257 protein-coding genes, 5 tRNA genes, 7 rRNA genes and 1 pseudogene (2 of these 270 cut by a window edge) are annotated in these 228299 nt (G+C 43.4%); 158 read left to right on the plus strand and 112 right to left on the minus strand.

The window, feature by feature from the left end; all coding sequences use genetic code 11:
- The 6 genes from ileS to CKV74_RS01730 form a co-directional block, all read left to right on the plus strand.
- Positions 1 to 1218: the final stretch of an isoleucine--tRNA ligase gene (ileS, locus tag CKV74_RS01705; RefSeq protein ID WP_007243486.1), read on the plus strand. It extends 1608 nt beyond the left edge of the window; the window shows 1218 of its 2826 coding nt (coding positions 1609-2826); its start codon lies beyond the left edge, outside the window; its stop codon occupies positions 1216 to 1218.
- Positions 1219 to 1311: 93 nt separating this feature from the next.
- Positions 1312 to 1812 carry a signal peptidase II gene (gene lspA / locus CKV74_RS01710; protein ID WP_007243516.1) on the plus strand — a complete coding sequence of 167 codons (501 nt, stop codon included), beginning with the start codon at positions 1312 to 1314 and terminating at the stop codon, positions 1810 to 1812.
- Positions 1809 to 2753, plus strand: a complete 945-nt coding sequence (gene ispH, locus CKV74_RS01715; RefSeq protein ID WP_007243507.1) for a 4-hydroxy-3-methylbut-2-enyl diphosphate reductase — start codon at positions 1809 to 1811, stop codon at positions 2751 to 2753. The genes lspA and ispH overlap by 4 nt, the downstream gene beginning before the upstream one ends.
- Positions 2754 to 2797: 44 nt before the next feature.
- Complete coding sequence (rdgB, locus tag CKV74_RS01720; RefSeq protein ID WP_095176657.1) at positions 2798 to 3397, plus strand: RdgB/HAM1 family non-canonical purine NTP pyrophosphatase; 600 nt, start codon at positions 2798 to 2800, stop codon at positions 3395 to 3397.
- A 9-nt stretch (positions 3398 to 3406) separates the two neighbouring features.
- Entirely contained in the window at positions 3407 to 3724 is a 318-nt protein-coding gene (locus CKV74_RS01725; RefSeq protein WP_095176658.1) for a heavy metal-binding domain-containing protein, read from the plus strand.
- 149 nt (positions 3725 to 3873) lie between these two features.
- On the plus strand, positions 3874 to 4200 hold the full coding sequence (locus CKV74_RS01730; protein WP_007243523.1) for a ComEA family DNA-binding protein: 327 nt from the start codon (positions 3874 to 3876) through the stop codon (positions 4198 to 4200).
- Between the two features lie 133 nt (positions 4201 to 4333).
- On the opposite strand, the gene CKV74_RS01735 is transcribed toward CKV74_RS01730, so the two are convergent.
- The 3 genes from CKV74_RS01735 to CKV74_RS01745 all read right to left on the minus strand — a co-directional run bounded on the left by CKV74_RS01735 (position 4334) and on the right by CKV74_RS01745 (position 7964).
- The gene (locus CKV74_RS01735; protein WP_007243485.1) at positions 4334 to 5479 is read right to left on the minus strand and encodes a glycerate kinase; all 1146 of its coding nucleotides are present in this window, start codon (positions 5477 to 5479) and stop codon (positions 4334 to 4336) included.
- Positions 5480 to 5487: 8 nt separating this feature from the next.
- Positions 5488 to 6750: a GntP family permease gene (locus CKV74_RS01740; protein WP_007243487.1), complete on the minus strand. Its 1263-nt coding sequence runs from the start codon at positions 6748 to 6750 to the stop codon at positions 5488 to 5490.
- A gap of 119 nt (positions 6751 to 6869) precedes the next feature.
- On the minus strand, positions 6870 to 7964 hold the full coding sequence (locus CKV74_RS01745; RefSeq protein ID WP_095176659.1) for a sugar diacid recognition domain-containing protein: 1095 nt from the start codon (positions 7962 to 7964) through the stop codon (positions 6870 to 6872).
- A gap of 195 nt (positions 7965 to 8159) precedes the next feature.
- Here CKV74_RS01745 and cysK point away from each other — a divergent pair, with 195 nt between their 5' ends.
- The 8 genes from cysK to deoD all read left to right on the plus strand — a co-directional run bounded on the left by cysK (position 8160) and on the right by deoD (position 15107).
- Positions 8160 to 9110: a cysteine synthase A gene (cysK, locus tag CKV74_RS01750; protein WP_007243495.1), complete on the plus strand. Its 951-nt coding sequence runs from the start codon at positions 8160 to 8162 to the stop codon at positions 9108 to 9110.
- 197 nt (positions 9111 to 9307) lie between these two features.
- Positions 9308 to 10081, plus strand: a complete 774-nt coding sequence (locus tag CKV74_RS01755; RefSeq protein WP_095176660.1) for an amino acid ABC transporter substrate-binding protein — start codon at positions 9308 to 9310, stop codon at positions 10079 to 10081.
- Positions 10065 to 10781: an amino acid ABC transporter permease gene (locus CKV74_RS01760; protein ID WP_007243503.1), complete on the plus strand. Its 717-nt coding sequence runs from the start codon at positions 10065 to 10067 to the stop codon at positions 10779 to 10781. The genes CKV74_RS01755 and CKV74_RS01760 overlap by 17 nt, the downstream gene beginning before the upstream one ends.
- 9 nt (positions 10782 to 10790) lie before the next feature.
- Complete coding sequence (locus CKV74_RS01765) at positions 10791 to 11549, plus strand: amino acid ABC transporter ATP-binding protein (RefSeq protein WP_007243506.1); 759 nt, start codon at positions 10791 to 10793, stop codon at positions 11547 to 11549.
- 109 nt (positions 11550 to 11658) lie between these two features.
- Complete coding sequence (psiE, locus tag CKV74_RS01770) at positions 11659 to 12075, plus strand: phosphate-starvation-inducible protein PsiE (protein ID WP_007243517.1); 417 nt, start codon at positions 11659 to 11661, stop codon at positions 12073 to 12075.
- 2 nt (positions 12076 to 12077) lie between these two features.
- Positions 12078 to 12857 carry a 4Fe-4S cluster-binding domain-containing protein gene (locus CKV74_RS01775; protein ID WP_007243513.1) on the plus strand — a complete coding sequence of 260 codons (780 nt, stop codon included), beginning with the start codon at positions 12078 to 12080 and terminating at the stop codon, positions 12855 to 12857.
- Positions 12858 to 13028: 171 nt separating this feature from the next.
- Positions 13029 to 14279: a NupC/NupG family nucleoside CNT transporter gene (locus CKV74_RS01780; protein ID WP_095176661.1), complete on the plus strand. Its 1251-nt coding sequence runs from the start codon at positions 13029 to 13031 to the stop codon at positions 14277 to 14279.
- Positions 14280 to 14390: 111 nt separating this feature from the next.
- Complete coding sequence (deoD, locus tag CKV74_RS01785) at positions 14391 to 15107, plus strand: purine-nucleoside phosphorylase (RefSeq protein ID WP_007243521.1); 717 nt, start codon at positions 14391 to 14393, stop codon at positions 15105 to 15107.
- Positions 15108 to 15214: 107 nt separating this feature from the next.
- Here the strand turns inward: deoD and CKV74_RS01790 are convergent, their stop codons facing one another.
- The 12 genes from CKV74_RS01790 to CKV74_RS01845 form a co-directional block, all read right to left on the minus strand.
- Positions 15215 to 15427, minus strand: a complete 213-nt coding sequence (locus CKV74_RS01790; RefSeq protein WP_007243496.1) for a YnbE family lipoprotein — start codon at positions 15425 to 15427, stop codon at positions 15215 to 15217.
- Positions 15424 to 18153, minus strand: coding sequence for a YdbH family protein (locus tag CKV74_RS01795; protein WP_007243494.1), 2730 nt, complete (start codon positions 18151 to 18153; stop codon positions 15424 to 15426). The genes CKV74_RS01790 and CKV74_RS01795 overlap by 4 nt, the downstream gene beginning before the upstream one ends.
- A 223-nt stretch (positions 18154 to 18376) precedes the next feature.
- The gene (gene hemN / locus CKV74_RS01800) at positions 18377 to 19744 is read right to left on the minus strand and encodes an oxygen-independent coproporphyrinogen III oxidase (RefSeq protein WP_007243491.1); all 1368 of its coding nucleotides are present in this window, start codon (positions 19742 to 19744) and stop codon (positions 18377 to 18379) included.
- Positions 19744 to 20184 (minus strand): DUF2489 domain-containing protein, encoded by a 441-nt coding sequence (locus tag CKV74_RS01805; RefSeq protein WP_039847941.1) that lies wholly within the window; start codon positions 20182 to 20184, stop codon positions 19744 to 19746. The genes hemN and CKV74_RS01805 overlap by 1 nt, the downstream gene beginning before the upstream one ends.
- A gap of 5 nt (positions 20185 to 20189) precedes the next feature.
- Positions 20190 to 20744 (minus strand): Der GTPase-activating protein YihI, encoded by a 555-nt coding sequence (gene yihI / locus CKV74_RS01810; protein ID WP_095176662.1) that lies wholly within the window; start codon positions 20742 to 20744, stop codon positions 20190 to 20192.
- A gap of 251 nt (positions 20745 to 20995) precedes the next feature.
- Positions 20996 to 21111: ribosomal RNA gene (rrf, locus tag CKV74_RS01815) — 5S ribosomal RNA — on the minus strand.
- Between the two features lie 118 nt (positions 21112 to 21229).
- Positions 21230 to 24127 (minus strand): 23S ribosomal RNA (locus tag CKV74_RS01820).
- Positions 24128 to 24303: 176 nt separating this feature from the next.
- Positions 24304 to 24379 (minus strand) — tRNA-Glu (locus CKV74_RS01825).
- A 110-nt stretch (positions 24380 to 24489) separates the two neighbouring features.
- Positions 24490 to 26031 (minus strand): 16S ribosomal RNA (locus CKV74_RS01830).
- Together the 16S, 23S and 5S rRNA genes with 1 tRNA gene alongside form the textbook arrangement of a ribosomal RNA operon.
- Positions 26032 to 26367: 336 nt before the next feature.
- Positions 26368 to 26874, minus strand: a complete 507-nt coding sequence (hemG, locus tag CKV74_RS01835) for a menaquinone-dependent protoporphyrinogen IX dehydrogenase (protein WP_007243470.1) — start codon at positions 26872 to 26874, stop codon at positions 26368 to 26370.
- Positions 26874 to 28337, minus strand: a complete 1464-nt coding sequence (locus tag CKV74_RS01840) for a TrkH family potassium uptake protein (protein WP_095176663.1) — start codon at positions 28335 to 28337, stop codon at positions 26874 to 26876. Before CKV74_RS01840 ends, hemG begins: the two co-directional genes overlap by 1 nt.
- A 10-nt stretch (positions 28338 to 28347) precedes the next feature.
- Positions 28348 to 28959, minus strand: a complete 612-nt coding sequence (locus tag CKV74_RS01845; RefSeq protein ID WP_007243479.1) for a YigZ family protein — start codon at positions 28957 to 28959, stop codon at positions 28348 to 28350.
- Positions 28960 to 29055: 96 nt separating this feature from the next.
- Between CKV74_RS01845 and tusA the strand changes: the two genes are divergently transcribed.
- Complete coding sequence (gene tusA / locus CKV74_RS01850; protein WP_039847935.1) at positions 29056 to 29295, plus strand: sulfurtransferase TusA; 240 nt, start codon at positions 29056 to 29058, stop codon at positions 29293 to 29295.
- Between the two features lie 93 nt (positions 29296 to 29388).
- Here tusA and CKV74_RS01855 read toward each other — a convergent pair whose 3' ends face one another.
- The 4 genes from CKV74_RS01855 to selA are packed head-to-tail and all read right to left on the minus strand — an operon-like array spanning position 29389 to position 34432.
- Positions 29389 to 30243: a PdaC/RsiV family protein gene (locus CKV74_RS01855; RefSeq protein WP_095176664.1), complete on the minus strand. Its 855-nt coding sequence runs from the start codon at positions 30241 to 30243 to the stop codon at positions 29389 to 29391.
- 34 nt (positions 30244 to 30277) lie between these two features.
- A complete protein-coding gene (locus CKV74_RS01860; protein ID WP_007243460.1) occupies positions 30278 to 31189 on the minus strand; it encodes an RsiV family protein in 912 nt (303 codons plus the stop codon).
- A gap of 10 nt (positions 31190 to 31199) precedes the next feature.
- Entirely contained in the window at positions 31200 to 33059 is a 1860-nt protein-coding gene (gene selB, locus CKV74_RS01865) for a selenocysteine-specific translation elongation factor (protein WP_095176665.1), read from the minus strand.
- Positions 33056 to 34432: an L-seryl-tRNA(Sec) selenium transferase gene (selA, locus tag CKV74_RS01870; RefSeq protein WP_007243450.1), complete on the minus strand. Its 1377-nt coding sequence runs from the start codon at positions 34430 to 34432 to the stop codon at positions 33056 to 33058. Before selA ends, selB begins: the two co-directional genes overlap by 4 nt.
- A gap of 99 nt (positions 34433 to 34531) precedes the next feature.
- On the opposite strand from selA, the gene CKV74_RS10445 reads away from it, so the two are divergent.
- Positions 34532 to 34626 (plus strand) — tRNA-Sec (locus CKV74_RS10445).
- Positions 34627 to 34677: 51 nt separating this feature from the next.
- Here CKV74_RS10445 and CKV74_RS01875 read toward each other — a convergent pair.
- Entirely contained in the window at positions 34678 to 35103 is a 426-nt protein-coding gene (locus CKV74_RS01875; RefSeq protein ID WP_007243448.1) for a hypothetical protein, read from the minus strand.
- 153 nt (positions 35104 to 35256) lie between these two features.
- Here CKV74_RS01875 and CKV74_RS01880 point away from each other — a divergent pair, with 153 nt between their 5' ends.
- The 18 genes from CKV74_RS01880 to CKV74_RS01965 are packed head-to-tail and all read left to right on the plus strand — an operon-like array spanning position 35257 to position 50333.
- Positions 35257 to 35691 (plus strand): hypothetical protein, encoded by a 435-nt coding sequence (locus tag CKV74_RS01880; RefSeq protein WP_095176666.1) that lies wholly within the window; start codon positions 35257 to 35259, stop codon positions 35689 to 35691.
- Positions 35691 to 36425 carry a beta-ketoacyl synthase chain length factor gene (locus tag CKV74_RS01885; protein WP_007243481.1) on the plus strand — a complete coding sequence of 245 codons (735 nt, stop codon included), beginning with the start codon at positions 35691 to 35693 and terminating at the stop codon, positions 36423 to 36425. The genes CKV74_RS01880 and CKV74_RS01885 overlap by 1 nt, the downstream gene beginning before the upstream one ends.
- Complete coding sequence (locus tag CKV74_RS01890; protein ID WP_095177127.1) at positions 36410 to 37192, plus strand: lysophospholipid acyltransferase family protein; 783 nt, start codon at positions 36410 to 36412, stop codon at positions 37190 to 37192. Before CKV74_RS01885 ends, CKV74_RS01890 begins: the two co-directional genes overlap by 16 nt.
- Positions 37170 to 37427 (plus strand): phosphopantetheine-binding protein, encoded by a 258-nt coding sequence (locus CKV74_RS01895; RefSeq protein ID WP_007243468.1) that lies wholly within the window; start codon positions 37170 to 37172, stop codon positions 37425 to 37427. Before CKV74_RS01890 ends, CKV74_RS01895 begins: the two co-directional genes overlap by 23 nt.
- 9 nt (positions 37428 to 37436) lie before the next feature.
- Positions 37437 to 37688, plus strand: coding sequence for an acyl carrier protein (locus CKV74_RS01900; RefSeq protein WP_007243452.1), 252 nt, complete (start codon positions 37437 to 37439; stop codon positions 37686 to 37688).
- Between the two features lie 8 nt (positions 37689 to 37696).
- On the plus strand, positions 37697 to 39367 hold the full coding sequence (locus CKV74_RS01905; protein ID WP_095176667.1) for an ApeI family dehydratase: 1671 nt from the start codon (positions 37697 to 37699) through the stop codon (positions 39365 to 39367).
- Complete coding sequence (locus CKV74_RS01910) at positions 39348 to 39899, plus strand: COG4648 family protein (RefSeq protein ID WP_007243480.1); 552 nt, start codon at positions 39348 to 39350, stop codon at positions 39897 to 39899. Before CKV74_RS01905 ends, CKV74_RS01910 begins: the two co-directional genes overlap by 20 nt.
- Complete coding sequence (locus tag CKV74_RS01915; RefSeq protein WP_095176668.1) at positions 39892 to 41193, plus strand: AMP-binding protein; 1302 nt, start codon at positions 39892 to 39894, stop codon at positions 41191 to 41193. Before CKV74_RS01910 ends, CKV74_RS01915 begins: the two co-directional genes overlap by 8 nt.
- A complete protein-coding gene (locus CKV74_RS01920) occupies positions 41186 to 41908 on the plus strand; it encodes a glycosyltransferase family 2 protein (RefSeq protein ID WP_007243464.1) in 723 nt (240 codons plus the stop codon). Before CKV74_RS01915 ends, CKV74_RS01920 begins: the two co-directional genes overlap by 8 nt.
- Positions 41905 to 42828 carry a lysophospholipid acyltransferase family protein gene (locus tag CKV74_RS01925; protein WP_007243445.1) on the plus strand — a complete coding sequence of 308 codons (924 nt, stop codon included), beginning with the start codon at positions 41905 to 41907 and terminating at the stop codon, positions 42826 to 42828. Before CKV74_RS01920 ends, CKV74_RS01925 begins: the two co-directional genes overlap by 4 nt.
- On the plus strand, positions 42825 to 43268 hold the full coding sequence (locus tag CKV74_RS01930) for an acyl-CoA thioesterase (protein WP_007243482.1): 444 nt from the start codon (positions 42825 to 42827) through the stop codon (positions 43266 to 43268). The genes CKV74_RS01925 and CKV74_RS01930 overlap by 4 nt, the downstream gene beginning before the upstream one ends.
- Positions 43265 to 43849 carry a LolA family protein gene (locus CKV74_RS01935; RefSeq protein ID WP_007243463.1) on the plus strand — a complete coding sequence of 195 codons (585 nt, stop codon included), beginning with the start codon at positions 43265 to 43267 and terminating at the stop codon, positions 43847 to 43849. Before CKV74_RS01930 ends, CKV74_RS01935 begins: the two co-directional genes overlap by 4 nt.
- 13 nt (positions 43850 to 43862) lie before the next feature.
- Positions 43863 to 46148 (plus strand): MMPL family transporter, encoded by a 2286-nt coding sequence (locus CKV74_RS01940; protein ID WP_007243455.1) that lies wholly within the window; start codon positions 43863 to 43865, stop codon positions 46146 to 46148.
- Position 46149: 1 nt separating this feature from the next.
- Complete coding sequence (locus tag CKV74_RS01945; protein WP_007243442.1) at positions 46150 to 46653, plus strand: hypothetical protein; 504 nt, start codon at positions 46150 to 46152, stop codon at positions 46651 to 46653.
- A gap of 1 nt (position 46654) precedes the next feature.
- A complete protein-coding gene (locus tag CKV74_RS01950; protein WP_007243483.1) occupies positions 46655 to 47881 on the plus strand; it encodes a beta-ketoacyl-ACP synthase in 1227 nt (408 codons plus the stop codon).
- Positions 47874 to 48320 (plus strand): hotdog family protein, encoded by a 447-nt coding sequence (locus CKV74_RS01955; RefSeq protein ID WP_007243465.1) that lies wholly within the window; start codon positions 47874 to 47876, stop codon positions 48318 to 48320. Before CKV74_RS01950 ends, CKV74_RS01955 begins: the two co-directional genes overlap by 8 nt.
- 24 nt (positions 48321 to 48344) lie before the next feature.
- Positions 48345 to 49073, plus strand: a complete 729-nt coding sequence (fabG, locus tag CKV74_RS01960) for a 3-oxoacyl-ACP reductase FabG (protein ID WP_007243476.1) — start codon at positions 48345 to 48347, stop codon at positions 49071 to 49073.
- A gap of 12 nt (positions 49074 to 49085) precedes the next feature.
- Positions 49086 to 50333 (plus strand): beta-ketoacyl-ACP synthase, encoded by a 1248-nt coding sequence (locus tag CKV74_RS01965; protein ID WP_007243447.1) that lies wholly within the window; start codon positions 49086 to 49088, stop codon positions 50331 to 50333.
- Here CKV74_RS01965 and CKV74_RS01970 read toward each other — a convergent pair.
- From CKV74_RS01970 to cysZ, 3 genes are all read right to left on the minus strand, one after another.
- Entirely contained in the window at positions 50311 to 50976 is a 666-nt protein-coding gene (locus CKV74_RS01970; protein ID WP_094188671.1) for a beta-ketoacyl synthase chain length factor, read from the minus strand. The genes CKV74_RS01965 and CKV74_RS01970 overlap by 23 nt on opposite strands.
- A gap of 142 nt (positions 50977 to 51118) precedes the next feature.
- Positions 51119 to 52045 carry an ADP-glyceromanno-heptose 6-epimerase gene (rfaD, locus tag CKV74_RS01975; RefSeq protein WP_007243473.1) on the minus strand — a complete coding sequence of 309 codons (927 nt, stop codon included), beginning with the start codon at positions 52043 to 52045 and terminating at the stop codon, positions 51119 to 51121.
- A gap of 162 nt (positions 52046 to 52207) precedes the next feature.
- Entirely contained in the window at positions 52208 to 53050 is an 843-nt protein-coding gene (gene cysZ / locus CKV74_RS01980) for a sulfate transporter CysZ (protein WP_007243471.1), read from the minus strand.
- Positions 53051 to 53184: 134 nt separating this feature from the next.
- On the opposite strand from cysZ, the gene zipA reads away from it, so the two are divergent.
- Both zipA and ligA read left to right on the plus strand, forming a co-directional pair.
- Positions 53185 to 54180, plus strand: a complete 996-nt coding sequence (gene zipA, locus CKV74_RS01985) for a cell division protein ZipA (protein ID WP_007243484.1) — start codon at positions 53185 to 53187, stop codon at positions 54178 to 54180.
- Positions 54181 to 54255: 75 nt separating this feature from the next.
- Positions 54256 to 56259 (plus strand): NAD-dependent DNA ligase LigA, encoded by a 2004-nt coding sequence (gene ligA, locus CKV74_RS01990; RefSeq protein WP_007243469.1) that lies wholly within the window; start codon positions 54256 to 54258, stop codon positions 56257 to 56259.
- 152 nt (positions 56260 to 56411) lie between these two features.
- Here ligA and CKV74_RS01995 read toward each other — a convergent pair whose 3' ends face one another.
- From CKV74_RS01995 to tsaD, 4 genes are read right to left on the minus strand one after another with little or no spacing between them, the layout of a single operon-like run.
- Entirely contained in the window at positions 56412 to 57632 is a 1221-nt protein-coding gene (locus CKV74_RS01995; protein WP_007243459.1) for an aromatic amino acid transporter, read from the minus strand.
- Between the two features lie 30 nt (positions 57633 to 57662).
- The gene (locus CKV74_RS02000) at positions 57663 to 58244 is read right to left on the minus strand and encodes a thymidine kinase (RefSeq protein ID WP_007243456.1); all 582 of its coding nucleotides are present in this window, start codon (positions 58242 to 58244) and stop codon (positions 57663 to 57665) included.
- A complete protein-coding gene (locus tag CKV74_RS02005) occupies positions 58244 to 58480 on the minus strand; it encodes a hypothetical protein (protein ID WP_007243444.1) in 237 nt (78 codons plus the stop codon). The genes CKV74_RS02000 and CKV74_RS02005 overlap by 1 nt, the downstream gene beginning before the upstream one ends.
- 3 nt (positions 58481 to 58483) lie before the next feature.
- Entirely contained in the window at positions 58484 to 59518 is a 1035-nt protein-coding gene (gene tsaD, locus CKV74_RS02010) for a tRNA (adenosine(37)-N6)-threonylcarbamoyltransferase complex transferase subunit TsaD (protein ID WP_095176669.1), read from the minus strand.
- Positions 59519 to 59729: 211 nt separating this feature from the next.
- On the opposite strand from tsaD, the gene rpsU reads away from it, so the two are divergent.
- From rpsU to rpoD, 3 genes are all read left to right on the plus strand, one after another.
- On the plus strand, positions 59730 to 59945 hold the full coding sequence (gene rpsU, locus CKV74_RS02015; RefSeq protein ID WP_007243467.1) for a 30S ribosomal protein S21: 216 nt from the start codon (positions 59730 to 59732) through the stop codon (positions 59943 to 59945).
- Between the two features lie 101 nt (positions 59946 to 60046).
- Complete coding sequence (gene dnaG / locus CKV74_RS02020) at positions 60047 to 61828, plus strand: DNA primase (RefSeq protein ID WP_095176670.1); 1782 nt, start codon at positions 60047 to 60049, stop codon at positions 61826 to 61828.
- Positions 61829 to 61896: 68 nt separating this feature from the next.
- A complete protein-coding gene (rpoD, locus tag CKV74_RS02025; RefSeq protein WP_007243663.1) occupies positions 61897 to 63780 on the plus strand; it encodes an RNA polymerase sigma factor RpoD in 1884 nt (627 codons plus the stop codon).
- 18 nt (positions 63781 to 63798) lie between these two features.
- Here the strand turns inward: rpoD and CKV74_RS10620 are convergent, their stop codons facing one another.
- From CKV74_RS10620 to envC, 17 genes are all read right to left on the minus strand, one after another.
- The gene (locus tag CKV74_RS10620; RefSeq protein WP_258554533.1) at positions 63799 to 63933 is read right to left on the minus strand and encodes a hypothetical protein; all 135 of its coding nucleotides are present in this window, start codon (positions 63931 to 63933) and stop codon (positions 63799 to 63801) included.
- A gap of 24 nt (positions 63934 to 63957) precedes the next feature.
- Entirely contained in the window at positions 63958 to 64215 is a 258-nt protein-coding gene (gene rpsQ / locus CKV74_RS02030) for a 30S ribosomal protein S17 (protein ID WP_007243661.1), read from the minus strand.
- Positions 64215 to 64406 carry a 50S ribosomal protein L29 gene (rpmC, locus tag CKV74_RS02035; RefSeq protein WP_007243660.1) on the minus strand — a complete coding sequence of 64 codons (192 nt, stop codon included), beginning with the start codon at positions 64404 to 64406 and terminating at the stop codon, positions 64215 to 64217. The genes rpsQ and rpmC overlap by 1 nt, the downstream gene beginning before the upstream one ends.
- The gene (gene rplP, locus CKV74_RS02040) at positions 64406 to 64816 is read right to left on the minus strand and encodes a 50S ribosomal protein L16 (RefSeq protein WP_005695088.1); all 411 of its coding nucleotides are present in this window, start codon (positions 64814 to 64816) and stop codon (positions 64406 to 64408) included. Before rplP ends, rpmC begins: the two co-directional genes overlap by 1 nt.
- Before the next feature lie 13 nt (positions 64817 to 64829).
- Positions 64830 to 65537, minus strand: a complete 708-nt coding sequence (gene rpsC / locus CKV74_RS02045) for a 30S ribosomal protein S3 (RefSeq protein WP_007243666.1) — start codon at positions 65535 to 65537, stop codon at positions 64830 to 64832.
- A gap of 17 nt (positions 65538 to 65554) precedes the next feature.
- On the minus strand, positions 65555 to 65887 hold the full coding sequence (gene rplV, locus CKV74_RS02050; protein WP_005625897.1) for a 50S ribosomal protein L22: 333 nt from the start codon (positions 65885 to 65887) through the stop codon (positions 65555 to 65557).
- An 11-nt stretch (positions 65888 to 65898) separates the two neighbouring features.
- Positions 65899 to 66174: a 30S ribosomal protein S19 gene (gene rpsS / locus CKV74_RS02055; protein ID WP_005539416.1), complete on the minus strand. Its 276-nt coding sequence runs from the start codon at positions 66172 to 66174 to the stop codon at positions 65899 to 65901.
- Between the two features lie 24 nt (positions 66175 to 66198).
- Positions 66199 to 67020, minus strand: coding sequence for a 50S ribosomal protein L2 (gene rplB / locus CKV74_RS02060; protein ID WP_007243662.1), 822 nt, complete (start codon positions 67018 to 67020; stop codon positions 66199 to 66201).
- 17 nt (positions 67021 to 67037) lie between these two features.
- Positions 67038 to 67337, minus strand: coding sequence for a 50S ribosomal protein L23 (rplW, locus tag CKV74_RS02065; protein WP_005632756.1), 300 nt, complete (start codon positions 67335 to 67337; stop codon positions 67038 to 67040).
- Complete coding sequence (gene rplD / locus CKV74_RS02070; RefSeq protein ID WP_005695085.1) at positions 67334 to 67936, minus strand: 50S ribosomal protein L4; 603 nt, start codon at positions 67934 to 67936, stop codon at positions 67334 to 67336. Before rplD ends, rplW begins: the two co-directional genes overlap by 4 nt.
- 15 nt (positions 67937 to 67951) lie before the next feature.
- The gene (rplC, locus tag CKV74_RS02075) at positions 67952 to 68578 is read right to left on the minus strand and encodes a 50S ribosomal protein L3 (RefSeq protein ID WP_095176671.1); all 627 of its coding nucleotides are present in this window, start codon (positions 68576 to 68578) and stop codon (positions 67952 to 67954) included.
- Between the two features lie 16 nt (positions 68579 to 68594).
- Positions 68595 to 68906 carry a 30S ribosomal protein S10 gene (gene rpsJ / locus CKV74_RS02080; protein WP_001181005.1) on the minus strand — a complete coding sequence of 104 codons (312 nt, stop codon included), beginning with the start codon at positions 68904 to 68906 and terminating at the stop codon, positions 68595 to 68597.
- Between the two features lie 455 nt (positions 68907 to 69361).
- A complete protein-coding gene (locus CKV74_RS10450; protein ID WP_164703777.1) occupies positions 69362 to 69718 on the minus strand; it encodes a hypothetical protein in 357 nt (118 codons plus the stop codon).
- Entirely contained in the window at positions 69715 to 77457 is a 7743-nt protein-coding gene (locus CKV74_RS02090; protein ID WP_095176672.1) for a two-partner secretion domain-containing protein, read from the minus strand. The genes CKV74_RS10450 and CKV74_RS02090 overlap by 4 nt, the downstream gene beginning before the upstream one ends.
- A gap of 89 nt (positions 77458 to 77546) precedes the next feature.
- The gene (locus CKV74_RS02095; protein WP_331712620.1) at positions 77547 to 79274 is read right to left on the minus strand and encodes a ShlB/FhaC/HecB family hemolysin secretion/activation protein; all 1728 of its coding nucleotides are present in this window, start codon (positions 79272 to 79274) and stop codon (positions 77547 to 77549) included.
- Between the two features lie 343 nt (positions 79275 to 79617).
- Positions 79618 to 80460 (minus strand): divergent polysaccharide deacetylase family protein, encoded by an 843-nt coding sequence (locus tag CKV74_RS02100; protein WP_408607455.1) that lies wholly within the window; start codon positions 80458 to 80460, stop codon positions 79618 to 79620.
- Complete coding sequence (gene envC, locus CKV74_RS02105) at positions 80457 to 81680, minus strand: murein hydrolase activator EnvC (RefSeq protein WP_007242642.1); 1224 nt, start codon at positions 81678 to 81680, stop codon at positions 80457 to 80459. Before envC ends, CKV74_RS02100 begins: the two co-directional genes overlap by 4 nt.
- Before the next feature lie 223 nt (positions 81681 to 81903).
- On the opposite strand from envC, the gene CKV74_RS02110 reads away from it, so the two are divergent.
- Together CKV74_RS02110 and CKV74_RS02115 are read left to right on the plus strand one after the other, a co-directional pair.
- Positions 81904 to 82587, plus strand: a complete 684-nt coding sequence (locus tag CKV74_RS02110) for a 2,3-diphosphoglycerate-dependent phosphoglycerate mutase (RefSeq protein WP_007242752.1) — start codon at positions 81904 to 81906, stop codon at positions 82585 to 82587.
- A 66-nt stretch (positions 82588 to 82653) separates the two neighbouring features.
- On the plus strand, positions 82654 to 83358 hold the full coding sequence (locus CKV74_RS02115; protein ID WP_007242617.1) for a hypothetical protein: 705 nt from the start codon (positions 82654 to 82656) through the stop codon (positions 83356 to 83358).
- A 10-nt stretch (positions 83359 to 83368) separates the two neighbouring features.
- Here the strand turns inward: CKV74_RS02115 and CKV74_RS02120 are convergent, their stop codons facing one another.
- From CKV74_RS02120 to ilvC, 3 genes are all read right to left on the minus strand, one after another.
- The gene (locus CKV74_RS02120) at positions 83369 to 84046 is read right to left on the minus strand and encodes a pseudouridine synthase (protein WP_007242720.1); all 678 of its coding nucleotides are present in this window, start codon (positions 84044 to 84046) and stop codon (positions 83369 to 83371) included.
- A gap of 64 nt (positions 84047 to 84110) precedes the next feature.
- Positions 84111 to 84659 (minus strand): hypothetical protein, encoded by a 549-nt coding sequence (locus tag CKV74_RS02125; RefSeq protein ID WP_039847841.1) that lies wholly within the window; start codon positions 84657 to 84659, stop codon positions 84111 to 84113.
- A gap of 217 nt (positions 84660 to 84876) precedes the next feature.
- Positions 84877 to 86358: a ketol-acid reductoisomerase gene (gene ilvC / locus CKV74_RS02130; RefSeq protein WP_007242784.1), complete on the minus strand. Its 1482-nt coding sequence runs from the start codon at positions 86356 to 86358 to the stop codon at positions 84877 to 84879.
- 169 nt (positions 86359 to 86527) lie between these two features.
- Here ilvC and ilvY point away from each other — a divergent pair, with 169 nt between their 5' ends.
- The 3 genes from ilvY to glpE are packed head-to-tail and all read left to right on the plus strand — an operon-like array spanning position 86528 to position 88632.
- The gene (gene ilvY, locus CKV74_RS02135; protein WP_039847842.1) at positions 86528 to 87406 is read left to right on the plus strand and encodes an HTH-type transcriptional activator IlvY; all 879 of its coding nucleotides are present in this window, start codon (positions 86528 to 86530) and stop codon (positions 87404 to 87406) included.
- 31 nt (positions 87407 to 87437) lie between these two features.
- Positions 87438 to 88325, plus strand: a complete 888-nt coding sequence (gene rarD, locus CKV74_RS02140) for an EamA family transporter RarD (protein ID WP_095176673.1) — start codon at positions 87438 to 87440, stop codon at positions 88323 to 88325.
- On the plus strand, positions 88315 to 88632 hold the full coding sequence (gene glpE, locus CKV74_RS02145; protein WP_095176674.1) for a thiosulfate sulfurtransferase GlpE: 318 nt from the start codon (positions 88315 to 88317) through the stop codon (positions 88630 to 88632). Before rarD ends, glpE begins: the two co-directional genes overlap by 11 nt.
- 54 nt (positions 88633 to 88686) lie before the next feature.
- Here the strand turns inward: glpE and CKV74_RS02150 are convergent, their stop codons facing one another.
- Positions 88687 to 89724, minus strand: coding sequence for an LLM class flavin-dependent oxidoreductase (locus CKV74_RS02150; protein ID WP_007242653.1), 1038 nt, complete (start codon positions 89722 to 89724; stop codon positions 88687 to 88689).
- Positions 89725 to 89860: 136 nt separating this feature from the next.
- On the opposite strand from CKV74_RS02150, the gene CKV74_RS02155 reads away from it, so the two are divergent.
- From CKV74_RS02155 to CKV74_RS02175, 5 genes are read left to right on the plus strand one after another with little or no spacing between them, the layout of a single operon-like run.
- Complete coding sequence (locus CKV74_RS02155; protein WP_095176675.1) at positions 89861 to 91777, plus strand: ABC transporter ATP-binding protein; 1917 nt, start codon at positions 89861 to 89863, stop codon at positions 91775 to 91777.
- 9 nt (positions 91778 to 91786) lie between these two features.
- Positions 91787 to 92329 carry a DNA topoisomerase family protein gene (locus tag CKV74_RS02160; RefSeq protein WP_007242612.1) on the plus strand — a complete coding sequence of 181 codons (543 nt, stop codon included), beginning with the start codon at positions 91787 to 91789 and terminating at the stop codon, positions 92327 to 92329.
- Positions 92326 to 92877, plus strand: a complete 552-nt coding sequence (locus CKV74_RS02165; RefSeq protein ID WP_007242808.1) for an L-threonylcarbamoyladenylate synthase type 1 TsaC — start codon at positions 92326 to 92328, stop codon at positions 92875 to 92877. The genes CKV74_RS02160 and CKV74_RS02165 overlap by 4 nt, the downstream gene beginning before the upstream one ends.
- 3 nt (positions 92878 to 92880) lie before the next feature.
- Positions 92881 to 93699, plus strand: coding sequence for a shikimate dehydrogenase (aroE, locus tag CKV74_RS02170; protein ID WP_095176676.1), 819 nt, complete (start codon positions 92881 to 92883; stop codon positions 93697 to 93699).
- Entirely contained in the window at positions 93696 to 94262 is a 567-nt protein-coding gene (locus CKV74_RS02175; RefSeq protein WP_007242717.1) for a DNA-3-methyladenine glycosylase I, read from the plus strand. Before aroE ends, CKV74_RS02175 begins: the two co-directional genes overlap by 4 nt.
- A 132-nt stretch (positions 94263 to 94394) precedes the next feature.
- Here CKV74_RS02175 and CKV74_RS02180 read toward each other — a convergent pair whose 3' ends face one another.
- From CKV74_RS02180 to CKV74_RS02195, 4 genes are all read right to left on the minus strand, one after another.
- Positions 94395 to 96026 (minus strand): ABC transporter substrate-binding protein, encoded by a 1632-nt coding sequence (locus CKV74_RS02180; RefSeq protein ID WP_007242656.1) that lies wholly within the window; start codon positions 96024 to 96026, stop codon positions 94395 to 94397.
- Between the two features lie 261 nt (positions 96027 to 96287).
- Positions 96288 to 97409, minus strand: coding sequence for an N-acetylneuraminate epimerase (locus tag CKV74_RS02185; protein WP_007242789.1), 1122 nt, complete (start codon positions 97407 to 97409; stop codon positions 96288 to 96290).
- A 21-nt stretch (positions 97410 to 97430) separates the two neighbouring features.
- On the minus strand, positions 97431 to 99281 hold the full coding sequence (locus CKV74_RS02190; RefSeq protein ID WP_007242624.1) for a TRAP transporter large permease subunit: 1851 nt from the start codon (positions 99279 to 99281) through the stop codon (positions 97431 to 97433).
- 62 nt (positions 99282 to 99343) lie between these two features.
- A complete protein-coding gene (locus CKV74_RS02195) occupies positions 99344 to 100330 on the minus strand; it encodes a sialic acid TRAP transporter substrate-binding protein SiaP (protein ID WP_007242809.1) in 987 nt (328 codons plus the stop codon).
- A 239-nt stretch (positions 100331 to 100569) separates the two neighbouring features.
- Here CKV74_RS02195 and CKV74_RS02200 point away from each other — a divergent pair, with 239 nt between their 5' ends.
- From CKV74_RS02200 to nagA, 6 genes are read left to right on the plus strand one after another with little or no spacing between them, the layout of a single operon-like run.
- A complete protein-coding gene (locus tag CKV74_RS02200; protein ID WP_007242631.1) occupies positions 100570 to 101274 on the plus strand; it encodes an N-acetylmannosamine-6-phosphate 2-epimerase in 705 nt (234 codons plus the stop codon).
- 13 nt (positions 101275 to 101287) lie between these two features.
- The gene (locus tag CKV74_RS02205; RefSeq protein ID WP_007242745.1) at positions 101288 to 102163 is read left to right on the plus strand and encodes an N-acetylmannosamine kinase; all 876 of its coding nucleotides are present in this window, start codon (positions 101288 to 101290) and stop codon (positions 102161 to 102163) included.
- Between the two features lie 13 nt (positions 102164 to 102176).
- Positions 102177 to 103046, plus strand: coding sequence for a MurR/RpiR family transcriptional regulator (locus CKV74_RS02210; RefSeq protein ID WP_007242687.1), 870 nt, complete (start codon positions 102177 to 102179; stop codon positions 103044 to 103046).
- Between the two features lie 9 nt (positions 103047 to 103055).
- A complete protein-coding gene (nanA, locus tag CKV74_RS02215; protein ID WP_007242791.1) occupies positions 103056 to 103934 on the plus strand; it encodes an N-acetylneuraminate lyase in 879 nt (292 codons plus the stop codon).
- A 50-nt stretch (positions 103935 to 103984) separates the two neighbouring features.
- Positions 103985 to 104788, plus strand: a complete 804-nt coding sequence (gene nagB / locus CKV74_RS02220) for a glucosamine-6-phosphate deaminase (protein WP_095176677.1) — start codon at positions 103985 to 103987, stop codon at positions 104786 to 104788.
- A gap of 39 nt (positions 104789 to 104827) precedes the next feature.
- Positions 104828 to 105982 carry an N-acetylglucosamine-6-phosphate deacetylase gene (gene nagA, locus CKV74_RS02225; protein WP_095176678.1) on the plus strand — a complete coding sequence of 385 codons (1155 nt, stop codon included), beginning with the start codon at positions 104828 to 104830 and terminating at the stop codon, positions 105980 to 105982.
- Between the two features lie 219 nt (positions 105983 to 106201).
- Here the strand turns inward: nagA and CKV74_RS02230 are convergent, their stop codons facing one another.
- From CKV74_RS02230 to CKV74_RS02265, 8 genes are all read right to left on the minus strand, one after another.
- Complete coding sequence (locus tag CKV74_RS02230; protein ID WP_007242610.1) at positions 106202 to 107602, minus strand: DHA2 family efflux MFS transporter permease subunit; 1401 nt, start codon at positions 107600 to 107602, stop codon at positions 106202 to 106204.
- Positions 107595 to 108104, minus strand: a complete 510-nt coding sequence (gene mobB / locus CKV74_RS02235) for a molybdopterin-guanine dinucleotide biosynthesis protein MobB (RefSeq protein WP_007242694.1) — start codon at positions 108102 to 108104, stop codon at positions 107595 to 107597. The genes CKV74_RS02230 and mobB overlap by 8 nt, the downstream gene beginning before the upstream one ends.
- Positions 108105 to 108262: 158 nt before the next feature.
- Positions 108263 to 108703 (minus strand): SoxR reducing system RseC family protein, encoded by a 441-nt coding sequence (locus CKV74_RS02240; protein ID WP_007242735.1) that lies wholly within the window; start codon positions 108701 to 108703, stop codon positions 108263 to 108265.
- Positions 108697 to 109464 carry a class I SAM-dependent methyltransferase gene (locus CKV74_RS02245; protein WP_095176679.1) on the minus strand — a complete coding sequence of 256 codons (768 nt, stop codon included), beginning with the start codon at positions 109462 to 109464 and terminating at the stop codon, positions 108697 to 108699. The genes CKV74_RS02240 and CKV74_RS02245 overlap by 7 nt, the downstream gene beginning before the upstream one ends.
- Positions 109446 to 110537 (minus strand): tRNA (uridine(54)-C5)-methyltransferase TrmA, encoded by a 1092-nt coding sequence (gene trmA, locus CKV74_RS02250; RefSeq protein WP_007242623.1) that lies wholly within the window; start codon positions 110535 to 110537, stop codon positions 109446 to 109448. The genes CKV74_RS02245 and trmA overlap by 19 nt, the downstream gene beginning before the upstream one ends.
- A 52-nt stretch (positions 110538 to 110589) precedes the next feature.
- Positions 110590 to 110928: a MaoP family protein gene (locus CKV74_RS02255; protein ID WP_095176680.1), complete on the minus strand. Its 339-nt coding sequence runs from the start codon at positions 110926 to 110928 to the stop codon at positions 110590 to 110592.
- 55 nt (positions 110929 to 110983) lie between these two features.
- On the minus strand, positions 110984 to 111589 hold the full coding sequence (gene dsbA / locus CKV74_RS02260) for a thiol:disulfide interchange protein DsbA (RefSeq protein WP_095176681.1): 606 nt from the start codon (positions 111587 to 111589) through the stop codon (positions 110984 to 110986).
- 9 nt (positions 111590 to 111598) lie between these two features.
- Positions 111599 to 111865, minus strand: a complete 267-nt coding sequence (locus CKV74_RS02265) for a YihD family protein (RefSeq protein WP_007242630.1) — start codon at positions 111863 to 111865, stop codon at positions 111599 to 111601.
- A 59-nt stretch (positions 111866 to 111924) separates the two neighbouring features.
- Between CKV74_RS02265 and mobA the strand changes: the two genes are divergently transcribed.
- Positions 111925 to 112512, plus strand: a complete 588-nt coding sequence (gene mobA, locus CKV74_RS02270; RefSeq protein WP_007242711.1) for a molybdenum cofactor guanylyltransferase MobA — start codon at positions 111925 to 111927, stop codon at positions 112510 to 112512.
- A gap of 90 nt (positions 112513 to 112602) precedes the next feature.
- On the opposite strand, the gene fabR is transcribed toward mobA, so the two are convergent.
- Together fabR and oxyR are read right to left on the minus strand one after the other, a co-directional pair.
- Positions 112603 to 113229 carry an HTH-type transcriptional repressor FabR gene (gene fabR, locus CKV74_RS02275; protein ID WP_095176682.1) on the minus strand — a complete coding sequence of 209 codons (627 nt, stop codon included), beginning with the start codon at positions 113227 to 113229 and terminating at the stop codon, positions 112603 to 112605.
- A gap of 3 nt (positions 113230 to 113232) precedes the next feature.
- Positions 113233 to 114144 (minus strand): DNA-binding transcriptional regulator OxyR, encoded by a 912-nt coding sequence (oxyR, locus tag CKV74_RS02280; protein ID WP_007242689.1) that lies wholly within the window; start codon positions 114142 to 114144, stop codon positions 113233 to 113235.
- Between the two features lie 132 nt (positions 114145 to 114276).
- Between oxyR and pgdx the strand changes: the two genes are divergently transcribed.
- Positions 114277 to 115002: a hybrid peroxiredoxin PGdx gene (pgdx, locus tag CKV74_RS02285; protein ID WP_095176683.1), complete on the plus strand. Its 726-nt coding sequence runs from the start codon at positions 114277 to 114279 to the stop codon at positions 115000 to 115002.
- Positions 115003 to 115080: 78 nt separating this feature from the next.
- On the opposite strand, the gene CKV74_RS02290 is transcribed toward pgdx, so the two are convergent.
- Positions 115081 to 115395 carry a DUF5389 family protein gene (locus CKV74_RS02290; RefSeq protein ID WP_007242634.1) on the minus strand — a complete coding sequence of 105 codons (315 nt, stop codon included), beginning with the start codon at positions 115393 to 115395 and terminating at the stop codon, positions 115081 to 115083.
- 50 nt (positions 115396 to 115445) lie between these two features.
- Here CKV74_RS02290 and CKV74_RS02295 point away from each other — a divergent pair, with 50 nt between their 5' ends.
- The 3 genes from CKV74_RS02295 to mazG all read left to right on the plus strand — a co-directional run bounded on the left by CKV74_RS02295 (position 115446) and on the right by mazG (position 118217).
- Complete coding sequence (locus CKV74_RS02295; protein ID WP_007242753.1) at positions 115446 to 116288, plus strand: rhomboid family intramembrane serine protease; 843 nt, start codon at positions 115446 to 115448, stop codon at positions 116286 to 116288.
- A 9-nt stretch (positions 116289 to 116297) separates the two neighbouring features.
- On the plus strand, positions 116298 to 117053 hold the full coding sequence (locus CKV74_RS02300; RefSeq protein ID WP_095176684.1) for a DeoR/GlpR family transcriptional regulator: 756 nt from the start codon (positions 116298 to 116300) through the stop codon (positions 117051 to 117053).
- A gap of 366 nt (positions 117054 to 117419) precedes the next feature.
- A complete protein-coding gene (gene mazG / locus CKV74_RS02305) occupies positions 117420 to 118217 on the plus strand; it encodes a nucleoside triphosphate pyrophosphohydrolase (RefSeq protein WP_095176685.1) in 798 nt (265 codons plus the stop codon).
- Between the two features lie 143 nt (positions 118218 to 118360).
- Here mazG and deoC read toward each other — a convergent pair whose 3' ends face one another.
- The 4 genes from deoC to CKV74_RS02320 form a co-directional block, all read right to left on the minus strand.
- Positions 118361 to 119017 (minus strand): deoxyribose-phosphate aldolase, encoded by a 657-nt coding sequence (deoC, locus tag CKV74_RS02310; RefSeq protein ID WP_007242682.1) that lies wholly within the window; start codon positions 119015 to 119017, stop codon positions 118361 to 118363.
- Between the two features lie 88 nt (positions 119018 to 119105).
- Positions 119106 to 119267 carry a hypothetical protein gene (locus CKV74_RS10455; RefSeq protein WP_164703778.1) on the minus strand — a complete coding sequence of 54 codons (162 nt, stop codon included), beginning with the start codon at positions 119265 to 119267 and terminating at the stop codon, positions 119106 to 119108.
- Between the two features lie 64 nt (positions 119268 to 119331).
- Positions 119332 to 119772: an FMN-binding protein MioC gene (gene mioC / locus CKV74_RS02315; RefSeq protein WP_007242750.1), complete on the minus strand. Its 441-nt coding sequence runs from the start codon at positions 119770 to 119772 to the stop codon at positions 119332 to 119334.
- Between the two features lie 54 nt (positions 119773 to 119826).
- On the minus strand, positions 119827 to 120045 hold the full coding sequence (locus CKV74_RS02320) for a cell division protein ZapB (RefSeq protein ID WP_007242614.1): 219 nt from the start codon (positions 120043 to 120045) through the stop codon (positions 119827 to 119829).
- A 140-nt stretch (positions 120046 to 120185) separates the two neighbouring features.
- Between CKV74_RS02320 and glpX the strand changes: the two genes are divergently transcribed.
- A complete protein-coding gene (gene glpX, locus CKV74_RS02325; protein WP_007242755.1) occupies positions 120186 to 121199 on the plus strand; it encodes a class II fructose-bisphosphatase in 1014 nt (337 codons plus the stop codon).
- A gap of 69 nt (positions 121200 to 121268) precedes the next feature.
- Positions 121269 to 121700, plus strand: a complete 432-nt coding sequence (locus tag CKV74_RS02330) for an HI_0559 family membrane protein (RefSeq protein ID WP_095176686.1) — start codon at positions 121269 to 121271, stop codon at positions 121698 to 121700.
- Positions 121701 to 121703: 3 nt separating this feature from the next.
- On the opposite strand, the gene tusB is transcribed toward CKV74_RS02330, so the two are convergent.
- From tusB to fkpA, 5 genes are all read right to left on the minus strand, one after another.
- Positions 121704 to 121988, minus strand: coding sequence for a sulfurtransferase complex subunit TusB (tusB, locus tag CKV74_RS02335; RefSeq protein ID WP_007242660.1), 285 nt, complete (start codon positions 121986 to 121988; stop codon positions 121704 to 121706).
- Between the two features lie 8 nt (positions 121989 to 121996).
- Positions 121997 to 122356, minus strand: coding sequence for a sulfurtransferase complex subunit TusC (gene tusC, locus CKV74_RS02340; RefSeq protein WP_007242761.1), 360 nt, complete (start codon positions 122354 to 122356; stop codon positions 121997 to 121999).
- Positions 122353 to 122733 (minus strand): sulfurtransferase complex subunit TusD, encoded by a 381-nt coding sequence (tusD, locus tag CKV74_RS02345; protein WP_007242707.1) that lies wholly within the window; start codon positions 122731 to 122733, stop codon positions 122353 to 122355. Before tusD ends, tusC begins: the two co-directional genes overlap by 4 nt.
- Entirely contained in the window at positions 122733 to 123398 is a 666-nt protein-coding gene (locus CKV74_RS02350; protein ID WP_007242730.1) for a helix-turn-helix transcriptional regulator, read from the minus strand. The genes tusD and CKV74_RS02350 overlap by 1 nt, the downstream gene beginning before the upstream one ends.
- Before the next feature lie 63 nt (positions 123399 to 123461).
- Positions 123462 to 124187 carry an FKBP-type peptidyl-prolyl cis-trans isomerase gene (gene fkpA / locus CKV74_RS02355; protein ID WP_095176687.1) on the minus strand — a complete coding sequence of 242 codons (726 nt, stop codon included), beginning with the start codon at positions 124185 to 124187 and terminating at the stop codon, positions 123462 to 123464.
- Between the two features lie 95 nt (positions 124188 to 124282).
- Between fkpA and CKV74_RS02360 the strand changes: the two genes are divergently transcribed.
- Together CKV74_RS02360 and CKV74_RS02365 are read left to right on the plus strand one after the other, a co-directional pair.
- Positions 124283 to 124504: a SlyX family protein gene (locus CKV74_RS02360; RefSeq protein WP_007242648.1), complete on the plus strand. Its 222-nt coding sequence runs from the start codon at positions 124283 to 124285 to the stop codon at positions 124502 to 124504.
- Between the two features lie 143 nt (positions 124505 to 124647).
- On the plus strand, positions 124648 to 125040 hold the full coding sequence (locus tag CKV74_RS02365; RefSeq protein WP_007242705.1) for a hypothetical protein: 393 nt from the start codon (positions 124648 to 124650) through the stop codon (positions 125038 to 125040).
- On the opposite strand, the gene ppx is transcribed toward CKV74_RS02365, so the two are convergent.
- The 21 genes from ppx to gpt form a co-directional block, all read right to left on the minus strand.
- Positions 125033 to 126577, minus strand: a complete 1545-nt coding sequence (gene ppx / locus CKV74_RS02370) for an exopolyphosphatase (protein ID WP_095176688.1) — start codon at positions 126575 to 126577, stop codon at positions 125033 to 125035. The genes CKV74_RS02365 and ppx overlap by 8 nt on opposite strands.
- 11 nt (positions 126578 to 126588) lie before the next feature.
- Positions 126589 to 130470, minus strand: a complete 3882-nt coding sequence (tamB, locus tag CKV74_RS02375; RefSeq protein WP_095176689.1) for an autotransporter assembly complex protein TamB — start codon at positions 130468 to 130470, stop codon at positions 126589 to 126591.
- Positions 130471 to 130479: 9 nt separating this feature from the next.
- On the minus strand, positions 130480 to 132219 hold the full coding sequence (gene tamA, locus CKV74_RS02380) for an autotransporter assembly complex protein TamA (RefSeq protein ID WP_095176690.1): 1740 nt from the start codon (positions 132217 to 132219) through the stop codon (positions 130480 to 130482).
- Positions 132220 to 132358: 139 nt separating this feature from the next.
- Positions 132359 to 133309 carry a sigma-E factor regulatory protein RseB gene (gene rseB, locus CKV74_RS02385; protein WP_007242794.1) on the minus strand — a complete coding sequence of 317 codons (951 nt, stop codon included), beginning with the start codon at positions 133307 to 133309 and terminating at the stop codon, positions 132359 to 132361.
- Positions 133310 to 133381: 72 nt separating this feature from the next.
- Positions 133382 to 133966: a sigma-E factor negative regulatory protein gene (locus CKV74_RS02390; protein ID WP_007242778.1), complete on the minus strand. Its 585-nt coding sequence runs from the start codon at positions 133964 to 133966 to the stop codon at positions 133382 to 133384.
- Positions 133967 to 133989: 23 nt separating this feature from the next.
- Complete coding sequence (gene rpoE, locus CKV74_RS02395) at positions 133990 to 134565, minus strand: RNA polymerase sigma factor RpoE (RefSeq protein ID WP_007242701.1); 576 nt, start codon at positions 134563 to 134565, stop codon at positions 133990 to 133992.
- Between the two features lie 117 nt (positions 134566 to 134682).
- Entirely contained in the window at positions 134683 to 134940 is a 258-nt protein-coding gene (locus CKV74_RS02400; protein ID WP_039847858.1) for an FAD assembly factor SdhE, read from the minus strand.
- 76 nt (positions 134941 to 135016) lie between these two features.
- A complete protein-coding gene (locus CKV74_RS02405; protein WP_095176691.1) occupies positions 135017 to 136696 on the minus strand; it encodes a fructose-specific PTS transporter subunit EIIC in 1680 nt (559 codons plus the stop codon).
- A 4-nt stretch (positions 136697 to 136700) separates the two neighbouring features.
- Positions 136701 to 137642, minus strand: a complete 942-nt coding sequence (fruK, locus tag CKV74_RS02410; RefSeq protein ID WP_095177129.1) for a 1-phosphofructokinase — start codon at positions 137640 to 137642, stop codon at positions 136701 to 136703.
- A 3-nt stretch (positions 137643 to 137645) separates the two neighbouring features.
- Entirely contained in the window at positions 137646 to 139154 is a 1509-nt protein-coding gene (gene fruB / locus CKV74_RS02415; protein WP_007242798.1) for a fused PTS fructose transporter subunit IIA/HPr protein, read from the minus strand.
- A gap of 66 nt (positions 139155 to 139220) precedes the next feature.
- Positions 139221 to 139760, minus strand: a complete 540-nt coding sequence (locus CKV74_RS02420; protein ID WP_007242786.1) for an HI_0449 family lipoprotein — start codon at positions 139758 to 139760, stop codon at positions 139221 to 139223.
- Between the two features lie 199 nt (positions 139761 to 139959).
- Positions 139960 to 141270: a polyamine export protein PaeA gene (locus CKV74_RS02425; protein WP_164703779.1), complete on the minus strand. Its 1311-nt coding sequence runs from the start codon at positions 141268 to 141270 to the stop codon at positions 139960 to 139962.
- A gap of 152 nt (positions 141271 to 141422) precedes the next feature.
- Positions 141423 to 141950 carry a DUF1523 family protein gene (locus CKV74_RS02430; RefSeq protein ID WP_095176693.1) on the minus strand — a complete coding sequence of 176 codons (528 nt, stop codon included), beginning with the start codon at positions 141948 to 141950 and terminating at the stop codon, positions 141423 to 141425.
- A gap of 27 nt (positions 141951 to 141977) precedes the next feature.
- Positions 141978 to 142760: a YchF/TatD family DNA exonuclease gene (locus tag CKV74_RS02435; RefSeq protein ID WP_007242703.1), complete on the minus strand. Its 783-nt coding sequence runs from the start codon at positions 142758 to 142760 to the stop codon at positions 141978 to 141980.
- Between the two features lie 7 nt (positions 142761 to 142767).
- Positions 142768 to 143748 (minus strand): DNA polymerase III subunit delta', encoded by a 981-nt coding sequence (locus CKV74_RS02440; protein WP_095176694.1) that lies wholly within the window; start codon positions 143746 to 143748, stop codon positions 142768 to 142770.
- The gene (tmk, locus tag CKV74_RS02445; RefSeq protein ID WP_007242751.1) at positions 143745 to 144377 is read right to left on the minus strand and encodes a dTMP kinase; all 633 of its coding nucleotides are present in this window, start codon (positions 144375 to 144377) and stop codon (positions 143745 to 143747) included. The genes CKV74_RS02440 and tmk overlap by 4 nt, the downstream gene beginning before the upstream one ends.
- A complete protein-coding gene (mltG, locus tag CKV74_RS02450; RefSeq protein WP_007242673.1) occupies positions 144377 to 145426 on the minus strand; it encodes an endolytic transglycosylase MltG in 1050 nt (349 codons plus the stop codon). Before mltG ends, tmk begins: the two co-directional genes overlap by 1 nt.
- Positions 145427 to 145491: 65 nt before the next feature.
- Positions 145492 to 146424 carry a peptidylprolyl isomerase gene (locus tag CKV74_RS02455; RefSeq protein WP_095176695.1) on the minus strand — a complete coding sequence of 311 codons (933 nt, stop codon included), beginning with the start codon at positions 146422 to 146424 and terminating at the stop codon, positions 145492 to 145494.
- Positions 146425 to 146498: 74 nt separating this feature from the next.
- The gene (gene pyrR / locus CKV74_RS02460; protein ID WP_007242606.1) at positions 146499 to 147038 is read right to left on the minus strand and encodes a bifunctional pyr operon transcriptional regulator/uracil phosphoribosyltransferase PyrR; all 540 of its coding nucleotides are present in this window, start codon (positions 147036 to 147038) and stop codon (positions 146499 to 146501) included.
- Positions 147039 to 147195: 157 nt separating this feature from the next.
- The gene (gene dnaE / locus CKV74_RS02465) at positions 147196 to 150672 is read right to left on the minus strand and encodes a DNA polymerase III subunit alpha (RefSeq protein WP_095176696.1); all 3477 of its coding nucleotides are present in this window, start codon (positions 150670 to 150672) and stop codon (positions 147196 to 147198) included.
- Between the two features lie 211 nt (positions 150673 to 150883).
- On the minus strand, positions 150884 to 151342 hold the full coding sequence (gene gpt / locus CKV74_RS02470; RefSeq protein ID WP_007242651.1) for a xanthine phosphoribosyltransferase: 459 nt from the start codon (positions 151340 to 151342) through the stop codon (positions 150884 to 150886).
- A gap of 105 nt (positions 151343 to 151447) precedes the next feature.
- Between gpt and CKV74_RS02475 the strand changes: the two genes are divergently transcribed.
- Positions 151448 to 152905: an aminoacyl-histidine dipeptidase gene (locus CKV74_RS02475; protein ID WP_007242715.1), complete on the plus strand. Its 1458-nt coding sequence runs from the start codon at positions 151448 to 151450 to the stop codon at positions 152903 to 152905.
- Positions 152906 to 153564: 659 nt separating this feature from the next.
- On the opposite strand, the gene CKV74_RS02480 is transcribed toward CKV74_RS02475, so the two are convergent.
- Both CKV74_RS02480 and CKV74_RS02485 read right to left on the minus strand, forming a co-directional pair.
- On the minus strand, positions 153565 to 154581 hold the full coding sequence (locus CKV74_RS02480; RefSeq protein WP_095176697.1) for a phage portal protein: 1017 nt from the start codon (positions 154579 to 154581) through the stop codon (positions 153565 to 153567).
- A gap of 9 nt (positions 154582 to 154590) precedes the next feature.
- On the minus strand, positions 154591 to 156375 hold the full coding sequence (locus CKV74_RS02485) for a terminase large subunit domain-containing protein (protein ID WP_007242743.1): 1785 nt from the start codon (positions 156373 to 156375) through the stop codon (positions 154591 to 154593).
- 165 nt (positions 156376 to 156540) lie between these two features.
- Here CKV74_RS02485 and CKV74_RS02490 point away from each other — a divergent pair, with 165 nt between their 5' ends.
- Both CKV74_RS02490 and CKV74_RS10355 read left to right on the plus strand, forming a co-directional pair.
- Positions 156541 to 157368 carry a GPO family capsid scaffolding protein gene (locus CKV74_RS02490; protein ID WP_007242765.1) on the plus strand — a complete coding sequence of 276 codons (828 nt, stop codon included), beginning with the start codon at positions 156541 to 156543 and terminating at the stop codon, positions 157366 to 157368.
- A gap of 10 nt (positions 157369 to 157378) precedes the next feature.
- On the plus strand, positions 157379 to 157507 hold the full coding sequence (locus CKV74_RS10355) for a P2 family phage major capsid protein (protein ID WP_007242708.1): 129 nt from the start codon (positions 157379 to 157381) through the stop codon (positions 157505 to 157507).
- A 220-nt stretch (positions 157508 to 157727) separates the two neighbouring features.
- Here the strand turns inward: CKV74_RS10355 and CKV74_RS02495 are convergent, their stop codons facing one another.
- Entirely contained in the window at positions 157728 to 158459 is a 732-nt protein-coding gene (locus CKV74_RS02495) for an XRE family transcriptional regulator (protein WP_007242766.1), read from the minus strand.
- Between the two features lie 153 nt (positions 158460 to 158612).
- Here CKV74_RS02495 and CKV74_RS02500 point away from each other — a divergent pair, with 153 nt between their 5' ends.
- On the plus strand, positions 158613 to 158822 hold the full coding sequence (locus CKV74_RS02500; protein WP_007242665.1) for a helix-turn-helix domain-containing protein: 210 nt from the start codon (positions 158613 to 158615) through the stop codon (positions 158820 to 158822).
- An 11-nt stretch (positions 158823 to 158833) separates the two neighbouring features.
- Positions 158834 to 160852: a transposase domain-containing protein gene (locus CKV74_RS02505; RefSeq protein ID WP_039847845.1), complete on the plus strand. Its 2019-nt coding sequence runs from the start codon at positions 158834 to 158836 to the stop codon at positions 160850 to 160852.
- A 47-nt stretch (positions 160853 to 160899) separates the two neighbouring features.
- Here the strand turns inward: CKV74_RS02505 and CKV74_RS02510 are convergent, their stop codons facing one another.
- On the minus strand, positions 160900 to 161400 hold the full coding sequence (locus CKV74_RS02510; protein ID WP_039847846.1) for a hypothetical protein: 501 nt from the start codon (positions 161398 to 161400) through the stop codon (positions 160900 to 160902).
- 33 nt (positions 161401 to 161433) lie between these two features.
- Here CKV74_RS02510 and CKV74_RS02515 point away from each other — a divergent pair, with 33 nt between their 5' ends.
- From CKV74_RS02515 to CKV74_RS02785, 59 genes and pseudogenes are all read left to right on the plus strand, one after another.
- Complete coding sequence (locus tag CKV74_RS02515) at positions 161434 to 162351, plus strand: AAA family ATPase (protein ID WP_007242803.1); 918 nt, start codon at positions 161434 to 161436, stop codon at positions 162349 to 162351.
- Positions 162351 to 162677, plus strand: a complete 327-nt coding sequence (locus CKV74_RS02520; protein ID WP_007242732.1) for an HI_1482 family protein — start codon at positions 162351 to 162353, stop codon at positions 162675 to 162677. The genes CKV74_RS02515 and CKV74_RS02520 overlap by 1 nt, the downstream gene beginning before the upstream one ends.
- A gap of 17 nt (positions 162678 to 162694) precedes the next feature.
- The gene (locus tag CKV74_RS02525; protein WP_007242797.1) at positions 162695 to 163216 is read left to right on the plus strand and encodes a host-nuclease inhibitor Gam family protein; all 522 of its coding nucleotides are present in this window, start codon (positions 162695 to 162697) and stop codon (positions 163214 to 163216) included.
- Between the two features lie 81 nt (positions 163217 to 163297).
- Positions 163298 to 163495, plus strand: a complete 198-nt coding sequence (locus tag CKV74_RS02530; protein WP_007242709.1) for an ANR family transcriptional regulator — start codon at positions 163298 to 163300, stop codon at positions 163493 to 163495.
- Between the two features lie 8 nt (positions 163496 to 163503).
- On the plus strand, positions 163504 to 163662 hold the full coding sequence (locus CKV74_RS10460; RefSeq protein WP_005688593.1) for a hypothetical protein: 159 nt from the start codon (positions 163504 to 163506) through the stop codon (positions 163660 to 163662).
- Positions 163659 to 163826, plus strand: a complete 168-nt coding sequence (locus CKV74_RS10465) for a hypothetical protein (protein ID WP_007242727.1) — start codon at positions 163659 to 163661, stop codon at positions 163824 to 163826. Before CKV74_RS10460 ends, CKV74_RS10465 begins: the two co-directional genes overlap by 4 nt.
- Before the next feature lie 5 nt (positions 163827 to 163831).
- The gene (locus CKV74_RS02535; RefSeq protein ID WP_095177130.1) at positions 163832 to 164206 is read left to right on the plus strand and encodes a hypothetical protein; all 375 of its coding nucleotides are present in this window, start codon (positions 163832 to 163834) and stop codon (positions 164204 to 164206) included.
- 11 nt (positions 164207 to 164217) lie between these two features.
- Positions 164218 to 164448, plus strand: coding sequence for a DUF551 domain-containing protein (locus CKV74_RS02540; RefSeq protein ID WP_095176698.1), 231 nt, complete (start codon positions 164218 to 164220; stop codon positions 164446 to 164448).
- Between the two features lie 3 nt (positions 164449 to 164451).
- The gene (locus tag CKV74_RS02545) at positions 164452 to 164745 is read left to right on the plus strand and encodes a hypothetical protein (RefSeq protein WP_039847847.1); all 294 of its coding nucleotides are present in this window, start codon (positions 164452 to 164454) and stop codon (positions 164743 to 164745) included.
- A 96-nt stretch (positions 164746 to 164841) separates the two neighbouring features.
- A complete protein-coding gene (locus CKV74_RS02550) occupies positions 164842 to 165303 on the plus strand; it encodes a gp16 family protein (RefSeq protein ID WP_007242643.1) in 462 nt (153 codons plus the stop codon).
- Positions 165300 to 165827: an HI_1489 N-terminal domain-containing protein gene (locus CKV74_RS02555; RefSeq protein ID WP_007242744.1), complete on the plus strand. Its 528-nt coding sequence runs from the start codon at positions 165300 to 165302 to the stop codon at positions 165825 to 165827. Before CKV74_RS02550 ends, CKV74_RS02555 begins: the two co-directional genes overlap by 4 nt.
- A gap of 146 nt (positions 165828 to 165973) precedes the next feature.
- Positions 165974 to 166411, plus strand: a complete 438-nt coding sequence (locus CKV74_RS02560; protein WP_007242749.1) for a Mor transcription activator family protein — start codon at positions 165974 to 165976, stop codon at positions 166409 to 166411.
- An 80-nt stretch (positions 166412 to 166491) separates the two neighbouring features.
- The gene (locus tag CKV74_RS02565; RefSeq protein WP_007242804.1) at positions 166492 to 167046 is read left to right on the plus strand and encodes an N-acetylmuramoyl-L-alanine amidase; all 555 of its coding nucleotides are present in this window, start codon (positions 166492 to 166494) and stop codon (positions 167044 to 167046) included.
- On the plus strand, positions 167047 to 167184 hold the full coding sequence (locus tag CKV74_RS10470) for a hypothetical protein (protein ID WP_007242698.1): 138 nt from the start codon (positions 167047 to 167049) through the stop codon (positions 167182 to 167184).
- Positions 167184 to 167402, plus strand: a complete 219-nt coding sequence (locus CKV74_RS02570) for a DUF2644 domain-containing protein (protein ID WP_007242733.1) — start codon at positions 167184 to 167186, stop codon at positions 167400 to 167402. Before CKV74_RS10470 ends, CKV74_RS02570 begins: the two co-directional genes overlap by 1 nt.
- Complete coding sequence (locus CKV74_RS02575) at positions 167399 to 167656, plus strand: DUF2681 domain-containing protein (protein WP_095176699.1); 258 nt, start codon at positions 167399 to 167401, stop codon at positions 167654 to 167656. Before CKV74_RS02570 ends, CKV74_RS02575 begins: the two co-directional genes overlap by 4 nt.
- A gap of 80 nt (positions 167657 to 167736) precedes the next feature.
- The gene (locus CKV74_RS02580; RefSeq protein WP_231897301.1) at positions 167737 to 167994 is read left to right on the plus strand and encodes a TraR/DksA C4-type zinc finger protein; all 258 of its coding nucleotides are present in this window, start codon (positions 167737 to 167739) and stop codon (positions 167992 to 167994) included.
- Positions 167994 to 168323 (plus strand): DUF2730 family protein, encoded by a 330-nt coding sequence (locus CKV74_RS02585; protein ID WP_007242775.1) that lies wholly within the window; start codon positions 167994 to 167996, stop codon positions 168321 to 168323. Before CKV74_RS02580 ends, CKV74_RS02585 begins: the two co-directional genes overlap by 1 nt.
- Positions 168320 to 168613, plus strand: a complete 294-nt coding sequence (locus CKV74_RS02590) for a VpaChn25_0724 family phage protein (protein ID WP_007242676.1) — start codon at positions 168320 to 168322, stop codon at positions 168611 to 168613. Before CKV74_RS02585 ends, CKV74_RS02590 begins: the two co-directional genes overlap by 4 nt.
- A 22-nt stretch (positions 168614 to 168635) precedes the next feature.
- Positions 168636 to 169205, plus strand: coding sequence for a DUF3486 family protein (locus CKV74_RS02595; RefSeq protein ID WP_007242710.1), 570 nt, complete (start codon positions 168636 to 168638; stop codon positions 169203 to 169205).
- Positions 169205 to 170749, plus strand: a complete 1545-nt coding sequence (locus CKV74_RS02600) for a terminase large subunit domain-containing protein (RefSeq protein ID WP_164703780.1) — start codon at positions 169205 to 169207, stop codon at positions 170747 to 170749. The genes CKV74_RS02595 and CKV74_RS02600 overlap by 1 nt, the downstream gene beginning before the upstream one ends.
- A gap of 10 nt (positions 170750 to 170759) precedes the next feature.
- Entirely contained in the window at positions 170760 to 172319 is a 1560-nt protein-coding gene (locus CKV74_RS02605) for a DUF935 domain-containing protein (protein WP_007242726.1), read from the plus strand.
- Positions 172309 to 173652 carry a phage head morphogenesis protein gene (locus CKV74_RS02610; RefSeq protein ID WP_007242739.1) on the plus strand — a complete coding sequence of 448 codons (1344 nt, stop codon included), beginning with the start codon at positions 172309 to 172311 and terminating at the stop codon, positions 173650 to 173652. Before CKV74_RS02605 ends, CKV74_RS02610 begins: the two co-directional genes overlap by 11 nt.
- A gap of 142 nt (positions 173653 to 173794) precedes the next feature.
- Positions 173795 to 174232 carry a phage virion morphogenesis protein gene (locus CKV74_RS02615; RefSeq protein ID WP_007242619.1) on the plus strand — a complete coding sequence of 146 codons (438 nt, stop codon included), beginning with the start codon at positions 173795 to 173797 and terminating at the stop codon, positions 174230 to 174232.
- 220 nt (positions 174233 to 174452) lie between these two features.
- A complete protein-coding gene (locus CKV74_RS02620) occupies positions 174453 to 175517 on the plus strand; it encodes a phage protease (RefSeq protein WP_039847848.1) in 1065 nt (354 codons plus the stop codon).
- Complete coding sequence (locus CKV74_RS02625) at positions 175517 to 176443, plus strand: Mu-like prophage major head subunit gpT family protein (RefSeq protein WP_095176700.1); 927 nt, start codon at positions 175517 to 175519, stop codon at positions 176441 to 176443. The genes CKV74_RS02620 and CKV74_RS02625 overlap by 1 nt, the downstream gene beginning before the upstream one ends.
- An 84-nt stretch (positions 176444 to 176527) precedes the next feature.
- The gene (locus CKV74_RS02630; protein ID WP_007242618.1) at positions 176528 to 176899 is read left to right on the plus strand and encodes an HI1506-related protein; all 372 of its coding nucleotides are present in this window, start codon (positions 176528 to 176530) and stop codon (positions 176897 to 176899) included.
- Complete coding sequence (locus CKV74_RS02635) at positions 176899 to 177318, plus strand: gp436 family protein (protein ID WP_095176701.1); 420 nt, start codon at positions 176899 to 176901, stop codon at positions 177316 to 177318. Before CKV74_RS02630 ends, CKV74_RS02635 begins: the two co-directional genes overlap by 1 nt.
- Positions 177318 to 177883 (plus strand): annotated as a pseudogene (locus CKV74_RS02640) (DUF1834 family protein). The gene CKV74_RS02635 and the pseudogene CKV74_RS02640 overlap by 1 nt, the downstream one beginning before the upstream one ends.
- Positions 177873 to 178055 carry a DUF2635 domain-containing protein gene (locus CKV74_RS02645; protein WP_094188652.1) on the plus strand — a complete coding sequence of 61 codons (183 nt, stop codon included), beginning with the start codon at positions 177873 to 177875 and terminating at the stop codon, positions 178053 to 178055. Before CKV74_RS02640 ends, CKV74_RS02645 begins: the two are co-directional and overlap by 11 nt.
- Positions 178055 to 179518, plus strand: a complete 1464-nt coding sequence (locus CKV74_RS02650) for a phage tail sheath subtilisin-like domain-containing protein (RefSeq protein ID WP_095176702.1) — start codon at positions 178055 to 178057, stop codon at positions 179516 to 179518. Before CKV74_RS02645 ends, CKV74_RS02650 begins: the two co-directional genes overlap by 1 nt.
- A 12-nt stretch (positions 179519 to 179530) precedes the next feature.
- Positions 179531 to 179884 (plus strand): phage tail tube protein, encoded by a 354-nt coding sequence (locus tag CKV74_RS02655; RefSeq protein ID WP_007242655.1) that lies wholly within the window; start codon positions 179531 to 179533, stop codon positions 179882 to 179884.
- Between the two features lie 10 nt (positions 179885 to 179894).
- Entirely contained in the window at positions 179895 to 180254 is a 360-nt protein-coding gene (locus tag CKV74_RS02660) for a phage tail assembly protein (RefSeq protein ID WP_007242650.1), read from the plus strand.
- A gap of 126 nt (positions 180255 to 180380) precedes the next feature.
- Positions 180381 to 182462: a tape measure protein gene (locus tag CKV74_RS02665; RefSeq protein WP_095176703.1), complete on the plus strand. Its 2082-nt coding sequence runs from the start codon at positions 180381 to 180383 to the stop codon at positions 182460 to 182462.
- Between the two features lie 2 nt (positions 182463 to 182464).
- Complete coding sequence (locus tag CKV74_RS02670) at positions 182465 to 183907, plus strand: DNA circularization protein (RefSeq protein WP_007242793.1); 1443 nt, start codon at positions 182465 to 182467, stop codon at positions 183905 to 183907.
- The gene (locus CKV74_RS02675; RefSeq protein ID WP_007242659.1) at positions 183904 to 184662 is read left to right on the plus strand and encodes a phage baseplate assembly protein; all 759 of its coding nucleotides are present in this window, start codon (positions 183904 to 183906) and stop codon (positions 184660 to 184662) included. The genes CKV74_RS02670 and CKV74_RS02675 overlap by 4 nt, the downstream gene beginning before the upstream one ends.
- Complete coding sequence (locus CKV74_RS02680; RefSeq protein WP_007242795.1) at positions 184659 to 185111, plus strand: phage baseplate assembly protein; 453 nt, start codon at positions 184659 to 184661, stop codon at positions 185109 to 185111. The genes CKV74_RS02675 and CKV74_RS02680 overlap by 4 nt, the downstream gene beginning before the upstream one ends.
- A gap of 3 nt (positions 185112 to 185114) precedes the next feature.
- Positions 185115 to 185639, plus strand: coding sequence for a phage baseplate assembly protein V (locus CKV74_RS02685; RefSeq protein ID WP_007242718.1), 525 nt, complete (start codon positions 185115 to 185117; stop codon positions 185637 to 185639).
- A gap of 5 nt (positions 185640 to 185644) precedes the next feature.
- Positions 185645 to 186064 carry a phage GP46 family protein gene (locus tag CKV74_RS02690; RefSeq protein ID WP_007242792.1) on the plus strand — a complete coding sequence of 140 codons (420 nt, stop codon included), beginning with the start codon at positions 185645 to 185647 and terminating at the stop codon, positions 186062 to 186064.
- Complete coding sequence (locus tag CKV74_RS02695) at positions 186064 to 187134, plus strand: baseplate J/gp47 family protein (protein WP_095176704.1); 1071 nt, start codon at positions 186064 to 186066, stop codon at positions 187132 to 187134. The genes CKV74_RS02690 and CKV74_RS02695 overlap by 1 nt, the downstream gene beginning before the upstream one ends.
- Positions 187122 to 187709 (plus strand): putative phage tail protein, encoded by a 588-nt coding sequence (locus tag CKV74_RS02700; protein WP_007242649.1) that lies wholly within the window; start codon positions 187122 to 187124, stop codon positions 187707 to 187709. Before CKV74_RS02695 ends, CKV74_RS02700 begins: the two co-directional genes overlap by 13 nt.
- Positions 187709 to 188458 carry a phage tail protein gene (locus CKV74_RS10570; protein ID WP_007242771.1) on the plus strand — a complete coding sequence of 250 codons (750 nt, stop codon included), beginning with the start codon at positions 187709 to 187711 and terminating at the stop codon, positions 188456 to 188458. The genes CKV74_RS02700 and CKV74_RS10570 overlap by 1 nt, the downstream gene beginning before the upstream one ends.
- A gap of 9 nt (positions 188459 to 188467) precedes the next feature.
- Positions 188468 to 189223: a tail fiber assembly protein gene (locus CKV74_RS02710; RefSeq protein ID WP_007242740.1), complete on the plus strand. Its 756-nt coding sequence runs from the start codon at positions 188468 to 188470 to the stop codon at positions 189221 to 189223.
- Positions 189216 to 189701 carry a hypothetical protein gene (locus CKV74_RS02715; protein ID WP_007242672.1) on the plus strand — a complete coding sequence of 162 codons (486 nt, stop codon included), beginning with the start codon at positions 189216 to 189218 and terminating at the stop codon, positions 189699 to 189701. The genes CKV74_RS02710 and CKV74_RS02715 overlap by 8 nt, the downstream gene beginning before the upstream one ends.
- Positions 189694 to 190062 carry a hypothetical protein gene (locus CKV74_RS02720; RefSeq protein ID WP_007242773.1) on the plus strand — a complete coding sequence of 123 codons (369 nt, stop codon included), beginning with the start codon at positions 189694 to 189696 and terminating at the stop codon, positions 190060 to 190062. The genes CKV74_RS02715 and CKV74_RS02720 overlap by 8 nt, the downstream gene beginning before the upstream one ends.
- A 1-nt stretch (position 190063) precedes the next feature.
- Entirely contained in the window at positions 190064 to 190216 is a 153-nt protein-coding gene (locus CKV74_RS10475) for a hypothetical protein (protein ID WP_007242663.1), read from the plus strand.
- Entirely contained in the window at positions 190197 to 190937 is a 741-nt protein-coding gene (locus tag CKV74_RS02725; protein WP_095176705.1) for a hypothetical protein, read from the plus strand. The genes CKV74_RS10475 and CKV74_RS02725 overlap by 20 nt, the downstream gene beginning before the upstream one ends.
- 123 nt (positions 190938 to 191060) lie before the next feature.
- Positions 191061 to 191891 (plus strand): hypothetical protein, encoded by an 831-nt coding sequence (locus CKV74_RS02730; RefSeq protein ID WP_007242607.1) that lies wholly within the window; start codon positions 191061 to 191063, stop codon positions 191889 to 191891.
- Positions 191892 to 191996: 105 nt separating this feature from the next.
- Positions 191997 to 192974 (plus strand): phage major capsid protein, P2 family, encoded by a 978-nt coding sequence (locus tag CKV74_RS02735; RefSeq protein ID WP_094188653.1) that lies wholly within the window; start codon positions 191997 to 191999, stop codon positions 192972 to 192974.
- Complete coding sequence (locus CKV74_RS02740; RefSeq protein WP_095176706.1) at positions 192974 to 193636, plus strand: phage terminase small subunit; 663 nt, start codon at positions 192974 to 192976, stop codon at positions 193634 to 193636. The genes CKV74_RS02735 and CKV74_RS02740 overlap by 1 nt, the downstream gene beginning before the upstream one ends.
- A 121-nt stretch (positions 193637 to 193757) precedes the next feature.
- A complete protein-coding gene (locus tag CKV74_RS02745; RefSeq protein ID WP_007242678.1) occupies positions 193758 to 194264 on the plus strand; it encodes a head completion/stabilization protein in 507 nt (168 codons plus the stop codon).
- Positions 194264 to 194473 (plus strand): tail protein X, encoded by a 210-nt coding sequence (locus CKV74_RS02750; RefSeq protein ID WP_007242622.1) that lies wholly within the window; start codon positions 194264 to 194266, stop codon positions 194471 to 194473. Before CKV74_RS02745 ends, CKV74_RS02750 begins: the two co-directional genes overlap by 1 nt.
- Position 194474: 1 nt before the next feature.
- A complete protein-coding gene (locus CKV74_RS02755; RefSeq protein WP_095176707.1) occupies positions 194475 to 194696 on the plus strand; it encodes a phage holin in 222 nt (73 codons plus the stop codon).
- A complete protein-coding gene (locus tag CKV74_RS02760) occupies positions 194689 to 195207 on the plus strand; it encodes a lysozyme (RefSeq protein ID WP_039847849.1) in 519 nt (172 codons plus the stop codon). The genes CKV74_RS02755 and CKV74_RS02760 overlap by 8 nt, the downstream gene beginning before the upstream one ends.
- Positions 195192 to 195542, plus strand: a complete 351-nt coding sequence (locus CKV74_RS02765; protein WP_095176708.1) for a chemotaxis protein — start codon at positions 195192 to 195194, stop codon at positions 195540 to 195542. Before CKV74_RS02760 ends, CKV74_RS02765 begins: the two co-directional genes overlap by 16 nt.
- Positions 195505 to 195720 (plus strand): Rz1-like lysis system protein LysC, encoded by a 216-nt coding sequence (lysC, locus tag CKV74_RS10575; RefSeq protein ID WP_007242742.1) that lies wholly within the window; start codon positions 195505 to 195507, stop codon positions 195718 to 195720. Before CKV74_RS02765 ends, lysC begins: the two co-directional genes overlap by 38 nt.
- Complete coding sequence (locus tag CKV74_RS02775) at positions 195717 to 195932, plus strand: TraR/DksA C4-type zinc finger protein (protein WP_007242787.1); 216 nt, start codon at positions 195717 to 195719, stop codon at positions 195930 to 195932. The genes lysC and CKV74_RS02775 overlap by 4 nt, the downstream gene beginning before the upstream one ends.
- Positions 195929 to 196417, plus strand: a complete 489-nt coding sequence (locus CKV74_RS02780) for a phage tail protein (protein ID WP_007242697.1) — start codon at positions 195929 to 195931, stop codon at positions 196415 to 196417. The genes CKV74_RS02775 and CKV74_RS02780 overlap by 4 nt, the downstream gene beginning before the upstream one ends.
- A complete protein-coding gene (locus tag CKV74_RS02785; RefSeq protein ID WP_007242620.1) occupies positions 196410 to 196868 on the plus strand; it encodes a phage virion morphogenesis protein in 459 nt (152 codons plus the stop codon). Before CKV74_RS02780 ends, CKV74_RS02785 begins: the two co-directional genes overlap by 8 nt.
- Here CKV74_RS02785 and CKV74_RS02790 read toward each other — a convergent pair.
- Entirely contained in the window at positions 196846 to 197112 is a 267-nt protein-coding gene (locus CKV74_RS02790) for a hypothetical protein (RefSeq protein WP_007242741.1), read from the minus strand. The two genes, CKV74_RS02785 and CKV74_RS02790, sit on opposite strands and share 23 nt — an antisense overlap.
- Positions 197113 to 197183: 71 nt before the next feature.
- Between CKV74_RS02790 and CKV74_RS02795 the strand changes: the two genes are divergently transcribed.
- From CKV74_RS02795 to CKV74_RS02875, 16 genes are all read left to right on the plus strand, one after another.
- Positions 197184 to 199910, plus strand: coding sequence for a phage tail tape measure protein (locus CKV74_RS02795; protein ID WP_007242782.1), 2727 nt, complete (start codon positions 197184 to 197186; stop codon positions 199908 to 199910).
- Positions 199911 to 200011: 101 nt separating this feature from the next.
- Positions 200012 to 200590, plus strand: coding sequence for a hypothetical protein (locus CKV74_RS02800; RefSeq protein WP_095176709.1), 579 nt, complete (start codon positions 200012 to 200014; stop codon positions 200588 to 200590).
- A gap of 7 nt (positions 200591 to 200597) precedes the next feature.
- Positions 200598 to 201029, plus strand: a complete 432-nt coding sequence (locus tag CKV74_RS02805) for a hypothetical protein (RefSeq protein WP_007242662.1) — start codon at positions 200598 to 200600, stop codon at positions 201027 to 201029.
- Between the two features lie 119 nt (positions 201030 to 201148).
- Entirely contained in the window at positions 201149 to 201742 is a 594-nt protein-coding gene (locus CKV74_RS02810; RefSeq protein WP_095176710.1) for a phage baseplate assembly protein V, read from the plus strand.
- Positions 201742 to 202080, plus strand: a complete 339-nt coding sequence (locus CKV74_RS02815) for a GPW/gp25 family protein (RefSeq protein ID WP_007242671.1) — start codon at positions 201742 to 201744, stop codon at positions 202078 to 202080. The genes CKV74_RS02810 and CKV74_RS02815 overlap by 1 nt, the downstream gene beginning before the upstream one ends.
- Positions 202077 to 202991 carry a baseplate assembly protein gene (locus CKV74_RS02820; protein WP_007242790.1) on the plus strand — a complete coding sequence of 305 codons (915 nt, stop codon included), beginning with the start codon at positions 202077 to 202079 and terminating at the stop codon, positions 202989 to 202991. The genes CKV74_RS02815 and CKV74_RS02820 overlap by 4 nt, the downstream gene beginning before the upstream one ends.
- The gene (locus CKV74_RS02825; RefSeq protein WP_039847850.1) at positions 202984 to 203550 is read left to right on the plus strand and encodes a phage tail protein I; all 567 of its coding nucleotides are present in this window, start codon (positions 202984 to 202986) and stop codon (positions 203548 to 203550) included. The genes CKV74_RS02820 and CKV74_RS02825 overlap by 8 nt, the downstream gene beginning before the upstream one ends.
- Positions 203551 to 204456, plus strand: coding sequence for a phage tail protein (locus CKV74_RS02830; protein WP_007242774.1), 906 nt, complete (start codon positions 203551 to 203553; stop codon positions 204454 to 204456).
- 9 nt (positions 204457 to 204465) lie between these two features.
- Positions 204466 to 205212 carry an HI_1402-related protein gene (locus CKV74_RS10580; protein WP_007242737.1) on the plus strand — a complete coding sequence of 249 codons (747 nt, stop codon included), beginning with the start codon at positions 204466 to 204468 and terminating at the stop codon, positions 205210 to 205212.
- Positions 205191 to 205469 (plus strand): DNA helicase UvrD, encoded by a 279-nt coding sequence (locus tag CKV74_RS02845; RefSeq protein WP_095176711.1) that lies wholly within the window; start codon positions 205191 to 205193, stop codon positions 205467 to 205469. Before CKV74_RS10580 ends, CKV74_RS02845 begins: the two co-directional genes overlap by 22 nt.
- A 129-nt stretch (positions 205470 to 205598) precedes the next feature.
- Positions 205599 to 206783: a phage tail sheath subtilisin-like domain-containing protein gene (locus CKV74_RS02850; protein ID WP_007242681.1), complete on the plus strand. Its 1185-nt coding sequence runs from the start codon at positions 205599 to 205601 to the stop codon at positions 206781 to 206783.
- Positions 206784 to 206786: 3 nt separating this feature from the next.
- Positions 206787 to 207293, plus strand: a complete 507-nt coding sequence (locus tag CKV74_RS02855) for a phage major tail tube protein (RefSeq protein WP_005700105.1) — start codon at positions 206787 to 206789, stop codon at positions 207291 to 207293.
- A 78-nt stretch (positions 207294 to 207371) separates the two neighbouring features.
- Complete coding sequence (locus CKV74_RS02860; protein WP_007242702.1) at positions 207372 to 207665, plus strand: phage tail assembly protein; 294 nt, start codon at positions 207372 to 207374, stop codon at positions 207663 to 207665.
- Positions 207665 to 207811, plus strand: coding sequence for a GpE family phage tail protein (locus CKV74_RS02865; RefSeq protein WP_005700138.1), 147 nt, complete (start codon positions 207665 to 207667; stop codon positions 207809 to 207811). Before CKV74_RS02860 ends, CKV74_RS02865 begins: the two co-directional genes overlap by 1 nt.
- Before the next feature lie 329 nt (positions 207812 to 208140).
- A complete protein-coding gene (locus tag CKV74_RS02870) occupies positions 208141 to 208578 on the plus strand; it encodes a phage tail protein (protein ID WP_007242691.1) in 438 nt (145 codons plus the stop codon).
- Entirely contained in the window at positions 208578 to 209756 is a 1179-nt protein-coding gene (locus CKV74_RS02875) for a phage late control D family tail protein (RefSeq protein ID WP_095176712.1), read from the plus strand. The genes CKV74_RS02870 and CKV74_RS02875 overlap by 1 nt, the downstream gene beginning before the upstream one ends.
- A 203-nt stretch (positions 209757 to 209959) precedes the next feature.
- Here the strand turns inward: CKV74_RS02875 and CKV74_RS02880 are convergent, their stop codons facing one another.
- The 5 genes from CKV74_RS02880 to CKV74_RS02900 form a co-directional block, all read right to left on the minus strand.
- Complete coding sequence (locus tag CKV74_RS02880; protein WP_095176713.1) at positions 209960 to 211777, minus strand: DUF2326 domain-containing protein; 1818 nt, start codon at positions 211775 to 211777, stop codon at positions 209960 to 209962.
- A 1-nt stretch (position 211778) separates the two neighbouring features.
- On the minus strand, positions 211779 to 212021 hold the full coding sequence (locus tag CKV74_RS02885) for an ABC-three component system middle component 8 (RefSeq protein WP_039847852.1): 243 nt from the start codon (positions 212019 to 212021) through the stop codon (positions 211779 to 211781).
- 3 nt (positions 212022 to 212024) lie between these two features.
- Positions 212025 to 212978 carry an ABC-three component system protein gene (locus CKV74_RS02890; protein WP_095176714.1) on the minus strand — a complete coding sequence of 318 codons (954 nt, stop codon included), beginning with the start codon at positions 212976 to 212978 and terminating at the stop codon, positions 212025 to 212027.
- A 71-nt stretch (positions 212979 to 213049) separates the two neighbouring features.
- Complete coding sequence (locus tag CKV74_RS02895; protein ID WP_007242652.1) at positions 213050 to 213712, minus strand: helix-turn-helix domain-containing protein; 663 nt, start codon at positions 213710 to 213712, stop codon at positions 213050 to 213052.
- Between the two features lie 115 nt (positions 213713 to 213827).
- Positions 213828 to 214250, minus strand: coding sequence for a hypothetical protein (locus CKV74_RS02900; RefSeq protein WP_095176715.1), 423 nt, complete (start codon positions 214248 to 214250; stop codon positions 213828 to 213830).
- 11 nt (positions 214251 to 214261) lie between these two features.
- Between CKV74_RS02900 and CKV74_RS02905 the strand changes: the two genes are divergently transcribed.
- The 14 genes from CKV74_RS02905 (at position 214262) to CKV74_RS02965 (ending at position 221305) form a co-directional block, all read left to right on the plus strand.
- Entirely contained in the window at positions 214262 to 214459 is a 198-nt protein-coding gene (locus CKV74_RS02905; RefSeq protein WP_007242647.1) for a hypothetical protein, read from the plus strand.
- Between the two features lie 44 nt (positions 214460 to 214503).
- Positions 214504 to 214680 carry a hypothetical protein gene (locus CKV74_RS10480; RefSeq protein WP_164703781.1) on the plus strand — a complete coding sequence of 59 codons (177 nt, stop codon included), beginning with the start codon at positions 214504 to 214506 and terminating at the stop codon, positions 214678 to 214680.
- 32 nt (positions 214681 to 214712) lie between these two features.
- The gene (locus tag CKV74_RS10360) at positions 214713 to 214961 is read left to right on the plus strand and encodes a hypothetical protein (RefSeq protein WP_123947608.1); all 249 of its coding nucleotides are present in this window, start codon (positions 214713 to 214715) and stop codon (positions 214959 to 214961) included.
- 144 nt (positions 214962 to 215105) lie between these two features.
- On the plus strand, positions 215106 to 215348 hold the full coding sequence (locus tag CKV74_RS02915) for a hypothetical protein (protein ID WP_080351297.1): 243 nt from the start codon (positions 215106 to 215108) through the stop codon (positions 215346 to 215348).
- 92 nt (positions 215349 to 215440) lie between these two features.
- Positions 215441 to 215701, plus strand: coding sequence for a hypothetical protein (locus CKV74_RS02920; protein ID WP_007242699.1), 261 nt, complete (start codon positions 215441 to 215443; stop codon positions 215699 to 215701).
- 15 nt (positions 215702 to 215716) lie between these two features.
- Positions 215717 to 216073, plus strand: coding sequence for a hypothetical protein (locus CKV74_RS02925; RefSeq protein ID WP_007242781.1), 357 nt, complete (start codon positions 215717 to 215719; stop codon positions 216071 to 216073).
- Positions 216074 to 216082: 9 nt separating this feature from the next.
- Positions 216083 to 216337: a hypothetical protein gene (locus tag CKV74_RS02930; RefSeq protein WP_007242661.1), complete on the plus strand. Its 255-nt coding sequence runs from the start codon at positions 216083 to 216085 to the stop codon at positions 216335 to 216337.
- The gene (locus CKV74_RS02935) at positions 216334 to 216585 is read left to right on the plus strand and encodes an ANR family transcriptional regulator (protein WP_095176716.1); all 252 of its coding nucleotides are present in this window, start codon (positions 216334 to 216336) and stop codon (positions 216583 to 216585) included. The genes CKV74_RS02930 and CKV74_RS02935 overlap by 4 nt, the downstream gene beginning before the upstream one ends.
- Entirely contained in the window at positions 216578 to 216874 is a 297-nt protein-coding gene (locus CKV74_RS02940; RefSeq protein ID WP_007242683.1) for a hypothetical protein, read from the plus strand. Before CKV74_RS02935 ends, CKV74_RS02940 begins: the two co-directional genes overlap by 8 nt.
- A 15-nt stretch (positions 216875 to 216889) precedes the next feature.
- On the plus strand, positions 216890 to 219088 hold the full coding sequence (locus tag CKV74_RS02945) for a replication endonuclease (RefSeq protein ID WP_095176717.1): 2199 nt from the start codon (positions 216890 to 216892) through the stop codon (positions 219086 to 219088).
- Positions 219089 to 219115: 27 nt separating this feature from the next.
- The gene (locus CKV74_RS02950) at positions 219116 to 219493 is read left to right on the plus strand and encodes a hypothetical protein (RefSeq protein WP_095176718.1); all 378 of its coding nucleotides are present in this window, start codon (positions 219116 to 219118) and stop codon (positions 219491 to 219493) included.
- 11 nt (positions 219494 to 219504) lie between these two features.
- Positions 219505 to 220008, plus strand: coding sequence for a MazG-like family protein (locus CKV74_RS02955; protein WP_095176719.1), 504 nt, complete (start codon positions 219505 to 219507; stop codon positions 220006 to 220008).
- A complete protein-coding gene (locus CKV74_RS02960) occupies positions 220005 to 220340 on the plus strand; it encodes a helix-turn-helix domain-containing protein (protein WP_231897303.1) in 336 nt (111 codons plus the stop codon). The genes CKV74_RS02955 and CKV74_RS02960 overlap by 4 nt, the downstream gene beginning before the upstream one ends.
- Positions 220250 to 221305 (plus strand): tyrosine-type recombinase/integrase, encoded by a 1056-nt coding sequence (locus CKV74_RS02965; RefSeq protein ID WP_095176720.1) that lies wholly within the window; start codon positions 220250 to 220252, stop codon positions 221303 to 221305. The genes CKV74_RS02960 and CKV74_RS02965 overlap by 91 nt, the downstream gene beginning before the upstream one ends.
- Before the next feature lie 18 nt (positions 221306 to 221323).
- Here the strand turns inward: CKV74_RS02965 and CKV74_RS02970 are convergent.
- The 9 genes from CKV74_RS02970 to CKV74_RS03010 form a co-directional block, all read right to left on the minus strand.
- A tRNA-Trp gene (locus CKV74_RS02970) sits at positions 221324 to 221399 on the minus strand.
- Between the two features lie 9 nt (positions 221400 to 221408).
- Positions 221409 to 221485 (minus strand) — tRNA-Asp (locus CKV74_RS02975).
- A gap of 11 nt (positions 221486 to 221496) precedes the next feature.
- Positions 221497 to 221612 (minus strand): 5S ribosomal RNA (gene rrf / locus CKV74_RS02980).
- A gap of 136 nt (positions 221613 to 221748) precedes the next feature.
- Positions 221749 to 221864: ribosomal RNA gene (gene rrf / locus CKV74_RS02985) — 5S ribosomal RNA — on the minus strand.
- Between the two features lie 118 nt (positions 221865 to 221982).
- Positions 221983 to 224880 (minus strand): 23S ribosomal RNA (locus tag CKV74_RS02990).
- Positions 224881 to 225056: 176 nt separating this feature from the next.
- Positions 225057 to 225132 (minus strand) — tRNA-Glu (locus tag CKV74_RS02995).
- Positions 225133 to 225242: 110 nt separating this feature from the next.
- Positions 225243 to 226784 (minus strand): 16S ribosomal RNA (locus CKV74_RS03000).
- A gap of 281 nt (positions 226785 to 227065) precedes the next feature.
- The gene (locus CKV74_RS03005; RefSeq protein WP_095176721.1) at positions 227066 to 228157 is read right to left on the minus strand and encodes an extracellular solute-binding protein; all 1092 of its coding nucleotides are present in this window, start codon (positions 228155 to 228157) and stop codon (positions 227066 to 227068) included.
- A gap of 19 nt (positions 228158 to 228176) precedes the next feature.
- Positions 228177 to 228299 carry the 3' end of an ABC transporter permease gene (locus CKV74_RS03010; RefSeq protein WP_095176722.1) on the minus strand. 729 nt of this gene lie beyond the right edge of the window, so only the last 123 of its 852 coding nucleotides appear in the window; the start codon falls outside the window, past its right edge — the gene reads right to left on this strand; its stop codon occupies positions 228177 to 228179.

A 228299-nucleotide genomic window follows, 5' to 3' on the forward strand; every position in this document is an offset into this window, starting at 1 on the left:
GACTCAGGATCAACCTATTCTTCTGTTGTCGCAAATCGTCCAGAATTTAACGGCCAAGATATCGATATGTATTTAGAAGGTTCTGACCAACACCGTGGTTGGTTTATGTCTTCTTTAATGCTTTCTACCGCAACAGACAGCAAAGCACCATACAAACAAGTATTAACGCATGGTTTCACCGTGGATGGTCAAGGTCGTAAGATGTCAAAATCTATCGGTAACATCGTGACACCACAAGAAGTCATGGATAAATTCGGTGGTGACATTTTACGTTTATGGGTCGCTTCTACCGACTATACCGGTGAAATGACCGTTTCTGATGAGATCTTAAAACGTGCAGCGGATAGCTATCGTCGTATTCGTAACACTGCGCGTTTCTTACTAGCTAACTTGAATGGTTTTGATCCGCAACGTGACGCCGTTAAACCAGAAGAAATGATTAGCTTAGATCGTTGGGCGGTAGCTTGTGCGTTAGATGCACAAAAAGAAATTAAAGAGGCGTACGATAACTATCAATTCCACACAGTAGTACAACGTTTAATGCGTTTCTGTTCTGTGGAAATGGGCTCGTTCTACCTTGATATTATCAAAGACCGTCAATATACCACCAAAGCAGACAGCCTTGCGCGTCGTAGCTGCCAAACAGCGTTATGGCACATTGCAGAAGCATTGGTTCGTTGGATGGCACCAATCCTGTCATTCACGGCGGATGAAATTTGGGGCCACTTGCCACAAACAGCAACGCCACGTGCTGAATTCGTCTTTACTGAAGAATTCTACGAAGGCTTATTTGGTTTAGGCGAGAATGAAAAATTAGATGATGCTTACTGGCAACAGCTGATTAAAGTTCGTTCTGAAGTGAACCGTGTATTAGAAATCGCACGTAACGACAAAGTGATCGGTAGTGGTTTAGAAGCTGAAGTAACCGTTTATGCTAACGATGAATATCGTGCATTGTTAGAACAATTAAGCAATGAATTACGTTTCGTATTAATTACCTCAAAAGCGGAAGTCAAACCATTAGCGGACAAACCTGCGGATGTGGTTGCAGGTGAGTTAGAGGGAATTGCGGTAAGCGTAGCACGTTCCAACGGTGAAAAATGCCCACGTTGCTGGCATTATTCTGACAAAATCGGCGTAAACCCTGAACATCCGACTCTTTGTCCGCGTTGTGTGGAAAACGTAGCGGGTAATGGTGAAATCCGTCGTTTTGCGTAAAACCTATGAAAATCAGGGCGTATCGCATACGCCCTTTAATCTATTATTTGGGGCGTATGCGGTACGCCCCTACATTTTGTTAGGAATGTAGTAATGGCGAAAACCAAATCCGGTCTGTCTTTTCTCTGGCTCAGTGTGGCTGCTTTCGTACTTGATTTATTAACCAAATATATTGTGTTACAAAAATTCGACTTGTATGAAAGTTTAAATGTGCTGCCAATGTTTAATCTCACCTACGTGCGTAACTATGGTGCGGCCTTTAGTTTTTTAGCCGATCATAATGGTTGGCAACAATATTTCTTTGTTCTACTGGCTGTAATAATTTCATTGATGCTGGTGTATTTCCTGAAAAAGAACAGCATTGCTCAGCGACTACAAAATAGCGCCTATGCCCTGATTATCGGAGGTGCATTAGCCAATATGGTGGATCGTCTCTATCATGGTTTCGTAGTGGATTTTTTAGATTTTTATTGGCGCGATTGGCATTATCCGGTATTCAATGTGGCCGATATCGCCATCTGTATCGGTGCCGGTTTATTAGCCATTGATGCATTTAAAAGCGACAAAGCAAAAACACAAGGCGAACAAGCATGAAAATAATCCTAGCCAACCCGCGTGGTTTTTGTGCCGGAGTGGATCGAGCCATCAGTATCGTAGAACTAGCATTGGAAATTCATGGCGCTCCGATTTATGTACGGCATGAAGTCGTACATAACCGTTTTGTAGTGAACGGCTTGCGTGAGCGTGGTGCAATTTTTGTGGAAGAATTAAGCGAAGTACCGGATGGCGCTATTGTCATATTCTCCGCTCACGGTGTATCCCAAGCTGTACGCCAAGAAGCCAAAGAACGCAATTTGAAAGTCTTTGATGCGACCTGCCCGCTAGTAACTAAAGTCCACATGCAGGTTGCCCGCGCTAGTCGTAAAGGCACCAAAGCAATTTTAATCGGTCACAAAGGTCATCCCGAAGTGGAAGGAACCATGGGACAATACAGCAACCAAGATGGTGGTATCTATCTGATTGAAAGCGTGGAAGATATCGCCCGCCTTCCGCTACGGGAAAATGATGACCTCACCTTTATGACCCAAACTACCCTATCCTTGGATGATACCGCTGAGACGATCAGCGCACTGAAGGAAAAATATCCGACAATTCAAGGTCCACACAAAAATGACATTTGTTATGCTACCACTAACCGTCAAGAAGCAGTGCGTGAATTAGCCAAGCAATGTGATTTAGTGATTGTGGTGGGCTCCAAAAATTCCTCCAACTCCAACCGTTTAGCGGAATTGGCCTCGCGTATGGGGGTTAAATCTAAACTGATCGATGATCCTAACGATATCCATGCCGATTGGTTTGATGATGTTCAAACTATTGGTGTCACCGCCGGTGCCTCGGCTCCAGAAGAATTAGTCCAATCGGTGATTAACCGTATTGGTGATTTTGGTGCAACCACCATTGAAGAATTACAGGGCTTAGAAGAAAATATGTTCTTCGAAGTCCCAAAAGAACTCCGTATTAAAGCAGTAAATTAATCCCGAGGGCGTATCATCAGACGCCCTTTTTTAAAGGAGATACTATGAAACAGAAAATCGTACTAGCAACCGGTAATCCCGGTAAAGTAAAAGAAATGGCTGATGTATTAGCCGAATTTGGTTTTGATGTAATCGCACAAACAGAACTTGGTATCGATAGTCCTGAGGAAACTGGTCTCACCTTTGTAGAAAATGCCATTTTAAAAGCCCGCTATGCCGCTGAAAAATCCGGGTTACCGGCCATTTCCGATGACTCAGGTTTAGTCGTTGAGGCCCTAAATGGCGCACCGGGACTTTACTCTGCACGCTATGCTGGAGTTGATGGCGAACAAGCTGATGCTGCCAATCGAGCTAAATTATTAGCTGAATTAGGCTCTCTGCCATCGGCTCAACGTGGTGCTAAATTTGTCAGCACCATTGTCTTACTACGCCACCCAACGGATCCTTCACCAATTATTGCGCAAGGTGAATGCCAAGGCGAGATTCTCTTTACCGAAAAGGGGGAAAATGGCTTTGGTTATGATTCACTCTTTTTTAGCCCGGAATGCGGCTTAAGCTTTGCGGAACTCGCAACCGCTGAGAAGAAAAAAATTTCCCACCGCGCCCGCGCATTAGCCCAACTCAAACGTCAATTAGGTGCATAAGGAAAATAGATGATCATTACTACAACTCAACAAATTGAAGGCAAACAGATTGTTGAATATAAACAAATCGTATTCGGTGAAGTTGTTGCCGGCGCGAATTTTATCCGTGATTTCTTTGCCTCTATCACCGATGTTATCGGTGGCCGTTCGACAGTGTACGAGCGGCGTTTAGCCCGAGCTAGAGAAGATGCTTTGGAAGAAATTCAAAAAAAAGCAAAAGCCCTAGGTGCCAATGCAGTGGTTGGAGTGGAAATCAATTACACGACCGTTGGTGTCAAAAGTATGTTTATGGTCATCGCCAGCGGAACCGCAGTCGTTGTGCGTTAACCCATAGTTTTCCGGCTTAATTCAACTCATTTTGTGATTCGTATTCCAAACTGTGGGCGAGAAGTTGGAGCGAATATAGCATTTCCGTAAAAATAGACACCGTTGAATGATTCAACAAGACTTTTTGCTTAATTGAAGGAAATGTTTGTATGAAACTATTAAAAACTCTCTTTGGAGCCTGCATCGTGGCTAGTGCAATGCTATCCAATAACGCCTTAGCTGAAGATAAAGTGGCGGAAAGCACAGCACAAACCATGCAGCAAAGCCAAGCCGATGTAGCGGGTAAACTTAATATTAACACCGCTGGTGCTGCTGAAATTCAACGAGCAATGATCGGCATCGGAGCAAAAAAAGCCGAAGCGATTATTCAGTACCGTGAAAAACATGGTAATTTCACAGCAGTAGAACAACTGCTGGAAGTCCAAGGTATCGGTAAAGCCACCTTGGAAAAAAATCGGGACAGAATCACATTATAATCCTTGGAGTCACATCCTTGTTAATGCAAAGGGCCAATCGTCAGATTGGCTCTTTTTTTATCCCAAATGCCCTATCAGTTTCTTGAGTTTTTCCAAAAACAACATATAACCCATTGATTTTATTGACATTAGATTAAAAACCAGGATTATTCCGCAACGCCATCAAACGGGCTACGTTTTCTGCGGCTGAAATTAAATTCTGCTCACCCTGTTTGAGAATAGTTGGTAAATCACCAAGGCTACGGATAATCGGGAATACAGCATCAATACCATGTTCATACACCACATCATAATCCTCACGTAAACAGCCCACAATAGCCACCACCGGCTTATTAAACTGTTTGGCTGTCCGCGCGACGCCCACCGGGGTTTTACCCAGGATGCTTTGCGCATCCATGCGGCCCTCACCGGTAATCACCAAATCGGCATCTTTGACTTGCTCAGCCAATTTCAGATTATCCAATACGATTTGTACTCCAGCTTTCAGTTGCACATGTGGCAAGAGCAATAAACCACCACCCATACCACCTGCTGCACCGGCGCCTGCTTGCTCTCTAATCTGTTTGCCACAATCCCGTTCGGTAATCGCGGCGAAATGCGCTAACGCGGCATCAAGTTGTTTTACCATTTCGGCTGTGGCACCTTTCTGTGGTCCAAAAATCGCAGAAGCACCACGCTCACCACAAAGCGGATTATTCACATCACAGGCCACTTCAATTTGTACCTGCTGTAATCTTGGATCTAAGCCGTCCGTTTGGATTTCTGTAATATTCGCCAATTCCGCGCCGCCAAAGCCGATAGATTGGCCGTCTTTATCCAACAAACGTAGACCTAATGCCTGCAGCATGCCGACGCCGCCATCGTTTGTTGCACTTCCACCAATCCCTAAAATAATATGTCGCACATTGAGATCAAGAGCTTGTTTAATCAACTCCCCGGTACCAAAACTGGTGGTTAGACAAGGGTTTCGTTTCTCCATTGGCACCAGGTGCAACCCGGAGGCCGCTGCCATTTCAATAATGGCGGTGTGTCCATCACCGGATAAACCGAAAAAGCTTTGTACCCGATTGCCTAGCGGGGCTGTTACTACTGTTTCAACTAAACGCCCTTGAGTCGCATCGACCAAGGATTGCACGGTACCTTCACCACCATCCGCCATCGGTAATTTCACATATTCGGCATTTGGGAAAATGCGTTTAAAACCGATTTCAATCGCGCTTGCGACTTCTAGCGCGGTTAAGCTTTCTTTAAATGAATCGGGAGCAATAACAATTTTCATACATCCTCCTAGAACCAATGAAATACACCGAAAATTAACGTAGAGACGATAGTCATAAGTAAACCGATCGCACTTTCATAAGGAATGAGTTTTAAACGTTCTTTCATATCCATATTCACACTACCGCCTGTTGCATGGAAGAAAGAACCGTGCGGCATATGATCAAATACGGTCGCCCCTGCATGAATCATTGCTGCGCCGGCCAGGCTACTCACACCAAGTTCTAATAAAGTGGAACTAAACACATTGGAGGCCACTGCGGTACCTGCTGTAGTCGATGCAGTTGCCAAGGACATTAAAGCACCGGAAATTGGAGCAAGAATGTAAGAAGGTAAACCAGAATGTTTTAATCCTTCGATCAACACATCTTTCATGCCCGAATTCGCAATAATACCGGCTAATGCCCCCGTACCAAGTAACATAATCGCTACCGGAGCCATTTTGCCTAAACCGCTTATTGCATAACTATTAGCATGGCGCAATTTCCCCATACATAATGCACCGATTAAACCGCCAAGCGGTAAGGCAATTAAAGGATCAATTTTAATATCCGCTAATGGTCGAAGCGCAAGCAATAGAATCGCGACTAATGGTGCAATCAGGGCAGTTCCAAAGGATGGTAAATGTTGCGTTTCAACGCTAACCACTTCTTCTACCAATACTCGAGAACCTTTATTTCTTAAACGTTTAGCCAAGAAATACGTCAGGATCAAACCAAAAATTGCCGGAATAATGCCCGCCATCATGACCGATGTTAACGGCAGGTGGAAGGTATCCGCTGCCGCAATCGCATTAGGATTCGGAGACATTAGATTACCGGCTTTACCACCACCTACCATCGCTAAGAGGATTGCTGGTTTGGATAAATCTGTGCGGCGGGCGAGCGCCAATGCAATTGGGGATACGGTAATTACGGACACATCCACAAATACACCAACTGCAGTCAAAATCATAGTCGCTAAAATTAATGCCAATAATGCTCGGGTTTCCCCTAAAATTCGCACAATTGTTTCGGCTATGGTATTCGCTGCACCGGATTCAATCAGCACTCCGGCTAATACCCCGGCCGCTAAAATACGCATGACCGCGGTGGTAATTCCTTGTGCACCACCAATCATCAAACTGACGGTCTGTGATAGATCGGCACCACCGATAAGACCACCAACTAATGCCCCAACTAACATGCCGTAAGCGGGTGAAACTTTTTTCAAAATTAAGAAAATTGCCACAATCAGCGCTGCTAATGCACCTAGGGCAGATACGGTCGTCATAGAAACCTCCGATAATCAACTAAGATATTCGGAGTATGCAAAATGAAGAGATAAATTGCGCTGTTATAAAGTACAAAATAACCACTTAAAACAATGCAAATTTAGTTAAATAATACAAATTAAATGCCCAGAACAATCGCTAAATAGAAACTCAACTTATCATCTATGTTATTGAAAGATAAGCCGGTTACCTGCTCAATTTTAGTGAGACGATAACGTAATGTATTAGGATGAATATACAGTTTCTGCGCACTGAGAAGTGGATCACAATTTGCTAAAAAATATTGTTGCAGGGTTTTCAACAGAACTTTATTTTCCGGCATTCGAAGCGGAGCCAAGGGTTTTAATAATTCCTCCGCCTGCCAAGAATCGGTCAAACCGGCCAACAGCACCGGCAAACGATAATCTTCAAATAAGTAATACTGTTTGCGAGGATGGTGTTTGAGACCATAATCGAGAGTGGTTAAGGCCGTACGATAAGACAGGCTCAAGGCATCGCCGCCGGCCTCCGCCAAACGGACACCAACCGCTACCTTATAACCACAATCCAAATATTCCGACGGTAGTAAGGTGTTATCTAAATTAAATAATTTTAATGGTTGCAACACCACAATTTGATCCAAGGATAATATTGCCACCTCCTGTGAAGGTTCGGATTGCTCCAAATAATTGACTAAATGTTGCAGGTTTTCCACATTCGGATTAAGCAATTTAATAAGCAGCACAACCCGTGGCAAATCTAGAGAGAAGGCAAAAAATGCAGCTTGACGAACCATTTCTTGCTGGGAAAGGTTGCCTTTGATCAGCTGTAAAATAAATTCCTCCTTATAACGACGCTCCCAACTTTGCCGTTCGACTAAAGCATCTTGCTCAACAATCAGTTCAGCCGTCATTCTCACTAGCTCAGCATAATCTTTAAGCTTATCGGGATTGCCTGAAATACCAACTACGCCAATATTTTTTCCCATATAACGAATAGGCAAGTTAATGCCGGGTTGAGCTTCAAAATTCCATTTTTGAGCTAGTGCATCATCAATTTCCACTATCCGATTTTCACGTAATGCCAGCACAGCACCGGTGTGCAACTGACGTAATCGGCGGATATCACCGGAAGCAATAATAATACCTTGCTCATCCATTACATTGACCGAATGGCCAATAATTTTCATCGCCCGTTTCACTATTTTCTCTGCCAAAATTCCGTCAAGCCGCATATCAAACCGCTCCTATTACGATGCTCAATTGCGCTCTACTTTACTGTGTTTAAAGCAACTCCGCCACTTGTCACAAAAAGCGCAAAAATATCATTTAGTTATAAAATAGATCGAATAACTATTTTTTTTATCTGAAAGCAGGTGATATAAATTCCCACATTCAAATACATTCGAATCACACTCGAGGAAGAGACAATGACAATTTATGCAGACAACTCATATTCAATTGGCCACACACCGTTAGTACGTTTACACCATTTTGGCCATAACGGTAATGTCGTAGTAAAAATCGAAGGACGTAACCCTAGTTTTAGCGTGAAATGCCGTATTGGTGCCAACATGGTATGGCAAGCAGAAAAAGATGGCATCCTCACCAAAGATAAAGAAATCGTCGATGCAACTAGCGGCAATACCGGGATTGCATTAGCCTATGTCGCTGCAGCTCGCGGTTACAAAATTACCCTTACCATGCCGGAAACCATGAGCTTAGAGCGTAAACGTTTACTCCGTGGTTTAGGCGTGAATTTGGTGCTTACCGAAGGCGCAAAAGGAATGAAAGGGGCGATTGCCAAGGCAGAAGAAATTGTAGCAAGCGATCCGAACCGCTATGTAATGCTAAAACAATTTGAAAATCCGGCTAATCCGGAGATCCATCGTAAAACCACCGGAGAAGAAATCTGGGTTGATTCCGAAGGGCAAGTGGATGTGATCGTGGCCGGCGTCGGTACCGGTGGTACCATTACCGGTATCTCCCGGGCGATTAAACTGGATCATGGCAAAGCCATCACATCCGTTGCTGTAGAACCGACCGAATCCCCGGTTATTACACAAACCTTGGCCGGTCAGGAAGTTAAACCGGGCCCACACAAAATCCAAGGTATCGGGGCTGGTTTCATTCCGAAAAATTTAGATTTAAGCCTTATCGATCGCGTAGAAACCGTGGACAGTGAAACAGCCTTAGCAACATCCCGTCGCTTAATGGCTGAAGAAGGTATTCTAGCCGGTATTTCTTCCGGTGCAGCAGTAGCCGTAGCCGATCGCTTGGCTAAATTACCGGAATTCCAGGACAAACTGATTGTTGCGATTTTACCTTCTGCAGCTGAACGCTATTTAAGTACGGCGCTTTTTGAAGGTATCGAAGGCTAACTATTCTATACCCTCCAGATAAATAGAGAAGTTGTGCGGTGTGAGCTTAACGGCCTACACCGCTTTTTTATAACTGATTATTTTTTCTACGAAATTTATAACCAATTGCAATAAGTCATAAATAAAAGCGCTTTTGTATTTAGTCACTTTGCTTTTACAATCCTGCCTAACTTATCCATAAATAAAAGGAACAATTGATGAAAAAATCTATTCTTAGCAGCCTATTGATCGCTGCCGGTCTTATTTTTAGCTCCGTAGCCAATGCCGGAGAAATTTCTGATCGGGTAAATCAAAGCAAAACCATTTTAGTCGGTACCGAAGGCACCTACGCTCCTTTCACTTTCCATGACAAAACTGGCAAATTAACTGGATTTGACATCGAAGTATTACGTAAAGTGGCCGAACGTCTAAAACTACAACCAGAATTTAAAGAAACCGCATGGGATGCCATGTATGCGGGCCTTAATGCCAAACGTTTTGATGTGATTGCCAACCAGACCAATCCGAGTCCGGAACGTTTAAAAAAATATATCTATTCCGCACCTTATAACTATTCAGCCGGTGTGGTGGTGACTCGTGCCGATAACGATAGCATTAAATCCTTCGCCGATCTAAAAGGCAAAAAATCCGCTCAATCGGCGACCAGTAACTGGAGCAAAGATGCGCGCGATAATGGAGCGATTATCGTCACCGTGGATAGCTTGGCGCAAAATTTAGAATTGGTAAAACAAGGCCGAGTGGATGCGACCGTTAACGATAAAATCGCGGTACTCGATTATTTTAAACAACACCCGGAAGCCGGCCTAAAAATTGCCGTTGAAAGTCCAAATAAAATCCCGACCGGATTTGCCTTCCTTAAGGGCGAAGAACCATTGGTAGAACAGTTTAATCAAGCACTTGACGAACTGCGCAAAGACGGCACCTTGAAACAGCTTTCAATTGAATGGTTCGGTGATGACATTACTCAATAATTTACTGGCCTCATTACCATTTATGAATGCCGAACGAGCCGATTATCTAATCGACTCGTTTTGGCCTATGTTGGAAGCCGGATTGCTCTACACCATTCCACTAGCCATCGTATCTTTTATCTATGGCGTACTGATTGCCCTTGGTGTGGCAATTATTCGTACCATTCCGGATGGTGGCCGTCTGATTCGATTTCTACAGTTACTATGCCGAATATATATTTCAATTATCCGTGGGACACCAATGTTGGTGCAGATTTTTATTATCTTCTACGGATTACCGGAAGTCGGCATCACCTTAGAACCATTTCCGACAGCAATCATTGCCTTTTCCATTAATATCAGCGCCTACGCAGCCGAATCTATTCGAGCAGCGATTTTAGCGGTACCCAAAGGGCAATGGGAGGCGTCCTACGCCATTGGTATGAACTATCGGCAAGCATTTTTCCGCACAATCATGCCACAGGCCTTAAGAATTTCCGTTCCTTCACTATCTAATACCTTTATCAGCACGGTGAAGGATACCTCCTTGGCATCCTTGGTACTGGTCGCAGAATTGTTTCGGGTGGCGCAGAATATCACAGCGGTTAACTACGAATTTATTTTAATTTATAGCGAAGCCGCGCTGATTTATTGGATCTTCTGTTTTATTTTATCCCTGCTGCAAAACCGTTTGGAAATGCGGCTTTCCCGTCATTTGTAAGGATTGCACATGTTACAGGTAAAAAATATCAACAAAACGTTCCACGCCAATTCGGTTCTAAAAGGGATTGATTTTTCTATTGAGAAAGGTGAAGTCGTCACCTTAATCGGCCCTTCCGGTTCCGGTAAAACTACCTTTTTACGTTGTCTAAATCTGCTTGAGCGGCCGGAACAGGGACAATTGGATTTTGCTGACCTGCACATTGATTTTGCACATAAAATCAATAAAGCTGATGAGCTGGCGCTACGTCGTCGCACTTCCATGGTATTCCAACAATACAATTTGTTTCCCCATCGCACCGCCTTAGAAAATGTGATGGAGGGCATGGTCACGGTACAGAAAATAGCCAAGGATAAAGCAAGAGACAAGGCGCTAGCGCTGTTGAAAAAAGTCGGACTGTCCGATAAAGCCGAATTATACCCATCGCAGCTGTCCGGAGGTCAACAACAGCGGGTAGGCATTGCCCGCGCTTTAGCCGTCGAGCCACAATTAATTTTATTGGATGAACCCACTTCTGCATTGGATCCTGAGCTGGTGGGAGAGGTGCTACAAACGCTCAAATTATTGGCACAAGAAGGCTGGACTATGATTATTGTGACCCACGAACTCAACTTTGCCAAAGAGGTCGCTGATCGAGTAATCCTGATGGAACAAGGGCAAATTGTAGAGCAAAATCGTGCTAGCGAATTTTTCAATAATCCGCAGCAGGAACGTACCCGTCAATTTTTATTACAGGCCAAAATGCCGATGTGGGATTATTGTATTTAGATGCTGCCATTCTATTCATTGATATTCATTAAACGCCCTATTTTTCCTCTTTTCGTCGTGCGGCATTTCCATTAAAATGCCGCCTTTTATTTTCCCTAGGTATTTTTTTATGGAAGAAAATCAACAAGAACGCCTGCCACAAATTGTGACCGGTGTATTAAAAATCGTCCTCTCCTTTGCCTTGATCGCATTGGGCGTGGTGCTTATCGTCGCCTTAGCTAAAGTAACCTACCAGCTGGCCACTATTGTCTTGAGCAGCTCAACTGTAGTGCCCTATGATGTGGCAGAACAGGCCGTAATGTTTTTCCTCTATTTCGGTTTTATTGGCCTTATCGTGCAATATTTTAAAAGCGGCTATCATTTTCCATTACGCTATTTTATCTATTCGGGGATTACCGCCATGCTGCGCCTAATCATCGTAAACCATGATAGTGCCACCGATACGATTCTCTTTGCCGGCGCTATTTTGATTATGGTCATTGCGCTTTGCTTAGTGCTCTATTCCGATAAATTGAAAAACATTTAAGCATGAACCTTGCAGAAATATCTCTACCGTTGCACCGCATCATTCCCTTTTCTAATGTGGAGGGTCGGGGCAATCGTTGTGCAGTATTTCTGCAAGGCTGCAAACTCAATTGCCTGTATTGCCACAATCCGGAAACCATTCCGCGTTATACCGCAGAAGCCAAATTGGTCAGCCTACAATACCTATTTGAACAAATCATGGAGGCCCGCCCATTTATCCGCGGTGTGACCTTCTCCGGCGGCGAACCCACATTGCATCATCAAAAACTACTGCCTCTTTGCCAAGCCTTACGCGCCCAAGGTTTATCGATTTACTTGGATTCTTCGGGCTTTTTTGAATTCGATAAAATCAGCCCTTTAATTGAAGTATGCGATAAATTTTTATTCGATCTTAAAGGTGATGGGGAAGGCCTTGGCGCCCTCTGTTTTGATCGGCAAAATCGTACCGGACGGGTTTTACCAAACTTGCCACAGCGCCCATTACGCCCGCAAAATCTCACCCGTAATCTCCACAATCTGCAGCAGTTACTTACCTTAAATAAGGTAGAAGAAGTCCGATTAGTACTGATTAATGGTTTTTTCGATGCTGAAGAGTTGGTTAAAAAAACCGCTCAATTACTCCGTCCTTATCCAGATGTGTTATTTAAATTAATTCGCGTCCATAACCAAGGAACGCGCGATGCAGTCGGCCTCAGCCCGCTGATTCCAAGTATCGAACAAACCCAAGCCTTAGGCGAATTCGCCCGTACGCAAGGGCTCAACAATCTCAGCATCATTTTATAAACGCCCCCTCAAAAATCCGATTTTTTGCCAAAAATACGCATAACCCATTGATTTTATTATGGTTGTTAAAAAAACTTAGTTTTATCGACATTTCTCCTAAAAAACCATAGAATAAACGGCGATTTTAACCGCCGATCTTCTCGGCAAATCATATCAATTTAGGGGAATCCAATGGGTATTTTAGGTAGCATCTTGGGCATGGTCGTCTTGCTGGCCATTGCCGTGTTATTTTCCAATAATCGCAGAGCGATCAGTCTGCGAACTGTTTTAGGGGCCTTGGCAATCCAAGTTGGATTTGCGGCCCTTATTTTATATGTGCCGGCCGGTAAAAACGCGTTGAATGCGACTGCTGATGCCGTATCCAAAGTTATCGGCTACGGTAATGACGGGATTAACTTCGTATTTGGCGGTTTGGCCGATCCATCCAACGCCGGCTTTATTTTTGCCGTCAAGGTGTTGCCAATCATCGTCTTCTTCTCCGGTCTGATTTCCGTGCTTTACTATATAGGCGTTATGCAAGTGGTGATCAAAATCATCGGCGGAGCCTTACAAAAAGCCTTAGGTACTTCTAAAGCGGAATCCATGTCCGCAGCTGCGAATATTTTCGTAGGTCAAACCGAAGCGCCTTTAGTCATTCGTCCTTATATTAAAAGCATGACTCAGTCTGAATTATTCGCCATCATGGCGGGTGGTACAGCGTCTATCGCCGGTTCCGTAATGGCGGGTTATGCGGGAATGGGCGTCCCATTGACCTACTTAATCGCAGCCTCATTCATGGCTGCACCGGCAGGTTTGTTATTTGCTAAAATTCTTTTCCCACAAACCGAACAATTTACAGATGAACAACCAGAAGGCGATGACACCGAAAAACCGACTAATGTGCTTGAAGCGATGGCCGGTGGCGCTAGCTCTGGTATGCAATTAGCCTTAAACGTAGGTGCTATGTTAATCGCCTTCGTTGGTTTAATTGCCCTCATCAATGGTTTGCTTGGCGGTATCGGCGGCTGGTTTGGTTATGGCGACTTAACCCTACAAGCCATCTTCGGTTGGGTATTCAAACCATTAGCTTATTTAATCGGTGTTTCTTGGGATGAGTCTGCCGTTGCCGGTCAAATGATCGGGATGAAATTAGCGGTAAACGAATTCGTAGGTTACTTAGAATTTGCTAAATACTTAGGCCCTGAAGCGCCGATGGTATTAACCGAAAAAACAAAAGCAATCATCACCTTCGCCTTGTGCGGTTTCGCGAACTTCAGCTCAATCGCGATTCTTATTGGTGGACTTGGTGGTATGGCCCCAAATCGTCGTGGCGATGTGGCCCGCCTCGGTATCAAAGCAGTGGTTGCCGGTACCTTAGCCAACTTAATGAGCGCAACCATCGCTGGTTTGTTTATCGAATTAGGCGGCGCGGTCTTAGGTTAATCCGCTGCATGAACCACCACAACACCACGGCCCGTTCGTGGTGTTGTACTTTCGGGCAAACGAAAACGTTTGCGAAACTCAGTTGACCATCAACTAAAAGAGGAAAACATCATGACTCCACATATCAATGCACCTGCCGGCGCGTTCGCCGATGCCGTATTAATGCCGGGCGATCCACTACGCGCAAAATACATTGCCGAAACGTTTCTCGAAAATCCGCAAGAAGTGACAAATGTGCGTAACATGCTAGGTTACACCGGTACCTACAAAGGCCGTCGCATCTCCGTTATGGGACACGGTATGGGTATCCCTTCATGCTCTATCTACGCAAAAGAATTAATCACCGAATACAGCGTGAAGAAAATTATTCGTGTCGGTTCCTGTGGCGCAGTACGCATGGATGTGAAATTGCGCGATGTAATTATCGGATTAGGTGCTTGTACCGATTCCAAAGTAAACCGTATCCGCTTCAAAGATAATGACTTTGCAGCGATTGCCGATTTTGATATGGCACAAGCCGCGGTAGCTGCAGCAAAACAAAAAGGCATTAAGGTACGCGTTGGTAACTTATTCTCCGCTGATTTATTCTACACACCGGATGCCAGCATGTTTGATGTTATGGAAAAATACGGCATCTTAGGGGTAGAAATGGAAGCTGCAGGGATTTACGGTGTGGCTGCCGAATACGGTGCTAAAGCATTAACCATTTGTACCGTTTCCGATCATATTCGTACCCATGAGCTTACCACTGCCGAAGAACGTCAATTGACCTTCAACGATATGATTGAAATCGCCTTGGAATCCATCCTTATCGGTGATCAACAATAAAAATAAAAAGCCACCGTGCCGGAAAACGCGGTGGCTTTTTTCAGAGTTTTGCCGAAAACAGCATCTAACACATTGATTTTATTTGAGTTGTTCTAAAAATCGATAATTTATTGATTTCCTTTCTTATTTTTGTCTTTACCGTTAACGTCTTCCACCGCCTTTTGGGTTTGTTCATCCATTTTCACACTAATATTATGATCCACAACGACATTCATATTAATGGTAATGCCCTGTTTTGGCGTATCCAATTGAATGGTTGGTGTGCAGGCAACCGCCAGTAACGCGGCGGATAAAATTAAGCTGTTACGAAAAGTCATCATTTTTCTAAATTGCGATAAAGTCGATACTGTAGATTTTGTTCAAACTGCGAGCCGTAGTCAATCATATCCCACAACTCAAACATATTTTCCCGATGGCGATAATTTAAGGTTATCGGGTGATGGGTCGGATTCTGCGGATTATATCCTTGAATATGCGCATTTAAGAGCATTTCACCATTTGGCTGTAAATCAAAGACAGCACGGGAAGTTTGCAAATTCAATTCCTTGAGCAAATCAACCAAGGTTGTTTCCGTCCAACCGCCGGTTTTCAATCCGGCCGTCACTTGCTCGTTTAATCGCAGATGAAGCGGTGTTGCCTGTTCAATTTCACCTTGGCAAATCAAGCACTGACGATTGCCCAGCCAGAAAGGTAAACGGGCATTCACTCGCCCAGTCAGCGATAATTGCTGATATTGGGCCAGCGCCAATACCTGTGCAATATCAATATTATTCAGTGTTAATAACGCTTGCTGACGTTGTGGAAAATCCAAGCGTGGGACCGTTAATTGGCCATCAAACAAGCCTAAACGCACCTTCGACAAGGTTAACGGTTTGCTCGCTGAATTCGGATAATGCCCACTCACATCCAATGCCGCCTGCTCGACTTGCAATGCCCCCCAGCGTAAACTCTGCGCACTAACTCGAATAGGTTGCCGTGCCTCCGCATGCAAATCGAAATTGCGATAGTGTAGCGGGAAATGAATATTCAGCCCATCAATGGTGCCATCAGGTAATTCAATTTGTCCTCGTTGCAAATGCAATTCGCCGTCTAAGGAAACGCCTTCGCTATCGATGGAAAATTTGCCATTTCCCTTAATTTGGCCATCGCGAATCAGCCATTCCCAATGTTGCGGAAATAGGGTTTGCAACACCTTAGCTGATTGCTGCGGCCAGCCGATATTGCCGCTGAGACGATTTTTCTGATAATACGCCTGTACCTGTAGTGGCCCCAACCGATCGGCATGCAGATCACCTGCCAGGCTAAAATCGTCAATATTCAGACCATCTACTCCCAAGCCGAAAATTGGCTTAACAAAACGCCCTCCGTAGGCAAACTCGATCCAATCGGTTTTCGCCTGCAATAAGCCGCGTAGATGCTCCTCTTGATAATCCCACCGCAGCCTGTCACGCAATTGTAAGGACAGCGGTGCCATTTTTACGCCATCAATCTCAACCTTACCGGATTGTGCAGTCAACTTATTGAGTTCAATATGATCCCCTTCCCAAAAACCTTTTCCTTGCATGGTAAGCGGTGTATCCAAGGCCTGCCAATGGGCTTTGCCGTTAATTTGCCAGTCCCAACGATTGGCTGCCTGCATTTCAGCATCGCGCAGTTTATGGCGTTCATCACGCAACTCAAAAATCGTTTTGATCCCGGCGATAAACTCATGGGCTTGCCCATCTAATTGCAAATCCAAATCACGAAATTGTGGAGTAAATCCCTGCAATGAGGCTTGCAGACGGCCTTCCAAGCCATAACGGCCGACTAATACATCATCTAGCGGTAAACGCACATGAATTTTAGAATCATCGGACAAATGATCCATTTTAAAAATAGAACCGGGAAGAAAATGTAGCAGCGGATCGGCAAAATGTCCCACAATGCGGTAGTGTAAATTGGTGAATGCAACATTATTGTTATAGCGTAAGTCACCACGCGTATTCAGGTCAAAATCCAGTTCATCTAATGCTTTACCGCCGCCAATCTCGCCATTTTGACTACTAATCACAATTTCGCCTTTTCCTTGCTCACCAAAGGTTTGCAAAATGACATTGAGATCGCTTCTTAAAGGCCAAAAACCTTCTGCCGGCTTACGTAATGCAATTCCCAAGAAACCCTTAAGGGGTTGATAACCGTCAAATGTCCAATAGAATTTTCCCCAGGTAATTTCCAAGCCCTGCGGATTAAAGGTCATCGGAACATCCAGTAAAGGCTGATTGCGTAGCACATCTTGCGCATTGAGTTGGCCTTTTTCCCCATCCCAATGAAAATTCAAGTGCCCTTGCGTCACCGTCCAATCAGGGTTATCCCAGGTTAACTCAAATTCCCCCACATCCGGCCAGGCCGCTAATTGATTGGGAATATGACTTACTAAAGAAAAATGATAGGTATGGCCATCTAGCGGCTGGTAATCAGTCTGCGATTGCCAATTAAAATGGCCTTTTTGCCTGACCAGTTGAGCATGTTGCCGCAAAATCACACGTTCATTATCCTGTGCCTGATGGGTTAACTGTAGGCGTTCTCCATCGTAGTCCGCATGAATAGTCGAATCGCTTTGCAATAATTGGGCTAGCAAGGGGTTATTGGGCGTTTTAAGGGAATCCAAACGGAAATGTGCCAAATGGATAGCCATCTTCGGCACAAGGGCAAAAATAGTCGCTAAATCGGCATAGGATGAATCCCCGCTGTGCGTTAATAGCGGCTGTAAACAGGCATAATCCAAATTGCTTTGTTGGATATCAAGTTGCAAACTGGGCCACCAATGCAGGTGAATGTCTTGCAACTTTGCCATCGAGCAATCGGGGCTTTGAATGGTTAATGCGGGCAGACTCAAGCCACGTAGGCCAAGTACCCAATGGCTGGAAGGCTGTAATCGATAGCCCTGTGGTAAAAAATGATTGGCAATACGTGCGGTTACACTTGGGCTAAGCCAATAGGGAGCGCTGAGCATTGTCGCTCCCGCCAGCCCGAACAAGCCGAAAATTCCCCAAGCAATTTTACGCATCACAACTCCGCTAAAAATAACGCTTATCAGACTCAGATTCGAGCCAAAAATTCGGTTTATTGTAACGAAATATTGCTATTCGGGATATGAAATTTCATCAATGTCTTAGCACTATGATGGCAAACTGAGGTTTTTAGAGCTCCACTAATAAAATCAATGACTTAGCATAGTTTTTATGGAAAACGTTCAAAATCAAAGGGGCGTTTTACAACGCCCCTTATGATTAGATAATGCGAGAAAATTGCTGGCGCTTGGCCGCCGCACGGGAATAAGTATCAAAACACAGGCAAATATTGCGGATCAGCAATCGGCCTTTAGGTGACACCTGTAATCCTTGTTCAGTTTGACTGATCAACTCATCATCGAGCAACGGCTGTAACAGTGCCAAATCTTCGGCAAAGTGCGTTTTAAAATCGATTCCATATTGTTGCTCAATTGGTGCAAAATCTAATTTGAAATTGCAGATTAGTTGTTTAATCACATCACGACGCAGGCAGTCCTCTTGGCTCATCACCAAACCTTTATGTAAGGCGATGCCGGTATTATCAACATCGGCATAGTAACGCTTCAGCTCTTTTTGATTTTGTGCGTAAGTATCTCCAAGTAGACTAATCGCCGAAACGCCCAAGCCTAACAAGTCGCATTCTTCCTGAGTAGTATAACCTTGGAAATTACGGTGCAACACTCCGTTCTGTTGAGCGATCGCCAACTCATCATCAGGTTTGGCAAAATGATCCATACCAATAAATTTATAGCCGGCATTGCCCAAGGTTTCGATGGTTTTTTGTAGAATTTCCAGTTTGCTTTGCGGTGGTGGCAATTGCGCCTCTTTGATCTTCGCCTGGCCGGCAAAACGGCTCGGTAAATGGGCGTAGTTGAACACGCTTAAGCGATCGGGATTAAGTTCAATCACTTTATCTAAGGTGAACATAAAACTTTCTACGGTTTGCAATGGTAAGCCGTAAATTAAGTCCAAGTTGGTAGATTGGAAACCCAATTCGCGGGCACGTTTTAAAAGTGCATTCACGAATTCTTCATCCTGTTCACGATTTACCGCTTTTTGCACATCCTTATTAAAATCCTGCACTCCCATACTGATACGGTTAAAACCGATGTTACGAAGATGATCAAGCATCGATAATTCGATTTCACGTGGATCCATTTCAATACTGATCTCAGCCTCTTCAGCGATAGTGAAATGATCCTTGAGCATTTGCATCAAGCGAGCCGATTGCGCTTCGGTTAAATAGGTTGGCGTACCGCCGCCCCAATGCACTTGAGTGGCAATGCGGTTAGCAAATAATGGCGCACGTGCTTTGATTTCCTGCTCCAAATAATCGAGATAAATATCCGCTTTGTGTGAATGACGAGTAATCACCTTGTTACAACCACAGAAATAGCACAACTTATGACAAAACGGGATGTGTACATAAAGCGATAATGGGCGATTTGGATAGCGGTTAGCGGCTGCGATAAAATCTTGATCGGTATAATTTTCGTTAAATTCCAACGCGGTCGGATAAGAGGTATAGCGGGGACCTGATTGGTTATACTTTTGAATCAAGTCAAGATCCCAAATAATTTCAGACATTAAACTTCCCCAAGTTTTTCGACCTCGCTTAAAAAGCGGGGTAACTCCAACATAATTTCCTGTGCAAATTGAGCTTCTGCACTTTCACGTGTTAAATCTATTTTCATCCGTTGCTGTTTCGCTAAAGCACGATAATCATCGTGGGTTGGCATATCATGCACCGCCTGATAAAGCGCAAACATGGCCGGATACTGTTGTAATGAAAGGCCAAAGGGCACAAGCAACATCGTTAACCGAAGCACGCCTTCGGCTAAGCTACAATCGCCATTTTGCATAGCTTTGGCAATAATTACCATACTCTCTTTTAGGCGTTTTATACGTTCCTGCTTAGCTTGTGCAATCAATTTATTCTGCACATTCAAGCGCTGCACAAGACGAAAAGCATACAGCGCCAACAAACCGATAATAACTAAGCCACAAATAGCCAATAAATAAAGCAACATATCTATCTGAATTGGTTAATGTCGATGGTCTCAAAGGTGCGATATAAATCGTCTTCGCTTTCGTCTTCGTCCTCAATGCCCAGCTCTTCCATCAATTCAGCAATTCGATCTAAGCATTCATCCACAAATTGCTGATCCGCTTTGCTAATCGATTTACCTTCATCTAAGGCATCCAGTAATTCATTCAGGATTTCATTATTTTCCAGACGTTCCAACTCCACGGCAGGATCTAGTTTCTTCACAACCGGCGCTACCGGAATCGCTTGGCCTTTTTCCGGTTTATTGACAAACTCCACAATTAGAGGGACTTTTTTGCGGCTGCCAATACGCGGATCCTGACAATTTTCGATATGCGAACCCTGTTCATTTTGCAATGCGCTATGTCGGGAACCGGAAGCTAAGCCTTTATGTTTACGTTTCTTTTTCTCTTCACGAGCTTTAGCATCCAATTCATAACGGGTCAATTTTTTCCCTTTGGGTGCTAGCGCCGGCTTTTTATCAGTCTTACGAATCGGCATCACGTCGGTAATACGACGGGTTTTCTTTTGACGTGCCATAAGTGATTCCTTCTCATTTAAAATGGTCGCGCATTGTAACATGATGCGCTATTTTTCTCACGGAGATTCCATTTTTCAATCAATATCAATAAAATCAATGAGTTACATGATATTTTAGGCAAAACTCGGATTACCAAGGGGGCATTGGGATATTAAGGTTTTGCTCTGTTCTTCAGCTATTCGGCTGTTCCACCGCATCACTTCCCCCAAAAGCAAAAACCCCAAGCTATTCAGCTCGGGGTTAGTAGTAGAACCGGCGGTGACCTACTCTCACATTGGGAAGCCCAACACTACCATCGGCATGATGACGTTTCACTTCTGAGTTCGGGATGGGATCAGGTGGGTCCATCACATTATGGCCGCCGGAATATTCCGTTGATAACTTTCTATCATCTATTCATTCTTCAAAATTAGTCACAAGCTAAAAACTCTCAACTTTCTCTCGTCTTCGTTTCGTCTATCACTCAAAAACTCTTGAGCGTTGTATAGTTAAGCCTCTCGGGCAATTAGTATCTGTTAGCTCAACGGCTCGCACCGCTTACACATCAGACCTATCTACGTCTTAGTCTTAAACAACCCTTACAGATTTTAAATCTGGGAGAACTCATCTCAAGGCAAGTTTCGTGCTTAGATGCTTTCAGCACTTATCTCTTCCGCACTTAGCTACCCGGCAATGCGTCTGGCGACACAACCGGAACACCAGTGGTGCGTCCACTCCGGTCCTCTCGTACTAGGAGCAGCCCCTTTCAATTCTCCAACGCCCACGGCAGATAGGGACCGAACTGTCTCACGACGTTCTAAACCCAGCTCGCGTACCACTTTAAATGGCGAACAGCCATACCCTTGGGACCTACTTCAGCCCCAGGATGTGATGAGCCGACATCGAGGTGCCAAACACCGCCGTCGATATGAACTCTTGGGCGGTATCAGCCTGTTATCCCCGGAGTACCTTTTATCCGTTGAGCGATGGCCCTTCCATGCAGAACCACCGGATCACTATGACCTACTTTCGTACCTGCTCGACTTGTCTGTCTCGCAGTTAAGCTTGCTTATACCATTGCACTAACCTGACGATGTCCGACCGTCATTAGCAAACCTTCGTGCTCCTCCGTTACTCTTTGGGAGGAGACCGCCCCAGTCAAACTACCCACCAGACACTGTCCGAGACCACGTTTCGTAATCTTCGTTAGAACATCAAACGTTAAAGGGTGGTATTTCAAGGATGACTCCACAATCACTGGCGTGACTGCTTCATAGTCTCCCACCTATCCTACACATCAAAATTCAATGTTCAGTGTCAAGCTATAGTAAAGGTTCACGGGGTCTTTCCGTCTAGCCGCGGGTACACCGCATCTTCACGGCGATTTCAATTTCACTGAGTCTCGGGTGGAGACAGCCTGGCCATCATTATGCCATTCGTGCAGGTCGGAACTTACCCGACAAGGAATTTCGCTACCTTAGGACCGTTATAGTTACGGCCGCCGTTTACTGGGGCTTCGATCAGGAGCTTCTCTTTCGATTACACCATCAATTAACCTTCCAGCACCGGGCAGGCATCACACCCTATACGTCCACTTTCGTGTTTGCAGAGTGCTGTGTTTTTAATAAACAGTTGCAGCCAGCTGGTATCTTCGACCGGTTCAACCTTCGCCCGCTAGGGACTACAATCTACGCCGGCGCACCTTCTCCCGAAGTTACGGTGCTATTTTGCCTAGTTCCTTCACCCGAGTTCTCTCAAGCGCCTGAGTATTCTCTACCTGACCACCTGTGTCGGTTTTCAGTACGGTTTAGATAAACCTGAAGCTTAGTGGCTTTTCCTGGAAGTGTGGTATCGGTTACTTCAGCTCCGTAGAGCCTCGTCATCATCTCTCAGTGTTAAAGAAGTCCGGATTTGCCTAAACTTCTCACCTACCAACTTAAACGCACATATCCAACAGTGCGCTAACCTAACCTGCTCCGTCCCCACATCGCAGTTTATCCAAGTACGGGAATATTAACCCGTTTCCCATCGACTACGCTTTTCAGCCTCGCCTTAGGGGCCGACTCACCCTGCCCCGATTAACGTTGGACAGGAACCCTTGGTCTTCCGGCGAACGGGTTTTTCACCCGTTTTATCGTTACTTATGTCAGCATTCGCACTTCTGATACGTCCAGCAGCCCTCTCGAGCTACCTTCATCCGCTTACAGAACGCTCCCCTACCCAACAGTGTTGCCACTGATGCCGCAGCTTCGGTGCTATATTTGAGCCCCGTTACATCTTCCGCGCAGGCCGACTCGACTAGTGAGCTATTACGCTTTCTTTAAATGATGGCTGCTTCTAAGCCAACATCCTAGCTGTCTAAGCCTTCCCACTTCGTTTCCCACTTAATATAGACTTTGGGACCTTAGCTGGCGGTCTGGGTTGTTTCCCTCTCCACGACGGACGTTAGCACCCGCCGTGTGTCTCCTGAGTATCACTCTTCGGTATTCGTAGTTTGCATCGGGTTGGTAATCCGGGATGGACCCCTAGCCGAAACAGTGCTCTACCCCCGAAGGTGTCCGCTCAAGGCTCTACCTAAATAGATTTCGGGGAGAACCAGCTATCTCCCGGTTTGATTGGCCTTTCACCCCCAGCCACAAGTCATCCGCTAATTTTTCAACATTAGTCGGTTCGGTCCTCCAGTTAGTGTTACCCAACCTTCAACCTGCCCATGGCTAGATCACCGGGTTTCGGGTCTATACCTTGCAACTATTCGCCCAGTTAAGACTCGGTTTCCCTTCGGCTCCCCTATTCGGTTAACCTCGCTACAAAATATAAGTCGCTGACCCATTATACAAAAGGTACGCAGTCACCCTTAAAGGGCTCCCACTGCTTGTACGTACAAGGTTTCAGGTTCTATTTCACTCCCCTCACCGGGGTTCTTTTCGCCTTTCCTTCACAGTACTGGTTCACTATCGGTCAATCAGGAGTATTTAGCCTTGGAGGATGGTCCCCCCATCTTCAAACAGGATATCACGTGTCCCGCCCTACTTATCGTTAGCTTAGTACCACGACCTGGACTTCGAGTACGGGGCTATCACCCGGTATCGCCAAGCTTCCCAGCTTGTTCCTCTGTCTCTGTCGCTATCACTAACAGGCTCCTTCGCGTTCGCTCGCCGCTACTAACGAAATCTCGGTTGATTTCTTTTCCTCGGGGTACTTAGATGTTTCAGTTCTCCCGGTTTGCCTCAACAAGCTATGTATTCACTTGTTGATAGTAGATTCTTCATCTACTGGGTTTCCCCATTCGGACATCTTGGATTAAACGCCTCTTATCGACTCATCCAAGCTTTTCGCAGATTAGCACGTCCTTCATCGCCTCTGATTGCCAAGGCATCCACCTTGTACGCTTAGTCACTTAACTATACAACCTCAAAAATTCTTGAGACTGTGTTATCAACTAATCACTTGATTGCTTTTGCTCAATCAAGATTTTTTCTACTCAGACTTTTTCTATCCCTTTCAGGACTTGAAAGTCTCTTCGTTTTCAGCTTGTTTCCTAATTTTTAAAGAACAAAGATACATAAAGTTATCTTTAATTGGCGTCCCCACGGGGATTCGAACCCCGGTTACCGCCGTGAAAGGGCGATGTCCTAGGCCTCTAGACGATGGGGACAACAAGTAAAGATACTCTATCTTACACAATGCTTACGCACTTTCTTCCTCTATTTTTTCTACAATACATCAGCCAATCTGTGTGGACACTTATCGTCACTCAATTTTAGGTAAGGAGGTGATCCAACCGCAGGTTCCCCTACGGTTACCTTGTTACGACTTCACCCCAGTCATGAATCATACCGTGGTAAACGCCCCCCCGAAGGTTAAGCTATCTACTTCTGGTACAACCCACTCCCATGGTGTGACGGGCGGTGTGTACAAGGCCCGGGAACGTATTCACCGCGACATTCTGATTCGCGATTACTAGCGATTCCGACTTCATGGAGTCGAGTTGCAGACTCCAATCCGGACTTAGACGCACTTTCTGGGATTCGCTCCACATCGCTGCTTCGCCTCCCTCTGTATACGCCATTGTAGCACGTGTGTAGCCCTACTCGTAAGGGCCATGATGACTTGACGTCATCCCCACCTTCCTCCGGTTTATCACCGGCAGTCTCCTTTGAGTTCCCGACCAAATCGCTGGCAACAAAGGATAAGGGTTGCGCTCGTTGCGGGACTTAACCCAACATTTCACAACACGAGCTGACGACAGCCATGCAGCACCTGTCTCAGAGCTCCCGAAGGCACCAATTCATCTCTGAAAAGTTCTCTGGATGTCAAGAGTAGGTAAGGTTCTTCGCGTTGCATCGAATTAAACCACATGCTCCACCGCTTGTGCGGGCCCCCGTCAATTCATTTGAGTTTTAACCTTGCGGCCGTACTCCCCAGGCGGTCGATTTATCACGTTAGCTACGGGCACCAAGCATTAAGCCCAATCCCCAAATCGACAGCGTTTACAGCGTGGACTACCAGGGTATCTAATCCTGTTTGCTCCCCACGCTTTCGCACATGAGCGTCAGTACATTCCCAAGGGGCTGCCTTCGCCTTCGGTATTCCTCCACATCTCTACGCATTTCACCGCTACACGTGGAATTCTACCCCTCCCTAAAGTACTCTAGACTCCCAGTCTGAAATGCAATTCCCAGGTTAAGCCCGGGGCTTTCACACCTCACTTAAAAGTCCGCCTGCGTGCCCTTTACGCCCAGTTATTCCGATTAACGCTCGCACCCTCCGTATTACCGCGGCTGCTGGCACGGAGTTAGCCGGTGCTTCTTCTGTAGTTAACGTCAATCATCTAGTCTATTAAACTAAATGCCTTCCTCGCTACCGAAAGAACTTTACAACCCGAAGGCCTTCTTCATTCACGCGGCATGGCTGCGTCAGGGTTGCCCCCATTGCGCAATATTCCCCACTGCTGCCTCCCGTAGGAGTCCGGGCCGTGTCTCAGTCCCGGTGTGGCTGGTCATCCTCTCAGACCAGCTAGAGATCGTCGGCTTGGTGAGCCATTACCTCACCAACTACCTAATCCCACTTGGGCTCATCCTATGGCATGTGGCCTTACGGTCCCACACTTTCATCTTCCGATACTACGCGGTATTAGCTACAGTTTCCCGTAGTTATCCCCCTCCATAAGCCAGATACCCAAGCATTACTCACCCGTCCGCCACTCGTCAGCAAAGAAAGCAAGCTTTCTTCCTGTTACCGTTCGACTTGCATGTGTTAAGCCTGCCGCCAGCGTTCAATCTGAGCCATGATCAAACTCTTCAATTCAAGTTCAATCGCTCAATAAACTGCTTAGCTAAAGTCACTTTACATTAAGTAAATGAATTTCTAGTTTAAGCACCTATTAAGACTTCAAAATTAAAAAATATTTTTAAATCAAGTCAATCAACAAGTGCCCACACAGATTGTCTGATACATTGTTAAAGAGCAAAAAATAACGACGCACTTCTTGATGTTTCACAACAGTGCGTCGTTGTGTGGGGCGCATTATAGGGATTTCAGAATCCTTTGCAAGATCTTTTTGTAAAAAAATGTAAATTTTTTATTGATTGAAGAAATTTTCATCAAATCGTCTAAAAAACACAAATTTTATGGTGTTTTATTCTACGGATTCAGACTTTCTGCAAATGCCTTTACTTTTTCCCAGTTGGTATATTCAATTTCTTTAGTCGCATCAGTTTCGCCACCTGTAATTTTCATAATCAATTGGATCATGACACGATCAAACCATTTATAACGAGGATAACATAGTGCGCCAGCAAAGATCGCAATTTTACTTGGCTGCCAGCTAATACGTTGCAAAAATTTCCGAATGTATGGGTTAGTTTCCGGATTATCTTTGCCGGGTTTACGGGCTGTAAGATTGACACCGAAAAAAATCGCTTTTCTATCATTTAAAAGAGAACTATTTTTTTCCACAAAACGGTATAGCAACCGATTGAAGTGCCCATAACGAATTGCTGCACCAATGATAACTCGCTCAAAGGGACGAATATCAAAATCTTCCCGCAATGGCTCAATCACAACCTCATCATCAATAAATGATTGAATAAACTCAGCAATTTTTTTTGTTTGCCCATCATGGCTTAAATATAAAATTAAGGTTTTCATTATGCTTTCCAAAATGCTGGCGTAAAGAGCGCCAACAACGTAAAAATTTCCAGACGCCCACAAACCATGGCAAAAGTTAATACCCACTTGGCGCTATCGGGAATCGCAGTCATATTACTACTCACTGAACCCAATCCCGGGCCTAAATTATTAATGCAGGCTAGCACTGCATTAAATGCGTTAAATGGCTCTACTCCACAGGCAATGACAGCTAATAAACACAAAGTAAAAACTAATAAATATGCTGAAAAGAACGCCCAAATACTACCAATCACCCGTTCATCCAACACGTTTTTCCCCCATTTGATCGGATAAACTAAATTCGGATGTACAAATCGTTTTAATTCCCGTAGCCCTTGTAAATACAACACCAGCACCCGTGCCACCCGCAAACCGCCGCCTACTGAGCCAGCGCAACCACCAATAAACGCAGCAATAATTAACAACATTGGAACAAAAGAAGGCCAGGCAGAAAAATCGGAAGTGGTATATCCGGTAGTCGTTGAAATTGATACCGCCTGAAACGCTACCTGTTCAAAATCTTTCCACGACGATGTGAAATAGTTATGTCCAATCATAACTAAGCTACAAACCGTCACAATAATAATTTGAATACTGACGAAAAAACGAAACTCGGGATCCCGGCTATAAATTCGCCAGATATTCTCACGCCCAAAGGTAGAAAAAGCTCTAAAGTGCAACGCAAAATTACAGGCAGAAATCAAAATAAAACCTATCGTAATCCAGTTAATCGCCGAACTATGGAAATAGCCTATACTGGCATCATGCGTAGAGAAACCACCAATAGACACCGTCGAAAAACTATGGGTAATCGCATCGAAAGGCGTCATGCCTGCAAACCAATAGGCCGTTGCACAGCTTAATGTTAAGAAGAAATAGATGAACCATAGGGCTTTCGCTGTTTCCGAAATCCTTGGGCGCATTTTTTGATCCTTCATTGGCCCAGACATTTCTGCGCGATAAAGCTGCATTCCACCAATGCCAAGTAATGGAATAATCGCAATAGCCAACACGATAATCCCCATTCCCCCTAACCACTGCAAGAATTGGCGATAAAACAAAATTGCTTTCGGTAGATTATCCAAACCTGTCAACACGGTGGCGCCTGTCGTTGTTAATCCCGAAAAGGCTTCAAACACAGCGGCCGCCAAAGTGATATGTGGTGCATCAAAAAGCAACAATGGCAAAGTCGCTAATCCGCCCAAAACAAACCAAAAAGCCACCACAATTAAAAATCCTTCACGGGAACGCAATTCTTGTTTGTGATGATGACAAGGCCACCACAACAACACGCCCACCATAAAGCTTAACGCGAAGGCCTGCATAAATGCCTTACCGCCACCATCGCCATAAATCAATGCAACAAAAGCCGGCACCAACATGGTGCCGGAAAAGCACATAATGAGAATACCGATAATTCGAATAATAGATAAAAGATGCACAGCAACCTGCTTACTTGAGCGCTATCAATTGCAAGCGTCCGGCAGAACGCTCCGCCAAAGCTTGCCCGAAAGGCACTATTTGATCTTCGCTTAATGCCAAAGTTAAACGAATTTGTTGTTGAAAATCCTGAGCTTCAATCAGAACCTGAAACTGTCCGCATAGCTGCTGAACATCCTTCAGTTGGGCGTAATCGCAAATCAATTCAAAGTATTGACGTTCGATCTTCAGCTCTGTTTGTAATTGCGCTAATGCCTGTTGTACTCCGTTACCATAAGCCCGCACCAAGCCACCAGTACCAAGCAAAATACCACCATAATAACGCACCACAACAGCACTAATTTCACCAATATTGCTGCCCTGTAAGGCTGCCAGCATCGGTTTTCCAGCGGTACCGGCCGGTTCACCATCATCGGAAAAACCCAGCTGTTGTGAATCATTTGGAGCGCCTGCAACCGCAGCCCAGCAATGATGACGCGCATCGGGATGCAAGGCCTTAATCTCTGCCCAAAAATCCCGTGCGGCCGCTAAGCCGGTAGTCGGTGCTAAGTAGGTGATAAATTTGCTTTTTTTGATTTCTTCTTGAAACACCGTTGATGCTTTGGGAATCAAAAACTCCGCCATAATTTCCCCATCAATTATTTGCGTCCAAGTCTATCACCGTTCAAAAAAACCAACAATTATTGTATGATGGACGCCTTTTTTCTTGTGGGGAAAACAATGAACTCAATATCTGTCACGCAAACGCTAGACACTCAAGGCTTACGCTGTCCCGAACCGGTCATGCTAGTACGTAAAACTATCCGTAATTTAACCGATGGCGATGTGTTGTTAATTATCGCTGATGATCCCGCGACCACCCGTGATATTCCCGGCTTTTGCCAATTTATGGAACATCGCCTATTGGCTAGTGAAACCGCACACCCCCCTTATCGCTATTGGGTAAAAAAGGGGCTGTAATTTAGTTCTCAAATCAATGTCAATAAAATCAATAACTTAGATGCCGTTTTGAAGAAAACTCTAAGAATCGATAGGGCGTTTCAAAGCATGGCATTATTGTTTTGTAACAAAGTACCCTGCCGCTTTGAAATCCTCGGTCAGCCAATCTTGTAATTGCGACCAACCAATCACCAATTCTTGCTCTCCTTCTGCAAAGGAAGCGATCTCATATAATTCATAAACAAAATGCACGCCATCAATGGCTAAATAGAAATTATCGGGAACATTGAAATCCTGTTTATTGGTGAAGACTTCATCCTCATGAATGGCGCCGTATTGCGTATAAATATCCCATAATGCTGCTTTTAGCGATGCCCGGCTATCCGCTTTAAAAACATCGTCGAAGGTCAATAGCCGTTGGCGGGCTAAATCGATATTAAGATATTGCGTGCGATACATACCATGTGCACCGCCACTGTAGCTATAGGTCCTCAAACTAAACAACGCCAACTTGCCGCGCTGACTCAAAAAATTCAAGGTTTTGGATAATTCCTGATTAAATGCATCCTCTGTTTTATCCAGATTGAATTCCTGTTGATAAAATGTAGCCAATTGCTCGCGATTAGTCAGATTGGTCTGTTGTGGTTCAAATTGACGCAACAACAATTGATCCAACCAATCCTGACCACTATCACTTAAACCGGTAATGGTGAACGTCGTACTTACCGTTCTTTTATCCTCGGTAGTTGTTTCTTCCGTCTGACTAAAAATTACCTTCGGTTGTAGTACCAATGCAGGAATTAGACCTTTTTGCCGCTCCTCCGCTTGAGCTAACTGTGCCTTCAGCTCTGCAACCTGTGCAGTTAATTGGGCTATTTGTTCATTGTGTTGATTCGCGGCCGGATTTTCCTCTTTACAACCACCTAATAAGAGTCCCGCCAGCAATAGGCTAATAATTGTTTTTTTCATAATTATCCTTGTTAATTCGATATGCGTGTTTTCATTACTCTACGATAGGTGCCGGAGTTAAATCATAATATTGCTGCTGTATAAATTCCGGTTTTAATAAATTTCCTTCTAGAAACCAATCCCAAGAAACCGTCAGCTCTTGCTCTCCTGCTACATAAGGGGCGATCTCATAAACATGGTAAATAAAATGGATCCCATCGTGCGCTAAATAAAAATTTTTAGAAACCTCAAAATCTGCTTTTGGGGTAAAAACCTGTTCCTCATTAACATTGCCAAAATCAGTATAAATACGCCACAACAACTCCTTTATCTCCGGTAATTTTTTCTCATCAAATACATCCGAAAAATTAACCACCTGATGCCGATTCATATCTACCGTTAAATATTGCTTGCCACCTACGCCATGGGCTCCACCTTCATAACTATAGTATCCAATGAAAAAAGTCGATAATTTCTCTTTTTGACCAATAAACCCCAACCAAGCATTACGGGAAAATCCGATTTCCGGCTGTGCCTGCATATCACTTTTTATCTGATTAAACAGTGTTTCATAGCGAGCAACCGCTTGCTCACGGGTTTTCGGTGTATTCTCACTAAATTCGGACTGCATCAGCTCCGTCCATAACAACTCATTTAACCACGTGATATTGGTTTTTAAGCCCCAAATATTCAAACTGATCGGGGCACTATGTCCATCAAACCAATGTTCTTGTGATGTTGGATAATTAATTTTTTCCAATTTTTCGAAAATCACCTCTTTATTAACCAAAATAGCCGGAATGAGGTTTTCATTCTTTTCTTTTAATTGCGTATTTTCAGTAGTAAGTTGATTAATAATCTGAGCTTGGCGCTCAATCGTCGCCTTTACTTCCTTATCTTCACAACCAGCTGTACTAAGCAATGTAGTAAAAATACAAATGGAAAGAAGTGCTTTCTTGATTAACATTAATTTTCCTTTATAGGTCAAAAATATCTTTATCACGCAATATATGTTCGTTACCACGACGACGTAGGAAACCGCTACGGTCAAAGTATTCCATCAATTGTACGGTCAGCTTACGACCAAAATTGAGCTGATCACGTAATTCATTGACTGAAATACGTCCCGACTCAGCGGCCATTTGTTTAATTAAGCGAGCATAGCCATAAAGGGTTTCCGCCAAAAAGAAACGATCCTTCACAATTGGGATTAAAAAACCTAATTTACCGGCCTTATACATAAAATTTCGCATGGCGCTCTCTTCCAGCCCGAGGGCATTGGCCATATCGCGTACCCAAATAGGCTGTCCGGAGGCTTTTTCAAACTCCTCTAACACGCTATGCCATAAAGCTTGTTCAGATTCAGAAAAACCGAGTTTATGTTGCGGAAGATGTAACCAACCACGACTTTGTGCCAACCGGCCGTCATCCAACAAACGTTCAATTAAGTGATAAATCAATTTTTCTGGCTGATTAAGCGCGGCAATTCGATATAGACGCGCCTTAGCTAAACCCAATTGATCATCGTGCTGTTCATGATAGTTACTTAATACCTCAACTAATGAGGCTTCTTTGGCAGCCTGATAATCCGCATTAAAGCACCAATCTTGATAGCGTTCAGCACCGATTAAAGCAAGTTGTTCGTCTAATTGGGACTCACTTAATTGTTCAAGCCAACGTAGGTATTGTGCCGTTTGTGGCCCCTGCTGCAAAATCAATACCAATCGTTCTTGTGTTGAGGATGCCTGACGTAAAGCCTGTAAATAAGCTAAGCGAGAAGCGGTTCGTTTATGACGTTTCGGTGAATTAATTTCCACAACCCGAGCCCCACCAAGCAAACTTTTTGCATCCCCTGAACGGATAATCAATTTATCACCAAAGGTTAAAAATAATGGCTGAGTCAAAACAATTTCGGCCAATATTGTGTCATTCGGTCGAGCATTTTTTCTTTCCAATAAAGCCAATTTACCGGTCGTACGACTGGCTGCATGATAAACGTGTACGGACTGCATTTCAGACAATGCCACATCCGTCGTTAAACTCACGGTAATACGCTCAGTTGGTAGCGGAATAATATCGGAAAATAGCCAATCACCACGAGCTAATGGTTGTTTATTTAAATCAACGTTTAAATTTAATGCCAATCGCTGATCTGCCAATCCTTGTGCGGATTCCGTATTTTGTGCATGAATATTTTTTACCCGAACCCGCTCACCGTTGGATAAATAAAGTTCATCTTCAATAAGAACTTTTCCTGCAAAGGCTGTTCCTGTCACGACAGTTCCAGCCCCTTTCACACTAAACACGCGATCGATGGCATAACGAAATAGTTTATTGATTTCACCTAATTCTGGCAACGTTGCCAAATAATCACGCAATTCAGCAATACCTTGCCCACTATGAGCTGAGGTGACAAAAAAAGCCGCATTCGTTAAAAATGGATAATGAGCTTTCAGTTGTTGTGCCAAACTTTCAATTTGTGAAACCTCTGCACGATCCGCTTTAGTTAATACCACAATAATTTCGTCAAACTGTAATTGACGTAAAATAGCTAAATGTTCACGAGTCTGAGCACTAATACCTTCATCAGCAGCTACGACTAACATGGCATAATGCACGCCTCCTAACCCTGCCAACATATTAGCTAAGAATTTCTCATGGCCAGGTACATCAATAAACCCTAACACCCGTTCCTCTAACGGAAGATAGGCATAGCCTAAATCGATCGTCATGCCACGTTTTTTTTCCTCCGGCAAATGAGCTGTATTGGTACCGGTTAGCGCCTGCAAAAGTGCAGTTTTCCCATGATCCACATGGCCTGCTGTAACAATAATCATAGTTCGTCCACCGTTTTAAGTAATTCTGATAAATTCGCTACACTGCGTAAATCCAAACAAATCCGTCCCTTTTCAATTCGACCGACAATCGGCTGTGACAGTTGCTTCAAGCGACTCATTAAAGCCAACGGCTCAGGGGCTGTAATTGCAACTGCTTTGGATGGCAACATTGCCATCGGTTGAGAACCACTACCAATCTGTGCCTCACTATCAATAATTTCGATATGATAATTTGAATTGAGACGTTGACATAAACGTTCTGCCAATTGCTGAGCCTGCTCTGCCAATAATTCTACGGGCTGCGTGAGTAACTGAAGAGTCGGAATACTTGAAGTGAGTTTTTCTGGTTGTAAATAAAGTCTCAATGTCGCTTCCAATCCGGCTAAAGTTACTTTATCGCAACGTAATACTCGCTTTAATGGATGAGCTTGTAGTTGCTGGATCCAGTCCCGTTTACCGACAATAATCCCAGCCTGTACTCCACCTAATAATTTATCTCCGGAAAAAGACACCAAATCCACGCCTTGTGCAACCTTTTCCTGTACCGTTGGTTCTGTAGGTAAACCGTACTGGCTTAAATCAATTAGAGCTCCACTACCCAAATCAGTAATCACCGGAATATTAAACTCATCTCCCAACGCAACCAATTGCTGCTCACTAACCGATGCAGTAAAACCACAAATTTGGTAATTGCTACAATGCACTTTCATTAAAAAGGCCGTATTTTCATTGATCGCCTGGCGATAATCTTTAAGGTGAGTTCGATTGGTTGTTCCGACTTCAATGAGCTTACATCTCGCTTGCTGCATGATATCTGGGATCCGAAAAGCCCCACCAATTTCAATTAACTCACCACGGGAAATAATCACCTCTCGGTCCTTGGCAAAAGTAGCCAACATCAACAATACCGCAGCAGCATTGTTATTTACGATACAAGCAGCCTCGGCACCAGTCAGTTCAGCCAATAATGCACTGACATAATTATCGCGATGGCTACGAGCACCTTCGGTCAAATCATATTCTAATGCCACATTATGCCCCATTGCATTGAGCGCCGCCTGTTGAGCACTTTGTGGCCACAGCGCACGACCTAAGTTAGTATGTAGGATCGTACCGGTAAGATTATGCACGCTTTGAATTTGAACCCGTTGCTGCTCGGCCAAGCGCTCAGCCAAATAGGATAAAGTGCGATCAATGTCTTGTAAGAAATCCGGGCTATGTTGTTCACGTTTAATAAATTCACGGGCTTCAATCAATAATTGACGGCCGCTTGTAACGACAGCCTGATGGCCAAATTGATTAACCAATTCAACCCCCTGAGGGGTTTTCAATAATTTATCCAGAGCGGGAACGGAGCGAAAAAGTTCGGTCATAATATATCCTGTTATCCACAATAATTAAGCGGCATTATACGCTAAAATCAATGAGATTTGACCGCCCGACAATTATCGGTTAGAGTAAAGCCACTCTTTGGAGGGGCGTCGTTTCCGGTGAAGCGGCAGGACTTCAAATCCTGTTAAGGACGCCAGCGTTCTTGGGTGGGTTCAACTCCCATTCCCCTCCGCCAAATAAATTAAAAAAAGCAGGTTTTAAAGCCTGCTTTTTACGTATCAATAGATTATTTTACAATATCGCCTTTCAACGCTACCCCGCCGATAATATTTCCAGTATGGCATTCATATTGACTCGGACTACTATAGGCTTTCTTCTTGTAATAAGAAACGATATTACCAACCTTAGTTGCACCTTTAGATTGTGCTTTCTCCTGTAACTGTTTTACTGCAGATAAAAAAGCCCAACGACAGGCTTCTTGTGGAGTTTTATTAGATGCATTAGTTTTCTTATTAGTTACGGCATCAGCAACAATGACTCTACCTGGGGCAGGTCGGCCGAAATATAATTTAACTCCCGGATTTAACACGCTCGCAGCTTCTGGTGATTTCAATGCTTCATCGATAGAAAAATGATGTGTAGAATCTACCGGCGCACAAGCGCTAGCTGCTAAAATAGCTAATGCACAAGGAATCATACGGAATAATTTCATAGTTGCTCCTTTAATTTTCAACTGAATTTCCAACAGAAGTATAGCATTCTTTATACAAAAACCACTATTCCTATGATTGCTTTAATCTGATGCTATGGGTAGAATTGGGCAATTTTTTTACTCTCTATATTTTAGATTTAATAAGGAATTCCAATGAAAAAGCTCGTTTTATCTCTTTGCGGCGCTTTATTTTTGCTTTCAGGTTGTTCAAACGGCGGCGTTGATGAGGATGCATTAACGGCGGTCGATAAAAATCAAAATATCCGTCAAGTTTGTATTAAAGGTAGCACAAGAGGTGCTCCCGATGACTTTATGGATAGCTTAATTGCTAGCTTAAAAAAGAAAAATATCATCGGAGAACGGGTGAAAGACAACCGTACAGTCTGTAACCATATTTTATCTTTTAGTGCTAAAGGTAACCGTAACATCATTGCACGGGCCCGCTTACGTATATTAAGCGGTATCAACAATCAGCCGCTAGGTTCTGTATCCTATAAATTAAAAGGTGAGGAAAAAGACCGTGTTGCACAAGTCGGCTTACAAGGACAAACCGATTTAATGGTTAATCAACTTTTTAAAAATTACTAATGAACCAAACGATTTGCCAATTTTCTTTCAGCCTCTCCGCTTGGAATATTGTCTGCGATAAAGTCCTAAGCAAAGAAGATTGGCTACGAGAACCAGAGGATTGGTGGCAACATGAATTTACTGATTTTGCTCCCAAATTAGCATTTCTGCCGCCATTAAAACGACGCAGATTAAACCTCTCTGCCCGTTTATTTTTTGAGGCTGCGTGGAATTTATTAGAAGAAGATGCCAATATCCCAGTGATTTATGCTTCCCTAAACGGAGAGGTAAACCGTAATTTTCAATTGTGGCATTCACTATTAACCGAAAACGAGCTATCTCCAACCTCCTTCAGTCTATCTGTGCACAATGCACTAGTAGGGCAATGGTCTGAATTTCGAGGGGTAACGGCTGAGACTGAAGCAATTACCGCTAATGGCGATAATTTAGAAATAGCGCTATTAGAAGCTTACCTACTACTAAATGAGGGGCATCGTAAAGTTTTGGTCATTTGCGGAGAGTCACCTTTAGAACAACAATATAACGCTACGCCGGTAGAGCGTTTTCCCTTTAATTACAGTCTAGCGTTACTAATTGAACAAGGTCACGACTATCAATTAACTCTATCAACCCAACCTCATACGAAAACGAAGATAAATTCATCTTTGGAATGGGTAAGAATGCATTATAGCGATAGCCATCAATGGACAACCCGTAGTAGTAACGGAGAAACATGGAAATGGTGCAAAAAATAGACTGGCTACGACGTTTTTTAGCAACCACATTAGGTTTTATTTTTTGGGGGGGTGCCGGCATCCTGCTACAACTTTATCTTCTAAGATACGCAAAAAAAACTCACTCTCTGAATGAACAACTAAAAGCCCGTAAAAAAATAGGAAAAATATGGAGCTATTTCGTTCGTTATTTAAGTTGGAGCGGGGTTTTAAAAGTTGAGTACCTGGGATTTGAGAAATTAGGCCGTCCTGGACAACTAGTGATAGCAAACCACCCATCTTTATTAGACGTTGTATTAATTCTAAGCAGACAATCGGACTTGAATTGTATCGTAAAGAAGGATCTACTAAACAATCCGACAATGCGAAATCAAATATTAGCCTGTGGTTTTATTCCCAATACCGAGTCAGAAGAACTGCTAGAAACCTGTGATCATGTATTGAAAGAACAGGCTTTATTGCTTTTTCCGGAAGGAACCCGAACCGGATGGGATGGTGAGGTTAAATTAAATAGAGGTGCTGTATCATTAGGATTACGCAGTGCTCAAGTAATAACACCGATCATTATAAAAATGAATCCGCTAAATTTTAAAAAAGGGCAACCTTGGTATCGTATTCCAAAACAAAGAATTCACTATCAGTTAATTGTCGGTGATGATATATATCCTCAATCTTGGCTTACTGAAAAGCCTTTGCCAATAGCCTCTCGACGTTTAACTGTTTACTTACAAGATTATTTTAATTCTCATACAAAGGATAACCAAAATGGAACTCGAACAACAAATTAAAGCATTAATTATTGAAAGCTTGGCATTAGAGGATATCTCTGTTGATGATATTGAAACTGATATGCCATTATTCTCTGAGGAAGGATTAGGATTGGATTCTGTTGATGCACTAGAGCTCGGTCTAGCGTTACAAAAAACTTATGGTATTCAACTCAGCGGAGAAAATAATCAATCTCGCGAATACTTTACCAGTGTTGCGACTCTCGCTGATTTCGTCCGCTCTCAAACCCAATAAGGATACCCCATGACCGAACAAGAAATTCAAACAATTCTTAGCGAAGCCTTGCAGTCTCTCTTTGAAATCGAGCCGGAAAGAATCAAACCGGAAACCAATCTATATCAAGACCTAGAAATTGATAGTATTGATGCTATCGATCTTATCGACTACATCAAACGAAAAACCGGCCATAAATTACAGGCTGAGGATTTCCGTAATGTGCGCACGGTAGATGATGTTGTTCAAGCTGTACTTAAGCTTAGCCAAAAAAGTGAGTAATCCGCACAATGCTCTCCTACACCGATAATGCGCTAATTTCCTGCAATCCAGACTGGACTTACCGAGACTTTTGTCAACGGGTTGCACAAATTGCTGCTGAATTTCAGCGACGAAAAATTAATGCCGTTAGTATTTGGTTTAATGATAGCGCATCACTTACCTGTGTATTATTAGCAGCCTGGGAGGCTAACGTAACAGTGTTATTCCCTCCCAATCTAACAACTGAAAGTTTGCTATGGGCAAAAGCTAATAGCCAGCTTTGGTTAACTGATAATGAGGTTGTAGCTGAAAATGTCGAACAATTTTCATCCTTTGGCACCCTAAATCAAATATCAACAAAAAGACCTCAATTTTCCCCCACCAATCAAACCGAACTGTGGCTAAAAACCTCAGGTAGCACTGGTGAAGCAAAGACAATCGTAAAAACAGCGGAACAAATGTGGCGCGGCGGGAATGTTTTAGCCAAAACGGTACCTTTTGAAGATGGAAATCATATCACTAGTCTGGCTACAGTGAGTTCACAACATATTTATGGTCTTACTGTACACATAATGATGTCTCTACAAAAAGGTTGGTGTATTGGAAGACATCAATTGTTTTCACCACAATGCCTCATTGAAAACACTCAAAAAAATAATACTGTTATCGTGAGCAGCCCGGCGATGTTAGGAAATATAGATTGGACACAAACCATTCTACCGACAAACGTTTCTGGTTTTATTTCCTCTGGTGGTGTACTTCCGGAAAGTATTGCCGAGGAAATACGCCAACAGTCCGTAGTGTCAGAAATTTATGGCAGCACCGAAACTGGTCCAATTGCTATTCGTAGTGACAACAGCCTTTGGCAAAAACTTCCCGACAGTCTATTAGGTTGCAACAAAAATGATGAATTATGGATAGAAGCTGGTTGGTTATCTCAACGAGAACAAACGGCCGATGTCGTCGAATTCTCATCCGCAGGTTTTCGTTTATTAGGACGGGCCGATCGTATCGTAAAATTGGCCGACAAACGTATCTCCCTTGCTGCAATTGAAAATATCTTGTTACAAACCGAGTGGGTTGAAGATTGCTATCTTGCCTGCCATCATGAAAAAAGCAGACTAGCAGCCTGGATTGGTTTAACTGAAAAAGGTATCGAACTTTTCCGTGAACAAGGGCGTCGAGCATTAATTAGTCAATTGCGTCGTCACTTAATTAATAATGTGGAACTGCCTGCTATTCCTCGCTTTTGGCGTTTTACCGATAAATTGCCACGGAATAGCCAATCCAAAATCAGTAAAGTGGAATTCCATCAAATTTTTAGTGATAGTTGTAAAGATGCTAAATGGGCTAATCCGCAGCAAACGGATAATGAATATTCTGTTACAGGTAAAGTGCCACTGGACTTGGTCTACCTTGCAGATCATTTTGATCGTTTCCCCTTAGTTCCAGGCGTTATTGAACTTCAATGGATCTGCGAACAAGCAAGCCAATTCCTGCAAACAAATATTGACTGCCGATATTTTGAAAAATTAAAGTTTCAGAAATTCCTTCGCCCTAACGATGAATTCCTACTGCAATTAAAATGGAATGAAAAACTCCATAAACTACATTTTTCCTTGAAAACAGCCAGTGAACCATGCTGTAGTGGTATAGCCGTACTCAATCTAAAATCAAGCAATGTTGAAGATCATCATTAATCTTTTAGTTAGTCTGGCAAGTATCGCCTATCCATTACTTTGGTTATGGAATGATCAAAGTAATGGGTTATTTGCTCTGCTCTGTCTTCTTATTCCACTATGGTTTATTAAAGGTCTTTATCAACATTCCACTGCTCGTTACCTCTCATGGTTTACCGGTACTTTGTTAAGCATTATAGCTATACGTGGCTCTGTTGAGGGGATGTATTGGTATCCACTAGTCATCAATGGGATTTTGTTATTGCTATTTGGTAGCAGCTTGTGGCAATCACAAACAGTAGTTGAACGACTTGCAAGGATCCAAGAACCAAATCTTAGCTCAGCAGGCATTCGCTATACCAGAAAAGTTACCATTTTATGGTGTAGCTTCTTCATTTTTAATATGTTTGTGGTCGCAGTAGCATTACTGTTAGGTCAATATCGTTTTTGGGCGCTTTATAGCGGGGTTATTTCCTATATTCTATTAGGCATTCTAATGAGTGGTGAGTGGTTAGTCCGACAACGTGTTAAAAGAAAAATAATTAATGAATAACTTTATCGATAACTTTTTAATTGCACGAAATCCAGAATGGTATTGGACGGATTTTCGTTATCGCAGCCAACAAATAGCACAACAGTTGCATCAGGATAACATTAGTACTCTTGCTTTCTGGTTTGAGGACTCTGCATCTTTTGCCTGTGCACTATTAGCTGCCTGGCAGGTAGGAGCTCGTGTTTTGCTACCACCTAATCTACTCGATGAGAACACCCTGTGGGTCAAGCAAAACGCTCAATTTTTAATGGATGATGCAATATTTTCCACGTATGGTAAATCTCAACAGGTTGCAGATACACCTTTTGAATGGCCAAATCAAGGCGAAATTTGGTTAAAAACCTCCGGTTCAAGCGGAGAACCCAAAATCATCCGTAAAACGGCCGAGCAAATGTGGATTGAATCCCAAGCAATTATACAAAGTCTGCAATTACCTAAGGGCGATATTCAGGTTGTATCTAACGTATCGCCGCAACATCATTACGGTCTATCTTATCGAGTCATTTTACCGCTGACCCAGCAATGGAGCATTGCTCGTAAACAAGCACTGTACCCTGAAATTTTAATTGCTGAAAGTAATTTATCAAATAATAACCTATGGATTACCTCACCGGTTTTTCTAAATCATTTTGAACCACAATTAAAACACGAGCTACACAGTCAATTATGCGGTATTGTTTGTTCAGGTGGCGTATTACCAGAAACTACAGCACAAAAAATTCGTGATAATTTTAATGCTCCGTTAATCGAATGCTATGGTAGTAGTGAAACCGGCGCCATAGCATTCCGAGCTGACAATGGGTTATGGCAACCTACTCCACTAACCCGAGTAGGTTTAAATGAGCAAGGTGCATTATGGGTTGAATCCAAATGGTTATTAGAGCGGGAACAAACTGCTGATGCGGCTATTTTAGATAAAGAAAAATTTAAGCTATTAGGACGCTTAGATCGCATTATCAAATTTGCAGATAAACGCATTTCCCTCAATCAAATTGAGCATGACCTATTAAAGCATCCTTGGATTAATGACTGCTATATTGCACAACATAGTAAAAGGCAACGTCCAGCAGCTTGGATTGCTTTCAACAAGCAAGGCATTGACACATACCAAGTTCAAGGCCGACAAGCAGTGATTAATGAGTTACGCCAATATCTAGCGCTTACCCAAGATAAAATTGCTATTCCACGTTATTGGCGGTTTAGTAACAAACTGCCACGTAATGCACAATCTAAAATTAGCCGGCAAGACTTCGATAATATTCTACAACGTCCACAAGGAATGCTTAATGAGTAAGGTTATAGCGATAATTCCACACTACAATCACTCTGCAACTGTTGGTTATGTAGCCCAGACTCTCATAAACCAGGGACTGGAAGTATTAATTGTGGATGACGGCTCCACCGCTGAACACCGTCAAGCGTTATCCAACTTAAACTCAATCAAGGGCTTACATATCCACTACCGTAGCCAAAATGGTGGTAAGGGTGCAGCAATGAAATCTGGCTTTCAATTCGCCCTGCGACTAGGGTATACGCATGCATTACAAGTTGATGCCGATGCCCAACATAATCTTGCTGATGTTCCATTAATGCTGCAACAAGTGGAAAAAATGCCAGAAGCAATTGTATGTGGCCGACCAATTTATGGAGATGATGCACCCAAAGCCCGGCTATACGGACGCAAGATCACTAATTTTTGGAATGCTATACACACTTGGTCATTTGATATCAAAGATGGCATGTGTGGTTTTCGTATCTATCCTCTTGCACCAGTAGATAGATTATTGCGACAACAATCCCTTGGGGATGGTATGGATTTTGATATTGACATAATCATTCGAGCTCATTGGCAACAAATCCCACTTAAGTGGATAGATACCCCAGTTAAATACGATAAAAACGGTACATCGCATTTCAAAGTAGGAAGGGATAACCTACGAATAAGTCTACTACATACCCGCTTATTTTTTACCATGCTAGTCCGCTTACTACAGGGTAAACCACTATGAAATCAAAGCATTGGGCAAAACAAAAAGAGCGCGGTAATGCCCTAGGGCTGAATATCACTCGACTTGCTGTACAATATTTCCCGCTATGGGGTATCCGAATTTTTAACATTCTTGTGGTAAGTTATTTTTACCTCACAGCAAGACAGGCTAGACATAACATTCACCGCTATTACTATCACTTAACATCGCACTATCCAGAATTACAACTGCCGTCCAACAAAATTTTTCGACATTTTCTAGCCTTTGGCGAAGCCATTACCGATCGTTTTGCTGTTTGGCAACGTAAAATTCGCTATAACGATCTGTGGATTGATGATGCTGATAATTTATATGCAGATATGAATAGTGGTAACCGTGGGCAATTATTGGTCTGCTCCCACTTTGGCAATATTGAAATCTGCAGAGCATTAGTTGATGAAAGTCCGTTGCCGAATTTTAAATTAACCGTATTAGTGCATAATAAGCATGCAGAAGCATTTAATCAGGCATTAGTTAAAGCTGGAGCCTCCGAACTAGAAGTCCTCCAGGTAGAGGATTTGGATACCCCAACCATGTTGGGATTAGTTTCTCGTATTGAACGGGGCGAGTGGATCGCTATCGCTGCAGATAGAATTCCTGTCCGAGGTGAAAAAACCGCTGCTGTTTCTTTTTTAGGTCAACCCGCACAATTTCCTCAAGGAGCATGGTTATTAGCCTCATTGTTAAAAACCCCACTAAATACACTTTTTTGTATTAAAGAAAACGGCCGATATCATTTCAAACTACGCCGTTTTTCTCCGACTATTCTCGGCCGCGGTAAGGAGCGTAGTATAAACATCCAACAAGCCATGCAACGCTATGCGGAACTCTTGGAACAAGAATGTCGGGAAAACCCGCAATACTGGTTTAACTTTTATGATTTTTGGAATGATCAACAATGAAAAAACATATCTATTGCCATAGTAGCAGCGAATACGAAATTCCTTTTTTTGATGTAGATTCAATGGATATTATGTGGCACGGACACTATGTTAAATATCTGGAAATGGCACGCTGTGCTTTTCTAGAGGAAATTCATTATACCTACGATGTTATGCGGGCACAGGGATACGCCTGGCCAATCGTACAACTCAATGTGAAATATGTGAAACCAGCCCGTTTCCGCCAAAAAATTAGGGTAGATGTTGCATTAGTTGAATATGAAAGTAGTATCCGTGTCGATTATGTCATTCGCGCAATTGACAGTGGTGAAAAATTAACTATCGCTTCAACAACCCAAGTAGCAGTCTCTATTAATAACCAAGAAATGCAATTTACCACCCCTCAATGTTGGCGAAATGCTGTTGAAAGCCATCCAACGTTTCAAAGAGAATCCGTATGAAAAAATATTTAATGCTTCTACTATTTTTATTTAGCACTTCTAGTTTCGCATTCTCAGAGCAGGAATTAATAAAACAGTTGCAACAACCACAAAATGTACAAGGTGATTTTGTTCAACAACGCTATCTCAAAGCACTTCCGACTCCTATTACCACAACAGGAGTCTTTACTTTAATCGCGAATAAAGGATTGTTATGGCATATGCAAACACCTTTTGAAAGCATTACCAAAGTAACCCCCCAAGGAATTATGCAATGGAATAATACCACCTGGGTAAATAGCGACAAAATTGGTCAAGGAGAACAAATTCGTCTATTCCTTGGTTTATTGTCAGGTAATATTGATGGTTTAAAAAGTCAATTTTCCATAAATGTAGACGGCTCATCCGAAAAATGGCAGCTAAAACTCGTACCCAACTCAATGTTAATGCAACAAATTTTTACCGAAATCCTAGTTAAGGGAGGTCATCTTGTTGAGGTCATAGAACTTCACGAAAAACAAGGTGATCGAACCGTCATCCAGTTATTAAATAGTAAACAAAATCAAACTCTGAGTAATTTTGTCCAACAATCACTAAACTAACGGTCTATTAATAATGAATTGCTTTAAAGCATTCTCGACAAAATACTTAAGAATGGCATGGTTATGCTGTTTAGCCTTTACCCTTTGGAGTTTCGGATATCAGCTCTATCGTGGCCAATGGCTTGAAACCGAGCTGCAATCACTGCTTCCTGGCGAATTAGAACTAACGGAAATGCAACGTCAGGCCGATATCATTCAAGAAAAGCGATTCAATAACCAATTAGTTGCGCTAATCGGTAATCCATCTGCTGAACAGGCTCAACAATTAGCATTAGAACTGGATTCAAGATGGCGGAAACATCAAGAATTATTTAGTACCGTAGACCTCAAAATCAATCCGGATCTCAATAAACTCCAAAATGAAATTAAGCAATTGCGGTTAGCGCTCTTACCTGCTCATATTCAACAAGAACTACAAACCGCTCCGCAACAATATTTTCAACAATATGCCGAGCAAATTCTGAATCCATTTTCTCGCTCCTCTCTACTTTCCATAGAACAAGACTGGTTGGGGCTAGGGCGCTTTGTCACCACTCAAACCATCGGTCAAACGGCCATGTCCTGGGATCCGCAAAGTGCTATGTTACAAATTAAACAGGCGAATATGACCTGGATATTGCTACGTGCGACTTTACAACCACAAAACCTAATGGCACCTAGCAGTGAACTGGCTCTACTGATGGAACAATCCCGGGCCTACGTTATCAAACACCAAGGTCAATTTCTGGTGACTGCCGCAGCATTATTTTCTAGCGATGCAAAACAAAAAGCAGAATCAGAAAGCACCTTGATGACAATTATCGGGCTCAGCCTAACCCTATTACTACTTTGGGTAAGCTTTCGCAATTGGCGGGTATTATGGCTATTTTTACCGATATTTGCGGGTATGCTAGGTGGTATTACCGCTACTATTTCTGCTTTCGGGCACATCCATATCCTTACACTGGTTATTGGCACCAGTTTAGTCGGTGTATTAATTGACTTTCCATTACACTGGTTAGCATCATCATTATTTACAAAACATTGGCAACCGACAGTAGCCATGCATAAACTACGCTTTACTTTTGTCATCAGTTTATTAATTACTTTACTCGGCTATGTATTACTAGCCTTCACCGTGTTACCGATTCTGACGCAAACAGCCGTATTTTCCATTGCCGCATTAATTTATGCATTATTAACCACAATGTTGGTGCTACCTCCACTGTTTCCTACAAAAAATTCTCCTCCGACAGAGCGGCTACAAAAAATTCGCCATATTCTTTATCAAATAAGTTATTGCAGTATTCCAAAACCATTATGGATATTACTCATTGCAATATGGCTTGGTGGTATTTGGCAAAGTCAGTGGCAAGATGATATCCGCCAATGGGTGTCTCTTCCCCCTAAAATGGTGGCTGAGGCCCAAAAAATTGCCGAGCTTAGCGGAATTAACTTAAGTAGCCAATATTTTTTAGTCATCGCTAACAATGAGTCCGCTCTTTTGAGCAAATTATCCTCTCTAGAAACAGTACTACAACAACAAGGAGTAGAATTTCAATCACTCGGCCAATGGTTCATACCAAAAGAACAGCAACAGCTACTACAGCAACAATTAAAACGACTCACACCGCAAGATTATGCACCTTTAATTGCGTTAGGGATTCCTTTAGAAACATTAGAAACGGCCGCAACAGAACTACAACAACAGTCGCTGATTGATTTATCTCAAGCCTTACAAACGGAATTGGGACAAAGTAAGCAACAGCTTTACCTTGGTCAACTAGATGAACAAACTATTGCAGCCATCATTCCTATCAACAATACATCAGCAAATTTGCAACAATTGGCCAATGGGCAGGATATCTTCTGGCAAAATAAACGTAATCTGTTAAATCAGGCCTTTGCCCATACTCGTGTACAAGCGGCCTGGCTAAAAGCATTTTCTTTTCTGTTAGCAGGGGCATTGCTATGGCACTTTTTTGGTATTAGAAAAAGTTTACAAATTCTAACACCGCCGTTATTAGCTATCACAATTACACTTTCGTTGCTGGGGTGGCTAAATATTCCTATCGGATTATTTAGTTTATTCGGTCTACTATTGGTTTCAGCCATAGGCATTGATTACAGCGCCTATATGCAAAGCGCTCAGGAACCTTTATCCTATAAACGTATTGCGATATTATTAGCGGCAACGACTACCATAATTTCCTTTGTTTTATTAGGCATCAGCAGCACTCCTGCGGTAGCAGCATTTGGCTTGAGCGTGAGTATTGGGGTAGCCTTTAGCGTATTTTTAACCCTACGATTATTTCGTTAATATGATTAAATTCTATTCTTCTTTGTTGCTATGCTGTTTCCTGACCGCCTGCTCAACGCTACCGCAGCCGCTTCAGCTACCACAGCAAACAACTCCCAATCGGCTTTTTAAAGTGGAGCAATTGGATCAGCAAAATCAGCTACAACAAGCCAGTCTACTCAGTTTGCAAACCACCCCAAAACAATGGCGTTGGGTACAAACTGATGCGTTGGGTACTCCTTTAGCGCGCGTACTATTGTCGAAGCAAGGTTGGCAGAATGATGGCTTTATCATGCCGAATCGTCAGGCACAATGGCTATACTCAGCACTTGCCAGTGCATTTAACCCCACACAACCGCTGTTTGCGCTGTCATCTGACATATCAGCCGAAAACACTCGCTGTTATAAACAGCACAATAACTTTCTATGGTGCACCCAATCACTACCCGGCTATTGGCTGATCCAATTAGCCGATAGTAGTCACTGGCGCATTACTGAACTTACCGAAAATTCTAATAAACCATAATATGATTGCATCCTTTATCAACCACCCGGCTATTATCAGCAGCCTGGGAGAAGGTCTCGAACAACACATTGAAAAATTACTAGCTAATCAATCCAGTCCATTACAGGAGAGCGATTGTATCCGTCAACGTCATCAAATTGATGATGACACTCGAGTATTAGGCGTCGTTGATGTTCCACTACGCCCTTTTGATACTGAGCTTGCCCTCCAGCATCGTAGTCGTAACAACCAATTGGTATGGCATGCTATGGCTCAAATTGAGGATATTCTGCAAAAAGCTATCACTCGTTTCGGAGCACATCGGATCGCCGTTATTATCGGCACATCCACGACTGGTGTTGATGAAAATATCCCAGTATTTAAATATGAGTCCGAGCATCCTAATGACTGGTCAGGCGCACCATTTAACCAACAGCAACAATATTTTTCTGCACCTGCGGATTTTCTGGCTGCGCAATATGGTTTAGGAGGCCCAACCTACGGTATTTCAACAGCCTGTACTTCCGGTGCTAAAGCCTTAATGAGCGCAGCACGATTACTCAATGCGGGCCTTTGTGATGCCGTGTTATGCGGTGGTGTCGACACCCTATCACCATTGACCGTCAAGGGATTTAACTCCCTTTCAGTTTTAAATAAACAGCGTTCCAATCCGTTTTCCGTCAATCGTAACGGCATCAATATTGGTGAGGGAGCCGCACTATTCGTGCTTAGTCGAGAACAACTTAGCGACAGCAGTATTCAACTACTCGGTTATGGCGCTAGTAGTGATGCCTACCATATGTCTTCCCCCCATCCGGAAGGTCGTGGTGCAATAGAGGCCTTTAAAACTGCACTACAAAATGCAGCAATAGATGCCTCCTCTGTCGGTTGGATTAATTTGCATGGCACAGGAACGCAGCATAACGATCAAATGGAAGCGCTAACAGTAAATCATGTTTTTGGCGCACACACCCCATGCACGTCAACCAAGCCTTACACCGGCCATACGCTTGGTGCAGCAGGCGCCATTGAAGCAGCGCTTTGTTATGGCATGATCGACCGTCGCCTCAATCCGCAAGGTAAACTGCCTGCACAATTATGGGATAAGCAAACCGATAATGAATTAGCAACAATTTCCCTAACCGATGAACAAAGTTGCTGGCCACAAGGGCGTCGCATCGCTGCCAGCAGTTCCTTTGCCTTTGGCGGTAATAACGCGGTATTAATTTTAGGAGAAGCGTATGCTTGATTTAAGTTTACCGATTCGACAAATCTCGCCGTTGTTACCACATAGCGGGAAAATGGTGCTGCTAGATAAAATCACGAATTTTGGTACAGACTTTCTAGAGGCCGAGACCACGCTCGATGAGCATTGTCTGCTAGCAAAAAAAGGAATCATCGATAGCCTCATGGGAGCAGAAATAATGGCTCAAGGTGTAGCCGCCTGGGCGGGAATCCAATGTGTGAAAGCCGGCAAACCAATTGGTCTAGGCTATTGGATTGGTTCCCGTAAACTTAGTATCCACTGTGCACAATTACCAATTGCACGACCATTGAAAATCAGTATTCATCTTTCTATTGAAGACACCAGCGGATTCGGCGTATTTGACTGTCAACTGGTCGATATACAGGAGAATCAAGTTCTCGTTGAAGGATCCCTGAATGTCTATCGTCCGCAAACAGCCTAACTACAAAAGAACCCAAGGAACATCATGCAACAAACCATTTTAATTACAGGCTCCAGCCGAGGTATCGGTAAGGCTATTGCCCTTCGTTTGGCACACAGCGGCTATGATATCGTCCTTCATTGTCGTAGTCGGATTGAAGAAGCTGAGGCCACCGCCGAAGCCATCCGTGTCCTTGGTCAGCAAGCGCGCGTCTTACAATTCGATGTATCCGATCGCGCCCAAGCTGCAGCGATATTAACTGCCGATATCGAACAACACGGTGCATACTATGGTGTGGTACTAAATGCCGGACTGACCCGAGATAATGCCTTTCCGGCACTGACCGAAGAGGATTGGGATTGTGTATTACGTACCAACCTCGATGGTTTCTATAACGTTTTACACCCGATTATGATGCCGTTAATCCGTCGTCGTAAAGCCGGTCGCATCGTTTGTATTACCTCAGTTTCCGGGATCATTGGTAATCGTGGACAAGTCAACTACAGTGCATCTAAAGCCGGACTTATCGGTGCTGCCAAAGCATTGGCCGTGGAATTGGCTAAACGTAAAATTACCGTCAATTGTGTCGCCCCCGGCTTAATTGATACCGAAATTTTAGATGAAAACCTACCCTTGGATGAAATCATGAAAATGATCCCGCTTGGTCGAATGGGAAATGCCGATGAAGTGGCACATGCAGTGGATTTTCTGATGGATGAAAAAGCCGCCTATATCACCCGTCAGGTGATTGGGGTTAATGGCGGATTGTGTTAAGGATAAAAAAATATGAAACGAGTTGTCATTACAGGTATTGGTGGCATCACCGCCTTTGGTAAGGATTGGGACAGTATTCGTCGTGCTTTTGCTGACCAACGCAATGCGGTACAAAGCTTTGCTGATTGGGCTGAACGCTATCCTGAACTGGAGGCCCGTTTAGGCGCACGCATCGATGATTACACACCACCAGCACACTGGAACCGCAAGAAGCTAAGAAGTTTAGGACGGGTTTCCCAATTTGCCGTAGAAGCAGCCGAACGCGCCTTAGCCGATGCAGGTCTGCTGGACGAAAATGGCGAAGTACTAACATACCTACAGGATGGGCGGATGGGTGTAGCTTGCGGTTCGTCAACCGGTTCCACCAACGATATTAAAGATGCTGCCGAGTTACTGATGACCGGCAAATCCGACGGTTTTAACGCCAATACCTATGTGCGCATGATGCCACACACCGCCGCGGCAAATATTGGTATTTTCTTTGGCCTACAAGGGCGCATCATTCCAACCTCTAGCGCCTGTTCCTCTGGTAGCCAAGGCATTGGTTACGCCTACGAATCAATTAAGTACGGCCTGATTCCAATGATGTTGGCCGGTGGCGCGGAAGAATTCTGTCCGTCCGAGGTCTATGTCTTCGATTCGCTCTATGCCGCTAGCCGTAACAATGCCCATCCGGAACTCACTCCACGCCCTTATGACGCTGCCCGCGATGGTTTGGTGATTGGTGAAGGTGCCGGAATTTTTGTGTTGGAAGAATTGGAGCATGCGAAAGCGCGTGGTGCGCGAATCATTGCCGAAGTAGTTGGTTACGGAGCCAATAGTGATGGCACTCATGTCACCCGCCCACAAAAAGAAACCATGCAACGCTGCATGGAGTTGGCCCTACAAGACGCTAATCTCACGCCGGAGAAAATAGGCTATGTAAACGGCCATGGTACTGCTACCGAACAGGGTGATATTGCTGAGACTCAAGCGACTGCCGCGCTCTTTGGAAAGATTCCGTTGAGCTCACAAAAAAGCTATCTCGGCCACACACTAGGGGCTTGTGGAGCATTAGAATCTTGGTTTTCCATTGAAATGATGCGGGATGGCCGTTTCGTACCGACTCTCAACTTAACTAACGTAGATGAACGTTGTGGCGCGCTAGATTATATCCAAGGAGATTTCCGCTCCATTCAAACGGATTATGTCATGAACAATAACTTTGCCTTTGGCGGAGTTAATACTTCATTAATTTTTAAACGCTGGCAAGGCGAATAGCCCGACCATCACTCAAGGGAAGCAAAACAGCTTCCCTTTTTAGTTGTTCCAGCATCGCCATAGATGGTGCTAAAAAATCCCCAGCCGGCATTTCCGATGCATCCTCCGTTATAAACTCCACTTCGGCCAGTGCCGGTATTGGTGATGTCCCTAATAACCAAAATACCGCGCCTTCGCGTTCCGTTGTATTTTCCGTGATGCTTTCTAGTCCCCAACCGACTAACGCCTGCTCACAATCGTTATCCAACAATTCCAAGATTGCCAGCGCTAACGGCTGCCAATAGCTTTGCCGATTTAGCGCTAAAAAAATCGCATTGCCATGGGTTTGTAAAGCCTGTGCCAATTGAAAGGTCGCCGCATTATTGAGATTAGCCATAAAATCCAAGGGCGATGGCAAATTATGCTGCATCAGATTTTCAAACATTTTGTCGAATTTCCGAGGCGAATTAAACGGCGAACCACAAAAAATCGCCGTTTGCCCCTGCAGTTTATCCGCCAATGGTAAAGCCCCCAGCAATATCAATTGGCTAAAGCGGGTCAAACGCCGGCCATCAATCCCCAACATCTGTAATTGCACCCGCAGGGTTTTATCGTCGGCCCCTTCAGCCATAAAGCAATGTGTCGCCTGCAAATATATCTTCATCTCAGTCTCCGCCAGCAAACGCCCCGATGATTTTAAAAGTTTTTCTTAAAAACAAACCTAACCCATTGATTTTATTAGACATGTAATAAAAAAGCCGCAATTTATCAAAAACGCGGCTTTTTATCTCCCTCGGCAACAGCAGTTACTTGCGATTTAACCAAGCCATATATTCCGCCACGCCTTCGGCAACATTTTTAAACGGTTTGTCATAACCCGTTGCACGTAATTTATCGAGGTTAGCTTGCGTAAATTCTTGATAACGGGATTTCAAGTGTTCCGGGAATGGAATGGTTTCCACTTGGCCTTTGCCGTGGAATTTAATTACTGCTTTAGCAACTTCGGCGAAGGATTCCGCATTGCCACTACCGCAGTTAAAAATCCCGGAAATACCGTGCTGCCAGCACCAAATATTGACAGCAGCAACATCGCCTACATACACAAAGTCACGGCGGAAATGTTCGCTGCCGGCAAATAATTTCGGATTTTCACCATTTAAGATCTGTTTATTCAAATGGAACGCCACGCTGGCCATTGAGCCTTTATGCCCCTCACGCGGTCCATACACGTTGAAATAACGGAATCCACATACCGGTGATTGTGCTTCCGGCAAAATATTACGAACATATTGGTCGAATTGGAATTTAGAATAGCCGTACACATTTAATGGACCTTCAAATTCACGCTCTTCGCGGAACTCGGTTTTATCGCCGTAAGTCGCAGCGCTAGATGCATAAAGGAATGGAATTTGGCGTTCTAAGCAATAATGCAACAACTCTTTAGAATATTCATAGTTGTTATGCATGATGTATTTGCCATCCCATTCAGTGGTTGCCGAGCAAGCACCTTCATGGAATACCGCATCGATTTTACCGAATTCATCGCCGGCAATAATAGAGGCAATGAAATCCTCTTTATCACAATAGTCGGCAATGTCTAAATCCACCAAATTCACGAATTTAGTACCGTCTTTTAAGTTATCCACCACTAAAATGTCTTTGCGGCCCATGTCGTTGAGCGCTTTTACGATATTGCTGCCGATAAAGCCAGCGCCGCCGGTAACGATGATCATTTGCTTGTCCTTTTAAGTTGAAAGATTCGGGTTATTGTAAAGGATTTCCACGGTAATGTGTACGCTTAAAACGCCCCTACCATTTCAAACTTTCTGCCCTAAATAACAGCTAACCCATTGATTTTATTAAGGTTGCCAATAAAAATATTTATCCTATTGATTTTACTGCACTATTTGATTGTCTTTAGGGGCAACAGCCGTACCGCGAGGCGTACCAACATCGCGTCCGCCACCTTGGCCGCTATGCGGCATTGGTTCGAAACGCCAATGGCTCCGGTAATTTTCCACCCACATGACGGTTGCGGCACATACCGCTACCGGCATCACTAAAAAGTTCACAAAAGGCACCATTGCACAACCGCTCACCAATGCACCGAATGTCAGATTTTGTGTACGTTGTTGGCCAAGCGCACTTTTCATCACCGCAAAGGACACTTTGTGGTTATCGAACGGATAATCGCAATATTGAATGGCCATCATCCAACAGGTGAATAAAAACGCCAACACCGGCACGATAGTTTGTCCAACCAGAGGAATAAATCCTAATAAAAACAATGCAATAATTTTTGGTAAACTGTACCAAAGTTTTTGCCACTCACGCTTTAACATACGCGGCACATCTTTCATCACATCCCACAGATTATCATCGTTGATCTCTTCGCCGGTCAGCATTTTTTCCACTTTCTCCGCCAATAGCCCATTAAACGGCGCAGCAATAAAATTGGATAAGGTATTAAACACAAAATAAAACAACAGCAACACCATGCCGATAGAACAAATCAGCAAAATGACACTTAAAAAGCTGAGCCAATCAGGCACAAAGCTCATCATGAAGTCAATCCAACCGGAAACCTGGTTGATGAATAGCCAAAACAAACTGCTGAGCAGCAGGATGTTCAACAAAATCGGCATAATCACAAAACGGCGCAAGCCTTTTTGACAGATCAGATGCCAACCGGTAACAAAATATTGAAAGGCATTTTTCGCCTCGTTGAGATTAAACATTCGCTTTCCTTGATTTATGATAAATGCCCGCTAAAGACCACGGCAGGCGCGACAAATTCAATTTTTCGCCCTATTTTTTCCCCCTCCAAAATATGCTAGGATTGACGCACTTTTATTGCGCGTAAGGAGCAAAAATGGACTTCAATACTATTTTGATTATTCTTGGGGTGATTGCATTAATCGCCCTTGTGGTGCACGGATTATGGTCAAATCGCCGTGAGAAATCAAAATATTTTCAAAATGCCAACACCTTCAATCGCAATACATCCGGTTTGCGCCGGGTCGGTGAAGGGGACAGTATGCCACCACCTCAAGAACAGCCGGTGTTCAACGCGGCGCGTAGCCCATCCCAAACGAGCGCACCGAAGGCAGTACAGCAAGCGCTCAATTTTGAAGAAGCAGCGCAGCCCCGTGAACGTAGCGTAGATGACATCAAAATCTCCATTCCAAATCAACCGGCTCCGCAAACTCCGGATTATCAAATGCGTCCTACCCAGGTCGCACCGCTGGCGGCTCCACAGCCAATTGAATATCCGCCAATCAACAGTAATCCAAAGGTCTGCGAAATAACCTTAGCCGAATTGGAACACCAAGCGGGCGATGAAGGAATTAATTCCTCTTCACCGGAATTGCGCGCGGAATTGGCTGAAATGTCACTCAATGGCTATGAAGAAGGGCCGGCGGTCCATTTCAATACGGTACAAGCCGAAGTATCCAAACAACAAAAACAAACCAGTGGCTTTATTCAACTTTATGTCATCGCCGCCCATAACCGCGAATTCTACGGACCTTATTTAGCGCAAGCGTTAGATAATTTGGGCTTTATTTGGGGTGATGACGGCCTTTACCACCGTCACTTAGATTTAAGTATTGCCAGTCCGATTTTATTCAGTTTGGCGAACCTCGAACAACCGGGCACCTTCGATCCTTACAATATGGCAGAATTCAATACCGAAGGTGTTGTGTTGTTTATGCAATTGCCATCACCGGGTTCCGATTTAGCCAACCTCAAAATGATGTTGCGGGCAGCCAAAACCCTAGCCGAAGACTTAGGCGGTGCGGTATTAACCGAGGAAGAAGAAATCCTCGACGAACAAACGGAAGCGGCCTACCTCGCCCGAGTCAGTTAACTCTTTTCCATCCTTGACGATTGACCGCATTTCCTGCCGAAGTGCGGTCAATTTATTTCATCAATTAGGACTTTTATGAACATTCCCCAACAACTCGACAATTTACGTCAGGCATTACGCCGTTATGAATATGAATATCATGTGTTGGATAACCCAACCATCCCCGATGCGGAATACGATAAGTTATTCCATCAACTCAAAGCATTAGAAGCCGCCCATCCTGAGTTGATCACCGCCGACTCACCGACCCAACGGGTTGGCGCCAAACCGTTATCGGCCTTTGCTCAAATTCGTCATGAAATCCCGATGCTATCCCTCGATAACGCCTTTAGCGACGAAGAATTTTTTGCTTTCGTCAAACGCATCGAAGATCGCCTAGGGCTGTTGCCGCAACCGCTAACTTTTTGTTGTGAACCCAAATTAGACGGTTTGGCGGTAAGTATTCTGTATGTAAACGGCATTCTCAGCCAAGCGGCAACCCGTGGGGATGGCACTACCGGTGAAGATATCACCGCCAATATCCGCACGATTCGTAATATCCCCTTACAACTGCTCAGCGATAACCCACCAGCCCGTTTAGAAGTACGCGGTGAAGTCTTTATGCCGCATGCAGGATTTGAACGCTTGAACGAACATGCCTTGGAACACGGAGAGAAAACCTTTGCCAATCCACGCAACGCAGCAGCCGGTTCATTACGCCAATTAGATCCTAATATCACCAGTAAGCGTCCACTCAGTTTTAATGCTTATAGCATTGGCGTGGCAGAAGGTGCAGAATTACCCCAAGGGCAATATGAACGATTACAATGGCTAAAAACCATTGGGATTCCGGTTAATGCAGAAATTCGTCTGTGCGAAGGCGTAGATGCGGTGCTCGATTTCTATCAAGATATCCAAAGCAAGCGTAGTGAACTGGGTTACGACATCGATGGTACGGTGCTGAAAATCAATGATATCGAGCTACAACAACGTCTGGGTTTTATTTCCAAAGCACCGCGCTGGGCGATTGCCTATAAATTCCCGGCTCAGGAGCAACTTACCCGCCTCAACGATGTTGAATTCCAGGTTGGCCGTACCGGTGCAGTTACACCGGTGGCAAAACTAGAACCGGTTTTTGTAGCGGGTGTTACCGTCAGTAATGCAACCTTGCATAACGGCGATGAAATCGCCCGTTTAGATTTAGCGATTGGTGATACCGTAGTGGTGCGCCGCGCCGGTGATGTCATCCCGCAAATTATCGGGGTATTGCATGAGCGACGTCCGGCCGATGCCAAACCGATTATTTTCCCAACCCATTGCCCGGTGTGTGATTCCTTAATTGTACGGATTGATGGCGAAGCGGTCGCCCGTTGCACTGGCGGCTTAATTTGCGCAGCACAGCGCAAAGAAGCGTTGAAACATTTCGTCTCTCGCAAAGCCATGGATATCGACGGCGTCGGTGCGAAATTAATTGAGCAATTAGTCGATCGCGAATTGATACATACGCCTGCCGACCTATTTAAATTGGATTTAACAACCCTATGCTGCTTAGAACGCATGGCCGAGAAATCCGCACAAAATGCCTTAGCCAGTCTGCAAAAAGCCAAACAAACCACCTTAGCGCGGTTTATTTTTGCCCTTGGCATCCGTGAAGTCGGAGAGGCCACTGCGCTGAACTTAGCAAATCACTTCAAAACCTTGGAAGCCTTGCAGGCTGCGGATTTAGACGCCTTGCAGGAAGTTCCCGATGTGGGCGAAGTGGTCGCTAACCGGATTTTTGTGTTCTGGCGCGAAGCCCATAATGTGGCGGTGGTTGAGGATTTACTCAAACAAGGAGTACATTGGCCTGCCGTTGAGGAAAAAATCGTGGGTGAGAATCCGTTCAATGGTAAAACCGTGGTATTAACCGGCACCTTAAGCCAAATGGGACGCTCTGAAGCCAAAGCCCGACTACAAGAATTAGGCGCCAAAGTCAGCGGTTCGGTATCGGCTAAGACAGATTTTGTCATTGCCGGCGATGCTGCGGGTTCCAAATTGACCAAAGCCCAGGAGCTCGGGGTCACTGTATTGAGTGAAGAACAATGGTTAGCCATGCTCTAAATGTTTTTAAGCCAATCATAATAAAATCAATGACTTAGAGTGTATTTTTAGAAAAATTCCAATTTCCTAGGGGGCGTTTGGCGTATTGGCTTTGAGACATAAAATAAGGGCGATCCCATGATCGCCCTTTTATTTGTGCTACGTTAAATCGCTTACCCCACCACAGCCGGCAGTTTGCCTGCTTGGATAAGGAATGGAATCGCCATAATTAATAAGCCAACGAGGAGCGCTAAAATTAGCGTTAGATAACCACCTGCCACTCGATAAGGTAAATTTGGATGGGTCACGCGGGTACGCCAAGCCAAGCCGATTGGTAAAATCAAACAATAAAAGGCACAAAGCAAACCGGCATATCCCAAGGCTTTAATGAAGCCTTCCGGATAAAACAAGGCAAATGCTAATGGTGGAAGGAAGGCCGCCACGCTCAACACAAGGCGATTTTTCGGTAAAGAATAGCGTTTAAATAAATCGCCTAAGCCTTCAAATACCCCCAGCATCACACCAAGGAATGAGGTGATTAATGCGAGGGAAGAGAAAATCCGCACAATCTCGCCCATGATATTGGAACCGGTGATTTCTCGGGTGGCATTCACTAGACCATTGAGCGTAGGATCTGCTTTCAGAATTTGTACAAATTCATTCTGACTTAATACGCCGTGGGTTGATAATTGCCACACTAAGTAAGCCACCAATGGAATTGAAGTACCAATTAAGATAGCCCGACGGAATTTAGCCACGCTGCCATCCAAATATTTATTCACACTCCCCATAATGATATGGAAGCCAAAGGAGGTGAAGAAAATCGGTGCTGCGGAAATAACAAAAGCGTAATCCAATGGTAGCGCCAGTAAATTATCCACCTTCACTTTCGGTAGCATCATAAACAACACAAAGGCAAAAGCGATCAATTTACCGATAAACAACATACGGGTAGCACCATCAACCCCTTTAGTTCCAATCACCACGAAGGAACCCAACACCAAGGTAAATAATAAAATTGCCGTTTTCAACTCTAATGGTTCGCCACCAAAAGCCGTCGGTAAACCGGCCAATAACGAGCCGCCACCGGTAATATAAGCTGCCGAAAGCGCATACAATAAAATCAACAAACTAAAGGTCGCTAAAGCACGGCCGAGCACACCAAAATATTTTTCTGCTAAGGTTGCCACACCATCATCCAGATATTCGGCGGTTTGGTAAACTTCCACAAATAGCAATCCGCTATAGCTTAAAATAGCCCAGAGCCCGACCAACAAGAGCACAGTATAACCAAAGCCGATACCCGCCGAGGTCAATGGCATTGCCAACATCCCTGCACCAATACTGGTGCCCGCAATAATCAATGCGCTGCCTAAGGTTTTATTTTTGAGCATAAATTGTCCTCAAGAGAAAAGTAAAAAAGGTTACAGCAAGCCGCATTTTTCTTTGTAATGATAACGACAAACCGACATATAGCGGTCATTACCGCCGATTTGAATTTGTTCGCCTTCGCGAATCACATCGCCTTGCGCATTTAAACGCAATACGAAATTAGCTTTGCGTCCGCAATAGCAAATGGTTTTAAGTTCTTCCAATTGGTCAGCCCAAGCCAGTAGGTATTTACTCCCTTCAAATAGCTCCGCCTGGAAATCGGTACGCAAACCATAACATAGGACGGGAATATTTAATTTGTCCACGACATCACTCAATTGATAAACCTGTTGCTTTGTAAGAAATTGAGCTTCATCCAACAACACACAATGCAATGGCTGTGCTGCCGCTTGTGCACTGATTTCCATCCATAGATCGGTACCTGCATGGAAAAGTCTGGCATCCTCAGAAATACCAATACGGGAAGTGACTTTACCGGCGCCAAAACGATCATCGATAGCTGCGGTATACACCAAGGTGTGCATATCCCGTTCCCGATAATTATAAGCGGACTGTAGCAAGGTTGTGGACTTACCGGCATTCATTGTGGAATAGTAAAAATACAGTTTAGCCATTATTTAATAATCCATTTCCACATGTAATAGGCAATAAATCCGGCCACCGGTGGGCAAGCTGCTAACATAAAGGTACCGTAGGTCGCACCACCGCCAACCAGTTGTCCGGCACTCGCTAAAGCGGCCACGATATCAGCACTCGGGGTCGTAAAAATCCACAGACCTATCAGTGCTAATACAGCAAAGCAAGCGATACCTGCGGCACGCATTGCTCTGACTTTAATCATATTTTCCATATCTTATCCTTCAATCGCCGGTAATTCACTCATTGGCCAGCGTGGTTTAATATCAAGAGCCAGTCCACTATGTTGACCTTTCGCCAAACGGAGCATTCCGGCATAAGCAATCATGGCACCATTGTCGGTACAAAACTGTGGTGGTGGGTAAAAAACTTCACCGCCTAATTTTTTCATCATTTGCGCCAAATTTTCCCGTAATTGCTGGTTAGCGCTTACCCCCCCGGCAATCACTAAGCGTTTATAGCCGGTTTGTTGCAACGCTCGTTTGCATTTTATCGCTAAGGTATCAACCACCGCTTCTTGAAATGCATAGGCGATATCCGCTTTACTTTGAGCAGATAACTCGCCCTCTTGCTTCACTAGTTTGTTAATCGTATTGGCGGCAAAGGTTTTTAATCCGGAAAAGCTAAAATCCAAACCTGGTCTATCAGTCATTGGGCGAGGGAAAGCAAAACGACCGGCATGCCCATCACTAGCTAAACGGGCCAATGCCGCACCACCAGGATAATCCAACCCCAATAATTTAGCGGTTTTATCAAAGGCTTCTCCAGCCGCATCATCTATCGATTCACCAATCACCTGATATTGACCAACACCTTCAACTTTAACCAATTGGGTGTGTCCGCCGGACACCAATAATGCTAAAAAAGGGAAATCGGGACGATGCTTATCCAGCATAGGTGCTAATAAATGACCTTCCATATGATGAATACCAATTGCCGGCACATTCCAAGCGTAAGCAAGCGAACGGGCAATAGTTGAACCGACCAGCAGCGCTCCAATAAGCCCCGGACCTGCAGTATAAGCTACGCCATCAATATCTGCTGCAGTCAAACCGGCTTCTTTTAAAGCCGCATCAATTAATGGCGCAGTTTTGCGGATATGATCACGGGAAGCCAACTCCGGCACTACACCGCCATAATCAGCATGCAACGCAATTTGGGTATATAGCTGGTTAGCCAACAAACCGCGTTCTTCATCATAAATTGCCACACCGGTTTCATCGCAAGATGTTTCAATACCTAAAACCCGCATGTTATCCTCTTCAAAATAGGGAAAAAATTGCGGCGAATTCTACCCTGTTTGCGGTTTTTTCTCCAGTTTAAAGGGCAAAAATCAAGAAAATCCGCATTCCACCCTTTACTTTGAAGGGTAAAGTAGATTAGAATTGCGACCTTTATTGAAACTGTCGAATCTTTCGACAAATTAAATTGCAATTAATTAAACTCATTGAGGTGATTGGCTTATGCCTGTAATTAAAGTACGTGAAAACGAATCCTTCGACGTAGCTTTACGTCGTTTCAAACGCTCTTGCGAAAAAGCAGGAATCTTAGCGGAAGTTCGCGCTCGTGAATTTTACGAAAAACCAACAACTATTCGTAAACGTGAAAAATCGACTCTTGCGAAACGTCACGCTAAACGCAATGCTCGCGAAAACGCGCGTAGCACCCGTTTATACTAATTCATAGTATTTCTTAACTCGAGTTAACATAAACCGTGAAACCTTTGGGATCACGGTTTTGTTGCTTTCAAAAAGGTCATTTTGTATCACGGAGACAATCAATGAAAGGCTTAATTCCTCGCCAATTTATTGATGATTTGCTGACTAAATCCAATATTGTCGATGTGATTAATAGTCGGGTTAAACTCAAAAAAGCCGGCCGTGACTATCAGGCCTGCTGCCCTTTCCACCACGAAAAAACTCCTTCCTTTACTGTTAGCGAAAAGAAACAATTCTATTATTGCTTCGGTTGCGGAGCAAAAGGCAATGCCATCTCCTTTTTGATGGATTATGACAAGTTGGAATTTGTTGAAGCAGTTGAGGAATTGGCGGCGGCAGCCGGGTTGGAAGTGCCTTATGAAAACCGCAATAACGGCCAATCCAGCAAACCAAGGGTTGATTATCAAACCAAACGCAACCTTTATGAATTGATGCAGGAAATTGCCCAATTCTATCAGCAGCAATTAAGCTACAATATTCCCGCACAAAGTTATCTGCAACAACGGGGATTATCCGATGAAATCATCCACCGTTTTCAAATTGGTTTTGCACCAAATGCAATGGATACGGTATTGCGTCAATTTGCTAAAAATAATGCTGAACAGCAACGCTTATTTGAATTAGGCATGTTATCGCGCAATGATCGGGGTTCGGTTTACGATAAATTCCGTCATCGTATTATGTTTCCAATTCGCGACAAACGCGGGCGTACTGTTGCTTTTGGTGGGCGTGTATTAGGTGATGAAAAACCCAAATACCTTAACTCACCAGAAACCATTACCTATCACAAAGGTAATGAGCTATACGGGTTATTTGAAGCGCTACAAATAAATGACCAACCGGAAAAATTATTAGTTGTAGAAGGTTATATGGATGTGGTGGCCTTAGCTCAATTTGGTGTTGATTACGCGGTAGCCTCATTAGGAACCTCAACCACCTCCGAACAAATTCAACAACTATTCCGAGTCACCGAGCAAGTCGTATGTTGCTATGACGGCGATCGTGCCGGACGGGATGCGGCTTGGCGCGCCTTAGAAAATGCTCTCCCCTACCTCCAGGATGGACGACAAATTAAATTTATTTTCCTACCTGATGGCGAGGATCCTGATAGCTATATTCGTCAATTCGGCCAAGAGAAATTTGAAGCCTATATTAATCAAGCGCAATCCTTAACGGATTTTCTATTTGCGCATTTAAGCCCACAAGTAGATTTCTCTTCACAAGAAGGCAAGACTAAATTAATTGCGTTGGCCGCTCCTTTAATCCGGCAAATACCTGGTGACGCCTTGCGTATGGCATTACGTAATAGCCTGGCACAACGAGTAGGTATTCTAGATCAAAGCCAATTGGATGAATTGTTACCGAAGGAAACTAATGCGCCCATAACAAAACCGCGCATGGAAAATAAAATCAAAAAAACACCAATGCGGATTGTTATTTCACTACTATTACAAAATCCACATTTGGTCAGTCGAATTTCTCCTGCTGGAGTACAGGCATTACGCAATGAAGCAGGCTTTGAACTATTGCTCCAACTCAGTTCACTCTGCCGGGAACGGGAAGGTATTTCGACCGGACAAATACTGGAGCATTTTCGAGATAGCGAGTATCGCTCCCCCCTTGAAATTCTAGCCAGTTGGGAACATCTACTCGATGATGCAGAGATTATCACTGCCTTTTCACAAAATTACCGTCGCTTAAATATTCAGGCGATTGAACGGGACATTGCCATGCTAATTGCTAAAGAGCGAACCGAAGGGCTTTCCGAGGTAGAACGCGGGGCATTGATTACCCTCCTAAAATCCAAAGAAGAGCAGAAAAAACAGTTAGTTAATCCGCTATAAAAATGGTAGAATTGCGCGCTTAAAGTGCGCTTTATCTTTCTTCAGAATCAAGCAAAACGGGTATAAAAATGGAACAAAATCAACAATCTACAGCCGAACAATATTCGGAACAAATTGAACAGCTAATGGAATTGGGTCGCACGCAAGGTTATCTCACCTTTGCCGAAATCAATGATTTGCTGCCTGAAGATGTGATCGATCCCGAATATTACGACAAACTTTTGCAAACTCTGCAAAATGATGCAGGCATTCCGGTTTTAGATGAAGCACCGGAAAGCGATGAAATGATGCTCAATGACACCATTCCCGATGAAGATGCAGTAGAGGAAGCAACTCAAATTCTCTCCAACGTAGAATCGGAAATTGGCCGAACAACTGACCCTGTGCGTATGTATATGCGCGAAATGGGTACCGTTGATTTGCTTACCCGTGAAGATGAAATTAGCATCGCCAAACGCATTGAAGAGGGGATTGACGAAGTACAAGGAGCCATTGCTGCTTATCCAGAGGCCTTAAATCCATTATTGGCACATTATGCTGATGTTGAAGAAGGCAATTATCGTTTGGCTGACTTAATCACCGGCTTTGTGGATCCTAATATCATCGAAGAAGAAAATGCCGATGTTCAGTATGCTCACAGCGATGATGATGAGAATGCAGAAACTATTAATGCTGAATCCGATGAGGAAGAAGATGAAAGCGATGAGAATTCCTCTTCCGATGACAGCGAATCGGATAACAGCATTGACCCTGAATTAGCCCGTGAGAAATTCTATGAGTTAAAAGCTCAGCACAGCAAAACGCTACAAGCCATTGAAAAACATGGCCGTCATGGCAAACGAGCTAAAGAACAAATTGCGCTTTTAGGTGAAATTTTTAAACAATTCCGCTTAGTCCCAAAACAATTTGATCAGTTAGTTTTTGCCATGAAAAATATGATCAAACAGGTTCGAGCGGAAGAACGCCAATTACAAAAAGTTTTGGTTGATATCGCCGGAATGCCGAAAGACGAATTTGAAAGCCTCGTATTAAGCCACAGCAGCAATCCTACTTGGTTGGAAAAAGCGCTCAAATCCACAAAATCTTGGGCCAAACGTTTACCAAAATACGAAGAACGGTTACGTCTCTCCATTGATAATTTAGCGCTCTTGGAACAACGCAGCAATTTGAGCGTATTAGAAATTCGTGAAATCTGCGATGCCGTAGCACGTGGCGAACAAAAAGCCCGTCGCGCGAAAAAAGAAATGGTTGAGGCCAACTTACGTTTAGTGATTTCCATTGCGAAAAAATATACCAATCGCGGCCTACAATTCTTAGATTTGATTCAAGAAGGTAATATCGGCTTGATGAAAGCGGTGGATAAATTTGAATATCGTCGCGGTTATAAATTCTCTACCTATGCGACCTGGTGGATCCGGCAGGCTATTACTCGTTCAATCGCCGACCAAGCACGCACAATTCGGATTCCGGTACATATGATTGAGACCATTAATAAGCTAAACCGTATTTCTCGCCAAATGTTGCAAGAAATGGGACGTGAGGCAACTCCGGAAGAACTGGCTGAAAGAATGGGAATGCCGGAAGATAAAATCCGTAAAGTGCTAAAAATCGCTAAAGAACCGATTTCTATGGAAACTCCAATTGGTGACGACGATGATTCACACTTAGGGGATTTCATCGAAGATAGTACGCTTGAGTTACCGCTCGATAGCGCAACTGCACAGAGCCTAAAAGTTGCAACTCATGAAGTGTTAGAAGGATTAACACCACGTGAAGCGAAGGTGCTTAGAATGCGTTTCGGTATCGACATGAATACGGATCACACATTAGAAGAAGTTGGTAAACAATTTGATGTAACCCGTGAGCGGATTCGCCAAATTGAAGCGAAAGCCCTACGTAAATTACGTCATCCAAGCCGTTCAGAAACATTGCGCAGTTTCTTAGATGAATAATCTTTTAAACGACTAGATTCAAAAAGCATCACCTTCGGTGGTGCTTTTTTCTTGCCAATAGAACGCCCCTACGAAATCCGGAGTTTTACCAAAAATAACACCTAAGTCATTGATTTTATTAGCACTAATAAAAAAGCCAACGGCACAGGCCATTGGCTTTTATTTTTTACTTGTTAATTAAGCAATAACTGCTTTCTCAACAACGCGAACTAAAGTCCAAGATTTGGTTTTAGAAAGAGGACGACATTCGCGAACCTCTACTACATCACCTAATTTGGCTTCGTTGTTCTCATCGTGTACGTGTAATTTAGTTGTACGACGGATAAATTTACCGTATAACGGATGTTTTACCTTACGTTCAATAGCAACAACGAAAGATTTTTCCATTTTGTCGCTAACTACTTTACCTTGTACGCTACGAATTTTATCAGTCATTACTCACCCGCCTTCTCGGTTAAAATGGTTTTAACGCGTGCGATATCACGACGCACTTGTTTAGCCTGATGGGTTTGTTGAAGCTGACCGGTGGCTGTTTGCATACGCAACTTGAATTGTTCACCTAAAAGGTTCACTAATTCAGCATTCAGCTCTTCAACACTTTTTGTACGTAAATCTTGAGCTTTCATTACATCACCGTCTTAGTTACGAAGGTAGTCTTGATTGGCAATTTAGCAGCTGCTAATGCAAATGCTTGTCTTGCGATCTCTTCAGACACACCATCCATTTCATAAAGTACTTTACCCGGTTGGATTAAGGCTACCCAGTACTCAACGTTACCTTTACCTTTACCCATACGGACTTCTAATGGTTTTTCAGTAATTGGTTTATCTGGGAAAACACGGATCCAGATTTTACCTTGACGTTTAACTGCACGTGTCATTGCACGACGAGCCGCTTCAATTTGACGAGCGGTTAAACGACCACGACCAACTGCTTTTAACCCGAATGTACCGAAACTAACTTCAGTACCACCCGCGATACCACGGTTACGGCCTTTGTGAACTTTACGGAATTTTGTACGTTTTGGTTGCAACATTTAGCGTTTCTCCTTACTTACGACCTTTGCCACGCGGAGCCTTTTTCGGCTTGTCGGCAGGTTGTTGTTCTGATTGCGCAACTGCAGCCATTCCACCCAAAATTTCACCTTTGAAGATCCACACTTTAACGCCAATTACGCCGTATGTAGTATGAGCTTCTGCAGTGTTATAATCGATGTCCGCACGAAGAGTATGTAGAGGTACACGACCTTCACGATACCATTCAGAACGTGCGATTTCTGCACCACCTAAACGACCGCTAACCTCAACTTTGATACCTTTAGCACCTAAACGCATTGCGCTTTGTACTGCACGTTTCATAGCACGACGGAACATTACACGACGTTCTAATTGAGAAGCGATGCTGTCTGCAACTAATTTTGCATCTAATTCCGGTTTTTTCACTTCAGAAATGTTGATTTGAGCCGGAACGCCAGCGATTTTAGACACTGCGTTACGTAATTTTTCAACATCTTCACCTTTTTTACCGATAACGATACCAGGGCGAGCTGTGTGAATTGTTACACGAATACTTTTAGCTGGACGCTCAATAGTAATACGTGAAACCGAAGCGTTTGCTAATTCTTTATTTAAGAATTTGCGTACTTTGAAGTCACCGTCAAGATTGTCGGCGAAATCTTGTGTATTCGCGAACCAAGTAGAGTTCCAAGGTTTTACAATACCTAGGCGAATACCATTTGGATTTACTTTTTGACCCATTGCTATTCCTCTACTTATTAACGATCTGACACAACCACAGTGATGTGGCTAGTACGTTTTAAAATACGATCTGCACGACCTTTAGCACGTGGCATAACACGTTTCATGCTAGGACCTTCGTCAACGAAGATTTTAGCAACTTTAAGATCATCGATATCTGCACCATCATTATGCTCTGCATTAGCAATAGCAGACTCTAATACTTTTTTCACTAAAGCCGCAGCTTTTTTGTTAGTAAAAGTTAAGATTTCTAATGCTTGCGCAACTTTTTTACCACGAATTAAATCGGCAACTAAGCGAGCTTTTTGGGCAGAAGTGCGAGCGTAACGATGTTTTGCGATAGTTTCCATCTATTTACCTCTTATTTCTTAGCTTTCTTATCTGCCGCGTGACCGCGGTATGTACGAGTCGGTGCAAATTCACCTAATTTATGGCCGATCATTTCATCAGATACATAAACAGGAACGTGCTGACGACCATTATGGACTGCGATGGTCAATCCGATCATTGAAGGAATGATCATTGAACGACGGGACCAAGTTTTGATTGGCTTTTTATCCCCGCTTTCCACCGCCTTCTCTACCTTCTTCAACAAGTGTAGGTCAAGGAAAGGACCTTTCTTGAGAGAACGTGGCATGGCTTATCCTCTTATTAATTTAAATTATTTGCCACGACGACGTACGATATATTTATCAGTACGTTTGTTGTGACGAGTTTTCTTACCTTTGGTTTGAACGCCCCAAGGAGTTACTGGGTGTTTACCAAAGTTACGACCTTCACCACCACCGTGTGGGTGATCTACCGGGTTCATTGCAGTACCACGAACTGTAGGGCGAATGCCTCTCCAGCGGTTAGCACCAGCTTTACCCAATACGCGAAGCATATGTTCTGAGTTACCAACTTCACCGATTGTAGCAACACATTCAGCTAATACTTTACGCATTTCGCCTGAACGTAAACGTAAAGTTACGTAGTTGCCTTCACGAGCGATGATTTGTACATAAGCACCAGCAGAACGAGCGATTTGACCGCCTTTACCTGGTTTTAATTCAACGTTATGTACTGTTGAACCAACTGGGATATTACGCATTGGTAATGAGTTACCCACTTTGATTGGTGAGTTAACGCCAGCTTGGATTTGATCGCCAACTGACAAACCTTTAGGTGCTAAGATATAACGACGTTCACCATCTTTATAAAGCACTAAAGCAATGTTAGCTGAACGGTTTGGATCATATTCTAAACGCTCAACAACCGCTGGGATATCTAACTTGTTACGTTTGAAATCGATTAAACGGTAATGTTGTTTATGACCACCACCGATGTGGCGAGTGGTAATACGACCATAGTTGTTACGACCACCAGTTTTAGATTTAGTATCTAGAAGAGGCGCGTAAGGTTTACCCTTGTATAATTCAGGGTTCACGATTTTAACAACGTGACGACGACCAGCGGAGGTCGGCTTACATTTAACGATAGCCATTCTCTAATTTCCTCCGATTACTCTGCACTATCCACGAAGTCCAAATTCTGGCCTTCGGCTAAAGTTACATAAGCTTTTTTCCAGTCGCTGCGACGACCCATTTTGTTACCACGGCGTTTAGTTTTACCTTTAACAACCACAGTACGAACAGAGTCAACTTTTACTTCAAATAATTGAGCAACAGCAGCAGCAATTTCAGCTTTGTTCGCATCTAAAGCAACTTTAAGTACAACAGTGTTAGATTTTTCAGCATTGTTAGTTGCTTTTTCAGAGATGTGCGGTGCACGTAGCACGCTTAGCAAACGTTCTTGACTCATGCTAGGATCTCCTCAATTTGTTTGACAGCGTCAACAGTAACAATCACTTTATCGAAAGCGATTAAGCTAACTGGATCGATACCTTGAACATCACGTACATCAACTTTATATAAGTTACGCGCCGCTAAGAATAGATTTTCATCTAAACTTGCTGTGATAATTAATGCATCTTCAACTGCTAAATCTTTTAATTTTTGTACTAAAACTTTAGTTTTTGGTGCATCTAATTCGAATTTTTCAACAACAACCAAACGGTCTTGACGAACTAATTCAGAAAGAATGCTTTTGATAGCACCACGGTACATTTTCTTGTTCACTTTTTGGCTGTGATCTTGTGGTTTAGCCGCGAAGGTTGTACCACCAGAACGCCAGATTGGTGATTTGATATCACCAGAACGAGCGCGACCTGTACCTTTTTGACGCCAAGGTTTTTTACCTGAACCAGACACTTCAGCACGAGTTTTTTGTGCACGAGTACCTTGACGAGCACCTGCTGCATAAGCAACAACAACTTGGTGAATCAAAGCTTCGTTAAACTCACGTCCGAAGGTAGTTTCAGAAACAGTTAGTGCGTTTGCACCTACAACTTGTAATTCCATCTCTATCTCCTAGACTTATGCTTTAACTGCCGGCTTAACGATAACATCGCTATTGATAGCACCAGGTACAGAACCTTTTACTAATAGCAATTTACGCTCAGCATCTACACGAACAACTTCAAGTGATTGAACGGTTACACGCTCAGCACCTAAATGTCCTGCCATTTTTTTACCTTTAAACACACGACCCGGAGTTTGGTTTTGACCAATAGAACCAAGTACACGATGTGATAAAGAGTTACCATGGGTAGCATCTTGGGTACGGAAGTTCCAACGTTTAACACCACCTTGGAAACCTTTACCTTTAGAAGTACCAGTAACATCTACTTTTTTAACATCTGCAAAGATGTCAACATTGATTTCTTGACCTAAAGTGAATTCTTCACCTTCAGTACGAAATTCCCATAAACCGCGACCAGCTTCAACACCTGCTTTCACGAAATGGCCTGCTTCAGGCTTAGTTACACGATTCGCTTTTTTAGAACCAGTAGTAACTTGAACTGCAGTATAGCCATCGTTTTCAAGAGTTTTAACTTGAGTTACGCGGTTGGCTTCGATTTCGATAACGGTAACTGGCACAGAAACACCGTCTTCATTGAAGATACGGGTCATACCAACTTTACGACCGACTAAACCAATCATTGTAATAACCTCTTAATTAACCTAGGCTGATCTGCACGTCCACGCCGGCAGCCAAATCTAAACGCATTAATGCATCAACAGTTTTTTCTGTTGGCTCTACGATATCTACTAAACGTTTGTGTGTACGAATTTCGTATTGATCACGCGCGTCTTTGTTCACGTGTGGAGAAATCAACACGGTGAAACGCTCTTTACGAGTTGGTAAAGGAATTGGACCACGAACTTGTGCACCAGTACGTTTAGCTGTTTCTACGATCTCCGCAGTAGATTGATCGATCAAACGGTGATCGAAAGCTTTTAAGCGGATACGGATTCTTTGGTTCTGCATTAGACCAGAGCTCCAATAAATTTAGCTAATAAAAAAACTAACACCATCACAATTCTAACTTCAAAATAGAAAAGGAGGTGCAAGTTACCTGTTTATAGTCTCCAAATCGGAAACATTGTCAGCATTACCAATTGTAATGCCCGCTCAATAAATGATTACATCGAACGGCTTTCAATGCGAAAGCGCGCGAATATTACACAAATTGACCTGATAACGCAAGCTTTTTCTTATATTAAAATCGTAAAATTAGGTTCTCCCAGCTAATTCAATTTGACTAAGTAGACATCCAATAAATTGGACGAGTATAACAACATAACCCCTTCTAGAAATCTCATCCCCCCAATATTATGTGCTCGCAAATATAAAGAGCAGTAGATACTGCTCTTTATATATTAATAACTTACATACCTAATTTTATATTTTTCTCAAAATTATGGTCTTATCCTAAAGAATACTTATCCCCAAGGTTTAGCATCAGGTCTACTATATTTTTTACGCCATTGTACACATACAGGTCTATTCCACATTGTTCTTTCTTCGCAAATCGGTCCACCTTCTAAATACCAACCTTTTTTTTCTAAACAAAGATTAACTTCAGGATCATCACTTTCTCCTATCACATAATCCATTCCACAATCGTCCATATCTTTCTCTCTTCTATCAAGATATTTTTCCAATACTTTAGGATCTGAGTCTGGAAATAACGTATTCTCATTATGCAACTGCCAATGGTCATGCGGTGGTGCTGGTTTAAACCCGCCAAAAGAACAACCAAACAATGTTAGGGAAAATAGTACGAACAAAAATCTCATTTGTTGCCCTCCTTACTGATATTATTTAATTCAAAAATAGTCGTTTCGTTACCCATTTTAAGATCTCCTTCTTTTCTATATCCATCTGTTACACATTGCCTTTGTCCTAAACCATGACAATTATGAACTGAAGAAACGTCATCGCTAAACATATCTAACTTAACTTTTAGCCAACCATTATTCTTATGATTTTCAATCGTTGTTGCTGGATTTCCACCCAATAACACTGGCATACTACCCACAGGATCTTCTTTGTGATTTTCAATTCGAATTGCCCCATCCGAAGTTGTCCTTTCTTTACCGGTTTGCAATTTACTTAGGTAGCTATCTGCTCTCGTAACATCCGCTGCAGGACCAACCATTTTAATCGTTGTACCTGAAAGTAACCTTTTCGCTTGGTTATCTTCCGTATTTAATACTTTTAATGCATTACTGATTGTTAACGTTCCACGACTATGAGAACCAAGGTATAAACCATCTTTACCATATTGATTCATAATATTAATTGCTTGCAAACTTGAATTATCCATACCCAAGAATTTTCCAAAAGAACTTTCAAACATTTTTTCATAACCGGCAACCAATAGTTCTGAAAAACTATTATTCGCTTTAGGATGATGAACAAAATAAACATCTTTATAGATCCGTTTATTGATATCTCCCGTTTTTTCATCTTTGCTAGCAATATAGTTTTGTACTGCAAATTTTGCTGCAGCATTGCGATCATTAAAGATGCCATTAAATGCAACTACATATTTACTTTCTGTTTTTCCTGTCTTTGGATCCGTATAAGTTACTTTTTGTAATTGATTACGTTCTTGATCGGACAGCTCATGTAACAAATAAATATTGCGACCTTTATCCAATTGTTGTTTAAGATATTCTTTTCTATTTACTCCCTTAGAATCTGCTTCTTCATTTATTTTCGCCATAATTTCTGGATCCTTTACAGGTTTTCCATTTTTACCTATTTTATGCGTAAACATCCGATGTTCAGCAATAAACATTGTTCGATAAGCCTCATCCATAGAGCTACCAATATTCTTCGCAAAATTCTGAATCGTTACTACATCCTGCTCAACTGTTTTCATCATTCCTGCATAATCTACTTTTTCAAGTTTATTTGCCTGTTGCTCTGTTGATTTCTTGATTGCTTCAATATTCTTTTTGCCTTCTGCACTACCAATATTAAAATTACCGTCACTAATTACTGCATTAGTTATGCTTTGGTAGCTTTCTTTTTGGCTACTGTTGCTAGCTAAATTTGCCAAACCAATTTTGGCTGCAGCATACAAATCCGTACTATGGACATCATCTTTGCCTAAACCAAATTTTACTGGTAATTGATTAGCTTTATTCGGATTAGCCTTATCAAAGGTTTCTCCCTCTCTTCCTTTACGATACATTTCATTAAGTTTTTTGTCTTCTTCTGAAGTTTGATCACGAGCAACCGAAAATCCTCCCATTAATCCTATAGCTGAAGATTTCGCATTAGAATAATTCTGAATATTGGCATACTCAAAATCTTGTGCGGTTATTTGATTCTTCTCTTTTACCGCACTTGAAAGAATAGCCCCTCCGACAGAGGATACTTTATTCCTCACCTCCACATCATAACCATCATCCCCAGCAAAAATACCGGTTTGTTCGTTTACAGAGGCATAATCTGAATGAATTTTTGAGCGGTTGTAACTACCGCCAACAGCAACGCCATACCCGACCGTCACACTACCGCTTACATTCATTTGTTTACCATCATAAGTTGCCTTATCCTGCAGGCTTTCAATATTAAGATTTTCGGCCGAAACTTCGACACGTTTACCTATAACTTGAGCTCCAATTAAATTCGCATCACCTCCTGCCTGAATTACAGTTTTACTATTGCTATCCCCGACATGGCTGGCCACATATGAAACCTCATCGCCATTGCCATATCCCTTGCCATAGTTGTCACCAACGGTTAAGCCGGCTGAAACACCTTTACCAATAGCAATCGCTACACCGACGTTAAAACCACTAGACTTATTGGTGCTACGCTCCATATGGGTTTGCTCAGCCGCTTTAATATTCACCTGATTATCAGCAATCAAGGTTGTTCCCTGCTTACCCGATACATCGGAACCAATAATGTCAATATTGGCATCTTTCCCCACAGCAGTTGCGACAATATTCACCTTACCATCGGCATTCACTTGTGATTTTGCTGCAGTTTTACCTTCAACATGAGTTTTAGATTCACTTTGCTGTTGGCCATATGTAATCGAAATCTTAATACCTGAACTATCGCCCCCCGATTGACCCGCTCCTGCGCCCATACCGGCAAGCCCGGCTACAGCGCGACCTGCTTGAACTGAGCTATATGCGGTATTCGCCACCGCCATTGCATTCACTCGGGAACTTTTGCTTTTTCCCATAGTTTGAGCTGATTTAACTGCCCCCTGCACAGCATTAATGGCATCCAATATTGGTGAAGTCAGCGCAATAGTTAAACCTTTCTGTTCAAAAGTCTGTTTCATATTGCTTTCGTATTTATCATCTGCGGCTTGAATCTTGGCATTCTTAGCCAAAATATTCACATCACCTTTTATTGCACTTAATGCACTGGCTGTTTGGGTATAATTGTTATCTGCAATAATTGTGGTATTGCCATGTAAACTGCCTACTTGGCTACCACTAGCAGAAAGTCTGGTTTGATCAACTTCCAATGCTTGTTTCTGCTGACCGATAGTAAAACCAATCCCAGCTCCCATGAGACCTGATTTTTGCTTCATCTCAATATCCTGAGAATAAACACGATTTTCGGCCTCTTTAATCTCAATGTTCTTACCCTTAGCCCATAATCCATTTTCAGCGACTACATTGGAACCTTGCACGCTCACGTTACCATGATTAGATTGCAAAATGACTTTATCCGCATCGAATTCCGATGCTTGAGCCAGATCATAGCGATGTTCATGCTTACGAGTTGTCGTAGTTTTATTCACCAGATTCTTAGCTACACTTTTACTGCCCGCAGATAAATCCTCGTAAGAACGGCTTTCTCGAATCAAAATATCACCGTCTGATAGCACCCTCATCGTGCCATTACCGGTTATCGACACTCCTTTCATTTCCACGGACCGTCGCCCTTCCAACAGAGCATTAGCCTCGATATTTAATCGATTACCGATCTCTTGTTTTCGGTGCAACTTGTAGTAGTTATCCGCATCATTTACATAGTTTTGTTTGCTTTCCGTCTCTAAGGTCGCGAAATTAAGCCGATTTCCCGCACGAATATCCGCACCTCCTTGTACATTCACTAGCGCACCTTTCAACGTAATATCTTCGTTCGCATACAAGGCTAGTGAACCTCTTGCATGAGTATCTCCAACATTAATCATTGCCGTACGATCAATGGATTTTTGATAGTCATGCTCAGTATTTGCGGTCTCCGTCAATGTCGATAGTACGCGAATATTTTGTCCCTGCCCGACCACATGCGTACCGCGCCATTCTCCACCGAGATTCTGCAAACGTTGTTTGGCCAGTAAATACATCTGATGTCCTTGCAGTACACCACCATTATTTTCAATATTATTGGCATGCAGATAATTCAGATGACGCCCGGTAATAACCCCACTATTACTAACATTATCTAGATCTGCCACTATTTCATTGGCTGAAATCACCGCACCGGAACCATCCACATCTGTATTACGCCCCACAATATAAACTTGCGGTACTAGCACTTGAGTCGTACTACCGTCCTTGAGAATCACTTCCCGTTTAACCAACCACACCATGTCGGAAGTCAGTTCCTTCATTTGTGCTGCAGTTAATGCCACTCCAGGGATCAAATTTAACTTATCTGCATATTGCATACCATTATCCATCAGTGCTTTATATTGCTCATAATCGGATAAATAACCGTCTAGAAAACGACGACCTGTCAATTGATTAATTTGCTCATTGATTAAACGCTGTTCATAAAAGCCATCCCCTAAACGTTTCAGTATATTCTTAGGATCATTACGCAAGGCTTTCAACATATAGTCTGAACTTAACCAACGAGATTTTTGGGTAAATCGCGGATCTGTTTCAATTAAAACACTACCACCTTGCGGATTCACCTTATAAAGGCTAGCCTGTGGTATTGTGATCTGCGGTAAATGGGTTTTGATATTGTTGACCTTGCCGGAATAAAGCGCATCAGTATCACTTTCAGCCAATAGCTTCGCGCCCTGCAATGTAGGCTGAATAGCCGTTGCATGAGCATCTACTGTTGTACCGGTATTTGCCACAGACTCACCAATGGTATTCAGCACCAAACCAAATCGCACTGTTTCCGGTGGTTGCTGAGCGAGTGGTGAGCGTACTTTTTCATCTAAAAAATCACGGCGATGCTTCAGTCTTTTCCGCCCCCCACCTGGTTTACGTCGAACCTGTTCGTATCGATAAAAGGAACCGATATCCTTAGTTATTAACTGCGCCTCCAAATCTTCGTTAATCAGTTTTCCTGAACCAGCGGTAATTTCCTTGCCTGACTTTTGAATATCTTGTTGATTAAAAGTAAAGCGTCCCCCGACAAGTAAGTGGCTATATTGGTTATGAACATGATCGCTTGTTAAATTTAAGTCACCACCTATCAACAATTTTGCCGGAGCCTCATCATATTTTTCCGGCACATAGCGAATCCGAGTAAATTTCTTACGCTGCCAATAATCACCGGTACTCCCCCGCACATCCGGTTTTGTCGGGTCGAAGAAATCAAATACCGCAGTATTGCGACGCTGACCGTTATTGTGATGCATGCGCCCATCTACACCATCGCGAAACCATTCTGAAACCGTTTTAGAATGACGATCTTCAAAACCATAAAGGTCAAAATCTTCTCTCTCCTCCCGAATACGTACCTTCACATGAATATCTTTATTATTAATCTTTCCAACTTTTGCTACCGTTGGGCCCAGTAATTCCATGGTCGCACTTTCATTATTAATCACACTGGCTTTGCCCTCTGCCTGATGCAGTTCATTTAAATGACGACCAATAACCGTTTTTCCTAGCGATAACACCAGTGACTTATCACGATTAAGTAATTCATTAAAAGCAAGATCCAAACGTTCCCGTGCTGCAATAGTTGCTCCGTCAAGATTCTCAATACGCGCTGCTTCTACAGCTAAATGATTGCCATAAATTCGGCCTGAACCTAAATTTCGGACTTGCTCCCCTTGCAACTGATTCACCACACCATCAATTAAACCGAGATTAATAATACTTTTACCCTGCAGTTCCGTTTGCATTGCGGAAATTTCTGCATTTTCATTATTGTGTAACGACTGCCCACGGATTTGGGCCCGATTCCCAACCGCTAATTGCGTGTTGTTTACAAAATCGCCCTCGGTCGTAAAAGTCAGATTATTCCCCACAGCAAAGGCATGATTTAGGGTAAAGCTGTCTTTTAAAACAACATCTAAATCTCCACGAGTCTTAATTGCGCCTTCATCAATTAATCCCTTTGCCTGTAATTGCATGCCTGTAGCCGATTCAATTTTACCCAACGCATTATTTACCATTAAGGTCAATGCCGGATTGGTAATATCAATATGACCATTAGAGAGAATTTCGCCTTGCTGGTTATCAAGTCTCTGAGCCACATTTAAAGCAGCAGATTGAGCCACATAAATACCTCCGGCCTGATTATTGAGATGGGCAGTATGCAACGCCAAAGTGCCTGCCTGAATGCCTAAATGAGGCGTTTCGCCTGTAGCTTTAGTCTGCGTATTATCCAGCTCATCCACTTGCAATTGAGCCTGTGTGGCAAAAATCAATCCATGCTTATTGGTTAAACTATTCGCCGAGATATCTGCTGTGTGTGCAATGACTTGTCCTTGTTGGTTGTGTAGTTTATCCGTCTGAGCAGAAAGCACACCCTGACCAGCCCAAAGCAATCCCTGATCATTTTGCAACAATGGTACGCGAAGCGAGAATGCACCATGACTCAACATAGACCCCTGACGATTATCCAAGCCATCCGCTAAATTCAGTGACCATTGTGCTGAACCGCGCTGAAGCCAACTTCCTTGCTGGTTGTTAAGCTGTTTAGTCTCAACCGTAAAATGCCCGGCGTTTAAATTGGCTTTTTCTGTGTTAATTTGTTGAGGCGCTTTTAAGCTGGTATCACCTAAACTGAAAATACTCGCCCGCGTTAAATTCAGCGGAGAGACTTGCGATTCAAGATGATTGCTATAACTACTTGAATGACTTGCCGATAAATCGGTATTCTTAGCGATACCAAGAAAATGCCCGGAGACCAAATGGCGTCCCTGAGAAAGAAGCGTATCTTCTGCGGCCAAGGTTAGCTGAGCACCTTGTACCGATTGGCTATCTAAGTGGCGTTTTTCACCCTCTGCAGAGCTCTCCATGGTGATTCCTGCAGCAATCAGCGCATTTTTATCTGCCGTAATTTGTTTTGCCCGATAAGCCACATTGCCCTTAGCAACGGTTTCACCACTTTGCTCAATATTATGCTTGGCATTCAAGGCAACCGCATTTTGCTGAGAAATGATTGAGCCGGTATGGGCTATATTGGCTGCCTGTACATGGATCTTGCCCTGTCTGCTTGCTAACTTACCTCGGTTTTCCAGATTCTTTTCAGCGTTGGCATCAATACCGCTATGCGCACTGATAGTGCCTTCATTCACAATCCGCCCTTGGCTATCAATCTTCACATCGCCCGCTGAGGCACCGATATGGCCGGCGTTGCGTACGCCAAGGCCTTGGCCGTTATCCACTAAATGAATTTTCTCGGCATACATTCCGCCCAATTGGCTAACATCAACGCTGTAGGAGGATTGGTTTTCTGGCGTTGTCGGATTGTTGGCTGCCGGTTGTTCTCCCACATACACCACCGAATCATTGGTGCGGTCAACTTTGTTTTTGCCGGTGGTGACTTTAATCCCTTTGTTCGACCAAACACCGCCCTTGATTTCCGCTTTCTCACTGATGATGTCGGTGTAATCCGCTTGGCGGTTATCCATGCCTTTTTCACCCACGCTGACTTTACCGCCCTGTACGCGATAGCCCTTCAGGTTGCCGTTTTCCACTTCAGCCTTGCCGGTAGTCAAGGTGGCTCGGCCGGCATTAATTACCCCACAGCCATCACAATGAATTCCATTTGGGTTAGCAATCACGACATCAGCTTTTTTCCCTGCCACTTCCACATAGCCTTTTAAGCGGCTTGGATTAGCCGAGTTCACCTCGTTAAGAATGACTTTGGCTTCGCCACGCGCAAGATTCGGGTTGCCCTGCACCCAGCCGGCCATTTGGGTTTGTGCCGCCTTGCGGGCGTTGTTGAGGATGGCGCCCTGCTCGGCCACATCAAATTGTGTATATTGGTTGCGTGAGACCCCGCCTGCACTTGGCGTTTGGATATTGACCTGTGGCAGGCCGTTTGCGGTTTTCAGTACGGTTGGTTGTTGATTACCCGGCGCCGATTTATCCGCTCGAATCGCCATTTCTTGCGCCTGCGCTTGCGGCATCCAGACAAAGCCCAAGGACAACATCAATGCAAACGCCACCCTGGTAAGCGGAGTTTTTCCGAAATTAACACCTAACCCATTGATTTTATTAGAGTTGCTTGAAAAATGCGTTTCTACGCAATCCACCGCCGCTTTGCCGGCGCTTTTGGCCAGTTCGGACACCACCACCAGTTGATTTAACACGCGGCTGAAGATGACTTTGTATTGACGATTGTTCATAGAGAATCCTTTGTACTGTTTCTTTACAGAGATTGATTAAATTGAGTTATCTAAACTTTAGTCTTTTTTAATATGTTTATTACGCGCCATTAGAAGCGGTAGCTCAGGTTAAACCCGGTGACCACATGGCTGGTGCGGAAGCCTTCCGGCTTTTTCAACGGCACACCAACAAAATAGTCGTAATTGAGTCCCCACAGGTTGCCACGTAGTCCAATCGCGCCACCGGTCAGGCTATTGCCCACCTGTAATTCCTCCTGTAAGGAGCGTACCCGGCCGGTATCCACGGCCATATACAGCTCTTGTCCCCAATTGCCCACATTCCAAGCGAGTTCATTACGCCATACCCAGCCACGTTCGCCGGAAAGGGTTAATTCCCCATCAAACCCACGTACCGTATAACGTCCTCCGATACTCAGCTTGTCCTGCTGCACCAGCGGTGTGCGGTTCCATTGGGCACTCCATTCCGTATTAAAGCGCAATGGTTGGTTAAACAAGCTAAACGGGTAGCTGAAATCAATGTTGGCTGTGATGATTTGCATACGTGAAGTGCCTTCATCAAATTCCTCTTCCGGCGCACGTAAGGCACGATGACCACCGGTGCCGCGTTTGTATAAGGCAGATAGCTGCAACACACCGTCATAGATATAGTGGGTATGGCTTAATCCCGCTTCCCAACCGGCGGTACGCCGGCGTTGCACTTCGATTTCGGTATCGTTGATGTAGTTTTGTGATTGGCGAGCCCACAAGGCCGCGTTGAGATAGGTTTTCGAGCGACTATCGCGCCATAACAAACGGCTTAAATTAGCCTTCATTTGGCGGCTTTCGCCGGAATAGGTATAGGATTCAAAGGCGCCGGCGACGGTTTGATGGTAGCGATAACGCGAACCCGATAAGCTCAGCTGATAGTTTTTCCACGGAATGGAATAATACAAGCTGATGTTTTGACTGCCATAATCGCCTTCGGCCTTATCGCTGTGACGTTTGAAACTGCGGGTGCCGCTGATATAGAACATGTCATTTAAGGTCAGCACATTATCCCAAGAAAAGGTGGCTGAGCCCTGCAAACGGCCGGTGGCTTTTGAGCCGGAATCGTCCAAGCCGAGGGTGATATGGAAAGGAAAGCGTTGCTTATAACCCACAACAATATCCGTTTCGCCCACGTTTTCACTTGGTACCAATTGAAAATCCGCTTCTGCGCTAGGGACTCGCTTTAAATTTTCCAAACCTTGCTCAATATCGCGTAGATTCAGTAATTCACCTTCCCGCAATGGCATGGCAAACCACAGGGTGCCACGCGTGGCAAATGGTAGCGCGCTCTGGTCTTGTAGTTGAATACGCCCCACTTTGCCCGGAATCACCGTGAGCACTAACATTCCGGAACGCAAATCCTGCGGCTCGACCACCACTCGAGTGGTCACATAACCGTACTCAATCAGACGATTTTGAATGCGTCGCAACAACACATTAATCCCTTGCGAACCCACACAGGCCGGTAAGGCAAAATCCCGTTCGGCATAAACGGAGGATAACGCCCAGGAAAATTGGCTTGGTTGAATGAGTTTGGAACCGGCCTCAGCGTGAGAGGCCTCTGCCTGATAATCGGTGAGTACTAATTGATTAATCGTAAAACATTGCGCTTCGTGCTGCGGAAAACCGGCCTCAGCCAAGGTTTCACCTTGCAAGCGTACATCCGATGCCGTGACCTGCTGGGCAGCAATTGCCGCATTGAGCTGATTTTGTTGCTGTTGTTGACGCTGATTAATCGCATCTTGTTGGGGATCCAAACTGCTTCCCGGTGCGGCAATTACTGTCGCCATGGCGCAAACCAGTAAGGGAAACATAAACACTTTATATTGCATAGAATTTAGCTGTTAGAAAGGATGGCCGCATTCTAAATAATTTGTAAAAAATGGTTTGCGATACGATTCACAGATATCAATTTTAATCATAAATCAATCTAAAAACACAATCTAACCATTTGAATTTAATAATATTATTATTCACAACAAATAAAAATGCGGTTAAAACCATTTAAGGCTTTAACCGCATCTGTGCAATATCAAAATAACTATCTAACAAACATGATTTTTTAAACTATCATCAATAAAATCAATTAGTTATATCGTTTTTTAAGAAAAACTCTGATTTTGGAGGGGGCGTTTATTGAGGGACTCCGCGCAACAAGGGGATCGGTGCAAAAGGCGCAACGGAGGTCGGTGCGGGAATATCGTTAAAAATCAAAATAAACGGTTTGGCTGGAATAACTTTTTCGTTACGCCACAAAACGCCCATGCCCACCAATTGAATATCCTCGGGCAGATTTTTTAGACCGCTTTGCAAAACCGCAATGGTATTCTTACGCGGGTGACCGATTGCGATAGCCGTACCATGTTTGCGGGCATAACTCAGCGCAGCTTGAAACTGGCGCTGCACATCCGCCAACTCATTACTGTCATCTAAAAAGATATGTCGATCAAGCACTCGCACACCCTGTTCCTTGGCGATTTTACCGGCTACCGATTTACCGATAGTGCGACTATCTAAAAAGAATAACTGCTCCCGGCGTAAGGCACGCATCAAAGCTGCCATCAGTTGCGGATCGGCTGTTGCCGCACTGCCCATATGGTTGTTCATACCGATGGCATGAGAAATAATCTCTTTTGCATCGCTGACCCGTTGTGCCACTTGAGATTCACTTAAGCCTAAGGTAAGCCCACCGGCTTCAATTTTAATATTACTAACCGGCTGCATTGGCATATGAATCAAAATATCGCGTTTTTGTGCATGGGCCTGTTGATTGCGGGCCTTGGCATAAGGCGCAGCCGGAATAATTGCCACCGACACTTCACGCGGCATCGCCAACACGGCAGCATCTTCCGTGGGATGATAACCCACGTCATCAATCACAATGGCTAATTTAGAGGGCGCGGCAAAGGCGCTCAAGCTACCCAATAAACCAATCACCAATAAGCTAATTTGCTTGTGCGGGAAAAGACGCATTATTTTAACCATCCTGCCGGATTGACCGGAGTACCTTTGCGACTAATCCCAAAATACAGCGCCGGACGAGCAAGATCTCCGGTATTACCGACTTGGGCAATAGTTTGTCCGGCGGAAACCAATTGGCCTTGTTTCACAAACACCGCTTGGTTGAAACCATATAAACTCAAATCGCTGTCACCATGCTTGATGATTACCATATAGCCATAGCCGGTCAGACGGCCGGCCAAAATCACCCGACCACCGGCAATTGCTTTCACTGCTGTACCGATCGGTGCAGCCAATACTATTCCTTTCCAACGCACTTCACCGGCTTGAATAGAACCGAAAGAATGCAATAGGCTACCGGCAACCGGTTTGTTATATTGATGCTTAGCACTACCTAAACCGCTAGTACTATTGATTAACTGCTGTTCTTGAGCCGTTGGTTGATAAGGTTTAGCGGTACGTTTTTCCTCAGCCTGTTTTTTCTCAGCTAGAGCTTCACGCTCACGCTTTTCCTGCTCTTTGGCTGCGACTTCAGCGCGCTGAATCTCTTGGCGTAAAGCAGCTTCATTCGCCTTCAAGGATTCCAATTTATTTTGATCTTTATTCAGCGATTGATTCAACGCATTCAGGGTCGATTGGCGTTCCTGCTGTACTTTTTGCAGTTCTTGTTGCTGTTTCTTTTGAGTGGAAAGTTGCGCCTTGTGGCTGTCCTGCTGACCGCTAATCGCCTCACGTTGCTTGGCTAGCTGTTCTTGCGTAGCTTGCAATTTATCGATTAAGTCGATGCGCGCCTGATTGAGATGTTGATAATAAACCCGCATACGATCAGCCTTTTGCGGATCTTCTGAGAGCATGCGTTGCAACACGGAGGGATTCAGACCGGAACGATAAATGGCATCCATCTGGGCGGCCAGTTTGGCTTTTTGCTCCCGTTCCTGTTTCTGCAATTGTTTGATTTGCTTATCCGTTTCCGCCATTTGTTTACGGATTTCCTGCAAGCTTAATTCTGTTTCACGTAATTCACCGGCCACCGAATTAATTTTCCCCTCTTGCGCTTTGAGGGTCGATTGCAATTGAGCCTGTTTAGCCTTTTGGCTAGCGATTTTAGATTCCTGCTGTTTGATTTGTTGGCGAATTTGTTCAAGATCAGCGGCTTGTGGTTGGCCATTCAAAGCCAATCCGCACGCAAGTAATAATGCGGTAATGATGTTAAATTTTCTTGAATGATGCGCCATCTTGCCTTCCCCCGAACAACAGTGGGCGGATCTTATCATTAAATCCCTTGAGCCTAAAATTTTTCACGGGAATTTTACGAAAAATAGGTCACTATCTGATTTTTTTGATTTATCTTGTCTTTTCATTGGTTTTCGCTGCTTTTCCTTGCTTGGCGCTTTCAAATCTACCGTTTTTTTGTTATAAAGTGCCGACTATTTTTCATCAATACGTTAGGAGATCCTTATGGAATTAGTATTCATTCGTCACGGTTTCAGTGAGTGGAACGCAAAAAATTTATTCACCGGTTGGCGTGATGTAAACCTGACCGAGCGCGGCGTAGAAGAAGCGAAAGCAGCGGGTAAAAAATTATTCGAGAAAGGCTATGAATTCGATATCGCATTCACCTCTGTACTAACCCGTGCAATCAAAACCTGTAACATCGTATTGGAAGAATCTCACCAATTATGGATTCCACAAGTGAAAAACTGGCGTTTAAATGAACGTCACTACGGTGCGTTACAAGGCTTAGATAAAAAAGCCACCGCTGAACAATACGGTGACGAACAAGTCCACATTTGGCGTCGTTCTTATGACATTTCTCCACCGGATTTAGATCCACAAGATCCAAACTCTGCACACAACGACCGTCGTTATGCCAACATCCCATCCGATGTAGTGCCAAACGCAGAAAACCTAAAATTAACCTTAGAGCGTGCATTACCATTCTGGGAAGACCAAATTGCCCCTGCAATGCTTTCCGGTAAACGTGTTTTAGTGGTTGCGCACGGTAACTCTCTACGTGCTTTAGCAAAACACATCATCGGTATTTCTGATGCGGAAATCATGGATTTTGAAATCCCAACCGGTCAACCATTAGTATTAAAACTTGATGATAAATTAAACTACGTAGAACACTACTACCTTTAATTTATAAACGAATACTTAAAGTGCGGTTAATTTTGACCGCACTTTTTATTTCAGGAGCATAACGGAATGAAAAAATTACTCACTTTGATTTTTGTCTGTTTGCCTGTTTTGGCATTTGCCGCTTCACCGGGGCATACAACAAAATCAACGGCGTCCAAAACGGTCAAAACCGCGGTGAAAAAAGTCGAAGCTAAGAAAACCGCAACCCCAAAGGATGCGACGAAAGCGAGCAAAAAGAAAGTTGAAACACCAAAAGCCAATCTGAAAAAAAGTGCAAAAATTGTCGAGGCGAAAAAGCTCACCGGTAAAAAAGACAAAATGACACATAAAACCGCTAAAGCTGAATCGAGCAAGGCCAAAAACAAGCAGGCTGAGACGCATAAAAAACAGGATAAGGTGAAAACATCAGTGAAAAAGGAAAAGGTTAGTTCTCAACAAACGGAAACCGGCGCAGTCAAACAAACCGCTCCGAAAGCTACCAAGAGCGTAACCAAATCCGTGGTTGTACCGAGCTGTAACGATCAAAAAGTGTTTGCCGTATTATCCGATGCCTTCAGACAACAAGCCCAAGCGACCCACACACAAATGACCGTAAAACAAATCACCCAAGCCCGCGAAACCCAATCCTATCCCGATAAAGGTATTCGCAGCTGCCATTCCTTGGTGGAAACTAATGGGGTGAAATACGAAACCGATTACAGTGTGATCTTAAACGACCAGGGTTTCTTCGTGCAGGTTGAAAATGCCCAACCGGCACACAGCCGCTTCTAAAGCAATCGCGCTATTTCAATCCAAGCTGTTGAAATAGCGCTATTTTTTCATCTTCATTTAGCGCACGGTAAGTGCCGTTAGCAATTCCATCCAAAGTTAATCCCGCAATTTGATAACGAATTAAGCGCAACGTCGGAAAACCGATATGCGCGGTCATGCGTCGCACTTGTCGATTACGCCCTTCACTAATTTTGATTTCCAACCAGCTAGTTGGGATACTTTGTCGTTCACGAATAGGCGGATTGCGAGGCCAAAGAAAATCTGGTTCAGAAATCAACCGCACTTTTGCCGGCTGAGTTATCCCATCTTTCAATTGAACGCCTTTCCGGAGTTTATCTAAGTTAGTCTCTTCTGGAATACCTTCTACTTGCACAAAATACGTTTTTTCTGTTTTAAACTTTGGATCCGCCAAACAATGTTGCACTTCACCATTATTCGTTAAAATCAGCAACCCTTCGCTATCGCGATCCAATCGCCCTGCAGCATACACGTTGGGAATGGTAATAAAATCTTTTAACGTAGTTCTGCCATTTTCATCGGTGAATTGTGTTAGCACATCAAACGGTTTATTAAATAAAACAACTATTGTTTGTGCTAATGTAGGTAGCTTTGCTTTTGGCTTAAATGAACGAGGGGACTTTAGCGTTCGTTTGGTCGTAAATGGGCGAGAAGGGAAAGATTTCGACATATTATTTATTCAGTAAAAAGAGAAAAAGGGCGGATTTTACTCTACCCTCTCATATTAGCATTGATTATAAGAAAGCTACCAGATGAATAATCCCAAACTTCATCATAGTCATTCCAAGAACAATCTCTAAAATAGAGAGAAGAAAAATAAAGACTGAATGACGTTCTCGAATTTGTACAGAAAATTGACTGTAATCTACTGGCTTTTTGCTCATGATATCTGCAATAGCTGCTTCTGCTTTTTCTATAATATTTCCTTCATCAGTTAGTGAAAGAAGATAGTTTCCTTCTTCTGCGTGGAACCAATATAATTCCATCCGCCCTTTTGTAAATCCACTTGATGAAATTTTCAGAATGCTGATTGACAATGGAACCGTTCTTCCTGTCTGCTGATTGGTTATTTTAAAACCAATTTTTCCTATGGGGGATTTGCTAAATAATTTTCCGCTAAGCCATATTCCATACATTCCCTTCGGCAAGAAAAAAGCCCCTTCTTTGTCTACACATGGCATTTCATATAACAACTCTGTATTGATCAAACGAGGGATCGTTTTAACGCCAATAATCAGCAGTATTATTCCTACTACCATCAATAAAAAATATAAATACTGCATTTTGTTCCTTTACTTATCTCGTCGTCAGGAGGAATTATAAAAATTCAGTTCTATTCTAGAAATCTAACTTTTATGAACATCATTATTACACCGCAACAATAATGTAATAAAAATTAAACTAACATGAAAAGTACGATTAAAAATTTTTTACTCTTTTCAAAACATAAAAAAGCCAACTTATTAAATAAGTTGGCTTAGATTTTCTTAATTTAAGTTATTAACCTGCAACTGCGATACGTTTCATATCTGTCATATAGCCACGTAACTCTTGACCAATTAATTCAACCGGGTGGTTACGGATTGCATCGTTTACATCACGTAGGGTGATGTTATCGATAGCGACTGCTGGTGTAGGTTCACCTAAATCGCCTTTTTGTAAGGTTGGGATGATTTCTTTAGCAAGAATTGGGGTTGCTACGTTAGAGAATAAGTAGTTACCGTATTCTGCAGTATCAGAAATTACCACGTTCATTTCGTATAAGCGTTTACGCGCGATAGTATTAGCGATTAACGGTAATTCGTGAAGTGATTCATAGTAAGCTGATTCTTCATAGATACCGCTTGCCACCATTGCATCAAAGGCTAATTCTACGCCTGCTTTCACCATTGCTACCATTAACACGCCATTATCAAAGTATTCTTGTTCAGAAATTTTGATGCCGTCTGCTTTTGGTGCATTTTCAAAGGCAGTTTTGCCTGTTGCTTCACGCCATGCGAATAAGTCTTTATCTCCGTTCGCCCAGTCTGCCATCATGGTCGCAGAGAAGTGACCGCTGATGATGTCATCCATGTGTTTGTAATATAAGAAACCAAGGCTTTCTTTGATTTGTTCAGCAAGTTCAAATGCACGTAATTTTGCACTGTTTGATAAGCGATCCATCATTAATGTGATACCGCCTTGTTTTAATGCTTCTGTAATAGTTTCCCAACCGTATTGGATAAGTTTGCCTGCGTATGCTGGATCTTTACCATCAGCAACAAGTTTGTCGTAACATACGATAGAACCTGCTTGTAACATACCGCAAAGAATAGTTTGTTCACCCATTAAGTCAGATTTTACCTCTGCCACGAATGAAGATTCTAATACGCCCGCACGGTCACCACCGGTTGCAGCTGCCCATGCTTTCGCAATTGCCATACCTTCACCACGTGGGTCATTTGCAGGGTGAACCGCGATTAATGTTGGTACGCCGAAACCACGTTTGTATTCTTCACGTACTTCAGTACCCGGACATTTTGGTGCAGTCATGACCACAGTGATGTCTTCACGGATTTGCTCACCCACTTCAACAATGTTGAAACCATGTGAGTAACCGAATGCAGAATCTTTTTTCATTAAAGGCATTACATCAGCCACGACTTTAGAATGTTGTTTGTCTGGTGTTAAGTTAATCACTAAGTCTGCAGTTGGAATTAACTCTTGGTAAGTACCCACTTTAAAACCGTTCTCGGTTGCACGTTGGAATGAAGCGCGTTTTTCCGCAATCGCTTCTGGGCGTAATGCATAAGCAATGTCTAAGCCAGAATCACGCATATTTAAACCTTGGTTTAAACCTTGTGCGCCACAACCTACGATAACGATTTTTTTGCCTTTTAAGTAGTTGCAACCGTCAGCAAATTCGCTGCGATCCATAAAACGACAACGACCTAATTGGTCTAATTTTTCACGTAAGTTTAAGGTGTTGAAATAGTTAGCCATTTTTAATCCTTTCTATGATGTTGATTAATGTGTATATAAGGTTGTGTTTGCATATAGCTTTTTGTTGTGGAGGGATTATAAGGCTTTCAGTTATTGCGTAAAGTGATATTATTGACACTTAATGTTGCATTTTTTGCAATTACATTTTTTTACTTTTTAATACACACAAATGAATTTTCACGATTTTCAAATTTTCCTACACCTGGTAGATACTCAAAACTTTGCGAAAACCGCTACGCAAAACTATATGTCACCCTCAACACTTTCACGCCAAATTCAGCGCATGGAAGAAGAATTAGAACAACCTTTATTCATTCGTGATAATCGACAGGTGCGCTTAACCGAACAAGGAGAGAAATTTCTGCAATTTGCGAAAACAGAATGGCAAAACTGGCAACAGTTTAAGCGTCAGCTTAGGGATAATTCATCGGAATTAAGCGGAGAGTTACGCTTATTTTGTTCGGTAACGGCTTCATATAGTCACTTGCCACAGGTATTAGCCAAATTTCGTACGCGTTATCCAAAGGTTGAAATTCAACTGACCACAGGTGACCCTGCTTCTGCAGTACAATTCATTCAATCGGAGCAAGTGGATCTTGCTTTGGCGGGGAAACCGAATAATCTGCCGACGGGATTAGAGTTTTATAAGATCGATGATATTTCCCTTTCATTAATTGCGCCTCGCGTGGCTTGTTTGGCGACACAATTATTACAGGAAGAACCTATCAATTGGCAGCAAATGCCTTTTATTTTGCCATTGGATGGGATGGCACGGCATCGTATTGAACAATGGTTACGTAGCAAACACATTAAACATCCGAAAATCTATGCCACCGTAGCAGGACACGAAGGGATCGTGCCGATGGTAGCGCTCGGTTTTGGATTGGCTATGCTACCCGATGCAGTAATTGATAATAGTCCAATGGCAAAAGAAGTTTCCCGTTTAAATTTGGATAATCCGGTAGAAGCATTTGATTTGGGCGTTTGTGTGCAAAAAAGAAATTTGGCAAACCCCTTAATTCGTGCATTTTGGGAGATGTTAGACTAGAATAATAAGTAGAATTAACCTAAGGATTATTATGTTAAGAGGCGTACTCATTTCACTTTTAGCCTCATTTTTATTTGGCTATATGTATTATTTTTCCACGCTGCTGAAACCACTTAGCGGCACGGATATTTTCGGCTATCGAATGATTTTTACATTCCCTTTCGTCGCCCTTTCCGTCATCATGTTTAAGCAGAAACAGGCATTAGTGGAACATATAAAACGCATCAAAAAACAACCGCTCTTTGCCCTTTCCTATATCACTTGTGGCGCATTAATGGGTTATCAAATGTGGCTCTTTTTGTGGGCACCCAATAATGGCAGCTCCTTAAGTGTTTCTTTCGGTTATTTATTGTTGCCAATTGTGATGGTGGCCGCAGGGCGGATCATTTTTAAAGAACGAATTTCAACATTGAAATTCATTGCTGTGTTAATTGCAGCAGTGGGGGTGATTTCTAACATCATTTTAAAAGGCGAATTATCTTGGGAAGCCATTGTTATCTGTGTGGGTTACACCACCTATTTCTCCATACGAAAAGCTTTAAAAAATACCGATCTTGGTGCCTTTTGCTTAGAAATGATCGCATTATTGCCGGTTAGCGTTTACTTTGCTCTTCAAACTGATTTTGCCACCGTGCAGGAATATAATCCTAACATTTGGGGATTATTGGTATTGCTAGGGCTTATTAGTGGCTCTGCATTGATTGCTTACGTGATCGCCAGCAATATGTTGCCGATGAATTTGCTCGGTCTTCTAGGCTATGTTGAAACCATTTTGATGGTGATTATTTCATTTTTAATTGGAGAGGAAATGGATGCGGACAGCTACCCGTTATTCATTTGTTTAGTATTGGCGATGAGCCTGATTATTTTTGATGGCGTGTATAAACAGCGCGCAAAAGGAACAAACCATGTCGTTTAAAGAAATTACCCCAGAACAAGCTTGGGAGATGATGCAAAATGGCGCCATGCTTGCTGATATTCGGGATCCACAACGTTTCACCTATTCCCATGCGAAAGGGGCGTTTCATTTAACCAACCAAAGTTTTTTACAATTTGAAGAACAAGTGGATTTCGACTCCCCGATTATCGTGAGTTGTTATCATGGTGTAAGCAGCCGAAATGTGGCGACTTTCCTCGTTGAGCAAGGCTATGAAAATGTGTTTAGCGTCATTGGTGGATTTGATGGTTGGGTAAAAGCTGGTTTACCGATAGAAACGGCTTATTAATATTTTTTTGATTTAAAGTGCGGTGAAATTTACCGCACTTTTCTTTTTGTCTCACTATTGTTTATCCACAATTGCTTTCAACATCGTGTAAGATTGGGCTTGCTTTTGCTCATCAAAAATATAGCTCACTGCCATAATTTCATCAAAATGTACCCGTTCGCGTAATTGCTTGAGTTGAAATTCTACGCTTTCAGGACTACCGATAAGCGAACAAGCAGTCATTTGTTCCACTACAGCACGCTCTTGGTTGTAAATCGGGATTTCCTCAAAATCGACTGGACCAAAGTGCGGTTTCTTTTGGGCGTGCATTTGGGTTTTCCAAACATCTTCCTCTGATGCCAAAGGCGGTTGTAAATTTTGTTGCGCGTTAGTGACCACGTTTAAGAAAAATAGTGTTTGTGTCGTAGCCAGTTGTCTTGCTTCTTTATCGGTTTCGGCGACAATCGCGTTCACACCTAAGATGACATAAGGCTCAGCAAGATAGGTCGATGGTTTGAAGTTTTTGCGGTAAATCTCCACCGCCATTTCCATCATGCGTGGCGCAAAGTGTGAAGCAAAGGCATAAGGCAAGCCAAGCTCTGCCGCAAGATAGGCGCTTTCAGTGCTGGAACCCAAAATATAAAACGGTATATTCAAGCCAGCGGAAGGATAAGCTGAAACAGGATTGCTATCTTTAAAGTAACCTCGAAGTTCCGCAATTTCCGCAGGGAAATCCAGACTGTTTCGTCCACGACGAAGTGCCGCAGCCGTTTGCATATCAGTTCCTGGTGCACGGCCTAAACCGAGTTCAACACGGTTTGGATAAAGTGTCTCTAGTGTGCCATATTGCTCAGCTACCACATAAGGCGAATGATTCGGTAACATCACGCCACCTGACCCCACGCGTAAGGTCTTCGTATTGGCTAACGTATGCTGAATTAAAAGTGCGGTCGCTGAACTCACCAAATTTTTCATATTATGATGCTCAGCAATCCAATAGCGTTCAATGCCGATATTTTCAGCATGTTTTGCAAGACTTACCATAGACTCAACGGCTTGCAAATAAGTTTGTCCTTCTCGAACAGGGGCGAGATTAAGAATAGAGAGCTTCATTTTATTTCCTCATGATTGATTTGTTGAGCGTTATTATGCGCTTTTCTGGTAGAAATATCGATAAAATTGGAATAGACAGTTCCGAGAAAAGGAAAAATATTGCAAAATAGGCACAAATTCAGATGTATTCGAAAAAATGATTGTATTTAATAATATTTCCCTAAAGCGCGGGCAAACTGAATTGCTTGAGAATGCCACGGCCACAATCAATCCCAAACAAAAAGTCGGCTTGGTGGGGAAAAATGGTTGCGGAAAATCCTCGCTTTTTGCCCTATTAAAAAAAGAATTAACATCGGAGGGCGGTGAGGTTAATTATCCGGCAAACTGGCGAGTATCCTGGGTGAATCAGGAAACTCCCGCACTAGATATCCCAGCAATTGATTATGTGATTCAAGGGGATCGCGAATATTGCCGTTTGCAGCAGGAACTTAACCAAGCCAATGAACGTAATGATGGCCATGCGATTGCGCGCATTCACGGGCAATTAGAAACCTTAGATGCTTGGACAATTCAATCTCGCGCAGCATCTCTATTGCATGGTTTAGGCTTTAGCCAAGAAGAAATCGTTCAACCGGTGAAATCCTTCTCCGGTGGTTGGCGGATGCGCTTGAATTTGGCGCAGGCATTGCTTTGTCCATCAGATTTATTATTACTGGATGAGCCAACTAACCATTTGGATTTGGATGCGGTTATTTGGTTAGAACGTTGGTTAGTTCAATATCAAGGCACCTTGGTATTAATCTCCCACGACCGAGATTTTCTCGATCCGATTGTGACGAAAATCCTTCATATCGAAAATCAGAAGCTCAACGAATATACGGGCGATTATTCCTCCTTTGAAGTGCAACGGGCAACCAAACTGGCACAACAAACGGCGATGTATCGTCAGCAACAACAAAAAATTTCCCATTTACAGAAGTATATCGACCGCTTTAAAGCCAAAGCGACCAAAGCCAAACAAGCACAAAGCCGTATGAAAGCCTTAGAGCGCATGGAGCTAATTGCACCGGCTTATGTGGATAATCCTTTTACCTTTGAATTTCGTCCACCACAATCCTTGCCAAACCCCTTGGTGATGATTGAACAGGCGAGCGCAGGTTATGGTAACGGTGAAAGTACGGTAGAAATTTTAACTAAAATTAAGCTGAATTTAGTACCGGGTTCGCGCATCGGTTTGCTCGGGAAAAATGGTGCAGGTAAATCAACTTTAATTAAATTGTTAGCCGGCGAGCTCACAGCCCTTTCTGGTACAGTGCAATTAGCTAAAGGCGTACAACTCGGTTATTTTGCTCAACATCAGCTTGATACGCTACGTGCAGATGAATCCGCTCTCTGGCATATGCAGAAACTCGCACCAGAGCAAACGGAGCAACAGGTACGGGATTATCTTGGGAGTTTTGCGTTCCATGGTGATAAAGTTAATCAAGCAGTGAAAGCCTTTTCCGGTGGAGAAAAAGCCCGTTTGGTGCTTGCACTGATTGTTTGGCAACGTCCAAACTTATTACTGCTCGACGAACCAACTAACCATTTGGATTTAGATATGCGTCAGGCATTAACTGAAGCGCTAGTGGATTACGAAGGCTCTTTGGTGGTGGTTTCCCATGATCGTCACCTACTACGTAATACCGTGGAAGAATTCTATTTGGTACACGATAAAAAAGTGGAAGAATTCAAAGGCGATTTAGAGGATTATCAAAAATGGCTTAATGAACAAAATAGTGCGCCAGAAAATAAATTCTCGGAGAAAAATGACGACAATGAAAATTCCATGCAAAACCACAAGGAACAAAAACGTCGTGAGGCTGAATTGCGCCAACAAACTGCGCCTCTTCGTAAACAAATCACTCAATTGGAGGAAAAAATGAATAAACATGCCTCCAAACTTGCGGAGATTGAAAATCAATTGGCTGATTCCGAACTCTACAGCGCAGAAAATAAAGAAAAATTGACCGCACTTTGGGCACAGCAAGTAGAGGTGAAGAAAGCGTTGGAAGAAGTCGAAATGGATTGGTTAGCGGCCCAGGAAGAATTGGAAGCAATGCTACAAGCATAGGGAGAGCGTATGAGTCAAAGTCTTTTCCAACACACAAAACACGAAGAATATTGCCCACAATGCGGCGCGCCTTTGCAAATGAAACAGGGTAAAAAAGGTCTGTTTTTAGGTTGTACCGCATATCCCGCCTGTGATTATTTGCGTCCACTAAATAGGGTGGAACATAAGGTGTTGAAAGAGCTTGATGAAACCTGCCCGCAATGTGGCAACCCACTCCAACTCAAACAAGGCGCTTTTGGGATGTTTATTGGTTGCAGTCATTATCCCGATTGTGATTTTGTGGTGCATGAACAACAGGATGATGAACAATCTATTGACTGTCCGGAATGCCATAAAGGACATTTGGTTGCCCGCCGAGGAAGACAAGGGAAAATCTTTTATGGTTGCGATAACTTTCCCCATTGCAAATTTTCCTTACCTGCAAAACCCTATGCCATGCCCTGTCCACAATGCCATTTTCCACTAGCAATGTTAAAAAGTGAAAATGCCGAACAGCAAGTGTGGCAATGTGCGAATAAAGGCTGTCGACATATTTTTGAGAACGAAAAATGAATGTACAACAAATTGCCGCCCGTTTAATGCAAGACGAAGTCGTTGCCTATCCTACTGAAGCGGTATTCGGTCTAGGCTGTAATCCGCTAAGTGAACGTGCGGTCAAAAAATTGCTCGATTTAAAACAGCGTCCGATTGAAAAAGGCCTTATTTTAGTCGCGCCGAGCTTGCATTTTTTGCAGCCTTTTGTTGATTTTTCCCATTTGTCTGACGAACAGCTTGCACGCTTACAGGCACAATATGAACATCCAATCACCTGGGTGGTGCCGGCAAAGGCAGAAGTCCCACATTTTCTGAAGGGGCAATTTAATAGTATTGCGGTGCGTTTATGTACTCATCCTGTCGTCAAAGCCCTATGCGAAGAAACAGGCTTTGCCCTCACCTCGACCAGCGCGAACTTAACTGGTTTATCACCTTGCCGCAGCGCAGATGCTGTGCGTTCCCAATTTGGGGCAGATTTCCCTGTGCTTGATGAAGCTGTCGGCCAAGCACAAAATCCATCGGAAATCCGCGATTTGCTCACAAACCAACTATTCAGACAAGGATAAGATATGCAGCACTATGCCGTTTGGGGCAACCCTATTGCCCAAAGTAAATCCCCGTTGATTCATCGCTTATTTGCCAAGCAAACCCAGCAAACGATGGAATATGTTGCCAAATTAGGTGACCTTGAGAATTTTGAGCAGCAATTACAGGCCTTTTTTGCTGAAGGAGCACAAGGTTGCAATATCACTGCACCATTTAAAGAACGCGCCTATGCACTCGCTGAAGAGCATAGCAAACGGGCGAAACTGGCAGAAGCCTGTAACACACTAAAAAAATTATCTAACGGCAAACTTTATGCGGACAATACCGATGGCATTGGTTTAGTGACGGATTTACAACGCTTAGGTTGGATTCAGCCACAACAACGCATTTTAATTTTAGGTGCCGGCGGAGCAACCAAAGGGGTATTACTGCCTTTATTGGAAGCACAACAGCAGATTGTCTTGGCTAACCGCACCCTAGAAAAAGCGCAACAACTGGCAGATAAGTTCAAGCCCTACGGCACAATTGAAGCTGTAGCAATGGATGCGATTCCCGCGCAAACCTACGATTTAGTGATCAATGCAACTTCGGCCGGATTAAGCGGACATACCGCTGCCGTTGATGGCTCTATCTTATCATTGGCCCGCGCTTGTTATGACATGCAATATGCCAAAGGCAGCGACACGCCTTTTATTGCCTACTGTAAGTCCTTAGGTCTGAATAATGTCAGCGATGGTTTTGGTATGTTGGTGGCGCAAGCCGCCCATTCATTCCATTTGTGGCGCGGGGTAATGCCCGATTTTGTTGCTATCTATGAACAACTCAAAAAGGATATGGCATGAGTACAAGATGCCCTTGGGTGGGCGAACTTCCGATTTATATCGACTATCACGATAAGGAATGGGGCAAGCCACAATTTGACAGCCAAAAGCTATTTGAAAAAATTTGCTTAGAAGGGCAACAAGCGGGGCTTTCCTGGATTACTGTATTGAAAAAACGTGCAGCCTATCGAGCAGCATTCCATCAATTTGCCCCAGCCAAAATCGCGCAAATGACCGCACAGGATATTGATCGTTGTATGGAAAATACCGGGCTTATTCGTCATCGAGCAAAACTGGAAGCCATAGTGAAAAATGCCAAAGCCTATTTAGCCATGGAAAAGTGCGGTGAAAATTTCAGTAATTTTGTGTGGTCGTTTGTGAATCATCAGCCGATTATCAATGATGTACCCAATATGGCCGTAGTGCCTGCACAAACTGCCGCTTCGCAAGCTTTATCGCGTGCATTAAAAAAACGTGGGTTCGTATTTGTCGGCCCAACGACCTGTTACGCCTTTATGCAATCCATGGGGTTGGTAGACGACCATCTGAACGATTGCCCTTGTAAAAACGCCCCCTCGAAATAAAAAGTTTCTGTCAAAACAATACGTAACCATTTGATTTTATTATGGTTACTATAAAAATGTTATTTTCACGGCCAATCCTCCGCCCCAATAAAAAACGGCCACCCGAAGGTGGCCGTTTATGTTGTTTAAAATTTATTTGCCATCCACACTAACACCATAGAAGGCATCATAGCCGAATGGACTTTGCACATACCCTTTGACACGTGGACTTAACGGTGCAAAACCAACGGAATGGGCGACCGGAATCCAAGGTGCCTGCTCATGCACAATTACTTGCGCTTGTTTATATAAAGCGCTACGTTGTTCTTTATCGGTAAGGCCAATAGCTTTGTCTAACAAGGCATCAAATTCTGCATTGTTAAAACGCGCCATATTGCTGTTACCGGCATTAGAGGATGCCAACAACGGAGAAAGGAAGTTATCTGGATCACCGTTATCGCCCGACCAACCGAAAATCCCGGCTGTGAGTTCGCCTGCTTTTGCGCGTTTTTGATAATCCGCCCATTCAAAGGTGACCGGATTAGCTTTCACACCCACCTTAGCCCAGTCGGCCATTACCAATTCCGCCATCCGTTTTGGATTCGGGTTGGAGGCACGTACCACCGGTTGGATCCAGAAATCGGTTTCAAAACCATTCGGGAAACCGGCTTCCGCTAATAACTGTTTGGCTTTTTCCGGATCATATGGATAATCCTGAATCTCATCGTTATAGCTCCAAATTGTCGGCGGTAACGGGTTTTTAGCCGGTGTGCCGGCACCTTGGTAAACCGCTTCGATAATGGCTTTTTTGTCCACCGCATAGTTCAACGCTTGACGCACTTTCGGATTATCAAACGGAGCTTTTTCCGTATTGAACGCAATATAGGCCACATTTAAGCCTTTTTGCTCCAATAATTGTACTTTTGGATCGGTCTTCATTTTGGCCAAATCCGCCACGTTCGGGAATAAAATCAAGTCACAAGAACCAGCCTGCAATTTCGCGTAACGGGTGGTTGCATCCGGTACAATGCTGATCACTAAGCGATCGAGCGGTGTACGGCCTTTCCAATAACTTTCATTCGCCACATATTGTGCCGCTTGGTCGGTTTTGTAATCGACGAAAATAAATGGTCCGGTACCAACCGGTTTATTATCGATGGTTTCCGGTGTACCTGCTTTCTGCATTGCATCGGCATATTCAGCGGAATAAATCGACATAAAGTCCATCGCAATGCTGGCCAAGAAGGTCGCATCCTTACGGGTTAGAGTTACTTTAACTGTGTTATCGTCAACCTTTTCCACGGATTTAATCAGCTGCGGGAATTTCATCGCTTTGAAATACGGATAAGTCCCTTTGGAAACATTATGATATGGGTGATTCGGATCAAGTTGGCGCAAGAACGAGAACAACACATCGTCCGCGTTGAAATCGCGGCTTGGGGTAAATTCTTTCGTTTTATGGAATTGCACGCCCTTACGCAAATGGAAAGTGTAAGTCAGACCATCTTCGCTAATATCCCAACTTTCCGCCAAGCCTGGTTCTAAGTCTGTAGAACCTTTCTTGAACTCGATTAAACGGTTATACACCTGCTGCGAGCTGGCATTATAGGAAGTACCTTCCATAACCAATGCCGGGCTGAAGCCCAACGGAGCTTTAGCGGTACAGTACACGAAGGTGTTATTGGATGCTTTGTCGGTAGCGGCGGCTTTATCTCCGCCGGCTTGATCACAAGCCGCCAGCAATAAGGATGCGGCAGCTAGAGTTAAGGTGGCTTTTAGTTTCATAGCAGTTCCTCAATCAATAAAATCTTTCTAAAGATAACGGCAATTTGGCGAAAAGCAAAGACAAAAATCTTCTTAGTTATAACCAATTGTATTATGACGTCCACAAACGCCCCCTCGGAAATCCAAGTTTTCCAAAAAACAACATGTAACCCATTGATTTTATTGACATTGATTTAAAAACAAAAAATACCGCGTATCACACGCGGTATGGCAGGAAATCAAGATACAGCACAGTTTGTTAAGCCTGTGCTGTTAATACAATTACTCGATATTTAGTTTTTTGCCATCGTATTCAAGGCTTTGTACCTTCGTTGAGGCTTGACCACCAGCGCTTTCACCACCAATCAATAGCACCTTATCACCGTAAGAAACGGCTACCCCGTAGGCAATCCCTTGTGGCAATTTACCGATGTGCTTCCACTGACCTTTTTGCAGTGTGAAAATATCGCTCTGCCAAGCTTTGCTCAAACCTTCATGGGCATATAACCGGCCGGCTTTAAATTGCGCTTGGGAACCCGGGAAATTGGCGCCACCAACAACCAAATAGTTGCCATGGCTAAACCCGGCAAATGCGCCAGCCAAGCCCTCTTGAGGCACGCCGTTTACTGCCGGAAGATCCGGTAGGTTTTGCCACTTCACGCCATTTTTCGTGAATTCGCCACGATGTGCTTCTGCGGTACGTAGTCCCGGTTTAATTTCCCCATTAACAACCAACAGACTGTTGTCATGAATGGTAAAGGCCGCGCCGGCACGTCCGGAAAACGGCAATAACCCTTCATTACGCCATTGATTGGAGGCAGGTTGGTAACTGAATAATTCGCTGTTAAAGAAATAATCCTGTGGACGTTGGTTGAAATAAGCCCGGCTGATTTCCGCTTTTTTAGCAGCATCTTCACCGGCAGCAACCGTGTCTTGGAAGAAACCATTAAAGATAGAAAGGTTAGATCCACCAAATAAATAAATCTTGTCTTGGTGTACGGCAGCTACCGTACCCACCAAACCACGTGGTGAGCGGGTTGATAATTTTTCCCAAGTGTTACTTTCCGGCACATAACGATAGGCATCATTCACCAGTTGTAATTCACCTTGGGCATTTTTTTGTAAGCCGCCAAAAACGTACAGTTTGCCATCCACTGCAGCCACTACCGGTTGATTACGCTCTCCACCAGGGAATGCTGCAATTTCCTGCCATTGAGCATCCGCAGCATTGAGTTTGAGAGCAAAAAATTTGCTATTACCGGCGCCTAAACCCACATACACCGTATCATTAATCAATGCTCCCCCACCGTTTTTAATACCTACCGGTAAATCAGGATAAGCGGCTTGCGCAATCCCTGCCGCGGCGAAAAGAAGGCTGCAAAATGCGGCTTTGTAAAATTTCATTATAAACCTCCAATTAAGTTTTTAAGGTAGCAGCAAATTCGGCACAAAGGTGATAATTTGCGGGAATATAGTGATTACAACTAAAGTTAGGAAAATCGGTACAAGGAACGGCAATACGCCTTTGGTCACCGTGGACACCGACATATTACCCACGCGGGCGACCACAAAGAGTGCCATTCCCATTGGTGGAGTTAAGATACCGATCATCATGTTAAGAGTGGTCATTACACCAAAGAACACTAGGTCAATACCGAATTGCATTGCGATTGGAATAAGCATTGGTAAGACCAAGAATTGCAAGGCCAAAGCATCGATAAACATACCTAAGAAGAGCAACAAGGCATTAATCATGACCAACACCATTAATTGCGAATCGGCCATTGCTACAAAAATATCGGCAATGCGCATCGCTACTTGTTCACGGGCGATCATATCGCCGAAGAAGGTCACAGTCATGATCATCAGAGCCACTACACCGGTGATTGACATGGCTTCAACGCAGCTTTCAAAAAGCATTCTTAGGTTCAGTTCTTTATACACGAATTTACCGACAATCACGGAATAAAGTGCTGCCACTACCGCTGATTCAGTTGGACTGAATAAACCGGAGAAAATCCCACCGATAATTAAAATCGGAGTCATAATCGCCCAAAAAGCATCTTTAAAGGATTTGCAAAGCTGTTCCATGGTTGCTTTCGGTGTTCTCGGATAACCGCGTTTTTTTGCCACATAATAGTTCATGACCATTAATGCGATAGTAACAATTACCCCCGGCACAAAACCTGCGACAAATAATTTAGCAATGGATTCGTTGGCAATTACCCCATAAATAATCATCGCAATACTTGGCGGTACAAGTGGGCCGATAATACAGGATGCAGCCGTCACACCGCCGCAAATATCATCATCATAGCCGGCATCGCGCATGGCTTTAATTTCCAGTTGACCTAAGCCACCGGCGTCAGCCAATGCCGAACCGGACATACCGGAAAACAGTAAACTGGCACCGATATTCACATGTCCCATACCGCCCGTATAGTGACCTAGCAAGGCTTTTGCAAAATTAAAGATACGGGTGGTGATACCGCCGGTATTCATTAAAATACCGGTGAGAATATAAAAAGGCACAGCTAATAATGGGAAACTATTTAAACTCATGACCAATTTGTCGGAGGCTGCATTAACAACGTTCCAACGGGTCATTGAGAAATAAAGTAAGGTCGCAATCAATAATGACCAACCCACCGGCACCCCTAAGAACATGATCACAAGCCATACACCAAGGGCAACATAAACCGCATTTGGGCCAAATTGGATGTACTGGCTAATCCGTAGGACTTTAAACCAATCTGGGAAACAGAACAGAATCGCCAGTAACACTACTGCTACAATGATAAAGAAAGTGGCAGGTAAGAAGCTTTTATCCTGTTTGAAATTGTCATCCTGAGCCTGGCAAAAACGAATCAGCATTAATGCGGAAATTATCGGCAACGAAGCATAAATCCATTTTTCAGAGATTCCGCCCAAGGCATCGATAGGAAAGTTAGCACCAAGAAAATTTTTGATACCGAAGTGAATGAAGAAAATAACACCAAGGAACACAATCAGTTGCACAAAGGTATTGGCAATTTTTCTTATTGTTGGTGGCATTAAATTGGTAAGGAAGTCGATATAAACATGTTCCTGTTTGCGAATCGCAACGCTGATCCCCAACATGCCGACATAAACAAAGAGTAACTTAGCCAGTTCTTCACTCCAAATGAGTGGGCTTTGTAATACTTGGCGGAAGAAGATTTGGGTAACTAGGATAAGAAAGATAATTAAAAAGAGCCCGCCGCCAATCCACTCTTCCAATTTATTGAATATTTTCATCATCAACTCCTATGAATTCAGAAAGAAAAACGTGCCGAACGAGAAGATCGGCACGTAACTTTTTATTTATTAAGGGATTGAATTTGTTTTAAAGCTTCAGCTCCTTTTTCACCAGTTTGTTTAACAAATTCACCGTAATACGGTTCCATCGCAGCTTTAAATGGAGCGAGATCCGGATGAGTTACGGTCATACCTTGTTTTTCGAAAAAGGCGGTTAACTCTTTTTCACCGTCAAAGAACAGTTTGCTGTGATAAGCAGCGGCTTTTTCAGCTGCATCCTTAATCACTTTTTGTAGATCCTCCGGCAGATCCGCGAAGGTTTCGTTACTCACCAAATAAAGTTGGTCGTTCAAGATATGGTTGGTGATAGCGAGATATTTTTGCACTTCATAGAATTTTTGTGCTTGCACGGTAGCAAGTGGGTTTTCCTGACCATCTACGGAGTTGGTTTGCAACGCAAGATATACTTCAGCGAAAGCCATTGGAGTTGGAGAAGCACCTACATATTTCGCATACGCTAGATTGGTTGCCGCATTCGGCACACGCAATTTCAAACCTTTCATATCAGCGATGCTGTTAATTGCACGGTTAGAAGTCGTTTGGCGGGTTCCGTTATAAGCCTGGGAAAGTAAAGTTACGCCTAACTCATCATGCATCTTTTGCACAAGATTTTTACCAAACTCGGTATTAAATAAGGCTTTTTGCGCAGTCGGATAATCGCTAATAACATAAGGTAGCGCAAATACGGCTGCTTCCGGATAGAACAATTGGAAACGCGCTGATTCGGCGAAAGTAAAATCTAAGGCACCATCTTTTAACTGTTTCAACATGGCACGGTCATCGCCAAGTTGAGAGCTTGGATAAAGGGAAATATCAATTTTGCCATTGGATTTCTCCTTCACTTCTTTGGCAAACATTTCCGCCGCTTTATATTCGTTGGAAGAAGTACCTGCATTCATACCAAACTTCAAATCATAATCGGCGGCTAAAGCTGCGGTTGCACTGCCTAAGGCAATGGCTGTAGCAAGGAATAATTTGGCTAATTTCATTGTGACACTCCTATAGTGAAAAGGTTAAATGAATCAGAGAAGAGATAAACGCCACAAATTCTAAAGTAAAAAATCAACTTTAGAATATAGTAATGGAGTTTTATTTCAAAAATGAGAAGTAGATCACTTATTTGGAAATTTACTTTAAATAAATATTTAATTTTGGAGCAAACAAGTCATATAATGCACGACATTTATTGATAAGCCCCTCTGAGAGCAACCCCAAATAAGGAGGAACTATGTCGTCCATATTTCATAAACTATCCCATGATGAAGTATTTTCCCGTCTACAAAATGGCCTTATTGCCTCATGCCAACCGGTTGATGATGGCCCAATGGATGATCCACAAATCGTTGCTGCAATGGCAAAAGCCTGTGTCATCGGCGGTGCTGCCGGATTACGTATTGAAGGCGTAGAGAATTTAAAAGCAGTTCGTCCACAGGTGAATGTGCCTATTATTGCCATCTTAAAACGGGATCTCCCTGATAGCCCAATTCGTATCACCCCATTTTTGGCGGATATCGAGGCCTTGGCAGAAAATGGCGCAGATATTATCGCCGTCGATGGAACACAGCGTGTGCGACCGGTAAGCATCGCAGATGCATTAGCTAAAATTCATCAATTAGGCTGCCTAGCGATGGCCGATTGTTCTAATTTGCAGGAAGGGCTTTATTGTCAACAATTAGGTTTTGATATCGTGGGTAGTACCATGTCCGGCTATACGGGTGGCCCAATTCCACAGGCGCCGGATTTTCAACTAGTCAAAGATTTTAAAGCAGCCGGTATGCGCGTTATGGCAGAGGGACGTTACAACACTCCTGAATTGGCTGCTCAAGCCATCGCCTGTGGTGCAGACTTTGTGACTGTTGGTTCGGCATTAACCCGTTTGGAACATTTAACTTCTTGGTTTACGGAAGCAATCTCTGCGGCTAAACCAATTTAAGGCGGAGGATAAAATGCGAGTTCTTGCATTAGATATTGGCGGTACCAAAATCGCGGCCGCATTGGTGACAGGCAATCAGCTGACTCAACGCACCCAATTGGCAACACCACAACACGATGTGGCAAGCGCAATGGAACAAACCCTGGCGCAGTTGCTATCCGATTATGCCGGCAGTTTTGACTGCATTGCCGTCGCCAGTACCGGCATTATCAATCAAGGCATATTAACCGCATTAAATCCTAAAAATTTAGGAGGGCTGGCTGCCTTCCCGTTGGCTAACACCTTTGCCAAATATAGCGATAAACCCTGTTTTCTACTCAATGATGCTCAAGCGGCCACCTTTGCGGAATATCAATTGCAACCAGCCGAGCAATGCCAAAACTTTGCCTTTATTACGGTTTCAACTGGGGTCGGCGGTGGTTTAATTCTTGATCATCAGCTACTCACCGAGCCACATGGTATCGCCGGCCATATTGGCCATACTTTGGCCGATCCGCAAGGCCCTGTGTGCGGTTGCGGACGTGTTGGCTGTGTGGAAGCTATTGCCTCCGGACGCGCAATTGAAGCTATCGCCTCAACTTGGACACCACCCTGCACACCTAAAGAGGTGTTTGCCCTATTCCATCAAGGCAATGTTGCCGCGCAGGAACTTATTTCCCGTTCAGCAAAAGCGATTGCCAACTTAGCGGCGGATTTAGTCATTGGTATGGACATACAAAAGATCGTTATCGGCGGCAGTATCGGTTTAGCAGGGGGGTATTTGCCGTTAGTGCGACATTTCCTGCAACAGCTGCCAACAATTTATCAATGTCCATTAGAAAATGCCCGCCTTGGCCAAGATGCGGGATTAATTGGCGCAGCGGCCTGGGCAGAAAGTCGGCTCAATTAATGCGGGAGATACTATGGCGCCTAATAGTAAGGTATTAGATACAATTAGCGCACTCTATAAAAGCCTAACCAAAACCGAAAAGAAAATCGCTGATGCTTTAATGGCCTACCCGGATGCGGTATCGAATTCGTCTCTTTCTGAATTGGCCGCACAATTTGCCGTAGGTGAAGCAACCTTTGTACGTTTTTGTCGTACCTTGGGATTTAAAGGTTTTAGTGATTTCAAATTGGCCTATTCCATTGATATGGCCACTGGTAATGCGCATCGTGATGACATTGTATTAGAAGCGGAAATTATGCCCGATGACAATTCGTTACTGATCGCTCAAAAGCTTCAAACCACAATTAATAATGTGATGGGCGAAACTATTGGATTATTAGATTTTCAGCAACTGGAAGCGGTGGTTAAGGCTATCTTAAACGCCAAACGCGTCTTTTTATTTGGTGTTGGCTCCTCGGGGATTACTGCCGAAGAGGCCAAAAATAAATTTATGCGAATTGGGGTATCGGTGGATGCTACCGGCAACAATCATTTTATGTATATGCAGGCGGCATTATTAGATAAACATTGCGTAGCGATCGGTATCAGCCATTCGGGCTATTCGCAAGAAACGGCACATGCTTTAAAAATAGCTAAACAAAGCGGTGCATTAACGGTTGCTATTACCCACAGCATGCGTTCACCGATTACCGAACATGCTGATTTTGTGTTGGTTAATGGTAATAAGCAGGGAAAATTGCAAGGGGATTCGATTGGCACGAAAATTGCCCAATTGTTTATCTTGGATTTAATTTATGCCCTGTTAGTGCAACTTGGTAAGGATAATGCGGTTAAAACCAAACAAAAAACCGTAGATGTAATTTTAGAACAGCGTATTCAATAGGAGAACAATATGCGTGATTTAAAAGGTATTTTTAGTGCGTTATTAGTGGCATTTAACGAAGACGGCTCAATTAACGAGCAAGGTTTACGACAAATTATTCGTCACAATATCGATAAAATGAAGGTAGACGGCCTTTATGTAGGCGGTTCAACCGGTGAAAACTTTATGCTTTCCACCGAAGAGAAAAAACAAATCTTCCGTATCGCCAAAGATGAAGCCAAGGATCAAGTCGCGTTAATCGCTCAAGTGGGTAGTGTGAATCTGCACGAAGCTGTGGAATTGGGTAAATATGCTACCGAATTAGGCTATGATTGCCTTTCTGCGGTTACTCCGTTCTACTACAAATTTAGCTTTGCTGAAATCAAACATTATTACGAAACCATTATTGCAGAAACCGGCAATAATATGATCGTATATTCCATTCCGTTTTTAACCGGTGTGAATATGGGTATCGAGCAATTCGGCGAGCTCTATAAAAACCCTAAAGTGTTAGGCGTAAAATTTACCGCAGGTGATTTCTATCTATTAGAACGCTTGAAAAAAGCCTATCCAAACCACCTCATTTGGGCAGGTTTTGATGAAATGATGTTACCAGCAGTTTCCCTCGGAGTCGATGGTGCGATTGGTAGTACGTTCAACGTAAATGGTGTGCGCGCCAGACAAATTTTCGAATTGGGTAAACAAGGCAAATGGCAAGAAGCGCTCGAAATTCAACACGTTACCAATGACTTGATTGAAGGTATCTTGGCAAACGGCCTGTATTTAACCATCAAAGAATTGTTAAAACTGGAAGGTGTCGATGCCGGCTTCTGTCGCGAACCGATGACCGCCAAAGCCAGCGCCGAACAATTAGCCAAAGCAAAAGCGCTCAAACAACAATACTTATAATCGAACAAAGCGGGAATGGATTTCCCGCTTTATGTTAGCGGAGGAACATTATGCGCCTTATTCCATTATCCACCGAAGAACAGGTTAGCCGTTGGGCAGCGCGCCATATTGCCGAGCGGATCAATCATTTTCAACCGACCGCCGAACGCCCTTTTGTGCTTGGTCTACCCACCGGTAGTACGCCATTAAAAACCTATCGGGAATTGATTGCGTTATATCAGGCAGGGCAAGTCAGTTTTAAACATGTGGTCACTTTCAATATGGATGAATATGTCGGTCTACCGCAAGAACATCCGGAAAGTTACCATAGCTTTATGTACAACAATTTCTTCAACCATATTGATATCCAACCGCAAAATATCAATATTCTCAACGGTAATACCGATGATCACGATGAAGAATGCCGTCGTTATGAAGCAAAAATTAAAAGCTACGGTAAAATTCACCTATTTATGGGTGGCGTTGGTAAAGACGGTCATATCGCATTTAATGAACCGGCTTCCTCGCTGAATTCCCGTACCCGTATCAAAACCCTAACGCCGGATACCTTAATCGCCAACTCACGTTTTTTTAATAACGACATCAACCAAGTGCCACATTACGCTTTAACTATCGGGGTTGCCACCCTATTGGATGCGGAAGAGGTGATGATCTTAGCCACCGGCCACCAAAAGGCTCTCGCAGTCCAGGCGGCGGTAGAAGGTCCAATCAACCATTTATGGACGGTCAGCGCGCTACAAATGCATCGGCATTTCATGCTGGTTTGTGACGAGGCGGCATTACAGGAACTCAAAGTCAAAACCGTCAACTACTTTACGAACCTAGAAAAGCACGCCATTCACAGCGTACTATAAGCGCCTTTTTTAGGCTGCGAATTTAACGAGGAAGAATAAATGAAATATGCCCTAATCAACGGCGTAATTTATACGGAAAACGAAGTATTGCGCGATTATGCGGTGCTGATTGACGGTGAGCAAATTGCCGCCCTCATCCCGCAAAATGAGTTACCGGCAGGAATTGAAGTCATCGATCTGCAAGGGAAAAACCTCACTGCCGGCTTTATTGACCTGCAACTGAACGGTTGCGGCGGTGTGATGTTTAATGATCAAACCTCAGTAGAAACCTTGGAGATTATGCAGGCGACCAACTTAAAATCAGGCTGCACTTCTTTCCTACCGACCTTTATCACCGCGCCCGATGAAGATATTAAAAAAGCCATTGCAGTGATGCGTGATTATCTTGCCAAACATCACAATCAAGCCCTTGGCTTGCATTTGGAAGGTCCTTATTTAAGCCGAGAGAAAAAAGGTGTGCATCGCGAAGAATACATCCGCGAAATTACGCCGGAAATGAAGGATTTTTTATGTGAAAACGCAGATGTAATTTGCAAACTCACCGTTGCCGCGGAAAATCCGACCATTAATTATTTAGCCGATTTTATAGATGCCGGTATTTTGGTGTCCATCGGCCATTCCAATGCCGATTATGCCACGGCTAAACGGGCTTTCCGCCAAGGCGCCGGATTTGCTACCCATTTGCACAACGCCATGTCACCAATCAGTTCAGGACGAGCTATGGGCGTGGTAGGTGCGGTGCTAGATAGCGATGTCTATACGGGGGTTATCGTTGATGGCGTACACGTGGATTTTGCTAATGTTCGCTTAGATAAACAAATTAAAGGCGATAAATTATGCATCATTACCGACTCCTTAGCCGCCGCAGGCGCCGATGCCTCGCTGCAAAGTTTTACCTTTGTCGGTAAACCAATTTACGTGAAAGACGGCCGTTGCTTTGATGCCAACGGCACCATTGCCGGTGCATCCATCACCATGATGGAATCGGTCAAAAATGCGGTGGAATTCGTTGGTATCCCACTGGCTGAAGCCTTGCGCATGGCCAATCTATATCCGGCTCGCGCCATTGGTATGGCGGATAAGTTCGGTTCAATTAAGGCCGGTAAAGTTGCCAATTTGGCAATATTCGATGGTAATTATCAGGTGCATGCCACTGTGTTAAATGGCCATTGGCAAGCGCATTCCGTCGCTTAGATCCTCACAAGGCACACCAGCTCCGGTGTGCCTTTGTACCTTTCATCAGCTCCCCCGCCAATAACAGAAATGTCACATTTAAAATTAATTTTTAAAACATACTCAATAAAATCAATGAGTTATACTTGATTTTAGCAAAAACTTTGATTTCCGAGGGGGCGTTTTGATGTCACAAACCTGAATAATAGAATGGGCAAGTGATGTTGCTCACTTGCCATATTAGGATTTTTTATGTTTTTTGCGTAGGCCGTCACCATCGCTACGACGTAAATAGCACAGCACCCAAATCAACAACAAGGCAAACACACTAGAAGTCAAAAACGTGTAGCTGAAGGCCTGTTGTAACGCTTCGCCTTGATTGCCGATGACATTGCGATAGAGCAATAAAATAATTGAGGAAACCGCAATCCCGAAACCGATCCCCACTTGCTGTACAATACTCAACAATGTAGAGCCTGCGCCCGACTGCTCAGCGCTTAAATCCCCCACCGTGAGCGTATTTATGGATGTAAAAATCATCGACATGCAGGCGCCATAGGCCATTAAATTAACCACAATCCACACCAAGGGCGTACTATCATCTAACAAGGCCATGCCAATAATCGATACAGTCATCCCTGCAGAGGCCGCAATCAGCGTAGTTTTATAACCAAAACGATTGAGAATGCCGCCAATAATAGTTTTGAAAATCACCGACATAAACGCAATCGGTGCCAATAGCCAACCGGACATTTCTGCGTTGTAACCAAAGGATAGCTGGAACATCAAGGGTAATAAGAAGGGTACGGAAGAACCCGATAAACGAATCAGCATATTGGCAGAAATGCCAAGCCGAAAAGTGCGTACATCAAATAACGACAGCGGTAAAATTGCCTGAGGGCTCCCTTTGGCGTACAGGCCATAAGCGACTAGCAGCGCGATACCACTGAATAATGCCCCGTAGGTCAGCCTAGGTGAAGCCCGGCTTTCGCCCATTAAATCAAGTCCGAAGGTTAGCCCCGTCAGGCCGCAGGCAAATAGTAAAAAGCCATACCAATCCAGCCTCACATCCTGCTGTTTGCTGTCGCTCATCACCAATCCGGCCGCCCATAACCCCACCAGACTAATTGGAATATTGATCAGGAAAATCCAATGCCAACCGGTGTGGGTGACTAACCAACCGCCTAAAATCGGCCCAAGAATCGGCCCAATCAGGCCGGCTGTAGCCATTAGGTTCCAAGCATTAATCAGCTGTTTCTTAGGCACATTTTGTAAGATCGCCAAACGCGCCACCGGCATCATAAAAGCGCCGCCTAAGCCTTGCAGTACACGGGCTAAGACGAGTTGATTAAGGGTTTGAGAAAAGGCACAACACAGGGAACCCAGGGCGAAAGTAAAAACAGCGGCACGAAATACCCGCAATGTGCCGAATCTATCCGCGGCCCATGCGGTTAATGGAATAAACAAAGCTACGGCAAGGGAATAGGCAATTACCGCCATTTGCATTTCTACAGCGGGTTCATGCAAATCAAGCGCGATGGTTGGCAACGCAGTATTTAAAATGGTGGCATCTAAACTTTGCATAAAAAGCGCCATTGCCGCCACCCAAGCCAATCCGCGATAGTCTTTGGCCTCACCCATTAAATTGGTTTCTCCAGTGCAAAATAAAATCGGCAATTTGCGCAATTTGATTGATATCCAATACTGGAACCGAGCTTTCTAATGGATAATCGGTAGCCAGCGCAATCACATTCTCATCAATCTCCGGCAAGGGTTTAGTCATTCCCTGGCGATGCAACAAAATCTTAGCAATCGGCTCTTGTTTAAAGCCTTCCACTAAAATTAAATCGGTTAATCGCGGATCGAATTGGGCGCTTAAATAGGCCAGCGAAACCGGTTGTGGTGTTTCCGTCATCAATGCCCAACGCTGATCACAAGCCATAATCACTTGCGCGGCGCCGGCCTCCTTCATTCGCCAGCTATCTTTGCCCGGTTTATCAACTTGGGCGTTATGGTGGCTATGTTTGATCACCGATACCCGCAATCCTTTTGCGGTTAATTGGGGAATCAGCTGTTCCAATAAGGTTGTCTTACCGCTGCCACTATAGCCGGTAATGCCGAGGAAAGGAGGATGGATTGTCATAATAAAGCGCCCTAAATATAAAACAAAACCCCGAAGGTTCGGGGTTTTATATTAAGGGATTTTTGGTAACACAAAAACCATAAATCGGTTTTATTTTTCTGTAACTATGATATTCGCAATATTTGCCCTTTAAATGACAATAAACACCGAGCTGATGCTTATGACAATACCCGTAATAATGTTGGTTGGAATTCGCTTTGTTGGCCTAGCTTGCGGGTATATTTCCTGATAGCCCCAAATGCTAATGCAGTGACAAACACAATCACGGTGGCACGAATTAATTCACTTTCCGTCAAGTATGTAGAAAGCAAGGTCGCGGCCAGCAGGGTAAAAAGCGGTACGATATACATTAAGAGTGCAGAGAACAGCATAGATTTTTCTTCCAACCCAATTTCCACTCGTTGTCCTATGCGCAATGGAGTAATGGTTTCTAAGATAAAAACATGTTCTCCCCGTTTGCCGTTTAGTTCGCTAAGGGAGGCTGTGCCACAGGCATTTCTGGCGGAACAAGCGCCACAGGCGCTTTGTGACTGACATTTCACCCGGGCAAGACCGGTTTCCGCATCATAGCTCACAACAACCGCACTTTCTTTTAGCATTGCGCTTCTCCCATATAAATATCAAAGCGGTGATTTTTAGTTTCCCGACTGACATGGGGTGCTTTTTGCGCTAAAAATTCCGCATAATCGGGGCGTTTCACCACTACCCGTTTACGGGCTAATTGTAGCGCAGGTGTCAAGAGTTCATCGGCATCCAAATCTGCACCGACCAAATGTTGGAATACCCGCATTTCTTTTTTGACTAGGGCGGATTTTTGCTTGTGCGGATACATTGGATCCAAATACACCACATCGGCACTATCGACTTGTGGATTGAGTTCAGCAATATGATGAATATCCAGCAGGCGCATATTTTGTTGCATCATTTCACCTATTTCCGCATCCTGATAAGCGCGTTTCAGACCATCCTGTAATAGCAAATACACCACCGGATGACGTTCTACCAAACGTACTTGGCAGCCAATAGAGGCCAAGACAAAAGCATCTCGACCAAGTCCTGCTGTAGCGTCAATTATACTAGGCAATTCTGCACCCTTAATGCCTACGGCTTTAGCAACAGCTTCGCCACGCCCACCGCCAAATTTACGACGATGAGCCATTGCACCGGCAACAAAATCCACAAACACATCGCCCAATTTAGGCTCATCCAGTTTACGCAAGGCTAGGTGGGTTTCGGTTTGTACTAGGGCAAGAGAGCTTTCGCTGCAATGCTCGATCCCCAAAAGAGCGCAGAGTGCTGCCAATTCCGACAAAATTCCCGCTTCGGTAAGCAATTGGATTTTTATTTTCTCACCAGCCATACGCCGCTTTCCATATGCTCCGTATAAGGGAATTGATCAAACAGCGCCGCCTTTTCAATGCGGTGGGTTTGGCTTAGGGTTTGTAAATTTTCACAAAGGGTATGTGGATTGCAGGAAATATACAAAATACGCTCGTAATTTTGCACCAGTTTCACTGTTTCCGGATCAAGTCCGGCACGTGGCGGATCGACAAAAATCGTATTGCATTGATAGGCTTTCAAATTAATACCCTTTAAGCGATTAAACTCACGTACGCCGTTCATTGCTTGGGTAAATTCTTCCGCCGACATGCGGATAATTTGCAGATTATCTACAGCATTTTCTGCAATATTAAATTGTGCGGCGGCAACCGATGGCTTGGCAATTTCGGTAGCAAGCACTTTGCGGAAATTTTGCGCAAGGGCGATAGAAAAATTGCCATTACCGCAATACAGCTCCAATAAATCGCCTTGCGAACCTTGGGTGCAATCAATCGCCCACTCCAACATTTTGCAATTCACCGCGGCATTTGGCTGGGTAAAACTGTTTTCCACTTGACGATACACATAATTACGCCCTTTCACCGGTAACACTTCATCGACAAAATCCTGTTCTAAACAGATTTTTTGTTTACTCGCGCGCCCAATCAGCTGCACATCAAAACCAAGTTGTTGTAATTCACCTTTCAGGCCTGCAGCAGCGCTTTGCCATTCTTCGGTTAATGGCTTGTGATAAAGCAAACTGACAATAATTTTATTGCTAAGCGTGCTTAAATAATCGATTTGAAAGAGTTTTTTATGTAGCACGTCCTGCGTTTTTAACAACGGCAGTAAGGTTTGCATCATGCGATTGATCAATTTGCTGGCAATTGGGAATTCATCCACCCGATAGCGTTGCAATGTACTTTGATCAAACATGATGTGGTAAAAATCGCCCTGATCATGCCAAATACGAAATTCCGCACGCATCCGATAATGGCTGGTTGGTGAATCAAACACAGCGATTGCTGGGGCGTTAAAAGGCTGCAATAGAGCGGTTAGTTTTTCAGCTTTTTTGTGCAGCTGTTCGCGATATTGGGAAATTGGGAGTTGCATGTTTTTTTGAGAATAAGAAAAGGCAGGCTTCCGCCTGCCTTAATGAAATGAATTAGTCGCCGGAATAATCTTCGTTACCGGAAGCATCGGCAGTCACATCGCCGGATAAGGTATAAACCCGTTTAGCGGTGTTAATACGGGTACGGTATTTATTCCAGGTTTTTTCGAAGAAGGTTTCCGGAGCGCGTTCACCGCGGCAAAACGCCACGAAAGCTTTCTCTTCTTTGGTTGCCGGTTCGCGCAAAGCTAAATCCAATGCGTGAAATGCCTGTCCGTATTGCTCTAATACTTGGGATTCTTTAATTGTGTAATCACCGTGACGGGAAAATCCGCGCGGATAATTTTTGTCGTCAAAAAAACGACGGGTTACGCTAAAACTTGCAGCAGCCATAGTCTCTCTCTTCTTCGTGGTCATTTTTTGGGGTGGGCATTAAACCAATTTTTACTTATTTTTGCAATAAGCCGGTAACGGTTTCCACGTAATCTTTCACGAAATCATCGTAATTTAATCCTTCCGGATTCACACGATATTTTCCATTCACATAAAAATCCGGTACGCCGCGAATATTAAATTGGGTTGCCGCATTTTCTTGTTTTTTCACTAAACCGTTCACCGCAAAGCTATTGATGTTGCTATCAAATTGTTCCGCTGTGATCCCCTGTTGTAAGAAAATATCGCGAATATCCGCCATGGATCTTAAACTATCTTTTTGTGCCGCTTCGAATAGTGGAGCTTTCACTTTAGCTTCAACCCCTAACAATGTTGCCAACGCCCACGCACGGGTTAAGTTTTCCGATTCGCGGCCTAAGAAGTTAACGTGATATTGTTTAAATACGGCATCTTTTGGCAATGCCTGTGCTACTTGCTGCGGAATATGGTATTCCATTTCAAAGGCATAGCAGTGTGGGCAATAGAAGGAGAAAAATTCAATCACTTCTTTTTGTTCAGTAGCTTGTTTGCTTACCTGAACATATTGTTTGCCTTCCTGTAAATCAGCAGCGAAAGCATTAACGGAAAAAAGAACAGCTGCAATAGCAAAGAGTTTTTTCATATTATTTCCTTATTTGATAATACCGCGGGCTTTTAACAATGCGGTTTTAAAGTCTTCTTCATAATCTTTTTTGATGCCGGGAATCGGCTCAAATTTATCGGTACCGTGCATTTTTAACTGATAAATAATCACTTCATCGGATAATTCAGCTACGGGTTTATCAAAGCCTGCTTCATCAGCAATTTTTTGCAGAATCTGCAAGAGGCTTAAATCGGGGTCTTTAGACCAGTAAGGTTGTAAAAGTTCCAGTACTTCATTTAGGCGTTTACATTTCATTGCCATTTCCTTTTAAATAGACAAAAATAAGGCCCGCATCATACTGCAGAGAATTCATTATGACAACGACAATCAGCGCGGTAATCTTGGCAGGCGGATTGGCCCGCCGCATGGATGGGCGCGACAAAGGTCTGCAATCACTCGCCGACCAACCACTTATTAGCCATGTAATTGCACGTTTAGCCCCGCAAATCAAAGCCATTGCGATTAATGCCAACCGACATCATGACGAATACGGCCGTTTCGGCTATCCGGTATTTAGCGATGAACTGCCCGATTTCCAAGGCCCCTTAAGCGGCATGCTAAGTGGGCTTAAGCGAGCCACAACCGATTGGGTCTTGTTCGTGCCTTGCGATAGCCCTTATTTCCCCATCAATCTGGCGGACAAACTGCAAGCGGCGGTTGCCACTCATAATGCCCCTTTGGCCTATGCACAGGATGAGGAACGCGAACATCCCACCTTTTGTTTAATGTCGGTTCAATTACAAGCGGCCTTGCGGACTTATTTGGCGGGCGGGGGGCGCCGTTTGCTGGAGTTTATGCGGGAACATGGCGGAATCGCAGTCTCTTTCAGTACAGAGGAAGGGCGTTTTGTGAATTTCAATACCCTAGCAGACCTGCAAACCGCTAGCGAAACGCCTCAATGAAAATCAAAGTTTTTGCAAAAATGACATGTAACCCATTGATTTTATTAGAGTTGCAATAAAAAAGGCCTATTCGGCCTTTTTTCTATTGAATTATTTGTGTCGTAACATCTTTTCCTTGTGTGCAGCAAAATCGCCGCCCTTAGTTAGCATACGCAATTGCAGAATTAAACGCTCTTTCAGCCGTTCCCGTTCGCTTTTCCCCATATCCAAAGCATTTGCTCCGGCGGTGAAAACGATGGTAACAATGCCCTCCGCCTGCACGTAAGCAAGATATTGGGAATAGTCATTTTTCTTAGCAATATATTCCGCCAATTCATCGACAAAATGTTTAATTTCCCGCGCTGCCGCCGTGCGGAATGCCTGAGAGGTACCGGAACTTTCACGCAATAACAAGCGAAAAACGTTGGTGTTGTGGGTGATAAATTCAAAGAAGGTATCGATCGATACGATAATCACGCTACCGCCCGCATCAATCCGTTTGCGCGCCTGACGCATCAATTGACGCAACATTAATCCTGCTTCGTCCACCATTTCCAAGCCCAATTCATCCATATCGCTGAAATGACGATAGAAAGAGGTCGGGGCAATGCCGGCTTCGCGAGCCACTTCGCGCAGGCTTAGGTTGGAAAAACTTTTTTCCGCACTTAGCTGGTTAAATGCCGCATCAATTAAGGCGCGGCGGGTTTTTTCTTTTTGAATTGCGCGAATCCCGGCCATAGCTTACTCCGACAGTTGATTTGCAAGAATACGTTTTACTGCATTCCCGACAACTTGGCCAACGCGCTCATAACGATTGCGTAACGGCGAACCCGGACGATAAACCAAGGCAATTTGACGTGCCGGTGCCGGGCTGTGACAAGGAATATAGTTTACGCCTTTGCGCGAACCTTCGTTGAGTACCGCCAATTCCGGCATTAAGGTAATCCCCGCATTGGCTGCCACCATGTTGCGCAGGGTTTCCAGGCTGGTGGCTTGGAAATGCGCATTTTCTTTGGCTCCGGCGGTAAAACAATAATCCATCGTTTGATTACGCAGACAATGGCCGTCATCCAACATTAACAATTCATGTCCTTTTAATTCGCCCATGGCAACGGTTTTTTCATTTGCCCAAGGGTGTTTTTCAGAAACGGCCAAGAGCATTTTTTCTTCAAAGATCGGCACTTCGATAAAAGGCTCGGTTTCCGGTACACGAGCCAAAATGGCGCAATCCAAACGACCGGTTTCTAATTGTTCCAATAATTGATGGGTTTGAGCCTCATAAAGGAACACCTCCAATTCCGGGAATGCCTCTTTTAAGGTTGGTACAATATAAGGCAATAAATACGGCCCCACGGTCGGAATCAAACCAATATGCAATGGGCCGGTCATTTCTTTACCTTGATTGCTGGCCATTTCTTTTAATAATTTGACCTCACGCAGGATAGTCCGCGCCTGTTCAACCAATAGCATCCCCGATTGGGTAAATAACACTTTACGACTGGTACGTTCCAGTAAAATAATGCCTAATTCGTCTTCCAATTTACGGATTTGACCGCTTAGGGTTGGTTGGCTGACATTACAGGAATCAGCCGCACGACGGAAATGTTTGAATTCGGAAAGGGCAACGAGATATTCAAGATCACGGATATTCATTTGCTTCTCTTCTTTATAGAATGTAACAATTAAAAGGATAGAATTAATTGATTGTGACTATACCACAAAAATCCTTATAATCCACCACAGATTTACAGGCAATTAAACCTCAAACAAAAGGAGTATTCGATTATGTCTAATATGGAAGGTAAAAAAGTCCCTCAAGTGACATTCCGTACCCGTCAAGGGGATAGCTGGGTCGATGTAACCAGTGCCGATTTATTTGATAACAAAACCGTTGTGGTATTCTCCCTTCCTGGTGCGTTTACCCCAACTTGCTCTTCTTCCCATTTACCGCGTTACAACGAATTAGCGCCGGTATTCAAACAATATGGTGTTGACGATATTTTAGTGATTTCCGTTAACGATACCTTTGTAATGAATGCGTGGAAAGAAGATGAAAACGCCGAAAACATCACCTTCGTACCGGATGGTAATGGTACCTTCACTGAAGGTATGGGCATGTTAGTCGACAAAGACGACTTAGGCTTCGGTAAACGCTCTTGGCGTTATTCCATGCTAGTAAAAAACGGCGTGGTAGAAAAAATGTTCATCGAGCCAAATGAGCCAGGCGATCCGTTTAAAGTTTCCGATGCTGACACCATGTTGCGTTACATCGCACCGGATTACAAAGTGCAAGAATCCATTGCCATCTTTACCAAACCGGGTTGTCCTTTCTGTGCAAAAGCAAAACAACTTTTACATGAAAAAGGCTTAAGCTTCGAAGAAATCGTACTTGGTCATGATGCGACAATCGTCAGCGTACGTGCTGTTTCCGGTCGCGCCACCGTACCACAAGTATTTATCGGTGGTAAACATATCGGCGGTAGTGACGATTTGGAAAAATATTTCGCGTAGGAAAGTTTTTTGATTATTTAAATTTTAGGAACATTAAGCAAAATGCGGGTTTTTACCCGCATTTTTTATTGCTGAACATTATAGCCCGAAGCCTATCGTACAAATACCAATCAGCGCTGCCCAAAATAACAGGATAGCCCCCACCAATAACTGCACCGCCAACGCATGCTTATGCTGTTCCAATTTATACAGCAGACGCGCAATAATCGCCAAAAGAAAAGGATAAAGCCAAAAAAACAACGAAAATGTATTTACCTGCCAATCACTCAAACTCGGATTTTTGGCAAAGTTGGTAGAAAGCAGAATGCCTAAGGGAGAAAGTAAAACCGGCAAACACAGCACGGCAATCCCCCACACAAAGGGGCGAAACCCGTCGATCGGTTGTTTTTTCATGGTAATCCTTTATGATAAAAGCCTATTTTTAAGGCCGTGGAATATAACAAATGCAGTTTTTATTTGGTAGTGAATTTGAAGCACCGCTGCTGACTTTTCGCGATTATATTAAATTGAAATATGCAGAACCACTGCACCTGGAAAAACAGCTTTCCCAACAAGGCATTCCGATCTATTCCCTCTTTCTGCAAAGCGACAGCCCGCATTTCTCTGCGATTATGCAAGAATCTAAACAATTTATGCAAAACCCTACGGCCACCCAATATAGCGAAGCTAGCTGGCAAAATGGCGATTTGTCTGCACATCCTCAAAATCCATCGCACAATTATGAATGGCTTAAAAACGGGCCCGTCACATGCTGTATTACTGCGCTGTGCCTGATTGTTTACATATTGCAATCGCTCGGCTTTGAAGAACCCATCATGGATTTATTCCATTATCCGGCCGGTCCTTATGAAGATAGCGAATTATGGCGCTATCTTAGCCATACATTAGTCCACCTCTCACTACCGCATATTCTTTTTAACCTAGCCTATTTTTGGCTATTTGGTGGGGCGATTGAACAACGTTTCGGTAGCCTCAAGTTGCTCTTGTTAAGTCTCACAGCAGCCATTATCAGCGGCATTTGCCAAAATTATGCAACCGGCCCGGATTTCTTTGGCCTGTCCGGCGTGGTCTGTGCGGTATTGGGATATGTCTTATTGATTGCCCGTTTAAAACCCCACACCTTCGAACTACCAAGCGGTTTCTTTTCGATGCTATTAGTCGGTTTAGCTATTGGGTTTATTAGCCCATTATTTGGAATTTATCTTGGTAACAGCGCCCACATTTCAGGCGTAATATTAGGAGTAGCTTGGGGATATTGGGATGCCAAAGTGCATTTAAAAATATAAGGAGCCCTGATGAAACAGTCTCTGCGACATCATAAAATTATCGAACTAGTGCGCCAAAAAGGCTATTTAAGCACCGAAGATCTGGTAGCGACCTTAGCCGTTAGCCCACAAACTATTCGCCGTGATCTTAATGTATTGGCCGAGTTGGATCTGATCCGCCGTCATCATGGCGGTGCTGCCAGCCCTTCTTCGGGAGAAAATGCCGATTATGGTGAACGTAAGCAATTCTTTTCCCGCCAAAAAAATGCCATTGCCCAAGAGGCGGTAAAGCTTATTCCTAACGGCTCTTCACTATTTATTGATATCGGCACCACACCAGAAGCGGTCGCTCACGCACTCTTAGCACACGAGCGACTGCGCATCGTCACCAACAATCTCAATGCCGCCCACTTATTACGCCAAAATAAGACCTTCGATATCACCATGGCCGGCGGTTCATTACGTAGTGATGGCGGAATTATCGGTGAAGCAACAGTAAATTTTATTTCCCAGTTCCGCTTAGATTTCGGCATTTTAGGGATTAGCGCCATTGATGTGGACGGTTCATTATTGGATTACGATTATCACGAAGTGCAGGTAAAACGAGCGATTATCGACAGCTCACGACAAACGCTATTGGTAGTCGATCACTCCAAATTTACCCGTCAGGCAATGGTACGTTTGGGGCATTTAGAGGATGTGGATTATTTGCTCACCGACGAATTACCCAATGCAATTGCAAAAAATCTGCAAGACTCTTCCACTAAAGTCATTTTGTGTCGCTAAATTAAGATGCGGTCATAGGACTTGCATCCTATGACCGCGGTGAGGGCATCCCTGCCAATCCTTGCTGTATTTCAAGACCACTCTGCTGAAATGGTGTTGGTGAGACCAAATATTGAGATTCCTTTGAATCGGTTATTATAAAGAAGCGATAAGTAAAGCAAGGGGAGCTTGACTTGAAGAGTGAAGATAACTGCGCTTAACAGTTCAAGAGGAGTACGACGGAACCCTTCCTAATCGTTGATTATGTTATACGCCTGATAGTCTAGCGGTAAAAGTAATTGAGGGATAAAATGTGACAACAATCACATTTTAATTATCATTTTGCTTAAAAAATAAACACATTTCATTATTAAATAGGAGCTAAAAATGGCCTATTCCATTGAGGATTTTGTGCAACTAATCGCCCGTTTACGCGATCCAAACGGCGGCTGCCCTTGGGATTTAAAACAAAATTACCAATCCATGATCCCTTGCCTAACGGAAGAAACCTACGAAGTCATCGAAGCGATTGAACGTAACGACATGGCCAACCTACGCGAAGAACTGGGAGATTTATTGCTACAAAGCGTCTTTTTCAGCCAATTAGCCACAGAAGACGGCCATTTCACCTTTGCCGATGTGCTTAATGATGTCGCCGAAAAAATCGTGCGCCGCCATCCGCATGTCTTTGGCGATGCCTCTGCGGGCAATGAAGAAGAAGCACTAGCACGTTGGAATAGTATTAAAGCCACGGAAAAAACCGCTCAAACCGCCAATGAATCCATTTTAGACAGCGTCCCGCGCGCATTTCCGGCGTTGCTGCGGGCACAAAAATTGCAGAAAAAATGCGCCAAATTTGGCTTTGACTGGAAGGATGTGCCATTGGTATTGGAGAAAGTGGAAGAGGAATTAGCGGAAGTGAAAGCCGAAATGACTCGTACGCCACAGGATCCGGCATTATTGGAAGAGGAATTGGGCGACTTACTATTTGCCACGGTGAATTTGGTGCGCCACATGAAATTCGATGCCGAAGATACTTTGCGCAAAGCCAACAACAAATTTGAACGTCGTTTCCGAGCGTTAGAAAAAATGGTTCATGCCCAAGGTAAAACGCTTGAAATGCTTTCCCTATGCGAAATGGATATTCTCTGGGACGAAGTCAAACGCCAAGAAAAAGATCTTTAAAGCAATGCTAATAAAATCAATGACTTACACATCATTTTAGCAAAAGCTTTAAATTCCGAGGGAGCGTTTTTAATGCATTTCCAGACAAAGTATTCGCTTAAATAGCAAACGGCCGTCATACGACGGCCGTTTTTATCGCTGAATTATTCAGCCAATCCTTCCACAATAGCAATCCCGGCACTCGCGCCAATACGGGTGGCCCCCGCCTCAATCATCGCTAACGCGGTTGCTGTATCACGAACACCGCCGGAGGCTTTCACGCCCAAATCGCCGACCGTCGCCCGCATTAAACGAATATGCTCTACGGTGGCACCGGCGCGGTTAAAGCCGGTGGAAGTTTTCACAAAATCCACACCAAGTGCTTTACAAATTTCGCAGACCTTCACAATTTCCTCATCGGAAAGCAAGCAGGTTTCCAAAATCACTTTCAATAACACGCCTTGGCAAGCCTCTAAAACCGCTTGAATATCAGCTTTCACTGCGTCCCAATCGCCCGCCTTAGCAAGCCCGACATTAATCACCATATCGATTTCGCGTGCACCGGCTTCAATCGAGGCACGAGTTTCAAACGCCTTCACCGAACTCAAATTAGCTCCCAACGGAAAACCCACCACCGTGCAAATCTTCACATCCGAGCCGGCCAATTGCTGCTTGGCCAACGGAATATAAGCCGAATTCAAACAAACCGAATAAAAACCATATTGCTTGGCTTCATTGCACAGCTGAATAATATCCGCAGGTGTCTTATCCGCACTTAACGCAGTGTGGTCGATATATTGGGCTAATTGATGACGATTCATAACAAACTCCTTTTAAAATATAAAAAAGCGCATAGCCAATGCCATACGCTTATTATTTTAGGGGATTTTTCATCAAGCTGCTTGGGATTTATAAGGTTTCAGCTGAAGAATTCAGATTAAACCATTGCCGCATATCAATTCCCGATACAATGAATGTCATCAAATCTGAGAGCAAGCTCCCAAACGCTCCCTTAAAAAACAGAGTTCTTTCCAAGATAACACCTAACTCATTGATTTTATTACCATTCATTTAAAAACCTTTTTCAAGACAATAAAAAAGCATCCCGAGGGATGCTTTGTTGTTTGAAATGATATTAATCGGCTAATGTGGCAGTAAAATTTGGGAGCCAGTCGGCGGCGTATTGTTCGTGATCATCGACGTTAATTACATCGATTTTTAGGCTGTCGCATAAACGTTGTGCGCCTTTTTCAGCCAAGAGGTTTTCTAAATGGCGGACGGCGTAGCAGAAGGTGTCGTAATCGGAATTGCCAAGGCCGACAATTGCGTAGCGCAGTTGGCTGAAATCGGCATCGGATGCGGCAACTTGCTGGTAAAAGGGCTTAAGATTATCGGGTAATTCTCCGGCGCCATGGGTAGAGGTAACAATCAACCAAACCGCTGCATTCACCTCGCTTAATTGTGGGCCGGCTAGTAGATCGCAGGAAAATCCTTGTTCGCCCAATTCATCGGCCAAGCGCTCGGCCACATATTCCGCACCGCCTAGGGTGCTGCCGCTAATAATGGCAATTTGCATGTCTGCTCCTAAAAGAAAAGGCTTAGATTTTCTAAGCCTTTATGTGTGAAACGATTAAACGTTATCAAATTTACCCAACAAGGAACGAATGTGTTCTTGCCAGTTGCGGTGTTCATTTTTCAGTTGTTCGTTTTCATTTCTTAACGCTTCTACCGCTTGTTGAGATTGGCCGTTTTGCTCTTTTAATTCTTCCACTTCAAGTTGTAATAACTGAATGGTTTCTACCGCTTGTTTAATTTTATCTTCAAGCTGATCTAAGATTTCTAAAGACATAGTGATTTCCTTTTAAATAAGTCCGAAACGGCGCTCATTCTACCGATTTCACCATCTTTTTTAAAGGGCAATGACAAAATTTATTAAGCAATCGTTTTCGTGGTGTTAGAATAGGCCGATTTTTTGACAGGAGAACCATTATGAATCGTGCATTAGCCATTGAATTTTCAAGAGTTACCGAAGTTGCTGCGTTGGCCGCCTATAGCTGGTTGGGCCGCGGTGATAAAAATGCGGCCGATGGGGCGGCAGTGAAAGCAATGCGTTATATGCTGAATCTCATCCATATGGATGGTGAAATTGTGATCGGCGAAGGGGAAATTGATAATGCTCCGATGCTGTATTGTGGCGAAAAAGTCGGCTCTGGCAACGGCGAGTTGATTTCCATTGCGGTGGATCCAATTGATGGCACCCGCATGACCGCCATGGGTCAAGCAAATGCTATTTCCGTATTGGCCGCAGGAGGCAAACGCACGTTCCTACAAGCACCGGATATGTACATGGAAAAATTAGTGGTTGGGCCGGAAGTAAAAGGGATGATTGATTTATCCCTGCCGATTGAACAAAACCTGCGCCGTACCGCTTCCCGCTTAGGGAAATCCCTTTCGGATCTCACTGTGATGGTACTTGCCAAACCGCGTCATGATGCCGTCATCGCACAAATGCACGATCTCGGTGTACGTGTCTTGGCTATTCCGGATGGTGATGTGGCAGCCTCTGTGCTGTGCTGTTTGCCGGATGCCGAAGTGGATATGGTGTATGGGATTGGCGGTGCACCGGAAGGTGTGGCTGCTGCCGCTGCAATTCGGGCGTTGGGCGGTGATATGCAGGCACGCTTGTTAGCACGCGATCAGGTGAAGGGCGATAGCGAAGAAAACCGTCGTTTGGCCGCGGAAGAAACTGCTCGTTGTGAAAAACTGGGGGTTGCGATTAATCAGGTATTGAAACTGGAAGACTTGGTACGCGACGATAATTTAGTGTTCACCGCGACCGGTATCACCCATGGTGAATTGCTCAAGGGAATTTCTCGTAAAGGCAACCTTGCTACAACCGAAACCCTGCTAATCCGAGGTAAATCCCGCACCATTCGGAAAATCCAGTCGATTCACTACTTAGATCGCAAAGATTCGGAAATTTACAAAATTCTGAATCAGTAGTTCTCAGCCATTTGGTCAAGGGCGCCCTAACTGCTACAATGGCGCCCTTTTTAATTTCGGAATACATGTATGGCAACACGTCCTTATTTCAAAACCTTATTGGTCTTTCCTTTGCTGACCCAATTGCTGGTAACAATCGTGCTCTTTTTTACTACAGAGTTTGATGCCACAGACGGTATGTTAAGCAAACTGGCAATGGCAGCGTTAATGGCCTTGGCAGTAGCAACATTACCGGCCTTACTTATCGCCTTATGGGTTCGCACCCACCGCTACGCCCGTTATGCTTTAAAAGGTATTGTATTGATCGCCTTTTTAATTGGTTTTTTCTACACCAATATCAGCGCGGTAGTCTATTTAACGTTCACCGATGAAGAGATGGGATTTGCTGCTTGGCTAGCTGCGGGCGGTGTGGAATTGACTCTGATGATTGCCGTGGGATTTTCGCTCTATTCCGTATTGGTGCTGCCGTTATTGCTCCCGAAAACCCGACCGGCAGCCTAAGTATCATAGGGCGATTTGCGGAAAATAGGTTTCGCTGACGGAAACAAGCGCCGGATAGTCGATCACCTCAATGGCCAATTCGGTATAACGCTCCAACAAGCCTCGGGCACGCACATCGGGCTCTAAGGCAAATAATTTAATGCCGGATAGTGGTAGTAAAGTGGGATGATGCAAGGGTAAATACACGCCATCCTGCCATAGCACCACTGCATCATCGGCCGTGAGTCCGGCAAACCAATGATTTAATTCTGCGACTGAATAATGGGCTTGGGAAAAGGTGTATAGCATCGTGTTTCTCAGAAAGTAAATATCTTTTCGGCTTGTTGCAATTGCGCCATCCACTCCGACCGAGGCAAGACTTGGCAAGCTAAAACCAATTCATCTGCACGCAATGAGAATTGCGCCAAAGAATCAGCGCAAATAAAGCGCTGTTCAATATCGTATAAATCCAACAACTTAAACATTTTAGCCACATCCTTTTGCAAAATGGCTGTGGGTTCTTGGTTGCTGAGCAAATTCAGAATACCGTCTTCAACGAAAAATACCCCAATATCCGTTTCATCACAAAATGCGGTGGCGGCTAACAGGGCATCCAGTCCTTCCCGACTAATACTGCGACCGTGGGGGGCGGTGCGAAAAATAAAAGCCAATTTCATAGCGTAATCACCCGATCAACCGCAAGAGACGCCATCATAAACTCTCCTAGCCCGACAATGGCAAAACCTTCAGCTAAATTCGTGGACGAATCCGCACGAGCCGTTTGCGCATCCACAACACCACGTCGTTGCGCGGCGGCGACACACAAACCGAGCGGAATTTGCCATTCGCGACTTAATTGCTGCCAAGCTTTCACCATATCGAATTCATCATTGGCGGGATAAACCAAGCCGTTGCCGTTAGAAACTCCCTCTTGGAAAAAGAAAATCTGCCGAATACGATGTCCTGCCTGCAATAATGCCTGCGCAAATTGATAGGCGCTATAAGCACCTTGGCTTCCGTAGGCCGGACTTTTCACGGAAATCAAATAATCCATTATTCAAGCTCTTGGCGAATTTGACGAATATATAAATACACGGTGTGGCGGGAAATGTTTAAGCGTTCAGCAACCAAATTGATGGCATCTTTAATATCAAAAATACCTTTCTCATAAAGGGATACGACAATTTGGCGGTTTTTATTGTTGTTGGCTACCAAGCGATCCGCATTGACTTCTTCGATGGTTTTTTCCATGGTTTGCGCCACCAAATCTTCCACCGAACTGGCAAAATTCACCGGGGAGGTTTCGCCATGGCTTTCCTTTGGCAAAAAGGCCTGCATAAACTGTGAAACCGGCACATCCAAATTAATGTTAATGCACAATAAACCGATAATCCGCTGACGGCTATTACGAATGGCGATAGTCACCGACTTCATTAGCACATTGCCCTTGGCGCGGGTGAAATAAGGCTGAGAGACATTGTCGCTCTGCATATTGCGCAATGATTTCAGCGCCAAATCGGTAATCGGCGAACCAACCCGTCGATTTGTATTATGGCCATTGGCAATGCAAATTGCGGAATGCTCGATATCTTCCAAGGAGTGCAACACGATTTCACAATGCTCTCCAATCAGCGCACTGACTCCATCAACCACCGCTTTATAAGAAATAAGAATAGCGCGGTCTTCGTCCGTAAAAGGTTGTTTATCGGTTAATAACATAACGATTTCTCAAACATAACGATAAAAAAACCGCACTGGTTAAAGTGCGGTCAATTTTAATTACTACTTAGTGGCCTTTGGATTGACATCAAGCACTTCAACTTCGAAGAAAAGCGTTGAGTTAGGTGGGATAACCGCCCCCGCGCCTTGTTCGCCGTAGGCTAATTCAGGCGGAAGCACAAGCTCAATTTTGCCGCCTTTTTTGACTAATTGCAGACCTTCGGTCCAGCCTTTCACTACTTGGTTAAGTTTAAACTCAGCAGGAGAACCACGCTCAACGGAGCTGTCGAATACTTTGCCATCGGCCAATTTACCTGTGTAGTGCACTTTCACTACATCGGTTGGTTTGATCGCAGCACCTTTACCTTCATTGATAATTTTGTACATCAAACCATCTTTAGTGGTTTTTACGCCCTCTTGTTTAGCGAATTCTTGACGGAATTTATCGCCTTCTTCTTTTGCTGCTTTAGCCTGTTCTTCAGATTTGGCTTTCGCTGCCGCAACTAATTTTTCTTCGATGGAATTAAGGGTTTGTTGGATTTTTTCATCCTTACGCACATCCACTTTGCCCTCGATTGCATCTTTTAAGCCGGCAAGAATTTGCGCGTTATCATATTTGATGACCTCTTTTTGGGCATCCATCAAATCCTTAACTTGGCCACCCATTAATGCGCCAACGGCATAGGATGCAGCAGATTCGTCAAATGCAGCTTGTTCGGCAAACACGCTGGTGGAAAATACGCCGGCAAGCATCAATGCCGCACAGGAAAGTTTTTGAATTTTTAACATTTTCGGGATTCCTTTATAATGAAAATAAGATGGCGGATAGGTTAAATCCTCTTGGCCAATTTCACAACTTTTTTTTAACCACCGAGACAGAATTTATGGCGATAAACAGCGAGTTGGCAGCACGTATTACCGAATTGGAAGCAAAAGCCGCTTTTCAGGAACAACTGTTGGAAGATCTCAATCAGGCGCTGATTACCCAACAATTCACCTTAGATAAAATGCAAATTCAATTACGTTATTTGGCAGCCAAATTAAAGGAAAGCCAAGGGAGCCAAATCGCTTCACGTGCGGAAGAAACACCTCCACCGCACTATTAATTTCATTTTTAGACCAACCCTAATAAAATCAATTACTTACGTGCTATTTTAGGAAAAACGTTAGTTTTTGAGGGGGCGTTTGGATTGTTCGAACCATGGCTTTTGCGTAAACTTAACGCGCAAATCATAACAGCGGAGGGGAAATGCCGATTGATGAGCAACTGGCGCGCTGGCATGCGTACGGGCAGATTAATCAACAGGCGATTGAAACGGTTGGGCGGGTACAGCAGCGTTTAGCCGTTTATTGGGGCGCCGATACCAGCACCCCACAGGTGGATGTGTTATTGCTGCATATTGCCGCCAGTTTGGGACGGATTGGCCGGGGAGGTTGTGTATCGCCGTTGTATCAGCCAATGCAGGAAGAAATGCGCCAAGCACCGATGTTTCCGCAAGTGATGGCGATGCATTTGGATTTGTTAGAGCTGATTCCGCTGAGCATTCCTGAAGCAGAGCAAAGTTATTTTCTGGCAAACCTGTATGCCTTGGTTAGGGAGCAACATCAACGGCTCCTGCCCGCTAAAAATGCCGTTAATTAAAAATCAATCCTAAGGATAAATCCTTGAGTTGATTGCTTTCCTGACGCAATTCATTCCAAATCAAAGGATTATTATTCAAATAATCCTTTGCAAAATCTAACCGCCAATCCGCACTATTACGCAACGCAGTCAAGCTAATGGCCTGAGTTGATTCCGTAGCCTGGCGGGATTTATTTAAAATCACGGCTAAGCGCAACAAGCGTAATAACGCAAGTACATCAGCCTTGTGGTAGCGTGCAAAAGCAAATAAATCATCCAATCGAAAACCACCGATATGTAAGCGTACAAGCAATGCTAATAGCCGTTGCTGTTCCCGATCAAACCCCGGTAATTCAATATTTTGCAAAATGTAGGCCGAATGCTTTTGCAATCCCCGATGGTTAATCACAATCCCCACTTCATGCAAACGCGCTGCCCACAATAGGATATTGCGCATTTCGTCCTGTAGTTGTGGATTTTGCCACCCCTCGTATTGCTCAGCCAACAAACTGGCACTAGCCGCCACGCGATCCGCCTGTGCTAAGTCGAGGTTAAACTGCTCCGCTAAACCTAATGCTGTGCGAGTGCGAATATCCGCAACCTGAAAGTTTTTTTCCAAGCTATAAATCACACCTTCACGCAACGCCCCATCGGAATAACGCATTTGCGTCAATCCGAATACCTCAAAGACTGCGCTAAGAATCGCTAATCCCGGCACAAAAACATCAACCCGCTCGGAATTAAGACCGGTGATATTCAATTTATCAAAATGATCGACCTTTAACGTACGCTCAATCAAATCATTTAAATGTTCCGGTGTGATAATGCCGTTTGGCTCGATAGTTGCAGCAATCACTTGATGCACAGTTTTGATCGTACCGGATGACCCCAGCACCGATTGCCAACCCAGATTGCGATATTCCCAAGCCAAATCCTCAATTTTATCAATGGCATTTTGACGGGCTTTGGCAAAGGCTTCAGGGCTAATTATTCCTTGTGGAAAAAACTTTTTAGCAAAACTCACACAGCCCATGTGGCGGCTTTCTGCGGCAAGCGGGGTGAAATCATCACCAATGATCATCTCCGTTGAGCCACCGCCAATATCCACGACCAACTTACGACCTTTTTCGGGCTGGGTATGGCAAACGCCGGCATAAATCGTCTTGGCTTCGGTTTGGCCACTAATAATATTGATCGGATAGGGAAAAACCTTTTGTGCCTGACGTAAGAATTCATCATTGTTGACCGCGCGGCGCAAAGTATAGGTACCCACAACCTGTACATCCTCTGGGGAAAAGCCTTGTAAACGTTCGGCAAATAGGGCAAGACAAGCGACCCCTCGTGAAATCGCCTCTTGGCTTAAGACATGATGTTCATCCAACCCTTCCGCCAATTTTACTTTTTGTTTTAAGCGTGATAACACCTGAATTGAGCCGTTGATAATACGGGCCACGATCATATGAAAACTATTTGAACCTAAATCTATTGCTGCGATTTCACGCGCCTCGCCACGCGGTGCCAGCGCTTCTGCCGCAGCTAAGAGATATTCATTATTCATAAATAAAATTCCTAAAATTCAAATTGATAAAGTAAATCAAATACCTGATTGGTACTGGAAACGGTTTGGAAATATAAACGCGGCATTAAACGGTAACGCAATGTGACCTCGGCCAAGCCATCAAATAAGCCGACACCGTATTTTATTTGTAAGCGATTGGTAATATTTCCACTTACGACTACCTTCGAACTGTCCCCCACACCGGAAGTCCCTAGATTTAAATCGGAAATACCAAAGGTTTCACCAATACTACCGACCAATTTTCCGCTTTTTGCTAAGCCCATGCCTAATAGCGCGGCTCCCACCGAGCCACCAGAACCGGCCTCACCACTGTTTTCTAGTGAACGCCCAGTCAACAGATAAGAAAGCGCCTGATCCTGTGAAGTACTCGGTTCGGAAAAGACGGTAACCTGTGGGCTAGTTGCCACACCAATCACTTTTACACCGGCCGTAACCTTACTGTCTTCCATTGCCTCTGGGTTACGAATTGCTTCGATATTTAGCATCGGTTGGGAAGGAAGACCGGAAAAATTGATTTGCCCCTTGCGAATCAATAAATCCTGACCGAAAGAAGCATAACGCCCATGTTGTAAGTCGATTTGACCGAATAATCCCAGGCGACCTTTATCCTGTTTCACCGACAACAACCCCTGCAATTTTGTTTTTAAGCCATAGGCCTTCAGTTCTACGTCCTCACCGATATTAATTCTCAAATCACTACGAATCTGCATGCCAGATTGAGTAGTTGAAGCAAATTGGCGATTGATTAATTCTTCCTTACTTTTATTCGGGCCATTTAAAATCACTTCATCTTCACTAACCGGTTCAGCACTGTCCGGTAGATTTTCCACCGCAATGCGAGCCCAAGGGATATCGATATTTCCAGTTAATTCCAATAGTTTCGGTGTTGCTTTAATCTGCACATCTTCGGTTAATTGCAATTTGGCCATGGATGGAATATCCAACTTAAATTTTTCCGTCTGCGCCCGTAATTCTGCCGTCCAATTATCCAAGGTTGGCCAGGCTGCACTACCGGTTAAATTAAGATGACCATCCGGTGTTTCAATTTTACCGTTTAAGGTGGAATTGGTACCGTTAAAATGCATCGCGATATTGCCTTCACTAATATTAAACGGTAATGCCCGTAATTTAGTTTTAACTCCGCTAATATCCAGATTACCGTTTAGCAAAGGCTTTTGTAAATTGCCGGCAAAACCTAATTTAGCTGTAATATGTCCACTGACTTTTTCATCGGAGTTTAATAACTGATTCGCCAATTCTAAACGTATACCTTCGATGGTTAAATCACCGCCTAATTGGCGATTCTTCAACAAGTCAGAAATTTTCACATTGGTTTTAATCAATCCTTGATCTTGAATTTGAATTGCCGACTGTAATGCTAAATTATTATTTTCCATTACTGCATTCAGGCTCAGTTTCGGCACATTGAGTCTAAAGGTGCGATAATCCAATGGCTGTGCCAAAGCCAGATTATTCCCTTCCACATCAATATTTAACTGCAATGGCTTATCAGCAAACCAAGCAACTTTGCCATGGCTTTGTAACTGCCCTTTCAAACTATCTTGTTTCAGTAGTTCATTCACTAATTGCAAGTTTATGCGTTTAATATCAAAAGCTAATGCTCCATTTTTACCAACATTAAATGCTTGTGGAAAACAAAGCTCAATATCCTTATTGAGCCAACAATGAGCAGCGATTTGGGCTTCAACCTTAGCATTATCATAATTGACCAATACAGGCTGATTGACTCGAAAATCACCTAATGGCGAGTCAATATCAATGTTATTTAAATGCCCTTGCCATTGGGCTGTTTGACGATTAAACCCACCCGCCAGATTCAAATTAGCTGAAACTGGAGAACCTTTAGACTGCAAGGACAATTGATGGGATTTTTCATCTCCTGAAGCCACTAATTTGATTGCGTTTAATTTCAATTGCTCGCCGTAATTCAAACTATTTAGGCTGACGACCAACTCACCTCTAATAATCGGCTCACTACTAATTTGACCTTTAATCAGCCCATTAGAAATATTAAGCGATTGAAAATGTAGCTTCGGCACAGCCAAATCAGCATCAATATGCGGACTGTTCAATTTACCGGTTAACCGCAGTTCACCACGAATTGCGCCGCTGAGATCCTGCCATAAACCACTGAGATTTGGCGCTTGGATATTTAAATTAAAATCGGAGTTATCGCTCACCACTCCGGACATAGCGATTTTATTATCCCCATAAGTGAGCAATAAAGACGGTACATTGAGTAGTGTTTGCTGGGTTAAGGTTAAATTTCCCTGCAAGTTAAGAGGGCGATTACTTAAGCTTCCTTGTAAATTGAGTTTAGGAACATCAACCTGCCAATTTTTCTCACTTACCGCTCCCTGACTGGCTAGTTCTCCTGAAATAATTGCCGGCATTGCCGGTAGATAAGGGCGCAAATTCATCTTGTTTAATTTTAAATTGCTATCCCAAGTCACTCCATCCTGCCAGTTAACTAACCCGCTTAATTGAGCATCGCCATCCAGCACAGAGAGCGTTAACTGTTTAATATTGATTTGATAAAGCTTACCCTGTGCATCTAGTGCGATTTGCGTCTTAGGAAGAGTATCCATACCAGATACTCGACCATTAAGTGTCGTCTGATAATCCAGTAAATTACCACTTACTTTGAAAATAATATCATCCAACAGCAACGGAGCCCCAGCCGTAAAAGCATAAGCACCATGCTTAATATTAAGAGCAATATTAAGCGGTAACTTCTCTTGGGCAAGTTGCAGTTCTCCATGTAATTCTGCATCGGCAACACCATTTGCCGTTAAATTTAATGAGGTAATTTGCTTTAATTTGCCATCAACTTGTAAATTCAGCATTGTTTTTGGCAAAAGCTGTGTATTTTTTTCCTTAATTTCATTTAAGTTGGCTTGCAAGTTGAGATTCACAGGAAAATCACCAAACAACTGTGCCTGCCCTCGCCCTTCTAGGGAACCTAACGAACTCTGTAAGTCCAATCGGGTTAGTTGTAACTCACCATTCGTACTATCTAGCAAAAGCTCTAGAGATGACAATGTGGTTGTCTCAATATTTCCTTTGATATCGGCTTGTCGCAATAACCAGTCTTTAGCTGAAAGTTGTTGAATATGCAGGTCAAAAGGTAAGTCAATCCGTTGCAAATTTCCTAACAGGCTTGGTGTAAGGGTTTGTTCTAAATGCGTCCAATCAATTGGTTCTGAAGGCTGTTGTGTATACACTTCTGCCGTTTGTTGCTCTACGGGGAAAAAAATATCTACGCCATTAATATCTGTTGGTAACAGCGTCAGTCCCTGCTCGTTATTTAATGTCGCCGCAGTATGAAAATGCGCTAGATTGATTTGTTTTTGATCGATAAGGAGATTGAGGTTATCCAGGGAAATATTTTCCACATCAACACTAACCGGCAACCAAACTTTTGTTAATGATACACTTTCTTGTTGTGGTTCCTCTGGAGTAGTCGGTAAGTTGGCAGTATCAATCCGAATTTGCGGGGTTTCAATGCTAAGATCACGTAAACAAATCTCTGTCCGCCATAAGCAACCTAAATCAAGCTGAAGCCTAATTTTATTAATGTCGACATCAATCCCAGCACTTTGATATTGAACGTGATTAAGAACTAAACCATCCCCTAATGATCCGTTAATGTCACCGATATTAAGCGAGTCCATCAGGCGATCCGTTAGCTTAATCAGTCCCCGCTGACCATAACCATTAGTCAAAGCACCGCCCAACAGAGCAATAATCAGAAACAATAAAAAAGCAATGCCGCAAAAAAAACGGCGGCATCGTTTTTTATTCGATTTTTGAGGCGAATCCTTAGCTTCATTTACTTGTTGTTCAGTCATGATTTCACCTTAAATTTCAGTGCCGAGCCCAATATAAAATTGAATATTTTTACTGTTGTCTTTATCTCGTATCGGCGTTGCAATATCAAACTTAATAGCCCCTACTGGTGATGCCCAACGCACTCCAACACCGGTACCATAACGTAGCTCTTGGGTCGAAAAGGAATTAGCTGCTAATCCACTATCGGCAAAAACGGCTCCCCACCAATTTGGATACACTTGATATTGATATTCCAGTGATGCCGTAGCCAAACGGGAACCACCTAACAGCTTACCATCCCGATCCTTAGGAGCGATTTTTTTGTAACCATAGCCTCGGACACTTCGATCTCCACCGGCAAAAAAACGTAAACTTGGCGGAATTTTATTAATATCCTGCGTATTTAAATAACCGATTTCTGCGCGAGTCACAAAACGATGATTGGAGGAATAGGTTCTAACCCAACCGGTTGAAGCTACCACCTTAAAAAAATCCACTTCCGACATCCACCATTTTCGGCCGATATCAACTGCTACTTTCTGAGTATCACCCCAGGTTGGAAATTGCCCACCACGGAAACGGCTACGATTAAAACCAACCGTTGGATAAACTAACAAGGTTTTATTACTGAAATCCGCTTGTGTATATTCATCATAACGCATCCGTAAACCGGCAAAATATTGCCAACCTTCACGATTGTTCCAGTAACGAATCCCCGCAAGAGTTAACGCCTTAGTCAAAGTGTCGTTTTTATCTTCTTTCTCATAACCGGTAGAAAATTCGTAATAGTAAAGCAGTGGATTTTTTAGCAACGGAATTTTATATGTGGCTTCTATTGTTTGTTTCGGTGCAGAAAGATACATATTGGTGCGGAAACTATGTCCACGGTTATTAATCCAAGGTTTTGTCCAGCCAATACTTGTATGCACTCCAGTATCGGTTGAAAAACCAATACCAAGCTCCATAGAATTCTTTTTACGCGGATACAGCAAAACTTCCAAGTCCACTAGCTTGTTTGTTTCATCGATATGAGGCTGCAACAATACAGAAGAAAACCAACCAGTAGATGAATAATCATTGCTGAGCTCAGAAAGATCACTCACTAGATAAGGTTCACCCGATTGAATATTTAGCATATTCTGTAAATAGTCTTCACGAATTTGAGAATGGCTAAAACGAATATTTCCATAATGGTAACGAACCCCACTATCAAACAGCATACGCCACCAGGCCTGATGGGTTTCAGGGCTAATTTCTAAACGGGAAATCGTAAAATCACCATCAAAATAGCCTCTAGCCAAGGCTAATTTAGAAATACTACTCTTAAAATCATCGTATTTTTTGTGCTCGACCAATTCTCCATCTTTAGGAAGATCTTTAAATAGCTCAGTAAATTGCACATCATCTGCAGCAGGTCCATCAATTTTTACATCAGTCCCTGCAATTTTAGTCGATTCACCAACATTCACGTTTGCAATTAATAGATCACGTTTTCCTGTTCGTGTTTTTAATTTGAAAGCGACTTTAGAATCGTAATAACCAAATACCCGTAAACCACGATCAATGGCTTGGCTTACTAACATTTTATAACGATCGGAACCATCCATTTCCTCTTTAGCAATTAGATTAACATTCAAATTAGTATTCTCGATTGCCCGCTCACCTTTAATCCCACGAACCTCAATATCTACTGTTTGTTCAGCAAGGGCCAAGTTTGTGCCTAAAAATCCAATTGATAAAAGTAAGATTTTTTTTGTTAATTTTTTCATAATCTAATTGCTAAACCAAAGTCCTTCAAAGAAGCCTAGTTTACTTAGAATAAATCGCGATTACCAATATAAACTGTATTCCTACAAGCATAAAAAATGCGGTCAAAATTATTATTTTAACCGCACTTTTTATTGCAAATTATTCAGCAAACTTTATATCCTGCACAATACGTTTAGCGGTTGCTATCGGTAATTGACCTATAAAGGTAATTTCTTTATTGCCTGAAACTTCGCTATAAATTGTATAAGGTCCCTGTTTCCAAGTATTTTCCAGTGCATCTTGTGTTGTTCCGATATTGGTAACATTAATCGTAAAAGTAAACAAACCATCACTAAAAAGTTTACTCTCAACTATCTCTTCACTTAATTGTTCCTGAGCTTGTTTAACCAATTCAAAACCTTGAGGAACCCAACCCGCTTTCCATTTTAATTCATTAGTCGGCAATGTTTGATTGCCTTCCTGTAATAACGGCGGCATGGATACCTTATTCAGGTAATTAATTAAACCGCGTAAACGATCATCAATATAAAGTGTTACTACACGATATTGATCCAATAAATTACCTTCTCGATCCAACATATCACTACGCAACAATAGACCATTCTCTTCATCAACAAAAATCAAATATTGGTAACGAAAATCATCCTTCGGCAAGATTCTGATAGTATCAACAAATCGTCCGGCTACACGATTTTTCCCTAATTTAATAAAATCATAATGTTTGCTAAGTTTATCAAAATCACTGCGAATTACTGGAGGCAACCCATCAATAATATGGCTACTATTGATAGTGAATGCTTTCGAGTTTGGTTGAAAATAACTAACTAAATTATCTCGTTGAATGATTTCTTGTTGGGTACCATCAAGTGTGACAAGCTGTGCATAAGTCTTGTTATCCTGTTTAATGTGACGATAGCGGAAGGAATCCATATTAGTTGGCGAGGTTTGAACAAAGGCGACTTCGTAATTTAGATCCCGCATTGCCTTTGACATTTTATTTAATAATGGCAAAAGATTGCCTTCCTCAGCGTAGGAAGGCATAACTAATAATGCTAAACAGGAAAAACTCCAAAATAAAAATTTTTTCATAACACTTTAAAATTGATTTCCCAATAAAAAAATTCACCACACAATGGTGGTGAATCAATGTCATTCGATAGTTTATTTTGCTTGATTACTACCAACGCTCAACGGCTCTGCTTGCATACGACGTTGCAATTCGTAGTTTTGCAGCATGGCACCAATACGACGATTTTTCTGTTCTACTTGCTCTGAAGTCACAACATCCTTCGTCGGAGCATTATAACTCACTTCCTGTACGGAATTATTAAATGGTAAGGTTTGCAATACTGGAGTATCCGAGGCTTGGGTTGCATCTGTCTTTGCGTTATAACTTTGAACACCAATTACAGCAACTAAACACACCCCTGCAGCCACTGCAAATTGAGTCATTGGCACAAAAAGGGATTTCATTTTTTGCATAAATGGCTGTTTTACAACCTCTTCTGGCATAGGCTGCGATACTGTTAATTCGATATACTCAATTTCTTCTTGCTCGATTAACTTAGCCATTTTAGCGGTAAAATCATCACCTAAAATTACCGGGGTCTCTTTCCGCATAACTGCACGTACAGTATGAAAAGCCTTCCACGATTGCTGTAATGAAGGATCATTACAAATCGCATCCGTAAGTTCACTATTCACTTGTTCGCCATCCATATAGGCTGAAAGTAATTCTTTTTGCATCTTTTTAACTCCGATTTTCATCTTTATCGTTGCATTAGCGGTTGTATTTTATTCTCTATCACTTCCCTTGCTCGGAAAATGCGTGAACGAACGGTACCTACCGGACAATCCATAATAGTTGCAATCTCTTCATAACTTAAGCCTTCTAACTCTCGTAACGTGATTGCAGTCTTTAAATCCTCCGGCAAGTTATGAATTGTATCAAAAACAATTTTCTCCAACTCTCCGGATAACATCTCATTCTCAGGTGTTGCAACATCTCTTAAATGAGTTCCTACCTCATAACTTTCAGCATCTTCTGCCAAAATATCTTCGCTAGGCGGGCGACGGCCTTGAGCCGTTAAATAATTCTTTGCCGTATTAACGGCGATTCGATATAGCCAAGTGTAGAATGCACTATCGCCCCGAAAGGATTCAATGGAGCGATAGGCCTTAATAAAGGATTCCTGTACAACATCAGGGATATCGTTATACGAAACATATCGAGTTAAAAGTCCCGATACTTTATTTTGATAACGCGCAACCAATAAGTTAAAGGCTTTTTTATCACCCTGCTGTACTCTTTCTACCAAAGCCTGATCTGTTAGCTGTTCAGCCATATTTCTCCTATGCTAAGTCTAACAATTCCTTAGTAAATAAAGGACAGCAAGCTTGTGTTGCCCTTTCAGACATAGCTAATATTAAAAAGTTCCTAATGGATTAAATTTATTTCAAAATTACTTGATCATCATTTGCTGGCATCGTTGAATTTCTTCCACCATGGTTTGAACTTCCGAATCCTCAGAACGACTTCCATTAAAAAACCAGGAAAAAAGCTGTAAATCCGTTGCGCTAAGCAAACGAATAAAAATATCTTTTTGCTGTTCGGTTAAACCATCAAAATGCTCTTTATAAAAGGGCATAATGATCTTATCCAATTCAAGCATGCCCCGTCGACAATCCCACTCAATACGTAAACGATTATATTTATCCACCATCAAAAGTCCTTTAAACCATCGAATATTCCAATAAAAAAGTGCGGCTAAGCCGCACTTATGGCCTACTGATAAATTATTCTGCTCTCACTCTAGGTTTAATTAATGCATAAACTACACCAGTTAATAATGCACCAATCGCAATGGCTCCTAAATAAAGCAATGGTTCGGACACAAACGGAATTACAAATAAACCGCCGTGTGGAGCTTGCAAAGAAATATTCAATGCCATTGAAATCGCCCCTGCGGTTGCACCACCGATAACCGAGCTAATAATCACACGCAATGGATCTGCGGCAACAAACGGCAACGCCCCTTCAGAAATAAAGCATAATCCCAAGACAAAGGATGCTTTACCTGCATCACGTTGATTACTGGTAAATTTACTGCGAGCAATCCAAGTAGCAATCGCCATACCAATTGGCGGCACCATACCTGCGGCCATTGCTGCAGCCATTGGTGTGTGAACTTGAGAGGCTAACATTCCTACGGAGAATGTATAAGCTGCTTTGTTCACTGGCCCGCCCATATCAATACACATCATGGCACCGATAATCGCACCTAACACCATCGCATTGACTTCACCCATGGATTTTAACCAATCACTTAAGGTCGTCATAATTTGTGAAACCGGTGGGTTGATCACATAAATCATCGCAAGGCCGACAATCAAGGTACCAAAGAGCGGGAGGATTAAAATCGGTTTTAAGGAAGTTAAACTTGCCGGCAATTTAATGGCTGCATTTAATCCTTTCACCACATAACCCGCTAAGAAACCAGCGATAATCCCACCTAAAATTCCTGCGCCCGCCGTGGTGGCTAACATACCGCCAATAAGACCTACTGCAAGCCCCGGACGGTCTGCAATAGAAAAGGCAACATAGCCGGCAAATACTGCAATCATCAAGTGGAATGCTGCACCGCCACCGATACCCATTAAGGCTTTTGGAATACCATAGAAAATTGTTTCATCTTTGAAGGCTTCGATACCAAACATAAAGGAAATCGCGATTAACAAACCACCGGCAACCACCAATGGCAACATGTGCGATACACCGGTCATCAAATGTTTATAAACACCTTTTTTCTCGCCGCTTTCTTCTGATTTTGCAGAGGATTTTGCCGCACCACCTTCGTAGATTTTTGCTTCCTTAAATGCCTTATCGAATTCCTGTGCAGTTTTCTTTAAAGCTAAACCTGTGGATGTACGATACATCGGTTTACCTTGGAATTTATCTAACGGTACATCAATATCTGCGGCAACAAAGACTAAATCTGCCGCAGCGACTTCCTCTGGAGTAATCTCATTACCTGCACCCACCTGGCCACGCGTTTCCACTTTCACCTGCCAACCTTGCTTTTTCGCGTAAGTTTCAATCGCTTCTGCAGACATAAAGGTGTGCGCAACGCCAGTCGGGCAAGCCGTAACTGCTACGATATTTTTCACTCCAGAAAGACTACTAGCCCCAGCAACACTAGAGCTTGGTTGAACGTAATCTACCGCTTGCTCCAGAGCATTCGTAAGCGTCATTTCAGGTGAGGCAAAAGCTGCATCTTCGTTAATTAAAAAAACTTTTTTACCTACCAGATCGGTACTATTTGGCAAAGTCGGGCCAACTACTATGACCAAATCAGCCTCTTTAGCTTGTTCAACCAAAGTATGATTGGATTTTTTCGCTGCCACGCTCAATGCTTGACGAAGTAAATAGGCTTTTGCCGCACCAATTTGCGGAGATTGAGTTAAAAACAAATTCATTACATTATCCTTCAATCACAGAAATTTTGACATTTGCCAGAATTGGCTCAAGTAAAGAGGTATCGCTCACGCCCACATTACTTTGTGAAACTGCAAAGGCTGAAACAGCACTGGCAAAAGCCAAGGTTTCCGCTTGAGGTAAACCTTTCTCAATACCATAAATCAACCCTGCCACCATAGAATCGCCAGCCCCCACAGTACTCACCACATTTTCGCATTTAGGTGGTTGAGCCTGAATAACCGCATGATCATTTAGCCACAAGGAACCATTTGCCCCCATAGAAATAATCACATTCGCAATGCCTTCTGCTTTTAGTTTTTTAGCAGCGACAATTATTTTCTCAAGGGAATTTAACGGATGGCCGATCCATGCTTCCAATTCACGATGATTTGGTTTCACTAACCAAGGATGTGCTTTCAAACCTGCGGTAAGTGCGGCATTGCTACTATCTAATACCACTTTTACACCGGCTTGATGTAATCGGTTAAGCCAATCGGCGAATAATTCAGGAGTAACACCACGCGGTAGGCTGCCACATACCGCAACAATGTCAAAGTTTTGACAATAAGCTAAGGAATCAGCAGTAAATTGCTGCCAAGCCTCAGAGGTGATTTGATAACCTAAGAAATTTAAATCTGTTACATCGGCTTCGGTTTCCGTAATTTTTACATTAATGCGGGTTTTACCTGCTACGCGATGAAATTTGTCTTCTAATCCCTGTTTTTTAAATAGAGTTTCAAAATCACCGACGTTGTCTTCCCCTAAGAATCCACCAACAGCGACATCTACACCTAAATCTTTCAACACCTTGGCAACATTAATGCCCTTCCCGGCAGGAAAAATACCAAGCGTTTCAACTGTATTCACTTCACCGATTTCAATACGGGGTAAACGTCCCACCAAATCGTAAGCAGCATTTAAGGTAATCGTTGCTACTCTTGCCATCATTTACTCCTTACCTTCGCCTAAACCGCTTTCAATGACTGCGCCAATACCGTCAATGGCTTGTTGAGCTTCTTCACCGCTCGCCACAAAACGTAAGCGGTGGCCTTTCACCACACCTAGCGCCACAATTTTCATTAGACTTTTGGCGCTAACTAATTGACTGTCACGATCTAAGTTTTGTACCGCAACGGATGCATTATATTTTTTCACTTCATTAACTAATACTGCACTTGGACGGGCGTGTAAGCCATGTTCATTTTTAATCACGAAAACAGCCTCAATCGCCTCAGGAACGTGCTCCTCTGGTTTTTCTACCTGATTGGTCTGCAAATCTGCACCGACCTCAATGGTATCCGGTTCGCTTGGCGGCACAGCTGAAACAGTTTCACCCAACCCACTAGCAATAATTTTAGCCAAAGCTTCAATGGCTTGTTTGGCATCATCCCCTTCGGCAACAAAACGTAAACGATGTCCCTGAGTTACCCCTAATGCAACAATCTTCATTAGGCTCTTAGCATTAACCGCTTCACCACCTCGCGTAATGTTTTGAACCGTAATTCTCGAATTAAATTTTTTCACCTCATTAACTAACATGGCGCTTGGTCTTGCATGTAAGCCATGTTCGTTACGAATAGTAAAGGTACCAATCACAGATGAAGCACAAGTATCAGCTTTCAATGCCACTTGTTGGCCACTTAATGCCGCCACAATTTGTTCGCATTGACCGTTTAGTAACACATCCTGTACATCATCGGATAACAAGCGAGCTAAGTTTTCCTCGATTTGCTGATCAACTGCAGCAATGGTTAATACCCCTTTTACCGCTTTGCCATTATGATTGAAGATTGTTCTCGCACGAGAAAACGCGATGGCATTTTGTAAATTGCCAACCCCTGCATCCGTCACCCACAAACCTTTGCCTAAAGGCAATGCCGCACTGGCCACCAATTCGGCAATAAAAGCATTATCTACCGCATTTTGTTGTTGTAACTGACCACCATTAATCGCTGTTAAGGTCAATAAACTAGAAGTATCAACATCAAGGGTGACTGTCTCTTTACTAACTAATACAGATTTCTTATCTTGCTCGCCCAATAAGATGGCACGGAACAGCGCCACATCATCGAGAGTCGCCAGTTTCGCAGCAGTTTCTTCATCACCTAAGACATGGGTCAGTTGGCGTAATAAAGCCAGATGTTCATCGGAACGCGCTGCAATACCAATCACCACATAGGCAATGTTACCTTCGCTCCATTCAATTCCCTGTGGAAATTGAAAAACCTGCACGCCGGTTTTTTTCACCATTGCGCGGGTATCTAACGTACCATGGGGAATAGCTATTCCGTTACCTAAGAAGGTGGAAGTCTGGCCTTCTCGCGCTAGCATCCCGGCTAAATAGCCGCTCTCCACATACCCGGCCTGCTCCAATGCAGCCGCAGCCATTTCAATCGCTTGTTGCTTATCCGACGCCTTCGCATTCAGATGAATGTTGTTTTCCGAGAGTTCTAACATTCCTGCTCCTTATCCTAAATTAAAAAAAAAGAAACTGCTGCCGGTAAACCGACAACAGTTTTAAAATTATTTACCTGAACAGGTTTTCAGTAATTCATCGCTTCCCTTAGCAATGTAAGGGTCATTTTCACTGAGTACTTTTCCATTACGGAGATCACGCATTGCATCGTAAATGCCTTGTGTCACACTATCCGCATCCAACTTCGCCCAACAACCACTTTGCAGACGATTAAAGTTGTTCTGAAGCGCCTCCGCGTGTAATACCCCGCTGTAATAAGCGTAAACATCGGAATCATGGCCGCTACCACTGTCATACAATTTTTCCTGAATTTGCTTAACCGGTAACAAAATACGACCGGCATACCAATCTTTGGCACCCTGAGCAAAATTATCTACATAGTTATAATCTTTGGTTACCCGCCCGGTATAGGTCGCAATGGTAGCTTCATAAGCGGAAGCATAGGATTTTTGATCAATCTTATCTTTATCTAAATCAATCACTTTTTTATCCTTGCCCATAAATGGAACATAGGATTTCAAATCGGAAATAGATGAACAAGCCGCAAGTGTTCCGGCCAACAAAAGAACCGCAATTTTTTTCAACATAAATGCTCCGAGGATAAATTAAAAGCGCGCCCATTATACTGACAATGTAGCGGCAAAGAAAGCCAGCTTTACAAGAGAGCATCTAGGGTTTGAAAGCCTCTGAGTCGAGAATTTTCAATCATTATAAAATACCTCGCTGGATTAAGCATAAAAAAATGGCAACCTTTCAATGGTTGCCATTACTATGCTATCAGTATGCTTATGCTGACTCTTTCATCCCAGCATTCTCCTTCACTAACGAAACCAAGATTTGGTCAATTTTAAAATTCTCCGTATCAATCACTTCAAATTTGTATTTATCAAATACCACAAAATCCGTTTTCTTCGGAATTTTACGCAACATATACATCATAAATCCGCTGATAGTTTCATAATTTTCCTCATCGGGGAATGCTTCAATATTCAAAGCCCGCATCACATCCTCGAGTGGAGTTGCACCATCAATTAACCAAGAGTTTTCATCGCGGCTCACGATTTGCTCTTCCTCATTGGAAACCAATTCACCCATCACAATACTCATCACATCATTTAAGGTAATCAATCCCACTACCAACGCATATTCATTAACGATAATGGCAAAGTCTTCACCGGTGGATTTAAACAGCTCCAATACCTCATACAAGGATAATGTATCCGGCACAAATAACGCCTTACGTAATAATTTGCTATCGGTTAAATTCACGTGCTCCTGCTGTAGATAAAGCGTAAGCAGCGTATGGGATTCCACATAACCCAAAATATGATCGATATCGTTATCGACAATTACTAGCTTCGAATGCGAATCTTCCGACAATTGTTCCAACACTTGCTGACGGGAAAAATGCCGTTCTAAAAAAACGATATTTTCACGGATAGTCATGGTGGACGTTACCGTGCGTTCCTGCATATCGAAAATATTCTCAATCAAATAATGCTCTTGGGTTTTCAATACTCCGGCCTCAGCACCCGCCTCAACTACCGCGACAATATCAGCAGAAGTCATATTTTCTTCGCGCACGGTGGAAATCCGTAATAATCTGAAAATGCAGTTAGCCGCTGTATCGAATATCCATACTAAAGGTTTGAATAAAATCATGCTGAAACTCATGATGCGCACGGTAGCCAATGCGATCTTTTCCGGATAGGTAATCGCCAAGCGTTTCGGAATCAGATCGGCAAACAACACAAATGAAAACGTTACCAATAAAAAGGCAATTAATGAAGATGCAGGCTCAACCCAAGGTGCTTGGGTGTAGGATGATAACCATCGTTGCAAATAGGGGCTAATAGCACTTTCGCCAATTCCCCCACCTAAAATCGCCACCATATTCAAACCGATTTGTACAACGGTAATAAAACGGCCGGGATGCTCCTGTAGTTTCAATACCTGCATTGCCCGTTTATCGCCCTCATTGGCCAATGCCTGCAATTTTAAGCGACGTGAGCCAGCCAGTGAAATTTCTGAAGAGGAAACAATGGCACTGACAATAATCAACAACAATAAAATAAGGAAAGTTTCTAATAATTCCATGATAATCCTAGGAAAATATCGATTTTTTAGACAACCCTAATAAAATCAATAACTTACGTTTAATTTTCAAGAAAACTTCGTTTTTCGAAGGGGCGTTGGACAGTCCTGCCAACGCAATAAAAAATGGCCGCTGTTGTGCGGCCGTTAGAAAATCAATCGTTTTCGCTATCAAACCATCCGCGCACAAATTGGATGGACAAGAACAACGTAAAGAGTAAAAAGGCGTACAACACCCACGCGAAAATTGGATAGCCCGCGCTGGCATCTGCAGTCACTTCCTTCACCGAAAGCGCATTGCGATATTCATCAAACATCGTAATCCGCCAACCGTAATATTTGATTTGTACGGTTTTGTCTTCATTTCCAAGTGCTTGTGCCTCAGCCTGTAGATTCGCGGAGCCGAATTTGAAATAGAACGGAAAACTCCAGCGGGTATCTTCGTTACGATAAACCATAATTTTGCCGTCACCATTTTGGGTATTAATAAAATACACGTCACGAGTCGGACCATCCGCCGGGTTAGATTTCGTGATAGGGCCGTCCTTATCTACCCGTTTGACTTCCACGCCAGTGACTTTGGTCACATCATAATGGGGAAACACATAATTCACCACGGAAAACATAAAACCGTGGAAGACAAATAAGACTAAAAATAAAAAATATTTAACAATTTTACGCATATTGGTTCTCTCATTAATTTCGGCGATTTATTGTACATTAATTTTAAATAAACGCTCAAAGTTTTGCGTACTGATTTCAGCAAACGCTTCCATCGATAAGCCCTTTAGCGCCGCCACATATTCACACACCTCACGCGTATATGCCGGCTGATTCTCTTTGCCTCGATAAGGCACCGGAGCCAAATAAGGTGAATCGGTTTCCACCAACAAACGATCGGCCGGCACATAACGAATGGCTTCACGAATACTTTCAGCATTTTTGAAGGTAATAATCCCCGAACAGGAAATATAGAAACCTAAATCAAGCGCCTTTTTCGCAAACTCCAGGCTTTCCGTAAAACAATGAATCAATCCGCCACACTTTTCTGCATGATGCTCACGCAATATGGTTATGGTATCTTCTGGCGCTGAACGGGTATGAATAATCACCGGTTTATCCACTTGATTAGCAATTCTGATCTGGTCAGCAAAGACAGTTTGCTGCAAGGTTTTATTATCGGCACTGTAATAATAATCCAGACCAATTTCGCCAATTGCGATAACTTTTTCATCCTGCGCTAAACGCAATAAACGCTCGGCATCGTAAGGTTCTTCATCAAGATCTAAGGGATGCACTCCGCAAGCTAAAGACACATTAGAAAATTGCGCCAAGGCCGGATAAGCTTTTTCAAAACGACTTAACGTCACCCCAATCGCCAGCAAATGCTTTACATCACGAGCATGTGCTTTGGCCACCACATCCGCAATATCTTTGTGTAAATTTTCATAATCCAATGCATCTAAATGGCAATGGGAATCTACGATAAACATAATTTCTTTAGTCCTTAAACACGTCGGTAATTAACTTCGTTAAACCATCCAATAGGATTATTTCGGTATTAACACCATTAATGGTAAGTAAATCCGAACGCACTTTTTGCATAATTTTATTGGCACTTAATAGCCCAAGCACAGTTTGTTCATCAGCAAATTGCATTACTCCGTTTTTAAGATCAAGAATTTGCCAACCACTTTGAATTTCTAATTTATATTTAATGGCATCACCTAAAAAAGCCAAGATCCAATCCATCTGTTGTACTGCACACTCTTTTTCAAAGAAAGGCAAAATTTCCAAAGGCGAACGACGACGATAAAACAGCCAAAATTGACGTAGGAAATTTTTGCGTTGTTCAATAAATCCTTGTTGGAGTGTTTCTAATGCTAACAGCGGACGCCCCAAATTCATCGCAAGTGCAGTCAATAATTCTGATGTTTCTGCCTGAAATTGAGAAGAAAGCCAAGTTAAGGCTTCAGATTCTGTCGGCACAGGAACATTCCATACTTGGCAACGACTGTAAATGGTTGCCAACAATGAAGAGGAGGGTTCCGTTTGTAATAAGAAATACGTGTTCGGACGCGGCTCTTCCAAGGTTTTTAATAACGCATTAGCCGCCGCTTCAGTGAGGCGTTCTGCGCCTTGGATATATACCAACTTATTGCCGTTTTGCTGTGCATGCTGAGCTACAATTTCATTAATCGCCCGCACCTGATCCACCCCGATATCCTTGCCTTCTTGAGAGGCTAAGAGATGAAAATCAGGATGACTATGGGCACTCATTAAATGGCAGGAATGACAATGGCCACAGGGGGCATTCTCTGGCGTTTGACACATAATACGTTTTGCCAAAGAATCAAATAAGCTTTCTGCGCCCAGCCCTTGATCGGTTTTAATTAACAAAGCATGGTGTCCCAAACTTTCTGTAAAGGTTTGGCTGATTTTGTCATAAGTGGCCGCTAACCAAGGATAAAGCTCGCTCATTTTGCTTGTGACATCCACCAATTTTTAACTGCAATTTGAATATCGGCTTGTACTTGTGCCAATGGCTGACCCGCATTAATAATTGCAGCTTTTGGATTGTTCTGCACCAATTCCAAATAACGTTGACGGGTACGATGGAAAAAATCCAGCCCTTGTTGTTCAATACGATCCAATTCTCCGCGCCCTCTAGCACGAGCAAGTCCCTCAGCCGGATCAATATCCAAATAGAGTACAAAGTCCGGCTCAAAATCGCCTAATACCATATTTTTTAAATTCGCCATGAGCGTTTGGTCAAACTGACGCCCACCGCCTTGATAGGCCTGTGAAGACATATCATGACGATCACCTAGCACGATCTTACCGGCAGCCAAAGCTGGCTTAATTACATTTTCTACCAATTGAATTCGTGCCGCATAAAGCATTAATAACTCCGCTTTATCGGTAACAGGTTCTTCTGTTTCATGCTTGATTAAATGGCGTAATTTCTCCGCTAATGGCGTACCACCTGGCTCACGAGTAAATACGATATCGCTTACCCCAAGGGATTTTAATGTATCCACCACCGTTTGCATGGCGGTACTTTTACCTGCGCCTTCCAAACCTTCAATGACGATAAATTTGCCTTGCATTAATTGGCTCCTTTTTGTTGGCTACGATACCAACGTAAATATTCTTGCACCGCTTTATTATGCTCGTTCAGATTGCGGGTAAATTTATGACCACCACTGCCATCAGCAACAAAATAATAAAAATCCGTTTTCTCTGGATGCGCCACAGCCTGCAAAGCACTCTCACTCACCATGGCAATTGGTGTTGGTGGTAAACCCTCAATCATATAGGTATTGTACGGGTTTATCGTTTCCAAATCTTTCTTACTAATATTACCGGTATAACTCTCACCCATTCCATAAATCACGGTTGGGTCAGTTTGTAGTTTCATTTTGGCTTTTAAACGATTAATAAAGACCGAAGCCACTAAGGGACGCTCAGATGCAATTCCCGTTTCTTTTTCCACAATAGAAGCCAAAATCAACATTTGATAAGCATCAGCTAGTGGCAGATCCTTATCCCGTTCATTCCACGCTTTATCTAAGGCCTTTTGTAAACGAGCAGTTGAGCGCTGCAACAACTCAAGATCCGTGGAGTTTGGCGTGTAATTATAAGTATCTGGATACAGCCAACCGTCCATACTACTCCAATCGTAAACTGCTTTTGCAATCGCCGGAACATGTAATAATCGTATAATCTCCCACTCTGTTTTGCCTTCTAAGGTTTGTTTTAAGTGCGGTGCCCGTTCAAGATTTTTACGCCATTCACTGAAAGTTTTACCTTCAATAAACTGCACGCTAAATTGTGCTTCCTTGCCTGAATTTAATAATTTAAGCAACTCTTCAACGGTATTAATGCCATTTAACGAATATGTCCCGGCCTTAATTTTATTAAGTTCCGGTTGTAATTTGAGAAGCCAAGGCAAATAAGCCGGATGATCCACTAATTTTTCACGAGCCAATAAATCAGCCAACTTATTTCCTGTAACACCCCGTTCAATAGTCAGCAATTGATCAGCTGTCGCATGAATTGGAGCCTGTAAGTAGGCATTCATTTGTTGGTAGCCCCAATAGCCACCACCACTTCCCAGCAATACGAATACAAGTAAAAAAATGAGAAATTTCTTCATCATAAGCCTCAACTATGATTTAAATGCAAAAGGGGCTAACCAGCCCCTTTATTTAGATGTTTTCGTTACTTATTGAAATATTGAATATCGGCAGTTTTACGCAACGCTTTCACCCAGTCCTTTGCGGAATCCTGCAATTGACTATTAACCAATTGTTCATAAGCTTTTTGACGATAAGCATCTTCTGTTCTGTCGCCATCACGCTCACCGGTGACTTCTAAGATATGCCAACCGAATTCAGATTTAAACGGCGCAGAAATCGTGCCTTTTGGCGTAGTTTGTACGGCTTTTGCAAACGGACCGACATAGGCTTCCGGGAAGGCATAACCTAAACTACCACCATTAGCACCGGAGAGATAATCTTTAGAATAATTCAATGCGGCATCAGCAAAGCTGGTTTTTCCGCTGAGAATATCACTTCTGATTTTTTCCAATTGTGCTTTAGCCTGATCATCGTTCAATAATGGATTCAATTTCAGCAAAATATGGCGAACTTCATACTGCTTACCGATAACCTTTTGCTCGGTACCGTTAGCTTTTGCTTCATCCATCATTTTTTTGCCTAATGACTCAACCTGTTCACGGGTCACATCTACGCTGTTTTGAATCGCTTGATTACGTACACCGGCCATTTTCATTTGGTTGGCAATTTGTTGTTTGAAAGCAGCTAAAGAAATACCCTGATAATCCAATGCATCTAAAAACTGACCGTAAGTCAAACCATTACGTGCTGCAATATCTTCCACAATACGGTTAACTTCCGCCTGATTCACCTGAACTTTGGATTCTTTAATCGCTTTATCCACCAAAATATCATCAATGACTTTATCCAACGCCGCATTAAAATCGCCGCGTTTACCCATTGCCGCATTTACCTGGCTTTGTAGAATAGGTTGCCCGTTGACTGTCGCCACTACACGTTCTTCAGCAATAGCGTTACTCACTACAAAAGCGCCTAAAAATGCGCACAATAAAGATTTAAAAATTGTCTGTTTCATTGTCTGTCATTCCAAAGTCAATAACGGCCGTTAGAGTATCAATTTTGCTAAAGGTTCACAATTGATTTTAAAGATTATTTCGGCAGTAATACGACTTCATAACAACCGTCAAATCCGACGGTACGCACCTGCACTTTTTCATTACGCCCGGTTGGCACGTTTTTACCCACATAATCGGCTCGTATTGGCAATTCGCGGTGTCCACGATCAACCAAAATCACCAATTCGATTTTTGCTGCACGCCCAAAATCCGTCAGGGCATCCATTGCCGCACGAATAGTACGACCGGTGAAAAGCACATCATCGACTAAGATCACCTCTTTATCTTGAATGCTTAAATATTGCGATGCCCCGCGATATACCGGCCCCGGATTGGCCGCATCCAAAGGCGATAAATCATCGCGGTAAAACGTGATATCCAATTCGGTAAACGGCAATTCGGTGCCGGTTAATTCGCAGATTCTCTTCGCAATCAGCTCAGCAATTTCTGCACCGCGCCGTTTAATGCCGACCATCACGATATTGTCCAAGGTTTTATGTTTTTCAATAATTTCATGGGCAATACGGGAAATCGTGCGCAAAAAACGCTCTTCATCAATAATCACTTTTTGCATAATTTCTGCTCTCTCATGTATAAAAACCGCCATAAACTAACACAAAAGGCGGAGCGGGAAAAGCATTCCCGTCGAATTATCATTTTTAAAACATATTTAATAAAATCAATAACTTAACATTGATTTTAAAGAAAACTCTGGAAATCCTAGGGGCGTTTTAAGCAAACTCTAACTCCACCGCATTTTCACCGAGCATTTCGGTTAAACGATAAAGCACTTCATCGGTCGGTGTAATCGACCACTGTACCCCCATTTTCAAAAGTGCCCGCCCTTGGCTACCGAGATAATAAATGTTAATCGGCAGACTGCCACCAATTGCGGGTTCTAATATGCCCTTAAGCTGTTTGATAAAACTTGGGGTAATTTGCTTTTCTTCCAAACTAATAGCCAAACTCTTGGCATAACGAGAACGTGCGTCATCAAGGGTCATCAAATCCCGCACCGACATCCGTAGTCCTTGTGAGAAATCATCAAAACTCACCTGGCCGGTAACAATAATAACGCTATCGCGCTGTAATTTATCAGCAAATTGCTCCAGAGCCTCTCCAAATAAGGTCAAATCCAAACGTCCCGAGCGATCATCAATGGTCGCAATGCCCAAGCGGTTACCTTTTTTCGTCACGGCAATACGCGAGGCTACCACCAACCCGGCCACCGTGCTCATTTGACCACGACGATTCGGCACTAATTCTTTCAAACGGGTTGAGGTGTAGTGGGACAATTCCTTCAAATAACGGCTAACTGGATGACTGCTCAAATACAGGCCGAGGGTTTCCCATTCGCCTTCCAAAATTTGTTTTTCACTATAAGGCGGCGTATGTGCATAGGCGTTTTCCACCTCTTCATGGGTTTCCGTAAGAACACCGAACATATCCGCCTGGCCAATGGCTTCATCCTTCGCATGCTGATCGGAGGCTTTTAACGCATCTTCCAAATTTTTGGCCAGCGCTGCTCGATGTGGTCCTAGCTTATCAAAAGCGCCCGACATAATCAGACTTTCAAAGGTGCGTCGGTTGATTTTCTTTAAATCCACGCGGGCACATAAATCAAATAAATCCTTAAAGATACCGCCTTCATTGCGGGCATTAATTAAGGCTTCAATCGGCCCTTCACCAACCCCTTTAATCGCACCAATACCATACACAATTTCACCGTTTTCATTGACACTAAAATGATGCTTACCCACATTAATATCCGGTGGCGTAACGGTTAGTCCCATGCGTAAACATTCATCATATAGCCCAACAATTTTGTCCGTATTGGTCATTTCCGAGGTCATTACCGCGGCCATGAACTCCGCCGGATAATGGGTTTTCAGCCACAGCGTTTGATACGAAACCAAGGCATAGGCCGCGGAGTGGGATTTATTAAAACCATAACCGGCGAATTTTTCTACCAAATCGAAAATCTTCATCGCCAATTCGCCGTTCACACCATTTTTAATCGCTCCCTCTTCAAATACCGAGCGCTGTTTAGCCATTTCTTCGGGTTTTTTCTTACCCATCGCACGACGTAATAAATCTGCACCACCTAAGGTATAGCCGGCCAAGACCTGGGCAATTTGCATGACCTGTTCCTGATACAAAATTACCCCGTAGGTCGGTTCCAAAATCGGCTTCAGGCTCTCGTGCTGATATTCAGCATCAGGGTAGGACACTTCCTCACGGCCGTGTTTACGGTCGATAAAGTTATCTACCATCCCCGATTGCAACGGCCCCGGACGGAACAATGCTACCAACGCGATAATATCTTCAAAGCAGTCCGGTTGTAGGCGCTTAATCAAATCCTTCATGCCACGTGATTCCAGCTGGAACACCGCGGTAGTTTCAGAACGTTTTAATAGTTCGAAGGATTCAGGATCATCCAAAGGAATAGCTGCAATATCAACTAACGGTTTACCTTCACGTAGCATGCGCGCATTAATCATATCGAGCGCCCATTTGATAATAGTGAGGGTACGTAAACCTAAGAAGTCAAATTTCACCAGGCCCGCATATTCCACATCGCTTTTATCAAAGTGGGTAACAGGATGTTTACCTTCGCTATCGCAATAAAGTGGGGCAAAATCGGTTATTAGGGTCGGAGAGATCACCACGCCGCCGGCATGTTTCCCCGCATTACGGGTCACCCCTTCCAATTTGCGCGCCATATTAATCAAATCCTGCACTTCCTCATCGCTATCATAGGCGACTTGTAATTGCGGCTCTGCCTCAAAGGCTTTCGCTAAGGTCATGCCCGGATCGGGAGGAATTAACTTAGATATACGATCAACAAAACCATAAGGATGCCCCAGCACGCGCCCAACATCACGAATCACCGCTTTTGCCGCCATAGTACCGAAGGTAATAATTTGCGATACCGCACCACGTCCATAGGTTTCTGCCACATGTTCGATTACTCTATCGCGGCCATCCATACAGAAATCCACATCAAAATCGGGCATGGAAACCCGTTCCGGATTTAAGAAACGTTCGAATAGCAAATCAAACTCAAGGGGATCTAAATCAGTAATTTTTAAGGCGTAAGCCACGAGTGAGCCCGCACCGGAGCCCCGTCCCGGTCCCACCGGGATATCGTTATCCTTTGACCATTGAATAAACTCCATCACGATCAAGAAATAGCCTGGAAATCCCATTTGGTTAATCACATCGAGTTCGACCTGCAAACGTTCATCATATTCCGGACGTCTTTCTGCGCGGACTTTTTCATCGGGAAATAAAAAAGCTAAACGTTCTTCCAGCCCCTCACGGGATTTTTTAACCAAGAAATCTTCCGTGGATAATTCACCGGTTGGAAATTGTGGAAGGAAATATTCGCCCAAACGTAAAGTCACGCTACAACGTTGTGCGATTAATAGGGTATTTTCTAATGCGGAAGGAATATCGGCGAACAATGCACACATTTCCTCTTCACTGCGGAAATATTGCTGTTCGGTATAGCGTTTTGGTCGTTTGGGATCATCCAAAGTATAGCCGTCATGAATAGCTACACGAATTTCATGAGCTTCAAAATCATCAGCCTTTAAAAACATCACATCATTAGTCGCGACCAACGGTAAATTGTGCCGTTCGGCTAAGGTCAGAGCACTTTGAATATAACGCTCTTCATCCGGACGGCCAGTGCGCGACAAACTCAAATAAAAATGTTCAGCGAAATACTGTTGATAGAATGCCAGGGCTTTTTCCGTTTCCTGTTGATTGTCACGCAACAGAGCCTTGCCCACATCACCTTGAGTGCCACCGGAAAGAATGATCACCCCCTCACGGTGTTCAATCAGCCATTCCTTATCCAAATACGGTAAATCTGTATAACCGCGTTGATAGGCCTTGGAAAGTAATAAGGTAATATTTTTATAACCGGCATTATTTTTAGCTAACAGAGTCAATTCAAAAAAACTTTCGCCATCAGCAGCAATTACCCGTACATCCGCGCCAATAATCGGCTTAATACCGGCACTTAAGGTTTCACCGTAAAATTTGACAACACCACAAAAATTACAGAAGTCAGTCAGTGCCAAAGCTACCATTTGTTTTTCAGCACAGGCTTTCACCAACGGTTTCACCTTCACGATACTGTCGATCATGGAAAAATCGGTGTGGGTGCGAAGATGAACAAAGCGGGGTTGGCTTGACATGCAATTTCCTTGTTGATTGATCAGACTAAAACGCCATGATGTTTTTTGGCGTTTTCTCAAAAATAAGGTCTAAGTATTTGATTTTATTAGAGTTGATTTAAAAACCTATTGTAAGGCAATTATTGCCCGACGAAGGCGGCTATTATAACGAAAAAGGACCGTAAGCACAGACCATAAAAAATAAATGCCGCTCAAGGCGGCATTGATGAAATTATTTACGCGCGAGTGGCGGAACAAAGGATAAGCCCAAATCCCAAGGCTGTTCAATCCAAGTATTTTGTGGAATATCAATCACATACTCATCCACCAATTCAGCACCGGCCGGTTTGGCAAATACTGTCACGAACTTAGCTTTTGGATACATTTCACGGATTGCGCGGGCAGTATTACCGGTATCCACTAAATCGTCTACCACAATCATGCCTTCGCCATCACCTTCGGCGCGATGCAACACTTTTAATGCGCCTTGCTGATCATGATCATAACTGGCAATACACACGGTTTCCACTAAGCGGATATTGAGTTCGCGCGCCAATACGGCTGCTGGAAATAAGCCGCCGCGGCTCACCGCGATAATGCCTTTCCATTGGGAGGCCGGCAGTAATTTCTCCGCTAATTTACGGGCGTGCATTTGGAACATGTCCCAAGTCACAACATATTTTTCGCTCATAGAAAATCCTTCAGTTTAGAGAATAAAAAAATTGCGTAAGGATAACCCGAAATAGCCTTTTATGCTATTATTTCACACCACTTTTTTATGAAAAAAGGAGCAAATATGTCCGAAATTTCAACCTTGCAACCGGCGCTATTATGGCAATGGTTTGCACAAATCTGTGCGATACCTCATCCCTCCCATCACGAAGATAAATTAGCTGAATTTATTGTCGATTGGGCAAAAAAACGCGGTTTTTTTGTGGAGCGCGATGAAGTGGGTAACCTGTTAATTCGCAAAGCTGCCAGTGCGGGTATGGAACATTGTATTCCGGTAGCATTACAGGCGCATTTGGATATGGTGCCACAAGCCAATGAAGGTAGCAGCCATAATTTTGAGCAAGATCCGATTCGTCCACATATTGTTGGTGACTGGGTAAAAGCGCAAGGTACAACTCTAGGTGCCGATAATGGTATTGGTTTAGCTTCAGCATTAGCCATATTGGAAAGCGATAATTTAGTTCATCCGCCATTAGAAGTCCTACTCACCATGAGCGAAGAAACCGGCATGGATGGCGCAATTCACTTACGTAATGGTTGGTTGCAATCCGAATGGTTAATCAATACTGATACAGAAGAAATTGGTGAGATTTATATTGGCTGTGCCGGTGGAATTAATGCCAACTTGGAATTCCCAATTGAATGGCAGGCCAATGGCGCCTCACAAGCCTTGCAAATCAATCTAAAAGGCTTGCGTGGTGGACATTCCGGCTGCGATATTCATACCGGCCGAGCGAATGCAATTAAATTACTGGCACGTTTATTTAAGCATCTTCAATTAGCCGATCTGCAATTTAATTTAGCAGAAATTCACGGTGGTTCCATTCGCAATGCTATTCCGCGTGAAGCTGGTGCGATTATTACTTTTTGTGGTAATTCCTCGACATTCGAACAAGCTATCTGCGAATTCAATCACGTCATCAAAGAAGAATTGGCGCTCATCGAACCGAATGTGGAATTTAGCGTAAATAGTATTGCACTCCCACAACAAGTATTTACTACAGAAAGCCAACGTAATTTAATCAATGCATTGAACCTATTACCAAATGGTGTCATTCGTAATAGTGATGTAATTACCGGCGTAGTAGAAAGTAGCTTGAGTGTCGGCGTGCTAAAAATGCAAGACAATACCGTTAAAGCTACAATTCTTGTGCGTTCATTAATTGAAAGCGGTAAACAATACATTACCGAGTTACTCAGTTCATTGGCCGATTTAAGTGGTGCCAAAGCAGTCTTCTCAGCACCTTATCCGGGCTGGCAACCGGTGAATGATTCAGCCTTGGTGCAACTGACGGAGCAACATTATCAACAAGTATTAGGTAAAGCACCGCTCATTAAGGTGATCCACGCCGGTTTAGAATGTGGCTTATTGAAACAACATTACCCGCATATTGAGATGGTTTCCATCGGGCCAACCATTCGTAACGCCCATTCGCCCGATGAACAGGTGAATATTGCTGATGTGCAAACCTATTGGACGGTATTAACACAAGTATTGGCAAACATTCCACATAAAGCGTAAGTATTAATCATTGCAAAACGGTTTATCTCCAAAAGGAAATAAGCCGTTTTATTTTACCAATCGTATTTGTAGAAATAAAAAATCCCCGCAAATGCGAGGATTATCTATTTAAGATGGCAGGGGCGGAGAGGCTCGAACTCCCAACACCCGGTTTTGGAGTTATACAAACTGTGAATAGTTGGTAGCCATTAGAAAATAAATAACAAATAATTCAATCAGTTATCCAATCAATCAAAATTTAATCACTTCCTAAATATTGGCACAAAGTTTATAGTCTTTGTCACAGCTAAGACACAATTTGGCACATCATTTTAATTAATATTTAAAGACCCAATTTCGCGTTTTCCCGCGTTGTTTTGCGTTGAAAGATCTGATTGAAAGGATTTGAAAGGCGTTAGATCTGAAAAGGCTTTATAAAGGATCTGAATTTGCGTTAAAACACATACATTTATTGCGCAGGCGTGGCGAGGGTTTGACTGCGATTTTTCATAAGCGTTTTAGGAGGGAAATCGGCTAAAATCAATAGGTTTTTCTTTCTGGGGTATTGTCATTTGATATAATAGCATTGGGCAGTATTAGCACCACACAGCAAAAAACACATCTTTTAGGCAACAAAAAGCCCGTGCAATAACACGGGCAATTTTTATCTGAAAGGATCTCTATTTTTCTTCTAGCAATTTGTATTCGTTAAAAGTGATCACTTCCATGCCTAAACGTTCATTAATTTCTTTTAGACGTTCTTGAAGTGGAATGATTTCATTCACAAAGAAAACTTTAGTGGCTTTTTCCACATCACCAAATCCACCGGTATTGTTCGGCACGATACCCATTAACTGAGGCGGAACCCTATGTGCTGCCAAAACATCATCACGGCTTGCATTTTTAATATTCAGGAAATCATCTTTTGACACGGCATCCGAAAGCGGAATCACTTGAAAGCCGTCTTTCTTACCGTTCGGGATATAGACGAAAAGATTCTTAAAGTTGCCGGTGCCTTTGGTTTGTTTGATTTGGTCCTTGATGGATTGAATATCATCCTTATTCTGCGTTGGATCAGTCATATAAATAATAGAACCGGCATGCGCACCATTCAGATAATATTTACGACGGAACAGAGTTGCACTCTCGTTTAGAAATGCAGATTGTAAGGCGGCTAAATATTCCGGCACACCATAAATTTCTTGGTTAATGTCAGGATTGATAAGTTGCAGCACGGAATCTTTTTTAAATTCATATTCTTCATAGCCCGTTACGATTTGGAAGAATTGACCTTCATCAACACCCACGCGCATATATTTTGCCAAAGGTGCTCTAAGTGAAATGATATCGCCGAACGCATTTTTTACGATTTCAATGAACGCATTGCCAAAAACCAAATAATCCTGAACCAGTTTTTCAAGTTGTGTTCTTGGTAAAAGCGCGGTCGTTTTACAGGTTGAAAGTAAAATATTCTTTTTCACTGTGATGGCACTTTGATGGTGTGGGGAAGCGCCAAGGGCTTTGGCTAAATAGCCCAAATTAATCGGCGGATTATAATATTTCTCATAAACCAGTACAGATTCAAAATAATTCAGAATTTCGGCACGGTCTAACACTGGAATCGGATCACCAAAACTAAAGGCTTGTGCTATTGCGTTACCGGAAAGTGCGGTGTTTTTTTTCTTTGATTTGCTCATTGATTCATCCTATTCAAAGGTAAAAATGGTCGATTGGCTTTGTGTTGCAACATCACCGCCCAAGCCGTAAGGAACGTTAAGAATGCAGTTCATGATAGCCCACGACAAATCGCCATGTGAGGCATCTTCCGAACGGTCAGAAACATAAGTAATTTTCCCGGTTCCCGTAATGCGTTTTTTCACAGTCATGAAACTGGTCACAATATCATTGTCGCCACTGTCGAATTTCAAGCGACGTTTTTGAATTAGGTTTTGAGTTTTGAGAACCATCTCATTTTTCAGATCGGCGTTATAGTCCAAACCCTGAACAGTCGGATAAAACTTCTTAACTTCTTGGAACACCCCAGAACCCATCCCTGTTTTATCAATCACAATGCGCGACACATTGTAATCGTCACAAAACTGTTTGATTCGGCTTGCCTGCGTTTCATAATCCATGCCGTGAAAAGTTTGTTTATGCAACACACGATAATCCCCGCCTTCAACTCGTGGTGGGGCAACAATAGCAAGGGCTGCACGGTCGCCGGTAAAAGCTGGGTCATAACCCAACCAAATTTCTCGATTGCCAAAAGGTCGTTGATAAAATGGCTTAAAGTCGTGCCATTCTTCTAAGCTGTCCACTTGGCAAAGTTGCAAGTCGGCAAATTTAAAGGCGGAACTGTTATCATCAGCAAACTGGCAGAGAAAAAGTTGTTCAAATTCTTCTTTGCTGTTTTCGGCTAACAAATCTTCAATGTCGAACAAATTGCACCCGCCTTCCAGTGCGTCATAAATCGTCACAATCTGTTTCCACTGACGGTCGCCGCAAAGTTTCCCCATACGCAAATTTTCGTGTGAAATATCAATTTCTACTTTTTCCGATTTCGCCCGTCCACGATTGAACGCTTTTCCGGAAAAGAACGCATAGGCAGGATGGGCGATTGTCGTAGGTGTAGAAAAGTAGGTTTGCCGATACATCTTTTGGGCCGCCATACCACTGGCGACTTTCCGCATTACATCGAATTTCGGTACCCAAAACACTTCATCAAAATACAAATTGCCGTGGTAGGATTGTGCAGTTGCCGAGTTGGTACCAAGGAAAATCAATTCTGCGCCATTGGGCAGTTTGATGGTCTCGCCTTTCAAATCTACATCGGCTGTTTGTTTGGCATAGCTCACAATATATGATCGGAACTGTAAGGCTTGTTTCTTACTGGCAGAAATAAAGATTTGGTTGTGGCCCGTTGTCAACGCATCCACGAAGGCTTCATGCCCAAAATAATAAGTCGCCCCAATTTGACGACTTTTAAGAATATTGCGAATGCGATGTTGCTTAGCATCATGCCAAATACGTTGATATTGAAACATCCCGCCTAAAAAACCATTAATCAACAATTCTTCTTGTTCCTGACTAATGGCGTTTTGTTCAGGTTTTCTGCGCTCACCGGTATTGCGGTTTTTCAATTTCGGATTCAGGTCCGTTTCATTGCCATCACCAAAAGAATATTTTTTCACCCTCGCCATACGTTCCATTTGGCGGCTAAGTAAATCAATTTCTTTGTAATCTGAACCGCTCTTTTCTTCTTTTACAATCAGCAAATTCAATCTTGTCTCTAATGCCAATTCAACCCGACCGACAGGTGCAATATCGTCCCACTTTTCTCTGTCTTTCCAACTGGCAATCGTTGATGCAGGAATATTTAACTGGCGTGAAATTTCCGCGATTTTATAGCCGCTAAAATACATTACCTGCGCCTGTCGCTTACTGTCTGCTGACACATCAGGCAAAGTCTGTTCAATTATTTGTTCTTCCATTCACTATCCTTTCTATTTACCAACGCATAATAGAAAGGCTAAGTGCGGTCGTCTTTCGCCCTGCTTTGTGAGAACTAAAGCAACAACCGCAAGCAATAGACCGGCTAAAAAAAGCCTTTCAGAATAATGGCAATCATTGAACCCACTCACTGAAAGGAATAGCCAATGGCAAAACAATCAAAATGGTTTGTGGTTGCAACAGAAGGAGCAACAACAGACGGTCGCACAATCAATCGCACTTGGATTGAGCAAATGGCGGCAAATTACGACCCGAAAAAATATGGTGCACGCATTAATCTTGAACACATTAAATGGCGTTATATGTGGAATGATGATCCGCACTCAAAATGCTATGGCGATGTAATTGGTTTAAAAACGGAAGAAAATGCTGAAGGTAAATTGCAGTTACTGGCTCAAATCGACCCAACGGACGATTTAATCAAACTCAATAAAGACCGCCAAAAAATCTACACCTCTATTGAGTGCGACCCGAATTTTGCCGACACCGGTGAAGCCTACTTAGTGGGTTTAGCGGTAACGGACAATCCGGCAAGTCTTGGCACGGAAATGTTAGCATTTTCTGCCGGCGCAAGTGCAAATCCACTCAACAACCGCAAAGAAAAAGCTGAAAACCTTTTCACAGCCGCAGTTGAAACCGAATTAGAGTTTGAAGAAGTGAAAGAAAAAGGTTTATCTGTCTTTGCCAAAATCCGCGCATTATTTGCCGACAAAGAAAAAACCGACGATGAACGCTTTGCCGACCATCAAAAATCTATTGAGCTTTTAGCGGAACAAACCCAAAAAACATTGGAAAAATTGACCGCACTTTCCGCCGATTTAGCAAAACAACAAGCCGAATTAGCAGAAATGAAAGCCACCAATGAAAGCATTCAAGCCAAATTCACCACGCTTGAAAAAACACCTTCTGCTGACTTCGGCAAACGTCCAATCATTGCCGGTGAAGGTAAATCCGAATTTTTAACCGATTGCTAAAGGAACAACCATGCGCAACGAAACTAAACAGAAATTTAATGCTTATGTGGCCCGTGTTGCCGAATTAAACGGCGTAACAAGCAATGATGTGGCAGAAACCTTTTCTGTTACGCCAAGTGTATCCAACCACTTAATATGAGAAATAAACAAAGAAGTAGGGATTTGGTTGTAATAAGCGGGAATAAGTGGTTCAAAACCTTATGAAACGGGGCTTTACGTGATGTAGAGCCCTTTTTTATTAGGGGAGGAAAAAGAAGAATAATGAAATGGGAAAAAATTTTGGGTTTTGTTTGAAATGTCAAAATAGCCACTTGAAATGAGAAATTTAAAAGTGGCTTTAAATTTTGTTTAAATGGCGTTTAAAAATCCCGATAGCCACGCACTACCTGCCCAATCACAATCAAGTTGTTGGCTTGTTCTGTGTTGAGTTCTATTGGTGCGTATTCGGTATTTTGACTGATTAGTGTGATGCCGTTGTAGGTGATTTGCACTTTCTTCACTAGCATTGCGCCTTCATTGTTTAACACAAAGATTTTGCCGTCTTTTAAATCCGTTTTAGAACGATCTACAATAATCTCTTCACCATCTTTTAAGGTGGGCTGCATGCTGTCGCCACTTACTAAGAACATGGCGCAATCTTCCGCTTTTAAGCGGCGTGAATCAAGCCAAGCCTTTTCTACCTTGGTGGTTTGATAAGGTTTATATTCATCATTAAAACCACCGCCACCGGCTGAAATGCGCACTTCTCGGCAATCTTCAATCTCTGCAAAGGTTTCATCATTGCTTGCAGATAAATTTAAGCCATCCTGCTCCTCTGAGCTTTCTCCTGTTGCTAGCCACTGCACGCTTACATTGGCATAGGTTGCTAATGCAATTAGGTTGTCCAGTGTTGGCAAGCTAGTGTTTGTTAAATAGTTATGCAAAGTGCTATATGAAATTCCTGCTTCTTTAGCAAATGCTCTTCCGCTCTTATTTCCGATCAATTCTTTTAATCTTTCGCTAAAAGAAGATCCTTTTCCTAATGTTTGAAAAGGAACTTGTACCTTTTCCGATTTATCTTGTTCCTTTTTAGGATTTGAAAGGGTTTCCATTGATTTTTACCTTTTGAGATTTAATTTATAAAAAGGAACAAAAAATACTTGCGCTGTTCCTTTTTTAGATCAATAATATTATTACATTGAATAACACGGCAGTATTATTCAATGTAATAACCTTTTAGATTATCAGAAAAAGGAACAAAAGCAATGATTAATGATTGGGAAAGGGTAGATATCATCTATGCCTTAAAGAAAAAAGGAACAACCCTTGCAGCGTTATCTCGCCAATCAGGGCTCAATTCTAGGACATTAAATAATGCTTTAGATCGTCGTTATCCAAAAGGTGAGCGAATTATCGCGGAAGCATTAGGCGTTACACCTGAAATTATTTGGCCTTCGCGTTATGCCAATCGGTAGTTGGAGGGGATATGAAAACATGGGTAACAGTTGCAGAAGTCGTTGAATGTCAAAGTACCCCTAACACTGAGCGTGGTTGTAGAAAATTTTTAGACAAATTATTTCTTCAATATCCTCAAGCGCGACGCAAAAGACAAGGAACAAAAGCCTTTGAATATGATGTGAATTATCTACCTGAAAACATTCAGGCAGAACTTGTTGTTATTGAAGGTAAAAGAACAGTCAATTCCCTCCCCGTCCTCGCCGAGCCTGCTAAACCAGTAGAACCTTCGGCTGAAGCTCAGATGTTGTGGGCTGCTTATGAGCAAGGCACGACAAAAGCGCAAAACGAGGCAAAGTGGAAACTGGGTACGATGTTCGCGGTAGCGGAATTAACGAATACCGGCATGAACATTATGACCGCATTGGAATTGGTGTGTGGCAAATATAACCGCGAATGCGAGGCAAAAGGCGAAAAGCCGGTCTCAGTTGGCTCGCTTAAACGGTGGTGGTATGCCATTAAAGATGAAGATCGCAGTCTTTGGTTGCCGCTTTTAATGAGTGAGCGTGGCAAAAACGGCAAAAGCCGTGAGGCGGAATTTAGCGAGGAAGCCTGGGCATTTTTCAAAGCGGACTATTTCCGTAATGAGCGCCCGCAGTTGGGCTCTTGCTATGAACGCTTAAAACGCGCGGCACAGGTGAACGGTTGGGTGATTCCGAGCCTTTCAAGCATTAAACGCAAGATTGAGCGCGAGATTCCGAAAACCCACCAAGTGTATTTGCGCGAAGGGGAATATGCGGTGAGCCGTTACTTCCCGTCACTTATCCGAACCATTGCGGATGTGGATGCGATGGAATGGGTGAACGGCGACGGTTACAAACACAACGTGTGGGTGGAATGGCACAACGGTCACATTATCCGTCCGAAAACCTGGCTTTGGCAGGATGTGCGTACGCGCAAAATCTTAGCCTATCGCTGTGATGAATCGGAAAACACCAACATGATACGTCTTGCGTTGTTGGATGTGGTGAGCAAGTACGGCATACCGAAACACTTAACCATAGACAATACCAAAGCCGCAGCGAACAAGAAAATGACTGGTGGGGTGAAAAATCGTTACCGCTTTAAAGTGAGTCCAGACGAAGTGCAAGGGATTATTCCAGCGCTCGGCATCCAACTGCACTGGACAACGGTGCGCTACGGTCGCGGACGTGGGCAAGCTAAGCCGATTGAGCGTGCATTTTCACACGGTGGCTTAGGTGAATTAGTGGATAAACACCCACTACTTGCCGGATACCACGCGGGGGATAACGCGCTGGATAAGCCCGACAACTACCAAGGCAATAAAGCCGGGGTGGATTATGAAAGTTTTATCTTAGCCCTTGAAGAAGGCATTCAGATGTTTAACGAACGCCTGAATCGTGAAACGGAAATTTGCCGAGGTGAGTTGAGTTTTGAACAAGCCTTTGAGCGCGATTTTGCCTTAGTGGAAAAACGCCTGGCAACACCGGAGCAGTTGCGTTATCTGCTCACATTACACGAAGAAGTAACCTTGAAAGCCAACGGCACCTTTGAATTGAAATGCGGTGGTGAAAGACAAGGCCTACGCAACCGGTATGAGGCTTATGACTTGATTGGCACGAAACACAAACGTGTGGTGGTGCGATACGACCCGAACCGCTTACACGACAAAGTGTGGGTGTATAGCCAAGAAGGAGTGTATTTAGCAGAAGCAAGTTGTACACGCCCTGCCGCCTTTGGTGATACGCAATCCGCACAAGACCATTCTCGTAAAGAACGCGAATTTGTGCGCCATACCAAGAAAGCAGCACAAGCTGCGCAGGAAATGGAAGTGCAAGAAGTAGCGGAATGCATGCCAGAGGTGGAATTTGATGATACCCCAAGCGTGCCGCAAGTGTGGGAAGTGGTACACCAAGAAGGCAATGCGATGCGTAAGCAAGAAGTGTTGTTGGAAGATGAAAAAGTCAGCACCTTCCGCCGAGGTTTAGACAATTACTTAGCCATGGCTAAGAAAGCAAAAGGGCTTTAAAACAAGTTTAAAGCCGATTTATAGGAGATGAAAAATGAAAACTAATCTTAATCATCAGGATACCACATTTCTTCACCAGCTTCGTTTAGAAACGGGGAAGCTTCGCCAAGTTGCGAAATCCAGACGGGTGAAAATGTATAAAAGAGATCTAAATCAGACAGAAAGTTCAGCGAAGTCTCAACGGTTTTCTTGGCTGATGCAGTCCGAACGATTTGTAGCTCTAACAACCTATTTTGAATCATTAGAGAAATTGTTGCCATCCGCCAATGAGCATAAGACAACTCAAGACGATACCGCTCAGAAAAGCGCTTTTCTTGCAGCTTGCGCTCTTTGGTGGGAAGCGCAAGGTGCGCGAGAAGATAAGGACGAAGATTTTCCTCTTCAAATTCAAGATATTTTTGAAGGTTTGGATAGTGCTTTAACGAAGCAAAGAGCGCGTCAAAATCCTTGGTATCCCACTTGGCGAAAATAACCTGAAAAGCATATTCAGCACAGTAGTTCAGCTCTTTGTATTCAACATCCATGGGCAAGCGACAAAGATTAAACATAGATACTCCTACCAAACAAACAGGGCAATTATTATGACACTAATTAACCAAATCAAACAACTCTTAGACAACCAAACCTACACCCAGCGCGAGATTGCTGCGCAATCAGGCGTGAATCCAGGGGCATTAAGCGCGTATTTAAAAGGCACTTATGCCGGCAATGTAGAAAAAGTTGAATACGCATTAAACAACTGGCTCGCTACGCGTGAGAAGAAAGAAAAAGTGTTTGTAGAAGCACCGCACTTTATTGAGATTCCGACCGCCAAGAAAGTGTTCAGCGCCTTAGATATGGCCAAAATTTTACCAACCATGGTGACCGTTTACGGCGCAAGCGGCGTAGGCAAAACCAAAGCCTGCCAAGAGTACGCGAAAAGCAACCAAAACGTATGGATGATCACCGCAAGCCCAGCACGCGCCACATTAAGCAGTATTTTGTATGAGTTAGCCCTTGAGTTAGGCATTAACGATGCGCCACGCCGTAAAGATCGCCTATCACGCCTAATTACTAAAAAACTCAAAGGCACACAAGGTTTAGTGATTATCGACGAAAGCGACCACCTGCCTTATGACGCGTTAGAAGAGATCCGCATTATCCAAGAAGAAGCCGAAGTGGGCTTTGCGCTCATTGGTAACGATAAAGTTTACACCCGCATCCAGGGCGGTGTGAATCAGGCGCATGAATATGCCCGTTTATGGTCACGAATTGGTAACAACTGCGGCGTTAAAGCCAGTACAAAAGGCGATATTAAAGCTATCGCGCAAGCCTGGGGGCTTGATATAGCCGACAAAGATTTAATGACCGTGCTTTACGACATCGGCGGCAAGGCAGGCGGCTTACGCGCTTTAACGCAATATTTACGCCTAGCCGGCATGACAGCAAAAGGCCAAGGCACTGTCATCACACTAGACCTCATTTTAACCGCCCAAGCACAAATGATAGGAGCGAACTAATGACAAGCATTACAAAAAACGACACCTTGCGTGAGCAAACTAAACCCCACCCTGTGTTTGGTGGGTGCAACAAAATCGCCCTAGGTTACTTATCGCAAACGCAAAAATGCGTGTTTGAGTTAAACAAAATGGGGTTGCATGTATTAAGCATTGAGTTTGACAAAATCAAACCGCGCGTGCGCATTGAACCGAACGCATTAACGAAGAAATTTGAGAAAACTGGTCAAGCCTTTGCCTACATTCAAGGCAACGACGGCGCACATTGGGCGGAATATCAAATGATGGTGGAAGGCATCAAGGTAATTTGGCGCAGTTATTTACATTAACCAACAGGAGAAAAGAAATGGCTAAAAAAGCAACCCGCATTAAAACCGACACCTTTTCAGTGCGTTATCAAACGCGCGATGAAGTGGAAGTTGCAATTAAAGAAATCGGCGATTTAAACCGCGAATTAGAACGCCTAGCGATTGAACAAAACGACAAGCTGGCAGCAATCACCGAAGAATACGCGCCACGCATGAACGAAGTGAAAGAAAAGCTCGCACCAAAACAAGATGCGGTGCAAGCGTGGTGTGAAAGCCGACGTGATGAACTCACGCAAAACGGCAAAACTAAAACAGGTTCATTTAATACAGGCGAAGTGCAATGGCGCCAACGTCCGCCAAGTGTGGGGATTCGCGGCGTAGACAGCGTGTTAGATATCTTAAAAATGCGGGGGTTAGCCCGGTTTATCCGCATCAAAGAAGAAATCAATAAAGAAGCCATGCTTAATGAACCGGGCACTGCGGCCAGCGTGCCAGGCGTAACAATCAAAACAGGCGTGGAAGACTTTGTAATTACGCCGTTTGAGCAAGAGGTGGCGTGATGGATTGGGTGTTTTTTATCGCAGTATTAATCGGAATTTGGATAACCACCGAATGAATCCTACTTACCACAGGAGAACCTTATGAACAAAAACATCAACAAGTTTGATCGCTTTAAATATTACAGTGAACAAGCTGCAAACAGTGAACGTAGAGGCGATCTGCAAGACGCTAAAGAACAATGGGCCATAGCCGAACTTAACGCGCCAAATGCCCAAAATAAAGAATGGTGCAAACGTCGCGCCACGTTTTGTGAACGAGTATTAAGAAAACCTTTTTAGGAGGATTTATGGCTGATTATATCGTGCGCCTTTATGGCGTAATTGAAGTGAAAATGAAAGCGGAAACACTAGAACAAGCTATTGAGTTGTGTGATTTAAACACCGCTCCGCCATTAACCGGTTTAGTTGTAGAAATTGATTCAGTGATTGAAGGGGAAGAAGTATGACTGAGCAAGAAAAAGTGCGGTTGGATGAGCAATTAAAACAAGCGGCAAAACAGCTCACACACGCGCTTCACGCGTTACGTACCGGGCAAAATCAACACGCAGCGGTTTATGTTGGCAACGTACAAAACTTACTGCCGGGTTTAAGAATGAGATTGGGGAGATGAATGAAATGGAAGAAAAAAAATATTCAGTAACGTTTGAGTTTAAAGTGGGAGTCGGTGATGACGATTTAACCTTTAATGTAAACACAAAATACCATCAAGCCCCAGCTTTATATGTGAAGGACGCGATGACTTGTTTGATGTTTAAGTTGCCTGAAATTGTGAGAGCTGGTTGGATTGTGATTGAGGGTATGGACGATAACGCCAAAAGTGGTTTCGAACACAAAATAAAATTAGATTTTTGCACCCAAGATAATGACGAATGGGAAGTTAGTGCGAAAGTCGAAAATCCCAATGAAACTGGTCGTATGTTGATTGGCTTTATTGAGAAAATTCTTTTGAAGGATCCAGTTATTGACGAAATTCTTCAGCTAGAAAAATAAGGGGGATAAAAATGTGTGAAAACAATGGATGGATTAAGTGTTCGGAGCGGTTGCCGGATACATTTACAGGTTTTGATTTGTTAGTTCGTTCGTCGCCTGTTTTGGTTTATGGCAAATATACCTCTGGCGAAAAAAACAAAATTTTCGGCGCGCAAATATTTGGTAATAAGTGGTATAGCGCAGACGGCGAATGTGGGGAAATTACTCATTGGCAACCATTTCCACAACCACCGGAGGAATAGATTATGGTTTGTGAATATCAATATCACGCGTTTTTACCTGGTGCTGAGCCAACAAGAGAAAGTGTTCTGCACGTAATAATTCGGGAGCTTTTTGTAAAATATAAACACTCCGAAGAATTATCTCTATCAAATGCGGCCGAAATTATTGTAGGTAAAAACGCCTTAAAATGGGGTTTAGATGATGGAGAAGAGGTTTGTATTTTAATCAGAAAAAAAGAGAATCCTGAAGTGCTTGAATTGTTTAAGGTTTCTGTTGAGATATGTACAGAAACTACAGCGCACCGTATGGATTACTAAAACCCATTTACAGTCCATTCAAATCTCCCCTAACCCCTCTTTACAAAAGAGGGGGATTTAAGTGGGCTGAATAATGTGTTTTACAGGAGAAAAAGAATGCGATTAACCAAAGAAAAGGCGATTCAGCTGATTCACATTGCCAAGCAACAGCTATGCATGGACGAACTAAGTTATCGGATGTTGCTGAATGAGTTAACCGGCAAAAACAGCACCAAACAAATGACTATAATACAATTGATTAAAGTTTTAGAAGCCATGGAAAATAAAGGCTTTAAAAAGACCACGAAACGCCATCATTCGCCGACTACCGAAAACGCCAAAGTGAATAGCTTGATTGCCCACAAAATCCGCGCCATTTGGATTGATATGCACAAGCAAGGGCTTGTACGAGACGGCTCGGAAAACGCGCTCAATGCGTTTGTGCGCGGCGTAGTGAACCCAATTTACGCTAAGCGCGGGATGAATATTCAAGTGCTTAACGTGGGCGCTTTGCGCGACGACATGGCCAGTTTAGTGCTTGAGCGATTGAAAAAATGGCAAGCAAGAGGTGGACTATGAAATTGTGCCGTTGTCCTGTATGCCACTCCGATATTCATTTAGACCAACTTTTAGAAGATGACGCTGGGCGAGAAATTTTAGGGCTGCTCACTGAGTTAAAATATGGCGTGGCGCGCCCTTTAGTTTCATACATTGCACTATTTCGCCCGGATAAATCAGCGCTAAGCAATTCAAGAGCGGTCAAATTAATGCGTGAAGTGTTGGATTTGTTCCCGCCTTCTCAATTATTAGCCCACTGTTTGAGTGAAACGGTGAACGCAGTGCAGAAAAAACGCCGAGAAAGCCGAAATCTCGCCCCGCTTAACAATCACCGCTACTTAATGCAAGTAATGGAAACGAACCGACCACTCTTTTCCGGAACAGGCTCGGCTGCCGTAAACAACGCAGAACGCGCCACTCAAGGCAGTGATGAAGTTGAAAACACCATTTTATATATCGAGCGGTTTTATCAGTTAGGCCAACCGGTGGAACACTTGCCAGGCTATGACGTGTGGCGAAAATGGAAAGATAAACAGCAAAAATGAACTTTTTTTACCGCTCGAAAGGGCGGTTTTTATTTTTAAAATCAATAATTTGTTCTTGTGTGTGATTTGCCGGGCTTGAAACATTTTCCAATTTCAGAAACATAATTTGTATAATCAAGCCATTTTAAGGCAAATCCGGAGGCTAGATGAACGCGCAACTCAAAGTACAAGAGGACTTATTTGATACCGAGCATGCCACGGTGGGAGATTTATTCGACCATTTAGATAATATCCCAGCAAATGAAATTTATCATAAATGGCCAAGTACGCTTTCGGATATCATTGAAGTCCTTAAATGCGAACTTATCCGTCAAGGGGAAGAGCCAGATAAAGCGCAAGGCAGTGCCGCCAAATTAGTTGGCGTGATGGCGCATTATTTCGGGGGAAAATCGGTATATCTACCTACTGGTGAGGTATTAAAAGATGCGTTACGTAATGTGAAAATCTATCAGGAGTTTGATGGGAAGAATGTCCCAGAATTAGTGATCAAATATCGATTGAGCGAGTCGCATATTTATGCGATTTTGCGTGAACAGCGGGCGTTGTTGCGTAAACGTTATCAGCGTGATTTGTTTGATAGCTAAATAGGCTGAACTACCACAAATTCAAATTTTACCCTCATTCTTTAAACTTCCTTTAAAGTTATTTTAAAGGAAGTTTTTTTATGTCTTTATCCTTGCCTATCACAAAAATTGTGATCCATTGCTCCGCTACTCGTAACGGCAAGCAACTCCGAACAGTCAATCAAACCGCCGCTCAACGTATTAATGACTGGCACGCCCAACGCGGCTTTAAACGCGACCCAATTTTAGTCAAAAAATTTAACCCACACCTGCAAAATATCGGCTATCACTTTGTGATTGACACAGACGGCACCGTCGAAACAGGCCGAATGGTTGGCGAAATTGGCGCGCACGTGAAAGGGCACAATCAACACTCGCTAGGCATTTGTCTTGTTGGGGGGATTACTCAGACAGGTAAAAGCCATGGCGAATATACCGAAAAACAATGGCTCGCCTTGCACAAATTATTGCAAAAACTAGAGAGCGAGCACCCTAGTGCACGCATTTGTGGACATCGTGATTTAAGCCCAGACATCAACGGCGACGGCACAATCTCGCCGAGTGAGTGGATTAAAGACTGCCCTTGTTTTGATGTTTGGTCTTGGCTTGATTCCGAGCAAATTATCAATACAGAACACTTGTTTGAGGGGGAATAAATGAGTGCATCATCCTATTCAATCTCCAAGAAAGGATTTTTTCGCGGTTGGGGATTAAGCAATAACGCAAAACGTAACCGTGCAATCAATGGCGGGTTTACTGCCGCACAATATCTCTACCTGTTATGGAGCTACTGATGATCTCACAACTCATTACTAACGCCGATGGTCGCCTTTCGACTACGGCATTTATCCAGTTCTTTGGGGCGATCCTCATGGCTTGTATTTTGATTTATGCGGTATGGTTGGATCGTAGCTATGTTAGCGAATTATTTACAACATTCGCGCTCTTTTGTGGCGGTGGAGCTGCGACAAAAGGGTTCGCGAATGCAATAAACCGTAGGGGGAATGAATGACTCATTATTTTGTGCTTGGTGTGCTTGGTGCGATTTTGGTAATCGGCGTTTATGTCACGGCAAAATTAAAAGCGGCAAATCGTAAAATTAACAATTTACTCAAAAAAAACGAAGCCTTACAAGCCGAAAAAGCCGTAGCAGAAACGAAAGTGAAACATTTTGAAGTGAGAAAGAAAAATGAAGAAGACAATCGTAGCACTAGCCGTGATGATGTCATTAACCGCCTGCAGCAATCGGGCGATCTCCGTGATTAATGCATCCTGTTCAGGGTTTTCAGTTATTACTGCAAGTCGCCAAGATACCACGGAAACATTGCGTCAAATTGCGGTGCACAATGCAACGTATCGCGATATATGCGAAAAGGAATCAAAAAAGAATGAATGACATTGTTGATACGACCCAGCGAAGAGAAGAAATCATGTGGGAAAACTGGCAAAAACAACGTCAGGTCGTGCAAGAACACCATGTCCAACAGATAGAGGACAGATATTGTATTGATTGTGGAGAACGTATCCCGGCTGCACGTATAAAAGCCCAGCCAGACTGTGTGCGTTGTGTAGACTGCCAAATAGAAAAAGAGAAGGGACGTTGATGTTAGAAATCATTGAGTTTTTACAAAAGCATTGGTCGATTGTAATGGCGGTCGGCGGCATTGTGTGGACGTATTTCTGGTTGACAATGGACAGCAAGTACGCACGCAAAGCCGATGTAGCGGACTTGCGCAAGGCCATTGATAACAACGAAAAAAGCCTATCTGAAATGAAAGGAGAATTACGCCATTTACCTACGTCGCAAGATGTGTCGGAATTGCGGATTTTGATTACAGAGATGAAAGGCAAAAGCGATGTGTTAAGCACGAATATAAAAACCTTAAATCATCAAGTGGCTTTATTAATTGAAAAGGAAGTGAGTAAAGAATGAGTAAAGATATTTTTACCAAAGACCAACGCCTTGTGATTTTGCGATCCCTTGTGGAAGCCGGTTATGACGCGAACGAATCAATTTTAGATGATTGTTTGGCGTTATACGGACATAAAATCAGCCGTGATTTGGTGCGCACCCATTTAAATTGGCTGGAAGAACAAGGCTTGGTGAAAATTGAGCGTTTAGGCAATGGCTTTATGATTGCGACTATTACTCAACGCGGTGTTGATGTGGCAAATGGCGAAGCCGTTGTGGACGGTGTGAAACGCCCTTCTCCGAAACTTTAAAGCACGTTTAAAGGCGGTTTAAATGACAGAGAAAAATACGCGTGGGCGCGCCAGTAAAGTGGATTTATTGCCCCCGAACATTAAAACCCAGCTGGCGATGATGTTGCGCGATAAGCAGTTTTCACAGGCGGAAATATTAGAAGAAATCAATGATTTAATTCGTGATTGTGGACTGCCTGAAAGTGCCCTATTAAGTAAAACCGGATTAAATCGTTATGCCAGCCGAATGGAAAAGGTGGGGGCAAAAATACGACAGGCACGCGAAGTGGCAGAAGTATGGACGAAGCAATTTGGTGAAATGCCTCAAACAGATATTGGGAAAACAGTGATCGAGCTGGTGAAACACCTGGCCTTTGAAATGTCATCCCAATATGCAGAAAACGGCATTGCAGAACCAAAAGAATTAGCCATGTTGGCAGTAACTGTTCAGCGATTGGAATCGGCCGCTAATTTAAGCTATGAGCGTGAACATAAAATCCGTAAAGAAGTCGCCCAATTGGCGGCAGAAACAGCAGAAAAAGTAGCGGTGAAAGCGGGTTTATCGGCTGATGCAGTCGATGTGTTAAAGGCGAAAATTCTGGGAGTGGCTTAATGGATACTGTAAATAGCTCGGTGAAAAATCTGCCTGGTTTTATACCTTTCGATAAAAACGAAGTGCTGTTGGGCTATCAGAAACGCTGGATTGCCGATGATAGTCCTTTAAAAATTGCGGAAAAATCGCGTCGAACTGGTTTGACTTGGGCGGAAGCAGCTGACGACGTGTTGATTGCAGGTAGAGCAAAGTCAGACGGTGGGTCTGACGTTTTTTATATCGGCTCTAACAAAGAAATGGCGCGCGAGTTTATTGATGCGTGCTCGATGTGGGCGGGTGTGTTTAACCAAGCAGCAGGCGAAATCAGCGAAGAAGTATTGAAGGACGAAGATAAAGATATTCTCACCTATGTGATTTATTTTGCTTCCGGTTTCAAAATTAAGGCCCTGTCCTCTAATCCGAAAAACTTGCGCGGTATGCAAGGGGTTGTGTGTATCGATGAAGCCGCATTCCATGAAAAGTTGGCCGAAGTATTAAAGGCTGCACTCGCGCTTACCATGTGGGGAGCAAAAGTGCGGTTGATTTCCACCCATAATGGCGTGGATAACCTGTTTAATCAGTTGATTCAAGACAGCCGTGCGGGGCGTAAAAGCTATTCAATTCATACGATCACCCTTGATGATGCCTGTTCGGAAGGCTTATATCGGCGAATTTGTCAGGTGAGTAAGCAGGAATGGAGCCAAGAGAAAGAAGCCGCCTGGAAAGCTGGGTTATTACGAGAAACAGCGACAGAAGATGATGCACTAGAAGAATACTACTGTGTACCAAAGAAAAGCTCGGGCGGTTATATTCCGCGCCCGCTTGTTGATCGTGCAGCCGACTCAACAAAAGTCGTCCTAAAATTTGAGTGTGACGACAAGTTTATCACCTACTCGGAAGAAGAACGGCAAGTCTTGACCTTGGAATGGCTACTTAAAGACGTGTTGCCTCATTTGAATGCCTTAAATCCAGATTTGCGCCATAGTTTTGGCGTGGACTTTGCGCGCAGCGGCGACTTGAGCGTGTTTGCGGTGTGTGCATGTCAGCCTAGCACGGCGCGGGAAATTGAACTCACGCTGGAAATTCGCAATTGTCCTTACGACCAACAAAAACAAATTATGTTTTTTTTGTTACCCAAATTACCACGTTTTATTGGGTCGTCATTCGATGCGACGGGTAACGGGGGCTATTTGGCAGAAAGTGCCTTGTTACGATATGGCGCAAGCATGGTGGAAACGGTGCAACTCAATGATAAATGGTATCGAGAATGGATGCCGAAATACAGGGCATTGTATGAAAGCGAGCTGATTAAAATCCCTCGCGATGAAGACATTATTTTAGACCAAGGACATATTGTGGTGATTAATGGCGTGCCGAAAATCGACAAAGCACGCAGCAACGGCAAGTCTGGCAAACGCCATGGCGATAGCGCGGTGGCGTATTGTATGGCGGTACGCGCGAGTTTTATGACGGGGGGCGAGATTGAATTTACGCCCCTACCGAGCAAACACCCGGAAGCGGACGACGAATTCGATGACTTTATTACGCACGACTGGGATTTTTGAGGATTAGATAATGCAAAGCAGAATTTTAGATATCCACGGCAAGCCGTTTGTATTTGACGATGCGTTACAAACGGAAAATGACAGCCGTTTGGCGTGGCTTACGCGTACCTATAGCGAGCATCCGACCAGCGGACTGACACCTGCAAAAGCGGCACGCATTTTACGCGCCGCCGAGGTTGGCGATTTGGTCGCACAGGCGGAACTCGCGGAAGATATGGAAGAAAAAGACGCGCATTTGCAATCAGAACTGGGCAAACGCCGTAGTGCGCTGTTGACTGTAGATTGGAAGATTGTGCCACCGCGCAATGCGACACCGGAAGAACAGCGTGATGCGGATTGGTTGACGGATATGTTGCTGGATGCCACTTGGTTGGACGATTGTATTTTTGATGCTACCGATGCAATTTTAAAAGGCTATTCTTGCCAAGAAATCCTGTGGGAGCCGGAACTAATTGGCGGCTTGAAGCTGATTAAATCTGTGCAATGGCGCGATCCCTCTTGGTTTATGACCCCGACCTTTGAGCGTAATACCCTACGGCTACGCGATGGTTCGGTGGACGGTGTGCCATTGCAGCAATTCGGCTGGATTACGCATATTGCGAAAGCTAAGACCGGTTATTTGTCGCGCATCGGCTTAATACGGACATTGATTTGGCCGTTTATTTATAAAAACTATTCGGCGCGGGACTTCGCCGAGTTTTTAGAGATTTATGGTTTACCAATGCGCTTGGGTAAATACCCTGAAGGGGCAACGAAAGCGGAAAAAGATACGTTACTGCGCGCCGTGATGAGCATTGGGCATAACGCTGGCGGGATTATTCCGCGGGGGATGGAAATTGATTTTGAGCGCGCCGCAGAAGGCAATGCGACAGAATTTATGGCAATGATTGAGTGGGCAGAGAAATCCATGAGTAAAGCCATTTTAGGCGGCACGCTCACTAGTCAAGCGGACGGTGCAACCAGCACAAATGCACTAGGCAATGTGCATAATGATGTGCGTCTTGAGTTACGCAATAGCGATTTAAAACGCCTTGCAGCGACTTTAACACGCGATTTAATCTATCCGCTCTATGTGCTCAATACGCATGGATTACGCGATGTTAGACGCATCCCGCGTTTGGAATTTGATGTGTCGGAATCGGAAGATATTAATCAATTTTCTGACGGCATTAATAAGCTGGTTGATATTGGCTTCCGTATTCCGACCCAATGGGCGCACGATAAGTTACAAATTCCGATGGCGGGCGAAAATGAAGCGGTACTGGAACGCAAAACGCAACCAAATTTTACCGCACTATCCGCACAAAATAAGCCAGGAATGGCGGTATTGTCGGTAAAACGCGATCACGAAGCTCTAGTCGATGAAATGGAACCGACTGCCGAGCAATATGAAGCGATTATGGATCCGTTATTGAAACCGGTGGTAGAAGCTTTGCAGCAAGGCGGTTATGAGTTTGCGCAAGAAAAAATAGCAACCCTATATGCGCAATTAAACGATAGTGAATTGGAGTCTATGATGACGAAAGCTATTTTTATTAGTGATTTATTGGGACGTTGCGATGCCAAATAATAGCGATTTGGATATGGGCTATTTGTTGCGCCTTGAGCCGAAAATGGCGGTGGATTATTTAAAATCGAAAGGCTACAAGATTACGTGGAACTGGCAAGAACAGCTCGACGCCGCGCACGCGAAGGCCTTTACAGTAGCGAAAGCGACTAAAATGGACGTGTTGGAAACCTTGCGCCAAGCCACGGAAAACGCGGTGCAAAGCGGGATGTCTGAGCGTGATTTTATTAAACAGCTTGAACCTCAATTACGCGCTTTAGGTTGGTGGGGTAAGCAGGAAGTGACCGACGAACTCGGACGAAAAACCGTGGTGCAATTAGGCAGTCCGCGCCGTTTGCGCACCATTTTACGCACCAATAAAATCACCGCTTACCACGCCGGACGCTATGCCGAGCAAATTGCCAACAGCGACGAACAACCCTATTGGCAGTATGTGGCGGTGCAAGATAGCCGCACGCGCCCAAGCCATATGGCATTACACGGCAAAGTGTATCGTTTTGATGATCCGATTTGGGATACCCTTTACCCGCCTAATGGCTGGGGCTGTCGCTGTCGTGTACGGGCATTGAGTTATTTTCAACTGAATAATTTAGGGCTTTCGGTGGATGAAAGTAGCGGGCGCTTGCAAGAAGAATGGGCATTAGCCGGCACAGATCCGCTAAGTGGTGAAGAAACGCATAGCAAAATTACGGTATTTAAAACCAATCAAGGCACAATTAAAACAGAGCCGGGTTGGAATTATAACGTGGGGCAAGCGGCGTTAGGCACAGATCGCGCGGTGATTCGTAAGTTGTTGCAGGTGCAAAACCGTGATTTGCGCCAACAGACTATTCAAGCCATTAACAATAGCGAAGCTCGGCATAAGGCGTTTGCGGATTGGGTGAAAGCGATGTTGTCGAAGGATAAGCACGACAATAAATATATGACGGTTGGAATAATTGGTTCAGATATTGCTGAAAAGGTGACTGAAATATCCAATGGAAATAAAACAACCGAGCAATTATTGGTGATGACTGAGCGGAATTTTACTCACGCTAATAGCCCTAAACATAGAGAAAAAGGAGTTGCATTATCCGAGGAGGATTTTGCGTCGCTGCCTCAAATCATTGCGCAACCTTTAGTGATTGTATGGGATAAAAAACACAATAACTTAATTTATGTGAATCAAGCTAAAACCATTAAAGTGGTTGCGGAGCTTTCACCACGCGACAAAAAGGTTAGATTTGAGCCCAAAGAAAAACTTGACGCCGTAATTAATACTTACAAGTTAGATTATGGTGATTTTGTTGGGAAAGTGAAAAAAGGCGATTATGTCATCATCAAAGGAAGTCTATAAATGGCGGCGGAAAGGAATCGAACCTATATACTCAGCACTTTTGTGCCTGATGCTTACCCTTAGCAAACGCACCGCCATTTATGAGATTGGTTCAATCTACGCCCGATGTGTGTAAAAGTCAAATTTTAAACGGAAAAAGATTATGCACCTTGATTTTAAATTCGATGCGAAAGCCATTCAGAATAAATTTCGTAAGTTGCAAGAAGCGGCGAAATCGGAGGGCTTAACTCGTAAGGTTGCCAATGTGTTATGGCAAGAAAGTGAACAGGCCTTTGATGAAGAGCGCACACCGGAAGGCGAGAAATGGGCAGCATTGCACCCGAAAACCAAGCAATCGAGAGAAAATCGCGGTTATGATGGCAAAATCTTACAGGTGCGCGGGGATTTGGTGGCGAGTTTAAACTTAGATTATGGCGACAGTTTCGCAATGATTGGCGCAGCAGAGCCTTATGGTCAATACCACCAAAGCGGCACAAAATCTATGCCTGCACGACCTTTCTTAGGATTGGGTCAGAGCGGTCAAAAAGAAATTCAACAAATTATTGCCGACCGCTTTAAAGATGTATTTTCTGATACATAGCAAAAAGCGCCATAAAATCGCCATAGACGCATTTTAAAAATTTATGGTAAAGTTTATCGAGTTAAAAAATTTAAACGCCCTTAAACGTATTTAAACGCCCCTTAAACGATTTTATAAAATCCTTTCTTGCTCAGGTGTATTTCTTTTTCAGAAATGCGCCTTTTTTATTCCTGATCTACCACAAACCCACAAAATCCCCTCCTTACATCATTATAGCGCCATGAACGCGAAGATGACCCCATTGGCGGTTTTGACCGCCCAACTTACCCCTACCCCAGACGGCTGGCAGCAACTGTTACCTAAAGGCGAGTTTCGCTCACGGGATGGTTCGCCTACCGATGTGGCGCATTGGTTTTTAGATGAAGCCATTGCGAGCCGCTTAATTGACTTGGTGCGCAATTTAAAACAAGACGTGCTCGTGGACTACGAACATGAGTCTTGGTTTAAGGCGAAACAGGGCAAGGAGGCGGGCGCTGTGTTGGCGGCAGGTTGGTTTAATGCTGATGAAATGCGTTGGTTTGATGATGAACAACGTCAAGGCTTATTTATTAAGCCGCGCTGGACACCGAAAGCCTACGAACACATTAAAAATGGGGAGTTCGCGTTTTTGAGTGCGGTGTTCCCTTACGATGAACAAGGCATACCGCTGGAAATCCGAATGGCGGCGTTGACCAATGATCCTGGTGTGACAGGCATGCAGCGGTTGGCGGTGCTTTCGGCAAATTTACCCACACAGGAGAACGGACGAATGGATCTGTTGAAACAGTTGTTGGCGAAACTCGGTATTGAGATTGCCGAAGGCGCGGAGCCGACAGATGAACAAACGCAACAAGCCAAAGATGCATTAGATGCCCTAATCAATGGCAAGAAAGACGCGGAAGAACAAGTGGCAACTTTGAGTGCGAAAGCCACTCAAGTGGATTTAAGTCAATATGTACCGAAAGCGACCTATGACGCAATGGCAAGTCAAGTGGCAGTGCTATCCGCGCAAAGTACGGAAACACAAATCGAACAGATGGTGACACAGGCGCGCAATGACGGTCGTGCGATGAAGGCGGAAGAAGATTACTTGAAAGCCTTCGGGAAACAACAAGGTTTAGCGGCGTTGTCGGCAATGTTAGATAGCCGTCCGAAAATTGCGGCGTTAAGTGCACAGCAAACCACACAGGTTACCGCGACAAAAGCAGAAAAAGGCACTGCCGTGTTAAGTGCTGCCGATAAAGAAGCAGCGAAATTATTGGGTATTTCTGAACAAGATTACGCAAAAGAACTGGAGGCGAAATAATGGCAAACGTAACCCCTGATTTAGTCAAAGCCCTGTTTGTCGGTTTTGGCAAAAACTTTAAAGACGGCTTGGCGAAAGCTCCAAGCCAATATACCGAAATCGCCACCGTGGTGAAATCAACCACTGCAAGCAACACTTATGCCTGGCTCGGTCAAATGCCTGGGCTAACCGAATGGATTGGTGATCGTACTCTCACCGCTATTCAAAGCCACGGCTATTCTATCGTCAATAAAAAATGGGCAAGCGGTGTAGAAATCCAACGCACCGACATTGAAGACGACAACGTTGGCGTGTATAGCCCGCTCATCGAAGAGCTTGGGCGTGCAGCAGGTGAAAAACCTGATGAGTTGGTCTTTGGTGCTTTAACCGCCGGCTTTAAAACCGCTTGCTACGACGGGCAATACTTCTTCGATACCGACCACCCTGTGGGGGCAAACGTGGACGGCACTAGCCCGAAATCGGTGAGCAACATTACCGATGACAGTACAGGCGTAACAGAAGCTAATGCGTGGTATCTCTTAGACTGTTCTCGCAGTTTAAAACCGATTCTCTACCAAGAACGCAAAGCCCCAACACCGGCACAGATTACCGATTCCACTGACGAAAAAGTCTTTATGAAAGACGTGTTCACTTACGGCGTGGATTCTCGCTCAAACGTAGGCTACGGTATGTGGCAAATGGCGCACGCCGTGAAAGGCAAGCTGACTGCGGAAAATCTTTGGAAAGCGATTGAAGCGATGCGTGCGGTGCGTGGTGATGGCGATAAACGCTTGGCAATTCGTCCAACGCACATTGTTGTTCCACCTTCTCTTGAGCAAGCAGCAACCAAGTTGCTTGAACGCGAATTGCGTGCCGAAGATGGCGCAGCAGTCGATAACGAGTTCAAACGCATGAACTTGAAATTGATTGTAGGCGACTACCTCTAAACTCACCGGTAAGCGGTCGATTTTAGCAAAACTTTTGCAAAACCGACCGCACTTTAAACCTAATTTAAAGAGGATTTAAATGCTATGGATAAGACATCTTGCGTGGTGGTTCAAAACCGCCTTAAAGACGGCTATCGCCGAGCTGGGCTTAGTTTGCACAAAGGTGACAATGTTTTTGAAAACCTTAGTGCGACGCAAATCGCGGCCCTTAAAGGCGATGCGCGTTTGGTGGTTAAAGAAATTACTGCGAACGACGCTGAAAAATCTGGCGAAGGGTTATCGGAAGACAATGCGAATCGTGACGAAGAAAAATCAATTCGTGAAGATCCATTACCAACCGATTTAAATACCTTAACCGTTGAACAGCTTAAAAATGCATTACGCGAGCGTGGCAGAACTTTTGACGGTAACGCCAAGAAAGCGGATTTAATCGCATTATTGAATGGTGCTGAATAATGTCTTACGCCACATTGGATGATCTGCGTAAACGTTACGGCGAAGCTGATTTATTGGATTTGGCCCAACAATCTGACGGCTCTTGGGATACTGTGAAAATCTACGAAGCGTTAGATGATGCGGCGCAAACCATTGATAGTTATTTAGCTGGGCGTTATACCCTGCCACTTACCAGTGTGCCCGCTGTATTGTCTCGGCATTGTTGTTATTTAGCTCGCTATTATCTCGAAAAAAACCGAGCCACAGAACAAGCTCGTCAAGATTATGAAGATAGCTTGCGTTTTTTAGAAAAAGTAGCAAGCGGAGCAATATCTCTTGGTTTGTCGGATAGCGGAGAAACAGTAGAAAGCGACAATACGGTGGTAATGGAATCCGGTGGCAGTGTATGGGCGCGTGAACGTGCGAAAGGGTTTATTTGATGAGTAGCATTATTGCGGCCACCTCCAATGCGCTGATTGCGCAAATTAAGCGGCTATGTGGCAACCACCTGAAAGAGGTGGAAGAACACCCCGGACAATGGGATGACAGCAGTGTGCGCCGTTTGGTGCGTAATCCGCCCGCAGTGTATGTGGCGTGGTTGGGACAAGTGCCGAATGAACGCCGAAATTGCGTAACAGCGCGTTGGGGCGTGTTTGTGGTTGCGAAGGTGCTTAACGGACAACGGCGTGATGCGGTAGGTATTTATCAGATCGTGGAACGATTAACCGCAGGACTGGACGGTGCACATATTGCCCCTAGCGATATGTTTGAACTACAAAGCGTGCAGAATTTGTGGAGTGATACCCAAAGTGGCATGGGCGTGGCGGTGTATGGGATGTATTTTAATGCGGTGCAACCGCTACCTTGTGCTATTGATGAAAGCAGTTTAGATGACTTTGTGGAGTATCACCATCAATTTAACCAATCACGTGATGACAATGTGATTGACGATAAGACCAATTAACCGTGATTTTACCAAAACAGGGAGACAATGATGAAAATTAAACCGAAAGCCGGCTTAATTATTCGTGACCCGGAGAGCTTTGAACAGCTTTCCGCAGAAGGGGAAGACAAACCGGAAACAGCATACTGGCTGAACCATTTAAAAGCCGGGGATGTGGAGCTTGTTAGTGACAAATCAGCAAGCAAGGCGAAAACAACCAAAGAGGACGCATAATGGCGATTTCATTTAATGGCATTCCGAACGCAATTCGAGTGCCTTTAGCCTATATCGAATTTGACAATAGCCGTGCCGTATCCGGTACGCCAGCAATGTTGCATAAAGTATTAATGCTCGGTCAAAAATTGGCGACAGGTTCGGCGATTGCCGGCCAAGCAGTACGTGTGCAAAATGAAGCTCAAGCAAAGGCTTTGTTTGGTCGAGGTTCTCAACTCGCCAATATGGTGCGTGTATTTAAAAAACACAATTCAATGTTGGATTTATGGGTTTTACCACTCGATGAAAAATCTAATGGTTCAAAAGCAACCGGTAAGGTTCAAGTGTTAGGTACTGCGAGTGGTACCGGTGTTTTAAATGTAATGATTGCCGGTCGACGTTATCAACAATCTGTCGCTATTGGTGATACTGCCGCCACACTCGCTGAAAAATTAAATAAATTGATTGCCGCTGATGGCGATACCGTGGTGGAAAGTGCGGTGGAAAATGATGCCATATCTTTAACTGCACGCTTTAAAGGTGAGTGCGGCAATGAGATTGATATTCGTGCCAATTACTACAGCGGCGAAAGTTACCCGGACGGCATTAGCCTTAAAATCACGCCGATGAGCGGTGGGTCGGTAAACCCAAGTATGACTGATGCCATTACCGGCTTTGGAGCGGAATGGTGGAATTATGTAGTGAATCCATTTACCGATACCGAAAGCCTTAATGCGTTACGCACAGAATTAGTCAACCGCTGGGGGCCGATGCAACAAATCGACGGCTTATGCTTTATGGCAAAAGGCGGCAGCCACGCGCAAGCCACGACCTTTGCGGAGCAACGCAACGATTATTTATTTACAGTGATGGCAACCAATAAATCTCCAGAACCTGCTTACGAATGGGCAGCGGCCTATTGTGCAGTGGCAGCGGGTTCGCTTGCGATTGATCCGGCACGTCCTGTGCAAACGCTGGTCATGGATATGCTGCCGCCTGCCATGTCAGACCGTTGGGATTTGCCGGCACGCAATACCTTGCTTTATAGCGGCGTGAGTACTTATACCGTGAATGCCAACAGCCAGCCACAATTGGAGACGGCGATCACAATGTATCGTAAAAATAGCTTTGGCGATATGGACGAAAGTTATCTTTATATTGAAACCATTGCAACCTTGAGTTATTTGCGCTACGCCATCCGCACCCGCATTACGCAGAAATATCCGCGCCATAAACTGGCGGATGACGGCATTCGTGTGGCACCGGGGCAAGCGATTGTGACACCAAAAGTGATCCGTGCCGAGCTGCTCGCGTTGTTTACCGAGCTGGAATACAAAGGCTTGGTGGAAAACTTTGATAACTTTAGCAAAACCTTGCTGGTTGAACGTGATGCCGACAATAAATGCCGTTTAAACGTGCTTTCCGGCGAAGATTTAGTAAATCAATTCCGTGTATATGCGCACGCGATTCAATATCGTTTATAGGGGAAATGAACAATGGGCAAACAATACCAAGGTCGCGCTTTCATCCGTATTGATGGTGCAGAATATCCAACAGGTGATGATGCATCGCTAGATGTTGGCGGGTTTACTCGTGAAACGGTAAAAGGGTCGCGGGTATACGGTTATCAAGAGACCGCTACTGAAGCCACCGTAGAATGTAAAGTGTTTAACTGTGCTGATATTGATATTTTCACTTTGAAAAATATGACTGATGGCACAGTAGAATTCGAGACCGATGTCGGACAAACCTATTTGTTGGCGGGGGCTTGGACTGTCGATGCAGTAACACTTTCGGCCAAAGGTGAGATTTCGCTGAAAATTGCCGCAGTAGAATGCAAGCGTGCATAAGGAGGCGTAAATGGAATTTCGTTTAAAAGATGGCTTAATGTTTGGTGATGAACCGCAGCTTGATGTGGAAACTCGTGAGCTGACTACTCAAGATTTAATTGAGGCGGAATGTGCGGCAGAACGTTTGTTGATGGATGCACAAGGTCAGCCGGTTCTGGTTGTTAGCCAAGTGTTATTTAACTATGAGCTGATTCGTCGCCAAATTAAACGCATTGGCAAAATTAACGGTCCGATTTCCTTAAAACAGCTTGGTTCGCTTTCCACGGCGGATATGGAAATCATTAATGCGATGCTTTCCGCCCAAGAAATTGCAAAAGCGACCGCACAAGGACTCGACCAACGGGGGCGCTTGGAAGCAACAGACGCGTAATTTTGAGAAAGCCTGTCTGTTGCTGGCAAAACATTATCAATGCACCCCTTTGTGGGTGCTTTCTCAACCCATTCTTTCCTTGCCGCGTTTAATTAGTTACATCAATACATCCACTTAGAGGGCTTTATGTCAGCTTCCGGCAATTCCACATCATTTTATATTAATTTAGCAGGCAACCTGTCACAGCAAGCGTCTCGCTTTGGACGTGATATTGCCCAATTTTCCAATCAATCCGGCTCAAAGCTATCTGCATTATCAATACGAATCAAAGCAACAAATGCACATTTTAAAACATTAGGTGCGGGCATTGGTGCTATATCAAATAAAATCAACGGCATGGGCAATATGACCATCCCGATTTTAGGTGTAGGTGCAGCCGCTGGTGCGGCGACAGTAGGTAAATCAATGTTACGCACTGCCGCAGATTTTGAAATGGCAGACATTCGGATGAAACAAACCTTTGGCGACCAAGGGGACGCAGCTAATAAATGGTTGCAAAAATTCGCCACGGATACGCCGATGGCCTTTGCCGATACGCAACAAGCGATGATGCGCCTGAAAACGGCTGGTATTGATCCGATGAATGGCTCGTTGCAAGCCCTTGTGGACTATAACGCGAAAGTAGGTGGCGATGCGGAAAACTTAAACGGTTATATTTCAGCCATCAGTAAGGGCTTTATTAAAGGCAAGCTCTCAATGGAAGAAATCAATCCGTTGTTAGAGCGTAATGTGAAAGTCTTTGAGTTGCTGGCGCAAGAAACTGGGGGCAAATACACCGCCGACCAAATGCAGAAAATGCTGCAAGAAGGCAAGCTCGGACGTAAAGCCATTGCTGCGCTTTTACGCGCCATGGGGCGTGATGCCAAAGGTGCGGCAAAAGAACAGATGAAAACCTGGGACGGCTTAGTCTCTAACCTTGAAGATACTTGGACGTCAATGCAGGCGCGTTTTATGGATCATGGTGCCTTTGACTCATTAAAAAAAGAAATGGGGGTTTTCTTAGATTGGCTGAACGAAAAAATTGATGACGGTACGTTAGACGAATTTGCCAAAACCGTTAGTGATGTCTTAGTGCAGGCCCTACAGGATTTAAAATCTACCGCAACAGAAATTAAGCCAGTGTTAGACAATATCGGATCGGTAATGGGGTGGATTACTGAGAAAGCTGGGGGATATGGCAATATCGCCAAATTTGCAGCAGCCCTTTACGGGGCCAATAAGCTTGCGAGAATAGGCCTATCAGTAGGACAGAGCGGATATAGTATGGGACAAGGTGTTGCGGGCGCTGGGCGGGCAACATGGGGTGTTGGGAGAGCCTTATTAGGTCGTCGAGGACAAGGTGGGGGCGTGGCATCTGGTGTTGCTGGAGCACTCGGGGCTGCAAGTGGCGTGCAATCTGTATTTGTAGTAAACATGCCTGCCTCTTTCGGGGGGATGGATATGGGAGGTAAACGCGGTAAGAAAATCCGGGGAAGTAAAAAAATGCGTGGGTCCAAGATGTCTTCCTTGAAAGCCGTACCGCCATCCGTTATGCCGAAAGCCTCAGCTAGTGTTGGGACTAGCCTGGCATCGGGAGTTAAACAAGCGACTAATACTTTAAAAAATACGGCTACGACCGTTGCTAAAAGTACTGCTAATGTTGCGAAATCGGCTACAGCCGCGGTGACCAAAACTGCAGCCAAAGCTGTGCCGCTACTCAGTGCGGGGTTAGCTGTAGCCGAAGGCGCAGCAGTATTGATGGATGAGGACGCCACAACTCGTGAAAAAAGTGAGTCCATCGGCTCAATTGCCGGGGCTACTGCAGGGGCATTTATTGGTCAAGCCTTGATACCTATTCCGGTTGTTGGAGCGGCGATAGGAGGATTTCTTGGCGAAACGATTGGGAGTTGGCTTGGTGATAAGGTCGGCGAACAAATTGAAGATAAGCCCGCTCAGGCTGAGCCATCTGCACAACAGATCGCTACCTCAGTACAAAATGTTGGGTTATCTGTAGGGAATTTTGTGGGTAGTGAAATTGGGGAAAAATTGGCCGGAATCAATCCGGTTGATACTAAACTTAGTGGGCAAATTGAAGTGAAAGTAAAACCTACTGACGGTTTAATCGCATCTGTATCTCAGGCCAATATTAAAACTAATCAACAGCAAGATAATCTCGGATTAAAAGTATCTATGGGATATAGCGGCCAATCGTTATATGGCGGAGCGTAAATATGAGCAAAATGCGTCAAAAGACAGGCAAAGGTTCATTTCGTGGTGTACCTTTCCTTATTGCAGATGAGCAAAGTATGGATGGTGGCCGTCGCCTAGTTCGACATGAATACCCTTTACGTGATGATGGGATGACGGAAGATTTAGGCTTGCGCCTGCGCAATTATCACATCAGCTGCTTGGTGATTGGTGATGACCACGTAAAACAGGTGGAAAAACTGATTGAGGCGCTAGAGAAACCTGGTGCGGGGACATTGCGACATCCTTATATCGGCACAAAAGAGGTGTATGTAGATGATTACAAGGCGGTATTTTCAACGAATCATTTACGAGTGACTCGCTTTGATATTAGTTTTACTCCTGAAATCAATGAAATCGCGCCATTAGTACAAAAAGATACGCTACTGGGCGTGTTGAATCAATATGCAGATGCTTTAAATGCCTTAGCGGATGAATTTGCCGATATGATTGATAGCGCTTTGGATTTCATTGATGAACTCACTGCACCGATTTTTAATTTAGTGGATTCCTTTATTGGCTTAATTGAAACTGTGTTTGACGGGATTGGTGCAGTGTTAGCCGAGGGAAGCGAATTTAAAAACCGCGTAATGGGCTTTAAAAATCGTTTAAGTACACTGATTCGCACGCCGCACTTATTTGCGAAAGAATTACAGGCGTTGGTTCAATTTGGGGCGCAAGGCGTGGCAGCCGGTACATCGAACAGTTCAAGCGGTTATTACGGCGGATTACAGGTAACAATGGTAACGCCAGCTTCTCATTCGCTAAAAAGTGCGGTGGCAACGCAACGTGTTTTTGTGCAAATGACGGCACTGAATGAAGCGATGAACCAAGCCAAAACCAAATTGCAACAACGTCAGCCAGAAATGCCAAAATCCGTGTTGGAAAGTCTGCGTGACGGTAAGACAAATCAACAATCTATTCATAAGACCTTGTCGCGTAATGTGATGGCGCAATATGGTGTGATTAATGTGCTGAACGTACTGCAAGCTAAATCGCAGTTTGTGTTCTTGCGTTTAATGCAAACCACGCTTGCGGTGGAATATGGCAAAGCCATTGCGCAAGCCATTACCACACGTACAACGGGTGCTCCTTCAGCGATTGAAAGCCGTGCCGATGTGCAGCGTTATTTGCACGATATTGATGAGCAACTTGAGCAGGTGATTTTTGATTGTGCCGATCACGAGCAATGGCAAAGCTATGAAGCGTTAGAGCAATTCCGATTAGCATTATTGTTGGATTTACGCACACGCGGTGAGCAGTTGGCTGAAAGCAAAATGATTTCCTTAACAGATACGCAACCTGCATTGGTGGTGACTTTTAACGCAACAGGCAAAGTCAAAGACTGGGAACGCGTAGTGCGACGCAATCAGATTCGCCATCCGTTGTTTTGTTTAGGCGGTTCGCAAGTGGAGGTATTGGCATGAGTGAGGTTATCGAACAACCTGAGATTAAGCTTTACTTAAATGGGTTGATTTTTACTGGTTGGAAATCGCTTTCCATTACCCGTTCATTGGAAGCAATGAGCGGACGATTTGAACTAGGAATTGCAGTGCGTGCGGAAGATGACGTTTCTGTGTTGAAAGTCGGTGCTGCATTGATGTTGGAGATAAACGGCGAGAGGGCGATTACTGGCTACTTAGATGAACTCAATCAAAGTATCAGTGGTGAGGACAAATCAGTGCGTATTAGCGGACGAGATAAAACCGCCGATTTGGTGGATTGTTCGGTGATTCACAACAGCTACCACTTCAAAAATCAAAATCTGCAAGAAATTGCCCGCACTTTATGCATGCCGTTTGGCATTGATGTGGTGTGGGCAGTACAAAGCCAAGATGCAGCGGAAAAAATCCCAGTGTGGCAAGTGGAGCCGGGCGAAACGGTGTTTGATACCTTAACCAAAGCTGCTCGACACAAAGGCGTGTTGGTCACGTCTGACGTGAATGGCAATTTGGTGTTTACCGAACCAAGCACGGAGCCGGTGGGCGAATTGATTTTAGGGAAAAATCTTTTAGAACTGGAATTGACCGACAGTTGGGCAAATCGCTTTAGCCAGTATCGTGTAATTGGCGATGCCGAGCAAGGCGGCGAAAAAGGGAGCAACTCCAAAGGCAAGAAAGAAAAAGGCGGTGCGGCGGAAGATCCGGATATTTATTCTGGATCTAAAGGAGAAAAACAATGAGTGCAAGCGGTTTAAAAGTCGAAGTCACCGATTCTGATATTACGCGCTATCGCCCGATGGTGATTATCGCTGATGATAATATGACAGGGGCGAGCGGTTATCAACGGGCAATATGGGAACTTAAACGCAATAAGGCAGAAGCGCAAAAAGCCACGGTGACGGTGCAAGGCTGGCAAAAGCCGGATGGTTCCTTATGGTTGCCCAATGAAATTGTGATGCTTACCGCCCCGGAACTGGGTTTTGAACGCCAAGCACGCTTAATTGTGGAAGTGAATTTTACCCTTGATGGCAACGGCACGCGCACGCTGCTTACCTTAATGCATCGTGATGCCTTTGATGAGCCGGCAGAATCATTAGATGAAGCGCAGAAAGGCAAAAGCAAAGCGAAGAAAAAGGCGAAAAAATCCGGCAAAGATAATGCTAAAGAATTTACCGATTTCCAGGAATAGTTTATGGACGGTTTAAATAAGGTTTTAGCCCCGCTTAAACGCGGTTTAAAGTCGCTGATTTCACGTGCGGTGGTGTCGATTGTGACGGATTCTTTCAGCCGACAAAATCTACAAGTACGACTGCAAGCCGATGAAGTGGTGGATGATGTAGAGCGTTTTCAAAATTACGGGCATTCCTCCGTGCCGTTGGGCGGTGAAGCCATTGTGCTTTCCGTCGGTGGCAAGCGGTCGCATTTAGTCGCCATTGTGGTGGAAGACAAAGACGTGCGTCCGACAGGATTAAAGCCCGGCGATTCTGTGCTGTATCACGCCGAAGGGCATCAGCTGTTATTAACGGAAAGTGGCGAAGCCATTCTGACCTGTAAAAAATTCACAGTGAATGCTGATGAGATTAACTTTGACGCTCCACAAACGCAATTTAGCGGTGATGTAACTATTATGGGAACATCAACAGCAACAGATCACCTTTCAGATGGTAAGAGTGGTGCAAACCACGACCACGAAAAAGGCGTGGGTAAACCGGTGTAAAAGCAATGTCAGATTTAAGTATTGTGTGGCAAGACGGCGAAGGCGATGTGGTTTCGTTGGATTCTGCTTTCTTGATAGATGACGGCTTAACCAATGCCATTGTGATTAGCCTATTCTCCGATGCCCGTGTAGATAATCAACGCGGCTGGTGGGGCAATGATTTTGGTCAAAATCAATCCGGACAAGTGGAAATGGGCTCACGCCTGTGGACACTAGCCCGTTCTAAGCAACTTACCGATGTGCTCGATGACGCGCAAGCCTACGCAGAAACCGCGCTTCAATGGTTGATTGATGATGGTCACGCGTTGGCTATTGATGTGACGGCAAGCAATCCTGAACAGGCCGTGCTGTTGTTAAGCGTTGTGGTGACGTTGCCCAATGGGCAAACGGAACAACGTACGTTTTCAGCAGTATGGAGCCTGTAATGCCTTATCAATCCCCTACACTTTCTCAACTTGTCAATCAGGGCGAGCAGCAATTTTTAAGCCGATTTCCGGATGTGAAACGCCATTCGGTGGTGTCGGTGTTAAATCGTATCAATGCGGCATTAAGTGCCGGTGAGCATCAACATCTTGACTGGTTAGCCCGCCAAATTATCCCTACCACCGCGGACGAAGATTACTTATTGGAATATTGCGCCTATAAAGGTATTTATCGTAAAGCGGCAAGTGCGGCACAAGGCGTGATTCGTATTGAAGCCGTTAGTGTGGCTGAAATTGCCGAAGGTACCTCGTGGCGCGATGGGCGTTCCGGTCTCACCTTTGCTGCAGTGCAAACCACGTCGGTGCAAGCCGGTTCCGCCGAAATTGCAGTGCAATGCACGGAAAGCGGCAGCCAAGGCAATATTGGCGCACAAACCCAACTTGCTTTAATGAATGCTATTTTAGGCGTAAAACCCCAAGCCACCGTGTTGCAAATGAGCGGAGGCACAGAAATCGAATCCCTTTCTGCCTTATTAAGCCGTTTAATTCAACGCGTACAGTATCCGCCCGCAGGCGGTGCTCCGCATGATTATGTGCGTTGGGCGTTGGAAGTGAACGGCATTACACGTGCGTGGTGTTTTCCGCGTTATTACGGTGGCGGCACGACGGGCGTGGCGATTGTGTTAGACAATCAGACAGATATTTTACCTACCACTCAGGATTGCGAGCGAGTGAAAGCCTATATCAGTGGACACAAGAACACAGTAACGGGACTTTGGGAAGGTATGCCGGCTGGCAATGAGTTGTTTGTGTTTGCACCTAAAGTAAAAAAACTTGATTTGACAATTCGCTTGGTGCCTGCAACAGAAATAATGAAAGAGGCGGTGAAATCCGCGCTTGTGTCATTATTTCAGGCCTTGCCTCCTGGTGGTTTACTTTATTTGTCGCATCTACGAGCGACTGTATCGAATGTGATCGGCGAGATGGATAACAGTATTTTATCGTTACAAGCCGACGTCCAACTTGATAAAGATCAGATACTTGTGTTAGGGGATATTACATGGCAAGCCTAACAACCGCTATGTATCTTGATGCAGCATTAAAGCTGCTACCGGTTGGTTTAGCTTGGAATCGAGCCCCTGATGGCAATTTGGGCAAGATATTAGCAATTCGGGCCGAACAATTAAGTCGAGTGAACGATACGGCGCATCAACTCGTAAAAGAGCGCATGCTTAGCAATGCTTTTATTTTATTGGAGGACTGGGAAGCCTTTTATGGACTGCCAGAATGCACGGAAATCAACACCATTGAAGCACGCCGTGCGGCATTGATTGCCAAGGATAACGAAGTCGGCTCATTTAACAAGCACTATCTAGAAGAACAAGCTGCTCATAATGGCTATCACATTAGAGTCATAAGCCATTACCCACATCATTGTTTGCGTGATTGCATGCAACCACTCTATCCACAAGAGAATGCGTGGAAGGTCTTTATATACACAACAAGTCGCAATGTCCGAAATATGACATGTTTAGAGGACGTTACGAATGAGTTAGTGATGTTTGAGCGTTCGAAAGTGGAATGTTTTTTAAAACGGCTTTGTTATGCGCATTTGGAATTGGTTTTTATTTATGAGGAAGAACAATAATGTACGCATTAGATAATTCGTCCGGTGTTACGGTTATGCCACCGGTTAAGATTCAACAGTATCAACATGATGCTCCGCGTTGGTTTACCGAAGGTGGAAATGGCGTCGCACCGAGCTATCCAGGAGCGGACTGGTTCAATATTGTGCAGGCTGAATTGTTAGGTGTGCTTTCAGCCGCAAAAATAACCCCTGAAAAAAATGAATTAAATCAACTCGCATCTGCGATTAAGCAGATTATTTTAAACACTACTGGCGAATTAACATCACTTCGGGAAGTGTTTGTCGGCATTCCTATACCATATCCGCTATCTTCGGTGCCCGCAGGTTATCTGGCCATGAATGGACAGCGATTTGATACTCAACGTTATCCTAAATTGGCGCAAAAATATCCATCAGGACAGCTGCCTGACCTGCGCGGAGAATTTCTTCGTGGCTGGGATAATGGTCGTGGCGTTGATGCTGGCCGCGGTTTATTAAGCCAGCAATTCGGATCATTGCTAGTGCAGGAGGCGAATTATATAGTCAACAACGTTGTGTCACCATCAGGCAACACAGCCGAAAATCAAGGATGGGATAAAACTGATTCGGGTTTAAGTAATCGGATAAAAATGACGACAGCCGTCGCCGACAATCCGACGGCCAACTGGTACGCCGTGCCTGGTACTTACGCGACCGACGCACAGATACCTTATGTAGGCATGGCGCGGCCACGAAATATCACTTTTAACTATATCTGCTTGGCCGATTAAGGGGGATTTATGGCAGTAAAATTTAATGCCGAAGGCTTTGCCACCACTAGTGGTGAAATCACCGTCTATACCACGGATTATCAAGGGATTTACAGCCACGGCGCCATCGAATATGTGAGCGAAGGTGGAAGCCTTGCGGCAGGTAGCTATTTAGATGCTCCACCACCGGAAAAAGAAGGGTTTGTGGTTGTGCGAGCTGAAAATGGATGGAGTTATCAGGCCGATAACCGAGGAGTTTATTACCGCACGGATACCGGTGAAAAGGTGGAATATTTAAAACTTGGAGAGCTCCCTGAAAACTTAACCAAAATCGAACCACTTAGTTTGCCATGTAAATGGGATGGCGAAAAATGGGTTGTTGATACAACAAAACAAGCTGAGCTTTATGCTAATGCAGCAAGTCGATTGGTTGATGGTATCGACTCGAAGGCAGCAGAAATCTACAAGTATTGGACGCGTTTTGAGTCCGAATATCGCGAGCGCCAAGCGGCAGCAAACGCATTTAAATCCGCTGGCTATCAAGGCGAAGTAAGCCGTTATATTGCTGATTTTGCGCGCCATGCGGGAATCGACAATAAAACTGCAACGGACTTGATTTTAGTGCAGGCAGAAGGGCTTGAGAAGCTGCAGATGGAACTCGCGAATCAACGGATGCGTAAGTATGAAATTAAAACGCCGAATTTAACGCTGGATCAAATGCAAGCAATCTATGACGACATTATTTCAACCATGGATAAACTTTTGGAGGCATACAAAAATGGCTAACCGTATTTATCTTGCTTTTTATAAGCATAAACGCAGCTTTCTGAAAGAGCCATTAAAAGCCGTAGCTGATGCAGTAACGAGATTTTTCACAAAAGGTAAATACTCCCATTGCGAGCTAACGGTCGAGCGAATGGAATTCACTCAAGGCAATCATTACGAGAACGAAACTGTGTTTGATTGCTATTCTGCATCTGTACAAGACGGCGGTGTGCGCTGTAAGCAAATTGACGTGTCAGACCAATCTAAATGGGATTTGTTGGCCATTGATGGTGTAACCGAGGAACAAATTAAAGCGTATTTTGCAAAAACTGTCGGACATACCTATGACTGGTGGGGCGCATTGGGCGTGGTCTTAGGTATTAAACAAAAACGGAGTAAGTATTTCTGTTCGGAATGGTGCTTTAACGCAATTTATAACAGTGATGAAGGTTGGCGTTTTAGCCCAAACCAACTTGCAGCGATGGTGAAAAATGGATAAAACAACGATTAACCTTTACCGTGGTGATGACGAGGCATGCACTGTTCGACTGTTTGAAAAACTGCCGGATAAAACATTAAAGCCGCTCGATTTAAGTGATGTGGCGCGCTTTGATTTATGGGCGAAAGTCAGAGGCAAAGCCGTGCTAACGCTATCATCCACAACAGGTGAAATTGAAGTTGTAGATGCCCAAGGCGGTGTTATCAAGCTTAATATTAGCCACAACTTAACCAAGGAGGCAACATGGTCACAAGCCGGTTACGATTTGCAAACTGTATCTCATAGCGGACGAATAAAAACGCCAATCCGCAATGGGAGAATTAACTTGCAGTTTGATTATACTCCAGTGCCGGGTGACTAAGATGTGTGAAATTATAGCAATCATCGAACCACCACAAGAGATTGTTGCAGTGGTTGAGGCGACAACAGAAGTAACATCGCTAAATGAAATCGAATTATTAAAAATTTACGAACAGGGAAAGGAGGATTTTTATCATGGCAAAAACACCAACTAAAGACGACCAACCATTTATTTATCAACTAGGGAAAGATATCGCTAGACTAGGGTTTGAAATTGAAAAGCTTAAAAATAAGTCTGTGAAAGCGGTACGAATTGTCGTGCCAGCAAAACCAGAAAAATATCAACAATATTGGCTTAAAGCAGTAATTAACTTACCGCCTGAGTGTCAAAATGCAATTTGCATAAAATCAAAAAACGGCGAAGTCAGTCTCGTTAAAACTGAAGAAACTCTATCTGTTTACGCTGAGTATAACGTAAGCGAGTTTTATCTAGCTCCTATCTACAGGCTTGAGGCTGATACAATTACCGCAGTACTTGACCAGCAACAGATAAATGACATTAATGATGCACAAGAGCGCGAAGAACGTGAACGCAAAGAGCAACAAGAGCGCGATAAACACATTTATAAATATCTCGCAAAATGGCTCACGGACAATTACCTTGAAAGCGTTAGAGCTAAAGCAGGCACAACCCGCGACTATGAACTCATGGGCATCAAAGTTTATGTAAATAAAAACGGGTTAAAAGCATTGCTTGACAAACCATTTGAACGAAACAGCAATATGCCTACGCTGGCTATTGATGAGTCAACCTATGCTGACGCTAAAGAGGCTATGTTAACCGAGAAAGCTCGCATTGACCGTGGCGAGGTTGATTTGAGTATAGCGAGTGATTTCAACGTGGTGGATTACCGTTACATTGACGATATGCTTTAATAATAAAGTGCGGTCAATTTTGGCCGCATTTTGTTGCTAGTTTATAAGGTATAATAATGACAAACAAACAAACAAACAAACAAACAAACAAACAAACAAACAAACAAACAAACGGAGCGTACTATGTATAAACAAGCACCGCTACCGTTCGTCGGACAAAAGCGCCAATTTTTAAAACACTTTGAAGTCGTACTGAACGAAAACATCCCCGGGGATGGTGACGACTGGACGATTATCGATACATTTGGCGGGAGCGGTTTACTAAGCCACGCTGCTAAACAACTCAAGCCTAAAGCACGTGTAATTTATAACGACTTTGATGGGTATGCAGAGCGCATTAAACATATCGACGACATTAACCGCTTGCGTGCGCAAATTGCCGCGTTGTTAGTTGATATCCCACGTCAAAAGCGCATCACCGACAAAGCGCTCAAGGCACAGATTATTGACACAATCAAAGCGTTTGACGGTTATATTGACCTCGCTACGCTAACAAGTTGGCTGTTGTTTTCAGGACAACAGGTTGGCACATTTGAGGAGTTGTTTGCCAAGGATTTTTGGCACTGCATACGCCAGTCAGACTATCCATCTGCAGACGGTTATTTGGATGGGATAGAGGTGGTTTCTGAGTCGTTTCACACGTTACTACCACGCTTTAGTGCCGACCAACAGGCGGTATTTGTTTTAGACCCACCTTACCTATGCACCAGACAAGAGAGTTACAAACAGGCTCATTACTTTGATTTAATCGACTTCTTGCGATTAGTCAACATCACTCGGCCACCGTATATCTTCTTCTCGTCCACTAAGAGCGAGTTTGTGCGGTTTATTGAGTACATGGTCGAAGACAAGGTTGATAATTGGGAGGCTTTCTACAACTCCGAGCGCGTAGTTGTTAAGGCTTCAGCAAGTTATTCCGGGAAGTATGAAGATAACATGGTTTATAAGTTTTAAGACTTAAAATTTAAACGCCCTTTAATGATGATTTAAAGGGCGTTTTTGTATCTCAAATTTAATGATTTTTAACCGCTTAAAATGGGATATTGCTAAAAAATCAAAATTCTCACTTTTAGCGGTCACGTTTCTCAAAATTCGCGAACGGCTACACCAAGCGTAGAACAAAAACTGATTGAAAAAGTATTGTTAAGTTCAAACTTCTTGCAATGGATTAACGTGGTTCGTGATCCATTAATGGAAGCAGAATTAGTCGGTTTAGAAGTGGCTTCTGCGATTGCAAGCACCACAGACACCAACACCAAAGAGCGCGAAACAAAAGACATTTCAAAAATGACCGGTCGCAAATATAAATGCGAACAAGTCAACTTTGACACGCATATTCCATGGCCAAAACTCGACCAATGGGCAAAACACCCTGACTTCCAGAAAAAACTGGCGAATTTAACGCAAAAAACTATCGCCTTGAACCTCATTATGATGGGGCTAAACGGCACAAGTCGCAGTGAAACCTCCGATTTGTCTTCAAATCCGAAACTGCAAGACGTGAAAAAAGGTTGGTTACAACAAATGCGTGAAGATATGCCGTCTCATGTGATGAACGGTGCAAGTACACAAAACAAAATCAAAGTGGGTAAAGGTCAAGCCAAAGACCACGGCTATGAAAACATTGATGCCTTAGTGCTTGATGCCGTCAACACCTTAATTGATGAAGTTTATGCCGATGACACTGAATTAGTGGTGATCTGCGGTCGTGAAATCTTAAACGATAAATACTTCAACATCGTTAACACGGATTTAAAACCGACGGATGACCTTGCAAGCCAAGTGATCATCTCACAAAAACAAATCGGTGGCTTAAAAGCGATTCGCGTGCCGTTCTTCCCGAAAAATTCAATCCTGATCACCCGATTGGATAATTTATCCATCTACATTCAGGAAGGCTCAATGCGCCGTTTCATTAAGAACAATCCGAAACGCAACCGCGTAGAAGATTACTTGTCGCAAAACATCGACTACAAAGTCGAAGAATACGGTTGCGCGGCATTAATCGAAAACATCACTTTCGAAGATAAAGAATAATGGCTGAACGTCTCTCACCCGCACAAATCCATCTTCGCACCATTTCCGCTGCCGTGGCTCATGCAGCGAAAACCGAAGATCTAAGCGAATTCACCGAATATGAAAAAATGTGCCGTTTGCTTGCGCGTCACCGCAAAGATTTAAAACAAATCCAATCGACGGAACGCAAAGCGGCATATAAAAAACAAATTTTGGTGGATTACCTGCCATGGATTGAAGGTGCATTATCTGCCGGCACCGGCAAACAAGACAATGTCCTGATGACATGGTGCGTGTGGGCGATTGACTGTGGCGAATATCACCTTGCGTTACAAATTGCCGATTATGCCGTCTTTCATGATTTACGCTTGCCCGAGCCATTTACCCGAACTCTTGGCACTATGTTGACAGAAGAATTTGCCGACCAAGCCAAAGCGGCGGCAGCGGCAAATCAACCTTTCGAAGTGGCTTATTTGGAACAAGTGCAACGCATCACTGCCGATTGTGATATGCCGGATGAAAGCCGAGCCCGATTATTGCGTGAATTAGGCTTGCTTTTAACCGACAAAAACCCGGAACAGGCACTGGCATATTTAGAACGCGCCTTGGGCTTAAATCAGTCCATCGGTGTGAAAGGCGATATTAAAAAACTACGTAAACAATTAAACAAATCCGATGAATAAGCGGTTTTGAAACTGAGCAAATCACGCAGCCGCGGGGCGGATTAAAAGTGCGGTCGAAATTCCTAGAATTTTTAACCGCACATCATTAATCCTCACCCCGCTTTTTTTATAGGTGTTTTTTATGTCAGACGGATCTATCTCTATCAAACTCGCCCCAGATTACGAAATGGGGGCGGTACAAAAACAAGTTGAAGACTATGGGCAAGGAGAAGGCCTTGTACTGAACGACCTTTTTTTCCCGTCGCTTAAAATCTCTGATTTTCGCAATCAGGCACGTTTGGACGGCACAGTCACAACGGCTCGCTTAAAAGAAGCCTTAATTGAAGCTATCGCCGCGGTCAATGACGAATTGGAGGAATTCAAACAGCGCAGCACATCCGAAGCCTTTGCCGACATTCCTTGCCAAAAAATCAACAACGAAAGCGTGTTGGTCTATCGCTACCGCCGTGCCGTCACCTGCTTGGCATTGGCAAACCTTTATGAACGCTACACAAGCTACGACACCACCAATGACGGCGAGAAAAAGGCAGAACTGCTCAAAGATAGCATTGACCAATTGCGCCGTGATGCCCGCTTTGCCATTAGTGACATACTCAAACGCCCGAGAGTCGATGCGGAGCTAATCTAATGGAAGTTTACGCTCAACAAAACGACAACTTAGATGCAATCCTGTATCGCTATTTCGGGCATAGCGAAGGTTTGCTTGAAATCGCCTGCGAACTGAATCCGCACTTAATGGATAAAGCCATTATTCCTATTGGTACAGAAGTGATCTTGCCGGAACCTGACACCGAAAAAATCAGCGTGGCCCAAGACACTATTCAACTTTGGAGCTGATATGCACGACACGCCAACGAAAGCGTCTTACACATCAGGAATTTTAGCCTTTTTTATTGGACGCATTGCGGATATGTTTTCAAATGTAAATTGGGCGGACGTCGCCTCAATCACCGGTATTGTGATCGGTGTCGCCACATTTCTGGTGAATTGGTATTACAAGAAAAAAGATTTTGAATTAAAAGAAAAAGAACTTGAACAACGGAGCCATCACCATGATTAAACGATCAGCAAAATACGTCTGCGCCGTCACGGCTGTTGTTGGGCTTATGATTGCCACACATGGAAATGAAATTAGAACATCAGAAAAGGGCTTGCTGCTGATTGGTAATGCAGAAGGTTGCATGCAAAAGCCTTATCAATGTCCCGCTGATGTTTTAACAGTCGGCATTGGCACAACGGATGCCGTTGAAAAAATTGACCGAAATAAAATTTACACCTTGCAAGAAGTTGCCGAATTATACACGAAAGGCATTAAGCAAGCCGAAAAGTGCGTGAATACCTATGCCAACGGTCAAGCCATGCCACAAGGGGGATTTGATGCCTTATCAGCCATTACATTCAACGTTGGATGTGGTCGCCTAAAAAACAGCACGCTTTTTAAAATGGCACGGAAAGGATACAGCAAAGCCATGTGCAGTCAATTTGAACGATGGATTTATGCAAACGGCATCCCACTGAAAGGTTTAATTGAAAGACGACAAAAGGAGAAAGCATTGTGTTTGGATTCTTAACAAAAAAAGAAAAATACATTTTATTGGTTGGCCCGCTCATGCTTGTGGCAATTATTCTGTTTCAAGGGTGGCAAGCCAACCACTGGCGAGCTGAAGCAGTAAAAGAAGAACAATTAAAACAACAATGGGAAGCATCTTACGTTGCCTTAAATGAAAGCGTAGATAAATTCAATGAGCAACAAAAAGCACTCACGGAAGCCGTTAATCAATTAAAAATCTCTCAAACCAAGCAAACACAGGATTTAAAAAATGCACTTAAAAAACACCAAGATTGGGCTGACACTTTTATCCCTGATGATGTTAGCGGCGTGTTCAACCACACCAAAAATCATTAAACAGCCAATTCTATGTCCGCAAGTCGCTGAATGTGCGCCTTTCACCGTCACAATTAAAACAAACGGCGATTTGGCGAACGCCTATCTACAAAGCCAACAAAAGCTAAGTGTATGCATTGTTGAAAATCAAGCATTAAAAAAATGCATTGATGAATTTAATCAGCAGGAAAAACAATGACAGATCAATTTGACCGTGCGCAAGAACTCGAACAAATGACACGTGATATTGCGTTACAAAAACACTGCACTTTTAAAGCAGTAAGTCGCCTTTATTGTGAAGATTGTGACACTCCAATCCCTGAAAAACGCCGCCAATTAATTCAAGGCGTAACCCGTTGCGTGGATTGTCAGCAAAAATATGAAATGCAACAACGGAATTTCAGAAAATGAAAAAGCCAAACCAACTGCGCAAAATCCTTGAGCAAAGTCACCAAGACTTTGTTAAAAATCCTGACCGCTTACAGCTTTATGTTGACGGCGGTCAAGTTGTTGCGACAGGCCGCACATCACTGAGTTTTGAGTATCGTTACACGCTAAACATCATCATCACCGATTTTGCCTTTGATATTGCAAGCCTAATCGTGCCGATTAATGCGTACTTACGAAAAAACCAACCTGAACTATTCGAAAATCCGCAACGCCGTGAGAACGCCTTTAAATTCCAAATGGATTACAACAATAACAACACGGCGGATGTGTCTATTGAAATCCAACTTACCGAACGAGTTGTGGCAAAACAAGTGGGCGAAAACGTGCAGATGACTTACGCCACAGAACCAACCGCACCGGAATGGGAACAGTTAGGAAAAGTGAAAGTGTATCTAGGCGAAATTGAAGAAAATAATCTAATTTTTAAAGGTGGGAATAATGGCTAGTGTGGAAGAAATCCAAGCAAAACTGACCGCACTTATTAATAATCTCTCACCGCAATCCCGCCGCCAGTTAGCACGCAACATTGGGCAAGCTTTACGAAAAAATCAACAGGCACGCATCGCACGTCAAGAAAACCCAGACGGAACAGCATTTGAGCCGAGAAAACCAAGAAAAGAATTTGGCAAAAAGAAAGGGAGAATTAAACAAAAAGCCATGTTTGCGAAGTTGAGAACGGCAAGATATTTCAAAATTCAGAGTAATGCCAATGAAGTGTCGGTTGGGTTTAATGGGTCAAGCGCCACAATTGCAAACGTGCATCAATACGGCTTACAAGGCACGGTGAATAAAAACAAAGGTATCAAGGTGCAATATGCCCAGCGTGAATTGCTAGGCTTTTCGGAAAGTGATGTGGAATTGATTGAAAACTTAATTATTGAGCAACTAAGTCTTTAGATTTTGATTTGATGTGCTTGCGAATAATGTGCGCCCAATAGCAATAGACTACGAGTGCAGCCATGCCAAGGAAGAAGTTGATTTCGACAAGCCAAAGCACGGAGCCAAGCATCAACATATAAAGAAATAACAGAGGAGCGGCAATAATGCCGGAAACAACCCAAGGCAATGCAATAAAACCAAAACCAACAGCGAGACCCAATAAGCCCACTGCGAGAATAAATAAAGAAAGTATTGCGATCATATTCCCTCCTTTTGTTTGGTTAATTATTAAGCCAAGAAAAGAACCTTGTCAATAAAAGCGAGTAATTAAGAATGAATAATTTACAACTCACTGTTTTATTAAATGCCATTGATAAAATTTCAGCCCCCTTGCGCAATGCAAATAAGCAAGTGTCTGCGCTTTCTCAAAAGCTAAAAGAAAACAAGGCTATTCGCGCACAATTAACAAAACAAGATAAAGAAACAGAATCGGCTATCAAAAAATATGCAACAACACTCAACCCTTTAAAAAATAGATTGAGTGCGGTAAATCAAGAACTCGCGCAAGCTCAACAAAAATCTAAACATTATGCGCAACAGCTTGCTGCGGCTAAAAATCCAACAAATGAATTTCGTGCTAAGGTCTTGAATGCCCAACAAGCAGTAAAAAAACTCAAAGATGAACAAGCGCAAGCTGCACTCAAATTGCGCCAAGCACGCCAAGAATTAAACGCCTCAGGGTTGTCAGCAAAAACACTCGCCCAGCGACAAGACGCACTCAAAAGCAAATTAAAAGGCGCAAATCAACAGATTAGACAGCAAGAAGCGGCATTGACTAAACTTAATGCTAAACAAGCTGCTTACAATCGTTATCGAGGGCAAGTCGAAACATTAAAAGACATCAGTGGAAAAGCGCAAATGGTTGGGGCGCAAGCATCAGCGGCAGGTGCAACCATCACAGCGCCTCTTGCAAAATCCGTAAGTGATTTTATGAACTTCGAAGATGCCATGGTGGGAGTGGCAAGACAAGTACAAGGATTAAAAGATAATACCGGAAAATTCACGCCTGAATTTGACGAATGGAAAAATAAAATTCAAGCCCTATCCACGGAATTGCCACTAACTACCGTCGAAATCGCAAATATGATTGAATCAGCAGCTCGGATGGATGTACCAAAAGAACAGCTAGAAGAGTTCGTGCGATTAAATACACAAATGGCAACGGCCTTCGATGCGGCAAATCCTGATGAACTTACTGAAAACTTTGGTAAGGTGAGTAAAAACTGGAATTTATCTATCCAAGACTCAAAAGAATTGGCTGATTCGATTAACTATCTTGATGACAATGCTATTTCGAAAGGTGATGCCATTATTGGTTTTATGAATCGCCTAGGCGGCATTAGTGCGGTAGCAAAAATTACCGATAAAAATGTTGCCGCACTTGGTTCTACTCTTATGACGTTTGGTTCCGATGAAAGTTCAGCAGCAAATGCGGTCAGCTCCACATTTAGCCGACTTTCTCGAGCGACAACCATGAAGCCGGTAAAAAGAGGATTAAAGGCATTAGGGCTAGATTCAAGCAAAATTCAAAAAGGTATGGTAAAAGATGCTCAAGGCACACTGATGACCATCATAGAGCGCATAAAAACTATTCCGGAGCATTTACGATCTTCCGTCTTGACCGATATTGTAGGTGGAAACTATGGCGATGAAATTATAAAACTGGTGAAGAACACCGATGAATGGAAACGTCAAATTGCCTTAGCCAATGACGAATTAGCAAAAGGCTCAATGAACCGTGAATTTCAAACTCGGATGAAAGCTCTTTCATCGACATGGGGTATTTTTAAAAATCAAATTTTTAACCTGAATTCAACCATTGGGGGCACGCTTGCGCCGACACTGGATTCATTAATGAAAAAGATTGGCGGACTGATTGATAAGGGTAATAAATGGATTCAGGCACATCCAAAACTTGCTAAAAATATGTTATTAGTTGCAGGCGCAATCGGCGGATCGCTCACAGTGTTTGGCGCATTTGCTTTCGCACTAAGTTTCGTGCTTTATCCTATTGCTCGCCTATTTCTTGGGGTAAGCAAACTCAACATCCTTTTACCAAAATTCGCAGGGAAAATTAGCGGTGTAGGCGGAACGATTGCAAGGTGGCTACTTTCGCCACTTAAACTATTGCCAATGCTTCTTTCCATGACAGGCATCGCTTTTATGGCAACTGCATTGCTGATTTACAAATACTGGGATAAAGTCAAAGCCTTCTTTGGTGGTTTTTGGGAGGGATTAAAATCAGGTCTCGCCCCTGTCCTTGAAAAATTCCAACCACTAGGCACCGCATTTGGTGTGGTCGTTGGATGGATTGAAAAAGCAGTGAAATGGTTTACTGATTTCTTATCCCCAGTACAAAGTACCAAGGAAGATTTAGATGCTGCAGCCAGTGCAGGCAAAAAATTTGGCGAATGGGTAGCCTTCGGTATTGATTTAGCGTTAACACCATTACAACTGCTAATTGATGGCGTGAAGTGGTTGATTGATAATCTACCTAAAATCAACGAGCAAAATCAAAAAGCCAAAGCCTTAAGAGACGAAACTATGAAAGCCGCTTTTGGAAATGGCGTACTCGGCCAAACTATGTCAGCCATGGCAAACATACCTGAATATGCCACAGGCGGTTATACCGGCAACGGCGGTAAGTATCAGCCGATGGGGATTGTCCACGGTGGTGAATATGTCATGACCAAAGAAGCCACAAACCGTCTAGGCGTAGCAACGCTGAACGCCTTAAATTACGGCAAACAAGCCTTAATTGCGGGCGGTTTAGGTATCGGACTTGCCACAGCCGCACCAATTCAGGTGGATAACCGCCCGTCAATTTCGGCACGGCCAAGCATCAGCCAAACCATGCAACCAATGGCGGTCAATATCACCATTAATGCACAAGCAGGGCAAAATGAGCGACAAATCGCTCAACTTGTCGCCGCAGAAATTGAACGCATAAACCGACAACAACAAGCAAGAATGCGAAGTCGAATGACTGATCGGGGATAAAAACAAAAGGGTGAAAGCCCTTTTGTTGCACATGACAGAAAATAGTTTTATATTTCAGCGAAAAGTTGTAAACTTCGCAGAATTTTATTCTTTGGTGACTTATGACGAATCTATCATTAAACCCTATTTTTGAAGGCTTAGAACCTATTTTTAAGCAATTAAAAACAGCGGCGATTTCTGCATGTCTTGTGGTCCCTGCTGCATTAAACATTCAAGTAAAATCAGTAGAAACAGTGCAGATTGTTAGCGTTCAGAAACTAAGATTAAGCCCTCAAGAGAAGCAAGCATTTTATGAATTTGCAAGTAATGCAATAAATCTTGTGCAAGTTACTTCAGCATTGACGGACTTTGCTATTTCGCTAGCTCCGCAAGCTTTTAATGTGATTTCTACAAATGATATCCAATCTCTAGAAGAAAAAACGAATGAGTATGATCATCTAATTACAAATATTATTTCAGAAATGAATCAATTTGATTTGAACCATCCTACACTTGTTTCAGAATTAAATAATTTAAGTAATAAAATGCATATGTTTTGTAATATTGTGAAATCAGAAAAATACAAAAAAGAATCAGATAAAGTGGTTTTATCACGCGTTTATCGAACACCTGAAGATGCTGGATACACCTACAAATCATCAGATTCTTTTGATGATTTCAAAAAAGCAATGATGATGTAGGATACAAATGAAGATTGAGTTATCGAAACAATTCAAAGAAGGGCGTTTAAACACGCCCTTTTTTAAAGACATTCAAGCCATGTCTGATGAAGAAAAGAAGCTCATCTTTGATTTTATGCAATCCATTGAACAAGGAAAACGATTAAGAGGTAAAAATAAACCCTCTTGGATTGATGATAATCTCAATGACATTCCAAATACAGAGGTTTATCAACAAAACGAAATATGGCATTATCACTGTGGCCCTTACAATGAAGGTTCTAGCTATTCCCCTATGAGTGGGCTAAAAATGAATTTGGACGGTGAAACATCAGGACCTGTAATTCATTATCAAAAAATATCAGATGAACATATTGTGATTATCGCTTTTTCCCCACAACACGAACCATTCCCACGCGAATGGGATACTCCCAATCCAATCATTGACCGAACAGAATAAGCAAGTCGCCATCGCCAGACTTGCTTTTTTGTTACCCAGTCTTTCACACTCCCCCACACTCGCAAAATCAAACAAACTCACCAAAAATAGGGGCAATTATTACAAGTAGAAATCCGCCCATGTCAGCCGATAACAACCGCAGAATTGAAAGCATCATCCGCTTTGGCTTAATTGCCGAAGTCGATTATGCACAAGCAAAAGCACGGGTAAAGTGCGGTGAAATATTGACGGATTTCATCCCCTTCATCACCTTGCGAGCCGGCACGACAAAAACATGGTCACCGCCAACACAAGGCGAACAATGCATCATCTTGGCGGCAAGTGGTGAACTGACAACAGCGTGCATCATCACAGGGCTTTACACTCAAAACAGTCCAAGCCATTCAGCCGATGAACACGTGATCGAATTTGCAGACGGCGCCAAAATCACCTACAACCAAGCAAACGGCGATTTGGTTGTGACAGGAATAAAAACCGCCAACATTAAAGCCGATAATCAAATCCATATTGAATGCCTCACTGTCAACATTAAAGGCAATGTGAATATTGATGGGAATTTATCTACAACCGGAACAACAAAGAGCAAAGGCGAAATTAGTACGCAAAGCAACGTCTCAGCAAGTGGCGACATCAAAGGTGGCAAAATTAGCTTACAAAATCACGTCCACGTTGCACAAGGTGAAAAAGCACGAACAAGTAAGGCAACTGTATAATGAATCGATTTACAGGCGGAAAAATCACAAGCGAAACAGAACACATCAAACAGTCGATTGCGGATATTTTGTTGACACCAATCGGCTCACGTTTACAACGCCGAGATTATGGTAGCCGTATCCCTGAACTTATCGACCGACCAATGAACCCAATCTTATTATTACAACTCGCAGCAAGCGCAGTGATGGCATTAAACAAGTGGGAACCTCGAATCATCATTAGTCAATTTAAGCCCCAAATCACATCGAATGGGATTAATTGCACCATTGTATGCAGAACAAAAGATCAAAATAACATCATTAACTATGATGATGTGTGGTTAGGCGGTAAAGCATGAGTGAAATCATTGATCTAAAAAACCTCCCCGCCCCCAAAGTTGTACAAGAGCTGAACTATGAAACCTTACTTGGACAACGTAAAGAAAAATTTCTATCGCTACAAGAAAATGACGATGCACGACAGCATTGGCAGATTCGGTTGCAGTTAGAAAGTGAACCGGTTGTTAAATTACTGGAAGAAAATGCATATTTAGAATTATTGCTGCGTTCTCGTATTAACGAATCCGCCAAAGCCGTCATGCTTGCCTATGCTACAGGGGCGGATTTAGACCAATTAGGAGCCTTATTTGGAGTGGCTCGATTGTTAATTCATGCCGAAGACTTAACCACGCGGCCGCCCATCTCGGCACAATATGAAGACGATGACCGTTACCGTATACGCATACAAATGTCGCTAGAAGGTTTAACCACAGCAGGAAGCCGTGCAAGCTATGAGTTTCATGCACTTTCTACTTCGGCAAAAGTAAAAGATGTTGATGTTACAAGCCCAACGGCCGGCACGGTTAAAGTGGTAATTTTATCCACCGAAGGGCAAGGTACTGCAAATAGTGAACTTATTTCCGCCGTAGAAAAGCAACTAAATGCCGAACATATTCGGCCACTAACGGACACCGTACTAGTCGAAAGTGCAGTGATTTTACCTTATGAAATCCACGCAACACTCACGCTTTACCCCTCTGTGCTAGAAAGTGCGGTGATGACAAATATCAATCAAGCCATTACCCATTATGTGAAAAAACAACACGCACTTGGCATTGATATAACTCGTTCAGGTATTTTCGCTGCTCTACATCAAGAAGGCGTACAGAACGTGCAATTGGCTCAACCGCTTGCAGATTTAATCGTACAGCCAAACCAAGCGGCATATTGCACACAAATTCAAATTAACGTAGGTGGTCGAGATGAATAGCTATCTACTGCCTACGGGCTCAACTAAGTTAGAAAAACAATTATCAAATACGTTTTCAGCAATTTCAGAAATACCTGTTCCGATTCACCTCTTATGGAGCGCAAAGCATTGCCCTATAGACCTCTTGCCATGGCTTGCCTGGTCTCTTTCAATTGATGAATGGGATGACGAATGGAGCGAAGAAAGCAAACGACAAGCCATTTTAAATAGCATTCATGTTCACAAACACAAGGGCACAATTTCGGCGATTCGCCGTGTGATGAAATCCGTGGGTTATGGTGAGGTAGATATTATCGAAAACCAGTCTCTTAAAACATGGAATGGCGAACTGAATTTTGATGGTCTAGAAACCTTCGAACATGAAGAAATGCACTGGGCAGAATACAAAATTGTGCTACATCAGCCCATTACTATTGAAGAATCAAAACAAGTGCGGCGAATTTTAAATGAAAATGCCCCTGCACGCTGTCATTTGGTTGCATTCAATTTTACACGGGCAGGCCATCGGTGGAATGGCGAGATCAATTTCGATGGAAACTTTACTTTTGGAGAAGTATAAATGGGAAAAATTACTGAGCAACAACAATGGGAAGAGGATATTTATCTCATTGAAAAACAAGATAAGGTGCTAGGCGGAGAGCTTGGCGTAATTAACATTCAAGCAAAACAGCTCGCCAATCGAACCAAATATTTAAAAGACCAAGTAGACACCATCAACCAAAACCGCACAGGCTACGCCCCTAAAGCCAGCCCAGCGTTCACTGGCGTGCCAACCGCGCCAACAGCTGCATTAGGCACGAACAACACACAAATTGCCACAACCGAATTTGTAAAAACCGCAATTGCCGCATTGGTAGGTTCTGCGCCTGCAGCATTGGACACGTTGGAAGAATTAGCCCGTGCGTTAGCAGGCGATGCAAACTTAAAAGCGACGTTGCTTGCTGAAATCGGGAAAAAAGCCAACGCCACTGATTTTAATGCCTTACATGATTTATTTATTGGTATCCCTATTCCTTATCCGCTCTCTACCGTCCCAACAGGTTGCTTGGCTATGAACGGACAGCAATTTGATACTCGTCGTTATCCAAAATTGGCACAGAAATATCCGTCAGGGCAATTGCCGGATATGCGCGGTGAATTTATCCGTGGTTGGGATAATGGCCGTGGCGTTGACGCTGGACGGGATTTATTAAGTTGGCAATATGGCTCATTGTTAGTCCAAGAAGCGCACTACCAGGTCAACAACGTGGTATCTCCGTCTGGCAATACAGCCGAAAACCTCGGTTGGGATAAAACGGATTCCAGTTTAACTAATAGTATAAAGATGACAACGGCAGTTGCTGACAATCGGGCGGCCAACTGGTTCGCGAAGCCAGGCTCTTTTGCTATAGATAACCAGGTGCCTTATGTTGGGATGATTCGCCCGCGCAATATCACTTTTAACTATATCTGCTTGGCTGAGTAAGGAGAATTTATGGCAGTAAAATTTAATGCTGAAGGCTTTGCCGAAACCAGTGGCGAAATCACCGTCTATTCCACGGATTATCAGGGAATTTACAGCCACAGTACAACTGAATTTGTTAGCGAAGGAGGAAGTCTTTCGGCGGGAAGCTATTTAGATGCCCCACCACAACCCAAACAAGGCTTTGTGATTGTACGAGCAGATAACAGTTGGCAATATCAAGCCGACCATCGTGGTTCTTATTACAACACGGAGACTGGAGAGAAAGTGGAGCACATCACGTTGGGCGAATTGCCAGACAATTTAACCGCACTTGCACCGCTTACTGAACCCTGTAAGTGGAATGGCACGACATGGGTGAAGGATGAAACAAAAGCTGCCGAATTTTTTGCCCAACGTAAAGCATCATTACTTATCATGCTTGCCAACAAAGCTGACACATTGAAATCAGGCTTATTAGTCGGCTATCCACAAACCGAAATCGACAGTTTCTATCGCCAAGAGAAAGAAGCCTTAGCATGGCAAACCGATCATAGCGCCGATACACCAATGCTAAAACAAATTGCTAAAGTGCGTGGTGTCCCATTTGAATTATTAGTTGAAAAAGTGATTGAAAAGTCTGCTCAATTTGCCATAACAATTGGTGTCATTATCGGGCAAAGACAAGCATTTGAAGATCGCCTATTAACTTTAAAAACGCCTGATGATTTAACCGCTATTGAACAGGAAATTGACGCATGGACATTAAACTTAAACTAAAAAGATATGGTTATCATATTGTTATTGCGATTGACCAACTCTTTAATGCACTCACCGGTGGTGCGGCAGATGAAACCTTATCAAGCCGAACATACCGTGGGGCAATGTTAACACCACAACCGAAAAAGCGTTGGCGTGTGCTTTATCGAGTCATCAATGGCTTGTTCTGCGATAGCAATCACTGTCGTACAGCGTATGAAAGTGAAATCAGCGGCAAACAGCACGATGAACAATTTTCCACACAATCAACACAATAACTAAAAGTGCGGTCAAAATTGACCGCATTTTGTTGCCTCGCCTTTCACACATCCAACCGCTCGCACCGCTCCATTCTCTCGATCACAATAAAGACATTATTTAACCAATAGAAACCATAGGGCTAAAATATGTCTGATGAATATCTCCATGGGGTCAAGGTAACGGAAATTGCCGAAGCCTTGCGAACACTCACCACATCATCCACTGCTGTGATCGGTTTAGTGGCAACCGCACCTGATGCAGATGCAACTGTTTTCCCACTCAATAAACCCACTCTTTTAACCGGTATCACCGCAGAAGTCCAAGCGAAAGCCGGTAAACAAGGCACATTATCCCGTGCATTGGATGGCATTGCGGATATTGTAAATTGTAAAGTTGTGGTCATTCGTGTGGAAGAAAGCGATGACGAAAGCACAATGAAAGCAAACGTCATCGGCACAGTGGACAGCGAAGGCAATTACACTGGTTTAAAAGCGTTCTTAGTCTCTGCTGCCGTTTGTGGCGTGAAACCGCGTATTTTCTGCGCGCCGAAGTATGACAGCCAAGATGTCACCACCGAGCTTTTAAGCGTGGCGAAAAAATTGAATGGCTTTGTGTATGCATCGTGCGGTTCAGCAAAAACCAAAGAAGAAGCGGTCACTTATCGCCGCAATTTCTCACAACGCGAATTAATGCTGATTTTTGGGGACTTCTTGTCGTTTAACCCAAACACCGAGCAAACTGAAATCGATTATGCCGTGGTTCGTGCGGCAGCAATGCGTGCATATCAAGATAAAGAATACGGCTGGCACACCTCCATTTCGAACAAAGGCTTAACTGGCGTGACCGGTGTCACTAAGCCACTGTCATTCGACATTAATGACAGTGCAACCGATGTCAACTATCTAAACGAACAAGGCATCACCTGTTGCGTCAATCACAATGGCTTCAAATTATGGGGCTTACGCACCTGTTCAGCAGACAAATTATTCATCTACGAAAACTACACCCGCACCGCACAAGTGTTGAAAGACACCATCGCACAATCTTTTGATTGGGCTGTAGATAAAAACATCAGCGTAATGTTGGTGAAAGAAATCGTGGAAGCGATCAACGCGAAATGGCGCGAATATGTGGCGAAAGGTTACTTAATCGGCGGTAAAGCATTTATCAATTCATCACTGAACACTGCCGCCACATTAAAAGATGCAAAATTGCTTGTGTCTTATGATTACTGCCCTGTTCCGCCATTAGAACAATTAGGCTTTAACCAATACATCAGCGATGAATACCTTGTGGAATTCGCCGCAGAGATTGCCAAAGTAGGAGCATAACAAATGGCTTTACCACGTAAATTAAAACTCATGAACTTCTTGGCAGACGGTAATTCTTACCGTGGTCAAGTCACCGAAATCACCCAACCTAAATTGGCAATGAAACTGGAAGAATACCGTGCAGGCGGCATGATTGGTCCAGTGAAAGTGAATTTAGGCGTGGAAGGCTTGGAAGCGCAATTCAAAATGGGCGGTTACATGACCGAACTCATTAAAGAATTTGGCGGCAAAATTGACGGTTCGGCATTACGTTTTGCGGGTGCATACCAACAAGACGACACAGAAGAAGTCACCGCCATTGAATTGATTATGCGTGGTCGTTTCAGTGAAATTGACAACGGCACAAGCAAATCAGGCGATGACACCGAACAAAGCTACACCGTGCCATTAACCTATTACAAAATCATCGAAAACGGCAAAGATTTGGTCGAGATTGATTTGCTCAACTCAATCTTTATTGTCGGCGGCACTGACCGTTTAGCAGAACACCGTTCAGCGATTGGCATCTAATCACCACCTAGCCCCGCAAGGGGCTTTTATTAAATCACTCCCCCACGCTTAAGCGTGGCATTTTTAAAGGTATAAAAAATGAAAAACGAAAACAGCAAAGTGATCACATTAACCAATCCACTTGTGCGTGGCGAAAACAAAATCACCGAAATCACCGTCAACAAACCCACCGTGCCGGCATTAAAAGGCTTAAAAATGTTTGACGTGTTGCAAATGGACGTGGATGCATTACAAGTGTTACTCACTCGCGTTACAAATCCTGTGTTGCATAAATCAGACTTTTCCACAATGGAAGTGGCAGACTTCACCGAGCTTGCGGCGGTGGCTGTCGGTTTTTTAGGGAAGAATTCGGAAGCGGAAGCGACCGAATAATGATTGCCGCCACGGTAGAAGATGCCATGGCGGATATTGCACTGATTTTCCATTGGCAACCACAAGCCTTTGAGCAAATGACATTTGCCGAATTAATGACATGGCGAGAAAAAGCAAGGGAACGGAATGAAACAGAAAATGATTGATTATGTATTAAATATGCCACGGCATATTGTATGGCGTGGGCTGTTAATCTCACTTGTTGTTTTTTGGTTGCTTGTGATTTTCGGCATTGCATTTCTCTTTCGCTAATTCATCAAGTGCGGTCAGAAATCACGGGATTTTTTGACCGCACTTTTCTTTAGGAATAAATCATGAGATCAATTTTAGTCTTATTTTGCTATTTTCTATCAATCGTCGCCGTCACAGGGTGCGCAACATTTCTGATGTACAACAAAATCGATGGTTGGGGCTGGATTATTTTTATTGATGTTTTATTGGTATTAAAGCCAATCGAAGTTAAGGATTAAAAATAATGTTTCAAAACTTTGCTTTAGCCGCACTTGGTATGTTCGTTTTTACACGGCAAACCGTGCCTTTCCAAAGCTTAGACCGCACATCAACGTGGCGACATCCAACTAATGCGATTGTGGGTGCTATGCCAAAATCACAATTCACCGGTAAGGAAAGCGAAACCGTGACAATCGGCGGACGACTTATCCCCGAAATCACGGGCGGAAGATTTTCCATTAAAGCGTTGGAATTAATGGCAGACAGTGGCGGTGCCTTTCCGCTAATTGATGGTGCAACCTTTGAAATTATCGGTTTTTTTGTGATCGAAAACATCCAAGAAACCCGCACAGAATTCTTTGGTGATGGTGCGCCACGTGCGATTGACTTCACCATGAACCTAAAACGCACTGACGACCCAATGTTGATTGCCATTGCTGATGCAATAATGGGGGAATTCTAATGTTTGATTTTGATACCAATCACCGCACACCTCAATTTTCAGTAGAAATTGTAACGCAGGATAAAAAAAAGAAAGACATCACAACCGTTGTTGCTGATCGGCTGATTAGCCTGTCACTTACCGACAATCGAGGACTGGAAGCTGACATGCTAGAAATTGAACTCTCCGACCATGACGGCAAACTAGCTTTGCCATCGCGCAACGTCACGATTAATCTTGCACTAGGTTGGAAAGGAGAACAATTAGTCGGAAAAGGAAGTTACATCGTAGACGAAATCCAGTTTAGCGGCGCACCGGATAGATTAGCAATTCGAGCAAGAAGCGCAGATCTAAAAAGCAGTCTATTCGAGCAAAAAGAACGCTCATTCCACCAAATTCACCTAGGCGACCTAGTACAGCAAATCGCCAAGTCACACGGTTTAAATTGCTTTGTTGCTGCAGGATTACACAATGCGCTGATAGAACATATAGACCAAACCAACGAAAGCGACATCAACCTATTAACTCGCCTTGCCGAGCAATATGACGCTATGGCGACCGTGAAAAATGGCGTCTTGCTATTTATGAATTTAGGTGCAGGGCAAAGTGTAAGTGGTAAGCCTTTACCGGCTTATCAAATTACAAAAAAACAAGGAGACAATTACAACTTTTCGATTGCCGAAAGCGAAAACTATAAATCCGTCCGAGCCTATTGGCACGACCCTGATAGCGGCAAACGCGGCGAAATAACGGTAGATACCAACACATCTATTGTGAAAAAACAACGTATGACAAAAGGTCGAACGTTGAAAAATGGTACAGTAAAAGGCAGACGGCTAAGCAAACGAAAATACAATGTAGTTGTGCAACAAGAACCCATCACAAGCGACAGCACACAAATAAAGACATTACGCCACACCTACGCGACCGAAAAAACGGCAATTATTGCCGCTAAATCCGCTTTTGATAAGTTAAAACGAGGCGTTGCCACATTTAATCTAACGCTTGCTTTTGGTGACCCCATGTTGATGCCGGAAACTATCGTTGAGCTTGCAGGGTTCAAGGCAGAAATTGACGCCACAACTTGGCTTATTACCAAAGTGACACACAATCTTTCAGATAGCGGCTTTACCAGTCAAATTGAATGTGAAATGAAAGTGGAAGATGAAGAAGTGGAAGTGAAAAAGGTGAAAAAATAAAATAGGAATCGTAAAAAGCGTAGTTTTCCACACGAATACGATTAAACTGAACATCACGCAATTATCAGAAAGTCCGACAATTTCACACGATCCAAAGGCATAATATTTGCCTAATTTTTTAGAATGGCAGTAAGGCAAAAAGTGCGGTGAGCTTTTTATGGGTTTTCCTTGTAAAAAAGCCTACGTGTTGCGTAGGCTATCTGTTACCAAGTATTCATTTGGAATAATCTTCCTGTATTATCCTCTGCATCATTTAATTCAAGAATAATTTCATCAGGTTTAACACCATTATCTGATAATGTAACAACCTCATCTGACAATAATGTAATAAAGTGCTGAATACCAAATTGTGAATATTCACGAATAATATTTAATAAATTCCTTTTAGGATTATTATCAAGCGATTCTAAGATTCCATCATGATAAATAAAAGAATGATAACCTTGCTCAGCATAATAACGAGCGATTGCCATATCAAATGCAATACATAGTAACTTTTTAAATGATGTTCCTTTATCTTTATGATTTTTTACGCCCTGATTCTCGAAATAAGCATCAAAATCAATATATCCTTTTGTATTTTGCTCGACCTTAATAATTGCCTGCTCTCCAACGACTGCCATAATAATTGAAACAAAATAATCCCGAATTTTAATAAACTGACTATTTGAATCATTTCGCACTTTACAGGTTAAGTCTTGTTCAATAGATTGAACCAAATCACTGCGTTTCTGCTTTTCTTCAGCTAAAGTAGCATTTGCATTAAAGAGATCTTCAATAACGCTTTTTTGCTGTTCTAAAAGAATGAGCTCAGCTCTATTTTTATCTAAGAACGCAGATGTTTGTTTATATTTTTCAAAAATTTCCTTTTCATTAAGAAATGATAATTTTTCACTTCTTTCTTGATTTAGTTCTATCAAGCGGGATTGAATACTTTCTATTCTAGAATCTGTTTTTCTCAAATCATTAGATAAGTATTCATTTCTCTCTTGATTAATAGCCTGATTAAACCTAATTAGTTGGTCAAAATCTTTTTTCAACTGATCAGAAAAAAGCACGCCTGCTTCCTTAAAAAGAGAGATAGCCTCTGTTGTATCAAAAAGAATCTTTGTTGGCTCTAAGGAGCTTTCAAGGCGTTGCTTTCGCCCTTCTAGTTGGTACAACTGAGCATTTAATGAAACAATATTATCATCAATATTATCGACCAATTTTCGGATACTTTCTTTATCTTCGCTTCCGAAGTCAAGTTTTGACAATGCAATTTCAGCATTAGAAATTTGTGTTTTAATAAATGCAATTTGTGCCTCGATTTCAGAAAATCCTTTATGATCTACCCGATTAATTCTTTTTCTTAATTTAATTTCTTCATCTAACGCCTTGATTTCATCTTCTTTATTATACAAACGGCTCAATAGCTCATCATCAAATCCCAACAAACGAGATAGAAAAGGTTTCCAATCCTTATCTTTTGAACGGCTATTACGGCTTAATTTGAATACATCTGTAAAATCAGACTGCGTACGAAGCAAGTAAGCAAAAAATTTACGGTAAGAATATCCTCTTAGAAATTTAAATCCTAACAGACCTTCTAAATAGCTACGAGCCTCCCTAAAACTTAGTTGATAAGCTGACCACTCATCCGGCATTAATCCCTGAAAATCTTGATTGGGGGAAGTATGCTTCTTAAAACTTATTTTTGAAGGATTACGCACAGTTCTACAAATTGTTAAATACTGGGGGATTTCTTCCGTTTTTGAATCATTTAAGTATATTTCAAGGTAAAACTCAAAGTCATTAAGCTTATCTACGGATAATAAAACATGTTTTTTATGCTCACAAATCAAACAAAAATCAATAATTTGGGCTAATGTAGATTTACCTAGATTATGGGAATGCTTTTTTCCATCATCTAAATATTTCTGTTTACTCATAACTGTTCCAACAACTGCATTGACACCGTTATTGAACATTAAGGTTTTAAAAATATTCTCTTTATTTGAGTAAAGCTTCATTAATCGCATTTTATTTTCCTATATATTCAAAGGAATCATTTGTTTGGTGATACTCAACTAAACCCAATAAATAAAGCAAATTTATTGCCGGCATAAATAAAACATAGTCGCAATCCGTTGCTTTTTTTACAACGGAAAGTAATTTATCAAAAGAGACATATCTACCCGCCTTTAATGATTTCAACATTAAAGTTGCAGCATACATAACTGATTTGTCAGGATCCGTATATTTATCAGGTTGAATTTTTATCATATCCTACTCTTTGCGACCTATATCACAATTCCAATACATATAATAAACCAATACTCGAACTCTTTTCTCAAAATCTTTGCCATGGCTCTTTTCACTTTCAACAAAATGAGAAATTAAATCTTCCAATCTTCTATTTATATAATTATCACTATAAAGGGCTTCAAGTTTGGCTTTAGTATCTAAAACAAGATCTTTATAGTCTTCTTTTAACGCACTATTCTCTGGATTGCGTAATACATCATCAATCTGTCGAATGTAAGGGTCAAAATAAGCCATCATTATTTCAGCAAAATTAGGTGACGCATTATTTTTTTCATTCTTTGTGGCTAAATCACAACGTTCTAACAAGCTGTCATTGTCTTGCGGTTGACTATTTTTTGTTGATTCAACTAATGACTTACATTTCCTTATTACACATGCAATATGACTGGCTGTCAATAACTCAGCATAAACTTCAATTAAATGCTCAAGCCCCGATTCCTTAATGATTTCGGGATAACTATCAATTAAACGGTCAAGATATTCTCTACCTAATATTGCAATATTTTCATAAGGTAAACCTGTTTGTTGGTGAATAAGATTAATTAGCTCTGGATGAGATTTCCCCGTTTCTTTTCTATTTGTCATTAATAAATAGAAACCGATTTTCCCTTCTTCTACCATTTTTTTTAGTTTAGGAAGCTCTCCCTCAACAATACTTTTAAACTCTTTCCGTCCTGTTGTGGCATCAAAATTTTGAGTATGTTTTGCCTGAATAACAACAATCTTACTTCCTTCGGTTTTCCAAGGTGTGGTAACGCTTGGAAAATCATTTGCTGTTCCAGAGAATGAACCATCACGCCCACCATCTGGACCTTTAGAAAATCCAGCTACGCCACGCCCAAGAATCTTAGCACAACAGGAAATCGTAAAAACCTCAAAATCAGCATCATTTTTAATAAGTGAAACAAAGTTCATTTTCTCTATCCATTTTTATCTTTTGTTATGTTGATGATAATTTCCCCCCTACAAATCCTTCGGGTTAATCGCTACCACTTCTTCATCTTCATCGGCAAGCTAAACACCACGCGCCCATGAATATAAATCGGGTCGTCGGTGTGAATTTGCCAAGGTTCGTATTTTTCTTTGTTGTCGGACATCGCCCACATTTCTCGGCCACGTTTTTGCAAGCGTTTAATGAATGTGTGATCATCAAAGGTGAACACATAAAGCCCATCGGCACTGAAATAATTTTCTGATACATCGACATAAAGTAAATCGCCGCTTTCCAATGTCGGCGCCATGCTATCGCCTTTCACCGCAATAATTTTTAAATTTTTAGCATCGGTGCGCCCAAATTGGCGGCGGAAGAAATCCAAGTCAAACTCTTGTGCTAATAAGCCTTGTTCTGTCCGAGTTAAAAACGTGCCATTTCCTGCACTGGCTTCAATATCCAAAATTTCTACTCGGATAGTGTCTTTTGCCAAAGGTTCATGCAGATTAACGACGCGCACCGTGTCGTCAGTAAAGCCCAATGCATTTTTCGTTACATCAGGAAATGAACTTATATGATATTCAAACGCACCGCCTTTTATACCTTTGGCTTCGCGCATTTTCCAATTTTCATTTTTTGCCTTGCGAGTGATATTTGTTGCTTGAGCAGGCAATCCATCTAGCCCTTCTAACTCTTTTGCCGAGTACCATTCTTTCATTTTTGATTTCCTCATAAGATTTTTTAAATCTTTTTTAAATCACATATTGATTTAGAAAAGATTTAGTTATAATATCTCAAACAATGTAAACAAACACAGAAACACAATGGCAATACTAGCCAGTTTTTTGTTTTAACAGTTGTGGCAACGCCAAAATACCGATGAAGTAAAAAAAGCTTTTTAGTGTGGCGTATTGTTTTATAGCTTGTTGCGGAAGTTCGCTGAAATTAAAGCCAAATTGTTGTAGTTCCGCTTGGCTAAAACTGCCGAGTGCAAAGACGAAAATGCAAACGCCACACAAGTAGGAATGTTGTCCTTGAATGTGCAAGTTTTTGGTGTACGGAATCGTTTTTTTATATACCCAATAAATCACGAATGACATCAACAGCAATATAACAAGTTGAATATCGGCATTGATTTCCGGCACAAGTGCAAAGCGAGTGTAGACATAAACTAACCCGAATGTCGCCCAATAAGCCACGGTATCAATGATGATGTCTTTTATAAAAAGCAGGTGGTTTTTTATTTTTTCGAACATAGGAGTGCCTTATGGCTAAAAAAGTCGATGAACAATTATGGGTTCGCGTATTGGAACTTGAACAAACCTTAAAAGAACAAGAAAAACAAACCCAGCAAAGAATAGACGAACTTGAACAACAACACCGCGCAATTTATGGCTATTTTCAGGGGTTATGTCTTGTCTGTTCTGCAGTAGGTTCGTTCTGTGTATTCCAGTGGGTTTTTTAATAGTTAAGTATAACAAAGTAAACAAAAACAACAAAGGAAAGGGCATGGCGAAAACAGGAAAAAAACGTGAGCTGAAATCCGAAATTATTGCATTTCGTGTGACGGCAAGTTTTAAAGCCGCATTGGAAACTGAAGCGGCAAAAGACAAACGCGAATTACAAGATTTTATCCGTTTGAAATTAGAAGAATGCGTTCCCGCGTCAATGCCGGTTGGGCAGTGATTCGGAATAGTTAAATAGAAAAGGTGGTGTGTATGAAAAAAACAGATAAAAAAACGGAACAACTAGAAACATTATTCCGTTTACGTGAAGAAGCAAGACTTACTGAAGGAAGATTATTACGACAACAGTTTAATTTGTTCATACTCCAAGATAATCTTGCAACGCTTTTAAAATCACTGGCATTTCTTGACCCAACTCGCGAATTACCTGAGTCGGTTGAGGCTGAGATAAATCAATGTCGTACACAGCTCGAAGATTTAATAGAACAAACCCTACCTTAGCTAAATCTTCGGAGGTTAAAGGGTCGGCAAGTTTAATGATTTCCCTTTGTAATTCGATAAGTTTATCAAGGTCGTATTTTTTAGACATAGCGGCTCCTTGTGAGTTGATAACAAAAAAGAGTATAACAAATTAGGTGGTAAATAGTGAACGTAGATCATAAATGCGCAAATTGCGGAAGTAACAACATCCGTGTGCGAACTTCCGAAAAGATCGGTTTATTGTCAATCGACGTGTTGGCTTACTGCAACAACTGCGGCACAGAATTAAGAGTGCAAAGCCAAATTACGAGAGTGAGAACGCCAATCTATAACGACCGCCCAGAAGCATTAAGCGCGAATAAGCCGTTAAATCAGATTGACGAGCGTCAGCAAGAAATCGACATCTAGTCTTTAATTCCCATCAAAATTTTTAAACACAGTCGTTTGAAGAAATTCATGCGACAGGATTTTTGCATCCAAAATTTAAGGAGAACCCAAAAATGAGCAACAAAAAATACACCTACGACAACGGTAAAACACGCAAAGACCGTGTGAACGTATGGGCGTTAGAAAAACGTGTGAAAAAGTTGGAAGCGCAAATTCAAATCATCAGCCGTCACATTAATCATCAAGCTGGATTAAACCAACAACAAGTGATGTTGAGTGAAAGCATCCACGACCGAGTGGCATTGCTTGAAAAAGCCAGTTGGAGCAAGCAAGGGATGTTTGGTCGTTGGTTAAGTTGGGTTCAAGGTAAATAAGCAAGGGGGCGTGTGATGTACGTTTCAGGCAAAGAAAGTGCGGCGGCAAAATTCTGCAAAGAAAATCAAATTGCAGTTGAACCGGTGCAAAGTTGGGGCGATTGCCGCCACATTATCGGCAAAAGTCGCTATCGCGTGGAATACGCTTTCAACAACCTTTCACAAAGCGAAAGAGAAATCCTGTTGGCGATGGCAGAACTCGACATCAACGATTTAGTTAGCACCACATTTTCAGGCGAGAAACTACACCACTACTCCGAAAACGGTCAACGCAAAATCGCCAAGGCATTTCGCAAAGTGCGGTTGATTTCGGGGATGTTTCCGAAAGGGATTACCGAACGTGAATTCACATTGATTGATAAGGCAAGTTAAGGGGAAGGTATGGCAACCGTTATTTTAAGTCGTGGCGCATTGAGCGTTGTGGCAAAGGAATATTATCAAAAATTAGATAAAACGCAGGAACACCTATTTGCCTACATCTACCACTTAGACAAAGGCGATGAAGAACAAGCAAGACAAGCATTTAACGAATTTATTGAAAATGGCGATTTGGCCACAAAAACACGCCAAATCTTTTTACAGAAATACAGAGAATGGGAGCAATGGCAATCTACCCAACGGAGTAAACAATTATGAGACAGAAATTTTTAGCCTTTGACCGCGCTTGCGAAACTGCCGCAGAAGCAGAACGCACCCGTTTATTTTTTAAAGCTGCTCAGTATTGGCGAACAGGCTATCACTTAGCACCTTGTAAATCTGATGCGGATTGGTGCTTTGCAAGAGCCGATTACTGTTTTAAAGCCGCAATAGATACCGGCGCAATCAAGGTGAAAAAAACAAGAATGATCGATTTTCAAGTATTTATGGGAGAAAGAGATGAGTGAGGGGATTTACATTAATTTAGATTGCGGGGCAGAACTCCAAATTACCAAGATTGGCGACCGCTTCCAATTATTGGAAATCATTGGGAATAACGGCATGAGAAAGCCAAAAGCCCGAGTGATTGGACGATTACATAACACGATTATGGGGGCGATAAACGAAGTCTACAACTTTTCATTAGCACAATATGAAGTGCTTTCACTCTCCGAAATGGAAAGTGCGATCAATTCAACAAATCAAGCAATTAAAGACTACTTCGACCAACATAATGAATATTTAGCCAATTTATAAGAGTATAGAAAGAAAATGATGAACTGGGAGCAACAACGAGATGAAAACATTGCTAAACGTGCATTAGCGATGGAAGAAGCTCGTGTGGCAAGAATGGAAAGTACGTCAAAAACTGGCCGCACTTTAGACTTGCCACAAGCAACCGCTGCACAAATTGAGCTGTTTGCGGTTGCTCCTAATCATTTTGATTATGTTGAAAAACTGCTTTCCGATTTGCCACGCAAACGCCAACGGGAACACTTCCGCAATGTGTGGTTGCGTGCTTATCGCAGTGTGAAAGATGATGGGTCAATTAGTTTTAGCTTTGGCAATAAACAAGCCCGCATTGCTAACACAACATTGCGTGATGTGTTGACCAATCGTTTGGAAGCCGTTTTTGAGCAATATCGCATTTCTGTTTCGTGGTTGCTTGAACGCAAACGCTATTCCGCCAACTTGGCAATGCAAAAGCCTGTGGATAATCAAGGTTTGCATTTTTATCTATTAGGCGAACGCCAATTAAAAGAGATCGCCTACAAACTCGCCTTGCACTTCAACGGATTACAAAGCGATTTCGTGGAAGATTGTGCCAATCAAAAAGCCGTTGGGCTATTAAGTGCGGTCGATTTTTCACGTTTAAGCAGTGAACTGCACCGCCTTTGCGCTGATGTTTGCAAGAACATTGGCTTTCCACTTAAAAGCCAACATCGCCTTGAAGAAGGTAAGCGCCTTTCTGTGCAACAACAAGAAAGCGAATTGTTGCGTGTGGTGTGCGAAAAATATTGGTTCCGCACATTACGCAGCACGCAAAAACGCCTTATCGAGCATTTGGCGATTGGCTGTGGTGAAGTATCGGCAAAAGTCAGCCCGTACATTTCAACCGGTGCATTGAGCGATTACCGCAATCAACAAAAAGCCAATCTTGAATATTTAAAACAGATGATTATTGAAAACATTGACGATCCATCCGAACAGGTAGAATTGATGGCAATGTGGCAAAAATCTTCCGGTAATCCTGCTATCCGTTTTAACGAGATGATGAACCGCTTGCGTGGCGTAGACGAATGGGCAACGGAAAAAGGCTATGTGTCATTGTTCTTAACCATGACCGCCCCTTCATCGTTCCATGCGACACACAACAACGGCACAAATAACAAGAAATGGAAAGGTGCAGACCCACGCACAACGCACGTTTATTTAAGCAAGAATTGGGCGCAGTTGCGTGCATTGTTTGCTAAACGTGGCATCGGCTTTTTTGGTATGCGTGGCGTTGAACCACACCATGATGCCACACCGCACTGGCACTTGCTTGTGTATGTGAAAGCGGAAGATAAAGAAGAAGTGATCCGTTTATTTAAATCAAAAGCTTTAGAGTTAGACGGCGATGAATTCGGGGCGAAAAAACACCGGTGCCGTGTTGATGAAATCGACCCTGCAAAAGGTTCTGCCGTTTCTTATATTGCGAAATACATTGCCAAAAATATTTATGCGGGCAATCAGAAAGACGAAACATCGGACGAAGTGGAAGGATTGAAATTAGACGAAAACGTGCAACGTGTGCGTGCGTGGGCGAACCTTTGGGGCATTCGTCAATTCCAGTTTTACGGCAATCCGCCAATTTCTGTGTGGCGTGAATTACGCAAATTAGAGAAATGGCAGTTGGATGATGTGGATGATAAGACCATTGCAGACGCGCAAGCGGTTTGTGATGTGGCTTGTTTTGCCAGTTATTTAGATTTACAAGGGGGCGCAATGGCTAAACGTGAAGATCAGCCGTTGTGCGCGGAATATGAAGAAAGCGAGCCGAACCAATACGGCGAAACAAGAAAGAAAATTGTGGGGGTGAAAAATCGTTTCAGTTTTGCAAGCGTAAGAACAAAATTAAAAAATTGGGTTATCAAAAAAGGCACTGTGGCAGATGTTGCAACTGATGCCAATGCGGAGACCACCGAAACAGACAAGGAGCGTAGCGACGCTTGGACTTGTGTCAGTAACTGTAACCGTTCAGAAATTGAACAAAAGGTAAAAAATGCACTTTTACCGGTCAGCTTTATGATAAGTGGTTCACAAATTGAGCTATTAGTTAAATATGGACGGTTACGGCTTAATGACTATCGCTGGATTCATTGCGAAAACGACAACGTTTTCATTAAAGAAGAAAAAATACCGCTCTTTTCTGTAAAAAAATTTAGTCAGAAAGTGACTGGATTTTGGGAAAGATTGGGGAAAATGTAGGTGTATTAATCAAAAAAAGGGTTAGAAATGAGTAAATTTTTAAAATTAAATTTCGTGAAAGAAAATTTTATTATGGGGAAAACTGGCAAAACATCAAAACTTGAGCATATGAGCGACGGTTATGAGCATTTAGAAATGTATCTTAATGCCGATCTAATTACCCATTTTATAGAATGCGAAGATATTCCTTGCGATGGTTCTAGCCGTTGTGATGATGATTTTTCAGAAATCCTAGAAACAGGAACAATTCTGTGGCTTTCAGATGATGGGGTAAAAGCAGTTGATGAAATTTGTGAACGGTTATATGACGCTAACATCACAAGTGAGTATTCAACAAGCAAAGGTGCAAATTTTGTTTTGGTAGCAAATACTGTTGAAGATATTTTGGCACAGTTGGAATATTAGAGGAAATAAAAATGACAGATTTAACACAACTTATTAAAAACATCGAAAATTGGGCAGAAGCTCGCAATTTGATTGAAGGTTCTACACCGAAAAAACAATTCATAAAATTGATGGAAGAATTCGGGGAGCTATGTAGTGGCGTATCAAAAAATAAAATCGACGTGGTGAAAGATAGCATTGGGGATTGCTTTGTGGTGATGGTGATTTTGGCCGCACAACGCAAGAAAGATGAAATGCGTTCATCTGCTGAAATTACTGATCAATGCAGATATTTTAACGTTGATATTGAAAGCCGCTTAATTGAAGCATTGTCAAGCTTGAATCGTTTAAGTTATGAGTTAAGTAGTCCAGAAAATATTAGTGCTTTATTTGGTTTGTTCTTTATTGAGATAGTCGAAGTTGCACGTTATTTTGATTTAGATATACACGATTGTGTGCAAGCGGCATGGGATGAAATCAAAGACCGCAAGGGGCGTATGATTGATGGCGTATTTGTGAAAGAGGGTGATTTGTGATTACAGAAGAAGAAAACACAACAAAATCCGAGCGCACTTTAACGATAAAGGAGGTCGCCGACCTCCTGAATTTAAGTTATAGCACCGTTTTTGCACACCGTTTTAAATGGGGCTTTTTCCAGATGGAAGGTTCGAAAGCTTGGCGCGTTTTTAGGGAAGATCTTGACCGTTGCAGAAAAAGAAAAAATAATGTCATCCGATTGGTTGGATTGACTGATATTAAAAATGGAGGAAAGAATAAATGTCAATCTACAAGAGAGGAAACACATATTGGCTCGATATTACAACACCGAGTGGCGAACGAATTAGACGAAGCACTGGGACTGAAGTAAAGAAAAAGGCCCAAGAATTACACGATAAGATCAAAGCAGAACTATGGGATATGGCGCATCTTAACAAGAAACCGCCAAAACTATTTGAAGAAGCCTTGTTGTTATTTGTGGAAGATGCCAAGTTGAAAAAGGATTTTGATACTAACCGCAGACACGCCATTTATTGGCGTTCTGTTTTTGGTGGTTGGAAATTGAGTGATATCACAGGCGAAGATATTATGACTAATTTGCCGACATACTCAACCACTCATAAAAAACCATTATCACCTTCGACAAAAAACCGCTATCGTACGTCCATTTTGCGGGTGCTTTCACTGGCTTATAAAAATGGTTGGATTGATAGAATCCCTTATGTGAAAAAATTCGTTGAGCCGAAAGTGCGCGTGCGTTGGATTACCAAGGAGCAAGCCACAACGCTGATTTCAAACTTGAATTTGGCGTGGATGAAAAATGTTTGTTCTTTTGCGCTGTTCACCGGTGCGCGAATGACTGAAATTTTGTCCATGACGTGGGATAAAGTGGATTTTGACCACAGCATTGCGATTGTTTCAAATGACGTGGCAAAATCAGGCAAGGCACGTGCATTACCGTTGAATAACACGGCTTTGGATTTGCTGCAAAAGCTATATAAAACCCGTCGCAATGAGTTTGTTTTTCACCGTGGCACCGACAAGCAAATAGGGCGCATTGATTGGCATGATTTTCATCAAGCATTGGAGAAAAGCAATGTTCAAAATTTCCGCTTTCACGATTTGCGCCATACTTGGGCAAGCTGGCACGTTCAAGCCGGAACGCCACTTTACACGCTAAAAGAAATGGGAGGTTGGGAAACGTTAGAAATGGTGAAAAAATATGCACACTTAAACGCTGACCACATGATTGAGTTTGCGAATAATGTCACATTTACGCCACACGAAGATGACGATTTCTCACAAGAAAATTTTTTCAATGTAGTAAATTATTGAAAATGAAAGGTTTTAAGATGGCAGGGGCGGAGAGGCTCGAACTCCCAACACCCGGTTTTGGAGACCGGTGCTCTACCAATTGAACTACGCCCCTAAATAAGTTTGGCGGAATGGACGGGACTCGAACCCGCGACCCCCTGCGTGACAGGCAGGTATTCTAACCAGCTGAACTACCACTCCGCAAATTAGGTGTTTGGCAGTGACCTACTCTCACATTGGGAAACCCAACACTACCATCGGCGTTACAATGTTTCACTTCTGAGTTCGGGATGGGATCAGGTGGGACCATCGCACTATGGCTGCCAAAAATTCTTTTATTTGCTTAATTTACTTCTTAAACGCCCTAACAAAATACAAAGTTTTCTTTAAAATAATATCTAAGTAATTGATTTTATTAGGGTTAGTTTAAAATCGTATTTACAAAATAAACTAAGCAAATAAAAAACCGGCGGTGACCTACTCTCACATTGGGAAGCCCAACACTACCATCGGCATGATGACGTTTCACTTCTGAGTTCGGGATGGGATCAGGTGGGTCCATCACATTATGGCCGCCGGAATATTCCGTTGATAACCTTCTATCATCTATTCATTCTTCAAAATTAGTCACAAGCTAAAAACTCTCAACTTTCTCTCGTCTTCGTTTCGTCTGTCACTCAAAAACTCTTGAGTGTTGTATAGTTAAGCCTCTCGGGCAATTAGTATCTGTTAGCTCAACGGCTCGCACCGCTTACACATCAGACCTATCTACGTCTTAGTCTTAAACAACCCTTACAGATTTTAAATCTGGGAGAACTCATCTCAAGGCAAGTTTCGTGCTTAGATGCTTTCAGCACTTATCTCTTCCGCACTTAGCTACCCGGCAATGCGTCTGGCGACACAACCGGAACACCAGTGGTGCGTCCACTCCGGTCCTCTCGTACTAGGAGCAGCCCCTTTCAATTCTCCAACGCCCACGGCAGATAGGGACCGAACTGTCTCACGACGTTCTAAACCCAGCTCGCGTACCACTTTAAATGGCGAACAGCCATACCCTTGGGACCTACTTCAGCCCCAGGATGTGATGAGCCGACATCGAGGTGCCAAACACCGCCGTCGATATGAACTCTTGGGCGGTATCAGCCTGTTATCCCCGGAGTACCTTTTATCCGTTGAGCGATGGCCCTTCCATGCAGAACCACCGGATCACTATGACCTACTTTCGTACCTGCTCGACTTGTCTGTCTCGCAGTTAAGCTTGCTTATACCATTGCACTAACCTGACGATGTCCGACCGTCATTAGCAAACCTTCGTGCTCCTCCGTTACTCTTTGGGAGGAGACCGCCCCAGTCAAACTACCCACCAGACACTGTCCGAGACCACGTTTCGTAATCTTCGTTAGAACATCAAACGTTAAAGGGTGGTATTTCAAGGATGACTCCACAATCACTGGCGTGACTGCTTCATAGTCTCCCACCTATCCTACACATCAAAATTCAATGTTCAGTGTCAAGCTATAGTAAAGGTTCACGGGGTCTTTCCGTCTAGCCGCGGGTACACCGCATCTTCACGGCGATTTCAATTTCACTGAGTCTCGGGTGGAGACAGCCTGGCCATCATTATGCCATTCGTGCAGGTCGGAACTTACCCGACAAGGAATTTCGCTACCTTAGGACCGTTATAGTTACGGCCGCCGTTTACTGGGGCTTCGATCAGGAGCTTCTCTTTCGATTACACCATCAATTAACCTTCCAGCACCGGGCAGGCATCACACCCTATACGTCCACTTTCGTGTTTGCAGAGTGCTGTGTTTTTAATAAACAGTTGCAGCCAGCTGGTATCTTCGACCGGTTCAACCTTCGCCCGCTAGGGACTACAATCTACGCCGGCGCACCTTCTCCCGAAGTTACGGTGCTATTTTGCCTAGTTCCTTCACCCGAGTTCTCTCAAGCGCCTGAGTATTCTCTACCTGACCACCTGTGTCGGTTTTCAGTACGGTTTAGATAAACCTGAAGCTTAGTGGCTTTTCCTGGAAGTGTGGTATCGGTTACTTCAGCTCCGTAGAGCCTCGTCATCATCTCTCAGTGTTAAAGAAGTCCGGATTTGCCTAAACTTCTCACCTACCAACTTAAACGCACATATCCAACAGTGCGCTAACCTAACCTGCTCCGTCCCCACATCGCAGTTTATCCAAGTACGGGAATATTAACCCGTTTCCCATCGACTACGCTTTTCAGCCTCGCCTTAGGGGCCGACTCACCCTGCCCCGATTAACGTTGGACAGGAACCCTTGGTCTTCCGGCGAACGGGTTTTTCACCCGTTTTATCGTTACTTATGTCAGCATTCGCACTTCTGATACGTCCAGCAGCCCTCTCGAGCTACCTTCATCCGCTTACAGAACGCTCCCCTACCCAACAGTGTTGCCACTGATGCCGCAGCTTCGGTGCTATATTTGAGCCCCGTTACATCTTCCGCGCAGGCCGACTCGACTAGTGAGCTATTACGCTTTCTTTAAATGATGGCTGCTTCTAAGCCAACATCCTAGCTGTCTAAGCCTTCCCACTTCGTTTCCCACTTAATATAGACTTTGGGACCTTAGCTGGCGGTCTGGGTTGTTTCCCTCTCCACGACGGACGTTAGCACCCGCCGTGTGTCTCCTGAGTATCACTCTTCGGTATTCGTAGTTTGCATCGGGTTGGTAATCCGGGATGGACCCCTAGCCGAAACAGTGCTCTACCCCCGAAGGTGTCCGCTCAAGGCTCTACCTAAATAGATTTCGGGGAGAACCAGCTATCTCCCGGTTTGATTGGCCTTTCACCCCCAGCCACAAGTCATCCGCTAATTTTTCAACATTAGTCGGTTCGGTCCTCCAGTTAGTGTTACCCAACCTTCAACCTGCCCATGGCTAGATCACCGGGTTTCGGGTCTATACCTTGCAACTATTCGCCCAGTTAAGACTCGGTTTCCCTTCGGCTCCCCTATTCGGTTAACCTCGCTACAAAATATAAGTCGCTGACCCATTATACAAAAGGTACGCAGTCACCCTTAAAGGGCTCCCACTGCTTGTACGTACAAGGTTTCAGGTTCTATTTCACTCCCCTCACCGGGGTTCTTTTCGCCTTTCCTTCACAGTACTGGTTCACTATCGGTCAATCAGGAGTATTTAGCCTTGGAGGATGGTCCCCCCATCTTCAAACAGGATATCACGTGTCCCGCCCTACTTATCGTTAGCTTAGTACCACGACCTGGACTTCGAGTACGGGGCTATCACCCGGTATCGCCAAGCTTCCCAGCTTGTTCCTCTGTCTCTGTCGCTATCACTAACAGGCTCCTTCGCGTTCGCTCGCCGCTACTAACGAAATCTCGGTTGATTTCTTTTCCTCGGGGTACTTAGATGTTTCAGTTCTCCCGGTTTGCCTCAACAAGCTATGTATTCACTTGTTGATAGTAGATTCTTCATCTACTGGGTTTCCCCATTCGGACATCTTGGATTAAACGCCTCTTATCGACTCATCCAAGCTTTTCGCAGATTAGCACGTCCTTCATCGCCTCTGATTGCCAAGGCATCCACCTTGTACGCTTAGTCACTTAACTATACAACCTCAAAAATTCTTGAGACTGTGTTATCAACTAATCACTTGATTGCTTTTGCTCAATCAAGATTTTTTCTACTCAGACTTTTTCTATCCCTTTCAGGACTTGAAAGTCTCTTCGTTTTCAGCTTGTTTCCTAATTTTTAAAGAACAAAGATACATAAAGTTATCTTTAATTGGCGTCCCCACGGGGATTCGAACCCCGGTTACCGCCGTGAAAGGGCGATGTCCTAGGCCTCTAGACGATGGGGACAACAAGTAAAGATACTCTATCTTACACAATGCTTACGCACTTTCTTCCTCTATTTTTTCTACAATACATCAGCCAATCTGTGTGGACACTTATCGTCACTCAATTTTAGGTAAGGAGGTGATCCAACCGCAGGTTCCCCTACGGTTACCTTGTTACGACTTCACCCCAGTCATGAATCATACCGTGGTAAACGCCCCCCCGAAGGTTAAGCTATCTACTTCTGGTACAACCCACTCCCATGGTGTGACGGGCGGTGTGTACAAGGCCCGGGAACGTATTCACCGCGACATTCTGATTCGCGATTACTAGCGATTCCGACTTCATGGAGTCGAGTTGCAGACTCCAATCCGGACTTAGACGCACTTTCTGGGATTCGCTCCACATCGCTGCTTCGCCTCCCTCTGTATACGCCATTGTAGCACGTGTGTAGCCCTACTCGTAAGGGCCATGATGACTTGACGTCATCCCCACCTTCCTCCGGTTTATCACCGGCAGTCTCCTTTGAGTTCCCGACCAAATCGCTGGCAACAAAGGATAAGGGTTGCGCTCGTTGCGGGACTTAACCCAACATTTCACAACACGAGCTGACGACAGCCATGCAGCACCTGTCTCAGAGCTCCCGAAGGCACCAATTCATCTCTGAAAAGTTCTCTGGATGTCAAGAGTAGGTAAGGTTCTTCGCGTTGCATCGAATTAAACCACATGCTCCACCGCTTGTGCGGGCCCCCGTCAATTCATTTGAGTTTTAACCTTGCGGCCGTACTCCCCAGGCGGTCGATTTATCACGTTAGCTACGGGCACCAAGCATTAAGCCCAATCCCCAAATCGACAGCGTTTACAGCGTGGACTACCAGGGTATCTAATCCTGTTTGCTCCCCACGCTTTCGCACATGAGCGTCAGTACATTCCCAAGGGGCTGCCTTCGCCTTCGGTATTCCTCCACATCTCTACGCATTTCACCGCTACACGTGGAATTCTACCCCTCCCTAAAGTACTCTAGACTCCCAGTCTGAAATGCAATTCCCAGGTTAAGCCCGGGGCTTTCACACCTCACTTAAAAGTCCGCCTGCGTGCCCTTTACGCCCAGTTATTCCGATTAACGCTCGCACCCTCCGTATTACCGCGGCTGCTGGCACGGAGTTAGCCGGTGCTTCTTCTGTAGTTAACGTCAATCATCTAGTCTATTAAACTAAATGCCTTCCTCGCTACCGAAAGAACTTTACAACCCGAAGGCCTTCTTCATTCACGCGGCATGGCTGCGTCAGGGTTGCCCCCATTGCGCAATATTCCCCACTGCTGCCTCCCGTAGGAGTCCGGGCCGTGTCTCAGTCCCGGTGTGGCTGGTCATCCTCTCAGACCAGCTAGAGATCGTCGGCTTGGTGAGCCATTACCTCACCAACTACCTAATCCCACTTGGGCTCATCCTATGGCATGTGGCCTTACGGTCCCACACTTTCATCTTCCGATACTACGCGGTATTAGCTACAGTTTCCCGTAGTTATCCCCCTCCATAAGCCAGATACCCAAGCATTACTCACCCGTCCGCCACTCGTCAGCAAAGAAAGCAAGCTTTCTTCCTGTTACCGTTCGACTTGCATGTGTTAAGCCTGCCGCCAGCGTTCAATCTGAGCCATGATCAAACTCTTCAATTCAAGTTCAATCGCTCAATAAACTGCTTAGCTAAAGTCACTTTACATTAAGTAAATGAATTTCTAGTTTAAGCACCTATTAAGACTTCAAAATTAAAAAATATTTTTAAATCAAGTCAATCAACAAGTGCCCACACAGATTGTCTGATACATTGTTAAAGAGCAAAAAATAACGACGCACTTTTTGATGTTTCACAACAGTGCGTCGTTGTGTGGGGCGCATTATAGGGATTTCAGAATCCTTTGCAACTCTTTTTTTACAAAAAAATTTAATTGCTTAAAATTTATCTAGAAATGACCTCTTTAGTGAAGGCCTCCATTTCAGCCTTACGCCACGGTGTTGAGAAGAATATTGTATCTTTCAGACCTGATTCACTATCTAGTGGTCGGACACCAAATTCTTGGCTCAATTTTTGTTGCACTTCAGGCGATGTAATCCAATGAACAAAAACAAGTGATGCTGCAGGATTTGGAGCATTTTTTGCTACTGTTACAACATTACCGCCACCTGGCATTCCAAATTTTGGTACATAGAATTTTAAACGATCAGTTATTGCTCCCTGTTTTTGCAAACTAAATAAGTGATCTTGCCATGCGGAAACAATAACTAATTCACCATCGTTTAAACGAGTTAGACTATCAGCATTCGAAGCAGTGCGGATTAGAGCATCTTTTTTACTACTAAACCAATCCCAGGTTTTCTTCCAATTAGCAATCTGTGCTTCATCGGTTTTATCAGTACGGTAGTCATAATCCCCATTAATGTAAACTAAAGCTCGTTGAATGAAGGCATTACCAGAGCTACCACCATTTGGATCTGAATAACCAAATTTTTTCGGATTTTTATTAATATAATTTTCCATATCAGCCCAAGACTGTGGTAATTCCTCTTCCTTAATTCGTAATGGATCATATGCCAAACCTGTTTGATTACCCCAATAACCTACTGCTAGATCACCCAACTCTACTCCTTGTAAGTGATGATTTAATTTATCGAAATTCGGTAAGTTATTGAGTTTCACAAGAATATCACTTTTCGCTACATTACCTAAACGATCCGCATTTAATACAACCACGTCCATTTTGCCGGTTTCTAGATTTTTTTCAGCAATCAGTTTATTGATATTACCATCCAAGGTGCCTTCCGGCACTTTGACCTTTATTCCATATTGGCTTTCAAATTCCTTAACAAAATTACGGAATTGCGGTTGTAAATACCAAACACTAACTGTTAATTTTCCTTCTTTTTTTGCCAATTCTTCTATTTCACTCCAAGATTTATTGCTTAAATCTGTAGAGGCTGAAGCTATTGTGCTTACAGCCAAAGCTGCAGCAGTAAGACCAATAGATATAAGTTTACGGATATTTTTTTGCATAAGATGCTCCTTGTGAAAATTATGCTTTTCCTGTGGATTGAGAGAGATAATTCCCTTTCAACAATTTTTCGATAATCATCATCAAAATAATGTTTGGTACCAACAAAATAATCGATACAACGGCCGCATTAGGACGAATAAA

Origin of the sequence: Haemophilus pittmaniae, assembly GCF_900186995.1 — a bacterium.
In the GTDB taxonomy this organism is placed as follows: domain Bacteria; phylum Pseudomonadota; class Gammaproteobacteria; order Enterobacterales; family Pasteurellaceae; genus Haemophilus_D; species Haemophilus_D pittmaniae.

Coding starts and splice junctions, on each gene's coding strand:
- lspA (WP_007243516.1), top strand. CDS start 1,312: ATGGCGAAAACCAAATCCGGTCTGTCTTTTCTCTGGCTCAGTGTGGCT.
- ispH (WP_007243507.1), top strand. CDS start 1,809: ATGAAAATAATCCTAGCCAACCCGCGTGGTTTTTGTGCCGGAGTGGAT.
- rdgB (WP_095176657.1), top strand. CDS start 2,798: ATGAAACAGAAAATCGTACTAGCAACCGGTAATCCCGGTAAAGTAAAA.
- CKV74_RS01725 (WP_095176658.1), top strand. CDS start 3,407: ATGATCATTACTACAACTCAACAAATTGAAGGCAAACAGATTGTTGAA.
- CKV74_RS01730 (WP_007243523.1), top strand. CDS start 3,874: ATGAAACTATTAAAAACTCTCTTTGGAGCCTGCATCGTGGCTAGTGCA.
- CKV74_RS01735 (WP_007243485.1), bottom strand. CDS start 5,479: ATGAAAATTGTTATTGCTCCCGATTCATTTAAAGAAAGCTTAACCGCG.
- CKV74_RS01740 (WP_007243487.1), bottom strand. CDS start 6,750: ATGACGACCGTATCTGCCCTAGGTGCATTAGCAGCGCTGATTGTGGCA.
- CKV74_RS01745 (WP_095176659.1), bottom strand. CDS start 7,964: ATGCGGCTTGACGGAATTTTGGCAGAGAAAATAGTGAAACGGGCGATG.
- cysK (WP_007243495.1), top strand. CDS start 8,160: ATGACAATTTATGCAGACAACTCATATTCAATTGGCCACACACCGTTA.
- CKV74_RS01755 (WP_095176660.1), top strand. CDS start 9,308: ATGAAAAAATCTATTCTTAGCAGCCTATTGATCGCTGCCGGTCTTATT.
- CKV74_RS01760 (WP_007243503.1), top strand. CDS start 10,065: ATGACATTACTCAATAATTTACTGGCCTCATTACCATTTATGAATGCC.
- CKV74_RS01765 (WP_007243506.1), top strand. CDS start 10,791: ATGTTACAGGTAAAAAATATCAACAAAACGTTCCACGCCAATTCGGTT.
- psiE (WP_007243517.1), top strand. CDS start 11,659: ATGGAAGAAAATCAACAAGAACGCCTGCCACAAATTGTGACCGGTGTA.
- CKV74_RS01775 (WP_007243513.1), top strand. CDS start 12,078: ATGAACCTTGCAGAAATATCTCTACCGTTGCACCGCATCATTCCCTTT.
- CKV74_RS01780 (WP_095176661.1), top strand. CDS start 13,029: ATGGGTATTTTAGGTAGCATCTTGGGCATGGTCGTCTTGCTGGCCATT.
- deoD (WP_007243521.1), top strand. CDS start 14,391: ATGACTCCACATATCAATGCACCTGCCGGCGCGTTCGCCGATGCCGTA.
- CKV74_RS01790 (WP_007243496.1), bottom strand. CDS start 15,427: ATGATGACTTTTCGTAACAGCTTAATTTTATCCGCCGCGTTACTGGCG.
- CKV74_RS01795 (WP_007243494.1), bottom strand. CDS start 18,153: ATGCGTAAAATTGCTTGGGGAATTTTCGGCTTGTTCGGGCTGGCGGGA.
- hemN (WP_007243491.1), bottom strand. CDS start 19,744: ATGTCTGAAATTATTTGGGATCTTGACTTGATTCAAAAGTATAACCAA.
- yihI (WP_095176662.1), bottom strand. CDS start 20,744: ATGGCACGTCAAAAGAAAACCCGTCGTATTACCGACGTGATGCCGATT.
- hemG (WP_007243470.1), bottom strand. CDS start 26,874: ATGAAAACCTTAATTTTATATTTAAGCCATGATGGGCAAACAAAAAAA.
- CKV74_RS01845 (WP_007243479.1), bottom strand. CDS start 28,959: ATGGCGGAGTTTTTGATTCCCAAAGCATCAACGGTGTTTCAAGAAGAA.
- tusA (WP_039847935.1), top strand. CDS start 29,056: ATGAACTCAATATCTGTCACGCAAACGCTAGACACTCAAGGCTTACGC.
- CKV74_RS01855 (WP_095176664.1), bottom strand. CDS start 30,243: ATGAAAAAAACAATTATTAGCCTATTGCTGGCGGGACTCTTATTAGGT.
- CKV74_RS01860 (WP_007243460.1), bottom strand. CDS start 31,189: ATGTTAATCAAGAAAGCACTTCTTTCCATTTGTATTTTTACTACATTG.
- selB (WP_095176665.1), bottom strand. CDS start 33,059: ATGATTATTGTTACAGCAGGCCATGTGGATCATGGGAAAACTGCACTT.
- selA (WP_007243450.1), bottom strand. CDS start 34,432: ATGACCGAACTTTTTCGCTCCGTTCCCGCTCTGGATAAATTATTGAAA.
- CKV74_RS01875 (WP_007243448.1), bottom strand. CDS start 35,103: ATGAAATTATTCCGTATGATTCCTTGTGCATTAGCTATTTTAGCAGCT.
- CKV74_RS01880 (WP_095176666.1), top strand. CDS start 35,257: ATGAAAAAGCTCGTTTTATCTCTTTGCGGCGCTTTATTTTTGCTTTCA.
- CKV74_RS01885 (WP_007243481.1), top strand. CDS start 35,691: ATGAACCAAACGATTTGCCAATTTTCTTTCAGCCTCTCCGCTTGGAAT.
- CKV74_RS01890 (WP_095177127.1), top strand. CDS start 36,410: ATGGTGCAAAAAATAGACTGGCTACGACGTTTTTTAGCAACCACATTA.
- CKV74_RS01895 (WP_007243468.1), top strand. CDS start 37,170: ATGGAACTCGAACAACAAATTAAAGCATTAATTATTGAAAGCTTGGCA.
- CKV74_RS01900 (WP_007243452.1), top strand. CDS start 37,437: ATGACCGAACAAGAAATTCAAACAATTCTTAGCGAAGCCTTGCAGTCT.
- CKV74_RS01905 (WP_095176667.1), top strand. CDS start 37,697: ATGCTCTCCTACACCGATAATGCGCTAATTTCCTGCAATCCAGACTGG.
- CKV74_RS01910 (WP_007243480.1), top strand. CDS start 39,348: ATGTTGAAGATCATCATTAATCTTTTAGTTAGTCTGGCAAGTATCGCC.
- CKV74_RS01915 (WP_095176668.1), top strand. CDS start 39,892: ATGAATAACTTTATCGATAACTTTTTAATTGCACGAAATCCAGAATGG.
- CKV74_RS01920 (WP_007243464.1), top strand. CDS start 41,186: ATGAGTAAGGTTATAGCGATAATTCCACACTACAATCACTCTGCAACT.
- CKV74_RS01925 (WP_007243445.1), top strand. CDS start 41,905: ATGAAATCAAAGCATTGGGCAAAACAAAAAGAGCGCGGTAATGCCCTA.
- CKV74_RS01930 (WP_007243482.1), top strand. CDS start 42,825: ATGAAAAAACATATCTATTGCCATAGTAGCAGCGAATACGAAATTCCT.
- CKV74_RS01935 (WP_007243463.1), top strand. CDS start 43,265: ATGAAAAAATATTTAATGCTTCTACTATTTTTATTTAGCACTTCTAGT.
- CKV74_RS01940 (WP_007243455.1), top strand. CDS start 43,863: ATGAATTGCTTTAAAGCATTCTCGACAAAATACTTAAGAATGGCATGG.
- CKV74_RS01945 (WP_007243442.1), top strand. CDS start 46,150: ATGATTAAATTCTATTCTTCTTTGTTGCTATGCTGTTTCCTGACCGCC.
- CKV74_RS01950 (WP_007243483.1), top strand. CDS start 46,655: ATGATTGCATCCTTTATCAACCACCCGGCTATTATCAGCAGCCTGGGA.
- CKV74_RS01955 (WP_007243465.1), top strand. CDS start 47,874: ATGCTTGATTTAAGTTTACCGATTCGACAAATCTCGCCGTTGTTACCA.
- fabG (WP_007243476.1), top strand. CDS start 48,345: ATGCAACAAACCATTTTAATTACAGGCTCCAGCCGAGGTATCGGTAAG.
- CKV74_RS01965 (WP_007243447.1), top strand. CDS start 49,086: ATGAAACGAGTTGTCATTACAGGTATTGGTGGCATCACCGCCTTTGGT.
- CKV74_RS01970 (WP_094188671.1), bottom strand. CDS start 50,976: ATGAAGATATATTTGCAGGCGACACATTGCTTTATGGCTGAAGGGGCC.
- rfaD (WP_007243473.1), bottom strand. CDS start 52,045: ATGATCATCGTTACCGGCGGCGCTGGCTTTATCGGCAGCAATATCGTA.
- cysZ (WP_007243471.1), bottom strand. CDS start 53,050: ATGTTTAATCTCAACGAGGCGAAAAATGCCTTTCAATATTTTGTTACC.
- zipA (WP_007243484.1), top strand. CDS start 53,185: ATGGACTTCAATACTATTTTGATTATTCTTGGGGTGATTGCATTAATC.
- ligA (WP_007243469.1), top strand. CDS start 54,256: ATGAACATTCCCCAACAACTCGACAATTTACGTCAGGCATTACGCCGT.
- CKV74_RS01995 (WP_007243459.1), bottom strand. CDS start 57,632: ATGCTCAAAAATAAAACCTTAGGCAGCGCATTGATTATTGCGGGCACC.
- CKV74_RS02000 (WP_007243456.1), bottom strand. CDS start 58,244: ATGGCTAAACTGTATTTTTACTATTCCACAATGAATGCCGGTAAGTCC.
- CKV74_RS02005 (WP_007243444.1), bottom strand. CDS start 58,480: ATGGAAAATATGATTAAAGTCAGAGCAATGCGTGCCGCAGGTATCGCT.
- tsaD (WP_095176669.1), bottom strand. CDS start 59,518: ATGCGGGTTTTAGGTATTGAAACATCTTGCGATGAAACCGGTGTGGCA.
- rpsU (WP_007243467.1), top strand. CDS start 59,730: ATGCCTGTAATTAAAGTACGTGAAAACGAATCCTTCGACGTAGCTTTA.
- dnaG (WP_095176670.1), top strand. CDS start 60,047: ATGAAAGGCTTAATTCCTCGCCAATTTATTGATGATTTGCTGACTAAA.
- rpoD (WP_007243663.1), top strand. CDS start 61,897: ATGGAACAAAATCAACAATCTACAGCCGAACAATATTCGGAACAAATT.
- CKV74_RS10620 (WP_258554533.1), bottom strand. CDS start 63,933: ATGGCCTGTGCCGTTGGCTTTTTTATTAGTGCTAATAAAATCAATGAC.
- rpsQ (WP_007243661.1), bottom strand. CDS start 64,215: ATGACTGATAAAATTCGTAGCGTACAAGGTAAAGTAGTTAGCGACAAA.
- rpmC (WP_007243660.1), bottom strand. CDS start 64,406: ATGAAAGCTCAAGATTTACGTACAAAAAGTGTTGAAGAGCTGAATGCT.
- rplP (WP_005695088.1), bottom strand. CDS start 64,816: ATGTTGCAACCAAAACGTACAAAATTCCGTAAAGTTCACAAAGGCCGT.
- rpsC (WP_007243666.1), bottom strand. CDS start 65,537: ATGGGTCAAAAAGTAAATCCAAATGGTATTCGCCTAGGTATTGTAAAA.
- rplV (WP_005625897.1), bottom strand. CDS start 65,887: ATGGAAACTATCGCAAAACATCGTTACGCTCGCACTTCTGCCCAAAAA.
- rpsS (WP_005539416.1), bottom strand. CDS start 66,174: ATGCCACGTTCTCTCAAGAAAGGTCCTTTCCTTGACCTACACTTGTTG.
- rplB (WP_007243662.1), bottom strand. CDS start 67,020: ATGGCTATCGTTAAATGTAAGCCGACCTCCGCTGGTCGTCGTCACGTT.
- rplW (WP_005632756.1), bottom strand. CDS start 67,337: ATGAGTCAAGAACGTTTGCTAAGCGTGCTACGTGCACCGCACATCTCT.
- rplD (WP_005695085.1), bottom strand. CDS start 67,936: ATGGAATTACAAGTTGTAGGTGCAAACGCACTAACTGTTTCTGAAACT.
- rplC (WP_095176671.1), bottom strand. CDS start 68,578: ATGATTGGTTTAGTCGGTCGTAAAGTTGGTATGACCCGTATCTTCAAT.
- rpsJ (WP_001181005.1), bottom strand. CDS start 68,906: ATGCAGAACCAAAGAATCCGTATCCGCTTAAAAGCTTTCGATCACCGT.
- CKV74_RS10450 (WP_164703777.1), bottom strand. CDS start 69,718: ATGAGATTTTTGTTCGTACTATTTTCCCTAACATTGTTTGGTTGTTCT.
- CKV74_RS02090 (WP_095176672.1), bottom strand. CDS start 77,457: ATGAACAATCGTCAATACAAAGTCATCTTCAGCCGCGTGTTAAATCAA.
- CKV74_RS02095 (WP_331712620.1), bottom strand. CDS start 79,274: ATGGCGACAGTAATTGCCGCACCGGGAAGCAGTTTGGATCCCCAACAA.
- envC (WP_007242642.1), bottom strand. CDS start 81,680: ATGGCGCATCATTCAAGAAAATTTAACATCATTACCGCATTATTACTT.
- CKV74_RS02110 (WP_007242752.1), top strand. CDS start 81,904: ATGGAATTAGTATTCATTCGTCACGGTTTCAGTGAGTGGAACGCAAAA.
- CKV74_RS02115 (WP_007242617.1), top strand. CDS start 82,654: ATGAAAAAATTACTCACTTTGATTTTTGTCTGTTTGCCTGTTTTGGCA.
- CKV74_RS02120 (WP_007242720.1), bottom strand. CDS start 84,046: ATGTCGAAATCTTTCCCTTCTCGCCCATTTACGACCAAACGAACGCTA.
- CKV74_RS02125 (WP_039847841.1), bottom strand. CDS start 84,659: ATGCAGTATTTATATTTTTTATTGATGGTAGTAGGAATAATACTGCTG.
- ilvC (WP_007242784.1), bottom strand. CDS start 86,358: ATGGCTAACTATTTCAACACCTTAAACTTACGTGAAAAATTAGACCAA.
- ilvY (WP_039847842.1), top strand. CDS start 86,528: ATGAATTTTCACGATTTTCAAATTTTCCTACACCTGGTAGATACTCAA.
- rarD (WP_095176673.1), top strand. CDS start 87,438: ATGTTAAGAGGCGTACTCATTTCACTTTTAGCCTCATTTTTATTTGGC.
- glpE (WP_095176674.1), top strand. CDS start 88,315: ATGTCGTTTAAAGAAATTACCCCAGAACAAGCTTGGGAGATGATGCAA.
- CKV74_RS02150 (WP_007242653.1), bottom strand. CDS start 89,724: ATGAAGCTCTCTATTCTTAATCTCGCCCCTGTTCGAGAAGGACAAACT.
- CKV74_RS02155 (WP_095176675.1), top strand. CDS start 89,861: ATGATTGTATTTAATAATATTTCCCTAAAGCGCGGGCAAACTGAATTG.
- CKV74_RS02160 (WP_007242612.1), top strand. CDS start 91,787: ATGAGTCAAAGTCTTTTCCAACACACAAAACACGAAGAATATTGCCCA.
- CKV74_RS02165 (WP_007242808.1), top strand. CDS start 92,326: ATGAATGTACAACAAATTGCCGCCCGTTTAATGCAAGACGAAGTCGTT.
- aroE (WP_095176676.1), top strand. CDS start 92,881: ATGCAGCACTATGCCGTTTGGGGCAACCCTATTGCCCAAAGTAAATCC.
- CKV74_RS02175 (WP_007242717.1), top strand. CDS start 93,696: ATGAGTACAAGATGCCCTTGGGTGGGCGAACTTCCGATTTATATCGAC.
- CKV74_RS02180 (WP_007242656.1), bottom strand. CDS start 96,026: ATGAAACTAAAAGCCACCTTAACTCTAGCTGCCGCATCCTTATTGCTG.
- CKV74_RS02185 (WP_007242789.1), bottom strand. CDS start 97,409: ATGAAATTTTACAAAGCCGCATTTTGCAGCCTTCTTTTCGCCGCGGCA.
- CKV74_RS02190 (WP_007242624.1), bottom strand. CDS start 99,281: ATGAAAATATTCAATAAATTGGAAGAGTGGATTGGCGGCGGGCTCTTT.
- CKV74_RS02195 (WP_007242809.1), bottom strand. CDS start 100,330: ATGAAATTAGCCAAATTATTCCTTGCTACAGCCATTGCCTTAGGCAGT.
- CKV74_RS02200 (WP_007242631.1), top strand. CDS start 100,570: ATGTCGTCCATATTTCATAAACTATCCCATGATGAAGTATTTTCCCGT.
- CKV74_RS02205 (WP_007242745.1), top strand. CDS start 101,288: ATGCGAGTTCTTGCATTAGATATTGGCGGTACCAAAATCGCGGCCGCA.
- CKV74_RS02210 (WP_007242687.1), top strand. CDS start 102,177: ATGGCGCCTAATAGTAAGGTATTAGATACAATTAGCGCACTCTATAAA.
- nanA (WP_007242791.1), top strand. CDS start 103,056: ATGCGTGATTTAAAAGGTATTTTTAGTGCGTTATTAGTGGCATTTAAC.
- nagB (WP_095176677.1), top strand. CDS start 103,985: ATGCGCCTTATTCCATTATCCACCGAAGAACAGGTTAGCCGTTGGGCA.
- nagA (WP_095176678.1), top strand. CDS start 104,828: ATGAAATATGCCCTAATCAACGGCGTAATTTATACGGAAAACGAAGTA.
- CKV74_RS02230 (WP_007242610.1), bottom strand. CDS start 107,602: ATGGGTGAGGCCAAAGACTATCGCGGATTGGCTTGGGTGGCGGCAATG.
- mobB (WP_007242694.1), bottom strand. CDS start 108,104: ATGACAATCCATCCTCCTTTCCTCGGCATTACCGGCTATAGTGGCAGC.
- CKV74_RS02240 (WP_007242735.1), bottom strand. CDS start 108,703: ATGCTAAAAGAAAGTGCGGTTGTTGTGAGCTATGATGCGGAAACCGGT.
- CKV74_RS02245 (WP_095176679.1), bottom strand. CDS start 109,464: ATGGCTGGTGAGAAAATAAAAATCCAATTGCTTACCGAAGCGGGAATT.
- trmA (WP_007242623.1), bottom strand. CDS start 110,537: ATGCAACTCCCAATTTCCCAATATCGCGAACAGCTGCACAAAAAAGCT.
- CKV74_RS02255 (WP_095176680.1), bottom strand. CDS start 110,928: ATGGCTGCTGCAAGTTTTAGCGTAACCCGTCGTTTTTTTGACGACAAA.
- dsbA (WP_095176681.1), bottom strand. CDS start 111,589: ATGAAAAAACTCTTTGCTATTGCAGCTGTTCTTTTTTCCGTTAATGCT.
- CKV74_RS02265 (WP_007242630.1), bottom strand. CDS start 111,865: ATGAAATGTAAACGCCTAAATGAAGTACTGGAACTTTTACAACCTTAC.
- mobA (WP_007242711.1), top strand. CDS start 111,925: ATGACAACGACAATCAGCGCGGTAATCTTGGCAGGCGGATTGGCCCGC.
- fabR (WP_095176682.1), bottom strand. CDS start 113,229: ATGGCCGGGATTCGCGCAATTCAAAAAGAAAAAACCCGCCGCGCCTTA.
- oxyR (WP_007242689.1), bottom strand. CDS start 114,144: ATGAATATCCGTGATCTTGAATATCTCGTTGCCCTTTCCGAATTCAAA.
- pgdx (WP_095176683.1), top strand. CDS start 114,277: ATGTCTAATATGGAAGGTAAAAAAGTCCCTCAAGTGACATTCCGTACC.
- CKV74_RS02290 (WP_007242634.1), bottom strand. CDS start 115,395: ATGAAAAAACAACCGATCGACGGGTTTCGCCCCTTTGTGTGGGGGATT.
- CKV74_RS02295 (WP_007242753.1), top strand. CDS start 115,446: ATGCAGTTTTTATTTGGTAGTGAATTTGAAGCACCGCTGCTGACTTTT.
- CKV74_RS02300 (WP_095176684.1), top strand. CDS start 116,298: ATGAAACAGTCTCTGCGACATCATAAAATTATCGAACTAGTGCGCCAA.
- mazG (WP_095176685.1), top strand. CDS start 117,420: ATGGCCTATTCCATTGAGGATTTTGTGCAACTAATCGCCCGTTTACGC.
- deoC (WP_007242682.1), bottom strand. CDS start 119,017: ATGAATCGTCATCAATTAGCCCAATATATCGACCACACTGCGTTAAGT.
- CKV74_RS10455 (WP_164703778.1), bottom strand. CDS start 119,267: ATGAATGGTAATAAAATCAATGAGTTAGGTGTTATCTTGGAAAGAACT.
- mioC (WP_007242750.1), bottom strand. CDS start 119,772: ATGCAAATTGCCATTATTAGCGGCAGCACCCTAGGCGGTGCGGAATAT.
- CKV74_RS02320 (WP_007242614.1), bottom strand. CDS start 120,045: ATGTCTTTAGAAATCTTAGATCAGCTTGAAGATAAAATTAAACAAGCG.
- glpX (WP_007242755.1), top strand. CDS start 120,186: ATGAATCGTGCATTAGCCATTGAATTTTCAAGAGTTACCGAAGTTGCT.
- CKV74_RS02330 (WP_095176686.1), top strand. CDS start 121,269: ATGGCAACACGTCCTTATTTCAAAACCTTATTGGTCTTTCCTTTGCTG.
- tusB (WP_007242660.1), bottom strand. CDS start 121,988: ATGCTATACACCTTTTCCCAAGCCCATTATTCAGTCGCAGAATTAAAT.
- tusC (WP_007242761.1), bottom strand. CDS start 122,356: ATGAAATTGGCTTTTATTTTTCGCACCGCCCCCCACGGTCGCAGTATT.
- tusD (WP_007242707.1), bottom strand. CDS start 122,733: ATGGATTATTTGATTTCCGTGAAAAGTCCGGCCTACGGAAGCCAAGGT.
- CKV74_RS02350 (WP_007242730.1), bottom strand. CDS start 123,398: ATGTTATTAACCGATAAACAACCTTTTACGGACGAAGACCGCGCTATT.
- fkpA (WP_095176687.1), bottom strand. CDS start 124,187: ATGTTAAAAATTCAAAAACTTTCCTGTGCGGCATTGATGCTTGCCGGC.
- CKV74_RS02360 (WP_007242648.1), top strand. CDS start 124,283: ATGGCGATAAACAGCGAGTTGGCAGCACGTATTACCGAATTGGAAGCA.
- CKV74_RS02365 (WP_007242705.1), top strand. CDS start 124,648: ATGCCGATTGATGAGCAACTGGCGCGCTGGCATGCGTACGGGCAGATT.
- ppx (WP_095176688.1), bottom strand. CDS start 126,577: ATGAATAATGAATATCTCTTAGCTGCGGCAGAAGCGCTGGCACCGCGT.
- tamB (WP_095176689.1), bottom strand. CDS start 130,470: ATGACTGAACAACAAGTAAATGAAGCTAAGGATTCGCCTCAAAAATCG.
- tamA (WP_095176690.1), bottom strand. CDS start 132,219: ATGAAAAAATTAACAAAAAAAATCTTACTTTTATCAATTGGATTTTTA.
- rseB (WP_007242794.1), bottom strand. CDS start 133,309: ATGAAAAAATTTTTATTTTGGAGTTTTTCCTGTTTAGCATTATTAGTT.
- CKV74_RS02390 (WP_007242778.1), bottom strand. CDS start 133,966: ATGCAAAAAGAATTACTTTCAGCCTATATGGATGGCGAACAAGTGAAT.
- rpoE (WP_007242701.1), bottom strand. CDS start 134,565: ATGGCTGAACAGCTAACAGATCAGGCTTTGGTAGAAAGAGTACAGCAG.
- CKV74_RS02405 (WP_095176691.1), bottom strand. CDS start 136,696: ATGAATTTGTTTTTAACTCAATCTCCGCAAATTGGTGCGGCAAAAGCC.
- fruK (WP_095177129.1), bottom strand. CDS start 137,642: ATGGCAAGAGTAGCAACGATTACCTTAAATGCTGCTTACGATTTGGTG.
- fruB (WP_007242798.1), bottom strand. CDS start 139,154: ATGTTAGAACTCTCGGAAAACAACATTCATCTGAATGCGAAGGCGTCG.
- CKV74_RS02420 (WP_007242786.1), bottom strand. CDS start 139,760: ATGTTGAAAAAAATTGCGGTTCTTTTGTTGGCCGGAACACTTGCGGCT.
- CKV74_RS02425 (WP_164703779.1), bottom strand. CDS start 141,270: ATGGAATTATTAGAAACTTTCCTTATTTTATTGTTGTTGATTATTGTC.
- CKV74_RS02430 (WP_095176693.1), bottom strand. CDS start 141,950: ATGCGTAAAATTGTTAAATATTTTTTATTTTTAGTCTTATTTGTCTTC.
- CKV74_RS02435 (WP_007242703.1), bottom strand. CDS start 142,760: ATGTTTATCGTAGATTCCCATTGCCATTTAGATGCATTGGATTATGAA.
- CKV74_RS02440 (WP_095176694.1), bottom strand. CDS start 143,748: ATGAGCGAGCTTTATCCTTGGTTAGCGGCCACTTATGACAAAATCAGC.
- tmk (WP_007242751.1), bottom strand. CDS start 144,377: ATGCAAGGCAAATTTATCGTCATTGAAGGTTTGGAAGGCGCAGGTAAA.
- mltG (WP_007242673.1), bottom strand. CDS start 145,426: ATGAAGAAATTTCTCATTTTTTTACTTGTATTCGTATTGCTGGGAAGT.
- CKV74_RS02455 (WP_095176695.1), bottom strand. CDS start 146,424: ATGAAACAGACAATTTTTAAATCTTTATTGTGCGCATTTTTAGGCGCT.
- pyrR (WP_007242606.1), bottom strand. CDS start 147,038: ATGCAAAAAGTGATTATTGATGAAGAGCGTTTTTTGCGCACGATTTCC.
- dnaE (WP_095176696.1), bottom strand. CDS start 150,672: ATGTCAAGCCAACCCCGCTTTGTTCATCTTCGCACCCACACCGATTTT.
- gpt (WP_007242651.1), bottom strand. CDS start 151,342: ATGAGCGAAAAATATGTTGTGACTTGGGACATGTTCCAAATGCACGCC.
- CKV74_RS02475 (WP_007242715.1), top strand. CDS start 151,448: ATGTCCGAAATTTCAACCTTGCAACCGGCGCTATTATGGCAATGGTTT.
- CKV74_RS02480 (WP_095176697.1), bottom strand. CDS start 154,581: ATGAGCAAATCAAAGAAAAAAAACACCGCACTTTCCGGTAACGCAATA.
- CKV74_RS02485 (WP_007242743.1), bottom strand. CDS start 156,375: ATGGAAGAACAAATAATTGAACAGACTTTGCCTGATGTGTCAGCAGAC.
- CKV74_RS02490 (WP_007242765.1), top strand. CDS start 156,541: ATGGCAAAACAATCAAAATGGTTTGTGGTTGCAACAGAAGGAGCAACA.
- CKV74_RS10355 (WP_007242708.1), top strand. CDS start 157,379: ATGCGCAACGAAACTAAACAGAAATTTAATGCTTATGTGGCCCGTGTT.
- CKV74_RS02495 (WP_007242766.1), bottom strand. CDS start 158,459: ATGGAAACCCTTTCAAATCCTAAAAAGGAACAAGATAAATCGGAAAAG.
- CKV74_RS02500 (WP_007242665.1), top strand. CDS start 158,613: ATGATTAATGATTGGGAAAGGGTAGATATCATCTATGCCTTAAAGAAA.
- CKV74_RS02505 (WP_039847845.1), top strand. CDS start 158,834: ATGAAAACATGGGTAACAGTTGCAGAAGTCGTTGAATGTCAAAGTACC.
- CKV74_RS02510 (WP_039847846.1), bottom strand. CDS start 161,400: ATGTTTAATCTTTGTCGCTTGCCCATGGATGTTGAATACAAAGAGCTG.
- CKV74_RS02515 (WP_007242803.1), top strand. CDS start 161,434: ATGACACTAATTAACCAAATCAAACAACTCTTAGACAACCAAACCTAC.
- CKV74_RS02520 (WP_007242732.1), top strand. CDS start 162,351: ATGACAAGCATTACAAAAAACGACACCTTGCGTGAGCAAACTAAACCC.
- CKV74_RS02525 (WP_007242797.1), top strand. CDS start 162,695: ATGGCTAAAAAAGCAACCCGCATTAAAACCGACACCTTTTCAGTGCGT.
- CKV74_RS02530 (WP_007242709.1), top strand. CDS start 163,298: ATGAACAAAAACATCAACAAGTTTGATCGCTTTAAATATTACAGTGAA.
- CKV74_RS10460 (WP_005688593.1), top strand. CDS start 163,504: ATGGCTGATTATATCGTGCGCCTTTATGGCGTAATTGAAGTGAAAATG.
- CKV74_RS10465 (WP_007242727.1), top strand. CDS start 163,659: ATGACTGAGCAAGAAAAAGTGCGGTTGGATGAGCAATTAAAACAAGCG.
- CKV74_RS02535 (WP_095177130.1), top strand. CDS start 163,832: ATGGAAGAAAAAAAATATTCAGTAACGTTTGAGTTTAAAGTGGGAGTC.
- CKV74_RS02540 (WP_095176698.1), top strand. CDS start 164,218: ATGTGTGAAAACAATGGATGGATTAAGTGTTCGGAGCGGTTGCCGGAT.
- CKV74_RS02545 (WP_039847847.1), top strand. CDS start 164,452: ATGGTTTGTGAATATCAATATCACGCGTTTTTACCTGGTGCTGAGCCA.
- CKV74_RS02550 (WP_007242643.1), top strand. CDS start 164,842: ATGCGATTAACCAAAGAAAAGGCGATTCAGCTGATTCACATTGCCAAG.
- CKV74_RS02555 (WP_007242744.1), top strand. CDS start 165,300: ATGAAATTGTGCCGTTGTCCTGTATGCCACTCCGATATTCATTTAGAC.
- CKV74_RS02560 (WP_007242749.1), top strand. CDS start 165,974: ATGAACGCGCAACTCAAAGTACAAGAGGACTTATTTGATACCGAGCAT.
- CKV74_RS02565 (WP_007242804.1), top strand. CDS start 166,492: ATGTCTTTATCCTTGCCTATCACAAAAATTGTGATCCATTGCTCCGCT.
- CKV74_RS10470 (WP_007242698.1), top strand. CDS start 167,047: ATGAGTGCATCATCCTATTCAATCTCCAAGAAAGGATTTTTTCGCGGT.
- CKV74_RS02570 (WP_007242733.1), top strand. CDS start 167,184: ATGATCTCACAACTCATTACTAACGCCGATGGTCGCCTTTCGACTACG.
- CKV74_RS02575 (WP_095176699.1), top strand. CDS start 167,399: ATGACTCATTATTTTGTGCTTGGTGTGCTTGGTGCGATTTTGGTAATC.
- CKV74_RS02580 (WP_231897301.1), top strand. CDS start 167,737: ATGCAACGTATCGCGATATATGCGAAAAGGAATCAAAAAAGAATGAAT.
- CKV74_RS02585 (WP_007242775.1), top strand. CDS start 167,994: ATGTTAGAAATCATTGAGTTTTTACAAAAGCATTGGTCGATTGTAATG.
- CKV74_RS02590 (WP_007242676.1), top strand. CDS start 168,320: ATGAGTAAAGATATTTTTACCAAAGACCAACGCCTTGTGATTTTGCGA.
- CKV74_RS02595 (WP_007242710.1), top strand. CDS start 168,636: ATGACAGAGAAAAATACGCGTGGGCGCGCCAGTAAAGTGGATTTATTG.
- CKV74_RS02600 (WP_164703780.1), top strand. CDS start 169,205: ATGGATACTGTAAATAGCTCGGTGAAAAATCTGCCTGGTTTTATACCT.
- CKV74_RS02605 (WP_007242726.1), top strand. CDS start 170,760: ATGCAAAGCAGAATTTTAGATATCCACGGCAAGCCGTTTGTATTTGAC.
- CKV74_RS02610 (WP_007242739.1), top strand. CDS start 172,309: ATGCCAAATAATAGCGATTTGGATATGGGCTATTTGTTGCGCCTTGAG.
- CKV74_RS02615 (WP_007242619.1), top strand. CDS start 173,795: ATGCACCTTGATTTTAAATTCGATGCGAAAGCCATTCAGAATAAATTT.
- CKV74_RS02620 (WP_039847848.1), top strand. CDS start 174,453: ATGAACGCGAAGATGACCCCATTGGCGGTTTTGACCGCCCAACTTACC.
- CKV74_RS02625 (WP_095176700.1), top strand. CDS start 175,517: ATGGCAAACGTAACCCCTGATTTAGTCAAAGCCCTGTTTGTCGGTTTT.
- CKV74_RS02630 (WP_007242618.1), top strand. CDS start 176,528: ATGGATAAGACATCTTGCGTGGTGGTTCAAAACCGCCTTAAAGACGGC.
- CKV74_RS02635 (WP_095176701.1), top strand. CDS start 176,899: ATGTCTTACGCCACATTGGATGATCTGCGTAAACGTTACGGCGAAGCT.
- CKV74_RS02645 (WP_094188652.1), top strand. CDS start 177,873: ATGAAAATTAAACCGAAAGCCGGCTTAATTATTCGTGACCCGGAGAGC.
- CKV74_RS02650 (WP_095176702.1), top strand. CDS start 178,055: ATGGCGATTTCATTTAATGGCATTCCGAACGCAATTCGAGTGCCTTTA.
- CKV74_RS02655 (WP_007242655.1), top strand. CDS start 179,531: ATGGGCAAACAATACCAAGGTCGCGCTTTCATCCGTATTGATGGTGCA.
- CKV74_RS02660 (WP_007242650.1), top strand. CDS start 179,895: ATGGAATTTCGTTTAAAAGATGGCTTAATGTTTGGTGATGAACCGCAG.
- CKV74_RS02665 (WP_095176703.1), top strand. CDS start 180,381: ATGTCAGCTTCCGGCAATTCCACATCATTTTATATTAATTTAGCAGGC.
- CKV74_RS02670 (WP_007242793.1), top strand. CDS start 182,465: ATGAGCAAAATGCGTCAAAAGACAGGCAAAGGTTCATTTCGTGGTGTA.
- CKV74_RS02675 (WP_007242659.1), top strand. CDS start 183,904: ATGAGTGAGGTTATCGAACAACCTGAGATTAAGCTTTACTTAAATGGG.
- CKV74_RS02680 (WP_007242795.1), top strand. CDS start 184,659: ATGAGTGCAAGCGGTTTAAAAGTCGAAGTCACCGATTCTGATATTACG.
- CKV74_RS02685 (WP_007242718.1), top strand. CDS start 185,115: ATGGACGGTTTAAATAAGGTTTTAGCCCCGCTTAAACGCGGTTTAAAG.
- CKV74_RS02690 (WP_007242792.1), top strand. CDS start 185,645: ATGTCAGATTTAAGTATTGTGTGGCAAGACGGCGAAGGCGATGTGGTT.
- CKV74_RS02695 (WP_095176704.1), top strand. CDS start 186,064: ATGCCTTATCAATCCCCTACACTTTCTCAACTTGTCAATCAGGGCGAG.
- CKV74_RS02700 (WP_007242649.1), top strand. CDS start 187,122: ATGGCAAGCCTAACAACCGCTATGTATCTTGATGCAGCATTAAAGCTG.
- CKV74_RS10570 (WP_007242771.1), top strand. CDS start 187,709: ATGTACGCATTAGATAATTCGTCCGGTGTTACGGTTATGCCACCGGTT.
- CKV74_RS02710 (WP_007242740.1), top strand. CDS start 188,468: ATGGCAGTAAAATTTAATGCCGAAGGCTTTGCCACCACTAGTGGTGAA.
- CKV74_RS02715 (WP_007242672.1), top strand. CDS start 189,216: ATGGCTAACCGTATTTATCTTGCTTTTTATAAGCATAAACGCAGCTTT.
- CKV74_RS02720 (WP_007242773.1), top strand. CDS start 189,694: ATGGATAAAACAACGATTAACCTTTACCGTGGTGATGACGAGGCATGC.
- CKV74_RS10475 (WP_007242663.1), top strand. CDS start 190,064: ATGTGTGAAATTATAGCAATCATCGAACCACCACAAGAGATTGTTGCA.
- CKV74_RS02725 (WP_095176705.1), top strand. CDS start 190,197: ATGGCAAAAACACCAACTAAAGACGACCAACCATTTATTTATCAACTA.
- CKV74_RS02730 (WP_007242607.1), top strand. CDS start 191,061: ATGTATAAACAAGCACCGCTACCGTTCGTCGGACAAAAGCGCCAATTT.
- CKV74_RS02740 (WP_095176706.1), top strand. CDS start 192,974: ATGGCTGAACGTCTCTCACCCGCACAAATCCATCTTCGCACCATTTCC.
- CKV74_RS02745 (WP_007242678.1), top strand. CDS start 193,758: ATGTCAGACGGATCTATCTCTATCAAACTCGCCCCAGATTACGAAATG.
- CKV74_RS02750 (WP_007242622.1), top strand. CDS start 194,264: ATGGAAGTTTACGCTCAACAAAACGACAACTTAGATGCAATCCTGTAT.
- CKV74_RS02755 (WP_095176707.1), top strand. CDS start 194,475: ATGCACGACACGCCAACGAAAGCGTCTTACACATCAGGAATTTTAGCC.
- CKV74_RS02760 (WP_039847849.1), top strand. CDS start 194,689: ATGATTAAACGATCAGCAAAATACGTCTGCGCCGTCACGGCTGTTGTT.
- lysC (WP_007242742.1), top strand. CDS start 195,505: ATGTTAGCGGCGTGTTCAACCACACCAAAAATCATTAAACAGCCAATT.
- CKV74_RS02775 (WP_007242787.1), top strand. CDS start 195,717: ATGACAGATCAATTTGACCGTGCGCAAGAACTCGAACAAATGACACGT.
- CKV74_RS02780 (WP_007242697.1), top strand. CDS start 195,929: ATGAAAAAGCCAAACCAACTGCGCAAAATCCTTGAGCAAAGTCACCAA.
- CKV74_RS02785 (WP_007242620.1), top strand. CDS start 196,410: ATGGCTAGTGTGGAAGAAATCCAAGCAAAACTGACCGCACTTATTAAT.
- CKV74_RS02790 (WP_007242741.1), bottom strand. CDS start 197,112: ATGATCGCAATACTTTCTTTATTTATTCTCGCAGTGGGCTTATTGGGT.
- CKV74_RS02795 (WP_007242782.1), top strand. CDS start 197,184: ATGAATAATTTACAACTCACTGTTTTATTAAATGCCATTGATAAAATT.
- CKV74_RS02800 (WP_095176709.1), top strand. CDS start 200,012: ATGACGAATCTATCATTAAACCCTATTTTTGAAGGCTTAGAACCTATT.
- CKV74_RS02805 (WP_007242662.1), top strand. CDS start 200,598: ATGAAGATTGAGTTATCGAAACAATTCAAAGAAGGGCGTTTAAACACG.
- CKV74_RS02810 (WP_095176710.1), top strand. CDS start 201,149: ATGTCAGCCGATAACAACCGCAGAATTGAAAGCATCATCCGCTTTGGC.
- CKV74_RS02815 (WP_007242671.1), top strand. CDS start 201,742: ATGAATCGATTTACAGGCGGAAAAATCACAAGCGAAACAGAACACATC.
- CKV74_RS02820 (WP_007242790.1), top strand. CDS start 202,077: ATGAGTGAAATCATTGATCTAAAAAACCTCCCCGCCCCCAAAGTTGTA.
- CKV74_RS02825 (WP_039847850.1), top strand. CDS start 202,984: ATGAATAGCTATCTACTGCCTACGGGCTCAACTAAGTTAGAAAAACAA.
- CKV74_RS02830 (WP_007242774.1), top strand. CDS start 203,551: ATGGGAAAAATTACTGAGCAACAACAATGGGAAGAGGATATTTATCTC.
- CKV74_RS10580 (WP_007242737.1), top strand. CDS start 204,466: ATGGCAGTAAAATTTAATGCTGAAGGCTTTGCCGAAACCAGTGGCGAA.
- CKV74_RS02845 (WP_095176711.1), top strand. CDS start 205,191: ATGGACATTAAACTTAAACTAAAAAGATATGGTTATCATATTGTTATT.
- CKV74_RS02850 (WP_007242681.1), top strand. CDS start 205,599: ATGTCTGATGAATATCTCCATGGGGTCAAGGTAACGGAAATTGCCGAA.
- CKV74_RS02855 (WP_005700105.1), top strand. CDS start 206,787: ATGGCTTTACCACGTAAATTAAAACTCATGAACTTCTTGGCAGACGGT.
- CKV74_RS02860 (WP_007242702.1), top strand. CDS start 207,372: ATGAAAAACGAAAACAGCAAAGTGATCACATTAACCAATCCACTTGTG.
- CKV74_RS02865 (WP_005700138.1), top strand. CDS start 207,665: ATGATTGCCGCCACGGTAGAAGATGCCATGGCGGATATTGCACTGATT.
- CKV74_RS02870 (WP_007242691.1), top strand. CDS start 208,141: ATGTTTCAAAACTTTGCTTTAGCCGCACTTGGTATGTTCGTTTTTACA.
- CKV74_RS02875 (WP_095176712.1), top strand. CDS start 208,578: ATGTTTGATTTTGATACCAATCACCGCACACCTCAATTTTCAGTAGAA.
- CKV74_RS02880 (WP_095176713.1), bottom strand. CDS start 211,777: ATGCGATTAATGAAGCTTTACTCAAATAAAGAGAATATTTTTAAAACC.
- CKV74_RS02885 (WP_039847852.1), bottom strand. CDS start 212,021: ATGATAAAAATTCAACCTGATAAATATACGGATCCTGACAAATCAGTT.
- CKV74_RS02890 (WP_095176714.1), bottom strand. CDS start 212,978: ATGAACTTTGTTTCACTTATTAAAAATGATGCTGATTTTGAGGTTTTT.
- CKV74_RS02895 (WP_007242652.1), bottom strand. CDS start 213,712: ATGAAAGAATGGTACTCGGCAAAAGAGTTAGAAGGGCTAGATGGATTG.
- CKV74_RS02900 (WP_095176715.1), bottom strand. CDS start 214,250: ATGTTCGAAAAAATAAAAAACCACCTGCTTTTTATAAAAGACATCATC.
- CKV74_RS02905 (WP_007242647.1), top strand. CDS start 214,262: ATGGCTAAAAAAGTCGATGAACAATTATGGGTTCGCGTATTGGAACTT.
- CKV74_RS10480 (WP_164703781.1), top strand. CDS start 214,504: ATGGCGAAAACAGGAAAAAAACGTGAGCTGAAATCCGAAATTATTGCA.
- CKV74_RS10360 (WP_123947608.1), top strand. CDS start 214,713: ATGAAAAAAACAGATAAAAAAACGGAACAACTAGAAACATTATTCCGT.
- CKV74_RS02920 (WP_007242699.1), top strand. CDS start 215,441: ATGAGCAACAAAAAATACACCTACGACAACGGTAAAACACGCAAAGAC.
- CKV74_RS02925 (WP_007242781.1), top strand. CDS start 215,717: ATGTACGTTTCAGGCAAAGAAAGTGCGGCGGCAAAATTCTGCAAAGAA.
- CKV74_RS02930 (WP_007242661.1), top strand. CDS start 216,083: ATGGCAACCGTTATTTTAAGTCGTGGCGCATTGAGCGTTGTGGCAAAG.
- CKV74_RS02935 (WP_095176716.1), top strand. CDS start 216,334: ATGAGACAGAAATTTTTAGCCTTTGACCGCGCTTGCGAAACTGCCGCA.
- CKV74_RS02940 (WP_007242683.1), top strand. CDS start 216,578: ATGAGTGAGGGGATTTACATTAATTTAGATTGCGGGGCAGAACTCCAA.
- CKV74_RS02945 (WP_095176717.1), top strand. CDS start 216,890: ATGATGAACTGGGAGCAACAACGAGATGAAAACATTGCTAAACGTGCA.
- CKV74_RS02950 (WP_095176718.1), top strand. CDS start 219,116: ATGAGTAAATTTTTAAAATTAAATTTCGTGAAAGAAAATTTTATTATG.
- CKV74_RS02955 (WP_095176719.1), top strand. CDS start 219,505: ATGACAGATTTAACACAACTTATTAAAAACATCGAAAATTGGGCAGAA.
- CKV74_RS02965 (WP_095176720.1), top strand. CDS start 220,250: ATGTCAATCTACAAGAGAGGAAACACATATTGGCTCGATATTACAACA.
- CKV74_RS03005 (WP_095176721.1), bottom strand. CDS start 228,157: ATGCAAAAAAATATCCGTAAACTTATATCTATTGGTCTTACTGCTGCA.